The following is a 230,686-nucleotide window of genomic DNA, read 5'->3' as shown; positions in this document are numbered from 1 at the left end:
AGGCTCTGGAAGCATAAGGGCAAAGGCCGATAAAGCCTTGCATCCATACGCGCACCCGTCGTAGTGCCTTAGCGTGACACCTCATATGAAAATAATATAAAACAAAAGGCTCGCGTCGCGAGCCTTTTGTTTTCATTCAATGCATTTGTACATCCGCACACTTGCATATCAAATCATTATCCTTTCTTAGACGGATTTTTCGGAGCGCTGACTTTTGGTGCCTGTGCTTTTGGTGCAGCAGCTTTTTTAGGAGCCGGTTTTGGTTTTTCGGTAACAGCAACTTTTGCAGGGCTTGCAGCCGGTTTTTCGCCTTCTGCAGCTTCGGGGGCTGCTGTCGGTTCTTCGTTAAACAGCGGCAGTTCTTTCAAAATGTTAAACCAGTTGACGATCTTCTTCATATCCGAAGCATAAACCTTTTCCTCATCGTGGCCGGGCGCTACTTCTCTGAAAAACTTGCGCAGTGCAGTGCCATCCGCTTTAGCATCAGGTACGTTGCCAGCGGTTTTCATACGCTCTAATACCTCGGTTAATTTAATATCGTCGTCATCGCCAAAAATGGTGATCTCTTCTAAGGCGGCTAATTTCGCAGTCGACAGATTAACAACCAGTTTGGTTTTTTGCGCGTCAAGGCTCTCTAATACAAAACCTGTTTTGTTTTGCACCAACGCTTTCCATAATCCAGGTTTACCTGATACTGATACAATTGCGCTTAAGTTCATAGTGTAAATAGTGATTAGTGATCAGAGATTGGTGATTAGTTACAGTCTGATTAGCAATTACTAATTGCTCTGACCTCTAACCACTAATCTCTAAATATTATTCTTCGGTTACTTCAATTGATAAAATTTTATCGCCCTGGCGAATGTCGTCAACCACGTCAACATTTTCAACAACCTTACCAAAGCAGGTGTGATTGCGGTCAAGGTGAGCAGTGTTGGTACGGCTGTGGCATATAAAAAACTGCGAACCACCGGTGTTACGGCCGGCATGAGCCATTGATAACACACCGCGATCATGATATTGCAATTCGCCGGTTAACTCGCAATCAATGTTGTAGCCCGGGCCACCGCTGCCGGCTTTATAAGCAGTAGACGGATCTTTAGAAAACGGGCAGCCACCCTGTACCACAAAGTTCGGGATAACACGATGGAAAGTAAGCCCGTTGTAAAATCCTTCCTTTGCCAATTTTTTAAAATTGGCTACCGTATTAGGGGCATCCTGATCGTAAAATTCAACGGTCATGTCGCCTTTTTCTGTTTTTATAATCGCTTTACTCATTTCTCTGTTTTTAATGGTTGGCAAAGGTAATGTTTTTAAGGCGAAAGCTGAAAGCTAAAAGGTTAAAGGTTGGTGTGAGTGATTAGAGGTTAGTGATAGGTGGCTGGTTTTGCAGAATGAGGTGATACTGATTTGGCGCAAGCCGAAAGTTAAAGTTTTTGGTTTTATAATAATCATGATGCCAAATAACACCTTGTGCATTTATTCGTTACATTTGATATAGCAATGAAACAAGCCATAAAAACATCTTTTAGCTTTCGCCTTTTACCTTTTAGCTTTCTGCTTTTAGCTTTCTGCTTTTTCACGTTAATATCAAGAGCGGCTTCTATTTTAATGCCGATGGATGAAGCGCAGAAAAACCATTTGAAAGCCTACGGCATTGCCTTTTGGGTTTTAAAGAATGGAGATGAGGTGGACTGGTTGCTCAATTATCGTGGCGGCAGTTTCATGACGCAATACGATAAAAAGCTGGAGGACGAGTGCAAGATTCGCGGTGTAAGTTATGAGGTTGTTGCTGATGCCAAAGTGAGCGAGATTTTAGCGCAGGTAAATGATCCGTCGGTAAATATGGATTTGGTAAAATTGCAGAAAGCGCCAAAGATCGCGGTGTATTCGCCAAAAAATAAACTACCCTGGGACGACGCCGTAACGCTGGTGTTAAAGTATGCCGAGATACCTTTTGATTTAGTGTACGACGAAGAAGTGCTGCGCGGCGACCTGCCAAAATACGACTGGCTGCATATGCATCACGAAGATTTTACCGGCCAATACAGTAAGTTTTATGCAGGCTACGGGAATGCGCAATGGTATATTGACGATAAAAAAGCTCAGGAAGATATGGCCACCAGGCTCGGTTTTAAAAAGGTGTCAAAAATGAAACTGGCCGTGGCGCAGCACATCCGCGACTTTACGGCCGGCGGCGGTTTTCTGTTTGCTATGTGCTCGGGGACCGAAACATTTGACGTCGCGTTAGCAGCCTCAAATACCGATATCTGCGAAGCGATGTTTGACGGCGACGGCGCAGACCCTGCAGCCCAAAGCAAGCTTGATTTTACCCAAACCTTTGCCTTTCAGAATTTTACCCTGGATATGAACCCGTTCTCGCACAGTTTTAGTAATATTGACGTAACCAACACGCGCCTGGTTAACCGTACCGAAGACTTTTTTACGCTGTTTGATTTTTCGGCTAAATGGGACGTTGTGCCCAGCATGCTCACCCAAAATCATGACAAGGTAATTAAAGGCTTTATGGGTTTAACTACAGCCTTTAATAAAAATATTATTAAGCCAGGTGTGACCATTATGGCCGAAACTAAGACCGCTAACGAGGTGCGTTATATCCATGGTGAATACGGTAAAGGTCAATGGACATTTTATGGTGGCCATGATCCTGAAGATTACCAACATGCGGTAAGCGATCCGCCTACTGATCTGAATTTACATCCAAATTCGCCTGGTTACAGGTTAATTTTAAATAACGTGTTATTTCCGGCTGCTAAGAAGAAAAAGCAGAAAACATAATGCGACGCGAAAAAACAATGCGCGTTGCGTCATTGTTTTTCGCAACGTCATTACAAAGCAATCTCTGCGCGACAGTTACTGAGGCTAAGCGGTGTAGAGACTGCGTCGTTCTTCGCAATCACGTAGCGGTGGGTATGTAGCAACAAATATTACAAAATGAAGTGTTTAAGGTATCTTATGGCTTCTACCATGCTGCTCTGGTGCACCGGACTCAGGGCAGCATCCATATTAATACCTATGGACGACGTCCAGAAAGACCATCTTAAATCATACGGTATCGCATTTTGGGTTTTAAAGAATGACCAGGAGGTTGACTGGTTGCTCAATTACCGCGGCGGCAGTTTCCTGACAAAGTACGACAGCAAAACGGAGAACGAGTGTAAAATTCGGGGTGTAACCTATGAGGTTATTGCCGATGATAAAGTAGCGCAGATCACTGCCGAGATCAACGATCCTTCGGTTAATATGGACATTGTGAAGCTGGAAAAAGCGCCGCGCATGGCCGTATATTCGCCGAAAGAGGGCGTTAAACCACAGGACGATGCGGTTATCCTGGTGCTGAAATACGCCGAGATACCCTTTGATTTGGTGTACGATGAAGAGGTTTTGCGCGGTGACCTGAACAAATACGACTGGCTGCACCTGCACCACGAGGATTTTACCGGACAGTACAGTAAAGAGGGTAACCGGGGCCGCAACGTTGACAAGTTTTTACAGACCAAAGCTATACAAGAGGCTACGGCCAAAAAGTTTGGCTATAAAAAAGTATCCAAGATGAAACTGGCTGTGGCACAAACTATTCGCGATTTTTGTGCAAATGGCGGCTTTTTACTGGCTATGTGTTCTGGAGCTGATAGTTTTGATATAGCGCTTGCAGCTGCCAAGACTGATATTGTGGATGAGATTTACGATGGCGACCCGCCTGATCCGCAGGCGCAATCAAAACTTGATTTCACGCAAACGTTGGCCTTTCAAAATTTCACTGTAGTAACCAGTGCTTATTCGTTTGGGCGATCTGGTGGAAGGTTCAGCAATATCGACGTGAGCAATACCCGCCATGTAAACCAGGAGGACGATTTATTTACGCTGTTTGATTTCTCGGCCAAATGGGATGTGATACCCAGTATGCTTACGCAAAACCACGACAAGGTGATCAAAGGCTTCCTGGGCCTTGCAACGGCCTTTGATAAGTCAAAGGTTAAATCGACCGTAACCATTATGGGCGAAATGAAAAGTGCCAACGAGGCTCGCTACATTCATGGTGAATATGGCAAAGGACAATGGACCTTTTATGGCGGCCATGACCCGGAGAACTATCAGTACAACCCCAATGAGCCGCCAACAGATCTGAGCCTGCACCCCAATTCACCGGGGTACCGGTTGATATTGAATAATGTGCTGTTTCCGGCGGCTAAAAAGAAGAAATTGAAAACGTAAGGATAGCGCCCAGCGCTCTAAAAAGCGGGAATTACAAATATTAAATACTTCTTCATTACTCTATCTTTAAGGGCCGGGGTTTACTGGAAGAAAAACCAGCTCACCCCAAACTTCAGCGCCGCATCCTGTTGTGGGTAGCGGTTTACGGTATAATATCCTTTGCTGAACATGCCCTGGTTAGCATAATCATAAGCTACAAACAGGTTGGTTTGTTTAATAGTGCCTTTCAGGAATATTTTACCGACAGGGTATGATGAAAAAGTAACATTTGGTCCGTTATAAAACTGGCCCAGGCCTACTGCGTATGACGGCGCCAGGTAAGGCGTGTTGAAGCGTACATCAATACCGCCCGACATGTGCAGCACTTTAAACAAAAAGGCATTATAATATAGTGCGCTATAAGTATAAACCTCTGGTACCCGCAGGGTAGGCTGGTAGTCGGTTTTCTCGTAAACTACATAGTTGTCAAAATGCAGATCGTGCCAGCTCAGGTTCTTGCCCAGGCTCAATTTTAACAGGTTAATGGGATTGCCGAGTTGCGCCGGGTGAGCATCAACACCGCCGGGCTGGGCCTGGTAGTAGATGTAATCGGTAATTAAAAAGTACTCGGCCTTCAGGTCTAGCTGCAGGGCATCGTTAATATAGTTGAACGATACACTGGTTGTTTTTTGATTTGAAAACGAATTATGGAAAATGTAGTGGTTTGAAACCCAACTGGTGGCAGCCAAAGGCGGCGAGCTGTTTTGCACATAACCGTTTAAAATGATACGGCCTGCTTTCTTGCCGCCTGCCAGGTATAATTTAGCATCGTACAAAAAGTCGCCAAAATCGCGGCCGACGGCAATTTGCTGTACGTTGCCTTCCAGGTTAATACGGTCGCTAAAGCGGTAGCTCAGTTTGCCATGCAGCGTAATATCCTGAAATGATGCATCCTGCTTTTTATCCGGTTTGCGCGATTTATAGCCAAATTGGTCAACAATGGTGTCGGTTACAAACTGGGTATAGCTGTATAAGTCGTGCGTTAAGCCTACGTCGAGCTTTAGTTCATTTTTAACCGCTTGTTTTTTCTTGCCGCGCAAATAAAAGCTATAACCAAAATCATTTTGGATATGGTGTACGGTCAATGAGTCGCGCGATCGGTTTGAACTAAAGTAATAATCGGGGAACACATGGTAAGTATCCACATCATTTTGCAAAAACTCGTATTTACGCACATTATACTTAAACGTATAGCTAACCCGTTGTGTAGGCAATATATTGGCCGAGTTTTTTTGAACCGTAGTATCAATACGGCCTATGTAGTAAAACTGTTTAATGTACAAGCTGGTATTTTTCCAGTTCTCGTAAGTATTAGGCAGGCGTACCGCCTCAGTGCTTTTATCAAACGAGCCGCGCACGCTGGTAAACAATGAGTCGTTCAAAATAGACCCTGTTTCCGGTGATTTAAGGTTATTTAAAATTACGTTAGCCAACATATTATACCGCTTGTCTTTCGACTCATACCAGCTAAATAAAGCAGCATTAACGTTACTTACGTTTTGGCCAAGCACGTGGTTATTGCTATAAAAATTTCGTGAGCCTACAAAGTCAAGATTAAAGCCCATATTCCAGTTAGGCTTGATGTTTTGCGTGTGCATGGCATTAAATATCTGCTCGGCACGGCCGGCGGTAACCAGTTTAAGCAAGGTATAAGGTACACGGGCATTGTAATATTGAATATCCTCGGGGTTTAAAAAATATGGGTCGAGCGCGTGCAGTCCTACGTCAAAACCTATAGTTTTCGATGGTTCAAATAATAAGCTGCGGGTTGCCAGTCCTTCAGTACCGCCCAAACTTATTTTTGGTGAGCGCGGCTGAAATAACCGACTGTAATTCTCAAAATTGGCAAGCGTAGTATCAATCGGAAATAGTTGTGTGCTGTCCTTTAAAAAGTTTTCGTTGGTAACCTTAATAAACTTGCTGGTAAAAATAACCGAGTCGCGGGCGTTTTCCTCGCGCTTACGAATGGTATCAATCAGCTGGTCGCCGGTTAGTTGTCGGGTACGCCCTGTATCACTTCCATAACCCCGCTGGTTAGGATATCTGCCCGGATTATTGGGGTTGTATTGATTGGGGTTATTAGGGTCAACACGCAGTGGTTTTTGTGCCAAAGCCAGCTGTGCTGTCATACAGATCAGCAGTAATAGCAGGTATTTAAATTTATCAGCCATTTAAACCCGCAATCAATTCTTTAAGTATCAGGGTCAGTTTGGGTTCGGCAGCTACAGCCACGGCTATAATTTCTTCAACAGATACCGGTTTCAGGGTTTCCGGAAAACCTTCATCTGTCAATACAGAAATGGCAAATACCGGCAGGCCCATATGGTTTGCTACAATAACTTCAGGCACAGTGCTCATGCCAACGGCGTCGCCGCCAATAATACGCAGGTATTTGTATTCGGCACGAGTTTCCAGGTTTGGGCCTGAAACTGCAACGTATACACCTTTGTGGCAGGTAATGTTATTTTTTTTGGCGATGTCAAGTGCCTTATCAATGAGGGTGCGTTTATATGGCTCACTCATGTCAGGGAACCGGGGGCCTAATTCGTCGTCATTACGGCCCACCAGCGGGTTATGTGGCTGCAGGCTGATGTGATCCTCGATCACCATCAGATCACCTTTTCTGAAGTCAGGATTTAAAGCACCGCTGGCGTTCGACACAAACAGCGTTTTAATACCCAGCATTTTCATTACCCTTACCGGGAAGGTGATCTGCTGCATATTGTAGCCCTCGTAATAATGCAAACGGCCCTGCATGGCAACTACCTTAACACCGCCCAGTGTACCAAATATCAATTTACCCGAGTGGAACTCTAAAGTCGAAATCGGAAAATCAGGGATGTTGCTGTACATCAATTGCTTCTCAACTACAATGTCATTAACCAGCCCGCCAAGGCCGGTACCTAAAATAATACCCGCTTCAGGTACAAAATCGCCTATGCGATTTTTAATATATTGGGTTGTGCTTTCTATGTTTCCTGACATATTCAATTATTAGTTCATCAAACTGCCCTTGCCGGTGGTTTAAAAAGTTAACACTAATTGGTAACACCAAAACAGGCAGTTCATTAACAAGCGACGACAGCTCTTGTTCACCTAAACGCTGTGCATCTTTTTCTGTTGTAATGATCAGTCTTTTTTGTGCATTGCAGGTGGCAAAATCATCGGCAAGTTTAGTGATATTTTTTAAGCTAAAGCGATGGTGATCCGGATAATTATGCTGTATAACGTGTAAAGTGTGCTTTTTAATATAGTTAATCAGCGGATCAGGATCAGCGATGCCGGTTAACACAAAAACGGTAGTGTCCTGATCAATCACCGTATGGGCGTTATTACCCTTTAAATCTTGCAAACCCATATAATTGATCGAGCTGAAAAATACCTGCTGATAGGGTAGTGGTGCCATTTCTGCAATGATACGTTCCTGCTCATTGTCAGGCATATCGGCCGGGCATTTGCTGATAATAATCACATCCGCGCGCCAACGGCCACTGAATGGTTCGCGATAATTGCCGGCCGGCAAAACCAGGTGCGGGCTATTAAGGCTATTATAATCAAACAACAAAATGCTCAGCCCGGGCTTTACCGCGCGATGCTGGTAAGCATCGTCCAGAATAATAACATCGTGGTGGCTTTGCAGTTGTTCTATGCCGTCGACCCGCTTTTCGCAAACAGCAACACTAACGTTAGGGAACTTGTGTTTGAATTGCGCCGGTTCATCACCAATCTGGCTGGCTGTTGCGTTGCTATCTGCCATTAAATAGCCTTTGGTACTGCGCCCGTAACCCCGGCTCAGCGTAGCTACCTTATTTTCTTTTTTTAAGAGACGGATGAGATATTCGGTTAACGGGCTTTTCCCTGCACCGCCGATAGTCAGGTTGCCCACGGCGATTACCGGCATGCCAAATTTGCGGGATGTTAGCAGCCCTGCATCGTAGCACCAGTTGCGCATAACGACAATTAATCCGTACATCAGCGAAAAAGGAAACAATAGCAGGCGCAGAAATTTCATACAGGCTGTAAAGATAGGAAAAATGAAAGAACCGCAGGCTTGTACGGGACACGTCACATCTCTCTTTAAAATCGAAGCGCTTTTCCTTGTGCCCGATAAATCGATCTGAAGTCTGGCGTATGGCTTACTGTGTCTTCATTTTTTTCTCTGCCGATTTCTTGAACTCGTAATCGCCGCCGAGCAGATAACCCCATGGTTTCATACTCTCAACACGGTCAAAAATGATCTTAAATATTGCCATAACAGGGATAGAAAGAAACATGCCTGACAGCCCCCACATCAATTCGCCCACGATGATACCCAGGAAAGTTATCAGTGCGTTTAGCCGTACCTTTGAACCCACTACAGTTGGCAGTAACACGTTGGCATCAACAGCGTGTATGCCGATTACACCAACAGCCACCCATACCGCATTGCTGACAGGGCCGGTGGCGAAAGTAATTAACACACTTAAAAGTAAAGCCGTAAAAATACCCAGGTAAGGGATGATATTAAACAGGCCGACGATTATACCCAGCAACGCCGCATATTTAATGCCGATAAGCAAAAATATAGTGCAAGCCACGGTAGCTACAATAATCATTTCGAGTACAAGGCCTAATATGTATTGCCTTAAAATGCCCTGTATGTTTTCAACGATATCATATACTATCGGTTCATTATCCTTACCAAAAGCCTGTAATACAAATCTGAGAAGCAGCTTGCGGTAAAACAGAATAAAGAAGGTGAATATCATGATAAATACATAAAACAGCAGCAGCGACGACACTGCGCCAAACGTAGTAGTTACCACCTCACTACCGCGCGACAGGATCTTGTGCTCGGTGTTGTTCAGAAATATCTTTTGCTTGCTGACGTCGTAGTGAAAAGTGGTTTCCACCCAGTCGTATATGTTATTACCCGATTGTGCAATCTGCTTTTGCAGCATGGGCCAGTCGTCCATCAGTTTTGATATTTGCGAGCCGACCAGATACAACACGCCGCCGACGAAACCCACCAGTAAGATAATGGAAAGAAACGAGGATATAGTGCGCGGTACCCGTAAAATACGTTCAAAAAAACTCGAAACCGGCATTAACAAAAGGGCAAACAAAAAGCCGAACATCAGCGGGTCGAGTACATCTTTACCTGATATCACCAGGAAACCCAGTGCTATGATGCCAATCAGAACCAGTGATAATCTTTCGTAAAATGGGGCGAGTTGTTTTTTTAATGTCATGCCTTACAGATCAAATTAAACAGGTAACATGAGCGCCCGTTTTATGTTTTGAAGATAAATATAATTGGTAATATCCGACATGGTTACACAGTAGCAACTATTTTTTCGAGCAGATGCCGGATATAATAATCCATGACCCTGACCGGTTGTTTACTGAATACCTGCGTTGCCCGGTTAGCCAGTATCACATTGCATGATACCGCCTGATGACCAAGAGCTGCGGCGAGTCCATAGATACCCGAAGTTTCCATCTCCAGGTTGGTAATGCGTTGTCCGTTGAAATTGAATTGCCTCACAATGTCCATCAGCTGCGGAACAATTGTTGCAGCCCGTATTTGCCGCCCCTGGGGCGAATAAAAGCCGGGTGCGGTAACGGTAATGCCTTGCCGCTCGTCTTTGCCCAAAGCCGCTAGTAGTTGCCGCCCTGCCGACGCCACATAGGGCAGTAAAGTTGATTTTGGCAAAGCCGCATTAAAAGCACTTAGCAAACTATGCTCGTCACCGGTCAGTATTTGCTGATAATAGTGCATCAACGGATCCAAACCAATAGCTGCGGATGATAACAAGAGGCTATCTAATTCAATATCCGCCTGTACGGCGCCTGAGGTGCCAATACGGATGATATTTAAACTGCGAAGCGTACGATTAACCGTGCGTGCCGCCAAATCGATGTTCACCAAAGCGTCCAGTTCATTGAATACAATATCTATGTTATCTGTGCCGATGCCGGTCGATATTACCGTCAATCGTTTTGTGCCAATGGTGCCTGTATGGGTGATGAACTCGCGCTTACCCTTTTTTAGTTCGATGTGATCGAAATATTTGCTTACCTCGCTCACACGGTCGGGGTCGCCAACGGTTATAACGGTATCCGCCACATCGCCCGGACAAAGATTTAGATGGTAAATGCTGCCATCGGCATTTAAAATGAGGTCGGTTTCAGCTATGCGGTTCATCAGCGTAAAATTGGCAAATTTTTTGCATCACTTATTATCATTTACTAAAAACAACATCATGGCAAAGTATTCAGAAAAAGCCGGTGAAAAAGTTGAAAAAACCATGCACGAAATGCATGAGGGCAAATTAAAAAGCGGCAGCGGAAAAAAGGTAACCAGCAAAAAACAAGCAATAGCAATAGGCCTGTCAGAAGCGCGGAAGGAAGGGGCTAAGGTACCGAAGAAAAAATAACCAACCCGACCTCCGCAAAGGGGAGGGGGCGCGTTTTAAAGTATCCCCCTTTTGGGGAGATTTAGAGTGGGTGGCTAAACGCATCTATCACACCCATCAATACCACCGCTTCCTCAATTGAGCATGGGTTATCGCCATCGCCTTTGAAATAATTCACCACCTTCTCAATCATGGGCTGCTGTACGTGCTCTAACGGGGGGAATTTAACAACTTTTTCCCCGGCACGTGTCCTTACGGTAACATCATGGCCGAATACCGGGAAACTGATGCTACCCTTGCTGCCAATGATGTGGCATTGATCGGTCTTTTCATCCTCAGAAACATTAAAACTCCAGGAGCCGTTAACTACCACTTTGTTTTTGAAAATGATCTGCCCGCTCACATTATCATCGCAATCATAATAACCCGATTGGTTAAGCGCGCGGCCATTATAATAGTCAGGCTCGCCAAAAAAGTAAAGCATTAAATCAAGCTGATGTGGCGACAGGTCATGAAAGTAACCGCCCCCCGAAAGGGCTGGGTTTATACGCCAGTTATCTGCTGTTTGAGTAATGAGTTTCGGCCGCAGGCTTTGCCACATTTTAATCTGAGCTATACGTACATCGCCTATGGCCTTTGTATCCAATAACTCTTTTATATATAAAAACATCGGCTGTGCCCGGCGATAGTGTGCCACCGCGACCTTTCCTCCACTTTGCCCGGCGGCTTGGGCGATAGTGATTGCCTCCTGAGCATTGAGCGTAACCGGTTTTTCTATATATACATTTTTACCAGCCCTTAAAGCCGCCAGCGCATATTCTATATGTGACGATGGCGGGGTGGCAATGTAAATGGAATTTATCTTCGGATCGTCGATCAACAGCCTACCATCGGCATACCATTTGGGTACCTTGTGGCGACTGGCATAGTCGGCTGCCTTTTCCGCGTTACGGCGCATTACCGCCACCAGTTTACTGCCGGTAACTTTATTAAAGGCGGGTCCGCTTTTTTTTTCGGTTACGTCACCGCAACCAATAATACCCCAGGTAATTTGGCTCATATAGATATCTTCAGGTCTGGATAAAAATAGCAAATTAGCCGGTTATTTTCAGACAACTTCGGCTACCACAAAGGTACTGCCGCCTATAAACACCAGATCCTCTGGTTGCGCAACACTTTGAGCTGCTGCCAAAGCCGCTTTTACAGACGAATAAACGTTCCCTTGCAAACCAAATTCAAGGGCTTGGGCTTGTAAGGTTTCAGCTTCCAGCCCGCGCGGAATGTCGGGTTTGCAGAAGTAATAGATGGCTTCTTTCGGCAGCATCGACAACACTTTGGCACCGTCCTTATCGTTTACCATACCTATTACAAAATGCAGCTGTTTATATTTAACCTTAACAATGTTTTCCAAAACTTCCCGTATCCCGTCCGGATTATGGCCGGTATCGCAAATGGTTAGTGGAGATGTGCTCAAGGTTTCCCAACGGCCATGTAAACCGGTTAGGGTTTTAACCTGGCGCAGCGCCGTTTTGATATGGTCGTCGGTAATGATAAAACCTTGAGAGCGCAGTTGGTTCACGGTTGCTAAGACTGTTTTTATGTTTTTAAACTGGTAACTGCCTGTCAGATCCAGCTGAACGGTTAGCGCTTGATTAGAAGAGCTCAGTTCTACTTCCGTTAAATCATTGTCGGTGCCTTTAACAGTAATGCGATATAGGTCGGACGCAAAGCTGATTGGTGCGTTTTGTTCTTGTGCTTTGTGGATGAATACCTCAGCCACCTCAATTTGTCTTTCACCAATAATTACCGGGATATGTGGTTTGATAATGCCCGCTTTCTCGCCGGCTATTTGCGGTAGGGTATCACCCAGAATATTCATGTGGTCCCACCCGATATTGGTTATTACAGAAAGCAGGGGAGTAATAATATTAGTAGAGTCGAGCCGGCCACCTAAACCGGTTTCAATAACAGCAACATCCACCTGCTCTTTGGCAAAGTAATCAAATGCCAGCGCAACGGTCATCTCAAAAAATGAAGGTTGTATTTGCTCAAAATCCTGCTGATGATGAGCCACAAAATCTATTACAGTTTGCTGGCCGATCATCTGTCCGTTTATGCGAACGCGTTCCCTGAAGTCTTTTAAATGCGGTGAGGTGTATAAGCCGGTTTTATAACCGGCGGTCTGGAGTATAGCTGCCAGCATATGCGAGGTTGAACCTTTGCCATTAGTGCCGGCTATGTGTATGCTTTTAAACTTGTTCTGCGGGTTATCCAGCCGGTGGCAAAGTGCGATAGTATTGTCAAGACTAGCTTTAAACGCCGAAGCACCTACCCGGGTAAACATGGGTAGCTGCATATATAGGTAATCGATAGTTTCCTGGTAGGTCATTACAAGGCAAATTTATAACAATTGCAAAGTCCTTGCTTTATTATCGGTATAAAAAGTTGAATGTGCGGCCGTCAAATGGTATAACAATTGCATAAGGCTACGATGTATTAGCATTATTATGAAAAGAAAGGTCCTGATAGTTGAAGATGAGCCTATTATTGGCGAGATGATGAGTATTTTACTGGAAGTAGGCGGCTATAAGGTGATCAGTCTTGCAGACACTCAATCAGCCAAAAGACGTCTGCATGAGAATGAAGTTGGCCTGGTATTACTGGACCTGGCGCTTAAAGGCGAGAATGGCCAGGCCATGTGCAGCTACATAAAAAATGATGAACATTTGAAACACCTGCCGGTAATCCTGGTATCAGCTAACAGCGACCTGGAAACCATTTCTAAAAATTGCGGTGCAGATGACCATATTGCCAAACCTTTTGACCTTAATTATTTTATGGATAAGGTTAAGATGCATTGTTTGGGGTAATTTATAGTGCTAGTCAGGGGGTGTGAGTTTGAGTATCTCTCAGCCTGTTTCGAGCGCGTATTAGCTAGTGCGGACACTTAACTGGATTTAGCGTTTTAAGTTAAGAGAAATCAATTCACCTTAAACACAAACACCACTGTTCCTATCTGTGGGTCGGGTGCTGAGTCTAATGCGTTTAGTTTGGAGTTCTTAACGGCATCTTCACATTTTTGAAGCAGGCCTGAATCTGTTATAGTGGTGCCTCGACCGCCTGCGCGGGCGTAAATTACGTTGCCGTTTTTATCTACGCGGATATCTACTATTACCTTACCTGTATGGCGGCCGTTGTCGCTAATTGCCGGCCGGCTGGTAAAGCTGCGCTGCGACATCATCAAACTACCGCCATTACCCGAGCCTGTACCATTATAGTTATTAGTTAAGGTACTGCCGGTGGGTTTGCCCTGGTTGCCCGGCGTGTTCGTAGTACCATCGCCTTCACCTGTGCCGGTATTGGTTTTCCCTTTATAAAGTGCGTTCTGATTAATGGTTGGTTTAGCCGGTGCCTTAGTAGGCGTAGTAGCTACTGTATTGCTTGGCTTTTTGGTATTGGCCGCAACTTCAGGGGCATCCTCAGTGTTTTGAGTTACTACATTTTTGTCGCTGCTTTCCACCTGCTGTTTTTCCTCGGTTGGTGGGGCGGGGGTAACCTTGTCGGGTTTGCTATGGTTAGCTTTTTCTGCCATCGAGGGTTCTTCAGTGTTCATGTAATCACTGCCCATGCCCTCGTCAGTTGTGCCATAGTTTACCAATATACCGCCGGTGCCGTCCTCGGGCTTTGGCGGATTGGTGAAGACAATAAAGTAACACAAAGCCATTACAAACGCCAATATAACGCCTGTATATGCAAATGCCTTTGGGTAATTATTTTCTTCTTGTTGGTAATTCATTTCTTTCGGTTCATTGGTTCAGTGATTCATTAGTTCATTGGGCCTGTCGAGTCCAATACTAATCTTCAATAACCAATCTTTACTTCTGATCTCTAATTAACTAACCTCTAATCACTATACTCAACCCTTCGGTTCTGTAGCCAATACCAGTTTTATATTTAGTTTTTGAGCTACATCCATTACCTGCACAACGTCTTGTATAGCTACGGTTTTGTCAACATATAGCACAATGGTTAACTCGGTAGCTAACGATTTATAGCCTAATAAAGTATTGTTCAGATCGCCGACGGCAATCTCTTTTTTATCAACGTAATACTTAAGGTCTTTGGTGATGGAAACCGTAATTGTTTTTTTAGATACCGATTGCCCGCTGGATGATTTTGGCAGCATCAGCTTGATGACGTTAGGATTGGTAACCGTCGACGCTATCAGGAAAAATAAAAGCAGGAAGAACATGATATCGTTCATGGCCGAAGTGTGTACCTCGGCAGATGCTGCCCTTGTTCTCTTTCTTAAATTCATTATTTGCTTGGCTCCTCTAACAGGTCAATAAATTCAATGGCGTCGGTTTCCAGTTTCAGGATAACCTTATCAACCATCATATTTAATATGTGGTAGCATACATATGCTACGATACCCACAAACAGACCTGCTGCTGATGTTACCATTTTTACATACAAACCGCCCGAAATTACACCCATACTGATGTTGTCGGTTTTAGAGATATCATAAAAGATCTTGATAACGCCTGCAATTGTACCCAGGAAACCAAACATGGGAGCTATACCGGCCACTATACCCAGAATGCCAATGTTTTTTTCGAGTTTAGATACTTCCAGCTTGCCAATGTTCTCAATAGCGCCTTCGATATCCTTAATGGGCCGGCCAATACGCAGTAAGCCTTTTTGCAGCATACGGCCAAGCGGCGAATTGCTGTTGCGGCATAACACGATAGCCGAATCCAGATTGCCGGATAGTATGCTTCCACGCACTTGCTGCATGAGGTTATTTTCGTCTTTTGATGCTTTGCGGATGGTGAAATATCGCTCAAAAAATATTACTAAACCCAATACTGCCAAAATACCTATGGGAACCATAACCCAGCCACCTTTTATCAATAGGTCGCCGAAACGTAATTCTTGATCAGGAACGGTTGCCAACTGTTGTGCGGCGTGGTTAGCGGTATCTGCTAGTTTGCTAATGGTGTCTGTAACTGCTTGCATTAATTGTAGTTTATTTTTGTGGAATTATCTCAAATCCATAGGCGTTTCCGCCCGGGATGTGACCGGCTTCGATCTCTTTAAAGGCGAGTTCGGTAGCCTCTTGCTTAGTAGTAAAATGACCGATAGATATATGTATCAGCGAGCCCGGAGCATCAGTTACGATGCGTGGATCAAGGCCAAATTTTCTCATTCTTCTGATAGCCGCATTTGCTTCGGCAATACTGCTGGTTGTCACGGCGTAAACTTCGAACCGGCGGGTGCCTACTGCGTCGGATGGTTTGGCTATTAAACTGCTGTTGTTGCCTGCAGTTCCGGCACCTGTTGGTTTTGCTTTAGTAGTTGCCGGTTTGGTAGTAGCCGCTGCCTGCGAAACAACTGTCTCTTTCTTTTTCGTTGTATTTGGCAGCGGAACTGCAGTTGGGTTAACCGGTGTTTTAGATACAACGATTTCTTTTTTATTAACGGCTTTGCTTTGGTCCGCCGGTGTTACAGAAAGAATTTTGGACTTTGATGCAGTTCCCTGATCAACCGGTGTTTCTGAAATAACTTTTTGGTTATTGGCCGGTTGGGTAAGTGTATCCGTAGCAGCAGGGGCGGTTGTTACTGTATTGGTATCAACTTTTAATGAGTCGCTTGCCAGGGTTTCTGCAGGCTTTACAACCGGGATCAATTTTGGTTTCGCAGTTTCAACCGGTTGGGGTTGTTTCCAGAAAGTTATTTTGGCAAATGTATCAGGCTGATAACGGTATAAAGCAAATACACCTACACCAATTATGATGATACCAATCAGAACAAACAATACAACACGTAATGCGCCACTGAAAGATGAGGTAGTGTGTGCTTCTTCGGGGTCGAAAAACTCAGGAGAAATAGTACCTTGCGGCTGTGTCTCATAAGACGGTGCGTTGACCGGTTCTTGATTTAACGGTGTCGGCCGTATAAAACCATCCTGAACTTCTTCAACAGCGGCTGGTTTTGATATGCTCCTGTTAGTGAAATCAAGTTCTACTTTCGGGCGTTCCTCAACCGGCCTTGTATCATTAGCTTTGCTGATGCTTACCGGCTCAAAACCGAAAAAAATAGTGTCGTCAATGATCTTAGGTGCAGGCCTGAAGGTTAGTTGAGTCATTTCGGTATAAAACCAACCCAGATTACCAATTGCCACCTCTGTTATTAATGCCTGGTGTTTTAAGTTGGTAATATATTTTTCGGCGAAGTAACGGGCCGATGCCAGCGAAATATTTTTTTTAACAGCAATATATTCGGCCAGCGCATCGTCGTCTATTGATTGTAAATCAAATTGCGCCTGATGATAGGGCGGATAAAACTTGCGTTCATTTTCGTCGTAGTAACCACTCACACGGGCCTGAACGAAGTAACCCAAACCGGGTACACTTACTTCGCCCTGCTGCATCAGTAATTCGCCTAAATAAAAGCCTACATCCATTTCCTAAATTAACGTTAATTAGTGAACTTCAAATATAAGTCTAAAGTCGATAGTGCCAAGTTTAAAACAGCCGAAAAACTAATTTAAACTTAAAGTTTACGACTTCAGGATTTAGAAGCTGTAACTCGCGCCGCCAAATATATTAAATCCATAATCAGGATAATACAACCAGGTTTGATTTGTCGAATTTAAAATGTTATTCACTCTACCAAAAATAGATATCTGTTTTGTTACTTTATATTCAACACTTCCACTTAAGTCTACGTACTGGCTAACCTCCGCAGTTATCACCGGCGTCGGGAGCGGTAGCCCGTAAGTTGCGGTAAATGTGGCAGCATTCGGCTTGTCATAAGTAGCGCCCCTTATTAACAATGAGCCGGTTACTTTAACTTTGTCATTGATGTTTATAGTGGTACCTGCGGTTAGTTTAAATTTAGGTAAGTTCCAGGGCAGTTCTTCTGAGGCTAGTTTGTAATCTTTAAACTCAATGCGGCCGAAAAGATTTACAGCGCCCGATACTTTGTAATCCAATTCGCCATTAAAGCCATTAACTGTTGCCGTACCATTGTCATAGATCACCGCGAAACGGTTTTGACCGCCGGCAAAATAAAAGTTGCTTACAAACAACGGCATATTTTTAACCGAATTGTGATAAATATTAGCCTTAAAGCCTAAACCCGGCGCCAATGTGCCTTTTAAACCTGCGCTTAGATCAAGTTTGTCTACCGAGTTCTTGATAGTTAGATCACGTCCAAGGAACGGATTGTAATTATAAAAGTCTCTTAATGACGATTTATTTACGTCTCCCTTAGCCTCTACAAACAGGCGTACATATTTTGGGATAACCTGAAACTCTAACTTAGCAGCGGGAAAGAGTGAGAAACGTCCGGCGAAGCCAAATTCATCCACCACATTTATACCTGCATCGATCTTGTAGTTTTCGCCCTGGAATTTTATGTAAGGGTTTAACCGGACAATACTGTTGTTATAGGAGTAGAGTGAATCTTTTTGTGTACTCAGGTCAAGGGAGACGCTTAACCCGGTGTAAAACTGGTTGATGGTTTGGTTAACGAAACCCGACAGCACCAGGTTATTTTCGCGGGCTTTAAACCGATCGCCAAAAACGTAACCTTTTAATTTCAGTGCGTAGGTAAAGTCGTTCTCTACATCGCGATAATTTTTGGCAATTTCGCCTTCAGCACTTAAGGTGTTAAAATATTGATGGGCGACATCTAAATTCACCGGCGGATTATCTTTATCATAACCATAAAAATAATTGCCTTTGTTAACATAGTCTATGCGGCCAGACAAGGTGTTTGTTTCACCAATATTTTTTCCGTAAACCCCAATTTCCTCTTTATTGCTTTTTTGATTTTCGTAAGCGCTGCTGCTTTGTGCAAAGTGCCTTACGTAGCCGCCAACCTGCATTGCCATATCCTGCCCGTTACCAAAATAGCCTTCAAAGAATGTGGTTTTAAGATTACCTAACCCACCCCTTACGATATTGTTATAGGGCACGGTATCAATTACCGGTGGTATCTTCATAGCATCCAGCTGTTTGATCTCTGAGTTTTGCTCCAGGCGTTTGTCTATAGGAGTATAAACAAGCGGGGCTTTATAGGGGCTTTTATCAGTAAGGTCTGGATTACGGCGTATTTTAACCGCGTCGGCTAATAAGGGTTTATAAGCCGAAGTAATGATGATCTCTTCTGAAAGGCTACCGCCATTATTTGCATTGGCGCCATTTGCACCGCCGCCATTTTTAGCAGTATCAACTGCTGCCGATGATTTTGCCGCCTGGTCGCCCAGCGATCTGGCATCAGCTTGTTTTTTAACTGCAGGCTTTTCGGTTTTCTTGCTGGTAGTAGTTTTTGCTGAGGTAGCCTTTTTAGCTTTTGTTTTTTGCGCGTTAACCGGAACAAAGTATAATACCATGATCAAAGTAAACAGCGTGTAGGTGTATTTCGATTTCATGTGTTGTTCTGTTTATCCTTTATTAACCGGTTTGTTTTGAGTGGTGTCAGGTTGTGCATCGTTATTCTCCTGCGGCTTTTCTTTTGGAGGTGATATTTTATCAAGCGCGGCCTGTGCGGTTGGCAGGATATCGTCATCGCCTTTGTAGTTGTCCAACACAGATTGCAAAGTAGCTTTGGCCTGGAAGGTGTCTTTCAGCGCTACATAGTCATCAGCCAATAAAATAAAGGCTTTGGCTACCCAGTAATCATAATTAGGCATCTCTTTAGCCAGGTCTAAACATGTTTTTTGCGATGTTTTGTATTGGCGTTTCAGGTATTGAATATAAGCGATGTTATATTTGGCCTCGGCAGCAGCGACAGTTTTGGTATTGGCTACAGTATAATCAAACTCATTTACAGCCGCAGTGGTGTCACCTTTTTGCAGGTAAGCTAAACCTGCGTATAAACCTGTGCGATACTTATCTTCCTGCGAAGATTTTTCGTTCTGCCTGATTAGCTTAACGTAATTCAATGCGTCATCAGCAGCGTGCATTTGTGCATAGCACAGCAGCAGGTTGTTGATAGCAAATGTATAGTCGGCTTTGTACTCTGAATTAATTTCAAGCTTTTTCAGGAATACAACGGCGTCGTTATATTTCTTTTTGCCAATATACAACTTGGCCATCGCGATCAATGATTTCTCGGTCGAGCTGCTGGTCCAGTCGTTAAGGATTACGTTATAATCAACTACCGCTTCATCGTCGCGTTTCAGATTAACTAAAGCCTGCGCCCGGATAAACCTGGATTGTTTTTCATAAATAGGTTTATTGTTAAACTTGTCAAAATACGCGTTTACAGCAGACACCACACCTTGCCAGTCGCCTTTTAAATAAAGGTTATTAGCGGCTGTGTACATAATGTTTTCCTGCTCGGCAGTAGTGTAGTTGCCAATTGGCGTTGTACCTGCGTAGGCAATGAAAGTTTGCGCATCGCCTTTATCGGTATAAATCTTCTCTATCTGTTTCAAAGCTTGTTTAGCTTCGTCTGTGGACGCGTAGTCTTTGATCACTTGCTTGAACGACTCGACTGCAAGGTCATCATTACCGGCATTGTAGTCTATCAAACCAATGGTAACTAAAGCGCGCGGAATATAGCTGCTATTTGGATACTTCTGCATCATGGTTTGCAGCAAGGTTTTGGCAGTAGGCCCGTCGTTTTTAACGAAGTAAGTATAAGCTATCTCGAAATCAGCGTCATCGGCATAATCAGAGTTGGGGAAATTGGTTAGCAGGTCTTTTAGGGTAGCGATCTTGGTATCAGGCGCGCCTTGCAGACCTTGAATCATGCCACGTTGAAACAGTGCATAATCTTCGCCCTTAATGTGGTTGTCGATGATGCGATTGTAGTACTCCAACGCCTTCTCATAGCTTTTGAGCACAAAGAAGCTGTCGCCAATACGGGTTATAGCGTCATTAACGGTGTTCCGGTCCTTCTCCTCCCCGTCAATAAAACGTTGGAAATAAGTAGCTGCGGTGCGGTATTTTTCTCCGTAAAACGCAGCATAACCCAACGCATAGTTGGCGTAGTTATATAGGTTGGTTTGCTTCGCCTCGGGCAGGTCTAAAAAGTCTTGAAAGGTTTGTACCGACTCGGTGTATTTACGCACCTCATACATCGCCTCGGCCATCCAGTAAGTAGTAAGGGCCTTAATATTTGGATCAACAGGTTCTTTCAGTGAGCGTAAAAATATGCCAATTGCATTTTCAAAAGCCCGTTCGTTGTAAAATTCTAATCCACGGTAATAAGTTACTTTTTGATAGGCAATCTTGGCACTCTGAGTTTTGTTAGGGATGGGTTCCAGTATCTCTACAGCTTCTTTATAGGCGTGTGAGTTCAATAATTCTTCGCCAAGCAATACTTTCATCTCGGTGATCCGGCCTGAGCGCGGATAGTTTTTCAGGTAAGTACGTGTAGCTTCTAAAGCCTGCATGTTAAAATCCAGTTCGTAGGACAGTTTAGCGTACTGATACAAGGCGTCTTCCTGTATTTGTTTATCAAAGTTCAGCTTAGAAGCGTTTAGGAAAGCATTGCGCGCACTTTGTTTGTTATTCATCTTCAGAAAAACCTCGCCCAGGGTATAGCTGCCGCTTTGGCTGTAATTATCTTTTTGTTCGATAAGTTTTTCCAGTTCAGTAGCCGATTTAGCATAATTACCAACTTTGTAATAAGCATAGCCCATTTGGTAGCTGTCTTGTGTATTTTGGGTTCTGCCCTGGTCGCGGGCTTCGAAGCGGTCATAATACTTTACTGCGTTATCGTAATCAACCTTAGCGAAATATGAAGCGGCGATGATACGCAGCATTTCAGTTTCGTTTTGTTGTTTGGTATTGTTTACGATAGGCACAGCATAGCTTAGCACATCGTCATAACGTTTATCCAGAAAGTAAACTGCTGTGATATAATAAGGATAGCTGCTTTCGTATTTTTTTGAGTTCTTTAATTTTTCAAAGTTTACCAGCGCTACATGATAGTCTTTTTTTAAATAAGCTACATATGCAAAATAATAGATCGCGTCGTCAGTGAACTTTGAGCGGCGATCTTTAATCTCGCTAAATAATAGCTGTGCGTTGGTATAATCGCCTATTGAAAAATAGGCATAACCTTTGCGAAATTTGTACTCTGTATTTTCGCTGCCGTTTAGCTGGCCTGCAGTAATCTTATCAAACCATTGCAGAGCAGTTTTGAAATCGCCTTTTTTTGAATAGGAGCGGCCGATCTGATAAACTGCCAGTTTAGCCAGTGGGTTTTCAGGGTGCTCATGTATAAATTTCAGGAACAGGTTCTCGGCATCATCGTTTTGCAGCTCTAGTGCACATAGGGCTACATAATATTGAGCGTTCTCTTTCAATAAGGTTAACTCGCTTTCATACTGTGGCTGATTACTGGTTTTTAACCGCGAATCCATTACCAGGTGATATTGTTGCGATGCAGCCACATACATGCCTTTTTCCAACAGATCGCCGGCTGCATGATACGTGCGATACAGATGGAAGGAAGGATCTTGCTGAGCGTGTACCTTGAGCGCAAAAAATATGGAAAGGAGGACTATACGATAGCTGATTTTTATCATAGTGCGTAAAAATGGTGGCGCTAAATTAGTTAAACACAAAAAAGCAATTCACATTAGTAATTAACAAATTGTGGAAAACACTTTTCTAACGCGCTTATAAATGATGACGTATGCGTGTGGAAAATTTTTAACCTCTTGAACAGAGATTGCATGGTATTGTTTATAACTTTTGGCTTTTTTAGAAATAAAAAAGTCCGGGCCAGAGACCCAGACTTAAATGATAATTAAGCAGCTAGTTGACGCTCGACGCTGTCGAGCAGTACATTAATATCAAATGGTTTGGCAATGAAGTCATCGGGGTTGCCGTTTTTATGCAGCGTACTGCGTTGTACGGCATGGCTTGCCGATAGTAAAATAACCGGAATATCGTGTGTATCTAATTTAGCCTTAACCTTATGACAAAGCTCGCGACCATCCATATTACCTAACATAATATCCAGTAGAATCAAATCCGGGTGGCATTGCTTTATTTTGTCAAACAGGTAACGCCCATCTTCTAATGTTTCAACTTCATATCCCTTGTCTTCTAATATCAACTGCAGGATCTCTAATATATCCTTATCGTCATCAACCGCTAATATCTTTTGCATCTTTTCAAACTTAATATTCCTCTAAACAAAAATGGTATAGGAATTTTGTTAGCTATTAACAATTCCTATACCATTTATTATTTATATATTAAATATAAACAAAGTTGGCCGTTTTGCATACATAAAGTAGGCCGTTTGTGTTATAAACCGTTAAATTGTGAATGGTTTACAACACATTATTACTAATTAATAGCCAAAAGGTTTAATAGCCAAAAAGTTGTTTCAAGTCTGGTTTAATCAATTCACCATACTTCTTCAGGTCATCATCGCTTATGCGTTTATCAGACGCCACAATACAATAAGTAAACGGCTTACCTTTTAACTGTTGGTCATGAAACTGTTTTACGGTTTCAAAATTCATTTTGTCCAGGTTATTAAACGTGGTTTTACGTGCATCGTAGTTTAAGCCTAAACGTTGGGCCTCAAGGTAATTAAACAAAATACCATCCTGCGTAATACGGTCTGTTTCTATTGATTTACGCATGTTCTCTTTAGCATCTATCAGGCTTTTATCAGACTGTGGCAGGTCGGTAAGCAACTCGTTCATGCTTTTGATCGACTCATTCAGCTTGTCGGCCTGAGTACCAATGTAACCTATAAAGTAGTTTTGGTCTTCTTTTTTTGCTGGCGACACATAAAACGCGTAAGTGCTGTAAGCTAAGGCTTTTGATTCGCGGATCTGTTGAAATACTACCGTGCTCATGCCACCTCCAAAATAGTTATTAAACAAATCTACGCGCGGTGTTTGTTCCGGGCTATAGGGGCCCTCATTACGTATCCAGTAAATTTCGGCCTGCACCATGTCGTAGTTGGCAAACAGTACCCGGTTATGGTCGGCATTTTGCTTTACAAAATTTTGTTTTTCAGGATATGGTATAAACGCTGCCGGAATTTTGTGCAATTTGGTTAAATCTAAAGCTTCTTGCTGTGCAGTTTTCGGTCCGTAGTATAAAACGATATGCTTATAGCTGTTTAGCTTATGCAGGATATCAACCAGGTCTTGCGCTTTAAGGTTATCGAGCTCTTCGTCACTAAGTGTATAGTTAAACGGGTTTGACGGACCGTATTGCGCATAGCTTACAAGCGCCTGTGCCAGCGCTGTCTTATTTAGCTTGGCATTTTCGCGCGCTTTTTTCAGGCGGGCTTTTAAACCGGCAAGTGCTTGCTCGTCGGGCTGACAGTTTGCCAATAGGTCTTCATATAATTTAACAGTGGCGGCAAAGTTTTCCTGTAAGCCATTAAAGCTAACGGTGCTTATTTCAGTACCTGCTGAAATATTGAATGACGATGCCAGTTTATAAAAGGCCTTACTGAAATCTTCGGCCGATCTGGTCTTTGTGCCCAGGTATTGTATGTATTGCGCCGCAACAGGCAATAGCTTATTATTCCAGCTACCCATATCGTAGCGATAGTATAACCGGAAGATGCTATTGTCTTTGTTTTGTACAGACAATAACTCCGCATTGCCCGATTTTGCACGCTGGATATCCTTTTGATAATCAATGAATACCGGTTTCATGGCAGTTGCCGGCATTGCGTTTACTTTCTTTAAAAAATCTGACTGCGCACCTGCATTTACATCAACCGGAGTAATAGGTGGCTTTTCAACTTTGGTTATGTTTTTATCTTCGCCCTGGTGTTTGTAAACGATTACATAGTCGTTGTCATTAAGATACTTATTAGCAAAGTCAACAATTTGTGCTTTAGTTATCTTTGAAAGCTCGTTAACCGTTGCAACATCTGTACGCCAATCAACATTTGTTACAAAGTCATTCATCAGGTTGTCGGCACGGTTTACGTAGCTTTCGTCGTCTACAATCTTTTCTTTTTTGGTATTGTTGACTATAGAAGTGATCAGATCTTCAGAAAACTCACCTTTTCTCAATTTGCTGATCTCGCCCAGCATGAGGTCGCGCACTTCGTCTAATGATTGACCTTTAATAGGGGTGCCGCGCAGCAACAGCACGCTATAGTCTTTTAAAGTATAATCACCGGCACTGGCACTCAGCATCTTTTGCTTTTTTACCAGGTCAAGATCAAATAGGCCGGCTTTGCCGTTGGTCAATATCGATCCCATTAAATCCAGTAAACGCGCGTCGCGGGTTGCAGCACCGGGAAAACGGAAAGCAATGGTCAGATTTTCAGGATTGGGCCCGTACACCTCACGTTTTATTGGGCTTGTAATCGGTTTTTCAGGGTCAAAAGTATAAGGTGGGATAGGCTTTGGTTTCATGTAACTGAAGTGCGTGTCCACCTTTTTGATCATGACATCCGGATTAAAATCGCCGGATAACACTATCGCCATATTATTAGGCACGTAGTAGGTGTAGTAGTAGTTGCGTATAGCTTTTAATGACGGATTTTTAAGATGCTCGATGGTGCCTATGGTAGTTTGTTTGCCGTAGTTGTTATTTGGGAACAGGGCAGAAAACATTTGTTCGAACACCTTGCGGTTGTCATCATCTAAAGTGCGATTCTTCTCCTCATACACGGCTTCCAGTTCTGTATGGAAAATACGCAATATTGGGTTGCGGAAACGCTCGGCCTGCAGCGTTAGAAACTTATCGACAGATGAGCTTGGGATGTCTTCAGTATAGGCTGTGCGTTCGAACGAGGTGCTGGCATTACTGTTTTGGCCACCCATTGAAGCCATCATTTTATCGTACTCGTTCGCTATTGATATTTTAGCGGCCTCGCCCGATGTTTTGTCTATTTCTTTATATATTTCTTTACGTTTGGCTTCATCTTTAGTGCTGTTATATTGTTCATACAGTGCATCAATTTTATCCAGGTACGGTTTTTCTTTGGCGTAATTGGTAGTGCCAAACTTATCGGTTCCTTTAAACATCAAATGTTCCAGATAGTGCGCCAACCCGGTATGGTTGGCCGGGTCTGTATTGCTGCCGGCTTTAACTACAATGTAGCATTGTATACGCGGCTGTTTATTGGTAGGGCTTAGTATAGCGGTTAAGCCATTTTTTAATTTATAAAAGCGTGAATGGGTTGGGTCGCCGGTTACATATTTGTAAGTATAACCGCCAGAAGCAGCTTGTTTCCAGGCAATAACATTTTGTGCCCTAAGGTTTGACGTAAAGGCAGCAAACACAAAGGCAATCAGCAATAATTTTTGTTTCATGTTACTTGTTTGAACAATAAATGTATTTAAAAAAATCAACTTATAAAAAGCAGCACCGTGCAAAATATTTTTGTTTGCAGCATGCCAAACAATGCTTTTGACAGTATTATTTATGAGTTGTTACAAGCGTATATAAGCTAAAAATCAAGAAAAATAATTTCATAAATAAACCTTTGTAAAGCACACCGCTCTAAAAGGCATTATTAAACACAAAAAACATTGCTATGAAAAAATTTTTCTTTTTTGCTATATGCTTGCTCATAGCGGGCTCGGTAAGCGCACAACGACGTTATTATCACTCGCCGCGAGGTGGTGGCGTTAGAAACGATAACGGCGATTTTTATTCACCAAAGATAGGACTGGAAATTGGCGCTAACGTATCAAACCAGATCAGCTCATCTAACGACAATTATAGCACCGGTAGCCTGGGCGGTTTAAACGCCGGTTTGACATTTGATTTGCCGATCATCTACCCATTATCATTCGCGCCGGAGGTTTTGTATTCACAAAAGGGCTACGAGGCTACTACTGTCGACGGTGTTTTTACGCAGCGTACTCATTTTATTGATGTGCCCTTATTAGCAAAATTCAGAGTAGGGCCAGTATTTAATTTTTATGTTGGCCCGCAGTTGTCATACCTGTTATCAACCACCAATACTTATGATAATGGTTTCGTTGTCGATCAGGAACAGCATTATGAAAACAACAATGGCCATAAATCGTTCCTTGATGGTGTGTTAGGCGTTAGCTTTGATATCGGCCGGTCGGTAGATTTGCATGCCCGCTATACTCTTGATCTGCAAAAAACAGATTACAACGGTAATACCTATGTGCCCAACTACCGCAACCAGGTTTGGCAGTTTGGTATAGGTTTTAAATTGAATTAATAACTTAAATAACAAGCATAACAAGAAAGGCCCGATCAACTGATCGGGCCTTTCTTGTTATTTAACTTGTTATAGATTTTCTTTTTAGTTTCGGTCGCCGAAACCGTCGTTTTTATTACGGTCTTTATTATAGCTGTCATAACTGCGCTCACGGCTTTGGTAGCCGCTATTTTTGTCGCGGTTATAACCGTCGTTGCTGCTTCCGTAACCACTTGTGCCTCTTTCGCGGTTGTAACCACCACCACTATTATTGCCGCGGTAACCTCCGCCACCGCTGTTACGGTTATAGCCGCCGCCACCACCGCTGCGATAACCACCTCCGCCACCGCCAGGGCGCTCGGTTCTTTCTTTTTCTTTGGCTTGGCTTACTGCAATTTCTTTGTCAAGGATGGATTTGCCATTAAGGTTGTTAATTGCGTTTTGAGCTTCATTTTCATCGGGCATTTCAACAAAGGCATAGCACTTGCTGCGGCCGGTTTCACGATCCATAATTACGTTGGCCGAGCTCACTTCGCCATAAGGAGAAAATAATTCGGTAACGTCAGCTGACTGATACTGGTGAGGCAGCTTGGCGATAAAGATTTTCATTTTAAAAAATAAGTTAAGAGTGTGTTTAGTTTATAAAGTTAACATATGGATCGACAAAAAACACATCGAAAAGCGTCTTTTACCAACACGTATCTTAAAGCACAACAAAGCCTTACAAACATTGTTTGCATTATTAAAAACTAAACAGGGGTGTTTTAAGATATAAGGCTGTTAACCTTTTCAACAAGCTCATTAAGATCAAACGGTTTGTTGATGATTGCATCGCAACCGTAGCCATACAACTCGTCGTCGTGGTTAATGTAAGCAGAAAAGATGATGACGGGCGTATCTTTATAAATGGGGTGGCATTTTATTTGCCGGCAAAGCTCGCCGCCGTTTATACCGGCAACACGATAATCAAGAATAACCAATGCCGGCGAAAATTCTTCAAGCATAGGCATAACTTCGTCACTTTCAGACGTGCTTTTCACGTCAAACTTCTCGTAGGCGAGCGTTTCGTGAACGATTTCCAGAATATCCTGGTTATCATCTAATATCAAAATCCGTTTTGACATGATTGGTGTTAAATGCTTCGAAAAATTTTTTAAAAGTTGTAAACAAATAGATGCTTCAAAGAAACGGGAAGTAGTGAGCTGAAACCTTTTTCGAATTGTTGTAACCAAATTTACTTTAAATTTTTAATAAAAAAAGTTAATTAGCAATAAAATCATTCAGTTTATTTCACATTAATGTCAAATGTGGCTTGCCTGCGTTTAAAGGGCATTTTTATTTTAAAATGCTTCACCCAAATTAAGAATAACAGCCCGGTAATCACGGCTCTGGCCATAGTCAATACCAATATTGGTACCCGATTTTTTATTAAATTTAATACGCAGGCCCGCACCGCCGGCCGGGTTCCAGTATTTAAACCGGCGGCTATTGATCTGGCTGGCCGAGTTAACATTGGCAAAAGCAACAAAACCCAACAAGCCATTGTCAGTAATATCGCAACGGTATTCGGTTTCAAAGTAAATAAGGCTTTCGCCGCGGTAGCGGTTTTGGGCAATACCGCGGCCCGAACGCTGGTAGGGGTCCATGCCAATAGAAGGTAAGCTGAGATAAGGTGTCCCTGACGATAATGATGTCCAATAGTAACTCCAAAAGGCCAGCATATTTTTGGGGCCCGAAGACGATAGTGATAAATACTTCCTTAAATCTACATATAGCGATTGCCAGTTATCATTGCTGCCAAAAAATGACGAGCTGTACCGGTAGATAAGGTTGCCGTACCAGCCAGGCAGGGGATCAATCAGGTTATTGCGCGTATCATACAACAAATTAAGGCTTGGTCCAGATGAAAAGGAGTTTTGATGCGGATCGGTACCAAACTTGTATTTGGTAAACTCGCCAAACGTTTTGGAGGTGCCATCGTCGCTTTCAATATCCATGTAATAATCCAGGTTGTAGCCAATGCCCGCGAAAAAATAGGGGGTAATACGTTTAAGTGCACTCTGATAAAACCGCAGATAAACATAATCTACCAAAAACTTATTACCAGCCGGTTGGCCCCCACCCAGCCCCCAGGTATATTGGGGATATTTGAGCAGCCGTGTATCGCCCTGTATATTGTAGCTGTTACTATTTAGCCAGATGTTGGAGTGAATTGGCAGGCCATATCGGCCTTTTAAGTTGAAGTAAGGTGCAAAAGTGGCTGTAGAAATATAAGTATTTGATGGGTCGCCCAGGTAAAAACCGGCAGTGGTAGAGGTGATCAACATGCGGTGGTCATTGATACCTGACGCTGCTACCGGAAGTATGGAAAAGTAAATTTTCTTTTTTTCCTGCGGGGATATTTTGCGTGGCTGGATATTGACAAATGACCGTACGAGGTCAATCAAATCCTTTTTCTCCACGGTGTCAATAGGGCGATACTTTGCAGAGCTGTTATCATCTTGCGCCATCAGCAAAAAAGGCAACAAACAAAATATACCTGCAAGTAAAGTTTTTACCATGAATAAACAGACCTGGTTTTAAGGGCCTTTAATATACAAAAAAAACAAGAGCCCGCAACGGTTGTTGCAGGCTCTTTGGGTTTAATCAAGCATTTATTTAGTAGGCTTTTTATAAACATAAGCATTAGGGTAATGCCCATGTTTACGATAGTAAGCCTGGCGATATGCCGCTCTTTTCTTTTTCTCGACAGCTTTACGGTGCTCATTACCTATGATGTAACCACCACCGGCGCCAATGGCTCCGCCTATTAATGCGCCGCCAACATTATGACCGATAATACCACCAACTACTGCGCCACCCGCACCGCCTATAATAGCTCCTTTACCTTGCGAGCTGATAGGCTTATGCTCTTTAGTTTGCGCTTGCGTAAAATTGGCAGATGCTAATAAAAATGAAGTTACAATACCTGTATATATAATCAACTTTTTCATGATAAATAATATTTAGTTATCAAACACAAATCAAATAATAAGCCAAATAGTTATCAGGTAAATAACAGCCGTTTGCGGCTTAAATTTTGTATGGTTTAATAGTCATATTACCAACAGTTGCTAAAAAATTAATAAGTAAACTTCATCTTTGCCGAAAATTAAGGGCGCATACTTTATGACCAAAAAACGCTATTTCTTTACTGTGCTGATATTAGGCTCGCTTACAGCCTTAGGGCCTTTCTCTATAGATATGTATTTGCCGGGCTTTCCTGCCATCGCTAAGTCATTCCACACTACTACTGCAGAGATTTCATTATCCCTGTCAAGCTTCTTTATTGGTCTGGCTGCGGGGCAGCTATTGTATGGCCCGCTGCTGGACAGATTTGGCCGTAAGAGGCCTTTATATGTGGGTTTGGCGGTTTACCTGATCAGCTCTGCCGGTTGTTATTTTTGCAGCGATATTAATAGTTTGATTGTATTACGTTTTGCACAGGCGTTAGGGGCTTGTGCTGCCAGTGTAGCCTCAATGACCATGGTGCGTGATATCTTTCCGCTTAACCAGAATGCCAAAATATTTGCCCTGCTGATATTGATCCTGGGGGCATCGCCAATGATAGCGCCTACTCTGGGTGGTTATATCACCGAAGCCTGGGGATGGCACCTGATATTTGTAGTACTGGGTGGCATGGCTCTGGTTATTTTACTTACGGTGATCTTTCTCCTGCCTGAAAGCTATAAGCCTAACCCTGACTATTCCTTAAAACCGGCACCTATCATCAACAGCTTTTTGACGGTGATCAAAGAGCCGCAGTTTTATACTTATGCTTTTGCCGGCGCTTTCTCGTTCGCCAGCTTGTTTGTGTACGTCTCTGCTTCGCCGATTGTGTTTATGGAGGTTTTCAAGGTAAGTGCCAAAACTTACGGATGGATATTCGCGGCGCTTTCAGTAGGCTTTATTGGTGCCAGCCAGGTTAACAACCTGCTGCTTAAGAGGTATAAAAGCGAGCAGATCATCTGGGTGGCATTATCTACACAGGTTGTTGTTGCTTTGTTGTTTGTAATTGGCAGTTGGTATCACTGGTACGCGCTTGGCGGCACCATAGGTATTACCTTTATCATGCTTTGCTGTGTAGGGACAGTCAGCCCAAATGCTTCGGCGTTGTCACTGGCGCCGTTCGAGCACAATGCCGGCACTGCTTCTGCTTTACTGGGTGCCATGCAATTAGGTTTAGGTGCGCTCATGACGTTGGGCATCGGCTTGTTTAAAGGCGGTTCGGCATTACCTATGGCAGGTATTATGGAAACTACCGCGGTTATAGGTATGCTTATCCTGGCTTTTGGCAGTAAGCATATTGTGCATAAGGTTGAGGTGAGTGAGCACGCTGTTGTAGCCCATTAGGTGAGTGATCCACTTGTGAATGTATATCACTTTGGATCACCTTTTAAGTCAACTAATTGTAAAACAGATAGTTGATTATTTTAATATTGAAAAATGGATCACTTTGGATCACTTTTTATGACGTTTAAGTAAGTTTTTGGATCACTTGCATTTTTGCCCCTTCACTGGTCGAAGTGACGCTGCGCTAAACTTCATCGAATTACTAAACCTTTACAGCAATGACAAATTAACTGCTCGCTTACGTCAGCACCTCGTCAATCACCCCAAATTCCTTTGCTTCGGCTGCTATCATCCAATGATCGCGGTCGCAAACGTCATGGACACGTTGGTAATCCTGGCCACTGTGCTTGGCAATAATATCGTAAAGTTCCTTTTTTACCTTTAGCACCTGGTTAGCTGTTATCTCGATATCTGATGCCTGACCCTGCACACCGCCCAGTGGTTGGTGCAGCATTACGCGCGAGTGGGCAAGGGCGCTGCGTTTGCCTTTAGCGCCGCCGCAAAGCAATATCGCCCCAAATGAGAGGGCCATACCGGTACAAATGGTCGCCACATCCGGGCTCACCAGTTGCATAGTATCATAAATGCCAAACCCTGCATAAACCTCGCCGCCAGGCGAGTTGATATACATGTGGATGTCTTTCTTGGAGTCGGTCGACTGCAGGAAAAGCAGTTGCGCCTGTACAATGTTGGCAATGTTAGCCTCGACGGGCGCACCCATAAAAATGATGCGGTCCATCATTAACCTCGAAAATACATCCATTTGCGATACACGCATCTCGCGCTCCTCGGTAATATATGGTGTCATGGCTTGCGGAATAGCAGTGCGCTCAACCGCCGAAATATATTTGTCGACCCCGGCCGATGGGACATAGCAATGCCCCACCGCAAATTTGCGGAACTCATTTTTGTCAATCTTCATAAATTATTTGATTTATCGTTTACTAAAAAGCTGCCTTATTTTTTGGCTAAAGCTGTAATGCTCCGGCTGTGTAAACAGTTGTTGATGCACAGCCTCGATCTCGGCCTTCAACTGTTTGCGACTGTATTGTTTAATGAGGTTATATGTTTTCTGCTGCCATATCATTTTGTTAGCCAATTCACTATCCAGTATCAGTTTAGCCTCAAATAGCAAAGCCTCGCCGGGTGCGGCCGCACCCATTAGTACAGCTTCAATTTGTCGGGTTTCATTCCATGAAGTCGTCATAAGCCAATGCTTTTTCTTTAATGGTTTCTCTTACTTTTTCCAGGCATTTGTATTTCTGCACGGTAGCACTGCGCACACCCGAGTAGCCAAATTCTTCGGCTATTTCGTCCAGCGGCTGCTGGTCATAATAAAAGCGCTTTAACAGCTCCATACACTTTTGGCCAGCGGTGCTCAAAAAGCGCATTATCCGCTTGTTAGATGGGTTTTCTTCCTGCTCATCGAAAGCTATATCCATATCGGTTAACGGCAGGTTGGGGGCTGATTGACGGTATCGCTTTAACCACAAATTTTTAACAATACCCACCAGGTACGCTGTGTCATTATTTAAGGTTGATGAGTGTACAACGGTCTTCTCATAATATACCACCAGCGCATCCTGAAAAACATCTTTTGCCTCGTCAAAACTGCCACCCATGCGGCTTATGTATTTAGCCACCGCCGGGAAGGCGCTTTTATACAAAGCGATAAAAAGGTCTTGCCGCTGTGCCGATCTGTTTATGATACTGTGCATAAAAATGTTCTTTTATTACTATGTGTTAAAAAGGTCAGAAGTATCACCTGAAAAATGAAAATATTCTATTCCTTCACCGCCGTTACTTCTGATCCATCTTTACCGGCGGTTGAGAAGATGATCTGCTTGTCGCTAAAATTCTCGATGTGGAAGGGAAATTCGCGGGTTGTGCCGTCGGTTAATATTTCTTTGTAACGGATATTCAGCCCTTCGACTTTAAACGTACCATGCGATAATACTTTGCCATCCCAATTGATTAATAAACTATCCTGTTTGGTAAACTCGATATAAGGTTTCTCTGATGCCAGGGTTTCTTTACCTACGCTGTCCGGAGGGTCGGCAAGCGGGTTGCGTACACGGATGTAGTTCCATTTACCATAGAGTTTTTCGGGTGTTGCGGAGGGTTTGCAGGCAGCGAAGCATAAAGTAATTGCCAAAAGGAAAAATAGGTTTCTCATAACATAATATCCCGCTTGATTAGCAAGACGAGGGTACAGCTAATTTACAAACTTCAAGATTATTTATGGGGAAAATAGTCGATAAGGGGCAATGCTAATTCTCTTATTTGTAGTTTCGAGCACAGCGAGAAATCTATACATTGATATTCGCAATTCGCTTAGCAGTGTATAGATTTCTCGCTGTGCTCGAAATGACAGTTTTGTTTGCCAAAAATCAACGTTGTTTCTTCTGATTTTTCTGCAGTTTGTGCTCGGCATTTTTCACCTCGTCCTTTTCGCTCAGCGGGAAATCGGTTTGTATTTTTGGCGATTTGCTGTCCGGTTGTACAGACTTGGGATCGGTAGGAGTTTCTTTCGGTGTTTTCATGTTGTTGTGTTAAATGTGCGGATTAAGCTACCCGTACTTATTTAACTTTTGAAAGCCGGAAGTTGTTTGACACGATTGATGGATTGATTACTCCATTATGTTTTTAGAGAGGAAAATGAGCTGTTGCAAGCGCCCGGTGTCATGAGTAGGCTCTTGAGGCCTGCGGGCAAAGGTCATTGCTCACCCTTCAAAGAGCCTCAGGGTGTAGCCCTCCTTAGTTTATACCTCAGTTAAATTAAAAAAGGATCTACGTTTCCCGTAAGTCCTTTTTCATTTATTAATATTAGCTATGTTATTTCTTATTCGCTTTTTTAATACTGTCAGCCTTTGCTTTAGCCTGATCTTTAAAATATCCGCGCAGCAAAAAGTTATGTTGGGCAGCCTTCAGATCCTCATTTAGGGTGACAGAACCTTGCTGCAAATTATCTAACGTATTTTTTAATTTAGCCGCCGAAACGGGATCGTTCAATAGTAGCCCTAAGGTGTTATCAGTACGGTTTACTTTGTCGGATGCTGCTTTTAGATTCTGGGTAAGTATAGTAGCATTTTCGGCTGCAACTTTTAATTGATTGGTTGTGGCCTTAATGGTTGCAAAAGTTGCAGTATCAGTCAATAATTTATCGGCCAAACCGCCCTTAGTATTCATTTTATTGGTGAATCTTTCCAATTGTCCGGCTAATCTGGCTGCCGAAGCGCTGGTACGCTCAAAATTGGTCATGGCATTTCTGAATTGATTACCCACTGCGCTATCTGCCATTAAGGTGCCTACAGTACCTTTGCCTTGTAATATTTTACGGCTCAGCATTTTAAAGTCGCCGGTTATTGAGAGCAGATTTTGATTGTTTTGCTGTAATACTTTCAGCATATCGTCAGTCGATGTCATTTTTTCGGCTTGCAGTATATCACCATCCTGCACAACGGGAGCTTGGGGACTACCGCCGTCAATGACGATGATCTTGTTACCTATCAAACCATCAGAGCCGATATGCACACCTGCATTGCGGTGAACGTATTGCTGGCTGGTTTCGTCAATAGCCATGCGCACGTCAACCTGGCCGGGGCCAATGAAACGTATTTTACTGATGCTGCCCACTTTAACGCCCGAAAACCAAACGCTGTTGCCTGTTTTTAAGCCCGCCACATCATCAAATACTGCGCTGATATGTATACTTTTTGAAAAAGTTTTTGACTGGCTGCCCAAGGTAAAAACGCCCAAAATAAATACCAGTAAGCCTAATCCTAAAAATAGCCCTACTGTGATTGCGCGTTTATTTTCTGCTTTCTCCATTATAATAATATTGTGATAATCTACTTTATAAAATTGTAATCAAAGAACGGCTTTACCCGCTCGTCGTTAGTGTCAAATACCTCGTTAAATGTACCCTGACGTTGAAATTGGCCGTCTAACAGCATCGCAATCCGGTCGCCGGTTTGTTTGGCGCAGGTTAAATCATGCGTGATGATGATAGACGATGTTTTATACTTCTCCTGCACCTCGTTGATTAGTTCGTTGATCTCAATACAGGTAATAGGGTCCAGGCCAGCGGTAGGCTCATCATACAGCATGATCTCCGGGTTCAGTATCAACGTGCGGGCAATGCCAATACGTTTGCGTTGGCCTCCCGAAAGCTCTGACGGCATCTGGTTGATGGTTTGACGTAAGCTCACAGCTTCCAATACGCTGTCAACAGCCTCATCAATCTCCTTACGGCTAATACCTTTACGGTTACGCACCAGCGGAAACTCCAGGTTTTTACGTACCGTCATACTGTCGTACAAAGCACTGTTCTGAAAAGAGAACCCTATGCGGATACGCAGGTCCTGCAATTCTTTGTCTGTTATTTTGTTGATATTGCAGCCAAGCACATTCACAGAACCATGATCAGCAGTTAACAGGCCCGAGATCACTTTAATTAATACCGATTTACCGGTGCCCGAACGGCCAAGCACTACCAGATTCTCGCCCTGGTAAAGTTCAAGATCAATACCGCGTAATACATGATAGTCATCAAAAGATTTGCGCAATCCTTTGATGGTTATCACCGGGTTATTGTAATCTATAGGTGCCTTTGGCTTAATCATATATTCTTTTAGCGAAACCAGCTGGTTATCTGTACTATAACTATTTCTTCAATAAAAATTAAAAACATGGCCGTTACTACTGCGCCATTGGCTGCTTTACCAACGCCTTCGGTTCCTTTATTCGAAAAATAACCCTGGTAACTGCCCACAATGCCAATTGTAAATCCAAATACTATTGATTTAATGAGCGATGAAGTGAAGTCTGTAAAGGTAAGCGGCTCAAAAAACTGCTGAACGAAAGTGTTAAAGCTGGTACCTTCATTAAAAGCCACATTGATATATCCGCCAATCATGGCCACTAAACCCGTATATGTTGCCAGGATAGGAATGGTTAAAGTTGTGGCCAGTACACGTGTACAAACTAAGAACTTAAAAGGTTTGGTACCTGATACTTCCATAGCGTCTATCTGCTCGGTAACGCGCATAGAGCCCAATTCGGCACCTATACCTGAACCCACCTTACCCGCTGCTATCAACGCTGTTACCAGCGGGGCCAGGGCACGCATAATTGCAATTGAAACCAGCGACGGTAACCACGAGGTTGCCCCAAACTGACCCAATGAAGGGCGCGACTGCTTGGTAAAGATCAAACCTACAATGAAGCCTGTTAGGGATATCAGTGTGAAGGAGCGAACACCCACTTCATAACATTGCCTTACAATTTCTTTAAACTCAAAAGGGGGAACAAAAGCTTCCTTGAAGAATCTAATGATGAATTGATTAATCTTGTACAGGCTTATAAAAAAGGATGTTAACCAACCGCGTTTTTTGGCCTTTTTTCCAGTCTGTAGAGTTGTGCTGTTTCCGGTATCCATTAATGCGGCAAAGGTATTACTTATGGTAGATATTCCTGACTATTTTGTGCAAAAAGTTAATAACCTGCTTTGGCCAGGCTAAAAATTAATCGTTTGATTAATAAGACAAATGTACAGTAGTTATTGTTACGGCAAAGTCAAAATATATGCTTTGTTTGATTTTATGGCGATAGATACCCTCTTGTACTTCCATACATTATAGCTATAAAATCGGGATTTATTGGCCTGTTTATTGCTTTTGCAATTCTATAGAAACTAGTACCATGAGTGCATATCAACAAAAATGGGTGCAGATTTTGCAAAGTGCAGATTTGCCCGGGTGGAATATAAAAGCTGTTAACGACGGAATACATGTTGAGATGCCGCACGTTACCGATCTTAAACTAATACGGGATATTTTGCCGGAAACATTGGCCGCACTGTCCTTAGATATCGACGAGGTACCCAAATCAAGGGTGAAATTTTATTTTCATAACGGGTATGAAAACTTTGAATATGTTTTAAATCCACATGATGTGGAATTGAATGAGGAGTAAGTCTCTTCAACATCATGTCATTTCGAACGGAGTGAGAAATCTATACACACATAATTCTAAGCAGTGTATGGATCTCTCACTCCGTTCGAGATGACATTCTTAATTATAGCGATTAACAATTGCCGCCAACTTCACAACTATCGCCTTCAACTATATCCAACTTGGCAGGTTTACCGGCAGCCCACTCGCTGTAAGCTTTCTCTAATGTTTGTGTAAAGGCATCCACCGGCTGTGCGCCCGATACCGCATATTTCATATCCATTACAAAAAACGGTACACCACGTACGCCTAACTGCTGTGCCTGAGCAATGTCCTGATTTACGTTAATGGCGTATTTATTACCCTTTAGCGTATGGGCAACTTCATCCTTATCCAAACCGATTGATTCGCCCAACTCGGCTAAAGTTTCGTGGTCGGCTATATTTTTACCTTCGGTGAAATAGGCTTTGAAAAGCACCTCTTCAGCTTCGGCGCCTAAGCCGTGTTGTTTGGCCAGGTGGGCAAAGCGGTGGGCATCAAAACTATTAGCCACAATGGCTTTGTTAAAATCGTAGGTTAAGCCTGCTTCGGCAGCCATCTGGGTTACGTGATCATTTAGTTGTTTGGCGTGATCAATGGTGATACCTTTGATATCGGCCAGGTATTGGTTGATGTTAATAGTCGGGTCGGTTACCAGGTTTGGGTTTAGCTGAAAGCTTTTCCATTCAACCTCAACTTCGTCTTTGTGTTCAAAATGGTGCAGGGCCTGCTCAAACCGACGTTTGCCGATGTAGCAGAAGGGACACATTACGTCGCTCCAGATCTGTATCTTCATGTTGCAAAGTTACCATGCCGTTTTTATGGCATGGTAACCGCAAAGTAAAATAAAGGGGCTACTTGTCGGCCTCACGTTCAACCAGCTCCATACCGCATTTGGTGCATACACCAGGCTTGTCGTTACCGATATCAGGGTGCATTACGCAATAGTATTTGTATTGCCTTTTAGTGGTGTTTTGATTTTTAGCTGTGTTGCTGCAGCCGCTTAAACCTATACCTAAAAACGCTATAGCTATTAATACTGATTTCATTTGCTTACTTATTTTTAATGAAGGCAGTTAAACCTAATAAAGAGGCAACCAATACCGTTAATGCAGTTGCAGTTTCTTTCATATTAGTTTTTTGCAAATGAATAACTAATGCCCAGTGTAAATGTGCGCGGAGGGGCTGCGTTGTACGTGTCGCCGTACTGGTTGCTGGTTACTGTGCTGGCATATAATTTACCGGTTACATTCATTGCGTTGACCCAGATCCCGGCGCCTCTCCATACTCCGCCTTTTACCTCATAACCTAAGCGTACATTATAAATGTTATAACCCGGGTAAGTTTTGGTATTAGCCGGATTGGTAAAATATTGATCGATATGCTGCCATTCGCCGGCTATTCTAAAACCCGGCAGGTAGTAAGGCTTGTAGCTTAACTCAGCGTTGGCTATCCAGGCGGGAGCATTGTTCATGCGCTTGTGGTTATAATTAATGGTGTAACTGGTGTTGGTGGCATAATTGGTAGCCACTTCGCTATAGTCCACATAAGTATGTCTGGCGTTAGTGCCGCTGAATCTGAAGCTCAGATCGCTCACAGGTGCATAAGTTACCGAGTACTCAATGCCGCGATGACGGGTAGCACCTGCATTTTGGTTTTGGGTGGTATTATCGGGCAGCAACTGGTTAATGATCTCATTATGGCCCTCCAGATCATACAAGCTTACTTCGATATACATTTTCTTGTCCAATAAAGATAGCCAACCGCCCAACTCGTAATTATTAAAAGTTGCTTGTTTTAACGGCGTCAATTGGCGCGCGCTGTATAAACCACTGGTTTCGGGTGGTTGAAAGCCTACGCTGTAGTTAGCATATAAGCCTTTATTGTGGCCCAGGTTGTAAGTCAGCCCAAGTTTGGGTGCTAAAATGTTGAAATCGTTGGTTTCCTGCTGTTTGTATTTTGTCCCGGTGGTTAATGCGTTGTTGAAGTTGTAATGCACCCGGTCATAACGTAAACCGGCAACAATGCGCAGCGGGTCGATAGGGTTGACCTCATACTGCGTATAAGCCGCAGTATTAAATAGTTTAATAGTGTAGTTGTCAATATAAGTGCCTGTATTAGTGAAACCGGTATAGTAGTTATTAGCGACGTCCTTAGTGATATTCAAATATTGCGCATAATAAGAACTCGGGCTGTCATCCACATATAAACCAGCAATCAACCTTGAATGCAGGAAATCAAAATTACTGCGGTGCTGCGCCAGTAAACCAAAACTGTGAAAACGCTGATCATTCACCTGCCCGTTACTGCTGACATAATTACCTGAGTTATCCCGAACATCGGCAATATAATAGCTTGGTAACTGGGCGGTCGAATTATCGCGATAGAAAGCAGTTACAAAGGTGTTGTTCTTCTGGTTCCAGGCATGTTCCAGTTTAGCGTTGGCTCTGAAAGCCCAAACCTTACGGTAGGTAAATCGCTGGTTAGCGCCGTAGCTGCGGCTGTAAAAATGCGCGCTGTCCAGGCTGCCCGGCGTCTGGGTGTTTAGATAGTTATATGAGGCGGCAGCAGTTATTTTGGTGTGGTCATTCACCGCGTAGGCAGATTTAAAATTGACAGAATGTTTATCAAAATCAGAATAATCCTGCCAGCCGTTTTTCAGGTGCGTGGTATACCCTCCAACATATAAACCAAACTTACCCGAGGTAAACCCGGCATCGGCGTCCAGTCTGCGGTAATTGTGAGTGTCGCCTTGCAGACTGATATGGCCGGATGGGACTGCCGGTGGATTTTGTATAATAAAGTTTACCGCACCGCCAATGGCATTACTGCCGTACAGCGATGAAGCGGGCCCTTTGATCACTTCGATATCTTTTACGCCGCTTATATTGATCTCATACAGCGAATTATGATTGAAAATACCCGTAGGCCGTATAGGTAAACCATCCTCCATATATAGATACAACGCATTGTAAGTAATAGGCTGACGGATGGCCATGGTGTGTTGCTCATTTCCTAAGTCGACCATATAAACGCCTGCGGTTTTGTTTAATAGCTGGTACAGCGCGGTTGCTCTGGTGTCATTGATTTGAGCAGAGCTGATCTTGCTGATAGCGATAGGAGCGTCCTGCCGGGACTCGCCTTCACGGCTGGCGGATACAATTACGGGCTGGAGATCGACAGTTGAAGGTATTAATTCAATAACGCTGCTGGCGTTGACGGCATTCACTGTGTTTGGCATATACCCAACCATGCTAACGTGTAAATTGATTGTGCCTGAGGCAATATTGAATTGGCCTTTAGTATTAGTTTTCAGGGCAATGCCATTGTTATCGCTGATAGTGGCACCCGCCAAAGGTTCATGCGTTATAGCATCGGTAACGGTACAGGTTATGGTTTGGCCAAGTGCTGCAGTGGTAAACAGGCTTAGCAAAAAATATATAAAATATTTTTTCATATAAATAAATGGTCACGATGAACTCGTGGATAAAAAATCAGATTAAATAAAACGGAATAACAAAAACATCAACGCTATATGACGAGGCGTATGCACTACATTAATGAAATTGAAAGAAAATATTTAACCTACCTGAGGAGGGCGGAAGACTGCGCCGTTATAGCTAATGCCTTGCGGACTTTGATATGGAGTTGAAATGGTGTCCAGTAACTGGGTATGGAATATCATGTCAAGCGTAGCTAAAAAAAATACTTCCTGAAAAAGGTTTTTTTGCGATTGGTTTGTGGTGCTTTTTTCGGCGTCCTGGGCGGCTTTGACCTTTTTCATGAAGTAGCAATGCCCGTTACAGTGTAGCCAGGGCTTATCCCGATTCTCGCAAAGATTTGCGGCAATATATTTTTTGTTAAGTTCAAACCCCGCAAAAATAAAATAGCGCGACAGGTTTACCGAAACCAGTGCAAGCAATAATATTATGGCAGTTAACTTTTTAAACATGCTGCCGCAAAGGTAGGCGCAAGGAGGCAGAAATGCAAGAAACCGCTAAATCTCTACCTGGGGTAGGGGATACTTAATTGGGTTAAGGTTTCTTACGCGACTTTCAAGGCTCGCGCTACCGGGGAGGGTTGGGAGGGGTAGGCGATTATTTATCGCGTTTAAGGACTGCTTTAAACGATTTACCATCCACATAGGCAGATACTATTACCGAGTCGCCATAGTATTTACCAGTGTGATTAACCACTAATTTGCCGGCTTTAACAATAAAGGCAAACTCATTGCCCGATAAAACGCCTTCAGCAATAGGCAGATCGTTACCATCGGGCGACTGTACAGTGCCCGACAGTTTATCGCCATCGACTTTAAAATTGTAAACTAAAGACAGCTCGTCTTCGGGGGTGATTTTAACTGAGCCGGTCCATTTACCGTTCAGTCCGGCAATTGCAGCGAAGCATGCAATAAAACTACAAAATACTAACAGCGTAGTTGTTACGATTCTTGATTTCATAATCATGGGTAGTTTTATTTAAAGGTAGATTGCCCTTGTAAATAAAAAATTACCTGCCGATTAAATGAATAACAAGTTAAGTTTAAATTATCTGTTAATATTAATTTTATGTTTTATAAATGCTACTTTACTTTGCAGCCGGTACCCTGGTAAGTTTTGAGCGTAATTTGTCGCCACCCAAATTTGCTACCACAATAACTGAGTCGCCGTAGTATTTACCCGTACTTTGTACGGCGTCGCCATTAACATCAACCTTAAAAGTAAACTCCTTATCGTTGGTTATTTTGCCGTCGTAAATTTTAAGATCGTCTTGCGGGGTTTGTACGGCGCCGGTTAATTTGTCACCATCAACTTTAAAAATGTAAGTAAGGGGCACTTCGTTGCCATCGCTCATAATGACGGTGCCTTTCCATTTTCCGGTTAAATCTGTAATGGCAGCAAAGCAAGCCAGCACGGTGCTAAATAACAATGCGGCGGTCAGGATTTTTCTTTTCATGATTTAGAATTTATAATCAACTTAAAATTATGATATTCTTTTCAGTAAAAGAAAATACAGCTCTGAAAATTATACAATTACGGAACGCGGTAATAATAGATTGGCGAGAATACGCCCTCGCTTACGGTATAAAAACCTTTACCGTCGGGTGTAAAGCCAATCGCTTCGCCTTGTTTTTCCTGCTGATAATGGGGCTCGGCCGGTGTACGCTGCAAGGTTCGCCAAATGGGTTCGTTGCCTTCGCGTTTCCAGTAGTAAACCTTTTCATAGCTTTTAACGAGTACCTTTTTGCCATCTTTAGAGATATCACCAGCGGTTATCCATTTAAAAGGTTTATAACCTTTAAAGAATAACTTAGCGCGGTGGGTCATTACCAGGGTATCATTGGGTTTATAAGTCAGCGGGGCAGTATAAACGCTAACGGTATCTGACCTTTTGGAGATAATATAAAATAGTTTTTGCAGCGGGTCCACCATCAGGGTCTCGGCGTCTTTGGGGCCGTCAGGATATTTCAGATTAATTGGTGTTGCCGTTACATCTATGTTGCCGCCTTTGGTCCACGTGGCGCTTTCAGGTATACGGTATATCGTGATATATTTACGTAAGAAGTAGTTGTCACCAATATCACCCACATATACATAACTTTCCTTTTTGCCCGGGCCCGGGCCGACGGCAATGTCTTCGCAATCTATCACGTCAGCTTTGTAGTGTAGTGTTGATATCAGCTTACCATCGGGCGATATAGCGAAAAACCGACTGTTGTCACCGCTGTCATTATGTACGTAATAGACATCCTTGTTAATGGATGAAGCGGCTATGCCCGAAGTTTCGTCCATGGCCTTATCCTGCAAATTACCAGACAGCACAATTTGCCGGGCAATGTATCTGTGCCGGGCAAAAGCGCCCACAAACAAAATGAATATAGTAGGGATGAGGATATTTAATTTTTTTGCTCTGCTCATTAAGGGGCTTGAGTAATTTTTGCAAAGTTACCGAAAATAGTTTAACGGGATAATAAAGCTATTATTACCGATGTTTTAGTAAATAACAAAGGCCCCTTTGCAGGAGCCTTATTTATATTAGTTTGTTGCCATTTCGGCGTCAGGTTTTGAGACGTCGGTTAAAGCAACTTTGCCACGCTCTTTACGCAGGATACGGTTAAATAATGATATCTCTTTATCAAATAAAAAGCGGAAAAATAGCTTAGTCCATGATTTATGATAAAAAAGGGTGTCATAATATTGAGGGGCGGTCTTCCTGATCTCAGGTAATTTATTCCATGGGATAGAAGGGAAATCATGGTGCTCGTTGTGGAAACCTACATTGAAAGCAACCAGGTTTAAGCCGCCGTAATAGCTATAAGTTTCTTGTTCAACACTATGAGTTAAGTAATGCTCCTGTACCCAGCGGGCACCAAGCGGGTGCAAGCCAACTGAGAATGAGAAACTTAACAGCAGGTAAGCCAAAGCATGCCATCCCAGAAAATAATAGATAGCGGCGGTGAAAACTACCTGTACGGCAAGGTTAGCTACAATCCAGATATCAAATGTCTGGATCTCGCGCAATCTTGAAAGACGGAAGATCTGGAATAACGGGTAAAATAATAACCAAAGCGCTTTACCTAAAAATGAATTATTGATCAGTTTGGCTTCCCAGCGGTTAGGCAAGTCGGCATCTAATTCATGCACTCCCTGGAATGAGTGATGTTTGATATGATATCTCTCGAATGAAATTGAACTTGGAAAAATTTGAGGCATGTTTGCCAAAATACCTGCCCAGCGATTAGCAGCCCGACTTTTAAAAAGTAATTGATGTGCACATTCGTGAATCATTACAAACAAGGCGTGATCTGCAAATGCCCCTAGTAAATAAGCGGCGCCAAATACCAGCCACCATGATTGGTCGCGTAAAAGCCAGGCCAAAACTAATTGAAATGCAACCAGGCCAATAATTGCCCAGATGGTGTTTGGATTTTTACCGATCAGGTTCCGCAGGTTAGGGAACTGTTTTAAAATTTGTTTGGTTCGAACGCGGTGTGGTTCTGAAACCTGCGAGTAAACAAAATCTGTTTTTTTAGTCATAAATTTTATAAAACCTTTAATTTAAAATAGGTTTAGGGATTTTTATTAATAACTCAATTCCCCAATAATAATTATAAAAATTTAAATATTAGTTATAAAACGGCCTATTTCTGATTATAAACTAATTTCTGCTTCTGTAATTAAAGTGTATGTACTGGCCTTAAAGGCGTTCATTAAAGTCGTCCAAATGTTGATGTGTATTGACATCGCCGTTGCGATAGAGTATCCGCAGCATGCCTGGCAGTACAATTAATAACAAAGGCAGCGCCGCCAAAAAACCGCCGATAACCGAAATTGCTAAAGGTTGATGTAATTGTGCGCCGGCGCCAATACCCAAAGCAAGTGGCATCAAAGCTATAATTGCGCCCAGTGCTGTCATAAGTTTAGGGCGCAGGCGGGTAGAAATGGAATAAATAATTGCTTCGTCAGTTTTGCTGCCGTCCAAAACGCTTTGTTTAAACTGCAGGAAGGTAAATATAGCATTTTCGCCAATGATGCCCACAATCATGATCAAGCCCGTATAACTACCTACGTTTAAGGGCGTATTGGTAATAAACAAGGCAAGTAAACTGCCCGCAATACCCAATATGGATATCGTTAAGATCAAAACCGCTATTCTGAATTGCTTAAACAGAAATAATATCACCCCGAAAACCAACAAACAGGCGGCAACTAATATCATCAGCAATTCTTTAAATGACTGCTGCTGCTCGGCATCGGTGCCGCCATATTCTACATGGTAACCTTGCGGCAGGCTGATTTTAGCAACGGCATTTTTGATAGCTGGCATAACCGTCCCCAGGTCGCTGCCGTCCAACCGGGCACTTATTATGCCGATAGACTGTAAGTTTTCGCGATTAATTTCGGCTTCGCCGGATTTGAGTTCGACGGTGGCTAAGCGACTGATCGGGATCACATCGCCTTTTGGCAGAAAGATATTTAAATCTTTAATGCCTGATACACTAAGCGAGCGATTGTCCGGATAAACCATGCGGATAGGGGCAAGTTGTTGCTTGTCAAATAAATTACCTACCATGCTGCCCTCTAAAGCGGTTTGTGTTTGGGCTTGCAGATTGGCCGGGGTAACGTTGTATTGCGCTAATTTGTCATAGTTTGGTATAATGCTTACCGACGGACCCGCGATCACAATGCCATCAAAAACATCGGCGGTGCCTTTTACAGTGTTCAGGGCATCGGCTATTTGTTTTGACAGGCTTTGCAGTACTCGCTGATCATTGCCATACACTTTTACCTCGATTGGTTCGGCTGTAGTGGTCAGGTCACCCAGCATATCACCAATCACTTGCCCGAAGTCAATTACCAGGGCGGGCTGGGTTGATGATATCTTTTTTCGTAAATCGCTGATCACCTCATCGGTGGTTTTATCGCGGTCTTTTTTTAGTTGGATCAGATAGTCGCCGCGGTTAGGTTCGGTAATAAAGAAACCCATCTGCGTCCCCGTGCGGCGCGAGTAAGCCTGAACTTCGGGCTGTTTAATAATGATCTTTTCAACCTCGCGCAGCATACGGTCCGTCTCCCCGAGCGAAGTACCAGGGGGCGATGAATAATCCAGTACAATACTGCCCTCATCAATATCGGGCAGAAAACCGGTTTTTAAAGCACCGGGTACGATAACAATAACAGCAACGAACCCGATTACTATAGCCGCACTTAGCCATGGCCGCAAAATGAACCAGCGCACCCATAGCTGTTTGGTTACGTAATGCCCTTGCTCTTTTTTGGTTTTTGACGCATTGCTGAATTTTGGTTTGCGGGTTAGCAGCAGGTATATCACCGGCAAGCCTATCCAGGTAACAAAGAAAGAGCAAACCAGGGTAATGATCATAGTGTTAGTGAGCACCTGAAAATAAGCACCTGCTACCCCCGTCATTAACAGAAAAGGTACAAATATTACAATAGTACTAACCGACGAGCCCACCATGGCCGGGAACAAATAATTAAGCGCTTTCCGGATTAATATGCGGGTCAACTCATCCGGATGTTCCTCATGTGTTCGATGGATCTGCTCAACCACTACAATAGCATCGTCAATAATTAAACCTATGGCTGCGGCTATGGCACCCAGCGTCATGATGTTAAAGGTATAGCCTACCCAATATAACACAAGCAGTGTAAGGCCCAGTGTTATAGGGATCGTAATCAATATGGTAACGCTGGCTTTTACCGAACGCAGAAAAATCACTGCCACAATTATTGCGAGCAGCAAGCCCACCCACAAGCTATCGCTTACGCTTTTGATAGAGTCGTTTACAAAATCGGCCTGGATATAATACGGTTTGATAGTAACATCGGTTGGTAGAAGCTTTTGCAGTTCTTTTATTTTTACCGCCATAGCATCCGACAATGATACAAGATTTGCGTTGGGTTGTTTAATAACGGCTATTAGTACACCATCGTGGCCATTGGCATTGATGCGGGTATATTCAATGCCTTCATTGATCTGCACATCTGCAATATCTTTTAGTTGGATAACGCGTTTACGATCATTACTCACAATCATATTTTCCAGTTGCTGTTTGGTGTGGATGGTAGCATCTGTAACCGCCAGGTACAACATTTTATAATCGGCCAAATAGCCGCCCGATTTCACAAAATTGGTTTGCGCCATCGCATTGCTGATCACATCGGGCGTTATGCCCAGGCTGCTCATCTTTTGGCGATTTAAAACCAACCAGTACTCTTTAACCTTGCCGCCTATAACCCTGATCTCTGAAACGCCATCAACCTGCGAAAGGAAAGGTTTGACGGTGTAAGTTGCAATCTGTCGCAGCTCGATAGGCGAGCGGGTGTGGCTCTCTAAGGTGTAACCGCTCACGGGCAGGATAGAGGGGTTCATTTTCTGAACCGTAATGTTTACGTCGGCTGGCAGATCATTCTTGATCTGATCTATGGCCGATTGTATGCGTTGCTGGCTAAGGTCCATATCAGCACTCCAGCTCATAAAAGCCGATATCTCGCAGCTGCCCCGGCTGGTGGTGCTGCGTACAACTTGAAGGTCGGGTACCTGTTTAACTGCATTTTCAAGCGGTTTGGTAACCGTTACCATCATTTTGTCAACGGGCTGTAAGCCTTCGTCGGCAATGATCTTTATTTTGGGGAAGGTGATTTCCGGAAATAGCGAGGTTTGCATTTTTGTGTATGCATAAACTCCGCCCACTATAATCAGCGCCAATACCAGCGCCAGAGGCTTGCGATGAGATATAAAGAAGTTTTTAGACGCCGTCATCACTTCACTACTTTAACTTTGGCTGTATCGGCCAGGCCATAATTACCGGTGACGATAATTTGATCTGACGGCGAAAATTTGGGTGACAATATCTCAACCCGGTCCCCCGCATCTATGCCCTTGCTAACCGGCACCTTGACGGCAGTATTGCTGTTGATAAGTTTCATTACCCAAAAATCTGTTTGCGTTTCATTGGTCAATACGGCGGTTTTAGGCAGCGATTGTGTGTTTGATTTAGACGAGCGAATGATGCGCGCCTTAGCTATAAGGTTTTCAGGAATGGCACTATCAGTTTTGATCCTGATTACTACACCCTGCGTTTGTGATGCTGTATCAACCGATGGCATAAAGGCGGCGACACGGCCTGTGATTGTGCGACTATCGGGCAGGGTTAGTTCCACGAGTTGGTTGCTTTTAACAGTCGATCGCAGTTCATAAGGCAGCTGCATCACGAAAGCAAAGCTGGAACGGTCACTAATAACAGCCAGTTGTTCGCCGTCCTGCACATAATCGCCGCTTTGATGGTTTAATTGAGTCAGGTAGCCGTGTTCTGGCGCTTTAATACGGTTTATACCCGAAAATTTGAAGGTGGTATCCAATACGTTGATCGTATTGCCTATGGTTTGCGCTTCTTTTGTTTTAATGATAAACATCAGTTGCCCTTTATTTACATACTGACCGGGCTGGATATGAATATTCTGGACATAGCCGTTAGCATTGGCCTTTACAATGTTTTTTTGCTGAAAAGTTGAGGTTGCATTAAGGCTGATATAATTAACCAAAGTACTGTCATTAATCGTAGTTACGGTAACGGGTGTGATGGTCTCCACTTTAGCATCTCCCTCGTCACCTGCGTCGGTTTTACCTTTGCAGGCCAATAACGACATTAATATGCCTAGCGCTAAAAACAGCAATCTGACAGGAGCATGATTGTAAAATATCTTCATGAGTTATTTATACCAGTAGTTAAGTTGATTAATAAGTTGCAGCCCGTTAATAGTAGTTTGCGTAAATAAGTTCTTTACCGACAGATAATTGTTAATGGCCAAAATCAGGTCGGCAATTTTCAGGTCGCCGGTTTGCATCAGTTGTGTATCTACTTTAATCAGGCTTTCTATGTATTTCATCTGGTCGGATACCTGGGCCAGCAGGGCATCATTTTCGGTTAACTGCTGGTTAAGCTGCGCCAGTTGCTGACGGTATTGCTTGTCAAAAAAAGCTTTATAATTCTGTCTGGTATCTTCATCCAGGTTCAGCTTTTTGTAAGCCAGTTTACGCTGTCCGCCATCATAAATGGGGATAGAGAGCGTAAAGCCTGCACTCAGGCCGAAGTTTTTATACTCCCGACCGGTAAAGTCGGTATTAAAACCCGCATCGGCGAGGGCGTTTAATTTAGGCTTATACGTAAAATCTAACAAGCGGCGAGTGTTGATCAGCTTTAAGCTATCAATTTTGAATTGCTTAAAGTAAATGCTGTTGGCCTGATCGGCAATTATTGCTCTGCTGATACCAGGTTTATCCAATGTTACCATTGCAGTGTCAGTTACACCGGCCAGGTAATTTAACGTCGAGTAATCGTTTTTATACTGGGCGCGCGATTGCGAAAGCTGTAGTTGCGCCTGTTTCAAAGTAACTAAAAAGGTAAGGTAATCGCTTTGGCGATAGACGTTGGCCCGGGTAAGCTTTTTCAGCACTTCGTCTTCTTTTGCCAATAAAGCTACAATCTCTTTATTAAAATCGTATTGTTGTAAACTGCCATAGGCAGTGATATACTGCGCAGTGACCGACTTTTTCAGATCCTGCTCAGAAAGCTTGATGCTATTTGCTGTCGACTGTGTTGACAACGAGATGGTTTGCACTTGCTCATTGATGTTTTTACTACCGATGATGGCTTTATTTACCCCGAGCAAAGCATCTAAAGCATGCTCATTGGTAATAGCCGGAGCATAACCATATCCGTTAATAACCGGCGCGTATAACCCCGCGCTGTTTATCGCTACCTGGGGCCGGAGGCCGGCGCGTATGCGTAAACTGTCCAGCTGGCTAGAGGCAATCTGGTTATTCAGATCCTTTAGTAACGGGCTATTAGCACGGGCAATTGTAAGGTAATGATCTAATGAAAGGGTCTGTCCCAGCGCCGTGTAACCTATAAAAAATGAAAAAATAACGCCGAAAAACCTTTTCATGCTTGTTATTATTGTGTATTGCCGGCGATTACGGCTGGCATTTGTTTATCCGGCTAAAATAGCGGATAATTCTGTATTAATTTTGTGCAGCTGCAACAAGTTATACAGATTTGAACTTTATGTATAACAATTAAACCAATTAATTATGTGGTGGATATATGCTTTATTATCGGCGCTGTTTGCAGCACTTACGGCTATTTTTGCAAAAATTGGTATCAAAGGAGTGGATACCGATTTGGCTACCGCTATCCGTACGGTGGTGGTTATCATACTGGCCTGGGCCATTGTTTTTGTCAGGGGCGCTAATAGTTCCATTGGTACGCTTACCAGGCAAAATTGGACATTTCTAATTCTTTCCGGCTGTGCGACGGGGCTATCCTGGATATGCTATTTTAAGGCTTTGCAGATGGGTAAAGTGTCTCAAGTAGCGCCGGTGGATAAATTGAGCGTGGCATTGGCCATAATTTTAGCTGCCGTTTTCTTGGGTGAGTCTATATCACTTAAAACCGGCATCGCAGCTGCCCTCATCATCAGCGGTACCTTAGTGTTGATATTTTAAGACTATCCCAGATCATGCACAGCAATGCAGCCAATCATATCAATATTAAAATGAACGATGATATGTTTAAATTTGCACGCAGATGACTACCTCCCGAACGCCTCATATCCGAACGCCTGGACAACTACGTATGGCAAACGCTGTTTTCTTTTTCCTGTCGGGATTTGGTTATTCGTCCTGGGCGTCACGGATACCGGCTATTAAAATGCAACTGCATTTAAATGAGGCAGAATTAGGTGGCATTTTGTTCGCTATGCCTCTGGGTTTGTTGCTTACGCTGCCGGCAACGGGTTTATTGCTCAGCAAACACAGCAGTCGTCGCATTATGTTTTTTGGCAGCTTGTTTTTTGCGGTGATGCTGGCGTGTATAGGCTTTGCCAATAACGTTTGGCAGCTAGTTGCCGTATTATTCAGTTTCGGTGTGTCGCGCAATTTATTCAATATATCAACCAATGCGCAGGCCGTAGCGGTGCAGGCTTTGTACGATAAATCTATCATGGCTAACTTCCATGGTATTTGGAGCATGGCGGGCTTTGCGGGTGCAGCCTGTGGCTATTTTATGGTTTATTACAACATTGGCACTATGTATCATTTGCTGGGTGTGAGCCTGATACTGGTTATTTTTACGTTGCTGTTTATTAAAGGCACCATTTATGAGGCGCCCGTGCCTCAACCGCAGAAGAAACTGTTTACGCTGCCCGATAAATCGCTTATTATATTTTCGTTGATCTGCTTTGCCAGTATGGCCTGCGAGAACACGATGTACGACTGGAGCAGTATCTACTTTTATAAGGTGGTACATGTACCGCGGTCAACCGCTACCGGCGGCTTTGTGGTGTATATGATAGCGATGACGCTGGGGCGTTTTGTAGGCGATGCCGGTGTGAATAGGTTTGGTATTAAAAGTGTTTTACGAACCAGCGGTATACTTATTTTCTGCGGATTGATGACGTCCGTTTTACTACCCTATACTATGCTGGTGATGATTGGTTTTGTGCTGGTAGGCTTGGGGGTGTCGTGCATTGTGCCTATGGTGTTCCAGATGGCAGGCCGGTCGACCACCATGAGCAGCGGGACTGCACTGGCTTCGATATCGTCAATCGGTTATTTAGGCTTCCTGGTGGTGCCGCCTTTTATTGGTTTTATAGCCCAGGCGGCAGGTTTGCAGCTATCGTTTGGATTGATTGCTTTGTTAGGCGCTTTAGTAGTAGTGTTGGTTTACAACATAAGCGACGGTAACAGCTAAACTGCAAACAATACAACGTGGCAGACGTTGTTTTTTTAGCAACATCTTCGCAAATGAAAGCCGGGAAAAAGCATTATAAGTTCATCAACAGTAAAACTGGTTATGTTATTTATCACCATACGATTACTGAAACTTTGACCGAGGCCGAAGCCAAAGCTGAACTGGAAAAAATAAAAGCCGAAGTTGCCAGTAAAAACCGCTTGTTTTTAGATACTATTTACTGGGAAGAAGACAGAGAAACTGAATAATTAGCGGCTTATTAAATACACCTTCTCCAAAACGCGGTTTCTGGTGCCGGCATTAACAAACTGAGGCAGTATCCTTTCTTGCGGATAATTAACGAAGCTTTTAATGACGTGGTAGGGGATATGGTTATTGTTCAGATAATCCAGCAGGTACTGCGTTACATACATAACTGATCCGGGCTGGTTCATTTCTTTGAACCGTTCTACAGGTAAAAAATCAACCGGCCTATTGCACTCAAACTGAAAGACATTGCTTTCCATCCGTCCCGAATAAATGTGGCTGTAGTTAGCTTGATTAATATATTGCGCTGCGGGTATCTGTCCATTGTAACCCGCAATGACAGGATACAGAATTGTTGCCAGATAAAAGTTAGCAAACAGCACTGCCGCACAGTTGATAAAGAAAGCCTTGCGATGCATGTCCTTAACCTGTTTACTGATAAGCGACAACAGCAGAAAAAATAAAACACAAGCCACCGCAAAAAACAGCTGGCTGGCCGGTTTCAGGAAAAAGTTGATGACAAATACTAACAAGGTAAACAGGGTGATGTATATCCACTGGTTAATCAACCTGAACCTGTTTGCTCTAACCGATAGTTGCCGGTAACAATAGGGTGCCGTAACTATTGCAAATAACGGAAATACGGTATTGGTATAAAACGGTAACTGGAATTTTGAAAACGAGAACAGTATCAGCAACAGCAGTCCGCCACTTAAGGTATAATATTCTGGTAAGCCCGTTTTGAAGTATATTTTACGGATGGATTTGTAGATGGCATAATAAAACAACAAACACCACGGTGCAAACGCCCAAAGTAATGTATGCACGTAAAAAAAGATATCGCTGCCTTTGGTGCGGCTTATTGGCCCGTTGTTTACAAAGCGGCCAAACTGGCTATCCCACAAAAACCATTTAATGCCAGATACGCCATGCCTGCCAAATACCAGCTTTTCGGGGCGAAGATCAAACTGGACATAGAGTGCATAAAATTCAGGCAAAGTAAATATTAGTGTCAACAGACACAGCAGCAAAAACCGCCCACTGAATATACCCGCAAATCTCCTGGTAAATATTGCCTGTCCCAGCAAGCTGCCATAAATAGCCACAATCACAAATATGCCCTTGGTCATGATTGCGCAAGCTGTGAATAGTGCTGCTAACAGTAGATCTTTAAACTTAAATTGGTCTGATAAGTTACTGATGTGGTAAATCGACGCGATAACCAGGCCCATCAGGTAGGGTTCGGCGCGTACATCAGTATTCGACATGATAATGTATTGCGCGGTCATCATGATGAGTACAGCCACAGCTGCGGCTTCCCAGTCATAGTATTTCCGGGCAAACAGGTAGGTATATCGCGCAGCTAATAAAAAAAACAGTAATGCCGGCAGGCGGTAGGCCCAAACGCTGATACCAAATATTTTAAAGCTCAGCAAGATCATCCAAAATGGAAAATGGGGTTTATCCAGCCAGTCTTGTCCATAGGTAAACAGTTGCAGCACATCATGCTTATAAAGCATGTTTTTAGCTATAGATGCATATAATCCGGGGTCGTCAGTAAAGAACTTGACATTTATGCCGGCTATATTAACCGCAAATGCCAAAACAAACAGCAATAAATAAATGGGTTTGTCTTTGTTCTTCATCCTGCAAATAAAATGTAATAATAAGGGTTTTGGCTGTGATGCTAAAAAAGGGTAAAAAAAAACCCTTGCCTGTACAGGCAAGGGCCAACTCACAACAATTGTTTAACCTCGGGCTATGAATCCCTCGGCTATTCCTAACTGCAATGCGAATCAGTTGTTATAACATCCTATCGTTAACTTGGTTTGCGTATCCGGGCGAAAATTTTTCGTTTAAATTTAAGGGTTGCAGCAATCAAAAATCACCCTATCTTTACCATAAATCAATACCCAAACACATGAAAAAAGCATTTCAATTAAAGGCCATTACAGGGTTTGTAGTTGCTCTTTTAATTTCAACAGGTTCATTTGCGCAAAAAACAATACCTAGTCCGCGCGACAGCACTTCAGGCGTTGTACATGGTGCTCACATCAGCATTAACTATGGCGCACCTTCTGTACGTGGCCGTAAGATTTTCGGCGGCTTAGAGGCTTACGGCAAAATATGGAGAGCTGGTGCTAATGAAGCCACCTTCTTTACCACCGACAAAGACATTATGGTTGAAGGTAAAAAACTGCCGGCTGGCCGTTACTCATTTTTTGCTACTCCGGGCGAAAAAGAGTGGACTGTTATCTTCAACTCAGCATCGGCTCCTAATATGTGGGGTATCAACCGCCAGGGTGCTAACGACGATCCGGCTAAGGATGTATTAGTTGCTAAAGTAACTCCTAAAACTGTACCGATGACCGAGCGTTTAAAATACGTGATCACTAAAAACGGGTTCGAGCTGGTTTGGGAGACTACCTCTGTACCGGTTACTATTAAATAAGCAAAATTTTTAATAGCTTTAATAGCGATGGGTTTTAAACCCGTCGCTATTTTTTTACCCGGCTTGCCAGACCTATATTTGCACAAATGCCCAAAGGCCTCAATCAAATACAAAAACGGTTATTAACCATCGGGATACTGGCCGTAGCATTATATCTGCTCGGTATATTTGAAGATCACCCGGAGGCGGTGGAGAAATACTACTCTGAAGGACTGTATATTTTACTCTGTAAGGTATTTCATCCCCTATTTAATATTATCCCTTTTAGCCTGGGCGATGTTATTTATATCGCCGTTGTAGCTTACCTTATTTATTGTTTTGTCAGGCTGATATCGCTGGTTTTTAAAAGGCGATTTAACCAAGCCGGTAACCTGGTGCTTGGTTTGGTCATCGGCATACAAATGGGTTTGCTGATATTTTATTTGTTCTGGGGATTGAATTATTTCCGCCCGTCCATGGGCGAGCGTTTGGGTTTGCGCGACACCAGTTATACCGCGCAGCGTTTATATGATGTTACCTGCATGATCATTGATAGCGCCAACACCACCCGTGCGCGGCTTACCGCTGCCGACACCCTACAGGATAACCAAACTATTTATGAAACCGCCATTAAAGCGGTCAATAAAATGTCGGCAAAGTCGCCGGGTTTCAGGGCTTATCATCCGCATATAAAACCCTCGTTGTTAACACCGCTCATGAATTATTTGAGCACCTCAGGCTATTACAACCCTTTTACAAGCGAGGCGCAGATGAATTATCAGATGCCTTATTTTGAACGGCCCTTCGTGGCTTGCCATGAAATGTCGCATCAGATAGGATATGGGTTTGAAGATGAAGCCAGTTTTTCAGGGTTTCTGATAGGTGTTAATTCGTCCGACCGGCTTTTGCGTTATTCGGCTTATCAGGATGCACTGGATGAATGTATGCACGCCCTGCGCCGGCGCGATACGGCAATTAGCAATGAATTAAAAACACACATCTCTAAAATCGTTCGTGCCGACCTGCATGCGCAGCGCGTTTACTGGCAGCACTACCGCGGACAGATCAGCCTTATAAGTGGTATGTTTTATGACGACTACCTGAAGGCCAATAATCAGCCGCACGGCATGGATACTTATAACCAAATGGTGCTGCTGCTGATGACCTGGTATTCAAAGCACTAAAAATATTGTAGTAAAAATTATTATTTTTAAGGCGGTTATCCCTGCTTAATGTACATGAAAAAGTACCTGTTAACTGTTGCAATTTATCTATCCTGCACACATGTATTTGGTCAGAGCATAAATTTGCTCAATATTATAAACCTAACCAGCTTAAATAATGAGCAGGCCGGCAGTACTCTTACTGCAAACAAAGCCTGGGCACTGCAATATGGCGAAGGGGTGAACGGCTTTATCGTAGAGCATTATCAAACTACCGCCGCATCGCAGAAAAAGGAAACCTTAATTGTAGGGCAGGGCGTCAGGACAGCTAACGGCGGCATATTGCGCACCGTGAGTTACCTAAGCCCGAATATTCAGGATGTGATGAACCTGGTGGAGCAGGCAAAGGGCCAGGGCCTTATCCAAAACTTTCGCGGATCAGACAGAAACGGTAATATTTATATATACGAGAATATACTGTACCATATGGTAGTACGTATCAGTCACAATAATGATAAAGCTGTTATTGATATTACCCAGAAACAAATATTTGTTGAGTAAGTTTAAAAGGCGTACGAGCAGTAGTGATGAATGTGTTTTTCGAGTTGGTCCATCACTGCTTTTTTAAAGCGGCCTTTGTAGCAGACAATCTTTTTCTGAGCCGTGTAAGTAATTTCGCCTAAAATTTCGCCCTGTTTAATTACCCTGAAATTACCTTCATCGCTCGGTAAAACAGTAATGTTCTGTTCTTCATCAGCGTCGTTAACCAGCACATGGAACTGGCGTTGCGGTATAAATCTTATTTGACGTGACATGGCGCACCTCCCTGGTTTAAAAGTCCCTTACTTATTACTATTCTAGGTAGATATAAATATACAAAGCGTTTAAGAAAATAGTATAAAAATATTTTACTTTCTGCTTTATTAGTCTGCGTGCTCAAACTTAAAAAAGCAGTGTAAATTGGCCTGCTAAGTTTACGTTAACAATTACAAATATTGTGTTATAATTTGCTGTAACTGGTTAGCCTGTATCACGCCGCTTTGGCGCCATTTGGTTTGCCCCTGCTTAAATATTATCAACGTAGGCACGCCCTGTATATTGTAAGCGCTTGCTGCCGCCGGATTTTTATCTATATCGATTTTTATAACGGTAACCTTATCGCCCATGGAGCTTTTTACCTGTTGTAAAATAGGAGCCATCATTTTGCAGGGCCCACACCACTCCGCCGAAAAATCAACCAATACCGGTTTCTCCGATGCAATGATTTCCTGAAAATTTGCCATGACTTTAATGTATTTATACAATAACCATTTAAAATACAATGTGTTTTAGCAGTAGAATATGGTTACGACCTTACTGTGGTGCTTCAGTAATAAAAGTAGAATCAGAAGTGATTTTGAGCAGCGTAACTATCACTCACCATTGTTTTTGCAAAAAATGGCTTTTTGCATTTAGCGCAAAAGTATTTGCGAATAGGTAAAAAAAATAGAAAAGTCTTTAGTAACCAGCTACGGTGTAATTGGTAATGATGCGGCTGACCACATCGTGGGCAATGCTGATACTGTGATTCTGACAGTGTATTAAACTCGTTCACCGCTTTTCGATAGTTGGTTTTGGTAGTTTAAACGGCTTATTCCCGATAGGGTTTCAAAAATAAAAAAATTAATATTTGAGATAATATTTTACGTTAAAACTCTTATTTTTTCCAATAACTCATTCATTTCAAATGGCTTGGCTAAAAATTCGTCGGCCCCGGCCGCCATGGCCGACTCTTTAATATCGCGGCTCGCCGAGATCATAATGACGGGGATGTGTTTGGTAGCCTCTAACTGTTTTAATTTTTTGCAGATATCCCTTCCGTCCTCGCCCGACATCCAGATATCCAGTAATAACAAGTCCGGCAGTTCATCTTTCAGGTCAAGCACATCAGCGCCGTCAACAGTCGACGTAACCTGGTAGCCTTCAAATTCAAGCAACATTTCTATAGCATCTACAATACCTGGATCGTCATCGGCTATCATTATTTTTTTTGGGGGAGTCATTATATTTTATTACTGTTTGAAAAAAATTAAAAGTTAAATATCAAGTTGTTTGTTGAGATGGCAAAGAAAAGTAAAAATCAGATCCTTTTCCTACTACACTGTTTACCCAAATTTTGCCGCCTTCGCGCTTAATTATTTCCGATGAAATATACAATCCCAACCCTAAGCCGGGGAAGGTGTGTTGTTTACTTCCGCTTACGCGATAAAACTGTTCAAAAACTTTCTCGGTCTTATCTGGCGGTATACCGATGCCAAAATCTCTTACACAAATACTTATTTCGTCATTATCTTTTTTTGTTTGAATGATAATTTTATCAGCATGTGGTGAGTATTTAACAGCATTGGTTATCAGGTTAGTAATTACCTGGCTAATGCGATCTTTATCAGAGAATACTTTACCAGTTTTGCTAAATTCGGTCACCAATGTATGTTTTTGTGTGGTGTGTTGCAGATCGGTTACTGTTTCGGCAACGGCCTGATTAAAATCAAACCAGGTTCTATTAAATTGTATTTTACCCGAATTGATCTTGGTTACATCAAGCAAGTCGCCTATAAGGTTTGTCAGGCGATTGATCTGTGCATCCATGCGCTCAACTATCCCGGCCTTTTTGTCTTCGCGTTCTTTAACTAACATGGCACCCAATACCTGCGCGTAAGCCTTGATACTGGTAACCGGCGTTTTCAGTTCGTGGCTTGCTATCCCCAAAAAATCATCCTTTTGGCGCTGTAACTGTTTTTGCTCGTCTATGTCTGTATTAGTTCCAAACCACTTTACAATTTTACCATCGTTGTAAAACGGCAAGGCGCGGGCAAGGTGCCAGCGGTATTCACCGCTTTTGCTGCGTAACCTGAACTCAAACTGGTAAACATCGCCGGTACGCAATGAACGCAGCCAGGTATCAATACATTCCTCACGGTCGTCCGGGTGAAGATGTAATATCCATTCCGGGCCTGTAATCTTTTCGAGTCCGGTACCAAAATAGTCCAATGTACGCTGATTAACATAGTCCAGGTCGCCGTCTGTGTTTGATGTCCATAACTGAACCGGCATAAACGCGGTAACAAACTCAAACTGCTTAATTTGATCGTTTAACTCATTATTTTTCAATTTAAGCTGATGTTCAACCAGCGTTTTTTCAGTAATATCTGTACAGGCTCCAATGTAACCTGTAAATGTTCCATCAGCATCATATTGCGGATTACCGGTCGCAATGCACCAGCGTACATCGCCATTTTTGTTTAGAATTCTGAAGTTTACTTCGTAGGAACGCCTGGCTGCTGCATCAGCCAAAAACTTATCCGACGCATATTTACGGTCTTCTTCAACCAGGGCGTTAAGCCAGCCGGCACCTAAAGTGTCTTCATTGCTCATCCCTGTCCATTCTGCCCAGGTGTGGTTGGCGTACGTAACATTGCCCATATCATCAGACATCCACAAAGAAATAGGGGCAGCGGCGGTAATATTTTGAAGGAAGCGTTCGCTTTCTGTCAATGCTTGTTGGGCGGCAATTTCTTTACGCATGTCGCGGCAAACCGCCGCACGGCCTAATGATGTTCCGGTTGTCGGGTCTGTCACCGTCATGGTGGTAAAATATACCGGTATGGCCTCTCCGTTTTTAAAGTGCCGGTAGTTGAGTTCGCCCGTCCAGCGGCCCTTGGTTTCCACGGTTTTAAGCAGTTTTCCGCCTACGCGGTCCCATTCACCGGGCATCAGGAAGTCTGTGTTTTTGCTGAATATTTTTTCATTTTTGCTAAAACCAAGCATAGCGCGTCCTGCCGCATTGAGGTAGCTGATATTATTATCGGTATCCGCCAGCATAATACAATCCGAGCTGTTTTCAATAAGTAGCAATAGCTTATCTTGCTCGAGCCGGGCTTCTTTCTCAGGACGAAGGTCGCGCGCGACGGAAGCCATGGCTATGGGCTTACCTGTTGCCGGGTCCTCCACGCGGAAGGCATTTAGATAAACCGGGATGGCCTCACTGGTTTTAAAATGGCGATACAGGCGCTCACCTTGCCATTTGCCGGTTTCTAGGATAGAAGTGGTGATATCGTCTGTATTAAGTTCGTTCTCCGGGGGCATAAAGTAATCGGCGGCGGGTCTGAAAGCATCCCCATAATTATCAATGCCCAACATTTTGTAACCGGCTTTATTAAGATAAGTTACCTGTGCCGACATCGTTGTAATGCCGATGGTTTCGGCTGTATTATCTATCAGCGTAATAAGTTTTTGCTGCTCTTCGTTATCTACAACTTCGCGGGTTATGTCCTGTACGGTGCCGCCAAAAAGTATGCAGACATTATCATGGTTAAAGGAGGCATTCCCCAGGGCGCGTATCCAGCGGATGCCTTTGTTATCGCTGCCAATAGTGCGGTATTTGATATCATAAGGCCTGCGTTGCTCCGGGTTTATTGATTCTGCAACTTTGGTTCTTACCAGTTCGATATCATCAGGATGAATGTAGCTTAATAAGTCTTCAAAAGTTACGCGGTCGCCTTTTTTAAAACCAAAAAACTCCTGACAACGCTCATCCCATATCACCGTTTGATGTATAGGATCAAGGTTCCATGTACCCAGGTCGGCAGCATCCAGCGCAAACTGAGTCCGGGCTTCTGATTCGGCCAGTTTTTGACGGGTCTTCACCAATTCTGTAACCTCGGCAGCCGTGTTAAGTACCGCCCAAACGTCGCCGGTTTTATTTTTAAGTGGCTTAAACGAAAAATTGAAAAAGCGTATTTGTAGCTCGCCATCCTTTACCAGCCCCAGGCGCCCCTCTTTGGCCTCGTAGGCAACACCGGTTTCACAAACATTATTTAATATTTGATGGATGTTTTGATAACGTAGTTCAGGCAGTACGTCAAAGTATGGTTTGTTAAACACGTCATCCCCTTTGCCATAAATATCGATCATAGCCTTGTTGGCTATTTGGATAGTTAGCTCGGGGCCGACATATAAGCCAATCGCAGTGAGCGACTCTTCGATCAGCGTTTGATAAATGTTCTCATTTTGTGTTAAGAGCAAATCAGAAGGGATGTTCATCTTTTGGTAAAAGGAGCATAAATATAAAAATTAATAACCTGAAAACCGCTTTTAGTTTAGCAAAAAAGGTAGTTTAAACACCAAAGTGGTTGGACAAGTTTGGGACAGGTTTCATCTTTATTTTGATCTTATAGTTTTATGATATTTATTTAATTGATAGGTTAAGCCCTCGATAATATCTAATAAATTTGATAGGATACTTGTCTAGACAATTTTGTTTTTTTATTTGTATTTTTCAATCCGCTAACCAAATTATAACCTACCATATGTGCAATAAATTTTATCTGATTTTGCTGCTGCTTTTAGGCCCGAAGGTATGGGCGCAACAACCGGTATTTTCCGGGTCATATAAAGAGTTATTTAAAGGCCCGCCAAATTCTGAACAGCGTGATGAATGGCTGGCAAACCTTAAAACCTGGCGCGACAAACAAAAAGCGGATATGCATTATGATAATTCTTTCTATGTCAACCCATCGCTTAAATGGGTTAAGCATACTTTTATCTATGTGCAAATGATGGCGCACGACCGGTTCTTTTACGACCCGGTAACCCGCAAGTATACCGTTAACCGTTACCTGGCCGATCTAAAAAAACGTTACGGCGGCATAGACGCGGTGCTGATCTGGCCTACTTACCCCAATATTGGTATCGACAACCGCAACCAGTTTGACCTGACAGCTGATATGCCGGGCGGGCAAGCAGCGGTAAAGCAAATGATCAGGGATTTTAAAGCCAATGGTGTGCGCGTATTCTTCCCGATCATGATATGGGATCATGGTACGCGGCGTATCGGGATGAAAATGCCTGAAGCTTTGGTTAAGGAAATGAAGCAGCTGGGTGCCGACGGCATGAATGGCGATACTATGTTTGGTGTGTCTGAGGATTTTTATCAATACACCCAAAGCGAAAACTATCCGCTGGCTTTTCAGCCTGAGCAATCATTGAGAAGCCTGAAGATGCTGGAATGGAACCGCTTGAGTTGGGGTTATTTTTGGGGATATGAGCCTGCTCCCGGTGTGGACGTTTACAAATGGGTTGAGCCGCAGCACCAGGTTAACGTAACCAACCGCTGGGCAGTGGATAAGACCTTCGATTTGCAATGGGCATTCTTTAATGGTATAGGCTATAACTCGTGGGAAAACATTTGGGCTATCTGGAACCAGATACCAGACCGTTATGCAGAAGTTATTCGCCGCATAAGTGCTGTTTATCATGCTTACCCGGATAGCTGGAGCAGTAAGGATTGGGAGCCATATATCCCGGTGTTGCAGAAGAATATCTATGCTACCAAATTCCCATCGGCAGGGCGCACGATCTATAACTTTATTAACCGCGATAGTGCCGAAGTAAAAGGGGGGCAGATTAGCGTGCCTTACCATCGTGGCGATACTTACTATGACCTATGGAACGGTCATCAGCTTAAGGCTGAGATCAAGAACGGCAATGCTATTTTAAGTTTTGATATAGAAGGTTTTGGCTACGGCTCACTATTGGTAGCGCAGCGACCCTTGAAGCCTGCTGAAAATGCCTTTGTAGCTAAAATGGCTGTCATGAGCAAACATAAACTCAAAACCTATGCTGCCGACTGGAAACCTATCTCGCAGCAAATGGTTACGATAGCTAAAACCAAAGTTCCGGCTAAAGCTCCTGATGGCATGATCAACATTCCGGCAACTGATAAGTTTCAATTTGAATCGGTAGGGGTGATGATTGAGGGGAATGAATTGCCGACAGCCGTAGGCGTACAACATAGCTGGGAGTCGCATCCATCCAGATCGCAAAAGCATGAAATGAAAGTGGCTTCGTTTTACATGGACAAATACCCGGTTACCAATGAGCAGTTTAAGAAGTTTTTGGATGCCAGCAGGTACCATCCGGCAGATGATCATAACTTTTTGAAGGATTGGGTTAAGGGTAGCTATCCTGCAGGTTCAGCCAGGCTCCCGGTTACCTGGGTATCTTTGGATGATGCGCGGGCCTATGCAAAATGGGCGGGCAAACGCCTGCCGCACGAGTGGGAGTGGCAATATGCCGCACAAGGTACAGACGGCCGCAAATATCCCTGGGGAAATGAGAACATCAAAACTAACTACCCACCGGCTGATACCGCTCGCGCCATGCGTAAACCTACTGCGGTTGATGCGTACCCGGCAGGGGCAAGCCCGTTTGGAGTTATGGATATGGTGGGCAATATCTGGCAGTGGACGGACGAATATGCCGACCTGCACAGCCGTACCGCTATTGTAAAAGGCAGCAGCTATTTCCATGCGCAAACATCAGGCTGGTACTTCCCGCCGGCTTTAGAGGTTAATAAGTACGGCAAGTATTTGCTGATGGCGCCAAGCCTTGACCGGGCAGAAACTATCGGTTTCCGGTGTGTTGTAGACGCGAAGTAGATTGATAATGGGCGAGCAATTGACTGTTAATGTTTGAACCACGATAGACGTAGTGATCCACGCGCGAATGTGTATCACTTTGGATCAGTTGGATCAATTATAAATCGTAATTTATTGATCTTGAGGTTTTTAATTGAGCGGTCTTCTTAAAGTGGATCACTTTGGATCACTTTTTCTGACTTTTAAGTCATTTTTGGATCATGACCTTGAAATTTGGATGTTAGACGCTGTTCGGTTTAACAAAGAAAGGCGACCCGGATTCCGGATCGCCTTTCTTTGTTTTGTATCAACTTGGGTTATTATTGTTTAAACAATGCTGCAAATTTACTTTCGTAGTTTTTAAACTCTGTATCAAACTTTTTGTATAATGCATCCTGGTGACTGTCCTTGGTCACCTGCGACATTTCATATAACATCTGCACACCCATTTGCACATCGCGGCCGTTAAACATACCGGTGTTATCCTGCAACTGGCGGTAAGCGTAATCAAGCTGGTCGGTTATAAAATCATTAATGCTGTTTATGTATTTGTTAGCCAGGTTAATATCATTTAGTTTGTAGGCTGCCTGCGCTATATAAAATCTGCCAAAGGTTATGCGCATGTCGATATGCAGATCTGGCATTTCCTGATCGTATTTATGCAACACTTTTAACGCAAGGTCATTACGGCCCTGGTTCATCAGGCTTTGCATCAGGTCAAGGAAAGTGGTGTTCATTACGGGGTAGAACATGGTTGTCGACTCATGATCCAGATATTTAGCCGTTTTAAACTGGCCGAATTTAAACTTGTTCATGACGTTGTTGTACATGGTCATAGCGTTTACCCTTGCGTCGCCATGAACGGCGGTATCCGGTTTTAACGGCATCAGGTGATAAACAAATCCTTCTTTATACAGGTAAGGCTGCATACCTATCAGGTTTTCATTACCTACCGTAATAGCAAAGCAAATCGGCCGTTTCCAGTTGTTGTGTGCCAGGATATCTATCATGGCAAGGTTATCCTTCATCACATATTTTGAAGTGTATTTCCACTTCATGGTATCAGCTATCATAGATTGCATATCGGCGGGTACCACGTTGTTTTTAATAACGTCGTTTTTATTTATAGTGATCTTGAAGTTCTGGGTAGGCAGGTAGTTGTCTGTTTCGCCGTTTGGATAAGTTGCCTTTACGCGCGGATCATCAGATGAAATAAAGTCAAACAGATCTTTTACCTCAACATAACCCGGCAGCTTGGCATCACGGAAATACAATACGTCGCGCACGCCTTCTTTGTATTTATCATAAGGCATGGTAATAGGCAGGGCATCTGCATCATTCATTTTGCGCTGCATCTGGCGTATATACCAATCGCCCGTAAACAAGCTCAGGTTCACCAAACGCACGTCAGGGCGTATGTTTTCAACTTCCTGGTCATACCATAATGAGTAGGTATCATTATCGCCATAGGTAAACAGAATAGCGTTTTTAGGACACGATATCAGGTAGTTGTAGGCCATGTCATGTGCTACCATTTTGGTCGAGCGGTCGTGTGCTTTCCATTCTTCAGCCGCCAGTATGGTTGGTATGGTCAGTAAGCATATCAGCGTCGCTGCAATGGCCGCAGGGCGCGCCGCCAGTTTTTTTCTTAATAAGTCGGCCAAAGCAATAACGCCCAGGCCAATCCAGATGGCAAAGGCATAAAATGAACCTACGTACGAGTAGTCGCGCTCCCGCGGCTGTACCGATGGCTGGTTAACATAAATTACGATAGCCATGCCGGTAAAGAACCATAAAAGGGCAATGATCAGCGCATCGCGTTTTTTATTTTTAAAATGATACCAAAAGCCAAACAAACCGAGAATAAGCGGTAATGCGTATAATGGCGTATGGGTGCGATTTTCGGTAACTGATTTTGGCAGATGTTTGGTGCCATCTAATAAACCGGTGGTCCAGTCGCCATCTACATAGCCTTTAAAGCTACCCATTTGCTGCTGGCCATCGCCATCATTGACACGGCCCGCGAAGTTCCACATAAAGTACCTGAAGTACATCATGTAGCTTTGCCAGCTTATAAAAAACTTAACATTGTCGACAAAGTTAGGTTTCTGATCTTGCCCAATCTGCAGCCATTCGCGATAAAATTGAGGGTCCTGCCCCTCGGTGCTGTACATCCGCGGGAAAAAGGTTGTATGATCGTAAACGTAATTTTGTTTTTTGCCTGAGATCTCATATTTGGTTTCGCCTTTACGATACAGGTTTGCGCCATCAGTTTGATCAATGATCTGCGCATCAAAATAAGGGCCTGTTAGCAGTGGAGTTTCGCCATACTGAATACGGTTCAGATAGCCATTCAGCGTGAAGGCATTATCCGGGTGCGAATTGTCCAGGTTGGTATTAGCTGTAGCACGGATTGGGATATACACAAAAGAGCTGTAACCAAAATAAACAAAGGCTACACATAAAAATGCCAGATTCATTACGGGCTTGTTTCTGCGGATGCTGTAAACAATGCCGAAAACCAGTACAGCAATTAAAAGCACGAAGAAAAAGATAGACCCTGAGCCAAATCCGAAGCCTAAAGTATTTACAAAGAAAAGGTCAAAATAGGCTGACAGTTGGATAGTCCACTGCCTGATGCCGAACTGTACGAAACCCAGGATCAGGATACTTACAAAAAATGCCAGCCAGGCACTTTTAACGGTGATGTTTTTACTGCGACGGAAGTAGTAGACCAATGAAAGCGCAGGGATAGTTAATAAGTTAAGTAAATGTATACCGATGGATAAACCGATAACATAAGCTATAAAAACCAGCCATTTATCGGCACCCGGTTCGTTGGCATGAGCGTCCCACTTCAGGATAGCCCAGAACACCACAGCAGTACATAAGGCTGATAAAGCAAATACGATAGTCTCGACAGCCGAGAACCAGAAAGTATCTGTATAAGTGAAGGCCAGTGCGCCAACTAAACCGGCACCCATGATCAATATCATCCGGGTTTTATCCTGGTCTTCGTTAGCAGCGGGCATAAGTTTTCTGGCAAATGCAGTAATAGTCCAGAACAGGAACATGATAGTTGCCCCGCTGGCCAGTGCCGAACCCATATTGGTGTAAAAAGGCACTTTAGCGTTGTTACCAAATGATAACAGCGAGAAGAACTTACCCAGCATGGCAAACAAAGGGTAACCCGGCTGGTGCGAAACCTGCAAACGGAACGCACAGGAGATAAACTCGCCGCAATCCCAGAAACTCACAGAGGGCTCTAACGTTGAAATGTAGGTTGCTGATGCTATAACAAAGCAAAGCCAGCCTAACAGGTTATTGATTTTTTTGTACTGCATGGATTAAGTATAAGTATATTCAATTGGATAAATATCTGCATTTTAAGTGTTAAATATCAAAATGCCGGAGCCCCATTAACATCTTTTAACACATTTGCCGCAAAGATGATAAAATTACTTTAACAGTTATAACCCATGCAGAGCTTTGTTAAAACTTAGCAGTACCTCAAAAAAAACGGGTGCTTTTTTTTAGAAAAGCGCCCGTTTTATATATACAGCGAGTGTGCGGTATTTATATTTTTATTATACGTGTTTCTTTTTTTGAAGTTTCATCAGGACGCTGTAATAACGTTGGTAATAACTTGATGATACCGATCATGGCACCGCCGATGAGGGCCATAGCTTTAAAGCCGAAATGTATAAAAGGCTTCATTACTTCCCAGTTGTGTTTCCAGGTATCGGTGTTGCGTTGAGGGCGATTATATTTTACAGGATGGTTTACCATAGCTATGTTGTTTATTTAACATTAAGCTATAATCGGGCCAATTATTGATAATACTATGCTACTTTCTTTTTTAATGTTATAACTGTAATTTCAGGCCAGATACCCAGTCGCCCGGAAAAAGCCAGGAAGCCGAAGCCGCGGTTAACGTACAAATATCGGCCTTGTTCATGTGCAAGGCCTGCCCAGTCGAGATAGCGGTATTGCACGGGGCTCCATCTGAAACCATCAACCTCGACACCAAATTGTGCTCCATGCGTATGGCCTGATAAGGTAAGCTGAATGTTTGCCGGGTTATAGCGTACCTGCTCCTCCCAATGGGTCGGGTCGTGCGATAGCAGGATCTTAAAGGCTTTCGGGTCGACGCCTTGCAGTGCTTTATCCAGATCGCCTAACTGTATAAACCCGCGGCCCCAGTTTTGTACACCAATGAGCGTTATTTTTTGACCGTTTTTTTCAATTTCCAGGTTTTCGTCCAGCAATAACCGATAGCCCAGATCTTTATGATGCTCTTTAAGCTTGTTCAGATTGACGGCCTTTTCAGCCTCGCTGTCCCAATGAATGTAGCCGCCATAGTCATGGTTGCCTAGAATAGAGAACTGCCCGTACGGGGCTTTTAACTGGCTGAAATTAGCTATGTATGGTTCAATCTCCCAGGCCGCGTTGTTTACCAGGTCGCCTGTGAAAACAAAGAGGTCGCTCTTTTGCGCTTTAGCCAGGTCTATACCTTTCTGTACAGCATGAATGTTATCAAAGCTACCGGAGTGGATATCTGATAGCTGCGTGATAGTGAAGCCGTCGAATGCCTCAGGCAGATCATCGAAGTAAATAGTTTGTTTATGTAAGCGATAATCATACTTACCGCGAAACATCGCATAGAAAAAGCCAAAGAACGGAAAGGCCGCCAGCAAAACAGCCAGCTCGCTGATAAACTGGCGCCGGGCGGGGATATAGTTCTTGCTTATTGAATCTTTATGTTTATTGATGGCATTAATAATGCCGGCTGCGGCGCGGCCTATATCGCTCAGAAACAACACCAGCACAAATACCAGTTTGGTAATAAAAAAGGTGATGAACAGGCTCAACATCCATTCGTGAAAAGGCAACATGCCCTTAGCTGTGCTGAAGCTGCCGAAGCCTACTAAAAAAATAACGGTAACACCAACCGAAGAAATCAGAAATCCCCGGCAAACAATATTACGTGCTATAGATGATCGCCAGTTGTTAGTCAAGGTGCGCAAGCCTTTAAACACATACCAGTCGAACAGGAAACTAATTGCCGCCAGTGTCAGGAAAATTCTGAGAAAACCACCTCTATGCATGTAATTATTAGATGAAACCGCAAGTTAGGAAAAAACAGCACGCTCAATCTCCCCCGGTGGAGGAGACTTTTAGCAATATGAATTTAAAAAATATTTAAAAGCCTTCCCTACCGGGGGAGTGGTGGAGCTGGTATTAATAACGATGGTAATTATCATAGTGGTGATCATCATGGCGATCATTGTGGTGGTCACGGTCACGGCTGTGCGGATCTTGCCAGTTGGGATCGTTTCTGTGTGCTCTGCGCTGGCGGTAATCCAGCGAGCAACTCGATATAGCTACCGATGTGAATAACAACAGGGTAACTAATTTTAAAGCTTGCTTTTTCATGGTAGTAATTTTATACCGGTGATATGATATAAAGACCATGCCAATATGAAAAGGTTTAATTTCTTTTGGCTAAACGCGATATGCCGATGAGCCCGAAACCAATGATCAGGAAGGTGATGAGCAGAAGCACAAAGTTAATGCCGATTTGCGCATAAGTGAGTTTATTACCGTCGATGAAACTGTAAGGGTAGTAGCCGGTAAACGTACCGCGTGTAATGATGTATATAAAATAAATGAAAGGATAAATGAGCCACGTAAAGGCTTTGCTCCAGGGCACGTTATCTTTGGTGATGAAGACTAACCAAAATATCACAAACATGGGCGGACTGATGGAATGAAACACTTCATCACAAAATCGGAACCACCCGTGTTGGGTATGCTCTTTGCGTAATATCAGCTGGTACACTACGCAAACAATAATGATATAAAGCGATAGCCCCCCCAATACTGAAGGCTTTGAAAAGAACCTGCCCCATTTAGATGCCGGCGCCAATAATAACAGGGTCAGCGACAGCGCAATGAGCAAGTTGTTTTGTATGGTAAAAAAGCTAAGCAACTGTACAATGGCTCCGCCGAAGGTGCGGCCCTCGGCCATATATTTTATGGTGGATATATAAAACTCAATGCCCAGTGCCAGCCACACCAAAATGGCCAGCACGGCCATGTAACTACTTTTTAGCTGTTGTTTCATGTTTTTTCTTTGAACGGCGATTAGGTTTTTTATCCATGACGGTTTGGTAGCCGGTTGTAATGGCATCCTGCAGCATGTCATCGCGCATATGATCAAGCTCAAAATAAGTAAAGCCGTGATGTGATCCCCATTTGTTGGGTACGGGATAGATAACCTTCGGATCAAAGCCGCAAAAAACCGATTGATCTATTAACGTGAGCATAATGTTCATGCGCCTGTCGGTTACTGACAGTGTGGCGAAAGTACGACCGTTGGCGCGGTACGCAGGCTTGCCCACGTGGTCGTATTCCTCGACTCCGGGCAGAGACAATACAAATTGTCGCGCTTGTTCAACAGTTACCATTTGTAATTATTGTAGCTAAATTATTAAAATTATGATTAAACCGATGATGTTGGATTTTAAAAGCTATACCTTTATTTATCGTCTTGAAGGCGATATCTACCAAAATAAAAATAATGATGACCGATAATCCAACCGGAGAAGTAACACTGCAGTATACGGATAGCGGCGTAGCGCTCATTAGTTTTTTTCATCCCGCGCAAAATTCATTGCCATCGGCTTTGCTCGAAGTGCTGGCCCGCAAAATTGAGCAGGCGGGTAACAACGGGCAAACCCGTGTTATAGTCCTGAAAAGCGGTGGCGACCGTACCTTTTGCGCCGGAGCCAGTTTTGATGAGTTATTGCAGATCAAAGACAAAGAAGCCGGTGCGCGGTTTTTTTCAGGCTTTGCCAATGTTATCAACGCCATGCGTAAATCGCCCAAAATTGTGGTAGCACGTGTACAGGGCAAAAGCGTAGGCGGTGGGGTAGGCCTGGCCGCGGCCGCCGACTATTGCCTGGCCACCGAAGCCGCCGCCATTAAATTAAGCGAACTGGCTATAGGTATTGGTCCGTTTGTGATAGAGCCGGCTGTGGTGCGTAAAATTGGTTTGCCGGCTTTTTCGCAATTGACTCTTCGTGCTACTGATTTTCAACCGGCACAATGGGCTAAAGAGAAAGGCCTTTATAATGAGGTTTATGCTGATATTAATGAATTAGATGCAGCGCTCGGTGCGCTTGGCGAAAAACTGGCGTCTTATAACCCCGCCGCTTTAGCCGAACTGAAAAAGATCTTATGGGAGGGCGCAATCGACTGGGATGAATTACTTAAAAGGCGTGCTGCCGTAAGTGGTGAATTGGTGCTGTCTGATTTTACCCAACAGGCTTTACAGGATTTCCTGGATAAAAAGTAAAAAAGAAGCCCCGCAATTGCGGGGCTTCTTTTTTAGTAATGTCTTCTTACTACAACAGTTCTATGTGGCCTGTAGTAATGGCTTCTGTAATATGAACGATGGGCAACAACTACCGGGCGACGTGTTACGATTACCGGACGATGTCTTACAATTACGGTACGATGAACCGGAGGATGTACTACAACAACCCTGCGTGGTGGCGGAGGAGGGGTACCAATACGTACACCAACTCTAACTTGTGCATTTGCGGCCTGGAAAGTAAAGGCTAATAATAGTGCTGCTATTGTTAATTTTAAAGTTTTCATGATATTCTATATGAACAATTTTAATAACGTTGTTCATGTATTTAAGACGATATCCGGGCCAGCAGGTTTAATGTGTTGTAGGTTTATGTTAGTTGTTGATCTATCTTTATCGATAATAAGAAGATTTACAGGTGATTATATTTTGTAACGAATAAGTGATAAAACAAGAGGCCTGCCCGATCTTAACCGGGCAGGCCTCTTGTTTATTATTGATATAAATTTAATAGTTCATGATAGCCACTACCGGGTAATGGTCTGATGGTGCTTTGCCGTTATAAGAGTTAGTTAAAATAGCATAGCGCTTAACGTCAAACTGCTTGGTTACAAAGATGTGGTCAATGCGGCTATCGGTCTTGGTGTTCAGGTTAAAGGCGTTGAACGAGCCATTGGTAGCCAGTTTGATGGGCGCCAGGTTATAACAATCCTGCAATACACCGGTGCTTAATACTTCTTTATAGCTTTCGTTATGCTGGTCGACGTTAAAGTCGCCGGTGAAGATGGTGGCTGCGTTGGCGGCCATTTCTTTGATTTTTTTCAACACCAGGTGCGCACTTTCTTTACGTGCTACAACACCAACGTGGTCCATGTGCAGGTTAAAGAAGTAAAATTTAAAACCGGTTTTAATATCCTGAAACTGCGCCCAGGTGCAAATGCGTGGTAAAACTGCATCCCAGCCTTTGTTTGGCCTGTCGGTAATGGTTGACAACCAGAAATTGCCTTGTTTTAAAATTTTAAACCGCGTGGTTTTGTAGAAGATTGCCGAATACTCGCCTTTTGTTTTACCGTCATCGCGGCCTATACCGATATATTTATAACCCGGTAAACTGTCGACCATATTCTCGAGCATATTATGCTTGCCCTCTTGCGTTCCAAAGATATCCAGGTCATTAAACTGTACAATTTTGCAGATAACGGGGTAACGGTCGCCCCAGCCATTGCCTTTTAATGAATCTTGCTTGTTATCATTGCGCAGGTTGTAAGTGCCGATATTTAACTGATGCTGACTAAATGCCGCGGCACTCAGAAATAAGCAGGCCAGTGCAGAATAGAGAAATTTTTTCATATATTTTTAATTGGTGGGCTAATATATGAAAAACATTAACAATCGATTGTTGAAGTGAAAAGCTTAACAGCGGGTTAATGTATCTACACTACGGGAAGGTGTCACTCCCGAGGCACCCGAAGAGTGAGCGTAGGGTTCCTTTGTATTTTCGCGTCCGATTCTTACTCATACGTCTTTAAACTATTTCTCAACAACCGCATTTCTTCCTGGATATCCTCAATACGCTGCAGCAGGTGCGTAATCGCTTCAATACCGGCAACGTTGATGTCCAGATCAAGGTGCAGGCGTATCATGCGTTCCAGCTTTCGCAGTTGATTTTTGGGGATGTAAGTGGTGTTGTCTACTACTTTGATTTCAACCAGACCTGCATCATGCAGATCGGCAATAAAGGAGTGCTCCAATTGGTGGAATACACAGAAATCTTTTGTCGTAATTATATGTTTCGTACTCATAACCCAATAATTTATGCTGATGATTTAGCCAGCTCTTCAAATAATTGCTTTTGCTTATTGGTAAGGTTAGTAGGTAATTGAATGTCGTAGGTGATAAACAGATCGCCAAATTCACCTTCTTTTTTATACACCGGTAAACCCTTGCCCTTTAGTTTAACCTTAGTGCTATTCTGCGTCTCCGGTTTTACTTTGACCTTAACTTTACCCGTCAGTGTTTCGACTGTTATTTCGCCGCCAAGGATAGCTGTGTACAGATCAAGTTTGGTAGTTGCATACAAATCAGCCCCCTTACGTTTGAACCGCGGATCGTCGGCCACTAAAAATTTAATATACAGGTCGCCTCCCGGTCCGCCATTAGCGCCCTGACCGCCATGGCCGGAAATTTTTATGGTTTGTCCGTTCTCGACACCAGCCGGAATAGTTATGCGGATGTTTTTGCCGTTAACGGTGAGCGTCTGTTTATGCGTTTCAGCGGCATCTTTTAAACTCAGATGCAGCTCGGCATTGTAATCCTGTCCACGATATTTCGTCTGTCGCCGACTTCCACTGCCGCCACCGCCGCCAAACATCGACTGAAAGAAATCGGAGAAATCGTCACCGCTTCCGAAGCCTTCAAAATCAAAGGCCTGACCACCACCGCCTCCATAACTGCGTTGCTGATGGGCTTGTTGTTGCCGTGCCTGCTCATAGGCCTCGCCATGCTGCCAGTTTTCGCCGTATTGGTCGTATTTCTTGCGTTTGTCGGGGTCGCTCAAAACCTCATTAGCCTCGTTTAGCTGCTGAAATTTTTTGTGCGCCTGCTCATCGTTAGGATTCAGGTCGGGGTGATATTTGCGCGCCAGCTTACGGTAAGCAGCCTTGATATCTTTCTCGGTAGCCGTTTTGCTGACGCCTAAAACTTCGTAGTAATCAATAAATGCCATGCTAAGGTATAATCGTAAAGACGCAATACTTTTCGTCTAAAGGTTAACCATAAAATTAGCGAATTGGTTTTACAAATTGCGATCAACGATACACCCGGTTGTCATTTCGACCAACGGGAGAAATCCATACATATTCAATTAAATATGGTATAAATATTCGTGCCGGTCGGATTTGTCTTATAATCAGAGTATCCTGCCGGCCCAGCTGAAAGCTTAATACATTTTAGGTCGAAGATAAACTTCGACCAGGAAAGACTATTGATGTAAAACGTGAATATCCTTGTATGGATTTCTCGCTATCGCTCGAAATGACAATTAAGTTATAAAATTGCCTACAAAAAATCAGTGGTCCGGGTATGCCGGCGTTTAATATAATTCCTGAAATCAAGCACTATGCCTGCAAAGAAGTAAACTATCAGCGGAAAGCCAACCGATAGAAAAGAAGTATAGATAAAAAACAGTCGGAGCTTTGATGTAGAGATATTAAAGCGCTCGCCCAGGTAAGTGCAAACTCCAAAGGAATTACGTTCAAAAAAAGTGAGTATTCGCTGTAACATATCTAAATTAAACTTGCTTTAGTATTTTATTACCAACGCTGCATTGCAGGCATTTCTTATAATTGCAGTAATAATTTTTTAATTCTAACAGAGCCTGCGACTCAAATGCCGAGCCGGCTTTTACCCCTAAACTGTCAAAATCGGCGATGATATTATTTTGCTCGCCGGGCAGGCTTTCCAGTAGTTTTAGGCTTCTGTCGATATAATATTGCTGCTGATTATATTTACCGTAACTGAACAAAAATAATGATAAAGTATTTAACAACAATAAATTAGCAGACGATTGCCCGATATTTTTTGAAGCAGGTTTCGATGGCTTGTCAAACTGGTAATGATCGTCCCAATATTGGTTAACCCGGATGTCTGTGAAAAGTTTTTGCAACAGCTTAACCTCTTTAATATCGAGTATTTTGGAGAATAAATGATTTGAATTGACCACCAGCGCAGCAAACTGCGCCAGCCGCACAGTCGGAAAATTCAAAGGGCGCATTCGCATAAATTTCCAGAGGTGGTTGTCGACAGGCGTGAGGCTGAACTTCTTGCCCAAGAAATCATATTCAGTTTTTAGCTTGCGCGGATATGCGTCCTGCAAGTCATCAGTCAGAAACCCGGCCTGCCCGAATATGAGCGCCTCAATTTGTAACGCGTTATTTTTATGCTTAGCCAGTATATTTTGCGGCAGCGATTTAGCCATGAGCTCAAAGGGCAGGGCGTTGGTTTTAAAACCGAAGTTAGCCGCCAGGAACTGGTAGAAAGTTTCCTCCCAGTCTCCCCGGTTAAGTTCAAGTGCTTTAATTACTGTTTCCGACTTCTTTTCCAACCGCTCAATCAGTATCCGCGTAAACCAGGTTTTCAGCGTAAAATCATCGAGCTTGCCGATGCTGCTTTCGCAAGGAATAACCGTTTGATTGCCGTAGACCAACTTATGATAGCGGCTATATAATTCTTCAGGAATGCGACCATTTAATTCGAGTGTCGGTATCGCGTGGCCATCGGTACCGCTTACCGGCTCATCATCTCTATAAACCACATGTAAGATCACGTTGTTGTAAGCATTGTCGGCGGTGTGGTTATGCTTTTTCCAGTCGGACGATGATAAATGCAGTTCGACATTCCCGGCCCACATCGTATCACCAATTTTGATGCGGGCATTACTGAAATCAGGTCCTGAGTCGGTGTTATGTAGTCCTGCCGAATGTACCTCGATTGCATCACCAGAAGTAGTACGCAAATCGGCGCGGTCAAACAGCCTGAATTTCCAGATATAGTGCAATAGGTCTTCGGTGAAAAGCATGAACTAAGATATTTAAAAAATATCAATAATTAATCACGTCATCCAAGCAGCATCGGATGACGTGTTGCTATATAACGATTGGTATAAATTTTTATAAATTCACCTCGATAACAATTATGCAAACCATCATACCTGCCACGCCCATTAAACCTCAAACTAAGGCTGACCGTATCCGCTCCATCATCGGCGGCTCATTGGGTAATTTGGTGGAGTGGTATGACTGGTATGCGTACTCGGCCTTCGCTTTGTATTTTGCGGGAACTTTCTTTCCGGAAGGCGATCAGACCGTACAACTGCTCAATGCTACGGGTGTATTTGCGGTAGGCTTTTTAATGCGGCCGATAGGCGGGTGGGTAATGGGTACTTATGCAGATAAGCACGGCCGAAAAGCCGCACTTACTTTGTCGGTTTTGATGATGAGTATAGGCTCCTTTATCATTGCTATAATACCAGGATATAAGCAAATAGGCGTGGCGGCGCCCATCATCCTGACACTGTCCCGCATGTTGCAAGGCATAAGCGTCGGCGGCGAGTATGGTACCAGTGCCACTTATTTAAGTGAGATGGCCGGCCGTAAGCATCGCGGGTTTTATTCGAGTTTTCAATATGTAACATTGATAGCAGGGCAGCTCATTGCACTGGGTGTGTTGGTGCTGCTGCAACAAGCCTTTTTAACTAATGCACAGCTATACACCTGGGGATGGCGCATTCCGTTTGCTATTGGTGCGGTGCTGGCCATATCCGTAATGTACCTGCGTCGCAGTTTGCAGGAGTCGGTTGTGCTCACCAATCATCATCAACCCATATCCACCCGGGGGACGATAAAAGAACTCGTCAAACATCCCAAAGCAGTGCTCACCGTGGTAGGCTTAACCATAGGCGGTACCGTAGCCTTTTACACTTTTACCACCTACATGCAAAAATTTCTGGTGATCACCTCCGGTTTTAGCAAAAGCCAGGCGACACTGATATCTGCCCTGACACTGGTTTTGTTTATGTTGCTACAGCCGCTGTTTGGTATGCTGTCTGATAAGATAGGTCGTAAACCTATGCTGATGGCTTTTGGCATAGGCGGCACCCTGGCAACAGTGCCAATTTTGGCCGCCCTGGGTCAGACCAGAGATTTCTGGACAGCCTTTACACTAATTATGGCAGCCTTGATCATTACCAGCGGATACACTTCTATCAATGCCGTAGTAAAAGCAGAGCTGTTCCCGGCGCATGTGCGGGCCTTAGGCGTAGGGTTTCCTTACGGATTAGCGGTATCGATATTTGGCGGTACGGCCGAGCCATTGGCGCTGGTCTTTAAGAATGAAAATCACCAGGAATGGTTTTACTGGTATGTAACCGCATGTGTGTTTTTGTCGCTGATAGTTTATATGGCAATGAAGGATACTAAGCGGCATTCAAAGATAGAAGATGTGTAAGCCGTGTGAGATTAAAAAGGGGCTTACACTAAACTCGACACCACATTAATGCTCAAAGCCACGATAGCTGTATTAAATGCAAAGGATATTACCGCATGAATCAAAGTTAATCTGCGTATCTGTTTTGAAGAAATCTCGATATCGGACACCTGGAATGTCATGCCGATAACAAATGAGAAGTAAACAAAATCCAGGTAGTCCGGATTTTTTTCATCACCCGGAAATTCGAGGCCTTTCAGCTTTTCGTTGGGCGCATCCTTGTCGGGGCTGTAATATAAATGCGCATAACGCATAGTAAACAGCGTATGCACCAGCCACCACGACACAATTACAGACGCCATACCCAGCAGAATATGTTCGGTAATTTGAGCATCGGAACCGCCTTTGGTCGATTTTAATAAAAACAATATCGCTCCTAAACTAACAAACGATGCTATGATGACGAACAGAAATATCAACGCCCGGCTCGAGTCCTGTAATTTGGCGATCTTGCGGATCTCGCTCGGGTGGGCGTTAAAGATGATTATCCAATCCAGTATAATCATGCACAAAGCCACGGCCACCCAGGTAATAAGTATAACCATAGGCCAGCTAAGATGCGTTCGCGTTATTAAAAATGCTACGATACCAATAACCAAGGAGATGAACGCACGATAGTGGGCATCAAACTTAAAAAAAGCGCTATTGGGAAGTTTGTTTATTTCGCGGAGTATTTTTTTTGCCATAGGTGTTATCAACAATGGGCAATATACAAACTATTCCTCGTCGACAATAAAAGCCACGCGACCAACTTGGCCATCATCCAGCCGCACCTTAATACCGCGCGAGTGGTAAGCCGCGCTGGTAAGGAGGTCTTTGACAATGCCTCGGGTTAATTTACCGCTGCGCTGATCTTTTTTAAGAATGATATCGACCTCAAGGCCGGGGTATATGTCTTTTCTGTTTTGTCCGTTCATGATCAAATGCAAAATGGGGCTGACATGCTGATGCTCCCGAAGCGTGAGGGTAAAGGCCTACGCTCACCCTTCGGGAGCCGCAGGGTGACAGTCGTTATCTGACTATTTTATCTCACCAACTCGCTCACCGCCTTATCTACTACATCAAACTTAAACTGGGCAGCCACTTTATTCATCGCCTCTGCGATCTGCGCATTGCCTAAATTACCTATGCTGCCTTCATGGGTATGATTAACCGTTTTGTCAGGGTTAAACTCGCCTTTTTCAATAGCTAATCCCACTTGTTTGTAAGCATCGCGGAATGGTGTGCCATTCAGCACCTGGCGGTTAACCTCTTCAACGCTGAACAGGTAGGCATATTTAGGGTCGTTCAAAATGTTAGTATTTACACTTATGTTTTGCAACATGAAAGTGGCCATGTGCAGGCAGTCTTTAATCTCGGCAAAGGCCGGGAACAGCAGCTCTTTTAATAACTGCATTTCGCGGTGATAGCCTGACGGTAAATTAGTAGTCATCATGGCTACATCGGTCGGCAGTGCCTGTAAGCGATTACATTTACCGCGCATAATCTCCCAAACATCAGGGTTCTTTTTATGCGGCATAATGCTGCTGCCGGTGGTCAATGCATCCGGGTAGCTGACAAAAGCAAAGTTCTGGCTTAGGTAGAGTGCTTGGTCCATAGCCATTTTGCCTAATGTCGCAGCGATGGATGATAGTGCCTGCGCAAGGATACGCTCGGTTTTGCCACGCCCCATTTGTGCGTAAACCACGTTATAGTTCAGGCTTTCAAAACCCAATAGTTCAGTGGTCATAGTGCGGTTTAACGGGAACGATGATCCATATCCCGCAGCCGATCCTAAGGGGTTTTTATTGGTGATTTTATAAGCTGCTAAAAGCAGTTCAAGGTCGTCTACCAGGCTTTCGGCATAAGCACCAAACCAAAGGCCGAATGACGATGGCATAGCCACCTGCAAATGCGTATAGCCGGGCAATAAAACGTCTTTATGTTTTTCGCTGAGCGTAATTAGTTGCTTGAAAAGCGTTTGGGTTTCTTCGACAACCTGCTGCAATTCGTGCCTGAAGAATAGTTTCAGGTCTACCAGCACCTGATCATTACGCGAGCGGCCGCTATGGATCTTTTTACCGGCGTCGCCGATGCGCTGAGTAAGCAATAGTTCTACTTGCGAGTGCACGTCTTCAACACCTGCTTCAATAGTAAAATTACCTTTTTGTATATCGGCATAAATGTTTTTGAGTTCGCGCTGTACCAGGTCCAGGTCTTCGGCGCTCATTAGTCCGATGCTTTCCAGCATCCGCGTATGTGCCAGCGATCCCAACACGTCAAATGCAGCCATCTGCGCATCAAACTCGGTGTCCCTGCCAACGGTAAACCTTTCTACCAGCTCATTAACATTGGTGGTTTTTTGCCATAACTTACTCATGCTGCAAATATGCTAAATATTTTGATGACGGTAGCTTATTACTTATTGCTTGCCTAGCGGTCATTCACCGCTAAGACTTTGTTCTTTTCCTTGATGAAAAGAACCAAAAATCAAGTCATCCGGAACGCTTCTTTGCGCTCATGGGCCTTTGCCCGGCAAATCAGGTAAAACCTGGGCAGGGGCCTGTTGCCTCCGGTTGTCGCACTTGGCCAGTGCTTCAGGCAACATTCCCGACAGCCCCACTGGGGCCGACATTGTTTTACCTGCTTTCATCCGAAGCCCTCCGGCTGACGTAAATGCAATCATTATACATCTTGCTCATTTTATACATTCAAAAAAGCGGGCAAAGGCCGGCCAATCCACCGGGCCGGGAGTCTGGCCTTGCGGGCGGAAGCGATTGGATTGGCTTGATGTTTGGTTACTTTGCATCTAAGGTAAAGTAACTAGGCCTCCGCGGCCATGAGCGGTATACGAGCGATAGGTAAACCGTTAAATAGGTTTGAAGATTGCTTTGTTCGTCACAATGAGGTAGTTATTATACATAAAAAATCGTAAATCAAACCATCTGTTCCAGCATTTTCACATACAGCTCAATGCCCTCCCTGATCTCATCAACATACACAAACTCATCAGCCATGTGTGAGCGGGCGGAATCGCCGGGGCCTACTTTGATGGATTGAATATCTAATAATGATTGATCTGAGGTAGTCGGCGAGCCGTAGGTAGTTCTGCCAAGTGCTATGCCGGCCTGTACTATCGGGTGGTCGCGGTCTATAGACGACGGCTTAAGGCGGATGGAGCGCGGATTCACATCGCAGCCCACATGCTGACGGATGATCTCCAAAACTTCTTCATTACGATAAGCATCCGTTACGCGTACATCAACCACAAAATTACAACTTGCCGGAACCACATTGTGCTGCGAGCCGGCGTTGATAACGGTTACTGAAATTTTGATAGGCCCGAACACATCGCTTTCCTTCGGGAACTTAAAGGTGCGGAACCATTCGATATCCTTCATAGCTTTATAGATGGCGTTGTCGCCCTCTTCGCGGGCGGCGTGGCCTGCTTTGCCATGAGCTACACAATCCAGCACCATCAGTCCGCGCTCTGCTATGGCCAGTTGCATTTGGGTAGGCTCGCCAACTATGCCGAAACTTAGTTCGCCCAGCTCCGGTATGATCAACTCCAAACCATTGACCCCTGAGATCTCTTCCTCGGCCGTAGTGGCCAGGCAAAAGTTATATTTAAGGTCGGTACGCTCATAAAAATACAAAAACACGGCAATCAGCGACACCAGGCACCCACCTGCATCGTTACTGCCTAAACCAAATAGCTTGCCGTCTTCGGTCACGGCATCAAACGGATCGCGGCAATAACCTGAGTTAGGTTTTACAGTGTCGTGGTGCGAATTAAGCAAGATGGTAGGCTTTTTTGCATCAAAATGCTTGTTGCGGGCCCAAAGGTTATTCAGTTTGCGGTTAGGCGTAATACCATGCGTTTTCAGGAAATTTTCAATCAGGTCGGCAGTACGGTCTTCCTCTTTGCTAAAAGACGGAATGGAGATCAATTGCTGCAAAAGCTGTATAGCCTGCTGGTATAGCGTGTTAATGTCGTTCATAAAAGTGGATGAGCAAAATTACAATTTTTGTACAAGCAAATCTTAGTCTTTAGGTGGCAAAAGACATTAGGTTTATATTAAATTTCATCCCGTAACAGATAAAATACATTAAGCAAACAGATTTTTAGGCGTCTCAATAAAGTGTGGGCGGCGCAGACTTAAGCCCAACACTTCATTTAGTCGTTTTACAGTATAGTCGGCCAATACGGGCGAGTACTGCTCGTCATGCTGGTGCATAAAAAACCAGACGCTTTGCAAACCCAAGTCGCGCCATTGTTTAATGCGCTCAACCCAGGAGTCTACACGTGCATAATCGCCGGGAGTAAGGCCATTACCCACATAGCGGATAAAGGCATGAGGCGTAGGCAAGTTCATGTGCAAGCAATCCCGCCGGCCGGAAGCATCTGTAATTACAGCCCCGATATTCAAATCGCGCAGCAAATTAAAAAGAGCGACGCGTATTTCGGCATTGGCATACCATTCTTTATGGCGTACTTCTACATATACCGGTACGTCGGTTGGTAAATGCTCTAAATACGCTTTCAATTCGGGGAAACTTTTCGGTGTGAAATTATCGCTTAACTGCAAAAACAGCGGGCCCAACTTTTCGCCAAAGGCACTGATGCCTTCATAAAAAGCAGTAGTAACCTCCTCCGCATTTTTAAGGCGTTTTATATGGCTGATGCTTTGCGAAAACTTAGGGCAAAATTTAAAGTTGGGGTTGCTGCCGGCCTTTTCCTTCCATTTAGCTATGGTAGCGGGCGGATAAGTATTATAAAATGTGGCGTTAAGCTCAATACAGTCAAAATGTTTTACATATTCGTCTAGAAAGTTGGCGTCTTTAGTTTTAGGCGGATAGATCTGCCCCACCCATTCTTTACGCCCCCATTTAGCGCAACCCACGTGTACCTGCATTGGCTCACTGCTCTTTGCTGCAGCAAGTGTAGCAAAGGTAAGGGGGGAGTCGAGTGGGAGGGCGAAATCAATATTTGCTAATTCTTCAGGGCTAACTTTGCCAAATTCCATAGTGTTGTGTGTTAAATATTGACGACATTCATCGTTGTAACAAATTTAAAATAATAAACGTTGAACCCACCAGCCGCCATATATTTATATTACCAAATATTCCGGGAACTATGACAGCTTCTATCTCATGGTATTTTATGTTTTTATTGCTTTTGGCAATGCTGTTTGGAGCTTGCCATGACAGTAAAAAGACATATATGAGCGATTGCGATGCGCATATGATGTTTAAAAAGGTAAGCTACGGACATTTAATGGACAGCTTGAAATATTACGACAAAAAATATATTGAAGTGGTTGGTAAATATGAGGAGGGAAAAGAAGAGTCGGCTTTGTTTAATGACAACCTTTATATTTTAAAGCCAAATACAGCACTTTGGGTAAACTTTAGCCAGGATTGCCCTTTATACCTGTCGGGCACGCATAAGGGTTTTTTTCAGTTAGACGGCGGGGGATATGCGCATATCAAAAATAAAAAGATCCGCATTCGGGGCAGGCTTGACCTGAAAAATCGCGGTTACCAGAAACAATACAAAGGCTGTATTGATCATGTCAGCTTTATCGAACTTTAATTCAGGATATTCTGTTAAATAGAAACTTGCAAGCCGTCATAAGCTAATTTGATGCCTGGCGGAAGTTCTTGTTCAACATCGGCGTGTTTGCCTAAACGGTGGCTGATATGGGTAAAGTAGGTGGTTTCAGCACCAATATCCTGCGCAAAATCAATAGCCTCTTCCAGCGTGAAATGTGATATGTGGCTTTGCGTTTGCAAGGCGTTGATGACTAATATTTTTGTGCCTTTGATCTTTTCTTTTTCCTCCGGCGATACTGTTTTGGCATCGGTGATGTACGTGAAATCATTGATGCGGAAACCCAGCACCGGTAGTTTATAATGCAAAACTTCAATAGGGATAAAATGTATGCTGCCGATGTCGAAAGGTTCCAGACCGATAGGGTGAATATTAACCTGCGGAATACCCGGGTATTTAAACTCGGCAAATACATACGGGAACTCACGCATCAGCGCCGCTTGTACACGGGCATCGGCATAAATATTCATGGGTTCCTGCTGCTTGAAGTTGAAGGCACGGATATCGTCCATACCGGCAACATGGTCTTTATGCTCGTGCGTGTAAACCACTGCATCGAGCCGCTGTACATTGGCCCGAAGCATTTGGTACCTGAAATCGGGGCCCGAATCAATCGCGACGGTTCTATCTCCGGCTTCAATGAGTATGGAAGAACGCAGTCTGTTGTCGCGCGGATCTGAAGAAGTACATACTTCGCAGCCGCACGCAATTACAGGTACGCCCTGCGAGGTGCCGGTGCCTAAAAAAGTTACGATCACAGTTGCAGCTTGGTTTGTTTTAGTTGTTGTAAAAAGGTGATCTGTTTATCGTCAAGCAGGTTATGATCTACTTCCAACTCGCGTAACAGCTCAGCCAGCGACAGGATCTTGCTCTCCAGATTAGAAAAACGGTTCACCACGATCATCCTGCTGTTAAGCAAAAGGCATGCCCCCGTTTTGAAGTTACCCTTCTCATAACGCACCTTATAACCCGCCGATTTTAACAGCATTTCTATTTTCTCGAGCGTATGCGTTGTAAAGGTGAGCATTTTTCAAAAGTAAGGATATTGAGGGAAGGAAAAAGCCTGATTTGAAAATAGCGTAGTTGTGACGGAGTTACCTCCAGTTGGTCGTTTTAATTATGTGATTTAGCTTTGAAAATATAGCCTGCAAACCAAAAGTTCCTCTGCCTCCATAGTCAGCAATGGTTTTAAGGCTATTATCGGCAAATTTTATAGTAATGCCATAATGGTTCTGGTCAGTGTAGTGACTAGCATATTTGCCGTTTAGTTTTTTGATGTCAATGTAATTGATGAGGCCATAAATATCTTTCAGCTCATCAGTTTTTATCTTACTCCTATAAATTCCTGCATCTCCCTGAGGATTGCGGGAACGTTTTTCTTTTGTAAGGATATAACCCGCATGAGGCCGGTTCACGGTATAAGCTGCCTTTTTGTTTTTTTTAATTATTAAAACATTGTCTGGTCGACCATTTGGAGATGCCCATGACGAGCTACAGGTTATTGATTCTATAGTATAATGTGCAGGGTTTTTATTAAGCTCAACAAAACTGCCAAATTGATAAGATAGCGTATCGGTACGCGGTATACTTTGGCGAATATCATGGGTTTCTTTTAAGCCGTGAAAAACCACATAAGGTTTATTATCTATCCTGATAACATCAATGCTTTCGCCTTCGGTGCTATAGTTGATCTGTGATAGCTGGTAAGCAGTATCACTTTTAGCCATCACCACAAAATTGAAGGTTTGATAACCACCGGTTTCAGTTACTACCAGGTCAGTTTTATTGTCATTATTGAGGTCTGTCTTTAGCCAGTTTTTAACTTGCCATTTTGAGTCGACACCGCTGTAATAATAGTTAAACAGCATGGGGCTGACAAACGCTTTGACATCGGTAGCGTTAGTCAGGCTGTCTATTTTATTGGCGTAACCGCTGATAACGGCAAACAGCAGGCAAATTACAACAAACAGCTTTTTCATAGCAATACCGGTTCAGAATTGGTATACTAATTTCGCTATAAAAAACTGTCCTTCAAAAAAATAAATCGCCTATCTCAAATCAACCACCTCAACGCCCGGATGCGCTTTAGTGTCGAAAGTAAAAGTGCTGGCCGGTGCGTTGGCAATAGCAGCGAAGCTGCGCAGCGTATAGTTATAGTGGGCGCCGCTTTTGTCAAATACCAGTGCGCTATAGATCTGTTTCTTTACCTTATCAATTTGCAGCCTGATCTTGAAGAATTGGCTTTTATCGTCCTCTGGCGATAGTTCTATAACCTGGTAGGTTTTACCGCCGGATTTTTGATCGCCACTGTAATAATATTTATAACCATGCTCATAAATACTGAATATTTTGGCGGGGTTAAAGCTTTGATCGCTGTTGTCAGCCCCGGTTAATTGAACTTCTTTGTCTTTTTTCAGGTAGGTCCATTGACTTTTACCGTCGCTGATAATTTCCTGTTCAACATCGCTCTGACTGCCGGCGGTATAAACCGTAACCTTATATTTATTGGTCTTTGATTGCGTGATCAACGTACCGTAACGGGTTGCTTTCATCCCCGCGCGTGGGTTTTCTATAGTAAAGGTGAAATTGCTTTTAACAACATTGTACGAACGATATTTCTGGCTCACCTGGTTTAGTATAGTTTTGGCCGCCGCATCTTTTTGGGCAAAGGCTTGGGTAGCGGTAAGTAAGAATAGGGTATAGAATAATAGCTTTTTCATATATAGTGTCAGACTTGTTATAGTCGAAAACGTTTAGTGAGATGTTTGGTTTTCGTGTTGATGTCATTGCGAGCGTAGCGCGGCAATCGCCAACTATGCAATCCTGCGATTGCTTCGTCGTTCCTCCACGCAATGACAAGATTGATATTACCCCTTATCCAAAGTCTCCAGATATTGCATTAACGAATATTCGTCAGGATACAGCACCTCGCGGGCTTTACTGCCCTCAAACGGGCCGACAATACCTGCGGCTTCCAGTTGGTCAATAATGCGGCCTGCGCGATTATAGCCCAGTTTAAGCTTACGCTGTATCAATGAGGTCGACCCCTGCTGGTGCATCACAATCAGGCGGGCAGCCTCCTCAAACATCGGGTCGCGGTCGTTAGGGTCAAATTCTTTGGCACTGCTGCTTTCGCCTTCGCCCACATATTCGGGCAGCAGCAGGGCAGTAGGATAGCCGCGCTGATCGCCAATAAACTCTGATATCTTTTCAACTTCGGGTGTATCTACAAAGGCGCATTGCAGGCGTATCAGGTCGCTGCCGGTGCTGAACAGCATATCCCCGCGACCGATCAACTGATCTGCACCGCCGGCATCCAGAATGGTACGCGAGTCGATCTTAGATAATACTCTGAACGCCAATCGCGACGGGAAGTTAGCCTTAATGGTACCGGTTATAATATTTACCGATGGGCGCTGTGTAGCAATTACCAAATGAATACCCACCGCACGGGCCAGCTGCGCTATACGCGCTATAGGTTGCTCAACTTCTTTGCCCGCGGTCATCATCAAATCGGCAAACTCGTCTATCACCAGTACGATGAATGGTAGGTAACGGTGTTTCTCGGGGTTGCTGATCTTGCGGTTAATAAACTTGGCGTTATATTCTTTCAGGTTACGTACCTGTGCGTCTTTCAGCAAGTCATAACGCTGATCCATCTCAATACAAAGCGAGTTAAGCGTGTTCACCACCTTTTTAGTATCGGTTATGATAGCATCTTCCTCATCAGGCAATTTAGCCAGGAAGTGGCGCTCAATTTTGCGAAACAGCGTTAGCTCTACCTTTTTTGGGTCCACCAAAACAAACTTCAGCTCGGCAGGGTGCTTTTTATACAAAAGCGATACCAGGATGGCATTAATACCAACCGATTTACCCTGACCGGTAGCACCTGCAACCAGCAGGTGAGGCATCTTGGCTAAGTCGGCAATAAATACTTCGTTGGATATGGTTTTACCTAAAGCAATAGGCAGATCCATGGTTGTATTCTGGAACTTCTCTGTAGCCAGGATAGAGCGCATTGACACCATTTCGGGGTTTTGATTAGGCACCTCTATACCAATGGTACCTTTACCCGGCATAGGGGCAATAATACGGATGCCCAAAGCGGCTAAGCTCAGCGCGATGTCGTCCTCCAGGTTTTTGATCTTAGAGATACGTACACCCGGCGCCGGGATAATTTCATATAAAGTAACCGTAGGGCCAATAGTAGCCTTGATCTTATCGATCTCGATATTGTAATGGTTCAGCGTCTCGACGATCTTGTTCTTGTTGGCTTCCAGTTCTTCAGAGTTCACTGCGATCTTGCCCGTTCCATAATCTTCCAGCAAATTAAGGGTTGGGTATTTGTACGATGCCAGGTCGAGTTTATGATCATAGGTGCCAAATTGTTCAACCAGTGCCCTCGCTTTTTCGTCATCAGCTTTTTCCACGTTCAGCACGGGGCTGGGGCGCTCTGTTTCTAAAGTAAGCGGGATATCTTCTCCCAGATCCGGGTCGGCATTTTCATCATCGGGCGTTAAAACTACCGTTTCATGAAAACCAGGCTCCGGTTGTACCGCCGGTGGCAGGGGCTGATTGGTAAAGGCCTCGGGCTTAATGGCATTGCTGCCTTTTGGCCACTCAACGGGGTGCGATATTTCTTCATCAACCAGTTCAACCGGCTCATGGTTAAAAGCGTCGGCAGGTTCAAAATCAGGCGCAGACGGGGCAAATGCTTCTTTAGCTTTCCGTTTCGGCAGCTTGAAATCAATGTTATACGCAATGATCAATACGGTAAGCGCAGCAAACAGCAATAAACCGCCGGTGCCCGACTGGCCTATCTGCACGTCCAGCAAACGGTTGGTCCAGTAGCCAAAGCCGCCCTCTAAATAATGCGGTGTATCGTCAATAAAAGCATGAAAAAATCCCAGTGCCACCGATATGAATATCAACCCGAAAAATGAGTAGCCTAAAGTGCGCAAAGCCGAAAATAAACGTACTTTGAAAAGCATACGATAGCCTATCACAAAAAATACAAATACAAACAGGAATGAGGCCACCCCAAACCACTCAAAAATGAACTGGTTAGATAGCAGGGCGCCAAATTTACCCAGCCAGTTTTCAACCGGGTCAATGCCTTTTAGTTTGAGCTCGGCCTGGCTGGTAAACAGGTTGTGCCAGCCACCATTGGCTGCCGATACATAGCTTTGATCTTGTTGCCAGGTAAACAGATACGAAGTAAAGGCAATCAGGAAGAAAAGCGACATCAGCAGGAAAAACAGACCAATGATTTTGATCAAACGGCCGTCCTGCAGATCAAAGGTTGGCATGCGCTCAACTTTTGGCCTGGCACTTCTTTCTCTCGACCCTTTTTCTGATGATTGTCGAGGCAGATTTTCTTCTTTAAAACTATTTGATTTAAACTGATTTCCTTTTACCGGCATTCCTAATGTAACAGAAGTATGTGCAAATATAAAGTTAATAGATTAAACAATGAGGTGCCGAAATTTTAATTTTTTTGGTAATATTGAGCTAACATGAGTGTCGACTTACTTGAACAATATATTACCGAGGGCAACCTGCCTGTACTTAACAGCTTGCTCACGCAACAACCCGCTTTGGCCACCGCAATGACAAGCCATAATGTATCTCCGCTGATGTTATCGTGCTACTTTAAAAAGCCGGAAGTTACAGCTTTGCTGCTCAAATATGTCGAAGAGATCAGTTTATTCGAAGCAGCTGCTGCGGGCAAGTTTGATGTGGTGGCGCATCTTATTTTTAATAATCCGGATGCCATTAATTTATATGCTGATGACGGTTTTACGCCACTTGGACTGGCCTGTTATTTCGGGCAGTTGGAGGTAGCCCGTTACCTGGTATTAAAAGGAGCTGATGTTAACCAGCCTTCAAACAATGGCTTTAACGTTTTTCCGTTACACTCGGCTGCTGCAGGTAATTATACCAGCATAGCCCGCATGTTGATCGATAACGGAGCGCAGGTAAATATCAGGCAGCAAGCGGGAGTAACGCCGCTGCACTCGGCTGCACAAAACGGCAACCTGGAGCTGTTGATACTGCTGCTGGAAAATGGCGCCGACGTAAATGTGCGCATGGAGGGAGGTAAACTGCCCTCAGACATGGCCCGCGAAAAAGGTTTTGAAGAGATTGCCGAGATATTGCGGTAAAATTTAGCTAAAGCGAAACAGCCCACCAAACCCTCGCCGGTAGGAGGGGCTTCAATTATTTAAAATGTTAAACAAGTGTTCAAAGTCTCCCCTTCCGCGGGGGAGATTTAGAGGGGGCTAATGTCTCCCTACCGGGGAGAGTTTGGGGAGGCAGGGTGTTGGCGATACAAAAAAGCGACGGGACACTACCCCCGCCGCTCATTAACGAACTCATCACACATATTACACTTGCCCCACGTGACCTGGACAAGCGTATGTTTTAATTAGCTACAAATACGCTATAGCTGGGTGTAGCCAGGTTTGCAATTTTTGCGGTAGCATTGGCCAGCAACATAATATTGCGTTCGCCGTATTTGGCAACAAGGTTTTTTACATATAACCATTGTTGATATTTAATAGGGATCTTAGTCTCTTTACGCTGCGCGAAATAAGCGGGGTCTGTAGCCACCATTTCTTTTATAGCTGCATAAAACTCGGGTGCAGCGGGAGCCGGTGAACTCATGCTTGGATAAGCCTGACCCCAGGTAGCATAAAAGTCCTGAAATAGTTTTTCTTTTTCCAGGTTAGTATGAAAAATCCACGGTGTGGAGGTGTTGTAAAGGTAATCTACATAAACTCTGAAATTCTGGTACTCGGGGTTCTGTGTTAGCGCCTGCCTTATACAGTCGGTGTTAGCTTCAATTAAGGTCGCAATGGCTTGCGGTTCTTTAGTAGTCAAGATTTCGTTAATCGGGCATTGGGCTTTCGCGGGCATGCTCATACCAAAAGCTACTAAACATAACATTAGTACTCTTTTCATAATTTACCCCTCCTTTACTGATTGGTTATATAAAGCTAAATATAAATTATAACAAATTTGTTACAATTTATATAAAAATATTTTTGGTGGATGTCGAGGGAGCCGATAAGCCGTTTTTTGTGCTATGCTGGTAAGCATTTTGTAATAAAATATCTACTTTCATGCTTTGTTACTTATATGAAAAAATTTATCGTTTTCGCCTTTGCTATAATCATCATACAATCAGCGTGCGCACAATCGCCCGGCGACGCAGCCTATATCAAGGCCAATTATATAAAGCAGGAGTACCAGATACCTATGCGCGACGGTAAAAAGCTGTTCACGTCGGTTTATATTCCCAAAGATCGATCAAAAACGTATCCCGTCATGATGGATCGTACCTGCTATAGCGTGGCACCCTACGGACCTGATGCTTATAAAAGCGCTTTAGGTCCGTCGGGCCTTTTTGTGCGTGATGGTTTTATTTTTGTTTACCAGGATGTACGCGGCCGCTGGATGAGCGAAGGTATTTACGAGGAAATGACGCCCGAACTGGAAATACACAAAACCAGCAAAGATGTAGATGAAGGTACCGATACTTATGATACCATAGACTGGCTGATAAAGAACATCCCAAACAATAACGGAAAAGTAGGGGTATGGGGAATATCCTATCCCGGATTTTATACCACAACGGCCTTGCTGAGCCGCCATCCGGCTTTAGCGGCGGCATCGCCGCAGGCGCCCATTGCCGATTTATGGCGTGATGATGGCTGGCACAACGGTGCGTTTTTCCTGGTGGCTAATTTTGGCTTTTATCCTGGCTTTACCAATCGGCAGGATGGCGTGCCCACTCAGCGCAAGGCCAAACAATTTGAAGGCAAGACCGACGATGGCTACGACTTTTTTATGAAGATGGGGCCGATGAAAAATACTAACGACAAGTATTACAAAGACACCATTCGCCTGTGGAACGAAATGCTTGATCATCCGGATTATGACCGGCACTGGAAAGACCGCAATGTGCTGCTGCATCTGCATGATATTAAAACTCCGACGCTGGTTACCGGCGGCTGGTATGATGCTGAAGATCTGTATGGCGCTATCAACACGTATAAAACGCTGGTGACTAAAAATCCGCAGACGCCGGTTTATTTTGCTATGGGGCCATGGGTGCATGGTGGCTGGGCCCGCGGCGATGGTGATCATTTAGGCGATGTGGATTTTGGAGGTGCACAAGGCCCCCATTACCGCGAGGATATTGAGTTTAACTTTTTTAGTCATTACCTGAAAGGCACACCCTTAAATTTAGCCCCGGTAAATACTTTTGAGACGGGTATTAATCAATGGAGAACCTACAACACCTGGCCGCCAAAAAATACGGTCGACAAGCAATTATATTTCTTGCCGGGCGGCAAGCTGTCGTTCAATCCGCCTGCAACAAGCAAGGACAGCTATGACGAATATGTGTCTGACCCAAACAATCCGGTGCCATTCATTGCGGATCGCAGCAAAACCATGGACATGCAGCGCGAGTACATGACGGCCGATCAACGCTTTCTGGCAGGCCGTAAGGATGTGATCAGCTATCAAACCGATGTGCTGGATCAGGATGTGACGATTGCCGGCAATATCTGGGCAAACCTTAAAGTCTCAACCACCGGCACTGATGCTGATTTTGTAGTGAAAGTGCTGGATGTATATCCCGATACTGCACTGAACAATAAATTCACTGCCCCAGGGGTAAAAATGGCAGGTTATGAGCAAATGGTGCGCAGCGAGCCTATCCGCGGCAAATATCGCAACAGCTTTGAGCACCCCGAGCCTTTTGTGCCTGGTAAGGTAACGCCGGTTAACTTTGAGTTGCAGGATATTCTGCACACCTTTAAAAAAGGCCACCGCATCATGGTGCAGGTACAAAGTACCTGGTTTCCGCTCATCGACCGCAACCCCCAAACTTTTGTGAATATCATGAAAGCCAATGAAAGCGATTTCAAAAAAGCCACGCAGCGGATCTACACCTCTAAAGCGCACCCGAGCTTTTTGAAGGTTAGGGTGGTGGAATAGGAAGTATCATTTAAAAATGCGTCGTTCCTTACCGCAATGACGCTTTAAGATGTGTTGTCAATCAAACAAATCCTGACATTTTTCACAATAGTAAGAATGCCGTTTACTCTTACCCGTGTCGGCTTTGCAGAAGGGGATTAGGTTGCGGGGACAGATGTCTTTTTGATGCGCCTGCAAATGCCGGATAAGCTGGTTCACTTTGCGCCATTTCAAAAACTCCTGACTAAAGCCGATCACCTCGTCAATTAATACTTTAAGCCTATCTTCAGGTATATGGCCAATTATGCTTTCAGGATGAAGCATCGATCTGAATAGTACCTCGTTTTTGATGATATTGCCTGATCCGGCAAAGATGTTCTGATCAAGCAGCGCATCGCAGATCATGGTTTTAGGTTTGGCTTTCAGCTTCGCGACGGCTTTTTCGTTATCCCACTGGTCACTCATTATATCTGCCGACCAGTCGTATAACTCGTCCAGCGGTTGTTCAATTAATTTAACAGAGATAATGGAGAAGTTGACGTAACCCTTGCTGAATGCAAGGTGCAGTGCGGCATTTTTTTTCACCGGTTCATTAATCTTGTACGACCCGAAAAGCCCCATGTGTATCCGTACTGCAAACTTCGGGAATATAAGCAGCGTTTGCTTGCCCCAGGTTTTAACGTCTTTAAGGGTCTTACCGATCAGCAACCCGGCATTTAGGCCTTTGGCATACCCATTGGCATCGATCACCCGTTTGCCAATAAAGGGCTTCAGCTTTTCTTTAAGTATAATGATGGACGGACCCTCGGGCATCTTGATTTTATTTGGGGGATAAATGCAAAGACTGGGCCAATTGGTATTAGTTAATTATTATATTAGCGTCAGTAACTTAATGATTTAAATGAAACCTATAACTTTGATTTTGCTGCTATGCGGCATGATTTTTACAAACTCATTTGCCCAAAGCCATAGCATCACTACACTTTTTAAAAATAACGGCCGCCAGGTTTACGAGCTTGACAGCGCTGATTTTGCCCGCGTAGTTTCAGAACCCGATTCAGGCTCGAAATTGTTTAATGTAAATGAATATTATATAAACAAAACTCCCAGGTTAGTAGCCAAAAGCTGGAACCGGGACAATATGCAGTTTGAAGGCCAGGCGGTATGGTTTTATCCGAACGGTAGAAAACAGGAGCTGTGCAATTTCCATGAAGCGCGTAAAAAGGGGGATGCATATGAATATTATCCCAACGGTAAACTATATATCCACAAAAAGTATCTTTGGGACGACGAAAAAATAGCCGGCAATAATGAGCTTTTTTTAGATTATCAGGACAGCACCGGAAAAGTTTTAGCCACCAACGGCGAAGGTTATTATAAAATTTACAATAATAATTTTTCGAACGTGTTTGAAGAAGGCAAGGTTAAAAACGGCCTGCGAGACGGCGAATGGAAAGGTGATAACGGCGCTAAAGATCATCATATTACATTTACTGAAAGCTACGATAACGGAACACTAAAATCAGGTAGGGCTGTACATGTGTACGAAAACAAAACTTATGACTATACGACCCGCAGTGTAATGCCGCAGTTTTTTGGCGGATTGCCGGCTTTTGGCAATTATCTGTCCCAAAATATTCATTACCCGGGAGTGTCCAGATTCAACCACACGCAGGGCAGAGTTATTGTTACATTCGTGGTATTAGCCGATGGTTCATTAGCCGAATTCCAGGTTAAAAGCAGCCCCGATATTTTAATGTCTAAAGAAGCAGTTCGCGTATTGGCCGCATCGCCGGCCTGGGTGCCCGGTTATCAATTTGGCAAGGCTGTAAGGGTTTCTTACACCGTACCAATTAACTTTACATTGTAGTCTAATTGACTTAAACGATAACTTTTTTTAAAACGATATCCTGCTGTACACTATAAGCCAGGCATCCGGCAAAATCAGCAGCTATATCAATGGACGATAAGTAATAAACCTCATCGCCATAATGCACTTCATCGTCAGATACATCAATATCCAATAGAGGCGTATAAACTCCTGTGCCTATAGCTTTCAGTACTGCTTCCTTACGCGTCCAATATTTGAAAAATAAGGCGTCAGGGCTTTTCGCTGCGCGGATGTTTTGCTGCTCGGCAGCGGTAAAGTAGTCATCGTAATTAATGGTAACGGGTTTCATCAGCTCAACGTCCACGCCAAGCTTACCTTTTGTTGTTCCGCAGCAAATTACCCGGTTACCCGAGTGCGAGATGTTAAAGTCGAAGCCGCCCGCAAAAAATGGGCGCTGATATTGCCCATATTGCAGGTCATCCAACCTAAGGTCAAGACCAAAATGATCTATCAGTTTTAGCAACATGATATAGCCGGTTACAGATAGTTGCACGTCCAGATGCTGCCGTTTGGCCATGATCTTATTACACAGTGGTTGTGGCAGCAAATTCAGTTTATAATGCAGCTCTTCCTCCGGCCAGCGTTCAGTTATTTGAGTATGGTAGCCCGCTATCATTTGTAATATTGTTGTTTCATTAAAAAGGGACTAAACTATCCCTGCATTATTGTATCAGACTAAACCAGCAAAGCCTTTCTACAGGCTGAGTCTAAGGCTTTAATCACGTTATAAACAGTACCCCAAAAGTAACTATATATTTATATGAATTCACTGAGTATCGTACTCGGGGCCAACCGACCTGATCTTATTCGCGAAGAAACCCTGGCTACCTTGTTTTCCAAATCAACCGCCAGATATGCGGATAAAGCGGCTGTTATTTTCCACGATCAGTCGCTTACCTATGCTGAGCTCGACCATTGGAGCAATGCGGTAGCTGAATACCTGAACAAAAAAGGTATATCGCGAGGTAGCAAGGTGGGCGTTTGGTGGCAGCGCGGCTTAGAGCTGCACGTAGCTATTTTAGGCATTGTTAAAAGTGGCGCTGCTTATGTGCCGGTTGACAGGGAGATTCCAGCCGAACGTGTTGAAATTATTTTAGACGAAGTTGGTGCCGATGGTATATTTAGCCTGCAAAAATTAAACGTGTCCTGCCCGCAGCTATTGGTACCGCCAATGCCGGCGGCGGGTAAGCATGTCAAATTATCAAAAGGGCCGCTGCCTGATGATGTTGCCTATGTACTTTATACTTCGGGCAGTACCGGTAAGCCAAAGGGTATCCCCATCAGTCAGAAACAGATCTGCCACCTGGTGCGGTCAGAGCAATCGGTCTTTAATATCCGCGAAAGCGACAAAGTTTACCAGGGTTTTTCAGTGTCGTTTGATATGTGGTGCGAGGAAACCTGGATCAGTTATTTTGCCGGAGCGACCATATGGGTGTCGGACAATACCACTTCAAAAGCAATTGACGAACTAGGTGATATCATTCGCAAGGAAAATATAACGGTGCTTCACGCAGTACCAAGCTTGCTTGCCGTAATGGAAGATAGCCAAAATGCCCTTCGGCTGGTAAATGCCGGCGGCGAGGCCTGTACGCCACAAGTGCTGGCCAAATGGGCCCGCCCGGGTATTGATTTTTATAATAGTTATGGCCCAACCGAAACTACCGTCACCGCTACCATAGCCCCGCTCAATAAAGGTGATAAGATTATAATTGGCGATCCATTACCTAATTATAACCTGGCAGTGGTTGATGAAAACCTGAACCTGCTGCCCATAGGCGAGGAGGGCGAACTGATTATCACCGGCCCGGGTGTAGCATCAGGCTATGTAAAGTTGCCGCAGCTTACGGCACAAAAGTTTGTGCCTAAACCTGCCTCGCTGGATATTTTGCCCGGCGACAGGATTTACCGCACCGGCGATGCTGCTGTGATTAATGCCGATGGAACTGTGGACCTGCGCGGCCGTTTCGACGACCAGATCAAACTGCGTGGTTTCCGTATAGAGCTTGGTGAAATTGAAGTGCGTTTGAATGCTATCACGGGCGTAGCATCAGCAGTGGTGGGGGTAAAGAAAGACGGCAGCGGACAGGATCAGTTAGTAGGTTATGTAGTGATGGATGGTATTAACGACATCGAGGAAAATTTGTTCAGGCTTGAATTGGCTAAAACTTTGCCATCGTACATGGTGCCCGGCACTATCGTTAAGCTGGATGAAATGCCCCGGATGCCAAGTGGTAAGATCAATCGTAAAGCCTTGCCGGTTCCCGAAGCATTTGCCACAATAACTATTGCACAAAATACTATAGACCTGAATGCTCCGCCCTCTGAACGTATTTTGGCTGTTCTGCGCAATGTTTTCCCGAATAAGGAAATAACCGCAGGCATGGATTTTTTTGATGATCTGGGCGGCCACTCGCTGCTTGCTGCGGGGTTTGTATCCCAGCTACGCAGAGATGCCAACTTGCCTGGCGCATCGCTAAAAGACATTTATTTAAACCGCCCTTTAAGTAACCTGATTTCAGTTTGGGCGAAACAACCGGAAGTTAAAGCCAAGGCTAAAAAGGCTTACAAAAAACCACCACTTTACCGATATGTGGCATGCTGGTCGGCGCAGACTGTGGCATTGCTGTTTATTTATGGTTTGTATGCCTTCCAGATATTTATTCCATACCTGGGGTATTACTATATTGATCAGGAGACAGAAAATGTAGCCTATTCTATTATTACATCGCTGGTTTTGTTCTCATTTATTCCACCAATATTTACCCTGTTGTCTATCGGCACCAAGTGGCTGGTGATAGGCAAGATGAAAGAGGGCGATTACCCGCTTTGGGGTACTTATTATTTCAGGTGGTGGTTTGTTAAGGCCATGCAACGTTTACTGCCCGCGCAGTTTTTGAACGGCACGCCTTTATATCCTATTTATCTGCGTTGGTTGGGTATGAAGATAGCGCCCGACGCCCAGATCAGCGATTTTAGCTTTGGTGCCGAAGATTTGATCACTATTGGTGCAGATGCAAGTCTGAGCTCTCAGACTAACCTGAATAATGCCATTGTAGAAAACGGTATGTTAAAATTGCGGCGCATCCATATCGGCAATCATGCTTACATTGGCAGCAGCGCAACCATTTCGGGCGATACTGATATTCGTGCCTGGGGCGAGTTGCAAGATCTGAGCCTGCTATCCGCAGGCCAAACCATCGGAGAGGGAGAGGTATGGCAGGGCAGCCCGGCGCAATTAAAGGAGACTAAGCAAATTGCCGATTTACCGCACCCGGAACCCATATCGACATTTAAGCGCCGTAAATACAAGCTGATTTTTATTTTTTGTATGATGATCTTTCCGTTCATCATCCTGGCACCTTTACTGCCTACAATCATTACCATTAACCGCATGGACAATAATGCGCCCGATTATAATTTCAATTACATGGTACACGTGCCTGAGCTGGCTATCCTGTATATCGTGCTGTTTATGTTCGAGACGATATTGCTAACGCGATTACTGCAACGTGGTATAAAACCCGGTAAATATTCGGTTTACAGCATGTTTTATGTGCGTAAGTGGTTTTCAGATCAGCTAATGTCACTAAGCCTGATTGTAATGCACCCCATTTACGCGACGGTTTATGTGGCAGCCTATTTCAGAATGCTGGGCGCTAAAATCGGCAAGAATACAGAGATATCCACCGCCAGTAGTGTTACGCATCCGCTATTGGAAATTGGCGATGGAGCTTTTGTAGCCGATGCTGTCACTTTAGGCGAGGCTGACATTCGTGCCCAGCAACTTATCCTTAGCAAAACCACCATCGGTAATAAAAGCTTTGTAGGCAATAGCGCGTTGATACCTCAGGGCTACACGTTAAATAGCGATATGCTGATCGGCGTACTGTCAACTCCGCCGGATGACAAACAACAGGCAGAAAGTACTGCACGCGATTGGTTTGGCTCGCCGGCTATACCGTTGCCACGCAGGCAGGAGAGCACGCCCTTCGGGGATGAGCTGACTCTATACCCCAGCATCTACCGCAAGATAGCCCGGGGCACAGTAGAGTTTATTCGCATTATTTTGCCGGAGAGTGCCATTATCTGCTTTTCTATCTTTTTTATTGCTTATGCCCACGATCTGCTGGTTGACGAGCCGCTGTGGAAGATCATCGTGTTGTTTCCATTTTATTATTTATTTTTTATGGGGATACCTGCTTTTCTGGTTCCTCTGGTTTTAAAATGGGTGTTTGTGGGGCGATATAAAGCGCAACAAAAACCCATGTGGAGCTGGGCTGTATGGAAAAGCGAGGCTATTACATCAACTTACGAAGCATTGGCCATTCCGTTTCTGTTAGAGCAGTTACAGGGGACACCATGGCTTCCGTCAATATTGAGGTTGATGGGCGTAAAAATAGGTAAGCGGGTTTGGATGAATACTACCGACATTACCGAGTTTGATATGGTGACCATCCAGGATGATGCCGCCCTGAACCAGGATTGTGGTCCGCAGACGCATTTGTTTGAAGATAGGGTGATGAAGGTTGGTCCGGTTAAAATAGGCGCGCGCAGCAGCATAGGCTCAGGTACCATTATTTTGTATGACAGCGAGTTGGGCGATGATACGCGCATCGAGTCCTTGTCGCTTGTAATGAAAGGCGAGCGACTGTCGCCGGGCACAGATTGGATCGGCAGCCCGGTTAAACCTGCTTGATGTTGTAGATGTTGCAGATATGCGGATGTGCAAATGAAACTAAAAAATATGCACATCGGCATCTGCATATCTGCACATTTGCTAACTTAGCAGCAATACACGCCATCTGCCCTAAAAAATGGCGTATATCGAATGAGACTACGTTATAGCCTTTGTATTTTATCTTTACTATTGCTTGGTAAGCAGCTGTTTGCACAGCAAAACCGCGAAATTCCTATCGTCAAAATACACACCGATAGCGCTGCAAAGAAGCCCAAACAGGATACCCTGGTGCTTTCGCACAAAGGCGAACCACAAACAGACTTATATGAGGTAATAGGCCGGCTGATTGATAAAAATGCTAAGCCCGCCTACGATTCTGTAACTTCAAAACCTGTAGTATCTGTAGTGCCGGCTATTGGTTATACCCTGGTATCAAGGCTTGCTATTGTACTTTCGGGTAATGTGGCTTTTCGCACAGGTCCTGATTCGAGGGTTTCAACAGTTGTGGCCAGTACGTCCTATACGCAAAACAAACAGTTCAGCATACCGGTGCAAACCAGCATCTGGAGCAAAGACAATCATTATAATTTCCTTGGCGATTTTCGTTTTTATAAATATCCGCAGAGTACTTTCGGGTTAGGCAGCAGTTCAAAAATGGCAAACGAAGACCCTATGGACTATAAGTTTTTGCGCCTGTATGAAACAGCCTATCGCAGATTGAGCGGTAACTTTTATGCGGGCATAGGTTACATGTTTGACAGGCATTACAATATCACTGACAAGGGCAATTTAAACGGTACAATATCCGATTATTTGCTGTACGGCAAAGCGTCGCGGTCGGTAGCATCAGGTTTTACGGTGAGCACTTTGTACGATTCGCGGGATAATGGCCTCAATGCCTCAAGTGGCGCCTTTGTCTCTTTACAATATCGCGATGCAGCAAAACGACTGGGCAGTTCTACCAGGTGGCAATCGCTGATGATTGACGCCCGGAAATATTTTAAATTGCCGGCTAATTCAGAGAACGTCCTGGCATTATGGAATTTTGATTGGGTAATATTAAATGGTTCGCCCGGCTATCTTGATTTACCCAGCATTTCGTGGGATTCGAACTCGGCTACGGGCAGGGGGTATATCCAGGGGCGTTTCCGTGGTGCACAAATGTTTTACGGCGAGGCCGAATATCGCTTCAGGATAACCGGCAACGGCTTGATAGGCGGCGTATTGTTTGTTAATGCCGAAACCTTCTCGGCAGCCCAGGGCACCCGGTTGCAGGCCATACAGCCCGGCTTTGGTCCGGGGCTGCGTATAAAGATCAATAAAGTATCAAAAACCAATATTTCATTAGATTACGGCTTTGGTACGCAGGGTTCGCGGGGATTGTTTATTGATGTAGGCGAAGCATTTTAATAGATGATGCAACATGTATATACATTAATCATTATATTAGCTAAGCCAATTACTTAAAATGCGCGTTCATTTTTTCACAAGGATCAACTCTGTTTATCGCGCTGTTTTTAGAAGCTACAGCACGCTGCAAAATCTAAAAACAGTTAAGATCATCAGTCTGATTTATTTCCTGTTAAATATTTCTTTGCGACTCATTGTAACTGCTTATGATGTACCTACACAAAGTATTAAACATTATGACGAGTTTAACAATGCTAATATCTTTTCATCTATAGTAACCCCTGTATTTTGCATATTAAGCATAGTATTGATAACGCAATGTGAACGCGGCAAACCAAAACTGCTGCTAAGCCAATTGCTTGTGCTCCTTTTCGGGCTGTTTATTATCTTTTCTGGTATGCGGGCCACCTTTTTTGCTATGCATAATCCCCGCAATACGATGTTGATGTATCTTGTAGGTATTGTGGTAGCCGGCGTGTTTTTTACGTTTGAGTTTTTTGAAACCATAATACTTGTGGCGGCTGCCGGTGTGTGTTTTTACTACATGCTGCCTTATTATCAGGAGGGTACCAGCGAGATCATTATGAATAATCTGGCGTCAGTGGTGATACTTACCGTGTTTTATTGCATATCAAGATTTTCGTTTTCATACCGTGCAGACAACTATCTGAAACTAAAAGCCATCGAAGAAAAGAACGTTGAGATAGAAACAGCGAGCCGGCTTAAAAATGAAATATTAGGCATAGTAGCGCACGATCTGCGTAATCCGCTTACTGCTATACGCGTGTTGGCCAGCATTATGGAGGACGACCGCACGATAAATGAGGATAACCAGGAAAATGTGCAAATGATCAAAATGTCTTGCGACAAGGCTACTTCTATCATCAACGACCTTATTGAAACGGCACACAACGACAAAGACAATGTATTTGATATTGAAGAGGTTGAACTTAACCAGTACCTGCTGAAAATTGTAGACGAGTGGGCCAAAAATAAAACCGGTCATACTAATATCCTTTATTATGGTACTAACAAACCCATCTATACCCATATCAATGCCGAGAAGATGGAGCGCGTTATGGATAACCTGATCAGTAATGCGGTTAAATTCTCAGGCGACAGCGATCATGTTGAGGTAAGGTTGCGGGTAGACGATGCCGGGCAGATATTTATTGATATCAAGGATTTTGGTATGGGTATTCCGGATAGTTTGCTGCCTTATATATTTGACCGTTTCTCGAGAGCCAGCCGCAGAGGCTTGCGTGGTGAAGAATCTGTAGGACTTGGCCTGAGTATTGTTAAGCAGATAGTAGAGAAACATGGTGGCAGTATTGAAGTGGTGAGTACAGAAAAGAAGGGAACTACTTTTACCATCCATATGACGGCTGTACGCCATAACAGTACAGAAACAAAATCATAATATGGCTACCGAGATTTTGACATTAGACGATATCAAATTGCTGGTAAACACCTTTTACGAACGCGTACGCGATAATGAACTGCTGGCACCCATATTCAATGAGCGGATAAAGGATCAGTGGCCGCACCATTTGGAAAAGATGTACCGCTTTTGGCAAACCGTTTTATTGGAAGAGCATACTTATTTGGGAAGTCCGTTCCCGCCGCATGCAAAGCTGCCTGTAGGGCATGAGCATTTTGCCACGTGGCTCAGTCTGTTTAATCAAACGGTAGATGAACTGTTTACCGGCCTTAAAGCCGAAGAAGCGAAATGGCGCGCCGGTAAAATGGCCGAAATGTTTGAAGCCAAGATAAACCACGTTCGTAATAATCCGTTTAATATTTTATAGGCGATGGAAGATACCTGCCAACATATCCGCGAAATAACAGAACTTAAACAGGCTGGGGCTTACGTTTGCGAAGAATGTGTTAAAGCTGGAGGTAGCTGGGTGCACTTACGCACCTGCCAAACCTGTGGTATTACCCTGTGCTGCGATAGCTCGCCGCAGAAACATATGACCAAACATTTTCATGCCACAGGACACCCTGTCATCATATCTGCCGAACCGGGCGAGCAATGGTTTTGGTGCTTTAAGGACGAAGTTTTTGCGGGATATTAAGAATCCGGTTTAAAATGCCCCCTTCAACAAACCACCCTCAGCACGTACCGTTGCGCCATTAGTAGCTGCAGCCAATGGGCTTGACAAATAGGTAACCGTATTAGCAACCTCATCCGTAGTCAGAAAACGCTGGATAATAGATGTCGGCCGCATGGTTTTAAAAAAATCGGCCTCGATCTGTTCAATGGTTTTATGCTGATCTCTTGCCAGGTTCTCAATGAAACCACCCACACCCTCAGACAAGGTAGGCCCCGGCAGCACCGAGTTTACGGTAACATTGGTTCCTTTGGTTAACTCGGCTAAACCCCGTGCTATGGCTATCTGTGCGGTTTTGGTCATGCCATAATGGATCATTTCCTCGGGGATCTGCACCGCAGATTCGCTTGAAATAAAGATGATACGGCCCCAATTCTTCTTCAACATTTTATCGAAATAAACTCTTGATAATCTGATACCGCTCAATACATTGATCTCATAAAACCTCAGCCAATCCTCATCGCTTATGTCGGCAAATGCTTTAGGCTCAAATATGGCTACGTTATTGATCAAAATGTCAACCTCGGGTAGTTGCGCAATTAAGTTAGCTACTTGCTCTTTGTCGCTAAAGTCGGCAATGAAGCCTTTTACTTCCTGGTTACCTGTTGCTTCAATGATGCTTTTAACCGCACCATCAACACGTTGCTGTGTGCGTCCGTTTACAATAACTTTAGCGCCCTCATTGGCCAGTTGTTTAGCTATGGCGTAGCCAATGCCCGCGGTTGAGCCGGTAATCAGTGCCAGTTTATCTTTTAGTTGTAGGTCCATAGGTAATTATTGTTCGTCCTGAGGGAAATCTGCGCCAACGGTTGTTTCTTCCCAGGCGTCAAAATCTTTTTTCAATACTTCCAGCTTGTTGCGTGCGCCTTTTAACGCAGCTACGCCTAATAATAAATGCAATGGCGGATTTTCAGCCTCAACCGCCTTAACAATAGCTTTGGCTGCCCGAACCGGATCGCCGGGTTGTTTGCCTGAATAGCCGCGAATAGCTTGCTTGTTAGCCTCGGCGGTTTCTTTATAATCAGCTATGCTGACATTACTGTTATTAGCTGAACGGCCTGCCCAGTCGGTACGGAAGCCGCTTGGATTGACGACAGTAACCTTGATGCCCAGCGGAGCGGTTTCTTTAGCTAGTGCCTCAGAATAGCCGTCGACGGCAAACTTGGTAGCATTATAAAAGCCAACGCCGGGAAAGCCTACCAAACCACCAATGGAAGCTATATTGATAACGTGTCCGCTGCGTTTAGCACGCATTAGCGGCAACACCTCGTTAGTTACATGAGCCAGGCCCCAGAAATTGATCTCGAACATGCGGCGCACTTCATGTTCTTCGCTCTCTTCAATGGCGCCAAAATAGCCGATGCCGGCATTATTTACCAGCACATCTATCTGCCCAAATTTTTCATTAACTTGCTTTACTGCCGATTGTATCTGTGCCTGATCTGTTACATCCAGTTTGACAGCAATGGCGGTATCCGGATATTCTGCTATGATGTCTTTAACATCATCAACATTGCGCGAAGCTACGCCGGCACGGTAGCCTGCCTGCAGTACTTCTTTAGCCAGTTCGCGACCGAAGCCGGTTGAACAACCTGTTATTAACCAAACTTTACTCATGAGTTATCAAAGGATTTAATGTTAATCAAAGTAACATCATAGGCCAGAATTGTTTGTCATGCTTGTGTTTTTAAATCTTCAACATAAATAAAAAGGGCGTGCACCTAACCGGCGCCCACCCTTATTTGAAATTATTAACTATTAAGACTTATTCGCCGGGAGCATTATCTGGTGTCCCCATTACTTTATAAGCGGTTTTGCCGTCAGAGTCTTGAATTTTTTGATAGTAAAAATCATCAGGGGATACATAGTAAACTTGCCCGGCTATTTTTATTTTACGGCTGTCAGATGGCAAACTATAAAATATGTCGCCAATCTCGGGCATTGCTACAGCAGACTGACCGCCTGCGGGAGGGGCAACCTGGCCGCCACCGTCTGAATAGCCCTGGTCATCCGGAGCATAACTACCCTGATCTGGCGAGCCTGTTTCCAGTTGGCCATCTTTACCTGCAACCTGATAAACTACAGTACCATCATCTTTGGTAACTGGCGTATAATAAACACCATTGGCTTCATAATATTGCTGGCCATTGATCACGATAGATTGCGCATTACCCGGCAAGCTGTTAACCGCCGCGCCGATAGGAGGCTCAACTACAGTGTACTGCCCGTTATCGTATTGATAGAAGTAACCACTGCTATAGTAAAACTGTAAATCATTCCACCAAAATGGATAATAACCATAAGGCAATACACCAAGGCTAAAACCTAATCGGGGATAGTACAGGCGGCCATAAAAGCCGCGGTTGTAGTAATAACCGTAATGAGATGCCCAGGGGCTGTAACGGTAGGCGTAAGAACGACCATAAGAGCGGCCATAACCACCCGGATAATAACGTCCGCCACGGTAATAACCGCCACGTATTGAACCGTAACCACCACGATAAGTTGAGCCTACACCACCCCTTCTGAAAGTTGGACTGGTTACTCTGGCATGTTCACTACCACGATACCCCGGGCTGCTGAAAGCATTGGTTCTTGGAGATGAAAAACTATTAGTTCTTGGTGAGCTGAAACTATTATTGCTTCTCGGAGAAGAGAAAGTGCCTTGAGGACGACTAAAACCACTCCGCGGAGAAGAGAAACTGCCAGACGAACGGCCGCCCGAAAAGCCACCGCCGCCGCGCGAAAAGCCACCGCCACTGCTATGTGAACCGCCACCACCACCATGAAATCCACCTCCGTCACCAGCGTGACCGCCCCCGCGTTGTGCGTCAGCAGGGATGGCTAAAAACAAGCATAGCAATCCGCTTAAGCCTGTTAATGTTAAATATTTCGATATCCTTTTCATAATTTGTTTATCCAGCTTACTGTCGCTGTCATTCATATAGACTAAAAAAATGCCACAGGTTTAACCCGGCTAAAATATATATTCAAAAAGCAGTCCAACTTTACCATTGGTTGACAATAAAGTGGTGAGTAGTAAATGGTGGAGAATGAGTAGAGACCCAATACATCGCCTCTCCATACGCAACAAATTGGGTTTCATTTAATATCGCTATCGAAAATTTGCAGCTTCGGATAGCAATGCAATCCATTCCACTCTCACCTTCCCGCTCACCGTTCCCACTCACCTGAAAAATCGTACATTGCTCATCAAACTTATCATCAATGAAAATGCTCTTTACTTTTCTAACTTTATTCCTTTTTCACGCTGGTATTTGTAAGTCGCCGAATGTTGACGTAATCGGTCTTAAATGCGAATATCTATCAAACCCAACTGCCGTTGAAAGCCAGCATCCGGCGTTAAGCTGGCAATTGGCGTCTGCTAACCACGGTAAAGGCCAAAGTGCATATCACCTAATAGTAGCCAGCAGCACCGCCTTGTTAGCGCAAAATAAAGGCGACTACTGGGACAGTAAGATCGTTCATTCATCTAATTCTACGCAGATCATTTATCAGGGGAAACCCCTGACATCTCGGAAAAAGCTGTACTGGAAAGTGATGGTTTGGGACGAAAAGAATCAGCCTTCAAACTGGAGCAGTAGCGCCCTGTGGTCGATGGGGTTATTACAAGCGTCAGACTGGAAGGCGGGATGGATAGGCTCCCTGGCCGATCCTTATCCAGACTCGGCGGTAACTTATCCGGCGCCATTTTTTCGTAAAAATTTTGCCATCAAAAAAAAGTTAAAGCGCGCTACAGTTTATGTATGCGGCTTAGGTTTTTATGAACTATCTATAAACGGCAAAAAAATTGGCGACCAGGTATTGGCGCCTGCAGTCACTAATTATGACAGGCGTCCGCTTAAAAAATTGCTTTACCCTTATGACGATCAATCTACGCAAAGGGTACTGTATAATACTTTCGATGTCACGGGCAATATACTCCAAAAACAGAACGCCATCGGCATATTGTTGGGTAATGGCTGGTATAATCAACGTGACAGAACCGTCGAAGGCACTATGTGGTATGATGTACCCAAGTTGATCTTCCAGTTAGAACTGCAATATGCGGACGGAACAACCGAAATGATCTGTTCGGATAAATCATGGAAAACAACTACCGGGCCTTTGCTTAAAGACGGTATTTTTACCGGAGAGAAATACGATGCCCGGTTGGAATTAGGCGACTGGAACAAGCCCGGTTACCATGATAGTCAATGGAAACCTGCAATCATGATGAAACCGCCTGCCGGTGCCTTGCACCCGCAACTGGCGCCATTTGATAAAGTTGTGCGTAGCCTGAAACCTGCTTTTGACGGCAAACTGAATGATTCTGTATACGTGTATCATTTGGATGAAACCGTTGCCGGTTGGGCTGCTATTAAAGTTAATGGTGCAGGGGGCAGTAGGGTTAAGATCAGGTATATAAGCGAAGAAGGAGAGGATTACGGGCAACAAGATAGCTATGTTTTAAAAGGTGGCCCTACAGAAACATGGGAACCCCGGTTTACCTGGCATGCTTTTCGCAAAATAGAGGTTACGTCTGGCCAGGTGCCATTCGATGCCGAAAGTATCACAATAAAAGATGTGCATACAAATGTACAACCCAACGGAAGTTTTGAATGCTCAAACCCCTTGTTTAATAAAATATATGCAGCCTATTTAAAGACGCAAAAAGCTAATCTGCATGGCAGCCTGAGCAGCGACTGCCCGCACCGCGAGAGGCTGGGTTATACCGGCGACGGCCAGGTGGCTATGGAGAGCGCTGTGCTGACATTCAACATGCCGCAATTTTATCGCAAATGGTTTAATGATATGGACGATGCCCGTAATAAAAAGACGGGTTTTGTTACCCATACGGCGCCATTTGGCGGCGGTGGGGGCGGGCCGGCCTGGGGATCGGCTTATGTGATCATGCCCTGGTTATACTTTAATTACTATGGCGATACTCAGTTGCTCAAACAACATTATGATGGCATGAAACAGTGGGTAGAGTATCTGCAAACCCGCACCGACGAAAACGGTTTAATAAGCCACGAAGAGCCTAAAGGATGGTGCCTGGGCGACTGGTGTACGCCTGACAGGATACAATTGCCCGAGCCGTTGGTAAATACGGCTTATTTTTATCATGTGGCTGATTTAATGAGCAAGGTAGCACAGGTGTTGGGTAAGCCCGAAGACGTGGCAAAATTTGAAACCATTGCGCAGCAAATCAAAACTAATTTTAATAAAGCCTGGTACAATCCCTCAACCCAAACCTATTGGCAGGGCAGGCAGGGCGCTGATGTTTTGACATTAGCTTTTGGTTTGGTACCGAAGGAAAATTATGACGCTGTTTTTAATTCTTTGCTTAATCATCTGCAAAAACTCAATTATCATTTTGATACCGGGATATTGGGTACGCCGCTGCTGCTAAAAGTGCTTTCTGAAAATAACCGCGACGATATTGCCTATAAGCTCATGGATCAAAAAACTGCGCCCGGATTTGGATACCTGTTGAATGATAAAAACAGCACGTTGTGGGAGTCGTGGAATGGAAGCGGTTCGCATACCCACCCCATGTTTGGAAGCGTGGTAGAATGGTTTTATTCGGCTATAGGCGGTATTAAACCTGACGAATCGCATCCCGGTTTGCAACATTTCATCATTGCGCCCAAACCTGAAGGCGGGTTAACGTACTGCAAATCGGCTTATAATAGCTTATACGGTCAAATACGCTCGGAGTGGAAAAAGAATAAAAACGGCAATCTGGAGGTGCTGATCGAAATTCCGGCAAATGCTACGGCAACCTTCGTTTTGCCCGATCATAAAACCAAACTCGCCGATGTTTCCGGCAAAAGCGTCCTCACAAAAAAATGGAATGATAAGTATGCCGTGGAACTTGGATCAGGAGTATATAGGTTTGAAATGTGAGGGGTAGGGCGAAATTTGTAATGGTAAAATTATATAAGGATTTAATTATATTTGATTAAACCCCTGCATCATGATCAAGACCCTCTTCACCTTTTTATTGAGCGCAATATTTATTGGCGCTCATGCGCAGGATGCCACCAAAGCTAATCAAGGCTATGATGCCGCCCTGGCCAAAAAACTGGGTGCCGACGAATACGGCATGCACAAATATATTATGGCTTTTTTAAAAACCGGCCCGGTCAACATAACAGACAACGCGCAACTGGCATTTATACAAAAAGGTCACCTGAAAAACATTATGAGGTTGGCTGACGAAGGTAAACTGGTAGTTGCCGGGCCATTTATGGACGACCAGCCGATAGAAGGTATCTTTATTTTCAACGTGGCTACCATTGAAGAAGCCAGGGCACTGACCGAAACCGACCCGGCCATAAAAGCCGGCGTGCTGGCTATGGAACTACGTCCGTTTTATTGCTCGGCTGCATTACAGGAAGTTGCGGGTATTCATAAAAAGATCGCTAAGAAAAGCCCGGCAGAATAGGTAGTTGGTAGTAGATGGCCCATATCTATAATCCTATTTTGCCTGAAGTTCATACAAGCGGAGGACTGAAAATAAATTAGCGATGAAATTAAAAATAATTAAAACATCTCTTGCCCAGGTTCAGCCGTTTCGCGATCTGTTTCTGGCTGAAAGCCGTTTTCAGTTTGTGTATAATAAATGCCATGGTGCCGGTTGGGCAGACACGTATCTTTTTACTATTGACGAAACGCCAATTGGTTATGGTTCGGTTTGGGGTAAAAATAACCGTGCAGACAGGGATGCAATCTTTGAATATTATCTCTTAAAGCCGTTCCGGAAATTTACTGATAAGGTATTTCCTGAATTTCAGCAGGTTTCGGGAGCTCCGTTTATTGAATGTCAAAGCAATGATACACAGCTTGCCGGTATCTTGTTTGAATATACCAAGAACATTTATGCCGAAGCAATTTTGTTTGAAGCGGATTTTGAAACTAATTTTGAAATTCAAGGTACAATATTCAGAAGAGATGAATCAAAAGAAGGCGAAGACCGATATGTTATTGAGCATAACGGTGAAGTTGTTGCCGATGGTGGTTATGTGTGGAACTACAATTTTCCGTACATAGATATGTATTATGAAGTAAAGGAAAATAAAAGGCAACAAGGCTTTGGCAGCCTCATTACCCAGGAACTGAAAAAGGAAGCTTACCGCCTAAACCGTGTTCCGGCCGCACGATGCAATATTAACAACAAAGCTTCGAAGGCTACCTTATTAAAAGCCGGTATGCGGATATGCGGTCATATATTGATTGGCGAATTTAAATAGCGATAGCGTTTGTAAACTACAGCATAAAGCTAATTCCGGGGTTGCGAACGCCAGTCGCGTGTACTTTATCGCTGGCCATTGTTGGCGTTGCTACCACAGGTGTCAGAAGATGCACATTGAACCATGATCAATTTAGAAGTAGTGGATTATTACCGGCGCTTTTGGTGCTTGAAAGCCGATGGGGAAATCATTGTTACGCATTCCAGCTTGCTTCAGCCTGTGATTTGTGATAGTAAACCTGCGATGCTCAAAATTGCCTGCGCAACAGAGGAACAACGTGGTAACCGGTTGATGGCCTTTTGGCGGGGTCATGGCGCAGCACCTGTTTTACGCAGCCACGATAATGCAATCGTCATGGAAAGGGCGCTGTCCGAGCCTTCGCTCATTAAAATGTCCCAAACCGGGCAGGATGAGAAAGCTACAACGATTCTTTGCCAGGCGATTAACAATCTTCATAACTTCCCGAAAGTAATTTCTTTTGACGCGGTGCCCCTGCAAGTTTGGTTCAGGCAGCTCGCCGTTGCCGCTTCACTGGCGGGTGGCACTTTTCAGGCTTGTTATGCCATCAGCCAACAACTTTTGGATGAAACTGGCGGGCAAACTTTGCTGCATGGTGATATCCATCACGGAAATGTCTTGTATTTCGATAACCATGGGTGGTTAGCTATCGATCCAAAAGGCTTAATTGGTGACCGTTATTTTGAGTATGCTAACCTGTTTTACAATCCATGGGATATTTTGATTGAGCAAGAAAGATTTGAGCGCCGCCTGGAAACGGTATGTGCAGTAACAGGGCTTCAGCGTGGCAAGCTCCTGCGGTGGATTGCGGCATGGGGCGGCCTTTCAGCCGCCTGGGCACTTCAGGACAATATCTCTGCAGATCGTACGCTGGCAATAGCGGCAATGGCAATACAACGCTGCTAACTGGTATCTAAAAAAAGGTGTTTCACTTAGGGTGTTACTGACAAAATCTGCAGCCTCTCAAAATGGCTTACGGGTTAATTAATAAAGGCATCAATTTTGCACCATGATACACTATGGGAACAGTTAAACTAAATAACGGAGTGGAAATGCCGATCCTTGGGTTCGGTGTTTTCCAGGTGACAGACCTGGCCGAATGTGAAAGAAGCGTTATTGATGCTATTGAAACAGGCTACCGGCTTATCGACACGGCAGAATCGTATATGAATGAAGAAGCTGTGGGCCGGGCTATCAAAGCCAGCGGCGTTGCAAGGGAAGAATTATTCATCACTACCAAATTATTTATTAAATCCAATGGCTATGACGAGGCTAAAAGGGCATTTGAAAAATCATTAAAAAAACTGCAATTGGATTATCTGGATTTATATCTTATCCATCAACCCTATGGAGATGTGTACGGCGAATGGCGTGCTTTGGAAGAACTATATAAAGAGGGCAAGATAAGAGCTATTGGTGTCAGCAACTTTTATCCTGACAGGCTTATGGATCTTATTATTCATAATGAAATTGTTCCGGCTGTTAACCAGGTTGAAACTCATCCCTTCCATCAGCAACATGAGGCGCATCAATTCATGACCGAGAACAATGTTCAGATTGAATCATGGGGACCTTTTGCCGAAGGAAAGAACAATATCTTTCATAATGAACTGTTAAAATCTATCGGTGAAAAATATAACAAATCAATTGCCCAGGTCATTCTTCGCTGGCTTACACAAAGAAACATAGTAGCAATTCCAAAATCGGTCCGCAAGGAAAGAATGGCAGAGAACCTTAATAGTCTCGATTTTCAATTGACTGCTCAAGAAATGGAAATAATAAAAACGCTGGACAGCAATACCAGGGCCTTCTTTGATCATCGCGACCCCAAAATGGTAAAATGGCTTGGTGAGCGAAAACTGAATAATTGATAATAAGGTGTTCCATCTTATTTGGTCAAAAAGTCAAAAAAAACATAAATTGCTGTAATACAAATGGTTATTTAGGTTGCAATCTTTTTACTGTTCCAAAGTGTTTCACTCTGTTTTGTTAAATTACTCATTTTTAGTAGTTTATAACAAAATAGTGTTTCAGGTGTTTCACTTTTTAAGTGGAACACTTTCACAATAAAAAAGCCTTCGGTTAAGTCCCAAAGGCTTTCTCAAAAGTGCTCCCGACGAGATTCGAACTCATATCGATGGTACCGGAAACCATAATTCTATCCATTGAACTACGGGAGCAGTATTGTGTCGGCAAATATATAAAATTGCTTTGACCACAGCGGTTAATTGCCTGTTAAATGTAAACATCTGTCAAACAACTTATCGTCATACAGGTTTTTAGTACTTTTGCCGCCATATTCAAAATAGTTTAAAATGTTTTGGCAGGCTGATCGTCTGCCATTTGTATAATGAGAAAAAGAGTTCTGTACATATTGATACTTTGGCTGTTTGCCGATGTTTATTTCTTTACAGCAGTCAGCACGCTGACCGCTAATCCCGCCTGGCATTGGGCCTATTGGTTGGTTGATATATTGATAGTGGCCGGCGTTGTCTTTACCATATTTGGCCGTAAAAGAGGCGCGGCTCCAAGGGCTATGTCCTGGGTGATGGCACTGATGCTGTTATCGGCTGTACCTAAGATATTGGGTACGCCTGTTTTGTTGATTGAGGATGTGGTCCGTGCCTTCAGCGGTTTTCCGCCGCGCAGCATTTGGGTGAGCGAGCTGGCTTTAATAGTGGCGGTTATCCCGTTCTTAGGATTGTTATTCGGATTAACCCGTGGGCGACACCACTATACCGTACACAGGCATACGCTGTATTTCCCCGACTTGCCTGAGGCATTTGATGGCTTTACGCTGACCCAACTTTCAGACATTCACGCTGGTAGTTTTACAAGCGAGAAGGGCGTTAACAAAGGTATCGATCTGGTAAATGCCCAGCACAGCGATGTTATCCTGTTCACCGGCGACCTGGTTAATAACAAAGCGTCAGAAATGCATCCATGGATTTCTGCCTTCTCGCGTTTACAGGCTCGGCTGGGCAAGTATTCGGTACTGGGTAACCATGACTATGGCGACTATACCCAATGGGATAACAAAGCTCTGAAAGCCGCCAACCTCATTAGCCTTAAAAATGTACATAAGCAGATTGGTTTCCGTTTATTACTGGACGAAGCAGTGACTATCACTAAAGAGGGGCAGACTATCACTCTTATCGGTGTAGAGAATTGGGGCAAAGGTGGTTTTCACAAATATGGCGACCTGGAAAAGGCCGCAGCCAATGTCCCTGACGACCAGTTTAAAATCCTCATGTCGCACGACCCATCGCACTGGGAAGCCAAGACGCTGAACCACTTAAAACATATCCATCTGACGTTGTCCGGGCACACTCACGGTGCACAGTTCGGCATTGAACTCTTTGGCTTTAAATGGAGCCCTATAAAATACGTTTACAAGCAATGGGCAGGCTTGTATAAGCAAAAAGACAGATACCTCTATGTTAACCGAGGTTTCGGTTTCCTGGGCCTGAAAGGCAGGGTAGGCATATGGCCGGAGATTACGGTGCTGACGCTTCGCAAGAGCCAGGAACCAAGAAATAAGAGCTAATACTAAGTACAGGTTTAAACTAATCGGGTTTAAACAACAAGAGCCAGGAACCAAGATAGTTTTATTATCTGGGCTCCTGGCTCTTGATTCTTTGATCTAAAGCGTAGCAACCTACACGTTAAACCTGAAATGCATAATATCCCCATCTTCCACCACATAACTCTTACCTTCGACACCTAATTTGCCGGCTTCCTTAATGGCGGCTTCAGAGCCGTTGTATTTTACAAAATCATCATACTTAATAACCTCGGCGCGGATAAATCCTTTCTCAAAATCGGTGTGGATAACGCCCGCTGCCTGCGGTGCGGTAAAGCCCTGGGTTATAGTCCATGCACGAACTTCCTGTACACCGGCTGTAAAGTAAGTAGCCAGGTTAAGCAGCTTGTAGGCGGCTTTGATCAGCTTGTTAACGCCCGACTCTGTCAGTCCCATATCGTTCAAAAACATTTCGCGTTCCTCGAACGATTCCAGTTCGGCAATCTCCGCTTCAATTTGTGCCGATATGACCAGCACACCGGCGTTCTCACCCTTTACCGCTTCTTTTACCTTTTCAACATAAGCGTTCCCGGTATTTACTGAACCTTCGTCTACATTACAAACATAAAGCACCGGTTTGGCAGTAAGCAGGAAAAGGTCGGCTATATATTCCTGGTCTTCTTCGGCAATAGGGGCGGTGCGGGCAGATTTACCCGTTAGCAAATGCTCTTTAACCACCGTCAATACTTCGAAAGTTTTCTTAGCTTCTTTGTCGCCGCCGGTTTTGGCCATTTTTTCAACCTTCTGTATCTTTTTGTCGATACTTTCCAGGTCTTTCAGTTGCAGCTCGGTATCGATAATCTCTTTATCGCGCAGCGGATCGACGCTGCCGTCAACGTGAATAACATTGTCATTGTCAAAACACCGTAAAACGTGCAAAATGGCATTAGTAGCGCGTATATTCCCCAAAAACTGGTTACCCAAACCTTCGCCTTTGCTGGCACCTTTTACCAGGCCGGCAATATCAACAATTTCAATAGTATTAGGCACGATGGATTTCGGATTAACAATCTCTACCAGTTTGGTTAGCCGCTCGTCTGGTACGGTTATTACACCTACATTTGGCTCAATAGTGCAAAACGGAAAGTTAGCCGCCTGCGCCTTAGCGTTTGATAAGCAATTAAAAAGAGTTGATTTCCCGACATTAGGCAAACCTACTATACCACATTGTAAAGCCATATAAGCCCCCTCTAAGTTTCCCCCAACCGGGCGAGACTTAATTATTTTATTTTAAAGTGAAACTAATAAACATTATTAAAGCCCTCCGTACCGGCGAGGGTTGGGAGGGCTGCAAAGATAACAGAAAATACTGCCTTATAATTTGAAAAAATAAACGACTTTTGCAGCAAGAAAACAGAGACGGTAAACCCATGTAAAAACATACGCCTATGATGGAAGAAATGGTTGAACAAATTGAGTTGTTGCTGGAGCAAAATAACGAGCAACAACTTGGCGAATACCTAAACAACCTTAATATATCAGACGTTGAAGAACTGATAGATGAACTTCCGCAATATGGCCCCCGTTTTATAGAGACGTTGTCGCTTAACCGCGCGGTAAATGTGTTCAGGATCCTTGATTTTCCTACCCAGGAGCGCATCATCAAAAAACTTTCAGGGAAAAAGACGGTCGAAATTATAACTGAGCTGCCACCCGATGACCGTACTGCGTTTTTTGGCGAGCTGCATGGCGATGCGGTAAAAGCGCTCATTGTTCACCTGTCGCCGGCCGACCGTAAAGAAGCTTTGTCCTTGTTGGGTTATGAGGAAGACAGCGTTGGCCGTTTGATGACGCCCGATTATATCGCTGTCAAAAAAAGCTGGGATGTTAACCGGGTATTGGCACATATTCGGCAATATGGCAAGAACTCGGAGACCATTGATGTTATTTATGTTTTAGGCGACAGAGGGGTTTTGTTGGATGATATCCGTATTCGTGAGATTTTATTGGTTGACCCTGATACCAAGATCAGTCAGTTAATGGATGGCAGGCTGATATCTCTGAAAGCTACCGACCCGCAAGAGGAAGCTATTAATATATTCAGGATGAATAACCGTACGGCGCTGCCGGTCACTGATGACCAGAATGTGCTTTTAGGCATTGTTACGGTAGACGACATTCTTTGGATAGCTAATGAAGAGTATACTGAGGACATTCAGAAAATTGGCGGTACTGAAGCTTTGGACGAGCCGTATCTGGATATCAACCTGTTTACTTTAGTTAAAAAGCGTGTGGGCTGGCTTATTGTGCTGTTTTTAGGCGAGATGTTGACCGCAACCGCAATGGGTTATTTCCAGGTCGAAATTGAAAAGGCCGTGGTACTGGCCTTGTTTATTCCACTCATTATATCCAGTGGAGGTAACAGCGGGTCGCAAGCTTCGACTTTAATTATACAGGCCATGGCCCTTGGCGAAATCACTGTGGCCGACTGGTGGCGGGTTATGCGCCGCGAAATCATATCTGGATTGATGCTGGGCGTTGCCCTGGGTACTATAGGCTTTTTACGGATAGCGCTATGGAGCGAGTTTAGCAATATTTATGGTCCGCATTGGTTGTTAGTAGCATTTACAGTCGGCGTATCGTTGGTTGGGGTAGTGCTATGGGGATCATTAGCCGGGTCAATGCTTCCATTATTATTAAAGAGGCTGGGTGCCGACCCGGCAACCTCGTCTGCACCATTTGTTGCTACCCTGGTTGATGTTACCGGTCTGATCATTTATTTCAGCATCGCAGTAATTATTATGAGCAATCTTTTGGTTAAATAAATTATTGTTTAGATTTAAGGAACTAAATCAATTATCTAGAACTTAAATCTTAAACAATGGAAGAGACTTTTACCAACCAACCAAACACTCCTGCACAACCGCAGGGAATCGTTTTATTACAGGATGCACAATCATACCTGGTTATTGCCGGCAAATGGGCCAGGTTTTTGGGCATACTCGGCTTTATTGGTACCGGGCTTGTAGTTTTATGTGCTTTATTTATTGGCACAATCATGTCAGCTTTAACAGGCTTCTCACCGGCCGGCAGGATGGCCATGGCTCCTGGAGGATTTCTGACATTCTTTTATATTCTGATAGCCATATTTTATTTTTTCGTGTCGCTTTACACTTATCAGTTTGGTGCCAGGGTGAGGGAAGGTGTTGCTTTTGGCAGCTCTGCCGTAGTTACTGACGGTTTAAATAAGCTGAAATCGGTTTTTAAGCTTGTTGGCATCGCCACCATCGTCATTATGATCCTATATGTATTCATTCTTATCGGTGTCATCATTTTCACATCGCACATGTCACATATGGCCACAGGCTATTAATATTAAAACAATTGAAGCAAAAAAAGCCCTGCCGGGTAGGCGGGGCTTTGCTTTAGGTTTATAATAAAGGTTTAATTGGTGCTTATTATAAATTCTCGAAAGAGAAATCATCATCGGCAGTAGCTCTGGCAGTTTCGGGCGAATCACTGTACTCATAACGTTTTTCAACAACTTCCTGATGCTCTTTGATGTAGTCGATAGTTCCGTTCAGGCCTTCGATAAATTTTTCAAAATCTTCTTTGTACAAAAATATTTTGTGTTTGATAAAAACGCCGTCCTCTAATCTTTTCTTGCTTTCAGTAATAGTTACATAATAGTCGTTTGACCGTGTAGCTTTTACATCAAAAAAATAAGTCCTTTTTCCCGCTCTGACTTTCTTTGAAAAAACCTCTTCGCGCTCTCTGTTGTCAAAATCTCCCATGCTTAGTATTGTTGTAGTTTAGTTTTGTTAGGCATAAATATAAATAATTTTTTAAACCACAAGTATTAAAACAAATATTATTAGCTTTTTTTATTGAATTAAGTATAAAGTGTTAATATTTTTTAGTTGCCCGATAATTCTTCTTCTTCAAGTAATTGTTTTTCATACAGTTCAAAATATGTTCCCTGTTGTTGCATGAGTTGTTGATGATTGCCTTGCTCAATAATTTCGCCGTTATCCAGTACCAAAATTTTATCGGCGTTTTTTATGGTTGATATACGGTGAGCGATAATGATATTTGTTTTCCCCTGCATGATACGTCCCAGATTATGCAATATCTCTTCCTCAGTGCGTGTATCAACAGCCGACAGGCAGTCGTCAAAAATCAATATCTGCGGATGTTTAACTATGGCCCGCGCAATAGATACACGCTGCTTTTGTCCGCCGGATAAGGTGATACCGCGTTCGCCAATCAACGTTTCAAAGCCTTTTTCCAACTCGATGATATTGCTATATACAGCCGCATCTCTGGCGGCCTGTTCAACCTTTGGCATATCCAGCGCATCAGCACTGAAAGCTATGTTATTGGCAATTGTGTCTGAGAACAAGAAAACCTCTTGCGGCACAAAACCAATTTGTGAGCGATAGCTTTCCAGGTTAAGCCGTTTTATCGGCTGCTGGTCTATCAATATCTCGCCGCCGGTGGTATCATACATCCGCAGTAATAAATTAGCTATGGTTGACTTACCCGAGCCGGTACGGCCAATAATAGCTACCATCTCGCCCGGGTTAGCCGTAAAGGTCACATTTTTTAAAGCCTGAATGCCGGTATCCGGGTAAACAAAAGACACATTATTAAATTCAATTAACCCATTGATGGTACGGGCAGGTACGTCTGGCGAAACGATATCGGGCTTTTCATGCAGAAACTCATTGATACGTTTTTGCGAAGCGGCCGCGCGTTGTATCAATGAAGTAACCCAACCCAAAGCCATAACCGGGAAAGTAAGCTGGTTTAAATAAACCAAAAACTCGGCAATGTTACCGGGCGTAATATTTCCCTTCATTACCTCAACGCCGCCAATATAAATGGTGATCACATTACTAAATCCTACCAAAAACAGCATCAACGGGTAGAAGGCAGCCTGCACCTTAACCAGCGCCATGGAATGGGTTTTGTAATCATCGCTTTCGATGGCAAATTTCTCACGTACATGGTTTTCGCGCACGTACGATTTCATAATGCGGATGCCCGAAAAATTCTCCTGTACAAAACTCGAAAGGGCAGACAGGCGCTCCTGTATCTTTTCGCTCCGAAAATTGATAACATTGTTGACGTAATAAATAATTACCGCCAGTATGGGCATGGGCAATACTGAAAATATAGCCAGCCTTACATTAACGGTAAGCATGGCGTAAATCACCAGTATAAATAGCACCACGGTATTGATGGTATACATAATACCCGGACCTAAGTACATGCGTACACGGCTTACATCCTCAGTAACACGGTTCATTAAATCGCCGGTGTTGTGGCGCCGGTAAAAGGCCAGCGACAGGTCTTGATAGTGGTTGTAGATCTCGTTCTTTAAATCGTACTCAATATGCCGCGACATCAGGATAATAGTTTGCCGCATAAAAAATAAAAACAAACCCCTGATAAGTGATAGCACTAATACGACAATACCAAACAGCAATAAACTTGCACCAAAGATATCATACACCATACTCTGCCGGCTAAATCCCGCGAAAAGGTGGTAAACGCCAATGTTCTCCGTTACCAGGTCTAACGCTACTCGGATAACCTGGGCGGGCAGCACACTGAAGATGTTAGATATGATAACAAACAGCACCCCGGGTAACAGCCGCCAGCGGTATTTAACAAAAAACTTATTTAGATAAGCAAGATCTTTCATGAATAAAACCCGTTGCGCGAACGCCCGGTAAGCAAAAATACTTTTTTTGATTTACAGGTCATGATGAATATAAAAAATATGACCATTTAAATCGCTAATGGCAAATTGCTTCATATTCCAGGGTTTGTTTTCAATGTCGTCGATTATTTGTGCGCCCCTGCCCTTAAATTCGGCGTAGCTTAGGTCGATATCGTCGGCAAACATCCAATGTATATTTGGGATGATGGGTTCATCTGCACGGGCAAAGAAAATACTTATTCCTTCTCGCGCTACTGCCCCGATAGACCTATCGGGGTAAATCCACGAAATATCGAAACCTAAAACGTCTTTATAATATAGTTGAGCCATTTCCACGTCTGCCACAGGCAATTGTGGTACAGGTTGTGCTAATTTTGTCTTTTTCATAGTCTTGAAATAAAGCAGGAGGTTAATCATTAACGTTTTAGACTGAAAAACGCGAGGTCTTCGTCACCTCGACGTAAATTACCGTCGCGTACAAGTCCTGCCTTTGCCAAAACCCGTTGCGAGGCATGGTTTTCAAAAGTAGTAACTGCTACGATTTCTGAAACTTTAGTATCACTGAATCCACGTTCAATTATTGCGACTGCCATTTCGGTACCGAAACCCTGGCCCCAATATCTTTGCTCCATGCTGTAGCCAAGTTCCATTATGTCCTGCTTTTCATTAAATGGCCGCAGCAGGCAGCTGCCAATGAAGTCGCCGGTACCGGCATCAAACATACCCCATATGCCGCGGGTCTTGGTGTCATTATATTGGTTTCGGGCGATATTAAATATCGTAGTACGTTCGTCACGTGTACGTTTCGGGATATGAAGTGTTACCCTTTCGTCTTTGAAATGATTGAGATACACGTCCAATTCGTCAGGCTGGAATTCGCGGATGATCATCCGCGGGGTTTGGGTGATGATGCTCATAATTCAAAACTAAGTAAATATCGAATAATCATTCTGAATATTGAAGTTATTGTTCATCGTTATTGGCATCCAAAATTCTATATTCGATATTTTCGTGCCCGCCCTTTGTTGCATAAAAAAAATAGCTACTTTTGTTTCGCCTTTATATACATAATGCCAGTCGCAAACTCCACCGATTCTATATTTACTCAGCTTGCAGATTGCGGGCATAAAAAAGTTGTTTACTGTAGCGATCCTGATACAGGATTAAAAGCTATTATAGCCATTCATAATACCGTATTAGGCCCGGCACTGGGTGGGGTACGTATGTGGACTTATAAAACTGAAGGGGAAGCTTTGGCCGATGTATTGCGCTTATCAAGAAGCATGACCTACAAAGCCGCTATATCGGGCCTTAATCTGGGCGGCGGCAGCGCGGTGATTATCGGCGACTCGCGCAAAGAAAAGACCGAGGCGCTGATGCGCAAATTTGGTCGTTTTGTAAAAAATCTGAATGGCGAGTTTATTGCCGGCGAGGACGTAGGCACAAATCCCCGCGATATGGAACATATCCGCATGGAAACCGCGCATGTGGCCGGTTTGCCCGAGACCATCGGCGGCAGCGGCGATCCCGCACCTATTGCAGCAATGGGCGTCTTTATGGGTATTAAAGCGTCGGTAAAAGAAGTTTTTGGTACAGATAGCCTGACAGGCAAGCGCGTTATTGTACAAGGCATAGGTCATGTTGGTGAGCATCTTGTAAAGCTGCTGCGCGATGAAAACGTTAAAGTTTACGTAAGTGACATTAACGAGGACCGTACCCGTCAGGTATCAAAAAAATATGGTGCCGAGGCAGTGGCTAATCACAGTATTTTTGATATCGATGCGGATATTTATTCGCCTTGCGCTTTAGGCGGAACTATTAATACTCAAACCATTAATAAACTAAAGTGCGGTATTATTGCCGGGTCAGCTAACAACCAGTTAGAGGATGAAGACATGCACGGACAATTATTACTTGATAAAGGTATTATATTTGCCCCCGATTACGTTATCAACGCCGGAGGAGTGATTAATTGTTATTCTGAGTTAATGGGCTTTGCTAAAAAACGGTCATTGCAGTTAACCGAAAATATTTATGAGGCAACACGCAACGTTTTAAAGCTTTCAAAAGCCGAAAACATTTCCACCATTGTTGCGGCAAACAAAATTGTTGAGAAACGTATTACCGACATTAACAAAGTAAAATCCGGCTATTAAAAAAATAAATAAAAATAAACATCAACCACACAGGATTTAAAAGTCCTAAATCGTTCTTACAACATGTTAAACAGAAGGCACCTACGGGTAAAAGTACTACAATCATTATACGCATACCACCAAACACATGCGTCTAATATCAAGCAACAGGAAAAAAACTTACTGCAAAGCATAGATGAGGTATACGAAATGTATATCTGGATGCTATCGCTGATATCTGAAGTTGTTGCTTATGCCGAAATTGACGCTACTGAGCGCGCACATAAACATTTACCAACAAAAGAGGATCTGAACGCAAATCAGAAAATATTAACCAACCGGTTTACGCTTTCTTTAAGCCAAAATAAAGAGTTTTTAGCCGGTGTGAAAAAATATAAAATAGAATGGTCGTTTGAGCCCGAGCTGGTTAAAACATTATTTACCGTTCTGAAAAGCTCGCCGGAGTATACTGAGTATCTTGAAAAAACCGGCGATACCATTCAAACTGATAAAGATATTATCAAATTCATCTTTAAAAAGGTGATCCTTAAATCAACCCTGGCCGACCAGGTGTTTGAAGAAAAATTTATATTCTGGTCGGTAGATAAAGATGTATTGCAAGCGCTAATAGCTAAAACGTTCAAGAACTTTCAGTTTGATGAGTCGGAAAAAAATAAACTGGCCGAGGTAACCGGAAATTGGGAGGAAGACAGAGAATTTATAATCAAGTTGCTCGAAACTTCTATCCGTTACGATAAAGACTACCAGCAGCTCATTACCGCAAAAACCCAGAACTGGGAGCCTGAGCGTATCGCCATGATGGATACTTTGCTTATGAAGATGGCCATTGCCGAGTTTATCAATTTTAACTCGATACCGGTGAAGGTTACTATTAATGAGTACCTGGAAATATCCAAAGAGTATAGCACACCAAAAAGTAATTCGTTTATAAACGGTATATTGGACAAAATTTTATTTGAGCTTAAAGCCGAAAAGAAAATTAACAAAGTAGGCAGAGGATTAATAGAATAATACCACAACATATGAAAAAACTGCTTTTAGCAACATTAATGGCAGGCACCTTAATGGCCTGCAATCAGAAAAAGAAAGCCGATATTAATTACACCACTGATGGTTCAGACATTAAATATGAATCGCCTACTTATGATTTTGGTAAGATAAAGCAGGGCGAATCCGTTAGTCATAGCTTTAAATTTACTAATACGGGTAAATCGCCTTTAATTATTGTATCGGCGGTGGCTTCGTGTGGTTGTACTACACCCAACTGGCCAAAAAGCCCGGTTATGCCAGGCGATACCGGTTCTATTTCTGTTACTTTTAACAGCGTGGGTAAATCTGGTTTACAGGATAAATTGATTACAGTTACCGCCAACTCACAGCCTGCACAAAGTATTGTGCATTTACTTGGCGAAGTACTTACACCTAATAAATAAAAAATGACAGCAACTATTTTAGCACAAGCCGCAGGCGGTTTTGATCCGAGGCAATTAATCGTTTTTGGATTAATCATCGTGGTGTTTTATTTCTTCATGATCCGTCCGCAGGTAAAAAAACAAAAAGACCAAAAGGCCTTTGCCAGCAACCTGAAAAAAGGGGATAAAGTAATAACCACTTCAGGTATGCACGGTAAGGTTTTAGAAGTGGCAGATACCACTATTTTGATTGAGACAGAAGGTGGCCACAAGGTTCGTTTCAATAAAAACGCGATCTCGTTAGAGGACACGAAAGCGATAAACGCGCCTGTTTCATCTAAGTAATATAAGATACTTTTAAGCAAAGGCGAAAGGTAAGAGGTAAGGTTTTATGCCCATGCCTTTTGCCTTTCGCCTTTTAGCTTTTACCTTTACGACAAATGGCAATATTAAAGTTATCGGCAGCAGAACGCAGGCGCATATCGGCATTTATAACATGCCTGGTGCTGGCTTTGGCTGCCTGGATAATTACTATATTGTCAAATACATACAATTACAACGTAAAAGAGATCATCACCTTTAAAAATGCACCGCTGAGACGGGCATTTCACTCGTTGCAGTCTGACACCGTTAATGTTACCGTAAAAGGCACCGGCTGGCAAATGTTATTTTCAAAAATGAAGGAGGCAAACCGCAGTCTCCGGGTTGACCTTGGTGCGCTGGATAATCAGGATTTTGTGATTTTAAGCAGACAGCTATATGCCATCAATGCCGAAAAGGTTATTAGCAACCAGATTATAGCAATAAATCCGGACACCCTGTATTTTGACTTTACTAATCGTAGTGTTAAGCGCGTGCCTGTACAATTGGTTAAGTCTATCAAATACATGCAGCAATTTGCACAGTCTGCAAACGCTGTCATTAAGCCGGCTTACGTTACCATCAGCGGGCCCAGTAACCTGATCGATAAGATCAATGTTTGGCGTACGGATTCTTTGGTGCTTAAAAATATTAATGAGAAAGTTACCGTTCAGCTTAATCTGCAAGCGCCGCCCGAGGGTAATATCAGTATATACCCAAAAACGGTACAAGTAACCATACCTGTTGATGAGTTTACCGAAAAAACACTTGAGCTACCGGTTAAGCTGGTAGGCAATGTTGAATATTTTAATGTGAAACTGTTTCCGCAAAAAGTAAAAGTTACCTTTACAACCTCATTAAATAGCTATGAGGATATTAATGAAGAGTTATTTGAGATGCAGGCTGATCTGAATTTATGGCGTAATTATGGCTTCAATATGCTGCCCGTAAGGGTGATACGCATGCCTGCTTTCTGTAAGCTGGTAAGCGTTGAGCCGGGAAATATTGATTTTATAGTTAAAAAGTAATGCTTAAAATAGGTATAACCGGTAACATAGGTAGTGGCAAAACTACAGTAAGCAAGCTGTTTGAAGTTTTGGGCATCCCCGTTTTTTATGCCGATACCGCTGCTAAAAACATGATGACCGGCGACCCGCAGTTGGTTGCTGATATCAGGAACGCTTTTGGAGACGCCGCATATTTTACAGATGGCGTCCTTAACCGTAAATACTTGGCCAATATTGTTTTTAATGACGATGCACAGCTGGCTAAGCTAAACGCGTTGACGCATCCTGCCGTTTTTCGCGCTTTTGACATCTGGGTTGCAGGTATTAAAGAAGCTCCTTATGTAATTAAAGAAGCCGCTTTGTTATTTGAAAGTGCATCCTATAAAATGTGCGATTATTCGCTGCTGGTTACAGCACCATTGAAGCTGCGTATAGAACGGGTAACACGGCGGGACGATATAAGCCCTGCCCAGGTTGAAGCACGCGAAGCCAAGCAGCTTACTCAAGAAAAAAAACGCGAACTGGCCGATTATATCATCGAAAACGACGAAACACAATTGCTTATACCGCAGGTTTTAAAGCTGCATGAAACATTTTTACAATTAGCAACACCTTAAATCCCCCGGCATATTATTTCAAGCGATAGCGAGGAATCTTATACAATTGGTCGCATGTATAAATTTATTCCGTTGGTCGATGACAAAGCTCTTTATAATGAACATTCTCGACGATTTCATCACCATAGCCTCTAACGGCATTTATTGTAAATACGGGGATTTTTATCTTGATCCGCAGCAGCCGGTAAACAACGCAGTCATATCACATGCTCATGCCGACCATGCGGTAAGCGGTAATAAAGAGGTTTATTGTACACAGCCGACTAAAGAGTTCATGTACCTGCGTTACCATCGCTCGGCTGCGCACGCTTTTAATATCATTGCTTATCATCAGCCATTTAATATTAAGGGTGTGACGCTGACCTTCATTCCCGCCGGCCATATGCTGGGTTCGGCTATGATATTGATGGAGTATGATGGAGCAAAATACCTGTATACGGGCGACTATAAAATTCAGCCCGATGCCACCTGCGAACCTATCGAGTGGGTAAAGGCTGATGTGCTGATCACTGAAAGTACTTTTGCTGATCCCGGCGTCATTCACCCAGACGCGGTTTCTGAAATAAAGAAGCTGAATGATATTAAAAGTAATATCCTTTTAGGAGCCTACGGAATGGGCAAGAGCCAACGGCTTATTCAATTGATAAACGAGCACGCTCCGCAAAAAAAAGTGTTAGTACATCATAAAATTATGCCTATAAATCAGATCTATGAACGACTGGGTTTTAAACTTGGCAACTATCAGCTTTATGGTCGTAAATTGATGAAAGAGCAAAATGGATTTGTTTATCTGGTGCCGCCGTTTACTTTTAACAGCTATATAAAAGCAGTAGGCGTTAAGCGACTGTTTGCGTCGGGATGGAATAGCTTGCAGGTTAACCAGCAGGACACGCTGTTTATATCGGACCATGTAGACTGGAACGACATTTTGAGTGCTGTAGAAAAGGTCAGTCCCAAACAAATTTGGACCTTACATGGCAACGGTAAATACCTGAAAGAACACTTTGGCTGCAATATTGTAGTTAAAATACTGAATTAGGAGAAGGTGAAAGAGGGAGAGGACTATTATATCAATGAAAACGGCCTTTGGGTTTTAACCGAAGCCTATCATTTAAAACGGGGCTTTTGTTGTGAGAGCGGCTGCAAGCATTGCCCCTGGAAATATGGTAAAAATCAGGACGATGCTAATTCAGAGAAAAATTAGGATATTTGTACCTGAAATAATTTGTTTATGCGGATAGACGATGAAATACACTCGAAGTTTGAAGATAACTATCAAAAGGCGGTTATTAATATCTCGTATACCGAAGGTTGGTTAAGAAATACCTTTAACTGTCATTTCGAGCGTCATAACCTAACGCAGCAACAATTTAATATTCTGCGCATCTTACGCGGTCAATACCCTAAACCGGCCACTGTTAACCTGCTGAAAGAGCGCATGATTGACAAGATGAGTGATGCCTCGCGGATTGTAGACCGACTCGTGCAAAAGGAGATGATAACCCGTTGCACCAATAACAAAGACCGCCGCGCCGTGGATATCCGCATCAGCGAAAAGGGGCTTGAGGTGCTTGAGACCATGGACAAGGAATTCAAAACCAAAGACTTTGTCAAAAATAATCTCACAGCCGAAGAGGCCGGTTTATTGAGCGATTTACTGGATAAGCTAAGGGGATAGGTTATCTATTTTCTGTTGAATAATATGTCTATCTGCCATCGATCTGGCAAGTGATAAGGCTCGCCTAAAATTCAGCATAGCCTGTGCGTCATCAGTTCCGGTATACAAGTATCCTAATAAAGTGAAATAAAACTGATTGTCAGTAAGGTCCAACTTATTAACCTCGGCTATTGCCGCCCTATTCCCGGCAACTTTAGACAAAACATAAACCCGGTTTAAAGCTACTATAGGCGAGCAGACTATTTGGAGCAATTGATCATACAGGCCTAACACTACTTGCCATTTCTCGGGCGTATCCAATTTTTGCGTTCGCCAATAAGCAATAGTGGCTTCTAAATGATAGCGTGACAGTTGATGGCCTCTGGCTGAGCAGTTTAGGAAATAAGCACCTTTACTGATCAGATCAGTATCCCAAAGCGACGTATCCTGATCATCGTATAAAATTAATTCGCCGTTTTTACTGATCCGCGCTTCAAATCGCGAAGCGTGAAAACACATGAGCGATAGTAAGGCCCGCACCTCAGGCTTGTCGGTTTGGGTGTTTTCAACCAGCATAGTACACAGTCTTATAGCCTCCAGGCACAGATCTTTGCGTAACGTGGTGTCGCTGCTCAATGAATAGTAGCCTTCGTTAAAAAGCAGATAAATAGTAGTTAGTACCTGCTCAAGACGATGGTCTATCTCCTTTTCAGCAGGCATTTCTATTTTGATCCTATCTTTACGGAGCTTTTCCTTAGCACGATACAAACGTTTATTGATGGTCTCTTTGTTAGTTAGGAAAGCATCAGCTATTTCATCAATGCCAAATCCGCACAGGATACGCAGAGCCAGGCTTACCTGCGCTTCTGCCGAGATAGCCGGATGGCAAATGGCAAACATCATCTGCAACTGGCTGTCATTGATATTTTGAGGGGACAGGTCGGGCTCGTAAGCGTAAAGTGTTGCCGCTGTTTCCCGGATTTCCGGGGCGATCTTGTTGTCAAACAGTTTACCGCGCTGCAATTGATTTTTAGCTTTGTTTTTGGCAACGCTATACAGCCACGCCGTAGGGTTGGGCGGCAGGCCACTAATAGCCCAGTTTTGAGCCGCTATCAGAAATGTTTCGCTGGCTACATCTTCGGCAAGTTCAATTTGGTCAAACCCAAAATAGCGACAGAGCACCGAAATTAGCTTCCGGTACTCTGTTCTGAATAAATGTGGAATAATTTGTTGATGCTCCATAAAGCACTGTCGCAAATTGCCGGATTTATTAATGCACCCCGTCGCCTTTGGCTAATAAACGCACCTCCACCGTATTGCCATCGCCACCTAAAATGGGGCTTCCCTTTGCAAATTCGGCGGCCTCATCGATAGAGTCGGCTTTGACAATTACGTAGCCACCCAACGTTTCTTTAATCTCTCCAAACGGGCCGTTGGTCACGACACCACCGTGATGAACTACTTTTGCATTATCAAACACCAAACCGTCGCCCTTGCCGTCGTATTTGCCTTTATCGGCAATGCTGTTCAGCCAATCCATTGTTGCCTGCATCCATTTTTGCATTTGTTCTGGCGATGCGATCTTGCTGCCGTCCTGATGTCTGAAAATTAACATGTACTCTTTCATTGTCTGATCTTTTAAAAGTTATAGGATAATTTCAATTATGTCTATATAACAAACACGATTTAAGATATAGGACATCATCGCCAAAAAAATCAGGTAAATTTAATTGCCACGAAACGCCGGATTGATCATTTTTTGCATGTGGTTAATCTTTTATTCTGATCATACAAAGCATTTCATTTTGAGTGATGTATTCCTCTACGCAATAACCTTCGGGATCAATATCTGGTTGGGCAATTAGCGTGTCAAACGTTTTTTGTATGGAAGGAATATCCTTCATATAGTCATGAATGGTAATAGCATGATAGTCGCCTTTTTTCAGAATAAGAGTTGGAAGACCTAATTTCTCTGCCTCACCTCTTTCCAGTTCTTCGGCCGCAGCTTTGTATTGAATCTCCCCATTCTCCAGTCGCGATATACCGAAATATCTCCTGTTGGCCGAATAGGTAAATAACGCATGCAGTTTTTGATGAGCTGCCAATACACCGTTGGGGAATGAGCTCGCTGCGATGTACATTACTGTAATGTCTTGATCAAATTTGATATTTTCCATAATTTAAATTTAATGGTAATCAAATTTAGGCGGCATACTTTACATTTAAAGGGTGAGCTAAGGACAATTTAGGGTGCCTATCGGGACAAATTAAAGCTGCCCGGTAAACCAGCGGTAAAATACTTCGAAGTCAATGCGCCATTGTTTCTCGTTAGCTTTGCCGCCTTTTACTACCATAGGTGCAGGTATGTTTTTGGAGCCGATTCTTTTTTGTAGCAGTAAAGTGCGCATCCGGTTTGCATACTCAGCTTCATTATTCTCGGCATCACCATAGGCGAAAAAGAATCTCGACTTTGAGTTGATGCCTTGTCGGGCTACATCATCATAAACCATGGGGGCATACCAAAAAGCAGGTGAGAATATCCCGGCAACCCCAAATATATCACTATACTTAGCCGCAATGTACATACTGATCAATCCGCCCATTGAGCTACCGACAATAGCCGTATGCTTAGCATCTTTTAGCGTGCGGAAGGTGGTGTCGATATAGGTCTTTACATCTTTGGCTACATAGGCAGCGTAAATAGCAGCATCACTGGTACCAATGTAGGGATTATACTCCTGCATGCGCACCGAATTAATGCCCGATTGGATGGCCACGATGATGCACTGTTTATTGGGCGGCATCATATTTACCAGTGAATCGGCATATAGACTTTCGTTATTGTAGGCACCTTCAATAAAAGTGGTCTGCCCGTCCTGTACATAAATAACCGGGAACTTTTTACGCGTATTCCAATAACTTGGCGGGAAATAAATGTGGAGCGTGCGCTGGCGTTTTAAACGTTTGATCTCCAGTTTGACAATATCATATCTCGGTGTATCGACAGCAGCGGCATACAAATGATCTGCCAGCGACATCACCAAAATCAATATGCCCAATAACCTATATTTCATGTCTGAAGTTGGGGTTTATTTTCCAGAATGCCCAGCCCAATAACAGGCCCGTTAAGGTGCCATAAATCGCTCCGCAGGTAATATCAATAGGGTAGTGCACACCTACATATACTTGCGCAATGCTAATGGCTGCTGCCCATAATAACCCGACAGCTAAAATCCATTTATATCGACGGTAAAATACCATACTCAGGAAAACCGCGACGGCAAAATGATCGCTGGCATGGGTAGAGGGGAAGCTATAGCCCGTACCGCAAGGCACGCGACTGACAATTGTGGCCGTCATTGCCGGATCATTACATGGCCGCACCCGTTTATAAGTTGATTTGATGACGGTTGCGCTGCCAAAATCGGCCACACCAAAGGTCAATGCCAAAAACACGATAATAATAGCGCCGCTTTTTTTATAGCGGCAAAGGCAAAAAACAAAAATAAAAATATACAGCGGTATCCACACCAGCCGGTTACGCAAAACCGGCATCAGCACATCAAAAAAAGCATTGCCCAGGTCATGGTTGATGAAATGAAATAGGTGCCTGTCCAGTTGCAGCAAGTAATCGGGCATGGGTGTTTGTGTTGAAGGTGGTAAAGATAGGAACAATCAGGGAAGATTTAATAAACCATTGCTACACATGCTCGAGTGTATAGAACGCATCGTGCCCGCTCATGGCTGTGGGAAGGCCTGGTACTTTTTCCTTTAGATGAAAAATACCAAATACAAGCGTAGCAGTCTCATTCACACCAAACAACAACAATTCTTCTAAGCCAAATCGTCTTTTAGTTAACATAACGGATAAAGTACGACTTAGGCTGACAAAGCAATGGAGTTTACTGATTAAGCATTACCTATTACATCTCTGTGTAAGTGTAACTATAATTAGTATTTAAATAAGACGCTGTATCATTTGTCTTAGCAGCGCTGTTAGGATAACCATCGCTATCGTAGTTGTACTTGATCGTAGTTATTCCCGGGCCGGTACGGGCTCCGGTATACTGTACTATGTTATTGGGCGAAAAGCGATCATTAAAATCGGCTAAAATGAAAGCAAATTTAGGAGCGGCAGCAGTAAACATATTTGGTTTGTTATCATAACTATAGGTAGTCGTATCACCGCTATCGAACTTAATTGCAGTAATGTTGTTGTTGCCGTCGTAAGTATATAAAGCTAAGTGGCCGTCATAATGTATCTCTGATACTTTATCGCCAGAGTACACAAAAGTGTAAGTTGCAGTGGTTCTGGTACTTCCGGTACTTGGGCTTGAGTAGCTTGTCACGTTACAGGTTGTAACTTTCCCATCCTGGTACTGAAACTCCAAGGTGCGAGAGGTACCCGCAGAAAAGCTTTCGTTAATTATTTTGACGCCTTCGGTTGTATAAGTATAAGTATCGGTAACGGCCGAGCTACTTATCGCAGCTAATCTATGCTGAATATCATAAGTATATTTAGTGATGGTAGTGGTCGATCCGTTTACAGCAATGATTTGCGTTAAATATTTCTTTTTAGAGGTGGTTTGTCCGCCGTCTTTTGTTGAGTCGCTTTTTTTACAAGAGCTTAATAACGCAAAAAAGAGCGCTACAAGCATTAAATGATTTTTTGTCTTCATAATCTTATTGCATTGATGTCTATCGATTTATAATTAATATGTGAATATTCAATATACCAATTATGTATTTTTTAATTTAAAAAATATAAGATCAAATCTTTTTTCAGTAATCTTTTTGGCATTATCCGAAGGTTTGCCGGACAATTGGTTAGCCAGGACAAAATAGTTTTTATATTTCCCGATAATAGGTGCGTATGGGTTAATATCGTCTATGTTATTTTTAAATCTTGAAAACTGTAAAACTTTTTTATTCTTTTTTGAATAAAATACGTTTCTGGGACTGGTTTTAGAGTGGAAATTAAATTTAAAACTTACCCAATTATCATTAATAAATAATGAACTATTGTTGTATGGCACGTCCGAGTGATTCATTGTTCTATAAAAAGCATAGATATCACCTGTAGGATCTTTAACCTTGATCTCGGTAGGCAACTTGTTTATATCCGGATAATCGAGCTTATATTCAGGTCTGGTATCTTTTGTGCTTAAATTATATATTTTATCACCTAACATGGGAATATAATATATGGAATCTTTATAAACATCAAACGGGTGTGGAAGCAAAATGTTCTGATACTTCATGTACCGGATTACAGATAATTCTTGGACATCATAATTAATAAGTTGTCCCTGTTTATAATAAACTCCTACATCCCTTCTATCCGCATTACCACTTAGTAGTTTATTTACATACCTGTCTTTAGATTTAACAAATTGAAAACCCAATGCCTTTCTATCTGCAAAACTCAGGGTGTCGTATACTTTCCCGTCCGGTTTAAACCTAAAGACGGCGTTAGCTGTTCTGTCTAATATTTCGATTAATTTTTCATTATCATCATAAAATACGTCGGTAACATTTTTAAATATAATCTTATTTAAGGCATTAGTTTGTTTTGAAGGATGTATGGTATTTAGCAATAGTCCTTTTTGATTAAAAAGATAAACAATACCCTTCATGCGATCAGCTATAATAATCCGGTTGTCGTCAAAGAAAAAATTTACTAATGGACTTAAATCAAATCCTCTACCGCCATGTAGCGACACAGTATACATAGTATCAGTGATCTTTTTAATATCTACTGCGGACGTATCCGTTAAATCAATCTTTATTTTTTTCGAGTCGGTTGTTGTTGTTTCCTTTTGGGCCGAATTACAGGCCATTAGGGACAAGAAAAAAAGAATAACAATGATAGGTTTCATGTGATAAATTTTAGAATTAATTCGCCATCAGAAATGACGGCGAATTAATTGGTGTATTAAAGAGGGTAGGTTGGATAATTTGGTGCTGTTATCTCATAACCATTATAGTTGAAATAGGGATCAGCTATGCCTGTTCCGCACATCGTTCCGCTTTCGTTTGGTACAAAATAATAAAAGCCATTCTCATAACCATACGTGCTACTATATTCAGTACTCTCTACCCAGGTCCACGTGCCGGGAAACATATCTCGTTGACCCTCGTTGCCACAATAAATCGTGGTAGTATGGTAAATTGTGTCTGTATATGTCCATTCTGCTTTTGCTGCACTTGGGTTGTTTTTAACATTGTAAAAAGCAGCATATTCAATATTACACACCAATACTACTACTGCTGTAATAATACCGGCTATTTTGATGTATTTGTTCATAATTTTGATTTTAATGTTTATATTTTGATTTCGTTTAAAGTTCTGTTTTCAAAATCTGGTTCAACCCCCTTAGGGGGGTTACCAGTGCTGTAATTTAAATTTAACCCACCCCTCGGGTTGGGTACACAGACTTATAATGATGTTGGTTTGTGTCATGATTTGGTTTACTTGGGTTGTTTTGAAATAGCCTCAAAAATTTCTTTTTTTAATGATTTGTTATCATGCCATACTTTGGCACGCTGGTTGGTATAAATGCCTAAATAAGCGATATAAATAGTGAGTAGCAGGATGCTGATTTGTTTATATTTTACCAATCGGGTTGCTTTGTTGAAAAGATAGGCTATAAAAAAGAATACACCTATAGAGGCAATATAAGCATACCGGTCTGCGACGATAGTGAACCTGGAAAGAGGAATAATGTGAAGGACAAGTATTAAGTGCAGAATAAAAATAGCAACGCAAATAATACCCAAGGTCTTCTCAAAAAATCGCGAAGCGTGATAAACATGATTAATAATACCGGAGGGTACATCCAAAATCTCCAGGGCACCGGTTGTCCCACCTTATTAGGGAAAAGGTACATGAAATTCAATTTAATGGGTATTAGACATTTAACAAGATATTCTGTCAATGCATAGCTTCCAAAAATTATGTTTTGGTAAAAGGGATATTGATTGTTCTGGGTTAGTAGGCCCGTACCCCAATTTTTTTGGGATAATAACGTAACATAACAGAATATCAGTGATAAAAAAACAAAAGGGATTTTTTCCAGCCATATTTTGGGTTGCTTGATATTCCTCTTTAATACATAATCTATTAACAGCAAGCACGCCGGCAAGGTAACTGCTTGCTCTTTACTTCCAAACGATAATATGAACAAAACAAAAATCAGAACCAGGTATCTTATTTGCTTTGTTTTTAAATAAAAAAAATAGCTGTTGAGGGCCAACAGATAGAAAAAAGCATAAAGCAAAATTTTGGATGCCGCCATCCAGGCTACGGCCTCAACCAAAAATGGATGTATTGCCATGATGAAAGCCGTGCAAAATGAAATTGTCAGTACAGATCTGTCGTCAAACTCACCGCTTGCGGTTAGTAGATTCCTTATAAAGAAATAGGTTAGAAATACATTGAACATATGTAATATCACACTGTAAGTATGAAACCAGACAGGGTTGTAAGTTGAACCGGCTGCGGCATAAATTAAAGTGAATGTTAATTGATTGATTGGTGAGTATTGTCCGTGAAAAAACTGCGTGAAGATCTCGTAGAGATTGGTAGGCGTGAGGCCGTTTTCGGTGTAGAAATTAAAGATAACCCACTGATCGTCCCAATGCATTTGGAACTGGTTCGAAAACACGCTTTTATATACTAAAAGTATCGAGATAGTTAGAGCCGGGATTATAAAAAAGGTTTTATTCTGATAAAAAATGCGCAATCCTTCAAATTTTCCCTTAGACTGAACAAATGATTGGTCTGTAATATTCATAACGGAATAGGTGTTTTACACAAAAGCGTAGGGGCGCTGTCGCGTTTGGTTAAAACAAGGTATAAACAATGAAGCGGCAGTAATTTGCTGCTGACAACATTTAGCAGAGGTGGTTTTGTAGTGGCATCGCTACGTTAGCTCAGGCGGCTTGGAGACTTCTTGTGTTCCGGGAATCAGAACGCGTGTTGTGTTAACTAATAAGCAAGCGAACAATTGATTAAATTCAGGTTTCATCTGTAAGATTATAAGAATAAAGCATTTAGGTTTGTTAACCTAAGTTACACTTTTTCTTTTTAAATAATCAATAGATATTATAAAATAAATTTCTTGGTTGGCAGGCGAGGTTTAATAGAATTTGGCCAGCGGCCATTCGTTAACTAAGTACCGACAAAACATCGACTAACTTATTGCCTGCATTTTTTGATAGGCGCTCAGAATAGCCCTTTTTTCTCCTTTAAAAAGTTAAAAGCGATTTCCCGGACGAAAACAGGTAAAGCAATCAATGCAGCGATTTTACGCTATATTCGCAATACGCCTCTGCGGAAGGCGTAAACTAGAGCCTCAATTTTCAAAATGACTTTAATTTCATCAATCCTCGCATAATATCTTTAATTTCGCGACACATTAACTATTATAACGTTTTGACTTTAATAAAATCAATTTCGGGTATACGCGGTACCATTGGCGGTGCCGCAGGCGATGGTTTAACACCATTGGATATTGTAAAATTTACATCGGCTTACGGCGCCTGGGCAGTTAAGAAAACCGGTCTTAAAAAGATAGTTGTTGGCCGTGATGCGCGTATTTCGGGCAGTATGGTTAATAATTTGGTGCTTGGTACACTACAGGGTTTAGGTATTGATGTTGTTGATATCGGCCTGTCCACCACACCCACAGTTGAGATAGCCGTCCCACTTGAAAAAGCGGCAGGTGGCATCATTTTGACCGCCAGTCACAACCCCAAACAATGGAATGCACTTAAACTATTAAATGCCGATGGCGAGTTCATTAGCGATGGCGACGGCAAAGAGGTGTTAGAAATTGCCGAAAACAGCAATTTTACTTATGCCGATGTTAATGCATTAGGTAAAGTAACTATTGATAACAGCTATCCGCAAAAACATATAGACCAGATACTGGCGCTGCCGTTAGTTGATGTCGATGCTATAGCGAAAGCGGATTTTAAGGTGGTCATTGACTGCGTAAACTCAACCGGCGGTATTTTTGTACCCGCATTGCTGGAAGCATTGGGCGTTAAAACCGTATATAAGCTATTCTGTGAGCCCGATGGCGAATTCCCGCATAACCCGGAGCCGTTGCCTGAGAACCTGGCGGCGTTGTCGAAAGAGGTGCTTAACAAAGATGCCGACCTGGGTATAGCTGTCGATCCGGATGTGGACCGCCTGTGTTTTGTTTGTGAAGATGGCAATATGTTCGGCGAAGAATACACACTGGTTGCCGTTGCTGATTATATCCTGAAAAATAAAAACGGCAATACGGTATCAAATTTATCATCAACCCGTGCCCTGCGTGACGTTACCGAGCAAGCCGGCGGCGAATATCATGCGGCTGCAGTAGGCGAGGTGAACGTGGTAAACAAGATGAAAGAAGTTAATGCCGTAATTGGCGGCGAAGGTAATGGCGGAGTGATCTACCCCGAGCTGCATTATGGCCGTGACGCACTGGCCGGCATTGCTTTGTTTCTGACTCATCTGGCTAAATATGGCAAGCCGATATCGCATTTGCGTGGCTCTTATCCAAATTATTTCATTTCAAAAAATAAGATCACACTTACGCCCGAGATGGACATTGATGCGCTATTGCTTAAAGTAGAAGCTAAATACCAGGATCAGCCGCATTCAACTATCGACGGACTGAAAATAGAGTTTGACAAACAATGGGTACACCTGCGCCGTTCAAACACAGAACCGATCATCCGTATATATTCTGAAGGCGATTCTGAGACAGTAGCGAATAATCTGGCTAATAAGATTATTGCGGATATAAAGGAAATATTGAAACTGAATTAATTACTGAGTTATTATTAATGAATTATTGATTTGTTTTTTTAATTAGGCCGATAGTCCAATAACAGAAAATTAACTGATTCACGTTATTGAATTAATGAGTTATAAAATCAATAATTCATTAATTCATTAACTCAATAACAACCCGATGCGTGTTTACCTGGACAACGCTGCAACCACGCCGATGGACGCAGAAGTGATGAAAGTTATGTGTAATGTAATGGAGAACCATTTTGGTAATCCGTCGTCTATACACGCTCATGGGCGGGAGGCAAGAGCTTTGATTGAAAAATCGCGAAAGATTATAGCCAGTCTGCTGCACACCTCACCGGCCGAGATATTTTTTACCAGCAGCGGCACTGAGGCTGATAATATGGCTATCCGTTGCGGAATGGTCGACAATAATATTACCCATGCTATTACCACGCGTTTAGAGCACCATGCAGTTATCCATACTTTTGAGGCGATGGAAAAGGCCGGTACCGTTAAGGTAAGTTACCTGGATGTTGATGATAAAGGGAATATTGATTTTGATCAGCTTGAGAATATTCTGCAAAATAATGAGCGCAGTTTTGTATCACTAATGCATGCCAATAATGAGATTGGTATCCTGACAGACATTGTCCGTGTAGGAGACCTTTGCGAGCAGTATAACGCCGTATTTCATTGCGACACGGTTCAGACTATGGGGCATTATCCGCATGATCTCAGTAAGCTTAAAATGCATTTTCTTACTTGTGCGGCACATAAGTTCCATGGACCTAAAGGTGTAGGCTTTCTGTATATCAACCATAAAATAAAAATTAAGCCTTTGATATATGGCGGCGCTCAGGAACGTAACATGCGCGGAGGTACTGAGAATTTGTATGGTATTGCAGGATTAGCTAAAGCTATAGAAATGGCTTATGCCGATATGGAACAACATCATGTTTACATACAAGGCTTGAAATCATACATGATCGGTCAATTGCAGGCTAATATTCCGGGTGTTTTATTTAATGGCGAGATCGATCAAGATAAAAGTTTGTATACCGTACTAAACGTTTCGTTCCCGGAAACAGACATCGCCGATATGCTGCTGTTTAACCTGGACATCGCTGGTATTTCAGCATCAGGGGGTAGTGCTTGTAGCTCGGGTACCGACATTGGCTCGCATGTATTAACCGCTATTGGCGCCAGCAGTACACGTCCTTCGGTACGTTTCTCATTTTCTAAGTATAATACTAAGGAGGAGATCGACTTTGTGGTCGGTAAACTGAAAGAGTTATTTACGGTTAAAGCTTAACACCCCTCGCAAACCCTCTATAAAAGAGAGCGCTATAGTAAGCATTTCAATATTTTTTCGCGATCAATCAAAGTCTCCCCCCGGTAGAGAGTTAGAGGATAGGTTTTGGCACGATTTTCGGTGCTGTATAGGTGTATCTAAATGAACAAACCTATGAAATTCGAGGAAAAAAAATCAGCAAACGATAGCGAGCATCGTAATACGCATGAAGCCGAGGCCGAAGGTAGCGGCGCTGCTATAAAAAGCGAGCAAGAGCAAAATACTAACGATTCTTCGTTTAGCGAGAATGTTGATGTAACGCCGCCAAATCATAAAGACTTTCCGGTGGCTGGCCCCGGTAAAGCCGACTTTGAGAGTCGCCCGCAAGGCCGCCGTACTGCGCGCATGGTAGGCCATGAGCCCGGTACCGAAGGTATATAAACCAAGGCTTATTCAGCCTTTTAAACAATAAAGCGATGAAAACTGACAATCAAAACAGGGGTAACAATCAATCCCGAAACACTGGCAAACAGCAACAAACTAATCAGCCAAAACAACATACAAACATAGAGACCGAGAAAAAAGGTACCTATATAAAAGACATGCCGCCAATTGACGGCGCCAGACCAGGAGTAATATAAATACTCATTGTCATCCTGAGCATAGCAAACTACGTGCAGAATGACAAGTAATAGCAATAAAAAAAGGGATGAACAAACGTTCATCCCTTTTTTTATTTGCTGATACCCAGCTCAATTCTTCATCATTTTAAGGAAAGCGGCCAGTTCGGCTTTCATCTCCCGGCGATCGATGATAAAGTCAAGGAAACCATGTTCCTTCACAAATTCGGCAGTCTGGAAACCTTTAGGTAAGTCTTTTTTAATGGTCTCTTTAATAACCCGCGGACCGGCAAAGCCAATTAACGCGCCCGGCTCGGCAATATTGATGTCGCCCAGCATAGCGTACGATGCGGTTACACCGCCTGTGGTAGGGTCGGTCAATAAAGAAATATAAGGCACTTTAGCCTGAGACAGCAATGCCAGCTTAGCCGATGTCTTAGCCATTTGCATTAACGAAAACGCAGCTTCCATCATCCGCGCGCCGCCTGATTTTGAGATCATCAGGAACGGAACTTTATGCGCTATAGCATAGTCAATTGAACGTGCTATTTTTTCGCCTACCACTGATCCCATCGAACCGCCTATGAAATTAAAATCCATACAGGCAATTACAATATCCTGGCCGTCAATTTTACCAACCGCAGCACGAATGGCGTCTTTTAAGCCGGTTTTAAACTGAGTTTCAGTTAGTCGGTCGGTATATTTTTTTGTATCGGTAAAGTTCAGCGGGTCGCCCGAAACCATGTCAGGGTTCAACTCTGTAAACTCGTTATTATCAAATAAAACGGAGAAATATTCTTTGGAGCCTATGCGCAAATGGAAACCGCAGTAATGGCAAACATATTGATTTTCAACCTGCTCTGAGTAGTGTAAAGGTTTTTTACATTGAGGGCATTTGTTCCAGATCCCGTCTGGCGCTTCTTTCTTCTCCTCAGTGGTCGTAATTATCCCCTTAATTTCGCGTTTAAACCAAGCCATATCTATGTCTAACTCTTTCAATGTACCTGCAAAGAAACGAAATATTTTGTTAGATGTTTGCTTTAAATGCAGAAACCAAAATCTGATGCGATGAGAATTAATACAAGCGGCGATTGCTGTAGTATGTTTTTTTGAAAAGCGGGTGAGGGATTGTACGAAATTTAAGTTACCGCTGGCCGGTGCAGGTAGCGCACCTGGCGAAGGGCGGTGCAGTTATGATATCGGATGGTAGTTTAATTGGTGATGCTAAATAACCCATGGCGTTCCCTGCGGGCCGCGCTATCCGCTCATACTGCGCAGGCCTTAGCCACGGGCCTGCACTAAGGCTCCGTGGCCGGTATCCGCTACTATCGCTAACGCGCTCCCCGCACTGATCCACGCGCGAATGTGTATCAATTTGGATCAATTGGATCACTTGTTAATCGTAAACATTTGATTTGTAGTGATATATAAAATAGAAGTTGCTTTTCTGGATCACTTTGGATCACTTTTTCTGACTTATAAGTCACTTTTGGATCACGCTCTCAGTTTGATTCGTCATGAAAAAGTTTATACTGTGGGTTATTAATACGGGCATAGCTTATACTTTATCAATCGCTAACGCAGCAAGGGCCGTGGATTCACCCGATCCGAAACTCCGGCATTCGCTTGTCGACCCTCTTTTCGGCCGCGGCCGAAAGGGGGTTGAGGTAATTTACTTAACCCGCCATGTCATTGCTTCGTTCCTCGCAATGAACACGCTGGTGAAATGTAGCAGTAAACCCAACCTTTTTCCCGCTTGCGGAAGAGAGGCGGTTCAGCGAAGCGATGACAGGATGAGCCGCCCGCGTTAGCGATTGAAGCGGATACCGGCTACGTGGATAAGGCCTGCGCAGTATGAGCGGATAGCGCGGCCCGTAGGGAACGCCCTAAATAATATCGAACAATGAATACTGAATGATGAAGTACTTCGATATTCGACATTCGAAATTCATTGTTTGATATTAACACACGGAACCCAAGCGCACAACCCAATCTTCACATCTAACCGTCATCTACGCATAACAATCAAACTCATCTGCACATTTGCACACGCTGCACATCCAAACCACCCTTGCCGGGAATAGTTGCAATAAGTGTACTTGTTACAATAAGTAACTGCGTTCTCCGTTACATTTATAGAGTTTTTTTGCGTAAAAAGGGATATTTTTTTTACCTTCGGCTCCCACAAAGTAAAACCAAATGGATTTAAAAAGTTATAAAGGAGTTTTGCACGGCGATCAGGTGCAGGCACTATTTGAGGCAGCTAAAAAGCATCAGTTTGCTTTGCCTGCAGTAAATGTTATAGGCACCAATTCAGTTAATGCTGTAATGGAAACTGCTAAGGCGGTTAATTCGCCGGTAATTATTCAATTATCGCATGGCGGTGCGCAGTTTTATGCCGGCAAATCGTTAGATAACTCAAAATTGCAAGCTTGCATTTTAGGTGCGGTATCTGCGGCCAGACACGTGCATTTAATGGCCGAGCATTACGGTGTAGCGGTGATATTACACACTGACCACGCTGCAAAAAAATTATTACCATGGATTGACGGCTTGTTAGATGCCGGTGAGAAATTCTTTGCCGAAACCGGTAAACCGTTATTCTCATCGCATATGCTCGACCTGTCTGAAGAGCCAATCGAAGAAAATATCGAAATATCTGCTCAATACCTGGCCCGTATGGCTAAATTAGGTATGACCCTGGAGATTGAGTTGGGTGTAACCGGCGGCGAAGAAGATGGCGTTGATAACAGCGACGTTGACAGCTCACGTTTATATACGCAGCCAGAAGAGGTTTCTTATTCGTACGAGCATTTGTTAAAGGTTAGTCCGCGCTTTACTGTGGCAGCCGCTTTTGGTAACGTGCATGGCGTTTACAAACCGGGTAACGTTAAATTACAGCCGGTTATTCTGCATAACTCGCAGGAGTATGTTAAGCAGAAATTTAACCTGACAGAAGAAAAACCGATCAACTTTGTGTTCCACGGTGGTTCTGGTTCAAGCCAGGAAGAAATTCGCGAAGCTATTAGCTATGGTGCTATCAAAATGAACATCGATACCGATATGCAATGGGCTTTCTGGGAAGGTATTAAAGATTACTACCAGGCTAAAGAAGCGTATTTACAAGACCAGATTGGTAACCCTGAAGGTGCAGATTCGCCAAACAAAAAATATTATGACCCGCGTGTATGGTTACGTAAAGGCGAAGAGAACTTTGTTACGCGTTTAACCACAGCATTCGAGGATTTGAACTGTATAAATGCAACAGACAAATTATAATACGAACTATTAGCTAATAATAGGATTAAGCGCCGGTGTGAAAACATTGGCGCTTTTTTTTAGTTATCTTGGATGTTGTCACGCTTAACTTGTTTCGGCATCCCATCGTAAAGGTGAACGGCTTTTGCTTAGCGTGTGGGATGCCGAAATAATTCGGCATGGCGGCCTTATTATCTTATTTATCTTGACAAATTACTATGGCTAAAAAGAAAAATTTTTTTGAACGGTTTTCAAACCAGGCTACCGCTGCTACCGGCAGTTCGGCAGCTTTTTTTACCGCTATAACCGTAATTGTTGTTTGGGGTATTACCGGGCCAATATTTAAATATTCAGATACCTGGCAGCTTATTATCAACACCGGCACAACTATAGTTACTTTTCTGATGGTTTTTTTGATTCAGAAATCGCAGAATAAAGATTCAAAAGCTATTCATTTAAAGTTGAATGAATTATTAGCATCGCACCAGGGCGCCAGTAACCGTATGGTTGATATTGAGGATATTACCGAAGAAGAGCTGGATCAGCTGCATAAGTTTTACGTTGCGCTGGCCAAATTTGCCGAAAAAGAGGATGATCTTACCTGCACCCATTCCATTGATGCAGCCGAAGAAAATCATAATTTTAAGCTCTCAAATTACCGCACAAAAAAACATTACAATGATGCCCGAACCAAAAAAGATAGTAGTAAACAAAGTGAACGACCAGCCTGATCTTGATAAGGTTTTTGCTATACGCCGCGAGGTTTTTGTAGGCGAACAAAACTGCCCTCCCGAACTGGAGTGGGAGCATGAGGATGAATCGACACACTTTTTAGCTACTGTTGACGGTGAACCCGCCGGAGCATCGCGCTGGCGCAAAACTGAAAATGGCTATAAGCTTGAACGTTTTGCCGTACTCCAACAGTTTAGGGGACAGGGCGTAGCGCAAGAACTGGTGCGCGCCGTACTGGCCGATCTGCCTGCCGACGCTGACTACATTTACCTGAATGCCCAGATACAAGCCGTGGGGCTATATGAAAAGTTTGGTTTTATAGCTGAAGGCCCGCAGTTTGAAGAAGCGGGGATCCAGCATTTTAAAATGGTAAAGAGGCAATAATAAAGGCGTCATTCCTAGCAATGGCGTGATGGTAGGTTATTTGATTATTGAAACACCCTTACCGAATAATCCAAAGCATCCTGTAATTTATCATAATTAAGCCTTGGGAGCGCGTTTTGCTGAGCGAGATAGCTAATCAGGTTTTCTGTAGCGATATTGCCCGTAAGCTCGTCTTTGGCCATAGGGCAACCACCATAGCCTTTCAATGCGCCGTCGAAACGTTTGCAGCCGCTTTGGTAGGCAGCTTCTACTTTTTCCCGCCAGGTGGTTGGGATACTGTGCAGGTGCACGCCGAATTCAGTATCTGGGAAATCGCGGTTAAGCTGCGTATAAACAAATTTGATCTGTTCCGGCGTCGCGATACCTATGGTGTCAGACAAGGCAATGATACCGATACCTTCGTTTACCAATTGTTCTGTCCGGTGTGAAACAATGTCGGTGTTCCATTCATCCCCGTAGGGATTACCAAAACCCATAGACAGATACACGAGTAGTTCTTTTTCTTTTGCAGCACATAATTCGCGAATGCTTTTAACAGTATCGAACGCATTGGCTACCGACGTGTTGGTATTACGCACCTGGAAGGTCTCTGAGACAGAGAAAGGATAACCAAGATAACTTATCTCCTGGTGAGCGCAAGCCTCCTCAGCGCCTCTGTAATTAGCTATAATAGCTAATAATTTTGAGCCTGTGTGGTTAAGGTTGAGTTTGCTTAATACTTCGCGGGTATCCCGCATCTGTGGTATGGCCCTGGGCGATACAAAGCTACCGAAGTCGATGGTGTCAAAACCAACCTGCAACAGCAGGTTGATATACGCTGCTTTTATATCGGTTGGCACAAAATCAGTCAAGCCCTGCATGGCGTCGCGGGGGCATTCGGTCAATTTAATGGGTGTGCCGTCCATTTATTAGCAAGTTAATCAACTTTGGCGGTTTGCAGATCTTTTTTTGGTAGTTCTTCGCGCTTAAACCTGCGAATGATCAGCCTGCTGCCGCCATTATTGGCAATGTAGTTGCTAATCCAATTTACAAATACTACCACTTTGTTTCTGAAACCCAGTAATGATATCAGGTGCACAAACATCCATATCAGCCATGCGAAAAATCCCTGAAATTTGATCTTGCCCAGATCGGCAATGGCTTTATTTCGGCCTATAGTGGCTAACGACCCTTTGTCGTTGTATTTAAAAGGCTCGGTTGGCTCGCCTTTAACCAAATGCGCAATATTCTTACCCGCCAATTTACCTTGTTGTATAGCTACCTGTGCCACGCCAGGGTGGCCTTTAGGCGTCTCGTCGGTGATCATAGCTGCCACGTCGCCTATGGCGAATATATTTTCTAAACCTTTGACCCGGTTAATTGTATCAACACTTATACGGTTGCCGCGCTCTATTTTATCTTTATCAATGCCTGCAGGTACAACACCTTGTACGCCCGCGCTCCATATCACGTTTTTGGTTTTGATGGTTTTGCCGCCTTCAAACTTTATTTCTTCGCCGTCATAACTTTCAACTTTTACGCCCAGCATTACCTCAACGCCCATTTCTGTCAGGAAGTGTCTGGCAGCTTCAGAACCTTCGTCAGAGAAAGGCCCCAACACCTTAGGTAAAAAATCTACCAGGTAAACTTTCATGTGCTCTTTTTCCAATTCGGGGTAATCGCGGTCAAGGATATGATTACGCAACTCGGCCAGGGCACCCGCAAGTTCTACACCGGTAGGGCCGGCGCCAACCAGCACAAAGGTCAGGAAAGGTTCGCGTTCTTCTTTCGTGGCTTTTAATGAAGCCTCTTCAAGGTTTTGTAAAACCAAATACCTTAAATTCAGGGCTTCAGGAATAGATTTCATCGGCATAGCAAAACGCTCAATGTCTTTATTGCCAAAGAAATTAGTGGTCGATCCGGTGGCAATCACCAGGTAATCGTAAGAAACATCGCCTACATTGGTGATTACCTTATTGTTTGCCGTGTCAATTGTCAATACTTCGGCGATGCGAAATCGGAAATTCTTTTGCCCGGCAAAATTCTTTCGTAATGAAAAGGCAATCGATTCGGCCTCTAAACTACCTGTAGCTACCTGGTACAGCAACGGCTGGAAGGTATGATAATTGTGCTTATCAAGCATTAATATATCTACCGGTTCATCTGCCAGTTGTTTGGCTACCTCAAGGCCGCCAAAGCCGCCACCGATAATAACTACCTTAGGGAATTTTGAGTTTTCTGATGTGTTCATGTTACACGTTTGCTATCCGGATAGTAGTTAAACAAAAAAGGCTCCAAATGTTCTTCGGAGCCTTAATATTTGTTAGATTATTGTCTATCTAAGATCATTTTTACCAAAATCGACAATAACCGGGGTAGCCACACATATTGAAGAATAGGTACCGAAACATACACCGATTAACAGAGAGAATGAGAAGCCGCGAAGTACGTCGCCGCCGAAAATGAACAGGATGATCAACACAAACAACACCGTTAAAGCTGTAATAATAGTACGGCTTAAAGTACTGTTAATTGCGTTGTTAATAACCTCTTTCGGATCATCGTTTTTAGCATGATGTAATCTCAAGAATTCACGGATACGGTCAAAAACTACCACGGTGTCATTAATTGAGTAACCAATTACCGTCAAAATGGCAGCTACGAAAGCCTGATCAATATCAAGGAACGGAAGTACGTTTTTAAATAATGAGTAGAACGATAACACCATTAAAGCATCATGCGCGGTAGCGATCATCGCGGCCAGGCTATACTGCCATCTGCGGAAGCGTAACAGGATGTAAGCCGAAATAATGATGATAGCAAATATTACTGTCCAGATAGCTGATTTTTTCAAACCGTCGGCAATAGTAGCCTGTACTTTTTGTTGAGCAAGGATATCTTTTTTGCTGATGTGGGTAACAGGCTTTTTGTTCAACGCATCAATCAAAGTGTTTTCAACTTTCGCATCGGCAGTGGTCGAGTTATCTTCGATGAGGTAATTGGTAGTAATATTGATTTTACGTGTACCTAAAGTTTTTACTGCAGTACCGTGGCCCAAAACGCCTTCAACTGCGCTGCGCACCTCTTCGACAGTGGCACTTTTATCGGGGAAAGCAATGGTATAAGTACGGCCGCCCTGAAAGTCGACACCATAGTTAAAGTTTTGTGTAAACATTGAAACAATACCTGCAGCGATAAATGTACCCGAGAAGATATAGAATCTTGCACGTTTTTTAACGAAGGCAAAGTTTGCGTTTTTGAAGGTATGTGAGCTCCATGGGTTTGAGAATTTGATATCCCAGCCTTTTTCAATCATCCATTCAAATATCAATCTTGAAATTAACAGTGAACAGAATAATGAAGTTATAATACCGATCATCAGGGTAGTTGCAAAACCCTGGATAGGGCCGCTACCAAATACAAACAAGATAACACCTGTAAGGAACGTTGAAATGTTTGAGTCTAAGATTGATGACAAAGCATGTTTGAAACCATCGTTAATAGCAATGCGGATTGATTTGCCCAATGCCAGCTCTTCGCGAACGCGCTCATAGATCAACACGTTGGCGTCAACCGACATACCAAATAACAGCACGATACCGGCAACACCAGGTAAGGTCAATACGGCACGCAAGCTGGTTAATACCCCCATCAGGAAGAATACGTTGATGATTACCGCAACAACCGCTACTGTACCTGCACGGTTATAATAAGCAATCATGAACACCAATACCACCAGTAAGCCCATTAAACACGACAGCAAACCGGCGTTGATAGATTCGGCACCTAATGACGGACCTACTACGTCTTCGCCAACAATGTGGGCAGGAACAAGTAAACGACCGGCTTTTAAAACGTTGGCTAAGTCTTTAGTGTCTTCAACTTTAAAATTACCTGAGATTGATGATACACCACCAGAGATCTCATTTTGTACGCTTGGTGCAGAATAGACGTTGTCGTCCAGCACAATAGCGATAGCTTTTTTACCTTGAGAAGCTTCGGCAGTAACTGCGCGCCATTTTTCGGCACCTTGCGAGTTCATTACCATGCGTACTTCAGGGCTGCCTTTTTGATCGACGTCGTTTTGAGCGTCGTTAATTACGTCGCCACTCAATACCGGGCCGTTATCTGCACCTGATAATTTAAGTGCATATAACTCAAAAATTTTGGTTTTTTCCATTGGTTTAACACCCCAGGCAAATTTGATATTACGCGGCAATGATGCTTTTACATCTTTGCTGTTTAAATAAGCGTTTACTTTGGCGGTGTCTTTTTGCATGGTCCAGCCTACCACCGGTCCCGGGCGCAATTGCTGCTGGCCGGTTTGGTCCTGGTAAGTTGGCATTTGCAATACTGCAAATAATGGATGAGAAGCTGTTAGTTTTGATTTGGCTGATAAAGAGGTGTCCTTGGCAGCATTGTTTTGTACTTTGTTTAATAAGGCTAAAGCACCTTTTTTAGCAGTAGTATCTTTTTTAACGTCAGTAGCAGCAACTGTATTTTTGGTTGAATCTTTTGCGGCAACCTTGCTTTTGGCAGACAGCATGTTGTCGACGTTAGCTAACATCGGATAAACATCCTGTATCTCGTAAGTTTGGTAAAACTCCAATTTAGCAGAACCTGATAATAGTTTGCGCACACGCTCCGGCTCTTTTACACCAGGTAGTTCGATCAGGATACGGTTGGTGTTAGCTTCTAACGAAATGTTAGGCTGGGTAACGCCAAACTGGTCTATCCGGGTGCTTAATACAGTGTATGATTGCTTAATCGCTGCATCGGCCTCATCTTTCAGATATTTTTCAACCTGGCTGTTTGTTGCATTGAACTTTAAATGCTCTGCGTTGTCTTTGGTAGCGAAGATAGCAGCCAATTTACCGTTAGGCGCCAGTTTCTCATATTCATTAACAAATAACGTAATGTAGTCAGACTGGCTGGTTTTTGTATCATTGGTTGCATTTGCCAGCGCTTGATTAAAAGCCGGATCCGGATTATTGTTTGATAAGGTCTTTACCAGCTCGGCCAGAGATAGTTGCATGGTAACGTTCATACCACCTTTAAGGTCAAGACCCAACGCAAGCTCTCTGTCTAAACAATATTGATAAGTATGGCCCAGAACTGGATAAGCCGGCAATTCAGCGACAGAATCCAGATAAGCTTTAACTTTAGCAGTATCGCCTTTTGCGTATGCTACCGCATCTCTCTCAACTTTGTGTGCTACCCACGTAAACGATAACTGGTACAAACACACAATCGTTAGCACTACGGCGAAAAATTTAATAACCCCTTTACCTTGCATTGTAAATTATAATATGTAATTAATTAGTTTATAAGCATTTTAAACAAGACGGCAAATCTAACAAAATTTTGCAACCATGGAATTTTAAATTAAAACAAAATTTAACAGTCTGTTGTTAAGCGCGTTCAAGCGTGATAAATGAGAATGGAAACAGGTTTCTCTCATCCGGCTCATGATCGGCTCTTCCAGTTTCTTTCCACATATCCGACTTAATTTCAGGGAAATAGGTATCGCCCTCAAAGTTTTCATGAACAATGGTCAGATAAATTCTATCGGTAAGCGGCATGGCCTGTTTATAAATTTCTGCCCCACCGACGATAAAGACCTCATCCTGGCTGCGGCAAAGATCCAGCGCAGCCTGTAAAGAATTTACCACTTCGCAACCTGCAATTTCAATTTGCTGCCTGGTTATCACAATGTTGCGGCGGTTTGGCAAGGGTTTGCCAACCGAATCATACGTCTTGCGGCCCATGATTACCGTGCCGCCGGAGGTTGTTTCTTTGAAGTGGTTTAAATCTTTGGGCAAGTGCCAAAGCAATTTATTGTCTTTGCCGATTGCATGATTTTCAGCTATCGCGACTACGATTGATACGGTCATGGATTAGTTAAGTTTTATATAATGTCATAGCGAGCGTAGTGTGGCAATAGCAGGGAGGCAAAGTTCGCGATTGCTTCGTCGTTTCCTCCCTAGCAATGACAAGCGTAGTATTACACTGCTACTTCTCCCTTAATGTGCGGCCACGGATCATAATTCTCCAAAGTGAAATCCTCAAATTTAAAATCGAAGATATTTTTCACTTCGGGATTTAGTTTCATGGTTGGCAGCGGGCGCGGGTCGCGACTGAGTTGCAGTTTTACCTGGTCAAAGTGATTGTTGTAAATATGAGCGTCGCCAAAAGTATGAATAAAGTCGCCCAACTCCAGATCGCACACCTGTGCTACCATCATGGTGAGCAGGGCATAGGATGCGATGTTGAAAGGCACACCCAAGAAAATGTCGGCGCTGCGCTGATATAATTGGCAGGACAATTTACCATCGGCCACATAAAACTGAAACAGGCTATGGCATGGCGGCAAGGCCATCTGGTTAACGTCAGCGACGTTCCAGGCCGACACGATGATGCGTCGCGAGTCGGGGTTGTTTTTGATCTGATCAATGATCTGACTGATCTGGTCTATGTGGCCGCCGCCGGGCGTTGGCCATGAGCGCCACTGGTATCCATAAACCGGCCCCAGGTTGCCATCCGCATCAGCCCACTCATCCCAGATACGCACACCATTTTCTTTCAGATAACGAATGTTGGTATCGCCTTGTAAAAACCAGATCAACTCATGGATGATTGATTTGAGGTGAAGTTTTTTCGTGGTCACCAGCGGGAAGCCCTCGGCCAGGTTAAAACGCATCTGGTACCCAAATACGCTGATTGTTCCGGTGCCGGTACGGTCATGCTTCTGGGTGCCGGTTTCCATTACGTGGCGCATTAGGTCGAGATACTGTTTCATTTTTTAATGAGTGAATAAGTGAATGCCGGGATGAGTGAATGTTATTCCGGCACTACAAATAAAAAAAATCTATTTTTGGCTTCCTACGGATGTTTATAAAAACAGCCGTTGTTAATCATTTCTGCATGATCACTTTTCCAAACGCAAAGATAAACATCGGCCTCAATATTACCGAGCGCAGGCCGGATGGTTATCATAATCTCGAAACCATTTTTTATCCCATTCAAATTAAGGACGCCCTTGAAGTGATCGAAGCCGGCGAGTTGAGCTTTGAGTCGTCAGGTCTGGAGATACCGGGAAGGATGGAGGACAACCTTTGCATTAAGGGTTATCATATGCTCAAAAAAGATTTTGATTTGCCGCCGGTGAAGATCCATTTGCACAAACATATCCCGATAGGTGCGGGGCTGGGCGGGGGATCGGCCGACGCTGCTTTTTTTATCCGGCTGATGAATGACAAATTTAGTCTTGGCCTTACCATCGATGAGCAGCAAACTTACGCCCGCCGTCTTGGTGCCGATTGCGCCTTCTTCATCGAAAACCGGCCGGTGTTTGCTTTCGAAAAAGGAGACGAGTTTGAAATAATAAAATTAGACCTCTCAGGCTACGCAATTGTTTTGGTAATGCCAGACATTCATATCTCAACGTCCGAGGCTTACAGCGGAGTAAAACCCACTCCTGGGAGGCACTCTTTGTATGACCTGATATACGAGCCGATTGAGAGCTGGAAAAAGTTTATCAAAAATGATTTTGAGGAAAACATCTTTCGCAACCACTCGGCTATAAGAGGGGTTAAGGCTGCCCTTTATGAGGCCGGAGCCATCTTTGCCAGCATGAGCGGCAGCGGTGCGTCGGTGTTCGGTATTTTCCACCAGACGCCGGATCTGTCTTTGCTTGAAGGCGACAACCAAATTTTCTACAACGTTTAGTCTGCGGCTATTTTTATGGGTGACTGATGTACTCCCGGTCTTCGTCACTTAGTGTATCAGAGTCGTCATCGTCGTCTTTATCCTGCGGATAACTGCCGGCTATGCTGCGTGCCTTTTTTGGGCGACCCACCAGTACGCCTAAAATAAATGCAACCACTCCGAAGGTGAGCAGGGCTGCAAGTTTTGAAACATAGAAGGTGCCGAACAAAATGGTGAATCTTACCGGCTCGGTATTTTGCATCAGTACCACCGTTAATAAAACGGTGATGATGATTATTAGCATGGTTGTTATCCGCATAACTTTTTAGGTTGGTTTGACTTTGTACCAATATCTGATTTTTATAGCGGTAATAAAAATCCATTTGAAAATTGAAAGCATCCCGGGAGTGGCTTTAAAATAAAGTCGAAATTAAAAGTAAAAAAACACAGGGCCCGGCCAGTTTTTTAAATAGCGGAAATCGCCAATTTTTTTTTGACTTTTTCTGACAGGTTCCTGATAGCCGCGGGCAGTGGTTCCGGCTCAAATTGCCTTCCCGAGGTTTGCCATTTTCAGACGAGTTTTCATCTTTTATTGATCTCCGTCAATATCCCCCGATTTTTCCTGATTTTTAAAAATGACCATTTCAGTACACTAAGCGTACTGGTTTTTGTTCGATTTAGCGCTGATGAATTTATTGTTTAGGTAATATTCATAATCATGTTGATTATTAATTGTTTATCTATAAAAATTATAGGTGTAATTGATAGTTGCTAATTTGTTTAGTATTTTGAATTTACTTATAAGTAGTTTTATATAAATTTTTACTTTAGATAGATATTTTAATAGTTTGATTTTCAGATATATAATTTATAAAATATATTTTATAAATTACTTTTTTAACCGACATTTAAGCCGATTTATATCATAATCCAGCGGTATTTTTGGGTAGTTATTTTTAAGTGATTTCAATACACAAATCGCGTTCGGAAATTTGCTCTGAAATCGCTCTAAATTTTTTAAATGTATACCGAGGTGCTTTCGGTGCTGCGTGCCTTAGAGCGGCTTAAAATGCGTCTATAGCATTTGATGTTTATCCCCCACTGGCAGGTATGGCATAAGAATAATGAGAAACGGACGATAGAAATTAACTGATTTTGGAGCGCGGTGTTAAGCGGTTTTACGCTTTTGCACTTGCTTTTTTGCCACGGGAAAAAGGAAGATCGTAGACAAAATTATTACCGCACCGATCCAGAATCCGCCCGTCATTTTGTTGATGTCGCCAAAGAAAACAAACGACATCAGGATACCATATACCGGCTCAAGGTTGGTGATCAGTGCTACGCGGAATGCAGAAAGTTCGCGCATGACAGACACCCCGGCTACGTAGGCCAGCGATGTGCAGATGGTACCCAAAAGCAAAAGGTAGCCAATATCCGAGGGTTTTAAAATCATGCTTTTGTTAAATCCGCCGGTAAAAAAAAGATATAAACTGGTCCAGAAAAAGGCCCCCATTAACTCGAAAAATGAGATGACTGCCGGCTCGATTTGCTTTACCTGTTTGGAATTAATGATAGAAAAAGTAGAAGAAAGCAAGGCGCTCAATAGGCCTGCTATAATGCCCTTAGTGTATTGAGTCTCGAATTTAAAGATCAGATATATCCCCAAAATGATCAATAGTCCGGCGATAATTTCGAGTTTTGAAATGCGGGTTTTGTTAAAAACAGGCTCCAAAATTGCCGTAAAAAGCGTCATAGACGATAAGCAAACCAGTGCTACGGGTACCGTCGAAAGCTTGATAGAAGCGAAAAAAAGTATCCAGTGCCCACCCACCAATGCCCCGGTAAAGAACAATTTCCAGAAGTTTTTTGAGCCGATTTTGAAGCCTGTTTTATTAAATTTAAAGTATAAAAAGAGCGACAGAAGCGCAATAAGTACCCGAAACCACACTAATTGTACCGCAGAAATGCTTATCAGGGCGCCTAAAATGCTTGTAAAACCCCATATAAATACCGTGAAATGGAGTATCAATAAGTTTTTATTGATCTGTGCGATTCTCGTTGGGTTATGGCTAGCCATTACTTAGGCGCTTTATACAATAAATATGCGCCAAATACGCCGAATAATACGTTTGGCAAACCCGCCGCTACAAAGGAATTTAATCCGCTTTTGATAGCAAAAACCAGGGCAAATTTATCTACAACGATATAAGCAAAGCACAGAAAAAGGCCTATACCCAAAGGTAGCCCGATACCCCCACGTACCTTTCTGGACGATATAGAAACACCGATTAAGGTAAGCACAAAGGCTGCAAATGGATATAGGAAACGGCGCCATTTTTCGTACTCCATGTCTTTTAAATTACCGGCCCCACGTATCTTTTCCTTAACGATATTTTTGTTTAATTCGCGCAGGGACATGGCCGAATATATGTTATCATAGGCTTCAAAATCGGCGGGATAAAGCTCAAGCGTTGTGTCTTTTTGGGGAATATGTTCTAATAATTTTTCGCGGAAACCGTTTATATAACGTACCGAATAATCATGCAGGGTCCACTTTCTTTTTAATGAATCGTAAGTGATAGTATTGGCTATTGTACGTTCACGCAGTTCATCGCCGTCAAACTTTTCGAGTACAAATTGATAACCGACATGTGAGCTGTTATCATAAGAATCCACATATACGTACGTGCGCTTATCCAACTTTAAATGTACCTGGCTTTTCTGTTCGTTGCCATTAAATTCGTTGGCATTTTCAAAGGTTACCTTTAGGTGATTGGTATACGGAATCAGGAACAAATATGCCAATAACCAGACCACAAATATCAAAGTAGCCGACACAAAATAAGGCCGTAAAAATCTGTTGAAGCTGGCTTTTCCGCTCAATATCGGGATGATCTCAGTTTGGTTGGCCATCTTTGCTGTAAAGAAGATTACAGCCAGAAACACAATTAGCGGCGACAGCAGATTGATGTAAAAAGGTATGAAGCCCGCGTAATATTTAAACACAATATCATACAGCGTATCATGGTGTGTGAGGAAGTTATCCAGGTGTTCTGACACGTCAAAAACAACCGATATACCTATTACTATCCCCAGGGTAAATACAAAAGTGCCCAGGAATTTCTTGATAATATACCAGTCTATTATGGTTATGTAGCGGTCTAAAAATTGCTTCATTATAGTCTTTGTGCCAAGCGGTCAACCATTGTTTTTTTCCAGTTGTAAAACTCTCCGCTGATGATTTTTTCGCGGGCAGTTTTAACCAGCCATAAGTAAAAATGCAGGTTGTGCAGGGTGGCAATTTGTGCGCCCAGCATTTCGCCGCTATGTATTAAATGCCTTAAATAGGCCTTGGTGTAAAACTTATCCGAGGCCAGGTCGCTATCTGCTTCAATAGCCGAAAAATCGTTTTTCCACTTCTCGTTTTTGATATTGATGATGCCGTTTTTGGTAAATAACATACCGTTGCGGGCATTGCGGGTTGGCATTACACAATCAAACATATCTACTCCTAAAGCTATATTTTCCAATATATTAACCGGTGTGCCTACACCCATTAAATAACGTGGTTTTTGCGCTGGTAATATATCGCAGACTAATTCGGTCATCGCATACATTTCTTCAGCCGGTTCACCTACTGAAAGACCACCTATGGCATTGCCCTCGCGCTCGAACGATGCGATAACTTCGGCCGATTTTACGCGCAGATCTTTATAAACCGACCCCTGTACAATAGGAAAAAGTGTTTGACTATAGCCGTATTTTGGTTCGGTGCTGTCAAAACGTTCGCAGCAGCGTTTTAACCAGCGATGCGTCATTTCTATCGACTTTTTAGCATAAATATAGTCGCAGGGATAAGGCGTACATTCGTCAAAAGCCATAATAATATCGGCGCCGATAGTGCGCTGGATATCCATCACATTCTCGGGTGTAAACAGGTGTTTTGACCCGTCAATATGCGAGCGAAAGGTTACGCCCTCTTCCTTAATCTTGCGTACTTCGCTTAAACTATATACCTGGTAGCCGCCGCTATCGGTTAAGATCGGGCCATCCCAGCCATTAAATTTATGCAGCCCGCCGGCGCTTTCCAATACGTCGAGGCCGGGGCGCAAGTATAAATGATAGGTATTTCCGAGGATGATCTGCGCCTGGATATCGTTTTTTAATTCGTGCTGATGAACCGCTTTTACCGTGCCGGCTGTGCCTACGGGCATAAAAATAGGGGTTTGTATGGAACCGTGATCAGTGGTGATCTCGCCGGCACGTGCTTTAGATAGCGGATCTTGTGCTTGTAACTTAAATTTCATTCGTGCACCAAAAATAGTCATTTTTGGCGGTTCATTGGTTCACTGGTTCATTAGTTCATTGGGCCTGGCTTGGGGGTATTATATAAGGTATGGTTTGAACGATTAAAAATGAGGTGTCACCCCGAGGCACTCGAAGGGCGAGCGCTGGCTTTTGCCCTGATGCTTCGAGCGCCTCAGCATGATGCTCGGCACGCGTTCCTTAAAAAGATACCACCCGTTAACTAAATGAACTAATGAACCGTGAACCAATAAACTAATTGCCAATCACCGTTTTCAGCCTTTGTCTGAAAACGCTATCTTAGCGGGATATTTAACAAGTATTGGAAACATATATTCGGCTTACATTATTCGTTGTTTTTCTGCTGGTATTTATAGTCCAGCTTTATTATCTCATTAGTAACTATAAATCGCTTTCGGCCTATAAGGTTACAAATGAGCTGCCCGAGGTTACAATACCTATATCGGTGGTTATTAGCGCCCGTAATGAGTCGAAAAACCTTGCCGAAAATCTGCCTTATATTTTACAGCAAGACTATCCCGATTTTGAGGTGGTAGTGGTTAATGATTGCTCGTATGACGACTCGGAAGACGTGCTTAAGGCTTTGAAAATTCAATATCCGCAGCTAAAAATAGTAACTATAACCGAGCACGACCGCTTTAAAACCGGTAAGAAATTCGCGCTGACACTGGGGATAAAGGCTGCTAAAAACGAGCATTTGCTGTTTACCGATGCCGATTGTAAACCGGCTTCTCAGCACTGGGTTGCCCGTATGGCGGCCCGCTTTACAGGCGATACGCAGATAGTTTTAGGTTATTCGCCCTACTATAAAACCGGCGGTTTTTTAAATGCTATTATTCGTTTTGAAACACTGAAAACTGCCATTAATTACCTGTCTGCAGCTTTGAACGGCGGCGCTTACATGGGTATTGGCCGTAACCTGGCTTATACTAAAACCTTATTTTTTGCTAATAAAGGTTTTGCAGCGCATATGCATGTACTATCGGGCGATGATGACTTGTTTGTGAATCAAAATGCTACATCTACCAATACAACTATAGAGATACATCCTGATACTTTTATGTATACCGATGCCAAATCAAGTTTTGGTTCGCTATTCAGACAGAAAAAAAGGCACATGGGGGTAGGTAAACTATACAAAGCCGGTCACCGCCGTATGCTGAGTCTGGATGCTTTAAGCGGACTTTTATTTTATGCGTTGTTTATTTGTTGCTTAGTATATTACTTTGAGCCAATACTGGCATTGGGTTTGTTTGTGTTTAGGTGGATAATACAAATACTGATTTACCGCAAGACGTTTAAAAAGTTAAATGCCATGTCGCAGATCTGGTATCTGCCAATTCTTGATTTTGTTTATTACATTTATATCAGTTTCTTTGGGCTGGTGGGCACCTTTGTAAAAACTACTCAATGGAAATAAATTCCAATTTTACCGAGAACGCGAAGAACGATTTTCACCTGGTGGTAAAGGCCCGGGAGGGAAGTCAGAAGGCATATGCCGACCTAATGCAGCGTTATAAAGACTCTATTTATTTCATGGTTTTGAAAATGGTGAACAACAAAGAGGACGCTATGGACCTTACCGTTGAAACCTTTGCCAAGGCCTTTGAAAAACTTGATAAATACCAGCCTGAGTTTGCTTTCAGCACCTGGCTGTTTAGGGTGGCAACCAATAACTGTATCGATTTTATCCGCAAAAAAAAGCTGCACACCACCTCAATACACGGCATGACCGACGAAGATGGCGAGGAAATACCATTACAGATAAAAGCCGACACGCTGAACCCAGAAGAGTCATCCATCAAAAAACAGCAAACAGAGGAGTTAAAGCTGCTGATACAAAGTTTACCGCCACGTTACCGCAAGCTGATCACGCTGCGTTATTTTGATGAGTTATCATACGAAGAAATAGCCCAGCAACTTGACCTGCCTTTGGGTACCGTTAAGGCGCAATTATTCAGAGCCAGATACCTGCTTGGCAATATCATAAACCGTTTAGACAGGGATGACATCTGAGCAGCTTTTTACTTATTTCCCCAATCTTAGCGAAAAGCAGAAACAGCAGTTTGAACAATTGCCCGCCCTGTATGAGTTTTGGAACAACCAGATCAATGTAATATCCCGCAAGGATATTGACCAATTGTTTGAGCGGCATGTGCTGCACTCGTTAGGGATTGCCAAAGTAATGCCTTTTTTGCCAGGCGAGAGTGTGCTTGATGTGGGCACGGGGGGCGGTTTTCCAGGCATCCCGCTGGCTATATTATTTCCGGAAACTAAATTTTACCTGGTAGATTCTATTGGTAAAAAGATAAAAGTAGTGCAGGAAGTGGCTAAAGCTTTGGGCCTTCAAAATGTTCGTGCCGCACACTCGCGCGCCGAGCAGGTCAATGAAAAGTTTGATTTCATTGTATCGCGCGCGGTAACCCGTCTGGGCGAATTTTATCCCTGGATTAGCGGAAAATTTAGTAAACATTCAAAAAATAAGCTACCTAACGGCATACTTTACCTGAAAGGCGGCGACCTCACCGATGAGATCAGGGAATCAGGTCTGGAGGTGGCCCAATATTATCTGAAGGATTATTACAGCGAAGAATTTTTCGATACTAAACAGGTTATTTACGTAAAGGGATAGCAGAGATGCAATGCATCGCCTCTCTACGGGGCAAAAGCGTAATTTGCTTCTTTAATAATTATAATTCTTTAGTACTTCCTACAGGTGGCGGCGGAGGCGGCATTTTCTTTTTCTTGATCAGGTCAATAGGGTTTGGTGGTGGCGGTGGTGTCTGTGGGTTATCAGTCGATATTATCCCCTCGTCTTTTTTATCCTTTCTACCTTTCCTATGGGTTGTTATTGATTTCTTTTTAAATGGATTCAGCTTCTGCAGCAACTCGCCGGGTGGGGGCGGAGCCTGAGGCGGCGGAGGCGCCTGCGCAAGTGCTGCGCTGCCAAAGCCCACAACGCCAAAACTTAATGCGCCGGCCAGCAATACTTTTGCTGCAGACTTTTTTATTGATCTTTTTTTGTCGGTCTGCATGGTAATTGGTTTATATTGATCACTTAAAAATAACACCACAAGGCCGACTTTAGTTTGAAAAAAATGCCGGAGGTTTGCCCGGCATTAATAATTGTGATGAGCGGTAGGTATTTAGTTCTTCTTTAGTTTTACGTAGCCACGGATAACAACTTCGTTTAATATTTTCAAACCATTTGGTGAGGGTATATTGTTTGGATTATATTCGAATGTCTTTGGCTCAGTTTCACTTGCAGGCAGCGAAATTGAAATAGCTGATAAGCTGCCATCTTCGTAGCCAAGTGTGAAAAATACCGGAACTACCCAGTTCCCGGGCATTTTCTTAATAACGGCGCTCTGTTTTATTACGCTGAATACTTCTTCGCTTAGGCTATTAGAAATACTTCTGACAATTTTCAGATATTGAAGATTTCCATTATCATCAACTGAAAAAATAGCAATTACCCTCCCGGTGATGTTCCTTTCGCGAGTTATAGCGGGATACTTAATATGGTCTCCCAAATCTTTACCAAATTGTTCATATAACTGCAGGTTTGTAGAATCTGGTTGTGCAATGGTGTTTTGAACCAGTTTTTTGGTGACTATACTATGGCCGCTGAAAATTTTCACACCATTTTTAGCTTTATTACCCCATTTTTTGATGGCCCAGTCGGTATTGGCGGGGACATCAAGCCTGGAATCAGCTGCAAACTATTTTTATAGTTTTTTTTTGAAAGTGCTTGGTTTGAGGATAAAAAGGGGAGATTATTCTATAAATGGTATGTTGCCCGCTTAGCGATAATAGCGGATACCGGGTAATGTGGCTAGGCCTGTGAGTATGAGCGTATAGCGCGGGCAAAGGGAACGCCCTCATAGTGTATAACGTCACCCTTAACGATATGTAGATCACGACTAATCAATCAATAGCTAACACAACATCTGTTTCCACAATTATTTGCACATCCCTCCATCTTCTCTTATTTTGCACCTTTACACTAATACCATGTCACAACTACACCAGGTCGCAATAACTTTTCTGAAAAACATCGGCGCTACATTGGGCAAGGTGATGGTAAGCCATCTGGGGAGCGCCGAAGCTGTATTCAACGCATCGGCCAATAAACTGTTAACCGTTCCTGGCGTCGGCGAGAAGACCGTACGTGAACTGAACTTTGACGAAGCTCTGAAAAAAGCCGCGACCGAGTTGGAATTTGTTAAGAAGAACGACATCGACGTTTTATTTTATACAGACCCGCGTTATCCAAAGAGACTAAAGAATTGTTTCGACGCGCCCATCTTATTATATAGTAAGGGAAACGCCGATTTAAATACACGAAAAATTGTAAGCATAGTTGGCACCCGCAACGCTACAGATTACGGCAGAGAGCTTTGCCAGGAACTGGTAGCTGAGTTGCAGCAATATGATATATTAATAGTAAGTGGACTTGCGCATGGCATCGATGTCATCGCCCATAAAGAGTGCCTGAAACATAACATGAGCACGATAGGCGTTTTAGGACATGGTTTAGACAAGATGTACCCGGCGGCCAATAAACATACGGCCGACAAAATGCTGGAAAAAGGCGGCTTGTTAACCGAGTATCCATCGGGCGTGCCCGCCGGCCCGGCAAACTTCCCGGCGCGCAACCGCATCGTGGCCGGTATGGCCGATGCTACCGTTGTTGTGGAGGCGAGTATTAAAGGCGGCGCACTGATCACGGCCGAAATTGCCAATTCTTATAACCGCGATGTGTTTGCTTTTCCGGGCAGATTAAATGATACCTATTCAGAAGGCTGCAACTTTTTGATCCGGAATAATAAGGCCAGTTTACTCACTTGCGTGGCCGACCTGGCTTACAGCATGGGTTGGGAGAGAGCTGAAGATGCGAAACCTGTAGAACAATTTCTGCTTCCATTAGATCTGTCGGACGATGAACGGAATATCTTTTACATCCTGCAACAAAACAACGCCCCAATGGCAATAGATGACCTTACCATCAAAACCAATATGCCCATGAGCCAATTGGCGATGAATTTATTGAATATGGAAATGCAGGGATTTATCAAGTCATTGCCGGGGAAGATGTATAAATGCTAAAGATCTTCTCCAAACCCTCTCCGGGAGGGGGGCTTCGAATATGGCTTTATAAAATTAGAGATCGTCCTGAAGAAAGATCTTTCAAAAATATCATTCCTAATCCTCCCCCGGGGAGGATTAGGAGCAGTGTCAGGCTCTTCTGATAATACCTAAAAGTAAAGCTATAACAGCTATCACCAGTAATACGTGGATAATGCCGCCGGCGGAATAGTAAAAGAATCCTAATGCCCATCCTATAATCAGGATCACTGCGATAATGTATAATAAGCCTCTCATTTTATTATGTTTTTATTGTGAGTAATTAAGTAATTAGAGGGCTTATATCTAAAACTATTCCAAAACTAAAAACCCCGTGCCAATTATGTTAGGCGCGGGGTTTTTATATAGTTTTATAGACGATTAATATTCGTCTTCGTTAAAAAAGAAGTCATCCTTTGTAGGGTAATCAGGCCATATTTCTTCAATATTCTCATAAGGCTCACCATCGTCTTCTAATGCTTGCAAGTTTTCAATTACTTCAACAGGGGCGCCAGAGCGTATAGCATAATCAATTAATTCGTCTTTTGTGGCAGGCCAGGGTGCATCCTCCAGGTGAGATGCTAATTCAAGTGTCCAGTACATATTCTTATTCGATGATTTAGTTAATTTTTAAAAACTGTCAATTTTGGCAAAAGTATAATATTTTTAGTTTGATTATCAATATATTTTTTTAATTTTTTTTAATACGTGGTATCCATTGGTTCTCAGGTATTTTGTTGTCATTTGACAGTTTACGGGCCAACGTAAACAAGTAATCACTCAGCCGGTTTAGATAAATGATCACCTTGGCTTCAACTTCACTTTCTTCGGCCAGGTGCACCGCCAACCGCTCGGCGCGGCGGCATACGCAGCGGCCTATGTGGCAATAAGATATGGCAGTGCTTCCGCCCGGTAAAATAAAATGTTTAAGTTCGGGCAGCAGGGTGTTGATCTGGTCGATCTCATTTTCCAGTGCCTCAATATCTGCAATATACAGGTCGGGTATTGTCATTTTAGACTTTTCAGGATCAGAGGCCAGCAACGCCCCTATGGTAAACAGTCTGTCTTGTATCTCCTTCAGGAAATCTTTGTCGTGAGCAGCAATATCCTGGTCGCATAGCAAACCAATATAGCTGTTCAATTCATCAATGGTGCCATAACTTTCAATGCGCAAGTGATGCTTAGGCACTCGTGTACCGCCTATTAATGATGTAAAACCTTTGTCGCCTGTTTTGGTATATATCTTCATGAGGTGTTCAGGCAATTTATAAATATTGATTTAAACATGCTAATAAATACGTATTAAATTATGCTTGCTTTAAACTTGCCTTTATATTTACAATAATTAATCAATACCAAATCTTTACGCTGTGAAACATATCATCCTGTCATCTAAATTCATATTGCTAGCGGCTTTTGCCGTGGTATTGTTCAGTGTAAGTTGCGGTAATACAACAGCACCCGTAACCAATGCTTCGTCTGCATTTAACTTAGTTACAGAAAAGCAGTTCAATGAGTTGTTTCCGCAGCGCGATAAATTTTATAGCTACGCCGCTTTTGTCAAAGCTATTGACGAATTGGGTAGGATAAAAATGAAGATTACCCGCAGGGCAGTTTCGGTGTATCAGTTTATCCGAACCGATAAATCAACCGGTACAACTACCAGGATACGCCGGGATGTTGACTGGAACGAAGCCTGGGCCAAATCAAAGCCGGATAGTACCTATATCATAGACTATGGCAATTTCTGCACCGAACGCGATCTGCTTACCAACAAAAAAGAGCTTGCAGCTTTTTTTGCTAACGTTGCACACGAAACCCGTCATGGCATGAATGGCAGCTACACCGACGGATTAATGCTTACCCACGAAGCCGACACCACCCTGAATTATTTTGGTGAAAGCGATGAATATCCGCCCGCAAAGGGTAAGAAATATTACGGCCGCGGACCGATGCAATTAAGCTATAACGGCAATTACGGTTATGCGTCCGATTGTATTTTTGGCGATCATAAAATATTACTGAATAATCCAGATCTGATTACGCAAGACCCGGTTGTGGCGTTTAAAGTCGCTATCTATTTCTGGATGACACCGCAAACACGTAAGCCATCGGCACATGACGTAATGATAGGCAAGTGGCAGCCCAATGCTGCCGACAAAGCTGCAGGCCGCGCTCCGGGTTTTGGAATGGTAATTAATATTATTAATGGCGCTTTAGAATGTGGGTTAGGCGAGAATAATCCCGGTATGACCGACCGTATTGGTTTTTACCAGCATTTTTTAACCAAGCTTGGTATTAGCGATCCTAATTGCGTTTGCTCTTGTGCGAAAATGCAGCATTATTAATAAATTTTTTATTGCGAGCATAGCGTGGCAATCGCGGTGAAAGTGTCCGAAGCTATTCGCGATGGCTTTGTCACTCCTCCTTGCAATGACAATTGGATATAGAAAAGATTTTCTACATTAGCACAAACACCAGCCAATTCTATGGAAAACTACGCTTTTGAAACCGAAGGGCTTAGCCAGGACGATATCAACCGCTTTAATGAAACCTACCAAAAACTTCGCGAGGAATTTAACATCCTGCCTACCGGGCACATTGATTTTGATTTGCCTCAATTTAAGGCTTTCAGAAACTGCTCGGACGTTAATCTGCGCGGCTCTTACGTCATCAAGCGCGATTGCGGCGACTCTTACATTCTGTTTGTTCAGGTACAATATAAGTTAAGTGATAAACAGGTAGCGCAGCACCAGGAAGCACAGGTTTGGGGTTTGACTTATTTAAAGCATAATTTTGGCGGGGTGGTTATCCGCCGTGAGACATTGACTGATAAAATATTAGAGCTTATACATCCTCATGAACTCGATTTTGACGAGGATAAACCGTTCAGCAATACGTTTTATGTGGTGGTTAACGATTATTTAAAGGCCACAGCAGGCATGACCCGCGATTTCCGCAACGCAGTAATGGACATCCGCGATAACGATTTCCTAATCGAAATTGTCGACCATACGCTGCTTATCGGTAACTACGATCCCATTATTCCCGAAAAGTCATTACATATTGCCGAGTTCGTCGAGCGTATGGCTGAGGCTTGCTGGGGTGGGATGGAGTAACCAATTTTTGTCATCGAAGGATCTGCGCGCTATGCTGGCAAAGCGATTATACAGATCGGCGGATGCTTCGTGCTTTAGCACTACAACTTTCATAAATTGGTGGTTGTAAACCCCTGATCATGAAAAGGATGTCATTCATATTGCTCATCGCCTTTCAATCGGCATTGCGCAGAAAGATTACTACACAATCCCGCTTCTATCAACTATCTGCACGTTGGTATTGATATAATCGCGCTCAATCAATCCGTCGCGCATGCGCACTATGCGGTGGGCATGCATAGCAATATCTTCTTCGTGTGTCACCAGAATAATAGTGTTGCCTTTGGCATGAATGTCTTCCATCAGGCTCATGATCTCGATAGATGTTTTGGTATCCAGGTTACCCGTAGGCTCATCAGCCAGGATAATGGATGGGTTATTAATTAGCGCACGGGCCACGGCGACACGCTGTCGCTGTCCGCCCGACAGCTCATTAGGGCGGTGGTCGGTACGATTGCCAAGGCCAACGTTTTCCAAGGCCTTTTTTGCTCGCGCCTTTCGGTCATCTTTATTGATACCGGCATAAATAAGCGGCAGTGCTACATTATCTAAAGCGGTGTTTCGGGGTAGGAGGTTAAATGTCTGGAAAACAAAGCCAATCTCAGAGTTGCGCACTTCGGCCAACTCGTTGTCGGTCATGTGGCTGACGTTGATGCCATTCAGGATGTACTCTCCCTTGCTTGGAGTATCCAGGCAGCCCAGTATATTCATCAGGGTTGACTTGCCTGATCCTGAGGGGCCCATCAATGCTACAAATTCGCCCTTATTTATAGTAAGCGATACCGACTTAAGTGCGTGAATTACTTCGGCACCTATTACATATTTGCGTCCGATATCTTTAAGGGTTATTAGTGGCTCCATGCGTTTTTGTTCTTTGACAATTACAGGGGGATATTGTTACAGTATTAGTCAGGAAGTTGGTTAGTCAGAAAGTCCGAAAGTCTGTAGTGAGTAAGGCGAAGCTGCAAATTATCTTTTCGGACATTCCGACTAACCTACCCAATCACTTTTGCTACCAAAAAGTATTTGTCGTCATGCTTTGGTGCGTTTTTAAGGCCTTCTTCAACGGTAATCTCTTGTTTAACTACATCGTCGCGAAAAACATTGACCTCGTCTGAAAGGTATACCAGCGGCTCAACGCCGGCGGTATCTATTTCGTTAAGCTTCGCCATAAAATCAAGGATCTTGTTCATATCGCCAATCATTTCCTGTTTTTCGGTTGCCGAAAGTTCAAGGCGGGCAAGGTGAGCTATCTTATCTACGGTTTCGCTGTCAATATTCATGTTATACTAATTTATTTTGGATGATGGCGTGCACGCGGTCGCGTAGCTCATCGGCATCATCATCAGTTAAACCGGCTGTCTCTACCGGCTTATGGACAAATATATGGCAAATTCCCGGTTTACTGCCATACTTAAGACCGGTATCCCATAAAACTTGCCAGGTATCGGGCGACGACACCGGGATGATCGGTATTTTTAGTTCAATTGCCATACGAAATGGTCCGTTTTTAAACTCATGCAGTTGGGGTGGGTATTGATGAGGGATACGCCCCTCGGGAAATATAATTACCGAAGTACCTTCGGCCAATGCTTCCGATGCTTTTTTAAAGGCGCGGTATGATGACATCTTACTTTTGCGATTCACCGGTATGTCTACCGTCTTGAAGAACAGGCGGGTAATAAAGTTATTCAGCAGTTCTTCCTTGCCCATAAAGCTATGTTGATTGTTACGAACCAAAATAGTCATAGCCGTAATATCCAGGTTTGAGGTATGGTTTGGGCAGATGATGTAAGTCCGGTTCCAGTCGATAGGCGCTTCATATTCAAAACTGTAAAAAACACCCACCAGTAGTGAGCTTACCAAACCCCATGTACGACGTATGGCGTTCATGTGTTTGTAATTACGCTTGTTACGCGACAAAAGGTATAAAAACGGAAAAGCCACTGCATAGGTTAAAGCTACTGATGTTATGTACAAATAGCAGTGTACTTTTCTCAATATTATTTTCATCGCCCTCAAAAATATAAAAAATACTTACTTTCGCCGCTATGGAAACTGTTGTCAGCGGAATAAGATCAACCGGAAATTTACACTTGGGTAATTACTATGGTGCCATACAGAATTTTGTGAAAATGCAGCATGAATATAATTGCTACTTTTTCATTGCCGATCTGCATTCGCTTACTACACACCCGACGCCCGATAACCTGCACAGTAACGTAAAAAGCGTATTGATAGAGTATCTGGCTGCGGGTATCGACCCGGATAAAGCTACAATTTATGTACAGTCGGACGTGCCTGAAGTTGCCGAGTTATATCTTTATTTAAACATGAACGCCTACCTGGGCGAGTTGGAGCGCAGTACCTCATTTAAAGATAAAGTACGCGCGCATCCTGATAATGTAAATGCCGGCTTGTTAACTTACCCGGTGTTAATGGCAGCTGATATCTTGATCCATCGCGCTACTAAAGTGCCTGTAGGTAAAGACCAGGAGCAACATTTGGAAATGGCTCGTACGTTTGGTAACCGCTTTAATCGTTTGTATAAGCACGAATACTTTCCCGAACCATATGCCTTTAACTTTAGCAATAATCTGGTGAAGATTCCGGGGCTTGACGGTAAGGGTAAAATGGGAAAATCGGAAGGTGAGGGCAATGCTATATTTTTAAGTGATACACCTGAGGCTATCCGCAAAAAAGTGATGCGTGCTGTTACTGATAGCGGCCCGACAGTTGAGAATCAACAAAAGCCCGAAGAGATACAAAACCTTTTTGACCTGATGAAAGTGGTTTCAACGCCGGACACTATAGCGCACTTTGATAATCTGTATAACACTATGCAGATACGCTACGGCGACCTAAAAAAACAACTTGCCGAGGATATGGTCAATGCTACAGCGCCAATTCGCGAACGTATCAATGACATAGCTGCTAATGCAGACTACTTACGCAAGGTGGCCAGCCAGGGTGCCGAAAAAGCCCGCGAAAGCGCCTCAAAAACTATCAAAGAGGTGAGGGAAATCATTGGGTTCAGGGATTTTTGAGGAGCCCTCCTGAATCCTCCTCCGGGAGAGGGCTTAACTGGCGCAGCTTACAAATCAACACTTCTTAAAAACCCTTCTTTTGGGGAGATTTAGAGGGGTGTTTGAATTTTAACATTCAAATTATATCTTTAGCCAATATGCATATAGCAATTGTTGGAAATATCGGGGCCGGTAAAACTACGCTTACAGAGTTGCTGGCCAAAAATTATGGCTGGGAGCCGTTATATGAAGCTGTAGATAATAATCCGTACCTGGAAGATTTTTACAGCGACATGAAACGCTGGAGCTTTAACCTGCAGATCTATTTTCTGAATAGCCGTTACCGCCAGATCATTGAGATACAGAAGAGCGGCAGGAATATCTTACAGGATCGTACTATTTATGAAGACGCGTACATATTTGCAGAAAACCTGCACGATATGGGCCTCATGACTACCCGCGATTACGAAAACTATGAGTCCATTTTTAATAACATTACCGAATACATCAAACCGCCCGATCTGCTGGTTTACCTAAAAGCGTCAGTGCCTACGCTGGTAAATAATATCCAGCGCCGCGGCCGTGAGTATGAGATAGGTATCCGCATAGATTATCTTTCAAAACTGAACGAGAAATACGACAAGTGGATCAATAACTATAAATTGGGTAAACTATTGGTATTAGATAAGGATAACCTTGACTTTGCCAATAATCCGGAGGACCTGGGTACTATTATCCAGATGGTTGAACGGGAGATAAACGGGTTGTTTTAATTCCTTATTTGTCATTGCCGCGCTACGCTCGCAATGACAATATTTTTATAATATGAACATTCTCGGTATCATTCCAGCGCGTTACGCATCATCACGTTTTCCCGGTAAACCTTTGGTTGATATTGGGGGCAAAACCATGATACAGCGGGTTTACGAGCAGGCTAAGAAATGCGATCATTTAACAGAAGTTATCGTAGCTACAGATGATGACCGGATATATAAGCATGTAACTGATTTTGGCGGCGTAGCTGTAATGACCAGATCTGACCACCAAAGCGGTACCGACCGTTGCGCCGAGGTTGCCGCTGCGCATCCGCAACATCATGTGGTGATCAATATTCAGGGGGATGAACCTTATATCGACCCGGAGCAGATCGCTAAGCTGGCTACCTGTTTTAACTCGCCAGATGTACAGATAGCCACGCTGGTAAAACGCATAAAAGACGAGCAGGAATTGCATAACCCCAACACACCGAAAGTAATTGTCACCAAACAGAGCGAGGCGGCTTATTTCTCGCGGTCGGCCATACCGCATATCCGCAACGAGGAGCCGCAGAACTGGCTGGAGTTTTACCCTTACTTTAAACATATTGGTATCTATGGCTACCGGGCCGATGTCTTGCAGGAGATCACCCGATTGCCGATTTCTGGCCTGGAGAAAGCCGAAGCTTTAGAGCAATTGCGTTGGATTGAAAATGGCTATCGCATAAAAGTGGCCGAGACCGAGCTGGAAACTTATGCGGTAGATACGCCGGAGGATTTATTGAATCTGAAATTCTGATAAAAGAGAATCAACCCAAACCGACCGTAAAACTGATACCTCATAACAGCAGATGATCCATTTTGCGAGTGTGTATCAATTTGGATCATTTGGATCACTCTTGCTTTTCAAACTATTGATAATGAATAAATTGTATTTTTAATCCTGAATTGGTGGATCACTTTGGATCACTAAAAATGACTTATAAGTCTGATTTGGATCACGGCGCGCAGTCGTCATTATTTTATCTTACTATACAAAGCCGCCACCTTACTGCGACACTCATTAAGTAAAATAACGCCTTGCGTCAGGTTATCAATTACCTTATGCCTAAAAGCTTTATGTCGTATGTTTTGTGCTGCCTGGCGCAATAGTTCATCATTTTCATAGATCCTGAAATCGAGTACATTATAAATTTCGGCGCTGTTAAAATCGGGCAACCTGAGGTTGTCTATCTGCGGACGATTATTTAGCAGTATATTTTTCATATCCACCAGGTTTTGCTGCATGATGCGGTAGGTGTTAGGGAAGTGATGGTCTTTAAACCCACCGTGGTTTATCAGGTTGATCAGGTTGTTTTGGTTGATGATAAGCACGCCCACCTTTTTGTTAAAATTAACTGCAAATGTTTTCATGCCGATACGATCGGGCCGGCGGGCAATTATATCGGCATTGTCATAAAGTTTTGAAAATAGTTTTGACATCATATTGAGCGAGTACAGGTATCGTGCATAAGCGTCGCGATTGGACACGCGGGCAAAATTTGTTTGGGCTATTAACAAAAAAGTAAGCAGTAGCAGTGTTTTTTTCATGCAGGTTCATTTCTTATTAGTTATGTAAAAAGCAATAATTTCTCGTTTTGTTTAAATAAAATATTGTTACTGGTTATTACTCAAGGCCTTTTCAATAATTATAATTTCATCCGTCAAACCCCAAAAAAGTTCTTACTTTTGTATCCCGTACACAAACAAATGGTGCAGGCCTAAAACCGGCGCCAAAATCAAAATTCAGATGACTAAATACATATTTGTTACGGGCGGTGTTACCTCTTCGTTAGGAAAAGGCATTATCTCAGCTTCACTGGCAAAACTTTTACAGGCGCGCGGCTACAGCGTAACCATTCAAAAGTTCGACCCTTATATCAATATCGATCCGGGAACATTAAACCCCTACGAGCATGGCGAGTGCTATGTTACCGAGGACGGCGCCGAAACCGACCTTGATTTAGGCCACTACGAGCGCTTTTTAAATACGCCGACATCGCAGGCAAATAACATCACTACCGGTCGTATTTATCAAAATGTCATCAATAAAGAGCGTGAGGGGGCTTTCCTGGGGAAAACCGTACAGGTAGTTCCGCATATTACCGACGAGATCAAGCGCAATATCCGCATACTGGGCGAGGACGGCAAGTACGACATCGTGATCACCGAATTAGGTGGCACCGTGGGCGATATCGAGTCGCTGCCTTATATCGAGGCGGTGCGCCAGTTCAGATGGGAGATAGGCTCAGGTAACTCGCTGGTTATCCACTTAACACTGATACCTTTCCTGGCTGCGGCGGGCGAGCTGAAAACCAAACCTACCCAGCACTCGGTTAAAATGTTGCTGGAGTATGGTATACAGCCTGATATCCTGGTTTGCCGTACAGAGCATCACCTCAATATGGATATCCGTAAAAAGATAGCCTTGTTTTGTAACGTAAACATTAACGCGGTTATTGAATCGGTTGATGCTTCGACCATTTACGATGTACCGTTGCTGATGTTGAAAGAGCAACTGGATAAAACGGTATTGACCAAGTTAAAGCTTGCGCATAAAGTAGAGCCTGATCTGGAAAACTGGAAAGATTTCCTGGGGCGCTTAAAAAACCCGACATCCGAAGTTAAAATAGGCCTGGTGGGTAAATATGTTGAATTGCCTGATGCCTATAAATCAATCATTGAATCGTTTATACACGCCGGCGCTAAAAACGAGTGCAAGGTGCGTGTAACATATATCCCGTCAGAGACTCTAACTCCAGATAATGCGATCGATAAATTGCAGGGCTTACACGGTGTACTGGTAGCACCGGGTTTTGGCGAGCGGGGTTTTGAAGGTAAGATAGAGGCTATCCGTTATGTGCGTGAGAACAATATCCCGTTTTTTGGTATCTGTTTAGGTATGCAATGTGCGGTAGTTGAGTTTGGCCGCAACGTGTTGGGATTAAAAGACGCCAGCAGTACGGAGATGAATCCGGACACATCAAATCCGGTGATTGCCATGATGGAGGAACAGAAAAAAGTGATAAATAAAGGTGGTACCATGCGTTTGGGCTCATATCCCTGCGATTTAAAGAAAGGGACCAAGGCATTTGCCATTTACGGTCATCAGCATATTACAGAGCGTCACCGTCATCGCTATGAGTTTAATAATGAATACCTTAAGAAATATGAAGCTGCCGGCATGATTCCGTCGGGTATTAACCCCGAGAGTAATCTGGTTGAGATCGTCGAACTTAAAAATCACCCGTTTTTTGTGGGTGCACAGTTTCATCCCGAATTAAAATCAACAGTTGCTAATCCGCACCCACTTTTTATTAACTTTGTCGCCGCTTCAATGGCCTATGCGCGTAAGAAGTAAGTAATTGAGTACGAAACGATAGAAATGGATAGAAATACATTTACAGGATTATTCCTGATCATGATTATTATTTTCGGATCATTCTGGTTATTCAAACCGTCTGATGCGCAATTAAAAAAAGAGGCCGAATTACAGGCGCAGCTAAAACAAGGTAAAAAACAAGGCAGCAATAAAATAGTTAAACTTGATACCGCAAAGCTGGCTCCAAAGACGGTTGATTCGGCTGCTTTAAAGGCACCTTTTGGGTCTACACTTGAGGGTATCGAAAAGCTGGTTACTGTTGAAAATAAAGACCTGCGTATAAAGCTAAGTACCCGCGGTGGCCGCATTTATTCAGTTGAGTTAAAGCAGTTTAAAACTGCCGACAACAAACCACTGATTCTATTTGATGGCGACGCCAATAAATTTGGTTTTAACTTTGCAGCCGGTGTTGCCAATGTAAATACTAACGACCATTATTTTACACCAAGCGCTGAAGGTTTACAAGTTGCCGGGCAGGATTCGTCGTCCATCACTATGCGTTTAAGCTACAGCCCCACACAGTATATCGACTATATATACAGCCTGAAGGGCGAAGGTTATAAAGTAGGCTTTGTGATTAAAGCTACCGGCCTGGATAACGTCATTGCCAACACAAGCAGCCTTACCCTGAACTGGGAAAGCAGTTTGCACAGACTGGAAAAGAGTATGCAACTTGACCGTCAGTATTCAATGATCCAGTATTATGATACTAATAATGATTTTGATTATTTCGGCGATACTAAGGACGATATAAAAGATATTGCTGATAAAAAACTGCAATGGGTATCGTTTAAGCAGCACTTCTTCTCGAGCGTGTTGTTAAGCAAAGATGGTTTTAGCAAATCAAGCCTGTCTGTAGCTACAGATACCAGCAACCATGCCGATATTAAACAATTAAAAGCAAACTTAACGGTAGCCCGTAACAGCAATGGTACTTATCCGTTTGAGTTTTATTTTAGCCCTAACCGCTACTCGCTGTTAGCAAGCGAAGGCCATGGTTTTGAAAAACAAATTAACCTGGGTTGGGGGCCGCTTAAATATATTAACCGCGTTGCGGTTATTCCGGTATTTAACGTGCTAACCAAATTTAACTGGAATTATGGTCTGATTATTCTGGCACTAACTATCATTTTGAAATTGGTTTTATCTCCTCTTACTTATAAGTCATACCTTTCAATGGCCAAAATGAGGGTTTTAAAACCGGAAATGGATGAGATCAAGGCCAAAGTAGGGGATGATAACCCGACGCTATTACAACAAGAGTATCTCAAGCTATATAAGAAAGCCGGAGTAAACCCGCTGGGCGGATGTTTGCCGTTGGTGCTGCAAATGCCGATAGTTATTGCATTCTTCCGTTTCTTTCCGGGATTGTTTGAACTTCGGGGGCAAAGCTTCTTGTGGATGCATGACCTTTCAACTTACGACTCATTCATCACTTTTGGTTTCAATATCCCATTCCTGGGTGACCACCTGAGTTTGATGTGCGTGCTGATGACAATATCCACACTGATTTATACCTATTTCAATAACCAGATATCGGGTGTAAGCGGGCAGATGAAATATATTGGTTATATCACTCCAATTATCTTTTTGGGGGCGCTGAACGGGTATCCGGCAGGTTTGAACTATTACTACTTCCTGGCTAACATGTTTACCTTCTTACAACAATATATTATTCGTTTAATGGTTGACGACAAGAAAATCCACAGCCAGATCCAGGAAAACAAAAAGAAGCCTGAAGACAAAAAGAAAAAATCTGGCTTCGCCACTCGTATGGAAGAAATGATGCGCCAGCAACAACAGGCCCAGACGGGAGCGAAGAAAGGAAAATAGCGATTGGAGATTTAAAAATCTGGAGACGGCTTGCGATTTTCGCGGGCCGTTTTTGCTTTATTGCACACCCGGGGCTGAAGATCTGGGTTTATAGGGGCTGTTTCAAAACGCACAGCCACGGTACTATACACATGCCACCACATACCCAGTTTCGTTGCCATAGGGGCCACGTCTCTACGGTGATAAAAATTATTTAATTCAACTAAAAAAATTAGTAAAATCTGCTACATTTGAAAGGTGTACGCCATAGTAGATATAGAGACCACAGGAGGGCATGCCAGTGCTAACGGTATTACCGAGATCGCTATTTGCCTGCACGACGGTAAAAAGATCACCAGGCGTTTCAATACACTGGTAAATCCCCGCAGGGAAATACCTATTTACATTAGGGCATTAACCGGCATTACCAATGAAATGGTTGCCGAAGCACCGCCTTTTGAAGATGTAGCTGCCGATATTTATCACTTATTGCATGGCAAGATATTCATAGCGCATAACGTAAATTTCGACTATTCTTTTGTGCGATATCACTTGTCACAAGCCGGGTATGAACTGCAATGCAATAAGCTGTGTACGGTAAGATTAGGCCGAAAGATACTACCGGGGTTGCCCTCATACAGCCTGGGCAAGCTTTGCCGGCATCTGGGTATTGATAATGAAAGCCGCCACCGCGCAATGGGCGACTGCGAAGCGACAGCCGAACTGTTTAGCCTGCTGATGCGCAATGACCGGGCCGATCATATTAAACAAGCGCTGAAGCAAAACTCGAAAGAGCAGGTATTGCCGCCGCATTTACCAAAAAAAGTTGTTCAGGAACTGCCTGATGCGCCGGGCGTATATTATTTCCATGATCAAAAGGGTAAGGTAATTTATGTAGGAAAAGCCAAAAATATCAGGAAACGGGTAAACAGCCACTTTACGGGCAATAACCCCGGCCAGCAGCGGCAGGAGTTTTTAAAAAATATCCATCAGATAACCCACCAGGTTTGCGGTACTGAGCTGATTGCTTTTGTGCTGGAGGCCGTAGAAATTAAACGCCTGTGGCCGAAATATAACCGCTCATTAAAGCGTTTTGAACACGCGTATGGACTTTACATGTTTGAGGATCAGCGTGGATATATCCGTCTGGCTGTAGATAAATACCGTAAATACACCGGCGCATTATATACCTGCAATACTATGGTAGAGGGCAGGGCAATACTGAATCAGCTAATTGAAATTTTTGATCTGTGTCCCAAACTTTGTTTTATACAAAACAATACCGAAACCTGTATGGGCATTGCCAGAGACCAATGCGCCTGCACCGGCGTTGAACCTGCCGAAATCTATAATATGAAAGTAAACCTGGCTATTGCCGAGCTCAATAAAGCACTGCCAACCTTTGCTATCCGCGATGAGGGCAGGACGGATGACGAGCATAGTTGCATCCTTGTAGAAAAGGGAAAGTTTTATGGTATCGGCTACATCTCACATTATTTCCAGGTTGAAAATTTGCAGCAACTTAAGGATTACATTACCCCGTATCCCGGCAATGATTATATTAAGAATCTGGTAGCTAATTATGCTGAGAAATTCCCGCACCGAAAAGTGGTGTTTGGGTAATAACATACAAAACTTCGTAAGTATAAATGCGGCACCATAATTGGTAGACTTTAATACATCAAACTATTAAAAACTCGATTATGAACAGCATTAATCAAAATCAACCAGAGGATAATTTCAAAGACCTGAGTGGTCAGGAAGCTATAGCTAAACTAAAACAATTGGCCGAAGGTGCCGCCACCTGTTTCTTTGTAAGCAACATTAAAACCGGTTTGCCGGTATCGGCGCGACCTATGACGGTACAGGATGTTGACGACGAAGGGAACCTGTGGTTTTTAATGGCTAACGATAGTAACACTTATCATGAACTGGAAGCTGAGCCATTGGCACAATTATTTTTTCAGGGCTCAAAATATTCAGATTATCTGAATGTATACGGGCTCGTTGAGCTAAGCCGTGACAAAGAGAAGATTAAACAGTTCTGGAAAGCGACGCTCAATACGTGGTTCACTGAAGGCGAAAATGATCCGCGCATTGCTGTAGTAAAAGTTGAGCCAACTGAGGCGCACTATTGGGATAATAAAAACGGCAATGCTGTTGCCTTTATAAAACAATTGGCTGGTGCAGCTATTGGTAAAACGTTAGATGATTCAGTAGAAGGGAAACTGGATATTCTTTAATAAGAAACACGGGTTAAGAGCCCGGAATCAAGGCGGTACTTTTCACCATCTTTCATTTCGAGAGATAACGGGAAATCTTATATGCTTACTTATCGCGCGTATAAGATTCTCCTCGGTTCTCATGGAATGACAAATCGGTTTAAATGATTTGTGCTTTCTCCAGTTCTTCAGCCATTTGCTGTTGCAATTTCTTAGCTTCTTCGCGTGCAGCATCTGCAAAGTCATCATCGCTACCAGCATAAATGATAGATCGGGATGCGTTAACCAGCAGGCCGCAGTCTTTGGTCATTCCATATTGGCAAAAGTCTTGCAGGCTACCACCCTGGGCGCCAACACCCGGTACCAGCAAAAAGTTATCAGGCGCGTATTTACGTATATTGGTAAATTCGGTACTTTTGGTAGCCCCAACTACATACATAATGCGGTCGGCACCGGCCCAGGTATTTGCTTTTTTAATTACGGCCTCATATAAATAGTCGTCGCCGGTATTCAGGTATTGAAAATCTTTACTGCCTACAGACGAAGTAAGGGCCAGGATAATTACCCACCTGCCCTCATACTTTAAGTATGGCGTTACGCTGTCATTACCCATATAGGGTGTTACCGTTATAGCGTCAAAGCTCATTCCAGAGGTTGCCTCGTCAAAAAAGGCACGGGCATATTTGTCTGAAGTGTTGCCGATGTCGCCACGTTTGGCATCAATAATATTTAAGGTATCCTGAGGCAGATATTTGCTGGTAGCTACAAGGCTTTGCAAACCCTTCACGCCATAGCTTTCATAAAAAGCAGAGTTAGGTTTATAAGCAACGCAAAGATCTTTAGTGGCATCTATAATACGTTTATTAAACTCAAAAACAGGGTCGGGGTATTGTTTTAAAAACTCAGGTATCTTATCGATATCAGTATCCAATCCAACGCATAGAAATGATTTCTTCTGTTTAATCTGGTCTATCAGTTGCCGGCGTGTAATCATGCGAAATTTTTTCGAAATTTTTCTTTGCCAAAAAAACTAAAAATTAGCTGAAGTGTTGAGTAAGAAAAGATATTTTTTTAAAAAGTTTGTTTTGTTAATTTTAATGATTAGAATTGCACTGTTTTCCTTTGAGTTTTTCTTGCACTAAAGAATAATTTACATTCCCGCGTTATTTATCTTGGTATTCCTGGTTTTAACGGTGCAAAAACAAGCTGCAAAATTTCTTTTTCAAAATAACTATCTGAGCATAAACTGTAAGCCTCAAGCATAACTATTACAATAAAACCCCTTTTTGAACCCATAATTCATATCATGTCTGATACTACCGAATTGAACGACAAGCTCGTTTCTGAGTTGCGCGAAATTGCCAAAAGTTTAGGTGTTGCTGATGCTGACTCATTGCGCAAGCCCGACCTTATATCCAATATAGTACAAATGCAACAGCTTATTGAAGCTGCCAGAACTCAACAACAAGTTGTTGAAGATAACTATACACCTGCCGGAGCCAAAAAAGAAGAAGCCGGAGAGAAAAAAGTACGTAACAGGATACGTACCAGCACCAAACTAACCAAGCCTCGTGTCGAGGTTCCGTTGGATGATACCAATTTGTTTGATGTACCTGATGATGAGCCTCAGGCTGACGATACCGTGGTTAACGAAGATAGCTTACCAGCTACCGATGACGAAGGCCAATCACCACAACAGGAGGGCGAAATTGCCGCTACATCATCAGCCGATCCTGGTGTTGAGCGCCCGCAAAAATTTGAGCGTCGCGTACAGCAGCAAAAAGCTGCTGAACCGGCTATTAACCTGGATTTTGACAATGTTATTGTTAATGAAGGTGTATTGGAGATTATGCCCGACGGTTACGGTTTCCTGCGTTCATCTGATTATAACTACCTGACTTCGCCTGATGATATTTACGTATCGCAGTCGCAAATAAAATTGTTCGGCCTTAAAACCGGTGATACCGTTCGCGGTAGCATCCGCCCACCAAAAGAGGGCGAGAAATACTTTCCGCTGGTACGCGTCGAGGCTATCAACGGCCGTATACCAGCCGAGGTTCGTGACCGCGTACCGTTTGATCACCTTACACCGCTTTTCCCCTCAGAAAAGTTGCATCTGTTTACTGATCCGGGGAACTATTCAACCCGTATCATGGACCTTTTTGCACCAATTGGTAAGGGTCAGCGCGGCTTAATTGTAGCCCAGCCAAAAACAGGTAAAACCATGTTATTGAAAGATGTAGCTAACGCTATTGCTAAAAATCACCCGGAAGTATACCTGATCATCCTGCTAATTGATGAACGCCCCGAAGAGGTTACTGATATGGCCCGCAGCGTACGTGCCGAAGTTGTTTCATCGACCTTTGATGAACCGGCCGACCGTCACGTAAAAATTGCCAATATTGTTTTAGAAAAAGCTAAGCGTATGGTTGAATGCGGTCATGACGTAGTCATCCTGCTTGACTCAATTACACGCCTGGCCCGCGCTTATAATACCGTGGCCCCGGCATCTGGTAAAATATTATCTGGTGGTGTTGATGCTAATGCACTGCACAAACCAAAACGTTTCTTTGGTGCAGCACGTAACATTGAGGATGGAGGTTCACTGACCATCATCGCGACAGCGCTGACAGAAACCGGTTCTAAGATGGACGAGGTTATCTTTGAAGAATTTAAGGGTACCGGTAACATGGAGTTGCAATTGGATAGGAAATTATCAAACAAACGCGTGTTCCCCGCTATCGATATTACAGCATCCAGCACACGTAGAGACGACCTGTTGTTAGACCGGGATACCCTGCAACGTATCTGGATATTACGTAATCACCTGGCCGATATGAACTCGATAGAGGCTATGGAGTTCTTGCAGAGCCAGGTTAGAGGTACAAAAACTAACGAGGAGTTTCTGATCTCGATGAATTCGTAGTTTGGTGAGTAATTTGATTAGGTTGATTTGGTGGATGGTTGAAATTTTAAAGTAAACTGCTCACTTAATCAACCCAATCAAATCATTAACTTAATCAATTGTTATTGATTTATTGAGTTAATACTGATACCTTCATCCCTTGAAATGAAGAAGAGGGTAAAAAAGCATGTGCCTAATGCCATAACCTGTTGCAACCTGTTTAGCGGTTGTGTAGGTATTGTATTTGCCGTACAAGGCGATTTAATCACTGCGGCTTATGCCGTTTTCCTGGCAGCTATATTTGACTTTTTTGATGGATTTGCCGCCCGTGTGCTTCAATCATTCTCGGGTATTGGTAAAGATCTGGACTCATTAGCCGATGTGGTGAGTTTTGGCGTTTTACCCTCGGCAATATTATACCAATTGTTTTTGCAGGCTCCGCAAATACATGGTGTTAGTCCGTTTTTAAATTTCAGCGCATTCCTGGTAGCCGTATTTTCAATGCTCAGACTGGCTAAGTTTAATACTGATACACGCCAGGCAGAAATATTTATCGGGCTGCCCACGCCGGCAAATTCTATCTTGATAGCCTCATTTCCACTGATTATTGAGCAGCATGGCAATCTTGCAAAGTATATACTTAATCCTTACGGCTTAACGGCTTTTGTAATAGTAATGTGCGCACTGCTTGTGGCCGAATTACCACTCATGTCGCTCAAATTCAAGAACAAAGATTTTAATAAAAATATTTATCGCTATTTGCTGATGTTGTTTTCGGCAATATTGATACTATTTTTTAAATTTGTGGCTGTTCCGGTGGTTATATTTATCTATATCACCTTATCAATTGTTCAATTTAAAATAGCTAATGACAATATTGCTGGCACTCAAAAAAAGAATACTTAGCCTACAGTAGCGTCCACAAAAAATAACCCACTTCATGAAAACGTTTCAAGCTGAAATTGATGTAATGCCCAAAAAAGAAATACTTGACCCGCAGGGAAAAGCGGTAACAGGCAGTATGAAAAACCTGGGCCTTGCCGAAATTCAAAATATCCGTATTGGCAAGCACATCTCTTTACAAATTGAAGCTGATAGTGAAGAAATAGCTCGCGAAAAAGTTGAATTGGCCTGCAAAAGCTTGTTAGCTAATTTAATTATGGAAAGCTATACCTTTAAATTAGAGCAGGTTTAAGACTTAGCTTCAGCCTCTGCTTTTATTTGTTCCAGGGCTTTGGTGTTAACGGCAATCAAGGTTTGAACCTGGTCTAAATTAGCAATCAAATCCATTACATCCGGCGAACCTGATTTGCAGGCTAATTCAATATGTTGAATTAATGCCTGGCTGTTCAACATGCCAAAAAAGCCCAGCGTAGCTTTCATTTTATGTGCTGCTGCTGCAGCAGCGGGCCAGTCCAGATTTTCAAAAGCATCACTCACGTCCTTAAGCGATACCGGAGTTTGCTGTAAAAACATATCGATTGACTCAATAATAAACTCGTCACTACCATCGGCAATTTCTTGCAGTAGCGAAAGGTCAAGGTCGAAGTTTGTTAAGTCAACTGGCATATTTACAGGTTGTATCTTCAAATTTATAATTTTTTTACAATTAAGCCATCTGTCAGTTCTTTTTTAAGTTGCAGATTGGTTTTCTTTAAAACAGGGTGTACAAATTGAGGCGCCAGCTCAACCAGGGGTGCTAAGGTAAAACCTCTGTTTTGCAGGTGAGGATGCGGTACATGCAGCCCCGGTATATCAATAATATCAGCGTTGAAATATAAAATATCAATATCAATAGTCCGCGATCCCCATTTCTCTTCACGTTTCCGCCCCATTACCTGCTCAATAGACAATATTTTATCCAATACAGTTTGAGCAGGCAAATCTGTTTTTACCTCAACAACCATATTCAAATAATCGGGCTCGTCGGTTTTGCCCCACGATTGGGTTTCGTAAACAGATGATACTCTGATATCTGGCGATATATCGTACGAGATATGCATGATAGCCTGCTGCAGAGATTCTTTCCTGTCGCCCAGGTTACTGCCCAAAAGCAAAAAAACGTTATTCATTGTTGTAACAAATATTATAGACGGTGCTCTTAATATTATACCGTAGGGTTTTATTAAGTTTGCATAGATATAAATATTTATAATAGTAAATGAAGCAATTTTTCAAATTTGTGCTGGCTACAATCGTCGGCATAATTTTATCTACCATAATTATCATACTTGTTATTGTGGGACTGATAGCAGGGGCAAGCAGCGATAAAAGCGTACAGGTTGACGCAAACTCTATATTACATATTGATATAAAATATCCAATTGCCGAGCGTACCCGCAATAATCCGCTGGCTAGTCTCAACTTTTTAGGCTTGGATGGCGATAAATCAATCGGACTAAAAGACATTCTGGCCAACATTAGAAAAGCTAAAACCGATAACAACATCAAAGGAATTTTGCTGGATGAAAGCTATATGTTATCCGGCCAGGCAACAACGGAGGAGATCCGCAATGCACTTATCGACTTTAAAAAGTCGGGTAAGTTTATTATTGCTTATGCCGAGGTTTATACCAAGGGATTTTATTACCTGGCATCTGTGGCCGATAAGATTTACATCAACCCCAAAGGGATTTTTGAGTTTGATGGCTTCAGTTCGCAAATGATGTTTTTTAAGGGTGCGCTGGATAAACTGGGCATTGAAGCACAGGTAATTAGAGTAGGGACGTATAAAAGTGCAGTAGAGCCGATGATCCTGACCAAAATGAGCGATGCTAACCGTCAGCAGGTTACTTCATATGTTAATTCATTGTATAATCATTACCTGGCAGGCATCAGCAAAGCGCGTGGCGTTAATCAAGACTCATTGTTTAATTATGCCAACCAGGCGCGTATTCAGCAACCGGAAGACGCTTTGAAACTAAAGTTGGTAGACGGACTGAAATACCGTGACGAATTATTGGCCGAATTAAAAGGTAAATTAGGGGTTAAACAGAAAGATGATATTAATAGCATCGAGATCAGCGAGTATACCAAAGCCGGTAATGACGATGATACTAAAGAGGTTTCGACCAACCGCATAGCAGTAGTTTATGCGTCGGGCGACATAGCAAGTGGTGAGGGAGATGACAATAGCATAGGCTCTGAAACAACGTCTAAAGCTCTCAGAAAGGTAAGGCTCGATAATAAGGTTAAAGCCGTAGTACTTCGGGTAAACTCGCCGGGAGGCAGCTCGTTAGCCAGCGATGTGATCTGGCGCGAAGTAATGCTGATCAAAAAAGTTAAACCTATCATTGTTTCAATGGGCGACGTAGCAGCATCCGGTGGATATTATATTTCGTGTGCTGCCGATTCAATCTTTGCACAGCCAAATACCATTACCGGTTCAATAGGCATATTTGCCATCTTGCCGAACATGCAAAAACTGTTTAATGACAAATTGGGTGTTACTTTTGACGGTGTTAAAACCGGCCAGTATGCTGATCTGGGAAATACCAGCCGCCCCTTAACTGCGGCCGAGCGTCAGATTCTGCAAAATCAGATCAACCATGGCTATGATGATTTTACCAAAGCTGTGGCGGTTGGCCGCCATAAAACGCAAGCTTATATTAACAGCGTTGGCCAGGGCCGCGTTTGGACGGGCGAGCAAGCACTTAAATTAGGTTTGGTTGACCGTTTGGGTAACATTAGCGACGCTGTAAAATCTGCCGCCAGGATGGCTAAGTTGAAAAACTATAGGTTGGTAGCTTACCCTGAGCAAAAAAGTGTATTAAACAAGCTTGGCGAGAGCTTTAGCATACAAATGAAAACCCGCATGCTCAAATCAGAACTCGGCGAAAATTATCCAGTTTACGAGCAAATAAAAAATCTGACTTCGACAATGCGTACTCCGCTTGCACGTATGGAGTATGATGTGGTGGTGAAATAAGCCGATAGTCCATAGTTGATAGCTCATAGTCGGTCGTTCACGGTTTTTATGGTGTTATACAAATCATTGTTCATGTTTACAGTGATAGGTACTAATGACTATTGACCATGAACGCCATCAACGATAGCCCTAAAGCTATGAACTAAGGTAAACCTTTCGTACTTTTATCACTTAATCAACTCATGGAAAACAAAGCCATAGCCCGGAAACTTCGTTTGCTGTCGCAACTCATGGAATTACATGAGGTAAACCCTTTTAAAATAAAATCTATAGCCAACGCGGCCTTTAATGTCGATAAATTTAACGGGAAGATAGCCAGCAAAACCTTTGAGGAACTGGAGAAAATACAGGGCATTGGTAAAAGTGTTGCTACTAAAGTAATTGAGCTGGTACAAACCGGCACTATGTTGGAACTGGACGAGCTGATAGCCGGCACGCCGCCCGGTGTATTAGAAATGATGAGTATAAAAGGCATCGGCGCGAAAAAGGTGGCTGTGATATGGCGCGAGATGAATATCGAAACCGTTGGTGAATTGTTTTATGCCTGCAACGAAAACCGCCTGATAGAAGCTAAAGGTTTTGGTTTAAAGACTCAGGAGGACATTGGTAAGGCTATAGAATTCAAGATGGCCAGTACAGGCAAGTTCTTGTATGCGCAGGTTGAGCCTGAGGCAGACAGGATCATGGACAAGTTGAAATTTACTTTTACCAATCTTTTGATCGATTTTGCCGGCGAATATCGGAGACTGTGCGAGGTAGTTAATGAACTGGTAGTGATAGTAGGCGGACGCGATTGCGAAATTGTTTACCAAACCATCTTACATTCTGACCTGGCAATTGGCATGAAACCAGAGGGCGACCATATAGTTGGCCTCACTGAAAACGGTTTGCGCGTGGTGTTTTGTGTAGTTGAGAAACGTTTGTTCTTTAGAACGTTATTTATTAAAACCGGCAACGACGAACATGTGAAAACGGTGCTAAACCGCGGTGGCGATGATGCTGACCAACCAGAGAACGAAGAGTTGATCTACAAAAAAGCAGGATTGGGATTTATTAAACCTGAACTGCGCGAAGGGAATACTTTTATTGAAAAAGCGGCTGCTAACCAGCTGCCGCAATTAATATCATACAATGACTTGCGCGGAACGTTGCACAACCACAGCACCTGGAGCGACGGCGTAAATACTGTCGAGGAAATGGCGGTGTACTGTCGCGATCAGTTAAACCTGCAATACCTGGGGTTGAGCGACCATAGTAAGAGTGCTTTTTACGCTAAAGGCCTGAGCATTGAGCGCGTATTACAACAGCAGGAAGAGATTGATCATCTCAACAAAAAGTTAGACGGGTTCCATGTATTTAAAGGCATAGAGTCTGATATTTTAAATGATGGCTCGCTGGACTATCCGGACGAAATACTAAAGAAGTTTGATTTTGTGGTGGCATCCGTCCACAGTAACTTAAAGATGAGCGAGGAAAAGGCGACAGAGCGCCTGATTAAAGCCATTGAAAATCCATACACCACCATATTAGGCCATCCTACGGGTAGATTATTATTAAGTCGGAATGGTTATACTTTTGATTATAAAAAAGTGATAGACGCCTGTGCTGCTAATAACGTAGTGATTGAGATTAATTCAAATCCTTTACGCCTGGATCTGGACTGGCGCTGGCACCAGTATGCATTAGATAAAGGCGTATGGTTGAGCATCAATCCGGATGCGCATCGTAATGAGGGTTTTTTGGATATGCACTACGGTGTTATAATAGGAAGAAAAGGCGGTTTATATAAAGAAAGATGCCTGAACGCATTATCCTTACCAGAAATAACCCAATTTTTTAAAGACAAAAAGAAATAAGCCAGTGGTCATACAGCAACTTAAAGATCATCAGGAAACCATACAAAAGGTTATTGATAGCCTGGTGCCACATATTGAGCACGCCTGCGGGGTAATGACTTCAACCTTGCAGAACGGCAAGAAAGTTTTAATTGCCGGAAACGGTGGCAGTGCGGCCGACGCTCAACACATTGCTGCTGAGCTAAGCGGTCGTTTTGTTAAAAATCGTAAAGCTTTGCCTGGTATTGCACTAACTACCGATACCTCTGCCCTTACAGCAATAGCCAATGACTATGGCTATGATTATGTTTTTGCGCGACAGGTAGAGGCATTGGCGCAGCCCGGCGATTTATTTATCGGTATATCAACCAGTGGTAACAGTGAAGTTGTTTTACGGGCATTTACAACCGCTAAAGAGATGGGCTGCCAAACTTTAGGTCTTTCTGGCCGGGATGGAGGCAAGATGAATGGTTTGTGCGATCTGAATATCGTGGTTCCGTCTGATCTGACCGCGCGTATACAGGAAATGCATATCCTGATAGGCCATATACTTTGCCAGGCGGTTGATGATCTGTATTAAACCCCAAAAATCATGAGAGTAGATTTAGAACGCGCACTTTTAGAAAAACTGGGAGATCTGTCAACCATTAAAAGCAAAGTTGACTTTTGGAGAAGCGAAGGTGATAAGGTAGTGTTTACCAATGGAGTTTTTGATTTGTTACATATCGGGCATATAACCTATATGGCAAAGGCTGCTAACCTGGGCGACAGGCTGGTGGTGGGTTTAAATGCTGATAGCTCTGTAAAACGTATTAAAGGTGAGAGCCGCCCGATAAACGATCAGGCTAATCGCTCGGCTTTATTAGCCGCGTTATTTTTTGTGGATGCCGTTGTAATATTTGAAGAAGATACGCCCGCAAATTTGATCGGTACTTTGCTGCCGGATATTTTGGTAAAAGGTGCCGATTATACTATAGATAACATAGTTGGCGCCAAAGAGGTGCTGGATAATGGGGGCGAGGTTAAGACTATTGATCTGGTTGAAGGTTACTCGTCGACATCTATTATTCAACGTATTCAAAGTCAAGGTAGCTAAGGCAAATGAAGATATTGGTGATCCGTTTCAGTTCGATGGGCGATATTATTTATACAACGCCTGTTGTGCGTTGCCTGAAAAAACAGCTGCCCGATGCCGAAGTGCACTTCATCACCAAACCTGCTTTTAAATATATCTACGAGAACAACCCTTATGTCGATAAGCTGCTGTTGCTTAAACCAACGCTGTCAGAGACCATTAGAGATATCAAAGCCGAGGGTTATGATCATATTGTCGACTTGCATAATAACCTGCGTACGGCTCTTATTAAGCTGCGTACGGGCGTCCCTTCGTCAACTTACAAAAAGCAAACTATACGCAAGTGGCTAAGCCTGAAATTTAATTTAAAGCTCGTACCACCAGTACACCTGGTAGACCGTTATATGAAAGCTGCAGCAGCGCTGGGTGTTGTGAACGATAATGAACCGATAGATTATTATATCAAGGCCGCGCACCAGGTTGAGAAACTCTTGCCAGCGTCGCATCAAAATGATTTTGTGGCATTTGTTATAGGCGCTACTCATTTTACCAAACGTATGCCTAATAACAAGATTATCAGCGTTTGCAAAGAAATTAATATGCCGATAGTTTTACTGGGCGGTAATGACGTTAAAGTTAATGGCGATGAAATAGCCGCTGCTTTGGGCGAAAAAGTTTACAATGCCTGTGGTATAAGCTCGCTTGATGAATCGGTTTTCCTGGTGTCAAAAGCAAAAAAAATTATTGGTTTTGATACCGGGCTTACACACATTGCGGAAGCTTTTGAACGGCCTATTGTATCTGTGTGGGGCGGTACTGTACCCGAATTGCTGGGCGTACAGCCTTACAAAGTAAAAGAGGTGCTGGTTGCAGGCGTAGAGTTGGAGTGCCGGCCGTGTTCGAAATTTGGCTTACCTGCCTGCCCCCTGGGACATTTTAAATGCATGCGTGACATTGACGAAGGCCTGATAACGAAATTCATAAACAGTTAGCTTATATGAAAAAAGCTGTTTTGCTAACCCTGCTTATTGGAATAGTTAGTGTAAGTGCCCAGGCGCAAAAGCTTACCTATGGGGCAAAAGTTTCGGGTGGTATCGCTTATCAGCAAATTAAAAATACAGAAATACGTTCAACTGGTAGTATCAAAACCTTTAACATCAAAGGTGTAGTACAAATGCCCGTAAAAAATAATTTTTGGTTAGAAGGCGCTTTAGGCATAGTAGGCAAAGGCGGTGTGTTTTATCAGGATGCGTTAACTACAACCGTACATTTAACCTACCTGGAATTGCCGGCTGAAATAATGCGCAAATTTACCTTTACCAACCTGGGGATATTTTATTTGGGTGCAGGCGGCTATATATCGGGCGGCATTGGCGGCAAATTAGATTATGAAACACCGGGCACCAAATCGACAGATAAGCTGAAGTTTGGCGAAGATCTTGATGCCCGCAGATATGATACAGGGCTGGATTTTTCAACAGGCTTTGAGTTTCGCAATCATGTTACTTTTAACATGGGTTATAAATTGGGCCTGAATAATATTGCATCGGTACCACAACAAGATACAGGTACAAGTGTTGTACGAAACAGGGAGTTTACTATCGGATTAGGGTATCTCTTAAAATAATACTTGTTAATATGAAAAAGCTTCTTTTAATACGCCACGCTAAAGCTACTCATGAGGGCGGGTATGTTGATTTTGAACGTCCATTAAAGCCGTCGGGTTTGCGGGATGCGGCGATTATGGCAGGCAGGCTAAAAGAGCATAATATCATTCCCCAAATATTAGTTTCAAGCCCCGCACTGCGAACATTGGCTACCGCAAATGTAATTTCTGAGCATATGGGGCTGGCTAAAGCCGAAGAGATAGCAGGTATTTATGACGCCGCAGGCGACGATTTGTTGGACGTTATTACCCAACTGGATGATGGTTGTGATTTTGTAGGATTGGTAGGGCATAATCCCGCAATAGCGCAGGTGTTCTATAATTTATCGGGCCAACCGCAGGATATTTCGCCCGGTGCTGTAGGCTTAATTGAGTTCGATATTAATACCTGGGCAGACGTACGCAGTAACCGTGGCAAGTTAGTTTATTATGATTCGCCTAAAGACGAGGCCTGATTCATTAATAATTCTACCACTGCAATGTCTTCGGGAAATGTGATCTTGATGTTTTTATAGCTTCCATTTACCAGGTAGATCCTGGTGCCGGTAGCCTCAACTACGCTGGCGTCGTCAGTAAAAGTGCTGCTATATTCCTGTGTATAAGCTTTTTTTAACTGTGCAGACTGGAAGGTTTGCGGTGTTTGCACTAAATAAATCTCGTCTCGCGTAAGTGCAACAGATACATCATTTTTTAATTGACGGATAGAATCCCGGCTTTTTACAGCCGCTACACCATTGCCGTGCTCGGCGGCACTCTCATAAGCTTTATCAATGGTCTCGGGGCTTGTCATGGGCCTTACGGCATCCTGTACCGCTATAAGGCTTGGCTCGTCCGCAGAAATTAAATCCAAACCATTTTTTACCGAATGAAAACGTGTTTCGCCGCCACTTACCACCCGGTGCGGCAGACTAAAATTGTGCATTTCGCAAAGTTTTGCCCAGTAATCATGATAGGTTGATGGTAAAACCAGTATCAACTCGGGTTTCGATTGGCTGTTTTGAAAAGCAAGTAAGGTATGAATCAAAACCGGTAATCCGTTTAACAATAGAAACTGTTTAGGCATGCCTGACCCCATCCGGCTGCCTGACCCTCCCGCAACTATAATGGCGTATCGTTTTGAAATAGGAGATGTGAGATGTGAGATGTGAGACATTGTTGGATAGAGATGTATTTGAAGCGTGAGATTCTGTGTAAATATCTGATAATGCTAATAAATAAAAAACATGAATCTCATATCCAAGATAAAAAAAATGTGAGACCATTTCTGATCTCACATCTTTATCTCCCATCTCATCCCGATAGCTATCGGGAATAAAATCAGATGATCAGCATGGCATCGCCATAGCTGTAGAAACGGTATTTCTCTTTAACTGCCACTTCATAAGCGTTCATGATGTTTTCATAACCGCCAAACGCCGAAACCATCATTAATAGGGTAGACTCGGGAGTATGGAAGTTGGTGATCATTGAGTTAGCAATGCTGAATTCGTAAGGAGGGAAGATAAACTTGCTCGTCCAGTCGTTAATTGGTTTCAAGCTTTTGTTTGCAGATACTGCTGATTCGATAGCACGCATACTGGTAGTGCCTACCGCACAAACACGGCGCTTGTTTTCTATAGCTCTATTTACAACATCAGCTTGCTTTTGTTCAATAATGATCTGCTCTGAATCCATTTTGTGTTTGGTCAGATCCTCAACCTCAACCTGGCGGAATGTGCCCAAACCAACGTGTAAGGTAACTTCAGCAAATTCAACACCTTTAAGTTCCAGGCGTTTCATTAACTCGCGGCTAAAGTGCAGCCCGGCCGTAGGCGCGGCAACAGCACCTTCGTGTTTAGCAAAGATGGTTTGGTAGCGCTCTTTATCCTCGGCAGTTGCTTTACGTTTAATGTATTTTGGCAGCGGTGTCTCGCCTAAAATTTCTACGTTTCGACGAAATTCTTCGTCAGTACCATCAAACAAAAAGCGTATAGTGCGGCCACGTGACGTAGTATTGTCAACAACCTCGGCAATTAAAAGATCGTCATCGCCGAAATATAATTTATTCCCTACGCGGATTTTACGCGCCGGGTCAACCAATACGTCCCATAAACGAAGCTCTTTGTTTAGCTCGCGCAGCAAAAATACTTCAATGGTAGCGCCGGTTTTTTCTTTATTACCATACATGCGTGCCGGAAATACTTTGGTATTGTTAAGGATCATGACATCCTTGTCGTCAAAATAGTCCAGAACGTCTTTAAAAACTTTATGCTCAATTTTTCCTGAGTCCTTGTGTAAAACCATTAAGCGCGATTCGTCGCGAACGTCAGATGGGTTGTGTGCAATTAATGACTCGGGTAGATTGAATTTAAATTGAGATAATTTCATGCTTGTATTTATGAATTTTCAGGGCGCAAATGTACTAATATATTTGGTGATTACACGGATTTATTGTATAGATTACACCGATATGTTATTTGGTTACATCAACTTATGTAAAGTGTATTTTAGGTTATTAATTTATTGCTGTAACTTAACCGCAATATAAACATCTAACGTTATATAACACCAAATTTTTAAATGAGTTTACAATTGCTGTAAATCAGCCCAAAAAACTGGTGTGATCTATTATGATATTTTTAAAACTTTTTAGAGAAAGCTTTTTGTTCGCCCTTGATGCACTGCGTCAAAACAGGTTACGTACGCTATTGTCATTACTGGGCGTAACTATAGGCATTTTTACAATTATAGCGGTGTTTTCGGCTGTAGATACCCTGCGCGATAATTTGCAAAAGAGCGTTGATAAGCTAGGCAACAACAGCGTTTACGTCGAAAAGTGGCCCTGGACATCAGACGGCGAATATCCGTGGTGGAAATTTATGCAGCGGCCCGTACCCAGATTGCGTGATTTTTACGAACTGCAGCGTCGCAGCCAGACAGCCGCTGCGATTTCGTACGAAGTTAATATTGACAACCGAACCATAAAATACGGCAGTAACACTGTTGACGGCGCACAGATTGATGCCTGTACCCAGGATCATGATAAAACCTGGACGGTAGATTTTCAGGATGGCCGCTATTTTACTGAAATGGAATCGCAAACCGGAGCGGCTGTGACAATCGTTGGCAATGATATCGCCGAAAATCTGTTCCCGGCTGGTAATGCGGTCGGCAAAAAGATAAAAGTAATGGGGCGGTACGTAACTATTATTGGTGTATTTGCCAAAGAGGGTAAGGACATGCTAGGCATTTCGGCAGATAAGGAGGTGCTATTGCCGCTAAACTTTGCACGTAACTTAATCGATATACAGAACGAAAGGTATCGTCCCTCAGTTATCGTACGCGGTAAAGCAGGTATCCCAATGGCAGATGTAAAAGGCGAGCTGAAAGGCTTGATGCGCTCCATACGCAGCTTAAGCCCTAACGAAGATGATAACTTTGCACTTAATGAAAGTACGATGCTTTCTGATCAGTTGGATATTGTGTTCAAGATTATCAATGTCGCCGGTTTGATTATAGGCTTGTTCTCTATTTTGGTGGGTGGATTTGGCATTGCCAATATTATGTTCGTGTCGGTAAAAGAGCGTACTAATATTATCGGCATACAGAAATCACTTGGCGCCAAAAATTATTTTATCCTGCTGCAATTTCTCATTGAATCCATAATACTTTGCCTGATGGGGGGAATAATAGGCTTGCTGATGGTTTATCTGGGCACTTTTGTGGTTAAATGGATGTCGGGGGTAGCTATTGTGCTTTATCTTAAGAACGTAATTATTGGCATAGGTACTTCGGTAGGTATCGGTATCATTTCGGGAATCATTCCGGCTTGGTTTGCTTCCAAATTAGATCCGGTTGAGGCGATACGATCGAATTAGCGCCCTCTCTTAATCTCCCCTGTTAGGGGAGACTTTAAATTTTATTATTTTTTTATCGCTTTGTTGCCTTACAAGGAAGGTTGCAGAGGGGCTATTGTTTATAATACCTCGAGACTTTATCAAATAAAATGCCGGGGACGAAAGGCTTGCTCAGGTAATCGCTCATACCGGCGGCGAGGGCCTTGTCGTAAGTCTCGGGCATCGCGTCTGCTGTCAGCGCTATGATAGGGATAGCCGGTAATTGCTTTTTTATATTTCGGGTTGCTTCAAAGCCGTCCATAACAGGCATTTGCAGGTCCATGATAATAAGGTCGTAAGTTTTACTATTAACCATGTCTATGGCTATCTTGCCATTAAGCGCCTCATCAACTTCGGCCTTCCATTTTTTCAGGAAACGCGAGGCAATAAGCAGGTTCATCTTATTATCATCAACAATAAGTATGTTCATGCCTTCAAGGTTGGGCTTGGCATTTATAAAAGTAGGGGTAGTCTGTTTATTTTGCTCGTTATAAGGTAAGTTAAATGTAATAGCAAATGCAAAGGTAGTGCCCCAGCCCAGGCTGCTATTGACAATGATATCGCTGTTATGCAGATTAATTAGCCGTTTCGTAATAGCCAGGCCTAAACCGGTGCCTCCATGGTCGGTATTATTAAGTATAACAGGCTCTTGTGTAAACGGATCAAATATCATAGTCAGATTTTCGGGAGAGATACCTACGCCTGTATCGGAAACCGTAAATTGTATGGTTGCTTGTTTATCATTAATCTGCGTTGTTTTAAGGTTGATATCAATACGGCCTTGCAGGGTAAACTTAACGGCATTGCTAATCAGGTTATTTAATATCTGACTCAGTCGCATCTGGTCGCCAACTAAAAATTCGGGTATAGTGTCATCGATGGTAAGATCGAGCGTCAGTTTCTTCTCCGCCGCCTTTGCCGAAAAGCTTTGCCTGATCTTTTGTGCCAGCATATGTATGTTAAACTTTAGTTCGTTTAACTCCAGTTTGCCGGCTTCTATTTTATTATAGTCCAGTATGTCATTGATAATGGCCAGCAGGTTTTCGCCCGAAAATTTCAGAATGTTAAGATATTCCATTTGTTCGGGGCGGGGCGAATCAACTAAAAGCAAATTGGTAGTGCCAATAACGGCGTTCATAGGCGTACGAATTTCATGGCTCATGATTGACAGGAAATCCGACTTGAACTTTGAGGATTTTTCGGCCAGCTCTTTAGCCGAAATTAGTTCCATGGTAGCTTTTTGCTGATCAGTGATATCCTCGCCGATACTTGTTGTCTCTTTAAGCATACCATTCTCATCATAAGTCATGGTGTTTTGCCAGCTGATAATACGTTGCTCGCCATTGCGGCAAACAATAGGATTGGTATATTGTGTTGGCACGGCATTTTGGGTGAGCATATTGCCAATAACGGCCTTTAACTCGTCCGGAATAAAATTATCAAACCAGTGCATGCCGATCACATCTTTTTGGTTATAGCCCAACATGTTGGCCAGGTGCTGGTTGCAAAAAGTCACGTAGCCTTTATTGTCTAATGAGACAGCTGCCATTTTAATGGTCTCAAGTACCAGCTTGTACTTGTTTTCGCTGCGTTTGTAGTCAATTTCAACCAGTTTGTGGGCAGTAACGTCTTGTAAGGTTCCGATGATTTTGCGGGCGCTACCATCTTCGTTACGTATTACCTTGCCAATAATAACACTCAGATACTTAATGTTATTGTCGGGTGTATTAATGCGGAAGACACAGGTATAATTTGGTATACTGGCAGCGCTTTTATACAGATGCTGTAAAATGAATTTGTCGTTTCTGTGAACGTGTTTGAGTAGAAAACGTTTAATGCCCATGAACTGCAACAGGGCAGGATCAACCTCAAAAATGTGGATGACTTCGTCAGAATAGCTGAAGGTTTTATTAGGAATATGCCAATTCCAGTTACCTATCTTGGCGATAGTCTGCGCTTCAATCAATTCAGTACGGCCCTTGCGGATAGCTTTTTCTGATAATTTAATATCGGTAATATCTTGTATAACACCCGCTATCCTTTTTATGATGCCATCATCATTTAACACTTTATTGCCGATGATTATGCGTATATATTTCAGGCTACCCGCGGGGGTAATGAGCTTATGATCATATTCTTTCCTTCCTGATGTGGCAATGGTTTTTAAAAAAACGGTGCATTCCTCACGGTCATCAGGGTGTACCAGGCTGATATAATAATCAAACGGCTCAATATCTTTCGGAAACCCATTTGCTTCCAATATTGAAAGCATATTATCAGATAAATAAGTATCTCTTGTAGCAGCCTCATATAACCAGTTGCCTATTTTGGCAATAGATTGAGCTTCAAGCAATAATAGTTCTTTTTCTTTCAGCGCTTCCGAAGCGTGGCGTTGCTCGGTAATATCTTCCAGTGAAGCCGATATGCGGTGTGTATAATTACCTTCGCGGTCGAAAACGGGTGTTATCCTGGCATTTAACCAACGCCCGGTGCCAAAATCAGACAAGTACTGTAATGATGTCGGTTTGCGGTTGGCAATAACATAGTCAAGCGCTTTATTAAATTTTTCGGTTTTTTCCGGCGTTAATATATCTCCTACCTTTTTGCCTATCAGTGATTTTGGATCAACAACACGTTCCTGAAATTCATTGAACCAGGCGTTAAGACAAACTTTGTCTTCATTAAATTCAAAGATGATATCGTCAAGCGAATTAATAAGCGAGTTAAGCTGTTGTGAGTTGGGTTGTTGTGATCGGTCGGGAAGGCCTGTGATGTATTGTTTAACTGCGTTCCTGATATGCCGTTTATAGGTGGCTGTCATCCAGATAGCCATAACCAGTAAAACTACCAGGGGCATGCCTATACTATAATAAAACGATATTAGTAACATAGGTCCGCAGGTAATTGCCATTAAAAAGATAATTTACAAAATGATTACGACTACGAATATACCTAAATGCTAAGTTTTGACGAAATAGTTTAATAAGACAACTTTTTTACAATTTCACAACCGCAGGTACGGCTGAATTATACGCAGATTGTATATATTTGTTGCACATACTAACAATCTTTCTATGTCTGCATCAGCACAACTAAAAATAGGCGATAAAACATACGATCTTCCGATAATTGAAGGGACAGAAGGCGAAAAAGCTATTGATATTTCAAAATTAAGGGATCAAAGTGGTTTAGTAACGCTTGATATTGGGTATAAAAATACAGGCGCCACCCAAAGTTCAATTACTTTTTTGGACGGCGAACAGGGTATTTTGAAATATCGCGGTTATCCTATTGAGGAGCTTGCCGAAAAATCGACTTTTATTGAGGTTGCTTATTTGCTGATCTACGGCGAACTGCCTACGGCACAACAACTGAATGATTTTGAATACGAGATAAGTCGCCACACGCTGGTGCACGAGGATATGAAGAAGTTTTTCGACGGCTTCCCATCTCATTCACACCCTATGGGCCAGTTGTCATCACTGGTTTGCTCGCTCTCTGCTTTTTATCCGGAATCATTAAAGCCAAACCAAACTAAGGAAGAGCTTAATCAGAGCATTATCAAAATGCTGAGTAAAATGGCTACCATAGTTTCCTGGATTTATAAAAAGTCATTAGGTCATCCGGTGATGTATCCGCTTAATAAGTACGATTACGTAACCAATTTCCTGAACATGACCTTTGGCCAGCTGACCGAAGATGTACAGATAGACCCGGTTGTAGTTAGTGCTATGAATACCTTATTGATATTGCACGCAGACCATGAGCAAAATTGTTCTACATCTACTGTACGTATTGTGGGGTCGTCCGAGTCGAACATTTACGCTTCTGTATCTGCCGGTATTTCTGCGCTTTGGGGGCCGCTGCACGGTGGTGCTAACCAGGCGGTTATTGAGATGCTGGAGAAGATCAAAGCAGACGGCGGCGATACAGACAAATGGATTGCAAAAGCAAAAGATAAAAACGATCCTTTCCGTTTGATGGGCTTTGGCCACCGGGTTTATAAGAACTTTGATCCACGCGCCAGGATCATTAAGAAAGCTTGTGATGATATCCTCGAAAAACTGGGTGTCAATGATGAAGTGTTGGAGATAGCCAAACGCCTGGAAGAGGTGGCGCTGAAAGACCCGTACTTTGTTGAACGTAAACTGTACCCTAACGTCGACTTTTACTCGGGTATAATTTACCGTGCTCTTGGTTTCCCTACCGATATGTTTACTGTGCTGTTTGCACTAGGCCGTTTGCCGGGATGGATTGCGCAGTGGAAAGAAATGAAAGAGAATAGAGAACCAATCGGCCGGCCGCGTCAAATATATATTGGCGCCGTTACCAGGGATTATGTTCCGATTGAGAAACGATAAGCTGAATTTAACGTTCTAAGCCTCCGAATATCGGGGGCTTTTTTGTTGTTTGATACCGCAAAGTGTTTCACAAAAAAGTGAAACACTTTGAAACAGTTGAAACACTTTTCGTGTTAACTAATTGACAATAAGCTATTTGTAAAAAACGAGTGAAACACTTTGAAACAGTACAAATACTTTAGGCAAATACCATTAAGTGTCTGAAAATAAATAGCTTATGGTTATTTTTGACTTTTTGACCAAATGAAGTGAAACATCTAAAATGAAACACCTCAAATTAATAACCCGGCCTAAAAAAATTACTGTTTTTTAAAACATAAAAAATGGCCGGAATTTCTTCCGGCCATTCGTGCCATTTAGCGGCCCTTTATATATCAAAGATTAATCTTCGCCATCCTGGGTGCCATACAGGTAAGTCTCGGTATTGCTTACTGGCAGCGTAACGCTGTCGCCGCGGCTTATTTGCCACCAGAAACGCTGACGTAGCTTTTCATGGTTGCCAATCTCGTTCATGCTGTCAGAGTCATACAATCGGCCGTTGATCATCACATACTTGATGTTATTGCTGTTGCGGATATCATCCAGCGGATTTTGATTCATCACAATGAGGTCGGCAAGTTTGCCTCTTTCCAGCGATCCTATCTCTTTCTCCATGCCTAAATAAGCCGCACCGTTAATAGTTGCGCAGCGGATCACCTGTAACGGTGTCATGCCGCCCTGTGCCAGCATCCACATTTCCCAATGGGCACCTAAACCTTGCAGCTGTCCATGCGAGCCGAGGTTCACTTTGGTGCCGCCATCGGCAATTTGTTTTACGTATTTTGATACTTCGATATGGCCATATTCGCCATACTCAGAAGTGGTGCGGCGGCGCGAGCGTGCATCAACAATTGATCTTGGTGTGAAGTTAAGTAAATGCGCATCTTTCCAAACTTCGGTACGGTCATACCAATAGTTTTCGCCGAATTGCGTACCATAACTTACAATAAGCGTAGGGGTATAGCCGGTTTTGCTATCGTTCCATAGTGTTTTAACATCCTTATAAACCGGCCATACGGGGATGTTGTGCTCAATGCCGGTGTGTCCGTCCAGGATCATGTTCATGTTGGTAAAGAACGTTGAACCACCCTCAGGCACCACCTGCATCTGCAATTGGCGTGCAGCCTCTATGATCTCCTGGCGCTGCTCGCGGCGTGGTTGGTTGTAGCTCTTTACCGAGAATGCGCCCACATCCTTTAAGCGGCGCAGGGCAGCAAGCGCATCATCCAGGCTATTGATCACCACCTTGAAATCGCCATCGGCACCATAAAGCACTGAGCCGGTCGAGTAGACGCGGGGGCCTACCATGCGCCCGGCCTTCAGCATTTCAGACTGGCTAAACACCATCTCGGTATTACTTGACGGATCATGCGCTGTAGTTACGCCATAAGACAGGTTGGCAAAATAGTTCCAGTCCTGTTGCGGCGAAATACCGTCCGGGCTTGGGTGCAGGTGTGCGTGTACATCAACAATACCCGGCATAATGGTTTTACCCGGGATATCATAAACTTTAGCATCCTCTGGTACCTGTACATCGTCACTTTTGCCTATGGCCAGTATTTTGTTATGATCTATAACGATGGTGCCTTTCTCAATCACCTGGTCATCTTTCATGGTTATGATGCGGGCATTGGTAAAGGCAATCTTACCGTCAGGTACATCTGTTTTTAATTTCAGGTTGATGTCAATTCCGGCCGTATCCAGCGGCGGCGGAGTGCCGTCGACAAACGGAAATGCGTTGTGAATGTCGCGGGTGTAATATTTGGGGCCAAGTACCCATATTAGTTTCTGGCTGTCTTTACTCCAATGTAATGAGGTGCCGGCATCTTTAGTCAGCTTGTTAAGCGGTAAGGCTTTATTACTAGCCGATAGGTCTTGCGGGTTGCCTGAACTTACCATTGGTGTTACGTAGCAATTAAACAGCTCTGTAAACGCCACCCATTTACCATCAGGGCTCGGGGTAAATTGCGTAGCATAAGTTGATGTATAAAGTGTACGCTGGTTGCCGCCATTGGCATCCATCACCTTAAAAGCTTTTTTACCGCCCTCGCGGCTTTGATAATAGATCTTACTGTCATCTGCCGAGAAAGTAGGGTTGAGGCCATTGTCAATAATAAGGGTCGGTTGACCGCCACCGGCCGGGATGGTATAAATGCCAGGGTTAACACCAAACGCAAAGCCTAACACCTCATTACCTTCGCCCCGGCGATAAATAATTTTATCGCCGCGATTTGAGAATTTCGGTGTATAATAGTACCCCTTGTCCGCAGTAATGCGGGTTACTACATGAGTAGTAAGATCGACTGTATTGATCGAGGCTTTCAGCGCATCATTCCACGACACGTAAACCAATTGCTTGCCATCCGGACTGAAAGATGGATCATATTCAAAGTCAGTTAACGTATCAATACGGGTAGGCACGCCCGACGGCAGGTCTTTAGTATAAACATAACCCGCTGCATTGAAAGCTATTTTTTTGCCATCAGGCGATGTAGTTACCTGGCGGATCATCCGGGCGGTAAACTCTTCCTGGAAAACGCGTTGCGGAAAATGCAGCGCATCGGTAATAGTTTGTTGCGAGGAAACTTCAAACGGAATTTGTACAGCCTGTAACGAGGTTATATCCAGGTTCCAGATCTTTCCTTTGGCATAAAAAACAATGTTCCTGCCGTCAGGCGTCCAGGAAAAGTTTGGATATACACCAAAAATAGCCCAGGTTTCCTGCTGGTCGTGCGACAGATCATCATAAATTGGCCACTCTTCGCCGGTGTCCAGGTTGTGCAGATACAGCACAGATTTTAAACGCACGCGTTTAACAAAAGCTAATAATTTGCCATCGGGAGATATCTGCGGACGGCAGGCGCCGCCTGCATCGCCGGTCACAGTTTCAATTTTGCCGGTTTCGCGGTTTAACCTTCTGATGGCATATATACCCGCGTTAGGGTCTTTGCTGTATTCAAAGCTGGGGCCGGGTGTCATGTCCTCGCTCCAATAAATATATTTATTGTCAGGCGATACGATAGGTTCGCCGGCATCCTGCTGGTCGTTTTTGCGTTTGGTAAGTTGTATACCATCACCGCCATTTTTGTTGTAAAGCCACATTTCGCCCGCACCTAAAGAGCGGGTACCTGTATAATGTTTGCGTGCAACCAGGTATTGGCCGTCGGGTGTCCAGCTGGCATTGTTGAGCAGTCTGAAAGATTCCTTAGTGATTGAATGTTTGTTGCTGCCGTCGGCATTCATTACCCAGATATTGTCACCACCTTCTTTATCGCTGGTGTATGATATCAATTTACCATCGGGGCTGTAACGGGGCTGTACCTCGTACGATTTACCGCCTGCCAGTAAAACAGCTTTACCGCCGGTGATAGGCACATTATAAATATCGCCCAACAAATCAAAAACAACGGTTTTGCCGTCAGGGCTAACATCAAGGTTCATCCAGGTACCTTCGTCAGTCTTAATAGTAACCTTCTTTTGGTCTCCCGGCGGGGCCTCAACATTCCACTTTGGAGCCTGCGCCTGTACGGCACCGGCCACCACTAAAAGTATAGAAGTTAGTTTAAATAGCTTCATTAGTTTGTGTGTTTACAACCGCTAAGTTAAAACTATTAGCGCATTTTAGGTTATTCCTGCTTAAAACCCATTATAATTTTAATAGTTTTGACATTGTCAGGATTAAAATGACTATACAAGAAATACTCAAAACGTACTGGAACCACGACGCCTTCCGGCCCATGCAGGAGGATATCATTCAATCTGTATTGTTAGGGTATGATACGCTGGCGTTATTGCCAACCGGCGGAGGTAAATCGGTTTGTTTCCAGGTGCCGGCCATGGCCAGGGAGGGGATATGTATCGTGGTGTCGCCGCTGATAGCGCTGATGAAAGACCAGGTAGAAAACCTGAAACAAAAGGAAATTGAAGCTGTGGCTATAACAGCAGGTATGAGCAAGCGCGAAATTGATACAGCGTTGGATGCCTGTATATATAATAACGTAAAGTTTCTCTATCTGTCTCCTGAGCGGTTGCTGTCTGAATTGGTGCGTGAGCGTATTAAATATATGCGGGTTAATCTGTTCGCGGTTGATGAAGCGCACTGTATTTCGCAATGGGGATATGATTTCAGACTTGCCTACCTGCATATTGCCGATCTGCGCGAAATACATCCGGATGTGCCTGTATTGGCATTAACGGCTACGGCTACAGCCCAGGTTAGGCAGGATATTCAGGATAAGCTGCTGTTTAAAGTTAGCCAGGTTTTTCAAAAAAGCTTTGAACGTAAAAACCTGAGCTACGTGGTGCAGAATGAGGAGAATAAATTCAGAAAGCTGCTGGATGTTCCCAAAGGGGTTAAGGGCAGCGGTATTGTTTATGTTCGCAGCCGACGCGAGTGTGCCGAGATAGCTAAATTTTATAATGATAACGGTATTGGTGCCGATTTTTATCATGCGGGGCTGACGCCCGACGAACGCTCGAAAAAACAGGAAAGCTGGAAACAAAACGCTACCCGTATTATGGTAGCCACTAATGCTTTTGGTATGGGGATTGATAAACCCGACGTGCGGTTTGTAATTCATAAAGACCCGCCCGAAAGCCTCGAAGCTTATTACCAGGAAGCCGGCCGCGGCGGTCGTGATGAGAAAAAGGCTTACATTGTATTATTATATAACAATGCCGACCATGCGCGGCAGGAGAAAATATTTGAATTAAGCTTTCCTTCAGTAGATGAGATTAAGCGGGTTTATCACCAGTTGTCCAGTCACTATTCGATAGCCTACGGAGCAGGCGAGGGGCTGAGCTTTGATCTGGACTTAGGGGCGTTTTGCAATAAATATCAGCTGGATGTGATCAAAACGCTTAATGCCTTGAAATTTTTAGAGCAAAGCGAATACCTGTCATTCAGCGAGAGCGTGTTTTTGCCATCGAGATTCAGATTTGACGTGCCGCACGAGCAGCTCTATAACTTCCAGATACAAAATGCCGGTTGGGACGCCTTTATAAAAACGTTGCTTCGATCGTACGGAGGGGCGTTTGAGAGCTATGTGCGTTTGAAGGAGTTTGATGTGGCCCGCCGTGCCAACCTTAGTGTGCAGCAGGTTATTGAAGGATTAAAGCAACTGCAGGACTTTAATGTGCTTACCTATCTGCCGCAGAATGATCAGCCGCAGGTTACTTATTTAAGGCCGCGCCAGCAAAGCAAAGAAGTTTACATCGACAAAAAATATATAGCGCAGCGCAAAGCCACTTATCTTAAAAAAATGGAAGCTGTGTTTGCCTACTGCACCCGTAAGCAATGCCGCAGCCAACAGTTGTTGGCCTATTTTGATGAGCCGGATGCCGAAAAATGTGGCGTGTGTGATGTTTGCCTTGAAAAAAAGCGCCGACAAAGCGTCACGGATGTAGTAGAAGACATTACCAATGAAGTGGCGCAACTGCTAACCGCCGATGCGCTGAATATCAGCACCCTTATATCATCTATAAAAACGGGCGGCGAAAAAGAGCGCCTGGATACTATCCGTTTGTTGCTGGACGCCGGTAAAATCAAGTTCAACGGCGAGTTTTATTATCTTTAAAGAATCACTTAGACTTATAATATTGCTGAAAGTCAGCACTTAATTGTCATCCCTCAATAATTTTCTTTCCGTTTTCACCGACACATAATGGGCGTTCACCGGGTAAAAAGGGCATTGTGTCGTTTTTACACTATCTGGCCGTAACCTTTTGGGTTTGGTATAGTCTTATGGATGTATCTAAAATATTAAAAAAGAAAATTCACAACAAAAAAATAAGATCATGAAAACCAGAATAGTAACTCTTATCACACTGTTAACCGTAGTATTAGGAATATCAGTAAGCAGCGCAGCAACCATAAATAATAATATTACAGAAACCCCGGTACTGGTTGCAACCAACAATATTAATAAAATCGAAGCTTCAGGAAACGTTGAAGTTTATATAACCAATGGCGACAACGACCAGGTAAAAGTTTATGATAAATATTACGCAAAAAACGCACTGGTACAAGACAAAGACGGTGTGTTGCGCATAGCATCATACAGCGGCGACAAACTGGTAGTTTTAGTAACTGTAAGCAATTTACAAGCAATTACAGCTTATGACAATGCAACTATAAAATCATACGGTAAACTGTCTTTAATTGATTTAACGCTGGTGTTAAATAATCAGGCATCGGCTCAATTAAACTTTGATGCCCTTAATGCCAACATAACTTTAAATAACCGCGCAAAAGCGCAACTTTCAGGCAGCGTAGTTGATTATAACTTAGCTTATAGCCCGTCGTCTACTTTAAACAAAACAGATCTTACGGTAATTAATGTAGGCGGCAAACGTACAGCCGCACCTCAGGCCGAAGAAAAAATAGCAAGTTTATAAAACATCCGCACACTTTTGCAAAAGTTCTATATATATTTTAATAAAAACAGGAGCTAACAACTCCTGTTTTTATTTGTAACTTCATTTATAACTATTGTAAACCATTTATAAATACCATGAAAAAAGCTTTTCAAACTGCAGTGGTCCTGTTTGGCGGGATATTTTTAATGACATCATCCTGCAAAACCGAGTGTTTAAGAGGATCTGGCCATGTGGTTACAGAAAAGCGCAAGGTTGCTGATTTTACTAAGCTCGAGATATCAGGCGCATACGATATAACCCTGGTGCAAGATAGCACGTTGGCTGTCTCGGTAGCCGCAGACGACAATTTACTCAAAGAAATAAGTACCGATATAAGCGGTGGCGAATTAAAAATTAAAACCGGTAAAAATATTTGCCCGAGTAGCGGGATTGCGGTGACCATTGGCGTACATGATTTGCAGGAGATAGAAGCATCGGGCGCAGTGAACCTTAACACCCGGGGTAAATTGGTAACTAAGAATCTGGCGCTGAAACTATCGGGTGCTAACAAGCTCAGCCTGGAACTTGACGCAGCTAATGTAACTACCACTGCCAGCGGCGTTTCTGAGCTTAACCTAAAAGGCCAGGCCAGCTCGCATGTTGTTAACCTGGATGGCGGCGGTAAAGTACACGCTTTTGATTTTATAGTGGGTAATTATGACCTGCAAACATCAGGTGCGAGCGAGTTTGAGATCAACGTTTTGCATGAACTTACAGTGAACAGCAGCGGCGCATCGTCTGTTAAATACAAAGGCAATCCGGCAGCTATAAATAGCAAGAAATCAGGTGTTTCTACAATTACAAAAGTTGATTAACTTTATACTGTAAACCGGCAGTAATTTCTCTTAAGGCTTTGCTGCAAAATTATTTATCACAATTTCATGAAAAAAGTAACAAAGATTATTGCCTACGTGGTAATATTTGCAGTAGTGCTGGTTATTGCCGGCGCTTCTTACGTAACCCTTGCGCTGCCGAATGTCGGCGAACCCGAAAACATTAAAGTTGATATCACTCCGCAGCGCGTAGCTCACGGCAAATACCTGGCCACCAGCGTGCTGTTGTGTGTTGATTGCCACTCGCGGCGTAATGCGACACTATTTGCCGGCCCTATAGATACCAATAAGCTGGGCATCGGCGGCGACAAGTTTACAGCTAATGAGGGTTTCCCTGGCAATGTTACTGTGCCAAACATTACTCCTTACAATTTAAAAGACTGGACAGATGGCGAGTTGTTCAGAGCCATAACCACCGGTCAGCGTAAAAATGGTTCAGCTATTTTTCCGCTGATGCCCTGGCCATACTACTCAAAATTGGACAGAGAGGACATTTATGACGTGATAGCGTATATCCGTACATTAAAGCCTATAAAAGCTGATTATCCGAAATCTACTTTAGATTTCCCGCTGAATATCCTGGTGCATACCATGCCGCAGAAGGCCACACTGGGTAAACGCCCCGACCCGAGAGATACCGTACGCTATGGCGGGTACCTGGTACAATCGGCTGCCTGCCAGGAGTGCCACTCGCAGGATAATAAAGGCGAACTTATTGCCGGGTTGCAGTTTGGCGGTGGTAAAGAGTTTGTGGCTAACGGGCATAAGATACATTCAGCTAATATTAGTCCGGATATGACTACAGGTATTGGCAGCTGGAGCAAACAAGCATTCATTACCCGTTTTAAAACATTTAGAGACCCGGGTAAAGCGCGGCCTGTTGGCAAAAATGAATTTCAGACCATTATGCCATGGTATAATTATGCCAGAATGAGCGAAGGCGATCTGGCATCTATTTATGCTTATTTAAGAACTGTGAAGCCGGTTAAAAACAGTGTGGCAAAATTTGTGGCCGATTAAATCTATTCACAGATTGAAAAACAAAAAGCCCGTGTCAATTGACACGGGCTTTTTGTTTTATCAATGTTTTATTATTTGTATAGTCTCAATTCCTCTATTTGCATAGCATTACCAAATGTGCTTATAATTCTCCATTGGTACATAGAATATGGTTTCGGATTAGCGATCGGATAGTAAAAGAACCGTTTGTATCTTGTTGCAGACTGTCCAATTGATTTTAGATAATCAGCAAAGCCTATAGTAAGGGTTTGATGATCAACTATATCCCAGGTATTGCCGTCGTTTGATGCTTCAAGTACCCATTCCTTAGGGTCGCGTGTGCTCTCTGAGTCGTTACCGTTTTCAATGGCGTATAACTTAACGGTAATAGGATACGCAAACTGCAACTGAAATATCTGAGGTACCGGAAATGCGGCGTAAAAACCAAATTTAGTATCCGGGTTACCATCAATCAATTTACTTGCGTTTTCGTTGGCGTTGCCTGTGTTATCGTTAGTAGATGACCAATTTATGCGCGATTGAGTAATGTCGGTAACTATACCCTCAGTAGTAACGTTTCTGCTAATAGTTACCACGCTTCCTTTGTCGGTAGTAGCAGTTACTGAAAAACTATTAAAGCTGCCAAAAGCAAATGAAACTACCGGATTAAGATCACTGCTGGTAGTTTTAGTCACAACACTGGTAGAGGGGTCAACAGCGTTAAAAGTCCATGCTATAGACTGAATGTTGCCTTTTACATTCGCGTTGAATTTAAGTTGTCCGTCTACACCGGTCTTAGCTGTGCTTATTTGCATTACGCTGTCTGGCGCAATATTAATCACAACTTGTTTATGAGAGGTCTGCCCGGTTTTTGAATAAGTTTCCAGATCTACTACATATTGACCTGTCGCCAAATAAGTATGCGATGGGTTGGTATCAGTTTTTAGGGTGTCATCACCAAATCGCCACTCTAACTTACTGAAGTTTTCTGCAAGACTGTTAAATTTAAAAGTGAAGCCATCGTTAGCATCAGGAGTTACGGAGAAATCAGAAATCGGGTTTTTAATTTCCGGATCGCTTGGTACCGTAACGGCCGTGTTTTTCGCGCACGATGCAATAAAGCCCGCGCAAAACAGTACGGCCAGTGGTTTTAAGAACTTTTTCATAGGTGTTAGTTTTTTAATGTACATAGTAAAAGCATTTATTAATATTTGTTAAGTTGGTTTCAAAATGATATACTACCGTTAAATCCTTGTTAAAAAAGAAAAATAAGGGCAATAGCCAGACGTAAATTCTGCTTTAAGAATAGATCAAATTAGGAGAGGGGGCGATATGCTTTGTGATCTACCGGTTAGGCAAATGTTAAGAATAACACGCCAATATTAACGACATGTTTTGGTATAATGTATATAATTTTTATTTATAACAAGATAATTACACAAGCATTAGAATGAGATTAGGCTATGAAATTTGATAAGGTTTAACATTACGTTTTGATTTTCTTATAGTTACATCTGACGTCTGCTTAATTAAAAATAATTAGTACCTTTGCACCTCTAAATTTATGGCCCGGTTTTGACGGGCTATAACGCAGGTACTTGAAAATTAAATTATCCACTAAACATGAATATTACACAGGAAAAGATCGATAACCTGAATGCGGTGCTGAAAGTAAACATTGAACCCGCTGATTATGAGGCACGTGTTGAAAAGGCGATTAAAGATCACGCTAAAAAAGCAAAGATGCCAGGTTTTCGCCCGGGGATGGTTCCACCGTCGCACATTAAAAAAATGTATGGCAAAAGTATTTTGGTTGATGAGGTGAACACCTTATTGTCAGATACATTAAACAACTATATTTCTGAGCAAAAGCTTGAAGTATTGGGCCAGCCATTGCCAAAGCTGGACGATAAACAGGAATACAACTGGGACTTTGCCGACAATTTTGAATTTAATTATGAAATTGGTTTGGCGCCCGAATTTAATATCGATTTTTCATCAAAGGATAAACTGACGCAATACATCATTAAAATTGATGACGAAACCCTTGCCGAGCGTGTTAAAAATATCCGCAGAAGCTATGGCAAAATGACAAACCCTGACGTATCGGCAGAGGATGATGTGTTATATGTGCAATTAACACAGCTTTCGCCTGATGGTTCTGTTTTTGATGGAGGCATAAGCAATACAACATCAGTAAGATTAGAGCAGATCAAAGACGAGAAAATTAAAAAGTCATTGACCGGTGTAAAAAAAAACGATGAAATAACACTGGATATCCAGAAAGCCTACGGTAACGATGCCCCTAAAGTTGCTGCCATTTTAGGTATCGACGAAAGCGAAGCGGCTGATTTAAAATCGAACTTTAAACTAACCGTTAAAAACGTAAACCGTTTAGAAGAAAGCGATCTGAACCAGGAGTTCTTTGATAAATTATTTGGTGCAGGAGTGGTTACAGACGAAGCCGGTTTTACAGCTAAAATAACCGAAGAGCTGGAAATGATGATGAACCAGGATGCAGAACGTAGATTGCAGAACGATATCTATACTTATAGCATAGACAAAGTTCAGTTTGAATTACCTGATGATTTCCTGAAACGTTGGTTAAAAGCTACCAATGAGAAACTGACCGACGAGGAGTTGGAAGGTGGTTACAAAGACTTTGCTCAAAACCTGAAATGGACTTTAATTGAGAACAAGATCATTAAAGATAACGGTATCGAAATTAAGTATGAGGAAGTTTTTGCAGCCGCAAAACAGAGCCTTGACGCACAGTTTAGAATGTATAGCCCATCGCCGTTAACAGAGGAGCAATTAGGCCAGTACACCGTACAATACCTGCAAAACAAAGAGAATGCTAATAAAGTATTTGACGAAGTAAAAGCCCTTAAAACAATTGATCATATTAAGAGCGTAGTTACTTTGGATAAAAAGGAAATACCTTACAACGAGTTTAAAGAATTGAAGTAAGATATACTCGTTACTTGATAAGAAAAAGCATCCTCGAACAGGGGATGCTTTTTTTTTATAAAAAATCAGCAGATATTTCGAGCGAAGCGAGGAATCCATCCAAACCTTAGGGTGCGCGTGTATAGATTTCTCCCGCTGGTCGAAATGCTAAGTGTGAAAGGAGTGCTGGCATTAGTATTTTTACTTTTTCCAAACTTTATAATTTAAAATATATTCAACTAAAAACTATATTTATCGCGGGCAAGCCCGCATCACAACAAAAAGCAAATACATATACACATGAACAGTAACCCAGATAAAAACGAATTCAGAAAATATGCTGTTAAACATCATCGTATCAGCAGTACTTACGTTGATAAATTTATCGGCGGTGTAAATAGAAGCAATCTGCCAACAGGCATTGCTTCGGGCGTCACCGGCATGACACCATACATCATCGAAGAACGCCCAATGAACATAGCCCAGATGGATGTGTTCTCGCGTTTGATGATGGACCGTATCATTTTCCTCGGCGACGCCATCTATGATCAAAATGCTAATATTGTACAGGCGCAGCTCTTGTTCTTACAATCGGCTGATGCTAAACGCGACATTCAAATTTATATCAACTCGCCGGGCGGCTCCGTGTATGCCGGCTTAGGTATTTATGATACCATGCAGTTTGTATCAAACGACGTTGCCACCATTTGCACCGGTATGGCTGCATCAATGGGCGCCGTATTATTATGCGCAGGTACTGAAGGTAAGAGAGCGGCGTTGCCACACTCAAGGGTGATGATTCACCAGCCGTCGGGCGGTGCGCAAGGCCAGCAATCTGATATCGAGATCACTTACCAGGAGATCACTAAATTGAAAAAAGAATTATACCAGATCATTGCCGACCATAGCGGCGCACCGTTCCAGAAGGTGTGGGATGCGTCAGACCGCGACCATTGGATGATTGCTGAAGAAGCAAAAGAATTTGGTATGGTAGATGAAATTTTAAAAGGCAGTAAAACAAAATCAAAATAATTTGATTAGGTTAATTAGTGGTTGATTAAGTTGATTAAGATAATGGGGTAAAATTACTCACTATCTTAGTTAACTTAATCAACCATTCACCAATTGCTTTATATAAAGCAATTGCTTAATTTTGCTATTAACAAGATATCACAATGAATAAAAACAGTAAAGAGATAAGGTGTTCATTTTGCGGCGCTGGTAAGCAGGATTCACTGATGCTTATAGCGGGGTTGGATGCACATATTTGTGATAAATGTGTTAATCAGGCTAATGAGATATTAGCCGAGGAACTGAAAGTGCGCAAGGTGAAAGCCTCGCCAACATCACCGGCAATATTAAAACCCGCCGAAATAAAATCACACCTGGATCAATATGTAATTGGCCAGGACGATGCTAAAAAGATTTTAGCCGTTGCTACTTATAACCACTACAAACGCTTAAACCAGCGTATTGACAAAGATGAGGTTGAGATTGAAAAATCAAACATCATTATGGTGGGCGAAACCGGTACCGGTAAAACCTTGCTGGCTAAAACGCTTGCGAAAATATTGAACGTTCCGTTTTGTATATGCGATGCCACCGTATTAACTGAGGCTGGTTATGTAGGCGAGGACGTCGAAAGTATATTAACCCGTTTATTGCAATCGGCCGATTACGATGTAGCCACCGCCGAGAAAGGTATTGTATACATTGACGAAGTTGACAAAATTGCCCGTAAAAGCGACAATGCCTCTATAACCCGCGACGTGAGCGGCGAGGGCGTACAGCAAGCCTTATTAAAAATATTGGAGGGTACTATGGTTAACGTACCACCACAAGGTGGCCGTAAACATCCCGACCAAAAAATGATAACCGTTAATACCAGCAACATCCTGTTTATCTGCGGTGGTGCGTTTGATGGTATTGAACGAAAAATAGCTAACCGTTTGCGTACACAAACTGTTGGTTACAAATTAAAAGGTAATGACGGAGAGGTAGACCTTAAAAACCTTTATAAATATATTACACCGCAGGACTTAAAATCATTTGGTTTGATACCCGAGCTAATTGGCCGTCTACCTGTGCTGACGTATCTGAACCCGCTGGACCGGGAAGCGCTGCATAATATCCTGACCGAACCAAAAAACTCGTTGTTAAAACAATACAAAAAGTTGTTTGAGTATGAAGGTGTTAAATTAGAGTTTGATGACGAGGTGCTTGACTTTATTGTAGATAAAGCAATGGAGTTTAAGTTAGGTGCTCGTGGTTTACGCTCAATTTGCGAAGCGATTATGATTGATGCCATGTTTGAGTTCCCATCAAAAAAAGATGCCAAGAAATTAAACGTTACGCTTGATTACGCCCACGAGAAATTTGAAAAATCAGACCTTAAAAAGTTAAAAGTGGCTTAACAAAAATTACATGGCCTCAGGCTGTTTTTGTTTACGATAACTTGCAACCCTGGCTTATGCCGGGGTTTGCTGTAAAAGCCCCACCAACCCTCCCGGTAGGGAGGGCTTATATAATTAAAATTAAAAAATCAAAAATCTCCCTTGGGGGGAAGATTTAGAGAGGGCTTATGAACGAAGAACTCAATATAAAAAAGGAAGGGGACAACCTTCCGAAAGTCAAAGAGGTTAGCAGCCCGGTAAAAAAGGGCTTAAAAACTAAGGACGCTATTGTTGTAAACTGGTTGCCGCGTTATACCGGCAGGCCGTTAGAGGAGTTTGGCGAGTACATTATCCTGACCAACTTTTCAAAATATATACAGCTATTTTCAGAGTGGCATAACAATGCGCCGATTATGGGCCTGGATAAGCCTATGCAAAGCGTAACGGCCAAAGGTATTACCATTATTAACTTTGGCATGGGTAGCCCCCTGGCGGCGACAGTAATGGATCTGCTGACAGCTATTCATCCAAAAGCAGTAGTATTTTTAGGAAAATGCGGCGGCCTGAAACGTAAAAATAACGTGGGCGACCTGATATTGCCCATCGCGGCCATCAGGGGCGAGGGTACCTCGAATGACTACCTGCCGCCCGAAGTTCCGGCGCTGCCATCGTTTGCTTTGCAGAAAGCTATATCAACTACCATACGCGACTTTTCATTGGACTATTGGACCGGAACCTGTTACACTACCAACCGTCGTGTTTGGGAACACGATAAAAAGTTTAAGGGCTATTTGAAAGACTTACGGGCCATGGCCGTAGATATGGAAACTGCTACTATTTTTACCTGCGGATTTGCCAACAAAATACCTACCGGCGCGTTACTTCTGGTGTCAGATCAGCCAATGATTCCGGAAGGTGTTAAAACCACCGAGAGCGATTCGAAAGTTACCGGGCAATATGTGGAGACACACTTAAAGATCGGTATCGAATCGCTGAAACAACTTATCAATGGTGGTTTAACAGTGAAACATTTACGTTTTTAATGAGTAGTTAATTGAGTTGATTGGGTTAAGTGGTTGTTTTTATAATTACCCACACAATCATTCACTTAGTCAACCTCAAAACACAATCAACCGAACAATGTGGTACAATAATATACTCGAAACCATAGGCCATACGCCACTGGTTAAATTAAATAAGATAGTTAAAGATATACCCGCGACGGTATTGGCCAAGATAGAAACCACTAACCCCGGCAACTCTATTAAAGACCGCATGGCCTTAAAAATGATAGAGGATGCTGAGCGTAGTGGTAAACTAAAGCCCGGCGGCACGATCATCGAAGGCACATCTGGTAATACCGGTATGGGCTTGGCTATTGCGGCGGTAATAAAAGGCTATAAATGTATTTTTACCAGCACCGATAAACAGTCGAAAGAAAAATTTGATGCACTGCGTGCCTTTGGTGCAGAGGTTATTGTTTGCCCTACTAATGTCGATCCTGAGGATCCGCGGTCGTACTATTCAGTTTCTTCGCGCCTGGAGCGTGAAGTACCTAACTCGTGGAAACCTGATCAGTACGACAACCTGTCAAACACAGAAGCACATTATGAATCTACCGGCCCGGAGATATGGGAGCAGACCGAAGGTAAGATTACGCACCTGATAGCAGGGGTAGGCACAGGCGGCACCATTTCAGGCATCGCCAAATATTTGAAAGAAAAGAACCCGGCTATACAGATCTTGGGTATAGATACCTATGGTTCGGTCTTTAAAAAATATAAAGAAACAGGTGAGTTTGATAAAAACGAGGTTTACCCGTATATCACGGAAGGTATAGGCGAGGATTTCTTGCCTGCCAACGTAAACTTTGACCTGATTGACTACTTTGAAAAAGTAAGCGACAAAGACGCAGCTTTAATGACGCGCGAGATAGCCCGTAAAGAAGGCATCTTTGCCGGCAACTCCACCGGTTCGGCTATTGCAGGTTTATTGCAGATGAAAGAAAGGTTTAAGAAAGGCGACGTTGTGGTGGTCATATTTCCCGATCATGGAACCCGCTACCTGGGTAAAATGTACAATGACGACTGGTTGCGTGACCGCGGTTTCCTGAAAGAAGAAAAACTAACGGCCAGAGATATCATTCGCAAAAAAGAAAGCCGGGAGATTGTGACCATCGATATAGAGAAAACCGTATTGGAGGCTATTAACACTATCAAGTTGCTCAATATATCACAAATACCGGTTACGCAGGCCGGTATGGTGATAGGTAAAATAACCGAGAGTGATATACTGAATGCGCTGTTGGAAAATCCGTCGCTAAAATCGCATCCGGTAAAAGATATCACAACAGCGTCATTCCCGTTTGTGGATGCCAATGCGTCGATAGACAAAATATCAGCAATGATCAATAATGATAATATTGCTGTATTGGTTGAGCACGACGGCGAGATTGCTATCATAACGCAGTATGATATTATTAATGCGATATCTGCATAGCAAAGTGCTTTTTACCAACTTGTCATTTCGACCAACGGGAGAAATCTATACACATGCTAAGCAACATTAATGCGTGTGTATAGATTTCTCGCTACTCTCGAAATGACAGTGGTAATTAACATTCGTACTTGTTCAAACATTCCCCACTTACATCCCCAAAAACAGAAATATATTTATAATCTTTGTGCAGAGCGCGGCCCGATAAAACCGTGACTGTAAACTATTAAATATCAGACATCACCGATGGTAAACGCATTTGAAATACAGGGTGGCAAGCCGTTAAGAGGCGAAATTACACCGCAAGGTGCCAAGAACGAGGCATTACAGATCCTTTCGGCTGTATTGCTTACAGAAGAGAAAATAACCATCAGCAATATCCCTGATATTAAAGATGTAAATAAGCTTATTGAACTTTTGGGCGATATGGGTGTAATTGTTAACCGTCTTAATGAGGACACTTATACCTTCGAAGCCAAAGATATAGATCAGGATTTCTTCCTGTCAGAAGCCTTTAAATCAAAAGGCGGCGGTTTGCGCGGTTCTATTATGATCGTTGGCCCGCTGCTGGCGCGTTTTGGCAAAGCATCTATCCCGAAGCCGGGGGGGGATAAAATAGGCCGCCGCAGACTGGATACCCACTTTCTGGGTTTTGAAAAGCTGGGCGCACAATTTAACTATAATCAGGCAGACGGCTTTTATAATGTCGATGCGTCAGACCTTAAGGGCACCTATATTTTATTAGACGAAGCATCTGTAACCGGAACAGCTAACATTGTGATGGCGGCCGTACTGGCCAAAGGTATTACCACCATTTACAACGCAGCCTGTGAGCCATACCTGCAGCAGCTATGTAAAATGCTCAACCGCATGGGGGCAAAGATCAGCGGTATCGGTTCAAACTTGCTGACTATTGAAGGTGTAGCGCGCCTCGGCGGAACAGAGCACCGTATGTTGCCTGATATGATTGAGATTGGTTCGTTCATCGGCTTAGCGGCTATGACCGGCTCTGAGATCACTATTAAAAACGTTCAATATAAAGAGCTGGGTATGATCCCGGATGTGTTCAGGCGCCTGGGTATTAAATTAGAGCTTAGAGGCGACGATATTTATATCCCCGCACAAGAACACTATGAAATTGAGACTTTCATTGACGGCTCTATAATGACTATAGCCGATGCACCATGGCCGGGCTTTACACCCGACTTGCTGAGCATCGTCCTGGTAGTAGCCATACAGGCCAAAGGTTCGGTATTGATTCACCAAAAGATGTTTGAGAGTCGCTTATTCTTCGTAGATAAGCTGCTTGATATGGGCGCCCAGATCATCCTGTGCGATCCGCACCGTGCCACAGTTATAGGCCTGGATAAACAGGTGCAGCTACGCGGTATTTCTATGACCTCGCCTGATATACGTGCGGGCGTTTCCTTGTTAATAGCAGCCTTATCGGCGCAGGGTAAGTCAACTATCTATAATATCGAACAAATCGAGCGCGGGTACCAGCATATCGACAAGCGTTTACAGGCTCTGGGTGCGGATATTAAACGCATTTGATTCTGAAATATAACTGAAATATAAAAGGTAAAAGGTACTGCATAAAGCATGCCTTTTACCTTTTTTGTTATATGAGTATGAGGATAGTTGTGACGCTCATAGCTATCATCAAACCATCTTCAATGATAGTCACGGTACTCATAGGTAAATTAAATACGGCGCCTAAACAGGCACACTGTATGGCGCGTTTGTTGAGCACGCTTTGCAGTACACCAATTATGCTGATGGTCATTACTATCAAAGTGATACTATTGGTTAATAACGGATATATATTTAATGTAAATGCCAGGCCAAGCAATAGCTCTATAAAAGCATAAATATAACCCCATGCCTTTATTTTCCTGGCGATAACATCATACATAGCATAACTATCAGCAAATGCCCCCAGGTCAAGCATTTTAAAAAATGAAAAGACCAAAAAGAAACCGGCCATAAACACGCGCATTGCCAGCATTGCATGAAAGCCACCGGCGTAATAACCGGCAATGACCGATACGGCCAGCATATAACTAAATATCAATAGTATGGGTTTGTACGTCTGCAGCCAGGGTTTGTGGATGGTGTCATTCTGTAACTCCAGGGGATATTCGTAGTGCTTTTCAGTGAGCTGATATTTGGGATAATGCAGCAACGCATCTTGTAAGGTAGCAGTGCTTATGTGTTTATCCATTGTTATAGCGGCCTCTCCTTTTTGCAGATTGATGTCCACATGTATTACATCAGGCACAGCTGAAAGTAGTTGCTGCACTTTTGCCTGGCAGCCGGTACAGGTCATTCCGGTTACTTGATAAGTATGTTTCATAAATTTTATTATTTACATACAAATGTAGCCCGGCGATGGTGCCTGTATTTTACACTATTTAGTGCATTAGTTATAACATTTACAGGTCTTCAATACGGTTGCGTTTATTAGCCTTAATTGCCTTGAAATAACTGGGTGTTAGGCCGGTAGCTTTTTTAAATTGGGTTGACAGATACGCTACGCTGCTGTAGCCCAGCTTAAATGCTATCTGACTAAGCGTCAGTTCATCATAAGTTAACAGCTCCTTTATTTTTTCTATTTTTTGGCTGATAAAGAATTTCTCTATCGTGTTGCCCTCCACTTCCGAAAATAAATTACTCAGGTAATTGTATTCGTAGTTCATCTCGGCAGACAAATAATCAGATATATTAATATTAAGGGGGCCATCGCTATGGTGTACCAAGGTGATAATCAGGTTTTTTATCCGCTCAATTATCCGGCTTTTTCTGTCGTCAATAATTTCAAAACCAAGCTTTTTTAACGATATATCCAGCTTTTCTATAGCACTTACCGGTAGTTCACTGTTTAACTGTACTTCGCCCAGCGTGATATCTGTGGGAGTAATGCCTTCATGAAAAAACACTTTTTGCACAGCCATGATACAACGCCTGCAAACCATATTTTTAATATAGAGTTTCATAACAGATAAATTTAGGCTTTTAAGTAAAACGGCGAAAGGTGCTTGCATATACTTTAACCTTTTTACATTGAGACGAAACAAACCTTTTACCGCCACCTTTCACCTTTCACCTCAAAAAAAACTATCTTTATGTGCTAACCAGTTATTAACTTACATGTCCTACCAAAACCGGAAATCAAGTTATACCAACTTTATATTGATTTTTGTATTGATTAAGATAGGCTTGAATTTGCTGGCCATATCTAATTTCGGGTTTCATCGTGATGAGCTTTTGCACCTGGCCCTGGGTGATCATCTGGATTGGGGTTATAAAGAAGTGCCGCCCTTTATCGCCATTCTGGCTAAGCTGACTACCACGCTATTCGGCGATTCGGTTTTTGCGACACGCATATTTACCACTATATGCAGCGGATTGATCATCTGGCTCACCGGAAAAATCACTGTCGAGTTAGGAGGGAGGAAATTTGCCATTGCCTTGGCTTGTTTGGCTATCATTTTTTCGCCGGCATTTACCGCCAGCGGATATCTTTTTCAGCCCGTGGTATTTGACCAGATGTGGTGGGTATTAACTGTTTGGTTGTTACTAAGGCATATCAATACCCATGCAATAAAATATCTCTATTTTATTGGCGTAGTGGTCGGTTTAGGCATGCTCACCAAATATACGATGCTGTTTTTTGCTGTTGCATTGATATTAGCTTTGATCGTCAGCAAACAGCGCCGCCTTTTGTGGAACAAACATGTTTTGGGTGCAACAGGTATAGCAGTAGTGATTATTCTACCTAATCTGGTTTGGCAAATTGCCCACCATTGGCCGGTATTTACGCACATGGACACCCTGCAAAAAGAACAGCTTAACTATGTTAGCTTCTCAGACTTTATCATGCAGGAGCTAATGGTTAATGGCGTCGCCGTGTTTGTTTGGGTAACCGGCTTTTTCTTTTTGATATTTTCTTTTAAGCTGCGTAAGTATCAATCGCTTGCTTTTGCGTTTGTTCTGATATTTTTGTTTTTGCTGGATATGAATGGCAAGAACTATTACCTGTTTGGTGCATTCCCTATGTTGTTTGCCGCCGGCGGCTATGGTTTTGAGCGCTGGATAAAGACGAACACTACTTTGCGTTCAGCGGTTATCATGTTATTCACTTTACCAAACTTGCTGATATTTCCCACAGTATTGCCGGTATTGCCTTTAAAACCCACGCTATCTTTCTTTGATTTCATTAACAACCATACGCGTTTTATTAATTTTATAACTGTTTGGGGAAGGGATCATCAGCACCATGCTACCAGCCAGGACTATGCTGATATGTTTGGCTGGGAAGAGCTAACACAAAAAGTTGCCAAAGCCTATCACGACTTAACGCCCGAACAACGTAAAATAACACAAATTTATGTCGACAATTATGGCGAGGCGGGTGCATTACACCACTTTGCCGCCAGGTATAATTTACCTGAGGTAGTATCGTTAAGCAGTAGCTTTGCCTTATGGGCACCAGATAATTTGGATGGTAAATACATTATCTATGTCGACGATGAAAACGGCGATAAGATAAAGCGATTTGCTCCTATTACAGACAGCTGCACTAAACTTGACGAGGTTATGGACACCTTGGCTGTCGAAAGGCGGTCGGCAATATTGCTGCTTGTTAAACCCAAGCCGGCGCTGAATGATATTTATAAAAAAGAGCTGGCAAAAAAGCGCGGCCAATAATTGATATTGCTATTTTAGCGTTATGCGCGGACTTAAGACCATCATCTTCCTCCTTATATCAAACACGTTCATGACCTTTGCCTGGTATGGGCACCTTAAATTTAAAGAGTACGACTGGGGCAAGAACCTGGGCCTCATTTCAGTGATCCTTATTAGCTGGGGGCTGGCATTTTTTGAGTATATGTTCCAGGTGCCGGCCAATCGTACCGGTTTTAAAGGCGATGGTGGCCCGTTTACTTTAGTACAGTTAAAAACTATTCAGGAAGCTATCACACTGACGGTGTTTATGATTTTTTCCATCATCTTCTTCAAAACTGAGCGCTTCGGTTGGAATCACTTTGTAGGTTTTGGATTAATCGTGCTGGCTGTGTTTGTGATATTTAAAAAGTGGTAAGGCACCACAAAAAGGGTGTCATGCTTAGGTTCTCGAAGCTTGGGCGGCTTTATGCTCACCCTGTTCGAGTGCCTCAGGATGACACCCTGTTCGAGTGCCTCAGGATGACACCCTGTCAGACTTTATTGCGAAGCACTAAAACTTCTTACCACCGCCGTTATTACGGTTACGCTGATTGTTATTATTATTACGCTGATTATTATTGTTGTTTCGGCCACCGCTGCCACCGCCGCCGCGGTTTTGATTGTTGTTATTTTTTCCGCGATTATTGTTATTAGCCTGAGCCTGTGGGCGATATTCAACTTTATTCAGGTTAATTGTATCGTCAACCTTCAGTTCGCCTTTTGATAGCGCCACCAGATCGGCCAGGATGGTCTCGTCGGATACAGAATCCTTGTTCCATTGTACATAAGCCATTTTCATGAAATTGGCTATGGCCTGCACCATGTGTTTACGGCGCTCGGGTTCCTCAATGCTTTTAGCCTTTTCAATCATCAGCTCAATGGTTTTACCATAGTGTTTGTAGCGGATGCGCTGATTAGGATAGCGTAACGGTTCTGGTTTAAAGTGGATAGCGTCCTCGCTTGGTTTGGGGTAAGGTGAGTCCACATCAATCTGGAAATCTGAAATAATATGCAGGTGGTCCCAAAGTTTATGTTTAAAATCAGCTACGTCGCGAAGGTGAGGGTTCAGAAAGCCCATCAGGTCAATTACCACCTGTGCATAGCGGTTGCGTTCTTCTTTAGTCGGCAGGTTTACAATGTACTTTACCATGTTTTGTACATTCCGGCCGTATTCAGACAGGATCAGCTTGTTCCTGGTTGAATTATAATCAAAATTCTTAGGCGAGTTATCTAATGCCATGTAATTAGTAGTTTTAAGAAAGTTTTAAATTAGCCAGGCGACTTTTCCCTGATTAGTAGGGTACAGGCGGCTAAAATTGAAAATTTGTAGAGACGCAATAGTCTGCATCTTTGTAGTACAGCAAATATAATGCTATATTTTAAAGATACAAGATTTTTTTAACCCGTAGAGACACAATATTTTGCGTCTCAAATATTATCCCAAACATATACAGGGGCGCAATATTTGGGGTCTCTACATGGTGTTTTTTCTTTATTTTCGTTTATGCCCCATCAACTCATTATCACTCATATAGACGTTTATCGTTTCAGTATCGCCATGGAGCCTTTTACCATTGCTACCGGTACAATGAGCTATGCGCAGAATGTATTTATTAGGGTACATACCGATGGCGGATTCTACGGGGTAGGCGAATGCTCGGCTTTCCCGATGATTGTTGGCGAAACTCAGGACACGTGCCTGGCTGTCGCCCATGATTTTGCGAAACTATGGAAAGGCAAAGACGCATTGGATATTCCGGCCCGCTTACAGGAGATGCAGGATGCTATTGCGGGTAATGGCACTATCAAAAGCGCTTTTGATATGGCTTTGTATGATATCGCTGCAAAAAGTAGTAATCAGCCGCTTTATCAATTTTTAGGCGGTGCGCGCCGAGTAGTTGAAAGCGATATTACCATCGGCATTAATACACCTGAAGCGATGGCCCAAAAAGCTATCGATTTTAAAAAATCGGGCGCCAATATTTTAAAGGTAAAATTAGGTAAAAAAGCTGTGGACGATGTAGAGCGCATTAAACAGATACGCGAAGCTGTGGGCGCCGATATGAAGATAAGGGTTGATGCAAACCAGGGCTGGAGTTTTGACGACGCGGTGTTTGCATTGCAAGCTCTGGGTAAATACGACCTTGAATTTTGCGAGCAGCCTATGCGTACCTGGTACGATGATAAATTGAATGAACTCATGAAATTATCACCGGTAAAAATCATGGCGGATGAAAGTGTGTATAACCACCACGATGCCCGCAAGCAGATTGAAAGCGGATCATGCCATTACATCAATATTAAAATGGCTAAGTCGGGCGGAATATTCGAGGCAAAACAGATCCATGACCTCGCCGCGCAACATAACATTGCATGTATGATGGGCGGTATGCTGGAAAGCCGCATTGCCCTGAGCGCCAAACTTCATTTTGCTTACAGTAGCCCCAATATCAAGTTTTACGATATGGACACCTGCATGCTGGGCCACCTGGTTGATCCATGCGTTGGTGGGGTAATTTATGATGGTTATAAGCTCCATATCAATGATGCTCCAGGCATCGGGGCCGACGCTGATGAAGGATTTTTAGAAGGGTGCGAGCGGTTTATTATTTAAAGATTGAAGATTAGTTGTCTGAACGCACCAATCTCCAATCTTTGATAACTAATGTTATTTTTCGCTCAACTCCGCAAAGTACTTATGAAATAACGGGATAGTTTCGATCCCTTTGTAATAATTATAAATATCATACTTTTCATTCGGCGAATGCAATGCATCACTGTCTAAGCCAAAACCCATTAATACAGTTTTGATACCTAGTTCAGCCTCGAATAAGGCTACAATAGGTATGCTGCCCCCGCCTCTTGTTGGAATAGGTGCTTTGCCGAATGATTCAGTTATAGCTTTTTGTGCTGCTCGATAAGCTACGCTATCAGTAGGTGTTACTACCGGTTCGCCGCCATGATGTGGGGTAACAGTTACTTTAACCGACGGTGGAGCTATCTTAACAAAATGATCTGTAAATAATTGAGTGATCTTTTCTGAACTTTGATTAGGCACTAAACGCATTGATATCTTGGCATTGGCTTTTGAAGGCAGTACAGTTTTGGCGCCTTCGCCAATATAGCCACCCCAGATACCATTTACCTCTAAGGTAGGGCGGGTACCGGTTCGTTCAAAGGTTGTATATCCTTTTTCGCCCCATAGCTCGGCAACGTCCAGATCTTTTTTGTACTCAGTTTCATTGTATGGAGCTGCGTTTAGTTCCTGGCGCTGTTGATTGCTTAGTTCAATCACGTCATCATAAAAACCGGGAATGGTAATATGGTTATTTTCATCATGCAAACTGGCTATCATCTTAGCTAAAATGGTAGCGGGGTTAGCTACAGCGCCCCCATATACACCTGAGTGAAGATCGCGGTTAGGGCCTACGACTTCAACTTCAAGATACGATAAGCCACGCAAGCCTGTCTCCAGCGATGGATTTTCCATGCTGATCATTGAAGTATCAGAGATCAGCACAACATCGGCCTTTAATCTTTCTTTATTTGCTTTAACAAACAGGCCCAGGTTGTTCGAGCCTACTTCTTCCTCACCCTCAATCATGATTTTGATGTTGCAGGGGAGAGTGTTGGTTTGCATCATCAGCTCAAAAGCCTTTATGTGCATATAAAACTGCCCCTTATCGTCGCAGGCGCCGCGGGCATAAATCTTACCGTCGCGAACGGTGGGTTCAAAAGGTGGTGTTTTCCAAAGTTCCAGCGGATCAGGCGGCTGCACGTCGTAATGGCCATAAACTAAAACGGTTGGCTTATCTGTGTCAATGATCTTTTCGGCAAACACAATAGGGTAGCCCGCAGTGGGGCATACCTCAACATTGTCGGCACCGGCGTCGCGCAACTTTTGAGCAACATAATCGGCGGTTTTTAAGACATCTGGTTTATATTTAGGGTCGGCACTTACTGAGGGGAAACGGAGCAATTCAAAAAGCTCGTCAAGCAATCGCTGTTTATGCTGCTCTATATATTGTTTTATCTCTTGCATAATGGTTCTGTTTTGAGCAAATATAGCGGGTATTTAACAATAAAATTGTCGCTGTTTATATTTAGATATTTAACGCACAGTTAACGCAGTGGCGTTGTTATTGATTGGGCGCTTTTACTATATTTGTTTATTAAATGTTGATACCAAAACTTACTAAATGGGTTATCGTAAGATAATTTTTTTACCTCTTTTTTTTTCCTTTTTGTTTTCGATAGGGAGAGCCCAGACACCCGTCTGCGGCGTTTCATCAAAATTTTACGGTAAAGATAGTATCAACGTTACCACCTTTGGCGCCAGTACTGTGGCAGGGGTGAAGGGCCTGTCTTTTCAACCCGATCTGAAAAAAAATCTTGAAAGCTGTTATACCGGAGTTGCTGTAACGGTTACTAAAAACGGCATCGCCGGCGAAACCACCAGCCAGGGATTGGCGCGTTTCCCTGCAGCTATTGCGCGCCGTACCGGTTTTGTGGTGATATTGATCGGAGCCAATGATGCTATTGAGTTAGCAGATAAAAAAGGCAGGATCAGCGATACTGAAAATAATATGCGGTATTATATTGAGACGTCGCTAAAAAATAAGCTGATACCTATTATAGGCACCATTCAGTTTTTTAATGACCAGGGCGATCAACGCCTTAAGACGGCTAATTTATATGTGAGCCGGATCAACAGCCTATATCGCCGTTTGGTGAAGGAATATCATGTTTACCTGGCAGACGTGAACCGCGCCATTGGCCGCGATTATAAGCTCTATCAGGATTATGTTCACCCTAATGCCATGGGTTATAAATTGATGAGTTATGTTTGGTTTGATGCTATTAACCGTGTTATTGAAGACAGATTGTTAATAGTAGGTCTTAATCAAAATTATCCTAATCCGTCTATTGATCATACCAGCATAGGTTTCAGTTTGTCGCAGGCGGGGCACGTAGTAATTAGCCTGTATAGCATTTATGGCAAATTTATTAAGACCATATATGATTCATACCAGAATGCGGGATACCGGGTAATCAGCGTGCCGTTGGTTAATCTTAATCCTGGAATTTATATTTATAGTATGCAGGTAGGGGGCCAAATCCTTAGTAAGGAAATGATCGTCACTAAATAAGTTGGCAAGTATCTATAAAAAATAACTTTAATATCTTATCACTGTCAGGCTTCTGAAAATGCTATGCCTGTTTGTTGGATAAGATTTGTATTGATAAATATAGATATGTTGTAAATTGTTGAGCGCAGGCAGAAGTTTGTAAGCATAATTAGCAACGATCCGCCGTCTGTGGTATATTTTTCCCGGCCGTCCATTGAGTGGTATCCAAAGTGCTTTTCTCGCCGGTTCTATCGGCAGTACCCAAAGTGTTTTTCTCCTTAATGGCTGCAGCAAATGAAGTATTAGCAATACCAGTTGAGAAAACGATAGCTGAGGCGACGATTAACTTTTTCATACAGTTATAAAGGTTACGAAACTTATTTGGATAAGGTTGGTTCGGTTTTGTTTTTTTAATTAGAAACGATCGGCAGTACCCAAGGTATTTTTCTCGCCGGTACGATCGGCAGTACCTAATGTATTTTTCTCACCGGTTCTGTCAGCAGTGCCCAACGTGTTTTTCTCTTTTACAGTAGTGGCAGCAAATGAAGTAGCTGACATGGCAGTTGATAAGATGATAGCTGAGGCGACAATGAATTTTTTCATGACTTTATTTGGATGTATAGTGTGGCTATCTGATTAGGTGTTTATTAGAATCTGTCGGCAGTACCTAGTGTGTTTTTCTCGCCAGTGCGATCGGCGGTACCCAATGTATTTTTCTCGCCGTTGCGGTCAGCAGTCCCTAAAGTATTTTTCTCGCTGGCTCTGTCAGCAGTACCTAAAGTGTTTTTCTCACTATTGCGGTCGGCAGTACCTAAAGTGTTTTTCTCACCGGTTCTGTCAGCAGTACCTAGCGTGTTTTTTTCTTTAACAGTAGTAGCGGCGAATGAAGTAGTTGATAAGGCAGTTGAGAAGATAATAGCTGAAGCAATAATTAATTTTTTCATGACTTTATGGGATATATAGGGTGGTTATCTGTTATGTGTGTTATTAGAATCTGTCGGCAGTACCTAAAGTATTTTTCTCGCCGTTGCGGTCAGCAGTACCTAAAGTGTTTTTCTCACCAGTTCTGTCAGCAGTACCTAGCGTGTTTTTTTCGCCGGTTCTGTCGGCAGTACCTAAAGTATTTTTCTCGCCAGTTCTGTCAGCAGTACCTAAAGTGTTTTTCTCACCGGTTCTGTCAGCAGTACCTAGCGTGTTTTTTTCTTTAATAGTAGTAGCGGCAAATGCAGAGGTTGATACGGCAGTTGATAAAATGATGGCTGAAGCGATAATGAATTTTTTCATGATTTTACAGAGTGTATAATGCGTTATAGTTTGTTAGCTGTTATGTGTGTTTTTGTTAGAATCTGTCGGCGGTACCTAAAGTGTTTTTCTCGCCATTACGATCGGCAGTTCCCAGCGTGTTTTTCTCGCCATTACGATCAGCGGTGCCAAGGGTGTTCTTTTCCCCATTGCGGTCGGCAGTCCCAAGTGTGTTTTTTTCGCCATTGCGGTCGGCGGTGCCTAAAGTGTTCTTTTCACCGTTTCTGTCGGCAGTACCTAAAGTGTTTTTCTCGCCGCCTTTAACGGTTGCAAATGAAGTAGTTGATACTACAGTTGACAGCATGATAGCTGACGCTATAATGATTTTTTTCATAATCGTAATTTTATAAAAGAGGTTAGGTGTACTTATTAATGTAATACTTACTTGTTTTTACCTGTTATTGGGGGGGGCCTTAGTCGGCAGTTGCCAACAAGTTTGCTTTGCTGTTAACCATCGCTTTAGCTAATGATTGAGTAGCTGATTTTTCTACAGTTGGGGTTGAGGTTTTAAGGAACGATAATACGCCTACTGATAAAACGATTGCTGCGGTGAAGATTACTTTTAACATGGCTTTTAATTTTTTGAACTGGGTTATGGTTAATGTAATAGGGCTAAGTTTTAACTAATCGGCTGTCGCCAAAAAAATGTTGTTTTTGATATATGGATTAAGAGAAAATATCGAAAATTTTTCTTTTGTTCTTTCTGTTTTTGTGCAGGAAGTTAAAATTCCGAGCGACAATGAGACAAGGAGAATAAAGTCTAAATTTTTCATAATTATTAATTTGTTTGTTAAATAAAATATTAAATACATTTAAAAGAATTCGTATTAACTATTGGTTAATAAATATATCAAGCTTATGGAATTTGCCTGGGCAATTACCGCGTTTTTATCCGACGCTCATCTGGTGCTTTTCCTTACTTCTCCCTTTTGTTTTTTCCTATATTTAAATTATTTAACGTTTAACTATTTTTTGATTTGTCGTTTATATATTTTTGATATTCAAATACTTAACATAACAAAGATATATATGTTTTGGTAATTACAAAGCAAACATTTAAAAACTTTTCGACAGCTAAAAAACACTTTTTTTATGGAATAAGAAATATGTAATGTATTATTTATAACTTTCACCATAATTAGACGTAAAAGTGATTTAATGAAGAAAGCCTGCGCAATATTACTTTTTATTTTACTTACTTATAACACTTACGCAGCTGATAATCAAGATGTTATATCAAAAGACACCACAGAGGTTAATACACTAAATAAAAATGGTTATGATAACCGTTTAACAAATCCTAAAGAAACGGTTGAAGACGCAGAACGGGCATTGTCACTTGCCAATAAGCTTGATTATAAACGGGGTATGGCCGAGGCTTACCGCATCAAAGGTATAGGCGAATATTATCTGAATCGACCTGATAGCGCACTAAAACTTTATTTTGATGCGCTAAACCAATTTGATAAAATAAATGACGAGCGCGGCCGTGCCAAAGTATACAATAACATAGGCAACCTGTATCAAATGGTCGATTATGAAAAAGCACTCGGCTACTTCAATCGCTCGTTAACCATTGCTAAAAAACATAACGATACCTCGTTGATAGCTTCGCTTTACCTGAATATGGGTAACATATACAATCGAAAAAATATGTATGTAGCGGCGCTTAATTATTATAATAAAAGCTATGAGCTGTTTACCAAGCTTAAAAACACCACTATCTTAGTTCAATGCCTGGAAGATTTGGGGGTTATTTATTATAACCAGCGCGATTTTGTCAAAGCAAAAAAATACCTGATAGACGCGCATGATAAGGCCAAAGCTATGGACATGAACTCATCGGTAGCGGCCATAAATCTTACGCTTACAGACTTATATGTGTCTGAAGGTAACTATGCAGAAGCCGAAAAGTATCTGGAAGAGGGGCGTAATTACTCCATGCTGATTCATAACGAAAAGGATATTTACGATTATAAGCATACTGCTTATGAAATGGAGTTAAAGCGAAAAAACTATAAATCGGCATTAGAGAACCTGATCAATATTTATAAAGAAGATAGTGCAAGCTATCGCTCCAATGCATCGATCAGATTTAACTTTTTGCTTCAGGAGCAGAAGCGTTTGCTTAATGCCGTCTCGCAGCAAAAGAAGGAGGAATTATCAAGAGTCATATTTTGGTCGATAACCATTACAGCCGGATTGCTTGTAGTGGTTATTGTGTTATTAGTGGCTAACGTAAAACGTAAGGCAATTACCAATTCGCAATTAAAGGCACTGAATAGCGAGATATCGCGACAGAAAGACAACCTCGACCGGATCAATCATCACCTCGAAGAGATTATAGATGAGCGGACCAAAGATCTGCAGGTTAAAAACAAAAAACTATCCGAGTATTCATCATACCTGTCACACCAGATACGCGGGCCTATCGCCACGCTTAAGGGCTTAATGAACCTGGAAAAAGAAGGGTTGGTAGATCAGTTGGAATGTATCCATATGATGGATAAATGTGTGTCAGAAATTGACGAGAAGATTATCGAAATGAGCGATATGCTGCACGATCCGGGCCGTACCGGTTTATAATTAACATGGCAGTGTGGCGTGTATCTGCGCCTCAACCCAACCCATATATATACAATACCATGAAATCATTTGCAGGATGAGCAGCTGGCGATGTTTCTTATAACCGCTGGTTTCAAAAGCCAGTATTTTTTTACCTATGGTAACATAAAAGCTTATCTCGCCCTTGGTGGTCTTATAGGTCGCCTTAACCAATTCAACAGCCTTTACCTTCAGTTTGCTTTTAAGGTCATAGATAGTGGCCGAGACTTTACTTTGGTTTCCGGGGATAGATATCAGGTAGTTAGACATTGCTGATGCTTTATTCAGCATTCATATAACAAACCCTGAACCAAACGTTGGTTAAAAAGTTATAAAGGGAGGGAATTATTAGTTTTGCTATGTTTGTTAATCGAAGGCTAAATAATTTAACTATTATAAAAATATTTAGACCCCGATTCTTTCAAACAATATACAGTAATGTCGTTTATATCAAACGGTTGGCCTAAACATGGACCGCCATTTTTGAGCTGCGCAGTTCTTCATAAAGTAAAATTACCTTACGTTGCAGATTGGCAATCTCCAATTCGCGATCTGCTAATTTTTTCTGTACAATACTAAGGTTTGACGGTGTTGGTTCAACCTCTTCGGTGTCAAGATCTAATATTTGCACCACATCAATTTCATAAATATCAGCAATCTGTTCAAGCCTCGACAGATTAATGTCAGTAACGCCGGTTTCAATTTTGGAAAAAGCCGGTATCGAAATGCCCAATCGGGTAGCCACATCCTCCTGGCTCCAGCCACGCTGATGACGCAAGGTGCGAATGTTTTGACCGATTGACTTATTTGTTTTCTTTTTTTGATTGTCGCTCATTTCAGTAATAGTTAATTGTACGGTTAGGGCCGCAATCATCTATCCAAAAGATATGCCATTCGAAAAATAGATTGCTTGTTAAGCTGATAAGTATTTAAATACTATTAATTGTGGATTTAAATGGGGAATTTCTTCCCCGAAAAGTGGGTAATTTTTTAATTATTAATTTATAATACTCAGCTTCGCGAATTTTAAAAGCAGCTGTTTCTGGCCAATTTCTTTGAAGAAAATGGTAGCTTTAATATCGGGCTTGTTACCTTCCAAACTAATTACCTTACCAAATCCAAAACGCTCGTGCTCCACTTCCATACCCACCTGCAGGTTTGAAGTGTCTGACGGCTTAAAATTAGCCGACGGAACATGTGCTTTAGCCAGGATAGATGTTGTTTTAACAGGAGTTGAAACAGCTTTGGGCTTAGGTTTCGAAAACTTATCGTCATTGCGGCTCCAGGCTGAGCGCTCATCATCATAGTTCAGGCTTCCTGCACCGGGCGCCGGGCGGGCAGTGAAATCAAGTTCCAGGTATTGCGCGTCAATTTCGTCCAGGAAGCGGCTTGGCTCGCAGCTGATAAGTGTTCCGAATTTGAAGCGGGAAGTGGCATAACTTATGGTTAGCTTTTGCTCGGCGCGGGTAACGGCTACGTAAAACAGCCGGCGCTCTTCTTCCAGGTCCGACCGTGAGTTTAATGACATTTGCGAAGGGAAAAGGTTTTCCTCTAACCCAACCACATAAACCTGTGGAAATTCCAAACCTTTTGACGAATGGATAGTCATCAGCGATATCGTATCGGCATCTTTATTCTTGTCATTATCATCATTGGTAAGTAAGGCTACATCCTGCATAAATACATCCAGGCCTTTTTCCTCAATGTCTTCGCGTTCGCTAAATTCCTTGATACCGTTCAACAACTCCTGAATGTTCTCATAGCGGTTTAAACCCTCTACAGATTTGTCTTCATAAAGGTCCTTTAAAAGCCCTGAGTGCTGCGCAATATATAAAGCAGCCTCATAGGCGCTCTGCCCTTTTGCAAGCACCTGGAAGCTCTGTATCATTACAGCAAATGCAGTTACTGAGCCGGATACGCGTCCTTCCAGATATTTTTCCGGCGCTATAATAACCTCCCATGGGGTAATACCATGCTGGTCGGCAGCTACAATGATCTTATCAATCGTAGTATCCCCAATACCACGGCGAGGGTAATTGATCACACGTTTCAGTGCTTCCTCATCGTTCGGGTTAAACGTCAGCCTGAAATAAGCAATAAGGTCCTTGATCTCCTTGCGTTGATAGAACGATAGGCCGCCATAAATTTTATAAGGCATGCCCAGCTTGCGCAAAGCCTCCTCCATTGAGCGCGACTGCGCGTTTGTACGGTACAGAATAGCAAAATCATTCCAGCGCATGCCTTTCAAGCTGCGCTGCTGCATGATCTCCTCGGCCACCAGCTTGCCTTCTTCGTTATCGCTAAAGGCGCGCATTACCTTTATCTTGTCGCCATGATCTTTTTCAGAAAATACATTCTTTTTAAGCTGCTCCTTGTTGTTGGCGATGATGCTGTTGGCAACGTTTACTATATTTTGGGTTGAGCGATAGTTTTGCTCCAGCTTGAAAATTTTCAGATCGGGATAATCCTTCTCAAAGTTCAGGATGTTCTGAATGTTCGCTCCGCGGAAAGCATAGATACTCTGCGCATCGTCGCCCACTACACAGATATTTTCATTTACAGCCGCCAGTTTTTTGACAATAAGATATTGCGAAAAGTTGGTATCCTGATATTCGTCCACCATCAAATACTTAAACTTATGCTGATATTTATTCAGTACGTCAGGATATTGCTTAAGCAACTCATTGGTCTTAAACAGCAGGTCATCAAAATCCATAGCTCCGGCGCGGAAACAGCGCTGCACATAGGTTTGATAAATAGTGCCCATCAAAGGGCGGTTTGACGAAATATCGTCGGCCTGTATCTGGTCGTTTTTCTGATATTCCATCCACGACACCAAATTGTTTTTTGCTGCCGATATACGGTTAAGCACAAAGTTTACACTGTACAGCTTGTCATCCAGGCTCATCTCTTTCAAAATGGCGCGGATAACGCTTTTGCTGTCGTCGGTATCGTAAATGGTAAAGTTGCTTGGGTAGCCAATTTTGTCGGCCTCTACACGTAAAATTTTGGCGAACACAGAGTGAAAGGTACCCATCCAGATATTTTTAGCCTCAGGGCCCACCAGGTGGTTTATCCGTTCGCGCATTTCGCGTGCGGCCTTGTTGGTAAATGTAAGCACCAGGATGTTAAATGAATCAACTCCACTGCGTATCAGATGAGCCACCCGGTAAGTAATAACCCGGGTTTTGCCCGAACCCGCACCGGCAATGATCATTACCGGGCCATTAATTTGTTGTACTGCTGCTTTTTGTTCGGGGTTTAATCCTGCTAAATAATCCAATGCTTTTCCCTCTTTTCTGTGTCCTGCGAAATTAAGGTTTTGTGGTGAAAGGCGAAAGGTTTTGCTAGTGTTTTTAGCGTACCATTTCTCCCAATTCTGTCAGTTCGAACGGAGTGAGAAATCTATACACACGCTTATGAACGGATGTATAGATTTCTCCCGATGGTCGAAATGACAATGCTATTTATTAATAACATACAGATTAATTACATTTACGTCAGCTTTAAACCAATAAGCCTATGCATCTCTTTACTATTAAACGATCAGTACTGATCTTGTCGTCTGTATTTTTTATGGCGATGACTGAAAAATCATCAGCACAAACCACTTATGAATTAAACTCTGGCTGGAAATGTAAAGCTGCTACCAGCGTTGCTGACGCCGGTGATATGATTTCAGTTCCCGGTTACGGATTAAGTGGCTGGCAACCGGCAACCGTGCCCGGCACGGTATTAACCACGCAGCTCAATAACAAGCAAATCCCTGATCCTTTTTACGGGATGAATAACAAGCTGATCCCTGATATTTACAATACCGGTCGCGATTATTACACCTATTGGTTCATCAAAGATTTTAAAGAAGCCAGACCTACAGGCGATGGGCAGGTTTATCTGAACATGCGCGGCGTAAACTACAGCTATAATATTTTTCTCAATGGCCATCAGTTGAATGATAAGGCACTACAGGGCATGTTTCTGCGTCGCAGCTTTAACATCACCAAATGGCTCGCAAAAAACGGTAATAACCGGTTGGCGGTCATCGTATTCCCGCCCGACCCGGTAGGCAACCCCAACGGTGGCCAGGGTGGCGACGGTACTATTGCCCGCAATGTGAGTATACAATATACGCCGGGTTGGGACTGGATACAACCCATCCATGATCGTAATACCGGGATATGGGATAAAGTGACTATTGAGAAAACCGCCGGCGTACGTATTATCGACCCACATGTGGTAACGCTGGTGCCTGGTGTAAGGCAAAGCGGCGGTGCGCAAAAGCCTGCTATCATACAGGTATCGGCACAATTACAAAACGCAACTGCTAAAACTGTAAGCGGCTATTTAAAATATAACCTGGACGGTAAACCGGTAAGCAAAAAAGTAACCCTACAACCGGGTGTAACTACCGAAATGCAATTACAGGACTACACGCTGCAAAACCCAAAACTATGGTGGCCAAACGGCTATGGCCCGCAGAATTTGTATCATTTAAACCTGCAGTTTGTTACGACAGCTAATGTAGTGTCTGATCAGAAAAATATTGAGGTAGGGGTGCGCCAGCTTACCAGCGAATGGAATGATCACACCCAAAGCCGCCAGATCAATGTTAACGGGCAAAAGATATTTATCAAAGGCGGTAACTGGATCGTGTCCGACGAAATGCTGCGCTTCTCAAAGGTGCGTTATGATGCCGAGGTACGTTTTCACCGGGATATGAACCTGAACCTGATACGTGTTTGGGGTGGTGCGTTGATTGAGCGCCCTGAGTTTTATGAGGCCTGCGACAAATATGGCATCCTGGTGTTTCAGGATATGTGGGGATCGGGCGATTGCAATGGCCGCTGGCAGGACCCAAAGAAACTTGATGACCAGGCCACCCGTCGCAAATATCCTGACGATCATGCATTGTATATCCGCTCGATAGAAGACCAGGTAAAAATGGTGCGTAACTATGCTTCGCTGGCTATATGGTGTGGCGGTAACGAGATTACCCAGCCTGATGATATCCTGAAAGCTGTACGCGATACCATTATGCCCGCACTTGATAATACCCGCTGGTTTGTAGATTTCTCAAACTCGCTCGATATGTCGAAAACCGAAAAAGGCACTAATGGCGACGGGCCTTATAACATACAGCCGCTATCGGTGTTCTGGGCCAAACGTACGTATCCATTCAACTCAGAAATCGGATCGGTAGGTATTGGTGATTATGAATCGCTAAAACGTATCATTCCTGAAGCTAATATGGTAGTGCCTGAATACGCAAACCATCGCGAACGCATTGACTCAGTTTGGCGTTATCATACCTATATCGGTTACGAAAACTATATCGATAAATATGGCAAAGCCAAAGATGTACGCGACTTCGCTGAGAAAGCTCAACTGGTAAATTACGACCAATACCGAGGCCTGATGGAGGGTTTTAGCTCGCATATGTGGGACTGGTACACCGGCACCATTATCTGGAAAACGCAAAACCCGTGGAGTGCCATGCGGGGGCAGATGTATGATTACTATCTTGACCCCAACGCCTGCCTGTATGGCCTGCACAACGGCAGCGCGCCAGTACATATTATGTTTAACCCGACGGACAGTACTGTAAAGGTAGTAAACAATACGTTTACCAACCTAAAACACCTAACCGCAACCGTAAAACTTTACCAGATCAGCGGTGAAGAAAAGTCGATAACCACGCTGTTCCAGGATATTGATGCCAGCAGTGTTGCCGACGTGATCAATATCCGCAAGGAACTTAAAAAAATAGCGGCAGATCACGGTGCGTTTCTCGATCTACGCCTTACTGATGGCAAAAAAAACATCGTCAGCGACAATATCTATTGGCTGGCCGACAAGTACGGCCAGTATTCAGGTTTAAATGAACTGTCGCCGTCAAAAGTAACCGTAGCCGCTAAACAGATTGCCAAAGGCAAAATAGCGGTAACGTTAAGTAACCCAAAGGCTGCGCCGGTTGCTTTCTTTAACCGTGTTTCATTGATCGATCCGGCGACTAAACAAAGGGTGATGCCGGTGTTTTATTCGGATAACTATGTGTCTGTACTGCCAGGCGAACAAAAGACAGTTGTATTGGATTATAACCTCAACATCGCGAAGCCCCAGGTAGCAGTGCGAGGCTGGAATTTGGTAGAGGAGTTGGTAGATGTGAAATAGCCTTTTTGTCATCCTGAGCATAGCGAAGGATCTGCAAATTATGCTATGCCGCCCGGCGGATGCTTATGACAAAATAAAACAAACAAAAAGCCCCGGCTTTACAGAACCGGGGCTTTGATAGCAAAGTTTTCAGCTCAAAAGCTTACTCTGCTTTATAAACATTATTCTTCAAATCAACATCCGGTAGTTTATGATCCGGATCGACAACGATTGATTTGATAGCCGAGGTTGACGGGTATTTAAATTTCCATACCCCGTTACGTTGGAAAACGTTAACCGGCAAGGTTAATACTTCTACGGTGCCGTTAGCCTGAGTAATCTTCAACTCAATCGGCATAGCCATTTTTCCTTTATTTTCAATAGTGATAATAGCGCCGTTTTCCGGTCCGCCGGTATAGCTTACACCCTCGATGGCCTGATCCAGTTTCCAGGTAGTGAAGAACCAGGGCTTGAAGAACCAGTTCAGGTCTTCGCCGGCTGCGTCATTCATCGCGCGGAAAAAGTCATATGGCAGCGGGTGTTTCATCGCCCAGTTTTTGATGTACTCGTGGAAGGCATAATCAAAACGGTCAGGACCTAATACAACATCGCGCAGCATATCTAAACCTAAAGCGGTTTTGTTATAGTACTGGCCATAATCGCTCAAGCCGATAGCTTCTGATGGTGTCATCAGCGGGTCTTTGCTTCTGCTATAGCTTCTCAACACTTGTTGTGCATTGGTTTGCGCATACATCTGCGGTTTGCCGTCGGTGCCTTTTGGTGCGTACTCGCCATTGTTGAACATCATGGTTGAGTATTGGTTGATAAAGGTATTAAAACCTTCGTCCTGCCACATGTATTTGCGCTCATTGCTGCCAACGATCATCGGGAACCAATTGTGGCCGATCTCGTGGGTAACGTCGCCCCAAAGGCCGCCGTCTTTCAGTCCGCTTAGGCAAAAAATGATACCCGGATACTCCATACCCAAAGCTACACCCGATACGTTAACCGCCGAGTTCCAGGGGTATTCGATATAGGCTTTTGAGTAGATCTCGATACTGTTTTTCAAATATTCGGTAGAGCGGCCCCAAGCGTGAACGCCGGCGCTCTCAACAGGGTAAACCGATTGCGAAATACATTTACGGCCCGAAGGCAGGTTAACTTTCGCGGCATCCCAGATAAATGCTGTAGACGCAGCCCATGACACGTCGCGGGTGTTTTCCATTTTAAAGTGCCAGGTAAGCCTGCCTTTAAACGGACGTGTTTCCGGCCGGCCAACTTCACTGTCAGAAATGATAGTGACCGTTTTGTTGCTGTTACGCGCTTCAGCCAGGCGTTTTTGCTGAGTTTGGGTAAGCACCTCTTTTTCGTTCTGCAAATCGCCCGAACCAACTACTACCATATTGGCAGGAGCAGTGATGTAGTAATCATAATCGCCGTAATCACAGTAAAACTCGCCTAAGCCCATATAAGGCAGGGTGTTCCAGCCTTCTGCATCGTCATAAACGCACATGCGGGGGTACCATTGGGCAATCTCATATACCATACCCTGTTTAAATTGCTTGCGGCCCATGCGGTCGGCACCGTAGAAAGGTATCGAGAAGCTATAGTTTACTTTTACCTGGATTTTGTCGCCATGATTACCCAGTGGGGTTTTTAAACGCACCTGCATGCGGGCGTCGGTAATAACCGGGGTAACAGTATAGGTCTGGCCTTTATAACTAACGGTTACTGATTCAACCTTAACACCGCCCCGGCTAAAGCCTTTTACGTCGAAACGGTCGCCGGTATAAGGTGTTACCGCCGCACCGCGTGAGTCGGGGCGAAACAGGTTTTGATCCAGCATCAGCCACAAGTAATCCATATTGTCGGGGCTGTTGTTGGTGTACGTGATGGTGACGTCGCCGGTGATGGTGGTATCCTGACCGGCCTCATTTAAGGTAGCGTGCATCAGGTAGTCGGCACGGTTTTGCCAGTAATTGGGGCCTGGTTTACCAGCGGCCGAACGGGTGCCGTTGCTGGTAGTTGGCCAGGTAATAGGACCGAATAGGTCCGAGTGGTTGTATTTGGCAGTATCGCCGGTTGTTTGTGCCGATGTTGTTAGGGCAGCAGCAAACAAGCCACATGCTAAAAGCAAGTAATTTTTAAAGTAATGCATTGATCAGTTAATTAATTGAAGAACAAATAAAGTAAAATAATCGCTTATTGCCTAATGCCGAAAAAATGAATAGGGTGATCCACGCGAGTGTGTATCAATTTGGATCAGTTGGATCACTTTATTTTTGTAACTAATTAATAATCAGTTTTTTGAAATTTTTAGTTCAGTTTGGTGGATCACTTTGGATCACTTTTTATGACTTATAAGTCATTTTTTGAACAGGTAATTTTTTTGGGATTTATGCCTTACAATTCTTCACACTCGCGCCTCGCGATGATGTATCCGGGAGGATTGTGCGGTTGTTGTATCTAATAACAGATAGCACTCAATCCCACATTTGTAAAAACTTTCCAACCGGCAAACTATTTATTTTATAAGTATTTTAATAATCGCAACTTTACTCCATGAATCGTCTCGCCAATTCAACATCGCCATATTTACTGCAGCATGCCAATAACCCGGTAGACTGGCACCCCTGGGGGCCGGAGGCTTTGCAGAAGGCCAGGGACGAGAACAAGCTGATCATTGTAAGTATTGGCTACTCGGCCTGCCACTGGTGCCATGTGATGGAACATGAAAGCTTTGAAGATGAACAGGTAGCGGCGGTAATGAATGAGTATTTTGT

Annotated in this window: 221 protein-coding genes and 1 tRNA gene (1 of these 222 only partly in view); 93 read left to right on the top strand and 129 right to left on the bottom strand. The window is 43.2% G+C overall.

Going from position 1 to position 230,686, the window contains the following annotated elements; all coding sequences use genetic code 11:
• Positions 1-176 precede the first annotated feature (176 nt).
• Together ABD772_RS04150 and ABD772_RS04145 are read right to left on the bottom strand one after the other, a co-directional pair.
• Positions 177-719: a DUF5606 family protein gene (locus ABD772_RS04150; protein WP_345101177.1), complete on the bottom strand. Its 543-nt coding sequence runs from the start codon at positions 717-719 to the stop codon at positions 177-179.
• A gap of 97 nt (positions 720-816) precedes the next feature.
• The gene (locus tag ABD772_RS04145; RefSeq protein ID WP_345101176.1) at positions 817-1,278 is read right to left on the bottom strand and encodes a peptidylprolyl isomerase; all 462 of its coding nucleotides are present in this window, start codon (positions 1,276-1,278) and stop codon (positions 817-819) included.
• 225 nt (positions 1,279-1,503) lie between these two features.
• On the opposite strand from ABD772_RS04145, the gene ABD772_RS04140 reads away from it, so the two are divergent.
• Entirely contained in the window at positions 1,504-2,799 is a 1,296-nt protein-coding gene (locus tag ABD772_RS04140; RefSeq protein ID WP_425562813.1) for an asparagine synthetase B, read from the top strand.
• A 156-nt stretch (positions 2,800-2,955) separates the two neighbouring features.
• Entirely contained in the window at positions 2,956-4,236 is a 1,281-nt protein-coding gene (locus ABD772_RS04135) for an asparagine synthetase B (protein WP_345101175.1), read from the top strand.
• An 80-nt stretch (positions 4,237-4,316) separates the two neighbouring features.
• Here the strand turns inward: ABD772_RS04135 and ABD772_RS04130 are convergent, their stop codons facing one another.
• From ABD772_RS04130 to ABD772_RS04110, 5 genes are all read right to left on the bottom strand, one after another.
• Complete coding sequence (locus tag ABD772_RS04130; RefSeq protein WP_345101174.1) at positions 4,317-6,446, bottom strand: putative porin; 2,130 nt, start codon at positions 6,444-6,446, stop codon at positions 4,317-4,319.
• A complete protein-coding gene (locus tag ABD772_RS04125) occupies positions 6,439-7,260 on the bottom strand; it encodes a purine-nucleoside phosphorylase (RefSeq protein WP_345101173.1) in 822 nt (273 codons plus the stop codon). The genes ABD772_RS04130 and ABD772_RS04125 overlap by 8 nt, the downstream gene beginning before the upstream one ends.
• Positions 7,223-8,287 carry a tetraacyldisaccharide 4'-kinase gene (gene lpxK, locus ABD772_RS04120; protein ID WP_345101172.1) on the bottom strand — a complete coding sequence of 355 codons (1,065 nt, stop codon included), beginning with the start codon at positions 8,285-8,287 and terminating at the stop codon, positions 7,223-7,225. Before lpxK ends, ABD772_RS04125 begins: the two co-directional genes overlap by 38 nt.
• Before the next feature lie 124 nt (positions 8,288-8,411).
• The gene (locus ABD772_RS04115; protein ID WP_345101171.1) at positions 8,412-9,506 is read right to left on the bottom strand and encodes an AI-2E family transporter; all 1,095 of its coding nucleotides are present in this window, start codon (positions 9,504-9,506) and stop codon (positions 8,412-8,414) included.
• A gap of 83 nt (positions 9,507-9,589) precedes the next feature.
• Positions 9,590-10,462, bottom strand: coding sequence for a nucleoside phosphorylase (locus ABD772_RS04110; protein WP_345101170.1), 873 nt, complete (start codon positions 10,460-10,462; stop codon positions 9,590-9,592).
• Between the two features lie 58 nt (positions 10,463-10,520).
• Here ABD772_RS04110 and ABD772_RS04105 point away from each other — a divergent pair, with 58 nt between their 5' ends.
• A complete protein-coding gene (locus ABD772_RS04105) occupies positions 10,521-10,694 on the top strand; it encodes a DUF6496 domain-containing protein (protein WP_345101169.1) in 174 nt (57 codons plus the stop codon).
• 61 nt (positions 10,695-10,755) lie between these two features.
• On the opposite strand, the gene ABD772_RS04100 is transcribed toward ABD772_RS04105, so the two are convergent.
• The gene (locus tag ABD772_RS04100; protein ID WP_345101168.1) at positions 10,756-11,733 is read right to left on the bottom strand and encodes a Gfo/Idh/MocA family protein; all 978 of its coding nucleotides are present in this window, start codon (positions 11,731-11,733) and stop codon (positions 10,756-10,758) included.
• A gap of 48 nt (positions 11,734-11,781) precedes the next feature.
• The gene (locus tag ABD772_RS04095; RefSeq protein WP_345101167.1) at positions 11,782-13,062 is read right to left on the bottom strand and encodes a bifunctional folylpolyglutamate synthase/dihydrofolate synthase; all 1,281 of its coding nucleotides are present in this window, start codon (positions 13,060-13,062) and stop codon (positions 11,782-11,784) included.
• 118 nt (positions 13,063-13,180) lie between these two features.
• Between ABD772_RS04095 and ABD772_RS04090 the strand changes: the two genes are divergently transcribed.
• Positions 13,181-13,543 carry a response regulator gene (locus ABD772_RS04090; protein ID WP_345101166.1) on the top strand — a complete coding sequence of 121 codons (363 nt, stop codon included), beginning with the start codon at positions 13,181-13,183 and terminating at the stop codon, positions 13,541-13,543.
• Between the two features lie 110 nt (positions 13,544-13,653).
• On the opposite strand, the gene ABD772_RS04085 is transcribed toward ABD772_RS04090, so the two are convergent.
• The 8 genes from ABD772_RS04085 to ABD772_RS04050 form a co-directional block, all read right to left on the bottom strand.
• Positions 13,654-14,469, bottom strand: a complete 816-nt coding sequence (locus ABD772_RS04085; protein ID WP_345101165.1) for an energy transducer TonB — start codon at positions 14,467-14,469, stop codon at positions 13,654-13,656.
• Between the two features lie 120 nt (positions 14,470-14,589).
• Positions 14,590-14,991, bottom strand: a complete 402-nt coding sequence (locus tag ABD772_RS04080; protein ID WP_345101164.1) for an ExbD/TolR family protein — start codon at positions 14,989-14,991, stop codon at positions 14,590-14,592.
• A complete protein-coding gene (locus ABD772_RS04075) occupies positions 14,991-15,692 on the bottom strand; it encodes a MotA/TolQ/ExbB proton channel family protein (RefSeq protein ID WP_345101163.1) in 702 nt (233 codons plus the stop codon). The genes ABD772_RS04080 and ABD772_RS04075 overlap by 1 nt, the downstream gene beginning before the upstream one ends.
• Positions 15,693-15,702: 10 nt before the next feature.
• Entirely contained in the window at positions 15,703-17,139 is a 1,437-nt protein-coding gene (locus ABD772_RS04070) for an HU domain-containing protein (RefSeq protein ID WP_345101162.1), read from the bottom strand.
• Between the two features lie 111 nt (positions 17,140-17,250).
• Positions 17,251-19,113, bottom strand: a complete 1,863-nt coding sequence (locus tag ABD772_RS04065) for a porin family protein (protein WP_345101161.1) — start codon at positions 19,111-19,113, stop codon at positions 17,251-17,253.
• Positions 19,114-19,125: 12 nt separating this feature from the next.
• A complete protein-coding gene (locus ABD772_RS04060; RefSeq protein ID WP_345101160.1) occupies positions 19,126-22,224 on the bottom strand; it encodes a tetratricopeptide repeat protein in 3,099 nt (1,032 codons plus the stop codon).
• Between the two features lie 224 nt (positions 22,225-22,448).
• Complete coding sequence (locus ABD772_RS04055) at positions 22,449-22,814, bottom strand: response regulator transcription factor (protein ID WP_345101159.1); 366 nt, start codon at positions 22,812-22,814, stop codon at positions 22,449-22,451.
• A 202-nt stretch (positions 22,815-23,016) separates the two neighbouring features.
• Entirely contained in the window at positions 23,017-25,950 is a 2,934-nt protein-coding gene (locus ABD772_RS04050; protein WP_345101158.1) for a M16 family metallopeptidase, read from the bottom strand.
• A 224-nt stretch (positions 25,951-26,174) separates the two neighbouring features.
• Here ABD772_RS04050 and ABD772_RS04045 point away from each other — a divergent pair, with 224 nt between their 5' ends.
• Positions 26,175-26,837 carry a porin family protein gene (locus ABD772_RS04045; RefSeq protein WP_345101157.1) on the top strand — a complete coding sequence of 221 codons (663 nt, stop codon included), beginning with the start codon at positions 26,175-26,177 and terminating at the stop codon, positions 26,835-26,837.
• 84 nt (positions 26,838-26,921) lie between these two features.
• On the opposite strand, the gene ABD772_RS04040 is transcribed toward ABD772_RS04045, so the two are convergent.
• From ABD772_RS04040 to ABD772_RS04025, 4 genes are all read right to left on the bottom strand, one after another.
• Positions 26,922-27,425, bottom strand: coding sequence for an RNA recognition motif domain-containing protein (locus ABD772_RS04040; RefSeq protein ID WP_345101156.1), 504 nt, complete (start codon positions 27,423-27,425; stop codon positions 26,922-26,924).
• A 155-nt stretch (positions 27,426-27,580) separates the two neighbouring features.
• On the bottom strand, positions 27,581-27,940 hold the full coding sequence (locus tag ABD772_RS04035) for a response regulator (RefSeq protein ID WP_345101155.1): 360 nt from the start codon (positions 27,938-27,940) through the stop codon (positions 27,581-27,583).
• Positions 27,941-28,156: 216 nt separating this feature from the next.
• Positions 28,157-29,377: a BamA/TamA family outer membrane protein gene (locus ABD772_RS04030; protein ID WP_345101154.1), complete on the bottom strand. Its 1,221-nt coding sequence runs from the start codon at positions 29,375-29,377 to the stop codon at positions 28,157-28,159.
• 93 nt (positions 29,378-29,470) lie between these two features.
• On the bottom strand, positions 29,471-29,809 hold the full coding sequence (locus ABD772_RS04025) for a YMGG-like glycine zipper-containing protein (RefSeq protein ID WP_345101153.1): 339 nt from the start codon (positions 29,807-29,809) through the stop codon (positions 29,471-29,473).
• 175 nt (positions 29,810-29,984) lie between these two features.
• On the opposite strand from ABD772_RS04025, the gene ABD772_RS04020 reads away from it, so the two are divergent.
• Positions 29,985-31,208: a multidrug effflux MFS transporter gene (locus tag ABD772_RS04020; RefSeq protein ID WP_345101152.1), complete on the top strand. Its 1,224-nt coding sequence runs from the start codon at positions 29,985-29,987 to the stop codon at positions 31,206-31,208.
• 238 nt (positions 31,209-31,446) lie between these two features.
• Here ABD772_RS04020 and ABD772_RS04015 read toward each other — a convergent pair whose 3' ends face one another.
• From ABD772_RS04015 to ABD772_RS03980, 8 genes are all read right to left on the bottom strand, one after another.
• Positions 31,447-32,130, bottom strand: a complete 684-nt coding sequence (locus tag ABD772_RS04015) for a ClpP family protease (RefSeq protein WP_345101151.1) — start codon at positions 32,128-32,130, stop codon at positions 31,447-31,449.
• Between the two features lie 12 nt (positions 32,131-32,142).
• Entirely contained in the window at positions 32,143-32,415 is a 273-nt protein-coding gene (locus ABD772_RS04010) for a hypothetical protein (RefSeq protein WP_345101150.1), read from the bottom strand.
• Positions 32,396-32,926 (bottom strand): RNA polymerase sigma factor, encoded by a 531-nt coding sequence (locus tag ABD772_RS04005; RefSeq protein WP_345101149.1) that lies wholly within the window; start codon positions 32,924-32,926, stop codon positions 32,396-32,398. Before ABD772_RS04005 ends, ABD772_RS04010 begins: the two co-directional genes overlap by 20 nt.
• Before the next feature lie 65 nt (positions 32,927-32,991).
• Positions 32,992-33,384, bottom strand: a complete 393-nt coding sequence (locus ABD772_RS04000; RefSeq protein ID WP_345101148.1) for a hypothetical protein — start codon at positions 33,382-33,384, stop codon at positions 32,992-32,994.
• 214 nt (positions 33,385-33,598) lie between these two features.
• Positions 33,599-33,751, bottom strand: coding sequence for a hypothetical protein (locus tag ABD772_RS03995; RefSeq protein WP_345101147.1), 153 nt, complete (start codon positions 33,749-33,751; stop codon positions 33,599-33,601).
• A 292-nt stretch (positions 33,752-34,043) separates the two neighbouring features.
• Positions 34,044-35,039 (bottom strand): MlaD family protein, encoded by a 996-nt coding sequence (locus tag ABD772_RS03990; protein ID WP_345101146.1) that lies wholly within the window; start codon positions 35,037-35,039, stop codon positions 34,044-34,046.
• A 20-nt stretch (positions 35,040-35,059) separates the two neighbouring features.
• Positions 35,060-35,833: an ABC transporter ATP-binding protein gene (locus ABD772_RS03985; protein WP_345101145.1), complete on the bottom strand. Its 774-nt coding sequence runs from the start codon at positions 35,831-35,833 to the stop codon at positions 35,060-35,062.
• 8 nt (positions 35,834-35,841) lie between these two features.
• Entirely contained in the window at positions 35,842-36,648 is an 807-nt protein-coding gene (locus ABD772_RS03980; RefSeq protein ID WP_345101144.1) for an MlaE family ABC transporter permease, read from the bottom strand.
• 263 nt (positions 36,649-36,911) lie between these two features.
• On the opposite strand from ABD772_RS03980, the gene ABD772_RS03975 reads away from it, so the two are divergent.
• On the top strand, positions 36,912-37,184 hold the full coding sequence (locus tag ABD772_RS03975) for a hypothetical protein (RefSeq protein WP_345101143.1): 273 nt from the start codon (positions 36,912-36,914) through the stop codon (positions 37,182-37,184).
• A 112-nt stretch (positions 37,185-37,296) separates the two neighbouring features.
• On the opposite strand, the gene ABD772_RS03970 is transcribed toward ABD772_RS03975, so the two are convergent.
• The 11 genes from ABD772_RS03970 to ABD772_RS03920 form a co-directional block, all read right to left on the bottom strand.
• The gene (locus ABD772_RS03970) at positions 37,297-37,998 is read right to left on the bottom strand and encodes a DsbA family oxidoreductase (RefSeq protein ID WP_345101142.1); all 702 of its coding nucleotides are present in this window, start codon (positions 37,996-37,998) and stop codon (positions 37,297-37,299) included.
• Positions 37,999-38,056: 58 nt separating this feature from the next.
• Positions 38,057-38,251 (bottom strand): heavy metal-binding domain-containing protein, encoded by a 195-nt coding sequence (locus tag ABD772_RS03965; protein ID WP_345101141.1) that lies wholly within the window; start codon positions 38,249-38,251, stop codon positions 38,057-38,059.
• Between the two features lie 83 nt (positions 38,252-38,334).
• Positions 38,335-40,659, bottom strand: a complete 2,325-nt coding sequence (locus ABD772_RS03960) for a TonB-dependent receptor domain-containing protein (protein WP_345101140.1) — start codon at positions 40,657-40,659, stop codon at positions 38,335-38,337.
• 123 nt (positions 40,660-40,782) lie between these two features.
• On the bottom strand, positions 40,783-41,154 hold the full coding sequence (locus ABD772_RS03955) for a hypothetical protein (protein WP_345101139.1): 372 nt from the start codon (positions 41,152-41,154) through the stop codon (positions 40,783-40,785).
• 145 nt (positions 41,155-41,299) lie between these two features.
• Positions 41,300-41,662 carry a hypothetical protein gene (locus ABD772_RS03950; protein WP_345101138.1) on the bottom strand — a complete coding sequence of 121 codons (363 nt, stop codon included), beginning with the start codon at positions 41,660-41,662 and terminating at the stop codon, positions 41,300-41,302.
• 127 nt (positions 41,663-41,789) lie between these two features.
• On the bottom strand, positions 41,790-42,158 hold the full coding sequence (locus tag ABD772_RS03945) for a hypothetical protein (protein WP_345101137.1): 369 nt from the start codon (positions 42,156-42,158) through the stop codon (positions 41,790-41,792).
• A gap of 77 nt (positions 42,159-42,235) precedes the next feature.
• Entirely contained in the window at positions 42,236-43,120 is an 885-nt protein-coding gene (locus tag ABD772_RS03940) for a hypothetical protein (protein ID WP_345101136.1), read from the bottom strand.
• 117 nt (positions 43,121-43,237) lie between these two features.
• Positions 43,238-44,239: a fatty acid desaturase gene (locus ABD772_RS03935; RefSeq protein ID WP_345101135.1), complete on the bottom strand. Its 1,002-nt coding sequence runs from the start codon at positions 44,237-44,239 to the stop codon at positions 43,238-43,240.
• Positions 44,240-44,399: 160 nt separating this feature from the next.
• Positions 44,400-47,486, bottom strand: coding sequence for an efflux RND transporter permease subunit (locus ABD772_RS03930; protein ID WP_345101134.1), 3,087 nt, complete (start codon positions 47,484-47,486; stop codon positions 44,400-44,402).
• Entirely contained in the window at positions 47,486-48,433 is a 948-nt protein-coding gene (locus ABD772_RS03925) for an efflux RND transporter periplasmic adaptor subunit (RefSeq protein ID WP_345101133.1), read from the bottom strand. The genes ABD772_RS03930 and ABD772_RS03925 overlap by 1 nt, the downstream gene beginning before the upstream one ends.
• 3 nt (positions 48,434-48,436) lie before the next feature.
• The gene (locus tag ABD772_RS03920; protein ID WP_345101132.1) at positions 48,437-49,672 is read right to left on the bottom strand and encodes a TolC family protein; all 1,236 of its coding nucleotides are present in this window, start codon (positions 49,670-49,672) and stop codon (positions 48,437-48,439) included.
• A gap of 145 nt (positions 49,673-49,817) precedes the next feature.
• On the opposite strand from ABD772_RS03920, the gene ABD772_RS03915 reads away from it, so the two are divergent.
• From ABD772_RS03915 to ABD772_RS03905, 3 genes are all read left to right on the top strand, one after another.
• Positions 49,818-50,231, top strand: a complete 414-nt coding sequence (locus ABD772_RS03915; protein WP_345101131.1) for an EamA family transporter — start codon at positions 49,818-49,820, stop codon at positions 50,229-50,231.
• Positions 50,232-50,313: 82 nt separating this feature from the next.
• Complete coding sequence (locus tag ABD772_RS03910) at positions 50,314-51,477, top strand: MFS transporter (protein WP_345101130.1); 1,164 nt, start codon at positions 50,314-50,316, stop codon at positions 51,475-51,477.
• A gap of 17 nt (positions 51,478-51,494) precedes the next feature.
• Positions 51,495-51,725 carry a hypothetical protein gene (locus ABD772_RS03905; RefSeq protein ID WP_345101129.1) on the top strand — a complete coding sequence of 77 codons (231 nt, stop codon included), beginning with the start codon at positions 51,495-51,497 and terminating at the stop codon, positions 51,723-51,725.
• Here the strand turns inward: ABD772_RS03905 and ABD772_RS03900 are convergent, their stop codons facing one another.
• Positions 51,726-53,369, bottom strand: coding sequence for an ArnT family glycosyltransferase (locus ABD772_RS03900; RefSeq protein WP_345101128.1), 1,644 nt, complete (start codon positions 53,367-53,369; stop codon positions 51,726-51,728). It abuts the gene before it with no gap.
• A gap of 275 nt (positions 53,370-53,644) precedes the next feature.
• Between ABD772_RS03900 and ABD772_RS03895 the strand changes: the two genes are divergently transcribed.
• The 3 genes from ABD772_RS03895 to ABD772_RS03885 all read left to right on the top strand — a co-directional run bounded on the left by ABD772_RS03895 (position 53,645) and on the right by ABD772_RS03885 (position 55,878).
• A complete protein-coding gene (locus ABD772_RS03895; protein ID WP_345101127.1) occupies positions 53,645-54,175 on the top strand; it encodes a DUF2911 domain-containing protein in 531 nt (176 codons plus the stop codon).
• An 86-nt stretch (positions 54,176-54,261) separates the two neighbouring features.
• Entirely contained in the window at positions 54,262-55,338 is a 1,077-nt protein-coding gene (locus ABD772_RS03890; protein WP_345101126.1) for a DUF3810 domain-containing protein, read from the top strand.
• A 54-nt stretch (positions 55,339-55,392) separates the two neighbouring features.
• Positions 55,393-55,878: a hypothetical protein gene (locus ABD772_RS03885; protein WP_345101125.1), complete on the top strand. Its 486-nt coding sequence runs from the start codon at positions 55,393-55,395 to the stop codon at positions 55,876-55,878.
• 2 nt (positions 55,879-55,880) lie between these two features.
• Here ABD772_RS03885 and ABD772_RS03880 read toward each other — a convergent pair whose 3' ends face one another.
• From ABD772_RS03880 to ABD772_RS03865, 4 genes are all read right to left on the bottom strand, one after another.
• The gene (locus tag ABD772_RS03880; RefSeq protein ID WP_345101124.1) at positions 55,881-56,132 is read right to left on the bottom strand and encodes a hypothetical protein; all 252 of its coding nucleotides are present in this window, start codon (positions 56,130-56,132) and stop codon (positions 55,881-55,883) included.
• 171 nt (positions 56,133-56,303) lie between these two features.
• Positions 56,304-56,600, bottom strand: a complete 297-nt coding sequence (trxA, locus tag ABD772_RS03875; protein ID WP_345101123.1) for a thioredoxin — start codon at positions 56,598-56,600, stop codon at positions 56,304-56,306.
• A gap of 399 nt (positions 56,601-56,999) precedes the next feature.
• A complete protein-coding gene (locus ABD772_RS03870) occupies positions 57,000-57,359 on the bottom strand; it encodes a response regulator transcription factor (protein ID WP_345101122.1) in 360 nt (119 codons plus the stop codon).
• A 40-nt stretch (positions 57,360-57,399) separates the two neighbouring features.
• Complete coding sequence (locus ABD772_RS03865; RefSeq protein WP_345101121.1) at positions 57,400-60,399, bottom strand: PAS domain S-box protein; 3,000 nt, start codon at positions 60,397-60,399, stop codon at positions 57,400-57,402.
• 266 nt (positions 60,400-60,665) lie between these two features.
• Between ABD772_RS03865 and ABD772_RS03860 the strand changes: the two genes are divergently transcribed.
• Positions 60,666-62,795: a formylglycine-generating enzyme family protein gene (locus ABD772_RS03860; protein ID WP_345101120.1), complete on the top strand. Its 2,130-nt coding sequence runs from the start codon at positions 60,666-60,668 to the stop codon at positions 62,793-62,795.
• Positions 62,796-63,094: 299 nt separating this feature from the next.
• On the opposite strand, the gene ABD772_RS03855 is transcribed toward ABD772_RS03860, so the two are convergent.
• The 6 genes from ABD772_RS03855 to ABD772_RS03830 form a co-directional block, all read right to left on the bottom strand.
• On the bottom strand, positions 63,095-66,118 hold the full coding sequence (locus tag ABD772_RS03855) for a glycosyltransferase family 117 protein (protein WP_345101119.1): 3,024 nt from the start codon (positions 66,116-66,118) through the stop codon (positions 63,095-63,097).
• Positions 66,119-66,350: 232 nt separating this feature from the next.
• Positions 66,351-66,563 (bottom strand): hypothetical protein, encoded by a 213-nt coding sequence (locus tag ABD772_RS03850; protein WP_345101118.1) that lies wholly within the window; start codon positions 66,561-66,563, stop codon positions 66,351-66,353.
• 53 nt (positions 66,564-66,616) lie between these two features.
• On the bottom strand, positions 66,617-67,882 hold the full coding sequence (locus ABD772_RS03845) for a metallophosphoesterase (RefSeq protein WP_345101117.1): 1,266 nt from the start codon (positions 67,880-67,882) through the stop codon (positions 66,617-66,619).
• A gap of 133 nt (positions 67,883-68,015) precedes the next feature.
• Entirely contained in the window at positions 68,016-68,210 is a 195-nt protein-coding gene (locus tag ABD772_RS03840; protein WP_345101116.1) for a hypothetical protein, read from the bottom strand.
• Positions 68,211-68,265: 55 nt separating this feature from the next.
• Positions 68,266-68,901, bottom strand: coding sequence for a Pr6Pr family membrane protein (locus ABD772_RS03835; RefSeq protein ID WP_345101115.1), 636 nt, complete (start codon positions 68,899-68,901; stop codon positions 68,266-68,268).
• Complete coding sequence (locus tag ABD772_RS03830; protein WP_345101114.1) at positions 68,879-69,244, bottom strand: MmcQ/YjbR family DNA-binding protein; 366 nt, start codon at positions 69,242-69,244, stop codon at positions 68,879-68,881. Before ABD772_RS03830 ends, ABD772_RS03835 begins: the two co-directional genes overlap by 23 nt.
• A gap of 113 nt (positions 69,245-69,357) precedes the next feature.
• Between ABD772_RS03830 and ABD772_RS03825 the strand changes: the two genes are divergently transcribed.
• The gene (locus ABD772_RS03825) at positions 69,358-70,134 is read left to right on the top strand and encodes an enoyl-CoA hydratase/isomerase family protein (protein ID WP_345101113.1); all 777 of its coding nucleotides are present in this window, start codon (positions 69,358-69,360) and stop codon (positions 70,132-70,134) included.
• 32 nt (positions 70,135-70,166) lie between these two features.
• On the opposite strand, the gene ABD772_RS03820 is transcribed toward ABD772_RS03825, so the two are convergent.
• The 6 genes from ABD772_RS03820 to ABD772_RS03795 form a co-directional block, all read right to left on the bottom strand.
• A complete protein-coding gene (locus tag ABD772_RS03820; protein ID WP_345101112.1) occupies positions 70,167-70,439 on the bottom strand; it encodes a hypothetical protein in 273 nt (90 codons plus the stop codon).
• 220 nt (positions 70,440-70,659) lie between these two features.
• Positions 70,660-71,502, bottom strand: a complete 843-nt coding sequence (locus tag ABD772_RS03815; RefSeq protein ID WP_345101111.1) for an endonuclease/exonuclease/phosphatase family protein — start codon at positions 71,500-71,502, stop codon at positions 70,660-70,662.
• Positions 71,503-71,663: 161 nt separating this feature from the next.
• Entirely contained in the window at positions 71,664-71,954 is a 291-nt protein-coding gene (locus tag ABD772_RS03810) for a chaperone modulator CbpM (protein WP_345101110.1), read from the bottom strand.
• An 11-nt stretch (positions 71,955-71,965) separates the two neighbouring features.
• Positions 71,966-72,877, bottom strand: a complete 912-nt coding sequence (locus tag ABD772_RS03805) for a DnaJ C-terminal domain-containing protein (protein WP_345101109.1) — start codon at positions 72,875-72,877, stop codon at positions 71,966-71,968.
• 332 nt (positions 72,878-73,209) lie between these two features.
• Positions 73,210-73,434: a PspC domain-containing protein gene (locus ABD772_RS03800; protein WP_345101108.1), complete on the bottom strand. Its 225-nt coding sequence runs from the start codon at positions 73,432-73,434 to the stop codon at positions 73,210-73,212.
• 7 nt (positions 73,435-73,441) lie between these two features.
• Positions 73,442-74,728 (bottom strand): DUF2851 family protein, encoded by a 1,287-nt coding sequence (locus ABD772_RS03795; RefSeq protein ID WP_345101107.1) that lies wholly within the window; start codon positions 74,726-74,728, stop codon positions 73,442-73,444.
• A 116-nt stretch (positions 74,729-74,844) separates the two neighbouring features.
• Between ABD772_RS03795 and ABD772_RS03790 the strand changes: the two genes are divergently transcribed.
• Entirely contained in the window at positions 74,845-76,155 is a 1,311-nt protein-coding gene (locus ABD772_RS03790; RefSeq protein ID WP_345101106.1) for an MFS transporter, read from the top strand.
• A 23-nt stretch (positions 76,156-76,178) separates the two neighbouring features.
• Here ABD772_RS03790 and ABD772_RS03785 read toward each other — a convergent pair whose 3' ends face one another.
• The 5 genes from ABD772_RS03785 to ABD772_RS03765 all read right to left on the bottom strand — a co-directional run bounded on the left by ABD772_RS03785 (position 76,179) and on the right by ABD772_RS03765 (position 81,200).
• A complete protein-coding gene (locus tag ABD772_RS03785; RefSeq protein ID WP_345101105.1) occupies positions 76,179-76,880 on the bottom strand; it encodes a DUF1345 domain-containing protein in 702 nt (233 codons plus the stop codon).
• 30 nt (positions 76,881-76,910) lie between these two features.
• The gene (locus ABD772_RS03780) at positions 76,911-77,111 is read right to left on the bottom strand and encodes a YwbE family protein (RefSeq protein ID WP_345101104.1); all 201 of its coding nucleotides are present in this window, start codon (positions 77,109-77,111) and stop codon (positions 76,911-76,913) included.
• Positions 77,112-77,218: 107 nt separating this feature from the next.
• Positions 77,219-78,553 carry an argininosuccinate lyase gene (gene argH, locus ABD772_RS03775; protein ID WP_345101103.1) on the bottom strand — a complete coding sequence of 445 codons (1,335 nt, stop codon included), beginning with the start codon at positions 78,551-78,553 and terminating at the stop codon, positions 77,219-77,221.
• Between the two features lie 556 nt (positions 78,554-79,109).
• A complete protein-coding gene (locus tag ABD772_RS03770) occupies positions 79,110-80,174 on the bottom strand; it encodes a M20 family metallo-hydrolase (protein ID WP_345101102.1) in 1,065 nt (354 codons plus the stop codon).
• A gap of 108 nt (positions 80,175-80,282) precedes the next feature.
• The gene (locus ABD772_RS03765; protein ID WP_345101101.1) at positions 80,283-81,200 is read right to left on the bottom strand and encodes a DUF72 domain-containing protein; all 918 of its coding nucleotides are present in this window, start codon (positions 81,198-81,200) and stop codon (positions 80,283-80,285) included.
• A gap of 110 nt (positions 81,201-81,310) precedes the next feature.
• Between ABD772_RS03765 and ABD772_RS03760 the strand changes: the two genes are divergently transcribed.
• Positions 81,311-81,769, top strand: a complete 459-nt coding sequence (locus ABD772_RS03760) for a hypothetical protein (RefSeq protein ID WP_345101100.1) — start codon at positions 81,311-81,313, stop codon at positions 81,767-81,769.
• A gap of 14 nt (positions 81,770-81,783) precedes the next feature.
• On the opposite strand, the gene ABD772_RS03755 is transcribed toward ABD772_RS03760, so the two are convergent.
• The 5 genes from ABD772_RS03755 to ABD772_RS03735 all read right to left on the bottom strand — a co-directional run bounded on the left by ABD772_RS03755 (position 81,784) and on the right by ABD772_RS03735 (position 87,210).
• Positions 81,784-82,545: an MBL fold metallo-hydrolase gene (locus ABD772_RS03755; protein WP_345101099.1), complete on the bottom strand. Its 762-nt coding sequence runs from the start codon at positions 82,543-82,545 to the stop codon at positions 81,784-81,786.
• Positions 82,542-82,814: a hypothetical protein gene (locus tag ABD772_RS03750; RefSeq protein ID WP_345101098.1), complete on the bottom strand. Its 273-nt coding sequence runs from the start codon at positions 82,812-82,814 to the stop codon at positions 82,542-82,544. The genes ABD772_RS03755 and ABD772_RS03750 overlap by 4 nt, the downstream gene beginning before the upstream one ends.
• 67 nt (positions 82,815-82,881) lie before the next feature.
• A complete protein-coding gene (locus ABD772_RS03745; protein ID WP_345101097.1) occupies positions 82,882-83,766 on the bottom strand; it encodes a DUF6438 domain-containing protein in 885 nt (294 codons plus the stop codon).
• Positions 83,767-83,835: 69 nt separating this feature from the next.
• Positions 83,836-84,507, bottom strand: a complete 672-nt coding sequence (lolA1, locus tag ABD772_RS03740; RefSeq protein ID WP_345101096.1) for an outer membrane lipoprotein periplasmic chaperone LolA1 — start codon at positions 84,505-84,507, stop codon at positions 83,836-83,838.
• A gap of 147 nt (positions 84,508-84,654) precedes the next feature.
• On the bottom strand, positions 84,655-87,210 hold the full coding sequence (locus ABD772_RS03735; RefSeq protein WP_345101095.1) for an FtsK/SpoIIIE family DNA translocase: 2,556 nt from the start codon (positions 87,208-87,210) through the stop codon (positions 84,655-84,657).
• A 93-nt stretch (positions 87,211-87,303) separates the two neighbouring features.
• Between ABD772_RS03735 and ABD772_RS03730 the strand changes: the two genes are divergently transcribed.
• Positions 87,304-87,951 (top strand): ankyrin repeat domain-containing protein, encoded by a 648-nt coding sequence (locus ABD772_RS03730; protein ID WP_345101094.1) that lies wholly within the window; start codon positions 87,304-87,306, stop codon positions 87,949-87,951.
• Positions 87,952-88,210: 259 nt separating this feature from the next.
• Here the strand turns inward: ABD772_RS03730 and ABD772_RS03725 are convergent, their stop codons facing one another.
• Positions 88,211-88,750 (bottom strand): hypothetical protein, encoded by a 540-nt coding sequence (locus tag ABD772_RS03725; RefSeq protein WP_345101093.1) that lies wholly within the window; start codon positions 88,748-88,750, stop codon positions 88,211-88,213.
• 177 nt (positions 88,751-88,927) lie between these two features.
• On the opposite strand from ABD772_RS03725, the gene ABD772_RS03720 reads away from it, so the two are divergent.
• On the top strand, positions 88,928-90,796 hold the full coding sequence (locus tag ABD772_RS03720) for a CocE/NonD family hydrolase (RefSeq protein WP_345101092.1): 1,869 nt from the start codon (positions 88,928-88,930) through the stop codon (positions 90,794-90,796).
• Positions 90,797-90,853: 57 nt separating this feature from the next.
• Here ABD772_RS03720 and ABD772_RS03715 read toward each other — a convergent pair whose 3' ends face one another.
• A complete protein-coding gene (locus ABD772_RS03715; protein WP_345101091.1) occupies positions 90,854-91,588 on the bottom strand; it encodes an endonuclease in 735 nt (244 codons plus the stop codon).
• Positions 91,589-91,676: 88 nt separating this feature from the next.
• Here ABD772_RS03715 and ABD772_RS03710 point away from each other — a divergent pair, with 88 nt between their 5' ends.
• Complete coding sequence (locus tag ABD772_RS03710) at positions 91,677-92,645, top strand: energy transducer TonB (RefSeq protein ID WP_345101090.1); 969 nt, start codon at positions 91,677-91,679, stop codon at positions 92,643-92,645.
• Positions 92,646-92,655: 10 nt separating this feature from the next.
• On the opposite strand, the gene ABD772_RS03705 is transcribed toward ABD772_RS03710, so the two are convergent.
• The gene (locus ABD772_RS03705; RefSeq protein ID WP_345101089.1) at positions 92,656-93,282 is read right to left on the bottom strand and encodes a 4'-phosphopantetheinyl transferase family protein; all 627 of its coding nucleotides are present in this window, start codon (positions 93,280-93,282) and stop codon (positions 92,656-92,658) included.
• 144 nt (positions 93,283-93,426) lie between these two features.
• Between ABD772_RS03705 and ABD772_RS03700 the strand changes: the two genes are divergently transcribed.
• The 5 genes from ABD772_RS03700 (at position 93,427) to ABD772_RS03680 (ending at position 100,832) form a co-directional block, all read left to right on the top strand.
• Positions 93,427-97,362: a Pls/PosA family non-ribosomal peptide synthetase gene (locus tag ABD772_RS03700; RefSeq protein WP_345101088.1), complete on the top strand. Its 3,936-nt coding sequence runs from the start codon at positions 93,427-93,429 to the stop codon at positions 97,360-97,362.
• 132 nt (positions 97,363-97,494) lie between these two features.
• A complete protein-coding gene (locus tag ABD772_RS03695) occupies positions 97,495-98,754 on the top strand; it encodes a BamA/TamA family outer membrane protein (protein WP_345101087.1) in 1,260 nt (419 codons plus the stop codon).
• A 58-nt stretch (positions 98,755-98,812) separates the two neighbouring features.
• Positions 98,813-100,174 carry a sensor histidine kinase gene (locus tag ABD772_RS03690; protein ID WP_345101086.1) on the top strand — a complete coding sequence of 454 codons (1,362 nt, stop codon included), beginning with the start codon at positions 98,813-98,815 and terminating at the stop codon, positions 100,172-100,174.
• 1 nt (position 100,175) lies between these two features.
• Entirely contained in the window at positions 100,176-100,562 is a 387-nt protein-coding gene (locus ABD772_RS03685; RefSeq protein WP_345101085.1) for a group III truncated hemoglobin, read from the top strand.
• A 3-nt stretch (positions 100,563-100,565) separates the two neighbouring features.
• A complete protein-coding gene (locus tag ABD772_RS03680) occupies positions 100,566-100,832 on the top strand; it encodes a UBP-type zinc finger domain-containing protein (protein ID WP_345101084.1) in 267 nt (88 codons plus the stop codon).
• A 9-nt stretch (positions 100,833-100,841) separates the two neighbouring features.
• Here the strand turns inward: ABD772_RS03680 and ABD772_RS03675 are convergent, their stop codons facing one another.
• The 3 genes from ABD772_RS03675 to ABD772_RS03665 all read right to left on the bottom strand — a co-directional run bounded on the left by ABD772_RS03675 (position 100,842) and on the right by ABD772_RS03665 (position 103,776).
• Positions 100,842-101,636, bottom strand: a complete 795-nt coding sequence (locus ABD772_RS03675; RefSeq protein ID WP_345101083.1) for an SDR family NAD(P)-dependent oxidoreductase — start codon at positions 101,634-101,636, stop codon at positions 100,842-100,844.
• 6 nt (positions 101,637-101,642) lie between these two features.
• Complete coding sequence (locus ABD772_RS03670; protein ID WP_345101082.1) at positions 101,643-102,485, bottom strand: oxidoreductase; 843 nt, start codon at positions 102,483-102,485, stop codon at positions 101,643-101,645.
• Between the two features lie 148 nt (positions 102,486-102,633).
• Positions 102,634-103,776 carry a DUF6515 family protein gene (locus ABD772_RS03665; protein ID WP_345101081.1) on the bottom strand — a complete coding sequence of 381 codons (1,143 nt, stop codon included), beginning with the start codon at positions 103,774-103,776 and terminating at the stop codon, positions 102,634-102,636.
• 320 nt (positions 103,777-104,096) lie between these two features.
• On the opposite strand from ABD772_RS03665, the gene ABD772_RS03660 reads away from it, so the two are divergent.
• From ABD772_RS03660 to ABD772_RS03640, 5 genes are all read left to right on the top strand, one after another.
• On the top strand, positions 104,097-106,781 hold the full coding sequence (locus ABD772_RS03660; RefSeq protein WP_345101080.1) for a family 78 glycoside hydrolase catalytic domain: 2,685 nt from the start codon (positions 104,097-104,099) through the stop codon (positions 106,779-106,781).
• 70 nt (positions 106,782-106,851) lie between these two features.
• Complete coding sequence (locus tag ABD772_RS03655; RefSeq protein WP_345101079.1) at positions 106,852-107,322, top strand: YciI family protein; 471 nt, start codon at positions 106,852-106,854, stop codon at positions 107,320-107,322.
• An 82-nt stretch (positions 107,323-107,404) separates the two neighbouring features.
• Complete coding sequence (locus ABD772_RS03650) at positions 107,405-108,127, top strand: GNAT family N-acetyltransferase (protein ID WP_345101078.1); 723 nt, start codon at positions 107,405-107,407, stop codon at positions 108,125-108,127.
• 123 nt (positions 108,128-108,250) lie between these two features.
• Complete coding sequence (locus ABD772_RS03645) at positions 108,251-109,051, top strand: aminoglycoside phosphotransferase family protein (protein WP_345101077.1); 801 nt, start codon at positions 108,251-108,253, stop codon at positions 109,049-109,051.
• Between the two features lie 113 nt (positions 109,052-109,164).
• Entirely contained in the window at positions 109,165-110,016 is an 852-nt protein-coding gene (locus ABD772_RS03640; protein WP_345101076.1) for an aldo/keto reductase, read from the top strand.
• Between the two features lie 237 nt (positions 110,017-110,253).
• Here the strand turns inward: ABD772_RS03640 and ABD772_RS03635 are convergent.
• A tRNA-Arg gene (locus ABD772_RS03635) sits at positions 110,254-110,325 on the bottom strand.
• 170 nt (positions 110,326-110,495) lie between these two features.
• Between ABD772_RS03635 and ABD772_RS03630 the strand changes: the two genes are divergently transcribed.
• Entirely contained in the window at positions 110,496-111,692 is a 1,197-nt protein-coding gene (locus ABD772_RS03630) for a metallophosphoesterase (protein WP_345101075.1), read from the top strand.
• Positions 111,693-111,803: 111 nt separating this feature from the next.
• On the opposite strand, the gene ychF is transcribed toward ABD772_RS03630, so the two are convergent.
• Positions 111,804-112,907 (bottom strand): redox-regulated ATPase YchF, encoded by a 1,104-nt coding sequence (gene ychF / locus ABD772_RS03625; RefSeq protein ID WP_345101074.1) that lies wholly within the window; start codon positions 112,905-112,907, stop codon positions 111,804-111,806.
• 209 nt (positions 112,908-113,116) lie between these two features.
• On the opposite strand from ychF, the gene mgtE reads away from it, so the two are divergent.
• Positions 113,117-114,493 carry a magnesium transporter gene (mgtE, locus tag ABD772_RS03620; protein ID WP_345101073.1) on the top strand — a complete coding sequence of 459 codons (1,377 nt, stop codon included), beginning with the start codon at positions 113,117-113,119 and terminating at the stop codon, positions 114,491-114,493.
• A 56-nt stretch (positions 114,494-114,549) separates the two neighbouring features.
• Positions 114,550-115,041 carry a DUF5362 family protein gene (locus ABD772_RS03615; protein WP_345101072.1) on the top strand — a complete coding sequence of 164 codons (492 nt, stop codon included), beginning with the start codon at positions 114,550-114,552 and terminating at the stop codon, positions 115,039-115,041.
• Between the two features lie 85 nt (positions 115,042-115,126).
• Here ABD772_RS03615 and ABD772_RS03610 read toward each other — a convergent pair whose 3' ends face one another.
• The 4 genes from ABD772_RS03610 to ABD772_RS03595 form a co-directional block, all read right to left on the bottom strand.
• On the bottom strand, positions 115,127-115,462 hold the full coding sequence (locus ABD772_RS03610; protein WP_345101071.1) for a DUF3276 family protein: 336 nt from the start codon (positions 115,460-115,462) through the stop codon (positions 115,127-115,129).
• A gap of 122 nt (positions 115,463-115,584) precedes the next feature.
• Positions 115,585-117,378, bottom strand: a complete 1,794-nt coding sequence (locus ABD772_RS03605; RefSeq protein ID WP_345101070.1) for an ABC transporter ATP-binding protein — start codon at positions 117,376-117,378, stop codon at positions 115,585-115,587.
• A 51-nt stretch (positions 117,379-117,429) separates the two neighbouring features.
• Entirely contained in the window at positions 117,430-117,783 is a 354-nt protein-coding gene (locus tag ABD772_RS03600; RefSeq protein ID WP_345101069.1) for a VOC family protein, read from the bottom strand.
• A gap of 29 nt (positions 117,784-117,812) precedes the next feature.
• Positions 117,813-118,313, bottom strand: coding sequence for a GNAT family N-acetyltransferase (locus tag ABD772_RS03595; RefSeq protein WP_345101068.1), 501 nt, complete (start codon positions 118,311-118,313; stop codon positions 117,813-117,815).
• A 153-nt stretch (positions 118,314-118,466) separates the two neighbouring features.
• Between ABD772_RS03595 and ABD772_RS03590 the strand changes: the two genes are divergently transcribed.
• From ABD772_RS03590 to ABD772_RS03550, 9 genes are all read left to right on the top strand, one after another.
• Complete coding sequence (locus ABD772_RS03590; RefSeq protein WP_345101067.1) at positions 118,467-119,552, top strand: Glu/Leu/Phe/Val family dehydrogenase; 1,086 nt, start codon at positions 118,467-118,469, stop codon at positions 119,550-119,552.
• Positions 119,553-119,615: 63 nt separating this feature from the next.
• Positions 119,616-120,563 (top strand): transcription antitermination factor NusB, encoded by a 948-nt coding sequence (nusB, locus tag ABD772_RS03585; protein ID WP_345101066.1) that lies wholly within the window; start codon positions 119,616-119,618, stop codon positions 120,561-120,563.
• Positions 120,564-120,574: 11 nt separating this feature from the next.
• A complete protein-coding gene (locus ABD772_RS03580) occupies positions 120,575-120,985 on the top strand; it encodes a DUF1573 domain-containing protein (RefSeq protein ID WP_345101065.1) in 411 nt (136 codons plus the stop codon).
• Between the two features lie 3 nt (positions 120,986-120,988).
• Entirely contained in the window at positions 120,989-121,309 is a 321-nt protein-coding gene (yajC, locus tag ABD772_RS03575) for a preprotein translocase subunit YajC (RefSeq protein WP_345101064.1), read from the top strand.
• Positions 121,310-121,404: 95 nt separating this feature from the next.
• Positions 121,405-122,352 (top strand): CdaR family protein, encoded by a 948-nt coding sequence (locus tag ABD772_RS03570; protein WP_345101063.1) that lies wholly within the window; start codon positions 121,405-121,407, stop codon positions 122,350-122,352.
• Complete coding sequence (gene coaE / locus ABD772_RS03565) at positions 122,352-122,948, top strand: dephospho-CoA kinase (RefSeq protein WP_345101062.1); 597 nt, start codon at positions 122,352-122,354, stop codon at positions 122,946-122,948. Before ABD772_RS03570 ends, coaE begins: the two co-directional genes overlap by 1 nt.
• Positions 122,949-123,045: 97 nt before the next feature.
• Positions 123,046-123,987: an MBL fold metallo-hydrolase gene (locus ABD772_RS03560; protein ID WP_345101061.1), complete on the top strand. Its 942-nt coding sequence runs from the start codon at positions 123,046-123,048 to the stop codon at positions 123,985-123,987.
• Between the two features lie 6 nt (positions 123,988-123,993).
• The gene (locus tag ABD772_RS03555; protein ID WP_345101060.1) at positions 123,994-124,152 is read left to right on the top strand and encodes a C1orf53 family protein; all 159 of its coding nucleotides are present in this window, start codon (positions 123,994-123,996) and stop codon (positions 124,150-124,152) included.
• A gap of 27 nt (positions 124,153-124,179) precedes the next feature.
• Complete coding sequence (locus ABD772_RS03550; RefSeq protein WP_345101059.1) at positions 124,180-124,626, top strand: MarR family winged helix-turn-helix transcriptional regulator; 447 nt, start codon at positions 124,180-124,182, stop codon at positions 124,624-124,626.
• Here the strand turns inward: ABD772_RS03550 and ABD772_RS03545 are convergent.
• The 9 genes from ABD772_RS03545 to ABD772_RS03505 all read right to left on the bottom strand — a co-directional run bounded on the left by ABD772_RS03545 (position 124,615) and on the right by ABD772_RS03505 (position 131,448).
• On the bottom strand, positions 124,615-125,847 hold the full coding sequence (locus tag ABD772_RS03545) for an RNA polymerase sigma factor (protein ID WP_345101058.1): 1,233 nt from the start codon (positions 125,845-125,847) through the stop codon (positions 124,615-124,617). The two genes, ABD772_RS03550 and ABD772_RS03545, sit on opposite strands and share 12 nt — an antisense overlap.
• Before the next feature lie 28 nt (positions 125,848-125,875).
• Positions 125,876-126,232 (bottom strand): YciI family protein, encoded by a 357-nt coding sequence (locus ABD772_RS03540; RefSeq protein WP_345101057.1) that lies wholly within the window; start codon positions 126,230-126,232, stop codon positions 125,876-125,878.
• Between the two features lie 142 nt (positions 126,233-126,374).
• Complete coding sequence (locus tag ABD772_RS03535) at positions 126,375-126,782, bottom strand: transcriptional regulator (RefSeq protein WP_345101056.1); 408 nt, start codon at positions 126,780-126,782, stop codon at positions 126,375-126,377.
• 90 nt (positions 126,783-126,872) lie between these two features.
• Positions 126,873-127,679, bottom strand: a complete 807-nt coding sequence (locus ABD772_RS03530) for an alpha/beta hydrolase (RefSeq protein ID WP_345101055.1) — start codon at positions 127,677-127,679, stop codon at positions 126,873-126,875.
• Positions 127,669-128,244 carry a phosphatase PAP2 family protein gene (locus ABD772_RS03525; RefSeq protein WP_345101054.1) on the bottom strand — a complete coding sequence of 192 codons (576 nt, stop codon included), beginning with the start codon at positions 128,242-128,244 and terminating at the stop codon, positions 127,669-127,671. Before ABD772_RS03525 ends, ABD772_RS03530 begins: the two co-directional genes overlap by 11 nt.
• A 284-nt stretch (positions 128,245-128,528) precedes the next feature.
• The gene (locus ABD772_RS03520; protein ID WP_345101053.1) at positions 128,529-129,284 is read right to left on the bottom strand and encodes a hypothetical protein; all 756 of its coding nucleotides are present in this window, start codon (positions 129,282-129,284) and stop codon (positions 128,529-128,531) included.
• 60 nt (positions 129,285-129,344) lie between these two features.
• Positions 129,345-130,484 carry a 6-bladed beta-propeller gene (locus tag ABD772_RS03515; protein WP_345101052.1) on the bottom strand — a complete coding sequence of 380 codons (1,140 nt, stop codon included), beginning with the start codon at positions 130,482-130,484 and terminating at the stop codon, positions 129,345-129,347.
• 56 nt (positions 130,485-130,540) lie between these two features.
• Positions 130,541-130,912, bottom strand: a complete 372-nt coding sequence (locus ABD772_RS03510) for a hypothetical protein (RefSeq protein ID WP_345101051.1) — start codon at positions 130,910-130,912, stop codon at positions 130,541-130,543.
• A gap of 164 nt (positions 130,913-131,076) precedes the next feature.
• Entirely contained in the window at positions 131,077-131,448 is a 372-nt protein-coding gene (locus ABD772_RS03505; RefSeq protein WP_345101050.1) for a hypothetical protein, read from the bottom strand.
• Positions 131,449-133,042: 1,594 nt separating this feature from the next.
• Here ABD772_RS03505 and glmM point away from each other — a divergent pair.
• From glmM to ABD772_RS03485, 4 genes are all read left to right on the top strand, one after another.
• Positions 133,043-134,431 carry a phosphoglucosamine mutase gene (gene glmM, locus ABD772_RS03500; protein WP_345101049.1) on the top strand — a complete coding sequence of 463 codons (1,389 nt, stop codon included), beginning with the start codon at positions 133,043-133,045 and terminating at the stop codon, positions 134,429-134,431.
• A gap of 145 nt (positions 134,432-134,576) precedes the next feature.
• Positions 134,577-135,713 (top strand): cysteine desulfurase family protein, encoded by a 1,137-nt coding sequence (locus tag ABD772_RS03495; protein WP_345101047.1) that lies wholly within the window; start codon positions 134,577-134,579, stop codon positions 135,711-135,713.
• A gap of 153 nt (positions 135,714-135,866) precedes the next feature.
• Complete coding sequence (locus ABD772_RS03490) at positions 135,867-136,133, top strand: hypothetical protein (protein ID WP_345101046.1); 267 nt, start codon at positions 135,867-135,869, stop codon at positions 136,131-136,133.
• Between the two features lie 35 nt (positions 136,134-136,168).
• On the top strand, positions 136,169-136,333 hold the full coding sequence (locus tag ABD772_RS03485) for a hypothetical protein (protein ID WP_345101045.1): 165 nt from the start codon (positions 136,169-136,171) through the stop codon (positions 136,331-136,333).
• A gap of 111 nt (positions 136,334-136,444) precedes the next feature.
• Here ABD772_RS03485 and accD read toward each other — a convergent pair whose 3' ends face one another.
• A complete protein-coding gene (gene accD, locus ABD772_RS03480) occupies positions 136,445-137,290 on the bottom strand; it encodes an acetyl-CoA carboxylase, carboxyltransferase subunit beta (RefSeq protein WP_345101044.1) in 846 nt (281 codons plus the stop codon).
• 539 nt (positions 137,291-137,829) lie between these two features.
• Here accD and ABD772_RS03475 point away from each other — a divergent pair.
• From ABD772_RS03475 to ABD772_RS03460, 4 genes are all read left to right on the top strand, one after another.
• Entirely contained in the window at positions 137,830-138,123 is a 294-nt protein-coding gene (locus ABD772_RS03475; protein WP_345101043.1) for a hypothetical protein, read from the top strand.
• A 388-nt stretch (positions 138,124-138,511) separates the two neighbouring features.
• Positions 138,512-139,591 (top strand): class II fructose-bisphosphate aldolase, encoded by a 1,080-nt coding sequence (fbaA, locus tag ABD772_RS03470; protein ID WP_345101042.1) that lies wholly within the window; start codon positions 138,512-138,514, stop codon positions 139,589-139,591.
• Between the two features lie 197 nt (positions 139,592-139,788).
• Positions 139,789-140,301 (top strand): low affinity iron permease family protein, encoded by a 513-nt coding sequence (locus ABD772_RS03465; protein WP_345101041.1) that lies wholly within the window; start codon positions 139,789-139,791, stop codon positions 140,299-140,301.
• Positions 140,249-140,686 (top strand): GNAT family N-acetyltransferase, encoded by a 438-nt coding sequence (locus tag ABD772_RS03460; RefSeq protein ID WP_345101040.1) that lies wholly within the window; start codon positions 140,249-140,251, stop codon positions 140,684-140,686. Before ABD772_RS03465 ends, ABD772_RS03460 begins: the two co-directional genes overlap by 53 nt.
• Before the next feature lie 44 nt (positions 140,687-140,730).
• Here ABD772_RS03460 and ABD772_RS03455 read toward each other — a convergent pair whose 3' ends face one another.
• The 5 genes from ABD772_RS03455 to ABD772_RS03435 form a co-directional block, all read right to left on the bottom strand.
• Positions 140,731-141,591, bottom strand: a complete 861-nt coding sequence (locus ABD772_RS03455) for a hydroxymethylglutaryl-CoA lyase (RefSeq protein ID WP_345101039.1) — start codon at positions 141,589-141,591, stop codon at positions 140,731-140,733.
• Between the two features lie 11 nt (positions 141,592-141,602).
• Entirely contained in the window at positions 141,603-142,916 is a 1,314-nt protein-coding gene (locus ABD772_RS03450; RefSeq protein WP_345101038.1) for an NAD(P)/FAD-dependent oxidoreductase, read from the bottom strand.
• 84 nt (positions 142,917-143,000) lie between these two features.
• Positions 143,001-145,961: a protein translocase subunit SecDF gene (gene secDF, locus ABD772_RS03445; RefSeq protein ID WP_345101037.1), complete on the bottom strand. Its 2,961-nt coding sequence runs from the start codon at positions 145,959-145,961 to the stop codon at positions 143,001-143,003.
• A 115-nt stretch (positions 145,962-146,076) separates the two neighbouring features.
• Positions 146,077-146,559, bottom strand: a complete 483-nt coding sequence (locus ABD772_RS03440) for a dihydrofolate reductase (protein WP_345101036.1) — start codon at positions 146,557-146,559, stop codon at positions 146,077-146,079.
• A gap of 110 nt (positions 146,560-146,669) precedes the next feature.
• On the bottom strand, positions 146,670-147,464 hold the full coding sequence (locus ABD772_RS03435; protein ID WP_345101035.1) for a thymidylate synthase: 795 nt from the start codon (positions 147,462-147,464) through the stop codon (positions 146,670-146,672).
• A gap of 125 nt (positions 147,465-147,589) precedes the next feature.
• Here ABD772_RS03435 and ispE point away from each other — a divergent pair, with 125 nt between their 5' ends.
• On the top strand, positions 147,590-148,393 hold the full coding sequence (ispE, locus tag ABD772_RS03430) for a 4-(cytidine 5'-diphospho)-2-C-methyl-D-erythritol kinase (protein ID WP_345101034.1): 804 nt from the start codon (positions 147,590-147,592) through the stop codon (positions 148,391-148,393).
• Positions 148,394-148,406: 13 nt separating this feature from the next.
• On the opposite strand, the gene ABD772_RS03425 is transcribed toward ispE, so the two are convergent.
• The 4 genes from ABD772_RS03425 to tgt form a co-directional block, all read right to left on the bottom strand.
• On the bottom strand, positions 148,407-148,676 hold the full coding sequence (locus tag ABD772_RS03425) for a LapA family protein (protein WP_345101033.1): 270 nt from the start codon (positions 148,674-148,676) through the stop codon (positions 148,407-148,409).
• Positions 148,677-149,540: 864 nt separating this feature from the next.
• Complete coding sequence (locus tag ABD772_RS03420) at positions 149,541-150,449, bottom strand: DMT family transporter (RefSeq protein WP_345101032.1); 909 nt, start codon at positions 150,447-150,449, stop codon at positions 149,541-149,543.
• On the bottom strand, positions 150,449-151,549 hold the full coding sequence (locus ABD772_RS03415; RefSeq protein WP_345101031.1) for an LptF/LptG family permease: 1,101 nt from the start codon (positions 151,547-151,549) through the stop codon (positions 150,449-150,451). Before ABD772_RS03415 ends, ABD772_RS03420 begins: the two co-directional genes overlap by 1 nt.
• Entirely contained in the window at positions 151,549-152,679 is a 1,131-nt protein-coding gene (gene tgt / locus ABD772_RS03410; protein ID WP_345101030.1) for a tRNA guanosine(34) transglycosylase Tgt, read from the bottom strand. The genes ABD772_RS03415 and tgt overlap by 1 nt, the downstream gene beginning before the upstream one ends.
• Positions 152,680-152,999: 320 nt before the next feature.
• On the opposite strand from tgt, the gene ABD772_RS03405 reads away from it, so the two are divergent.
• From ABD772_RS03405 to rsmG, 3 genes are read left to right on the top strand one after another with little or no spacing between them, the layout of a single operon-like run.
• Positions 153,000-154,118: a glycosyltransferase gene (locus ABD772_RS03405; RefSeq protein ID WP_345101029.1), complete on the top strand. Its 1,119-nt coding sequence runs from the start codon at positions 153,000-153,002 to the stop codon at positions 154,116-154,118.
• Positions 154,109-154,714 (top strand): RNA polymerase sigma factor, encoded by a 606-nt coding sequence (locus ABD772_RS03400; protein ID WP_345101028.1) that lies wholly within the window; start codon positions 154,109-154,111, stop codon positions 154,712-154,714. The genes ABD772_RS03405 and ABD772_RS03400 overlap by 10 nt, the downstream gene beginning before the upstream one ends.
• On the top strand, positions 154,704-155,330 hold the full coding sequence (gene rsmG / locus ABD772_RS03395) for a 16S rRNA (guanine(527)-N(7))-methyltransferase RsmG (protein WP_345101027.1): 627 nt from the start codon (positions 154,704-154,706) through the stop codon (positions 155,328-155,330). Before ABD772_RS03400 ends, rsmG begins: the two co-directional genes overlap by 11 nt.
• 58 nt (positions 155,331-155,388) lie before the next feature.
• On the opposite strand, the gene ABD772_RS03390 is transcribed toward rsmG, so the two are convergent.
• Together ABD772_RS03390 and ABD772_RS03385 are read right to left on the bottom strand one after the other, a co-directional pair.
• A complete protein-coding gene (locus tag ABD772_RS03390; RefSeq protein ID WP_345101026.1) occupies positions 155,389-155,733 on the bottom strand; it encodes a hypothetical protein in 345 nt (114 codons plus the stop codon).
• Positions 155,734-155,844: 111 nt separating this feature from the next.
• Positions 155,845-156,339, bottom strand: a complete 495-nt coding sequence (locus tag ABD772_RS03385; RefSeq protein ID WP_345101025.1) for an energy transducer TonB — start codon at positions 156,337-156,339, stop codon at positions 155,845-155,847.
• A gap of 373 nt (positions 156,340-156,712) precedes the next feature.
• On the opposite strand from ABD772_RS03385, the gene dprA reads away from it, so the two are divergent.
• On the top strand, positions 156,713-157,807 hold the full coding sequence (gene dprA / locus ABD772_RS03380; protein WP_345101024.1) for a DNA-processing protein DprA: 1,095 nt from the start codon (positions 156,713-156,715) through the stop codon (positions 157,805-157,807).
• 129 nt (positions 157,808-157,936) lie between these two features.
• Here the strand turns inward: dprA and ABD772_RS03375 are convergent, their stop codons facing one another.
• The 3 genes from ABD772_RS03375 to ABD772_RS03365 form a co-directional block, all read right to left on the bottom strand.
• The gene (locus tag ABD772_RS03375; RefSeq protein ID WP_345101023.1) at positions 157,937-158,083 is read right to left on the bottom strand and encodes a lmo0937 family membrane protein; all 147 of its coding nucleotides are present in this window, start codon (positions 158,081-158,083) and stop codon (positions 157,937-157,939) included.
• Between the two features lie 123 nt (positions 158,084-158,206).
• The gene (locus ABD772_RS03370) at positions 158,207-158,428 is read right to left on the bottom strand and encodes a DUF2795 domain-containing protein (RefSeq protein ID WP_002996718.1); all 222 of its coding nucleotides are present in this window, start codon (positions 158,426-158,428) and stop codon (positions 158,207-158,209) included.
• A gap of 88 nt (positions 158,429-158,516) precedes the next feature.
• A complete protein-coding gene (locus ABD772_RS03365; protein ID WP_345101022.1) occupies positions 158,517-159,074 on the bottom strand; it encodes a cob(I)yrinic acid a,c-diamide adenosyltransferase in 558 nt (185 codons plus the stop codon).
• Positions 159,075-159,195: 121 nt separating this feature from the next.
• On the opposite strand from ABD772_RS03365, the gene ABD772_RS03360 reads away from it, so the two are divergent.
• Positions 159,196-160,173, top strand: a complete 978-nt coding sequence (locus ABD772_RS03360) for a chitinase (RefSeq protein ID WP_345101021.1) — start codon at positions 159,196-159,198, stop codon at positions 160,171-160,173.
• Between the two features lie 141 nt (positions 160,174-160,314).
• Positions 160,315-160,944: a hypothetical protein gene (locus ABD772_RS03355; protein ID WP_345101020.1), complete on the top strand. Its 630-nt coding sequence runs from the start codon at positions 160,315-160,317 to the stop codon at positions 160,942-160,944.
• A gap of 180 nt (positions 160,945-161,124) precedes the next feature.
• Here ABD772_RS03355 and ABD772_RS03350 read toward each other — a convergent pair whose 3' ends face one another.
• The 3 genes from ABD772_RS03350 to ABD772_RS03340 form a co-directional block, all read right to left on the bottom strand.
• Complete coding sequence (locus ABD772_RS03350) at positions 161,125-161,844, bottom strand: ABC transporter ATP-binding protein (protein WP_345101019.1); 720 nt, start codon at positions 161,842-161,844, stop codon at positions 161,125-161,127.
• 134 nt (positions 161,845-161,978) lie between these two features.
• A complete protein-coding gene (gatC, locus tag ABD772_RS03345; RefSeq protein WP_345101018.1) occupies positions 161,979-162,266 on the bottom strand; it encodes an Asp-tRNA(Asn)/Glu-tRNA(Gln) amidotransferase subunit GatC in 288 nt (95 codons plus the stop codon).
• 1 nt (position 162,267) lies between these two features.
• The gene (locus ABD772_RS03340; RefSeq protein ID WP_345101017.1) at positions 162,268-162,984 is read right to left on the bottom strand and encodes a lysophospholipid acyltransferase family protein; all 717 of its coding nucleotides are present in this window, start codon (positions 162,982-162,984) and stop codon (positions 162,268-162,270) included.
• A 50-nt stretch (positions 162,985-163,034) separates the two neighbouring features.
• Here ABD772_RS03340 and trpS point away from each other — a divergent pair, with 50 nt between their 5' ends.
• The 3 genes from trpS to kdsB all read left to right on the top strand — a co-directional run bounded on the left by trpS (position 163,035) and on the right by kdsB (position 165,563).
• Positions 163,035-164,030, top strand: a complete 996-nt coding sequence (gene trpS / locus ABD772_RS03335) for a tryptophan--tRNA ligase (RefSeq protein ID WP_345101016.1) — start codon at positions 163,035-163,037, stop codon at positions 164,028-164,030.
• 137 nt (positions 164,031-164,167) lie between these two features.
• Positions 164,168-164,782, top strand: coding sequence for a deoxynucleoside kinase (locus ABD772_RS03330; RefSeq protein ID WP_345101015.1), 615 nt, complete (start codon positions 164,168-164,170; stop codon positions 164,780-164,782).
• A gap of 52 nt (positions 164,783-164,834) precedes the next feature.
• Positions 164,835-165,563, top strand: coding sequence for a 3-deoxy-manno-octulosonate cytidylyltransferase (gene kdsB / locus ABD772_RS03325; protein WP_345101014.1), 729 nt, complete (start codon positions 164,835-164,837; stop codon positions 165,561-165,563).
• Positions 165,564-165,781: 218 nt separating this feature from the next.
• On the opposite strand, the gene ABD772_RS03320 is transcribed toward kdsB, so the two are convergent.
• Complete coding sequence (locus ABD772_RS03320) at positions 165,782-166,354, bottom strand: hypothetical protein (RefSeq protein WP_345101013.1); 573 nt, start codon at positions 166,352-166,354, stop codon at positions 165,782-165,784.
• A gap of 199 nt (positions 166,355-166,553) precedes the next feature.
• Between ABD772_RS03320 and pyrG the strand changes: the two genes are divergently transcribed.
• From pyrG to ABD772_RS03300, 4 genes are all read left to right on the top strand, one after another.
• On the top strand, positions 166,554-168,164 hold the full coding sequence (pyrG, locus tag ABD772_RS03315; RefSeq protein ID WP_345101012.1) for a CTP synthase: 1,611 nt from the start codon (positions 166,554-166,556) through the stop codon (positions 168,162-168,164).
• A 24-nt stretch (positions 168,165-168,188) separates the two neighbouring features.
• Positions 168,189-170,018 (top strand): membrane protein insertase YidC, encoded by a 1,830-nt coding sequence (gene yidC, locus ABD772_RS03310; RefSeq protein WP_345101011.1) that lies wholly within the window; start codon positions 168,189-168,191, stop codon positions 170,016-170,018.
• Positions 170,019-170,255: 237 nt separating this feature from the next.
• Complete coding sequence (locus tag ABD772_RS03305; protein ID WP_345101010.1) at positions 170,256-171,620, top strand: exonuclease domain-containing protein; 1,365 nt, start codon at positions 170,256-170,258, stop codon at positions 171,618-171,620.
• 80 nt (positions 171,621-171,700) lie between these two features.
• Positions 171,701-172,240 carry a pyridoxamine 5'-phosphate oxidase family protein gene (locus ABD772_RS03300; protein WP_345101009.1) on the top strand — a complete coding sequence of 180 codons (540 nt, stop codon included), beginning with the start codon at positions 171,701-171,703 and terminating at the stop codon, positions 172,238-172,240.
• A gap of 139 nt (positions 172,241-172,379) precedes the next feature.
• Here the strand turns inward: ABD772_RS03300 and pyrF are convergent, their stop codons facing one another.
• Positions 172,380-173,210 (bottom strand): orotidine-5'-phosphate decarboxylase, encoded by an 831-nt coding sequence (gene pyrF / locus ABD772_RS03295; protein ID WP_345101197.1) that lies wholly within the window; start codon positions 173,208-173,210, stop codon positions 172,380-172,382.
• A 315-nt stretch (positions 173,211-173,525) separates the two neighbouring features.
• On the opposite strand from pyrF, the gene rho reads away from it, so the two are divergent.
• The 3 genes from rho (at position 173,526) to purS (ending at position 176,319) form a co-directional block, all read left to right on the top strand.
• Positions 173,526-175,145 carry a transcription termination factor Rho gene (gene rho / locus ABD772_RS03290; RefSeq protein WP_345101008.1) on the top strand — a complete coding sequence of 540 codons (1,620 nt, stop codon included), beginning with the start codon at positions 173,526-173,528 and terminating at the stop codon, positions 175,143-175,145.
• Positions 175,146-175,289: 144 nt separating this feature from the next.
• Positions 175,290-176,030: a CDP-diacylglycerol--serine O-phosphatidyltransferase gene (pssA, locus tag ABD772_RS03285; RefSeq protein WP_345101007.1), complete on the top strand. Its 741-nt coding sequence runs from the start codon at positions 175,290-175,292 to the stop codon at positions 176,028-176,030.
• Between the two features lie 34 nt (positions 176,031-176,064).
• Positions 176,065-176,319, top strand: coding sequence for a phosphoribosylformylglycinamidine synthase subunit PurS (purS, locus tag ABD772_RS03280; protein WP_345101006.1), 255 nt, complete (start codon positions 176,065-176,067; stop codon positions 176,317-176,319).
• Here purS and ABD772_RS03275 read toward each other — a convergent pair.
• Together ABD772_RS03275 and folK are read right to left on the bottom strand one after the other, a co-directional pair.
• The gene (locus ABD772_RS03275) at positions 176,316-176,693 is read right to left on the bottom strand and encodes an Hpt domain-containing protein (protein ID WP_345101005.1); all 378 of its coding nucleotides are present in this window, start codon (positions 176,691-176,693) and stop codon (positions 176,316-176,318) included. The two genes, purS and ABD772_RS03275, sit on opposite strands and share 4 nt — an antisense overlap.
• A 23-nt stretch (positions 176,694-176,716) precedes the next feature.
• The gene (gene folK / locus ABD772_RS03270) at positions 176,717-177,196 is read right to left on the bottom strand and encodes a 2-amino-4-hydroxy-6-hydroxymethyldihydropteridine diphosphokinase (RefSeq protein WP_345101004.1); all 480 of its coding nucleotides are present in this window, start codon (positions 177,194-177,196) and stop codon (positions 176,717-176,719) included.
• A gap of 89 nt (positions 177,197-177,285) precedes the next feature.
• Here folK and sppA point away from each other — a divergent pair, with 89 nt between their 5' ends.
• The 7 genes from sppA to ABD772_RS03235 all read left to right on the top strand — a co-directional run bounded on the left by sppA (position 177,286) and on the right by ABD772_RS03235 (position 184,083).
• Complete coding sequence (gene sppA / locus ABD772_RS03265; RefSeq protein WP_345101003.1) at positions 177,286-179,052, top strand: signal peptide peptidase SppA; 1,767 nt, start codon at positions 177,286-177,288, stop codon at positions 179,050-179,052.
• A gap of 182 nt (positions 179,053-179,234) precedes the next feature.
• The gene (locus ABD772_RS03260; protein WP_345101002.1) at positions 179,235-180,908 is read left to right on the top strand and encodes a helix-hairpin-helix domain-containing protein; all 1,674 of its coding nucleotides are present in this window, start codon (positions 179,235-179,237) and stop codon (positions 180,906-180,908) included.
• 4 nt (positions 180,909-180,912) lie between these two features.
• On the top strand, positions 180,913-181,467 hold the full coding sequence (gene gmhA / locus ABD772_RS03255) for a D-sedoheptulose 7-phosphate isomerase (RefSeq protein WP_345101001.1): 555 nt from the start codon (positions 180,913-180,915) through the stop codon (positions 181,465-181,467).
• Positions 181,468-181,479: 12 nt separating this feature from the next.
• Positions 181,480-181,983, top strand: a complete 504-nt coding sequence (rfaE2, locus tag ABD772_RS03250; protein WP_345101000.1) for a D-glycero-beta-D-manno-heptose 1-phosphate adenylyltransferase — start codon at positions 181,480-181,482, stop codon at positions 181,981-181,983.
• Between the two features lie 5 nt (positions 181,984-181,988).
• Positions 181,989-182,954 carry a glycosyltransferase family 9 protein gene (locus tag ABD772_RS03245; RefSeq protein WP_345100999.1) on the top strand — a complete coding sequence of 322 codons (966 nt, stop codon included), beginning with the start codon at positions 181,989-181,991 and terminating at the stop codon, positions 182,952-182,954.
• A gap of 5 nt (positions 182,955-182,959) precedes the next feature.
• Positions 182,960-183,589 carry an outer membrane beta-barrel protein gene (locus ABD772_RS03240; protein ID WP_345100998.1) on the top strand — a complete coding sequence of 210 codons (630 nt, stop codon included), beginning with the start codon at positions 182,960-182,962 and terminating at the stop codon, positions 183,587-183,589.
• A gap of 11 nt (positions 183,590-183,600) precedes the next feature.
• Entirely contained in the window at positions 183,601-184,083 is a 483-nt protein-coding gene (locus ABD772_RS03235; protein ID WP_345100997.1) for a SixA phosphatase family protein, read from the top strand.
• Here the strand turns inward: ABD772_RS03235 and ABD772_RS03230 are convergent.
• On the bottom strand, positions 184,056-184,781 hold the full coding sequence (locus tag ABD772_RS03230; protein WP_345100996.1) for a 2-C-methyl-D-erythritol 4-phosphate cytidylyltransferase: 726 nt from the start codon (positions 184,779-184,781) through the stop codon (positions 184,056-184,058). The two genes, ABD772_RS03235 and ABD772_RS03230, sit on opposite strands and share 28 nt — an antisense overlap.
• A gap of 164 nt (positions 184,782-184,945) precedes the next feature.
• Positions 184,946-185,995, bottom strand: a complete 1,050-nt coding sequence (queA, locus tag ABD772_RS03225) for a tRNA preQ1(34) S-adenosylmethionine ribosyltransferase-isomerase QueA (protein WP_345100995.1) — start codon at positions 185,993-185,995, stop codon at positions 184,946-184,948.
• A gap of 242 nt (positions 185,996-186,237) precedes the next feature.
• On the opposite strand from queA, the gene ABD772_RS03220 reads away from it, so the two are divergent.
• Positions 186,238-187,485, top strand: a complete 1,248-nt coding sequence (locus tag ABD772_RS03220) for an ABC transporter permease (RefSeq protein ID WP_345100994.1) — start codon at positions 186,238-186,240, stop codon at positions 187,483-187,485.
• A gap of 91 nt (positions 187,486-187,576) precedes the next feature.
• Here ABD772_RS03220 and ABD772_RS03215 read toward each other — a convergent pair whose 3' ends face one another.
• Entirely contained in the window at positions 187,577-190,393 is a 2,817-nt protein-coding gene (locus tag ABD772_RS03215) for a PAS domain-containing hybrid sensor histidine kinase/response regulator (protein WP_345100993.1), read from the bottom strand.
• Between the two features lie 184 nt (positions 190,394-190,577).
• Between ABD772_RS03215 and ABD772_RS03210 the strand changes: the two genes are divergently transcribed.
• On the top strand, positions 190,578-191,864 hold the full coding sequence (locus tag ABD772_RS03210) for a citrate synthase (RefSeq protein WP_345100992.1): 1,287 nt from the start codon (positions 190,578-190,580) through the stop codon (positions 191,862-191,864).
• A 381-nt stretch (positions 191,865-192,245) separates the two neighbouring features.
• On the opposite strand, the gene ABD772_RS03205 is transcribed toward ABD772_RS03210, so the two are convergent.
• Positions 192,246-195,479 (bottom strand): amidohydrolase family protein, encoded by a 3,234-nt coding sequence (locus tag ABD772_RS03205; protein WP_345100991.1) that lies wholly within the window; start codon positions 195,477-195,479, stop codon positions 192,246-192,248.
• A gap of 107 nt (positions 195,480-195,586) precedes the next feature.
• Here ABD772_RS03205 and ABD772_RS03200 point away from each other — a divergent pair, with 107 nt between their 5' ends.
• From ABD772_RS03200 to ABD772_RS03185, 4 genes are all read left to right on the top strand, one after another.
• Positions 195,587-197,479 carry a RecQ family ATP-dependent DNA helicase gene (locus ABD772_RS03200; RefSeq protein WP_345100990.1) on the top strand — a complete coding sequence of 631 codons (1,893 nt, stop codon included), beginning with the start codon at positions 195,587-195,589 and terminating at the stop codon, positions 197,477-197,479.
• Between the two features lie 220 nt (positions 197,480-197,699).
• Positions 197,700-198,299 carry a GIN domain-containing protein gene (locus tag ABD772_RS03195; RefSeq protein WP_345100989.1) on the top strand — a complete coding sequence of 200 codons (600 nt, stop codon included), beginning with the start codon at positions 197,700-197,702 and terminating at the stop codon, positions 198,297-198,299.
• Between the two features lie 116 nt (positions 198,300-198,415).
• A complete protein-coding gene (locus tag ABD772_RS03190; protein WP_345100988.1) occupies positions 198,416-199,135 on the top strand; it encodes a head GIN domain-containing protein in 720 nt (239 codons plus the stop codon).
• Between the two features lie 66 nt (positions 199,136-199,201).
• Positions 199,202-200,173: a c-type cytochrome gene (locus tag ABD772_RS03185; RefSeq protein WP_345100987.1), complete on the top strand. Its 972-nt coding sequence runs from the start codon at positions 199,202-199,204 to the stop codon at positions 200,171-200,173.
• 71 nt (positions 200,174-200,244) lie between these two features.
• Here the strand turns inward: ABD772_RS03185 and ABD772_RS03180 are convergent, their stop codons facing one another.
• Positions 200,245-201,318: a PKD domain-containing protein gene (locus tag ABD772_RS03180; RefSeq protein ID WP_345100986.1), complete on the bottom strand. Its 1,074-nt coding sequence runs from the start codon at positions 201,316-201,318 to the stop codon at positions 200,245-200,247.
• A 457-nt stretch (positions 201,319-201,775) separates the two neighbouring features.
• On the opposite strand from ABD772_RS03180, the gene tig reads away from it, so the two are divergent.
• The 6 genes from tig to murA all read left to right on the top strand — a co-directional run bounded on the left by tig (position 201,776) and on the right by murA (position 209,544).
• Entirely contained in the window at positions 201,776-203,122 is a 1,347-nt protein-coding gene (gene tig, locus ABD772_RS03175; RefSeq protein WP_345100985.1) for a trigger factor, read from the top strand.
• Between the two features lie 279 nt (positions 203,123-203,401).
• Positions 203,402-204,133, top strand: coding sequence for an ATP-dependent Clp protease proteolytic subunit (locus ABD772_RS03170; protein ID WP_345100984.1), 732 nt, complete (start codon positions 203,402-203,404; stop codon positions 204,131-204,133).
• A gap of 143 nt (positions 204,134-204,276) precedes the next feature.
• Positions 204,277-205,515 (top strand): ATP-dependent Clp protease ATP-binding subunit ClpX, encoded by a 1,239-nt coding sequence (gene clpX / locus ABD772_RS03165; RefSeq protein WP_345100983.1) that lies wholly within the window; start codon positions 204,277-204,279, stop codon positions 205,513-205,515.
• A 167-nt stretch (positions 205,516-205,682) separates the two neighbouring features.
• A complete protein-coding gene (locus ABD772_RS03160; RefSeq protein ID WP_345100982.1) occupies positions 205,683-206,537 on the top strand; it encodes an AMP nucleosidase in 855 nt (284 codons plus the stop codon).
• Between the two features lie 97 nt (positions 206,538-206,634).
• Positions 206,635-207,993, top strand: coding sequence for a pyridoxal-phosphate dependent enzyme (locus ABD772_RS03155; protein ID WP_345100981.1), 1,359 nt, complete (start codon positions 206,635-206,637; stop codon positions 207,991-207,993).
• Between the two features lie 243 nt (positions 207,994-208,236).
• Positions 208,237-209,544: a UDP-N-acetylglucosamine 1-carboxyvinyltransferase gene (murA, locus tag ABD772_RS03150; protein ID WP_345100980.1), complete on the top strand. Its 1,308-nt coding sequence runs from the start codon at positions 208,237-208,239 to the stop codon at positions 209,542-209,544.
• Positions 209,545-209,611: 67 nt separating this feature from the next.
• Here the strand turns inward: murA and ABD772_RS03145 are convergent, their stop codons facing one another.
• Together ABD772_RS03145 and ABD772_RS03140 are read right to left on the bottom strand one after the other, a co-directional pair.
• Complete coding sequence (locus ABD772_RS03145; protein ID WP_345100979.1) at positions 209,612-210,346, bottom strand: heavy-metal-associated domain-containing protein; 735 nt, start codon at positions 210,344-210,346, stop codon at positions 209,612-209,614.
• A 79-nt stretch (positions 210,347-210,425) separates the two neighbouring features.
• Positions 210,426-210,986, bottom strand: coding sequence for a helix-turn-helix domain-containing protein (locus ABD772_RS03140; protein ID WP_345100978.1), 561 nt, complete (start codon positions 210,984-210,986; stop codon positions 210,426-210,428).
• A 154-nt stretch (positions 210,987-211,140) separates the two neighbouring features.
• Here ABD772_RS03140 and ABD772_RS03135 point away from each other — a divergent pair, with 154 nt between their 5' ends.
• Both ABD772_RS03135 and ABD772_RS03130 read left to right on the top strand, forming a co-directional pair.
• Positions 211,141-212,700, top strand: a complete 1,560-nt coding sequence (locus ABD772_RS03135) for an ArnT family glycosyltransferase (protein WP_345100977.1) — start codon at positions 211,141-211,143, stop codon at positions 212,698-212,700.
• A gap of 22 nt (positions 212,701-212,722) precedes the next feature.
• Positions 212,723-213,094, top strand: coding sequence for a DMT family protein (locus ABD772_RS03130; protein ID WP_345100976.1), 372 nt, complete (start codon positions 212,723-212,725; stop codon positions 213,092-213,094).
• A 135-nt stretch (positions 213,095-213,229) separates the two neighbouring features.
• Here the strand turns inward: ABD772_RS03130 and ABD772_RS03125 are convergent, their stop codons facing one another.
• Positions 213,230-213,958, bottom strand: coding sequence for a DUF4290 domain-containing protein (locus ABD772_RS03125; RefSeq protein ID WP_345100975.1), 729 nt, complete (start codon positions 213,956-213,958; stop codon positions 213,230-213,232).
• 264 nt (positions 213,959-214,222) lie between these two features.
• Here ABD772_RS03125 and ABD772_RS03120 point away from each other — a divergent pair, with 264 nt between their 5' ends.
• The gene (locus ABD772_RS03120) at positions 214,223-215,332 is read left to right on the top strand and encodes a mandelate racemase/muconate lactonizing enzyme family protein (RefSeq protein WP_345100974.1); all 1,110 of its coding nucleotides are present in this window, start codon (positions 214,223-214,225) and stop codon (positions 215,330-215,332) included.
• A 54-nt stretch (positions 215,333-215,386) separates the two neighbouring features.
• Here the strand turns inward: ABD772_RS03120 and ABD772_RS03115 are convergent, their stop codons facing one another.
• On the bottom strand, positions 215,387-216,760 hold the full coding sequence (locus ABD772_RS03115) for a dipeptidase (protein ID WP_345100973.1): 1,374 nt from the start codon (positions 216,758-216,760) through the stop codon (positions 215,387-215,389).
• A gap of 202 nt (positions 216,761-216,962) precedes the next feature.
• Here ABD772_RS03115 and ABD772_RS03110 point away from each other — a divergent pair, with 202 nt between their 5' ends.
• The gene (locus tag ABD772_RS03110; protein WP_345100972.1) at positions 216,963-217,868 is read left to right on the top strand and encodes an SGNH/GDSL hydrolase family protein; all 906 of its coding nucleotides are present in this window, start codon (positions 216,963-216,965) and stop codon (positions 217,866-217,868) included.
• 148 nt (positions 217,869-218,016) lie between these two features.
• On the opposite strand, the gene ABD772_RS03105 is transcribed toward ABD772_RS03110, so the two are convergent.
• From ABD772_RS03105 to ABD772_RS03080, 6 genes are all read right to left on the bottom strand, one after another.
• On the bottom strand, positions 218,017-218,202 hold the full coding sequence (locus ABD772_RS03105) for a hypothetical protein (RefSeq protein WP_345100971.1): 186 nt from the start codon (positions 218,200-218,202) through the stop codon (positions 218,017-218,019).
• Positions 218,203-218,261: 59 nt separating this feature from the next.
• The gene (locus ABD772_RS03100; protein ID WP_345100970.1) at positions 218,262-218,450 is read right to left on the bottom strand and encodes a hypothetical protein; all 189 of its coding nucleotides are present in this window, start codon (positions 218,448-218,450) and stop codon (positions 218,262-218,264) included.
• A 44-nt stretch (positions 218,451-218,494) separates the two neighbouring features.
• Entirely contained in the window at positions 218,495-218,791 is a 297-nt protein-coding gene (locus ABD772_RS03095) for a hypothetical protein (protein WP_345100969.1), read from the bottom strand.
• 43 nt (positions 218,792-218,834) lie between these two features.
• Positions 218,835-219,131 carry a hypothetical protein gene (locus tag ABD772_RS03090; RefSeq protein WP_345100968.1) on the bottom strand — a complete coding sequence of 99 codons (297 nt, stop codon included), beginning with the start codon at positions 219,129-219,131 and terminating at the stop codon, positions 218,835-218,837.
• A gap of 55 nt (positions 219,132-219,186) precedes the next feature.
• Positions 219,187-219,483: a hypothetical protein gene (locus ABD772_RS03085; RefSeq protein WP_345100967.1), complete on the bottom strand. Its 297-nt coding sequence runs from the start codon at positions 219,481-219,483 to the stop codon at positions 219,187-219,189.
• A 79-nt stretch (positions 219,484-219,562) separates the two neighbouring features.
• Positions 219,563-219,718, bottom strand: coding sequence for a hypothetical protein (locus ABD772_RS03080; protein ID WP_345100966.1), 156 nt, complete (start codon positions 219,716-219,718; stop codon positions 219,563-219,565).
• Positions 219,719-220,307: 589 nt separating this feature from the next.
• Between ABD772_RS03080 and ABD772_RS03075 the strand changes: the two genes are divergently transcribed.
• The gene (locus ABD772_RS03075; RefSeq protein ID WP_345100965.1) at positions 220,308-221,735 is read left to right on the top strand and encodes a tetratricopeptide repeat protein; all 1,428 of its coding nucleotides are present in this window, start codon (positions 220,308-220,310) and stop codon (positions 221,733-221,735) included.
• Here the strand turns inward: ABD772_RS03075 and ABD772_RS03070 are convergent, their stop codons facing one another.
• The 3 genes from ABD772_RS03070 to ABD772_RS03060 all read right to left on the bottom strand — a co-directional run bounded on the left by ABD772_RS03070 (position 221,736) and on the right by ABD772_RS03060 (position 225,036).
• On the bottom strand, positions 221,736-222,023 hold the full coding sequence (locus ABD772_RS03070) for a hypothetical protein (RefSeq protein ID WP_345100964.1): 288 nt from the start codon (positions 222,021-222,023) through the stop codon (positions 221,736-221,738). It abuts the gene before it with no gap.
• A gap of 193 nt (positions 222,024-222,216) precedes the next feature.
• A complete protein-coding gene (locus ABD772_RS03065; RefSeq protein WP_345100963.1) occupies positions 222,217-222,588 on the bottom strand; it encodes a helix-turn-helix domain-containing protein in 372 nt (123 codons plus the stop codon).
• A 162-nt stretch (positions 222,589-222,750) separates the two neighbouring features.
• Positions 222,751-225,036 (bottom strand): ATP-dependent helicase, encoded by a 2,286-nt coding sequence (locus ABD772_RS03060; RefSeq protein ID WP_345100962.1) that lies wholly within the window; start codon positions 225,034-225,036, stop codon positions 222,751-222,753.
• 239 nt (positions 225,037-225,275) lie between these two features.
• Here ABD772_RS03060 and ABD772_RS03055 point away from each other — a divergent pair, with 239 nt between their 5' ends.
• Positions 225,276-227,924, top strand: a complete 2,649-nt coding sequence (locus tag ABD772_RS03055; RefSeq protein ID WP_345100961.1) for a glycoside hydrolase family 2 protein — start codon at positions 225,276-225,278, stop codon at positions 227,922-227,924.
• Between the two features lie 142 nt (positions 227,925-228,066).
• Here the strand turns inward: ABD772_RS03055 and ABD772_RS03050 are convergent, their stop codons facing one another.
• Positions 228,067-230,061: a M1 family metallopeptidase gene (locus ABD772_RS03050; RefSeq protein ID WP_345100960.1), complete on the bottom strand. Its 1,995-nt coding sequence runs from the start codon at positions 230,059-230,061 to the stop codon at positions 228,067-228,069.
• Positions 230,062-230,465: 404 nt separating this feature from the next.
• On the opposite strand from ABD772_RS03050, the gene ABD772_RS03045 reads away from it, so the two are divergent.
• On the top strand, positions 230,466-230,686 hold the beginning of the coding sequence (locus tag ABD772_RS03045; protein ID WP_345100959.1) for a thioredoxin domain-containing protein. 1,792 nt of this gene lie beyond the right edge of the window; 221 of the gene's 2,013 nt are visible here — the first part of the coding sequence; its start codon is at positions 230,466-230,468; its stop codon lies beyond the right edge, outside the window.

It is taken from the genome of Mucilaginibacter panaciglaebae (assembly GCF_039539265.1).
Taxonomy (GTDB): Bacteria; Bacteroidota; Bacteroidia; order Sphingobacteriales; family Sphingobacteriaceae; genus Mucilaginibacter; species Mucilaginibacter panaciglaebae.
This window is presented reverse-complemented; position numbering and strand designations above follow the sequence as displayed.

Coding starts and splice junctions, on each gene's coding strand:
- ABD772_RS03105 (WP_345100971.1), bottom strand. CDS start 218,202: ATGAAAAAGTTAATCGTCGCCTCAGCTATCGTTTTCTCAACTGGTATT.
- ABD772_RS03115 (WP_345100973.1), bottom strand. CDS start 216,760: ATGCAAGAGATAAAACAATATATAGAGCAGCATAAACAGCGATTGCTT.
- tgt (WP_345101030.1), bottom strand. CDS start 152,679: ATGAAATTTAAGTTACAAGCACAAGATCCGCTATCTAAAGCACGTGCC.
- ABD772_RS03570 (WP_345101063.1), top strand. CDS start 121,405: ATGGCAATATTAAAGTTATCGGCAGCAGAACGCAGGCGCATATCGGCA.
- ABD772_RS04145 (WP_345101176.1), bottom strand. CDS start 1,278: ATGAGTAAAGCGATTATAAAAACAGAAAAAGGCGACATGACCGTTGAA.
- ABD772_RS03475 (WP_345101043.1), top strand. CDS start 137,830: ATGAAAAAGTTTATACTGTGGGTTATTAATACGGGCATAGCTTATACT.
- ABD772_RS03780 (WP_345101104.1), bottom strand. CDS start 77,111: ATGAACGGACAAAACAGAAAAGACATATACCCCGGCCTTGAGGTCGAT.
- ABD772_RS03450 (WP_345101038.1), bottom strand. CDS start 142,916: ATGAACACATCAGAAAACTCAAAATTCCCTAAGGTAGTTATTATCGGT.
- ABD772_RS03460 (WP_345101040.1), top strand. CDS start 140,249: ATGATGCCCGAACCAAAAAAGATAGTAGTAAACAAAGTGAACGACCAG.
- ABD772_RS03605 (WP_345101070.1), bottom strand. CDS start 117,378: ATGAAAGATCTTGCTTATCTAAATAAGTTTTTTGTTAAATACCGCTGG.
- yajC (WP_345101064.1), top strand. CDS start 120,989: ATGACAGCAACTATTTTAGCACAAGCCGCAGGCGGTTTTGATCCGAGG.
- ABD772_RS04005 (WP_345101149.1), bottom strand. CDS start 32,926: ATGCACAGTATCATAAACAGATCGGCACAGCGGCAAGACCTTTTTATC.
- ABD772_RS03835 (WP_345101115.1), bottom strand. CDS start 68,901: ATGAAACAACAGCTAAAAAGTAGTTACATGGCCGTGCTGGCCATTTTG.
- ABD772_RS04060 (WP_345101160.1), bottom strand. CDS start 22,224: ATGATAAAAATCAGCTATCGTATAGTCCTCCTTTCCATATTTTTTGCG.
- ABD772_RS03140 (WP_345100978.1), bottom strand. CDS start 210,986: ATGAAACTCTATATTAAAAATATGGTTTGCAGGCGTTGTATCATGGCT.
- ABD772_RS03560 (WP_345101061.1), top strand. CDS start 123,046: ATGAACATTCTCGACGATTTCATCACCATAGCCTCTAACGGCATTTAT.
- ABD772_RS03055 (WP_345100961.1), top strand. CDS start 225,276: ATGCATCTCTTTACTATTAAACGATCAGTACTGATCTTGTCGTCTGTA.
- nusB (WP_345101066.1), top strand. CDS start 119,616: ATGTTAAACAGAAGGCACCTACGGGTAAAAGTACTACAATCATTATAC.
- ABD772_RS03690 (WP_345101086.1), top strand. CDS start 98,813: ATGCGCGTTCATTTTTTCACAAGGATCAACTCTGTTTATCGCGCTGTT.
- ABD772_RS03190 (WP_345100988.1), top strand. CDS start 198,416: ATGAAAAAAGCTTTTCAAACTGCAGTGGTCCTGTTTGGCGGGATATTT.
- ispE (WP_345101034.1), top strand. CDS start 147,590: ATGATCACTTTTCCAAACGCAAAGATAAACATCGGCCTCAATATTACC.
- ABD772_RS03390 (WP_345101026.1), bottom strand. CDS start 155,733: ATGCAGACCGACAAAAAAAGATCAATAAAAAAGTCTGCAGCAAAAGTA.
- ABD772_RS03885 (WP_345101125.1), top strand. CDS start 55,393: ATGAAAAAGTACCTGTTAACTGTTGCAATTTATCTATCCTGCACACAT.
- ABD772_RS03510 (WP_345101051.1), bottom strand. CDS start 130,912: ATGAACAAATACATCAAAATAGCCGGTATTATTACAGCAGTAGTAGTA.
- ABD772_RS03750 (WP_345101098.1), bottom strand. CDS start 82,814: ATGCTCACCTTTACAACGCATACGCTCGAGAAAATAGAAATGCTGTTA.
- ABD772_RS03730 (WP_345101094.1), top strand. CDS start 87,304: ATGAGTGTCGACTTACTTGAACAATATATTACCGAGGGCAACCTGCCT.
- ABD772_RS03665 (WP_345101081.1), bottom strand. CDS start 103,776: ATGAAAAGGATATCGAAATATTTAACATTAACAGGCTTAAGCGGATTG.
- ABD772_RS04050 (WP_345101158.1), bottom strand. CDS start 25,950: ATGAAACAAAAATTATTGCTGATTGCCTTTGTGTTTGCTGCCTTTACG.
- ABD772_RS03630 (WP_345101075.1), top strand. CDS start 110,496: ATGAGAAAAAGAGTTCTGTACATATTGATACTTTGGCTGTTTGCCGAT.
- ABD772_RS03790 (WP_345101106.1), top strand. CDS start 74,845: ATGCAAACCATCATACCTGCCACGCCCATTAAACCTCAAACTAAGGCT.
- ABD772_RS03825 (WP_345101113.1), top strand. CDS start 69,358: ATGATGACCGATAATCCAACCGGAGAAGTAACACTGCAGTATACGGAT.
- ABD772_RS03735 (WP_345101095.1), bottom strand. CDS start 87,210: ATGCCGGTAAAAGGAAATCAGTTTAAATCAAATAGTTTTAAAGAAGAA.
- lpxK (WP_345101172.1), bottom strand. CDS start 8,287: ATGAAATTTCTGCGCCTGCTATTGTTTCCTTTTTCGCTGATGTACGGA.
- ABD772_RS03420 (WP_345101032.1), bottom strand. CDS start 150,449: ATGGCTAGCCATAACCCAACGAGAATCGCACAGATCAATAAAAACTTA.
- coaE (WP_345101062.1), top strand. CDS start 122,352: ATGCTTAAAATAGGTATAACCGGTAACATAGGTAGTGGCAAAACTACA.
- ABD772_RS03320 (WP_345101013.1), bottom strand. CDS start 166,354: ATGAAAAAAACACTGCTACTGCTTACTTTTTTGTTAATAGCCCAAACA.
- ABD772_RS03170 (WP_345100984.1), top strand. CDS start 203,402: ATGAACAGTAACCCAGATAAAAACGAATTCAGAAAATATGCTGTTAAA.
- ABD772_RS03085 (WP_345100967.1), bottom strand. CDS start 219,483: ATGAAAAAAATCATTATAGCGTCAGCTATCATGCTGTCAACTGTAGTA.
- ABD772_RS04065 (WP_345101161.1), bottom strand. CDS start 19,113: ATGAAATCGAAATACACCTACACGCTGTTTACTTTGATCATGGTATTA.
- ABD772_RS03660 (WP_345101080.1), top strand. CDS start 104,097: ATGAAAATGCTCTTTACTTTTCTAACTTTATTCCTTTTTCACGCTGGT.
- ABD772_RS04070 (WP_345101162.1), bottom strand. CDS start 17,139: ATGGATGTAGGCTTTTATTTAGGCGAATTACTGATGCAGCAGGGCGAA.
- ABD772_RS03895 (WP_345101127.1), top strand. CDS start 53,645: ATGAAAAAAGCATTTCAATTAAAGGCCATTACAGGGTTTGTAGTTGCT.
- ABD772_RS03355 (WP_345101020.1), top strand. CDS start 160,315: ATGGAAAACTACGCTTTTGAAACCGAAGGGCTTAGCCAGGACGATATC.
- ABD772_RS03960 (WP_345101140.1), bottom strand. CDS start 40,659: ATGAAAAAATATTTTATATATTTTTTGCTAAGCCTGTTTACCACTGCA.
- ABD772_RS03645 (WP_345101077.1), top strand. CDS start 108,251: ATGATCAATTTAGAAGTAGTGGATTATTACCGGCGCTTTTGGTGCTTG.
- mgtE (WP_345101073.1), top strand. CDS start 113,117: ATGATGGAAGAAATGGTTGAACAAATTGAGTTGTTGCTGGAGCAAAAT.
- ABD772_RS03795 (WP_345101107.1), bottom strand. CDS start 74,728: ATGCTTTTCACCGAAGACCTATTGCACTATATCTGGAAATTCAGGCTG.
- ABD772_RS03865 (WP_345101121.1), bottom strand. CDS start 60,399: ATGAACATCCCTTCTGATTTGCTCTTAACACAAAATGAGAACATTTAT.
- ABD772_RS03435 (WP_345101035.1), bottom strand. CDS start 147,464: ATGAAACAGTATCTCGACCTAATGCGCCACGTAATGGAAACCGGCACC.
- ABD772_RS03245 (WP_345100999.1), top strand. CDS start 181,989: ATGAAGATATTGGTGATCCGTTTCAGTTCGATGGGCGATATTATTTAT.
- ABD772_RS03300 (WP_345101009.1), top strand. CDS start 171,701: ATGAACAGCATTAATCAAAATCAACCAGAGGATAATTTCAAAGACCTG.
- sppA (WP_345101003.1), top strand. CDS start 177,286: ATGAAGCAATTTTTCAAATTTGTGCTGGCTACAATCGTCGGCATAATT.
- ABD772_RS03440 (WP_345101036.1), bottom strand. CDS start 146,559: ATGACCGTATCAATCGTAGTCGCGATAGCTGAAAATCATGCAATCGGC.
- ABD772_RS04010 (WP_345101150.1), bottom strand. CDS start 32,415: ATGACGACTTCATGGAATGAAACCCGACAAATTGAAGCTGTACTAATG.
- ABD772_RS03685 (WP_345101085.1), top strand. CDS start 100,176: ATGGCTACCGAGATTTTGACATTAGACGATATCAAATTGCTGGTAAAC.
- ABD772_RS03415 (WP_345101031.1), bottom strand. CDS start 151,549: ATGAAGCAATTTTTAGACCGCTACATAACCATAATAGACTGGTATATT.
- ABD772_RS03700 (WP_345101088.1), top strand. CDS start 93,427: ATGAATTCACTGAGTATCGTACTCGGGGCCAACCGACCTGATCTTATT.
- rfaE2 (WP_345101000.1), top strand. CDS start 181,480: ATGAGAGTAGATTTAGAACGCGCACTTTTAGAAAAACTGGGAGATCTG.
- ABD772_RS04130 (WP_345101174.1), bottom strand. CDS start 6,446: ATGGCTGATAAATTTAAATACCTGCTATTACTGCTGATCTGTATGACA.
- ABD772_RS03860 (WP_345101120.1), top strand. CDS start 60,666: ATGTGCAATAAATTTTATCTGATTTTGCTGCTGCTTTTAGGCCCGAAG.
- secDF (WP_345101037.1), bottom strand. CDS start 145,961: ATGCAAGGTAAAGGGGTTATTAAATTTTTCGCCGTAGTGCTAACGATT.
- ABD772_RS03940 (WP_345101136.1), bottom strand. CDS start 43,120: ATGAGCAGAGCAAAAAAATTAAATATCCTCATCCCTACTATATTCATT.
- ABD772_RS03230 (WP_345100996.1), bottom strand. CDS start 184,781: ATGTCTCACATCTCACATCTCACATCTCCTATTTCAAAACGATACGCC.
- ABD772_RS03670 (WP_345101082.1), bottom strand. CDS start 102,485: ATGAGTAAAGTTTGGTTAATAACAGGTTGTTCAACCGGCTTCGGTCGC.
- ABD772_RS03540 (WP_345101057.1), bottom strand. CDS start 126,232: ATGAAAGAGTACATGTTAATTTTCAGACATCAGGACGGCAGCAAGATC.
- ABD772_RS03595 (WP_345101068.1), bottom strand. CDS start 118,313: ATGAGCATCATCACCCAAACCCCGCGGATGATCATCCGCGAATTCCAG.
- ABD772_RS03715 (WP_345101091.1), bottom strand. CDS start 91,588: ATGCCCGAGGGTCCGTCCATCATTATACTTAAAGAAAAGCTGAAGCCC.
- ABD772_RS03800 (WP_345101108.1), bottom strand. CDS start 73,434: ATGTTACAGCGAATACTCACTTTTTTTGAACGTAATTCCTTTGGAGTT.
- ABD772_RS03930 (WP_345101134.1), bottom strand. CDS start 47,486: ATGACGGCGTCTAAAAACTTCTTTATATCTCATCGCAAGCCTCTGGCG.
- ABD772_RS03200 (WP_345100990.1), top strand. CDS start 195,587: ATGACTATACAAGAAATACTCAAAACGTACTGGAACCACGACGCCTTC.
- ABD772_RS03900 (WP_345101128.1), bottom strand. CDS start 53,369: ATGAAGAACAAAGACAAACCCATTTATTTATTGCTGTTTGTTTTGGCA.
- ABD772_RS03495 (WP_345101047.1), top strand. CDS start 134,577: ATGCGTGTTTACCTGGACAACGCTGCAACCACGCCGATGGACGCAGAA.
- ABD772_RS03455 (WP_345101039.1), bottom strand. CDS start 141,591: ATGGACGGCACACCCATTAAATTGACCGAATGCCCCCGCGACGCCATG.
- ABD772_RS03970 (WP_345101142.1), bottom strand. CDS start 37,998: ATGAAGATACAGATCTGGAGCGACGTAATGTGTCCCTTCTGCTACATC.
- gatC (WP_345101018.1), bottom strand. CDS start 162,266: ATGAATATTGACAGCGAAACCGTAGATAAGATAGCTCACCTTGCCCGC.
- ABD772_RS04075 (WP_345101163.1), bottom strand. CDS start 15,692: ATGCAAGCAGTTACAGACACCATTAGCAAACTAGCAGATACCGCTAAC.
- ABD772_RS04115 (WP_345101171.1), bottom strand. CDS start 9,506: ATGACATTAAAAAAACAACTCGCCCCATTTTACGAAAGATTATCACTG.
- ABD772_RS03275 (WP_345101005.1), bottom strand. CDS start 176,693: ATGCCAGTTGACTTAACAAACTTCGACCTTGACCTTTCGCTACTGCAA.
- ABD772_RS03490 (WP_345101046.1), top strand. CDS start 135,867: ATGAAATTCGAGGAAAAAAAATCAGCAAACGATAGCGAGCATCGTAAT.
- accD (WP_345101044.1), bottom strand. CDS start 137,290: ATGGCTTGGTTTAAACGCGAAATTAAGGGGATAATTACGACCACTGAG.
- ABD772_RS03765 (WP_345101101.1), bottom strand. CDS start 81,200: ATGGAATTTGGCAAAGTTAGCCCTGAAGAATTAGCAAATATTGATTTC.
- ABD772_RS03965 (WP_345101141.1), bottom strand. CDS start 38,251: ATGAAATCAGTATTAATAGCTATAGCGTTTTTAGGTATAGGTTTAAGC.
- ABD772_RS03205 (WP_345100991.1), bottom strand. CDS start 195,479: ATGAAGCTATTTAAACTAACTTCTATACTTTTAGTGGTGGCCGGTGCC.
- ABD772_RS03545 (WP_345101058.1), bottom strand. CDS start 125,847: ATGGAGCATCAACAAATTATTCCACATTTATTCAGAACAGAGTACCGG.
- ABD772_RS03710 (WP_345101090.1), top strand. CDS start 91,677: ATGAAACCTATAACTTTGATTTTGCTGCTATGCGGCATGATTTTTACA.
- ABD772_RS04000 (WP_345101148.1), bottom strand. CDS start 33,384: ATGAGAAACCTATTTTTCCTTTTGGCAATTACTTTATGCTTCGCTGCC.
- ABD772_RS03515 (WP_345101052.1), bottom strand. CDS start 130,484: ATGAAACCTATCATTGTTATTCTTTTTTTCTTGTCCCTAATGGCCTGT.
- ABD772_RS03485 (WP_345101045.1), top strand. CDS start 136,169: ATGAAAACTGACAATCAAAACAGGGGTAACAATCAATCCCGAAACACT.
- ABD772_RS03535 (WP_345101056.1), bottom strand. CDS start 126,782: ATGGAAAATATCAAATTTGATCAAGACATTACAGTAATGTACATCGCA.
- ABD772_RS03400 (WP_345101028.1), top strand. CDS start 154,109: ATGGAAATAAATTCCAATTTTACCGAGAACGCGAAGAACGATTTTCAC.
- ABD772_RS03720 (WP_345101092.1), top strand. CDS start 88,928: ATGAAAAAATTTATCGTTTTCGCCTTTGCTATAATCATCATACAATCA.
- ABD772_RS04150 (WP_345101177.1), bottom strand. CDS start 719: ATGAACTTAAGCGCAATTGTATCAGTATCAGGTAAACCTGGATTATGG.
- ABD772_RS03375 (WP_345101023.1), bottom strand. CDS start 158,083: ATGAGAGGCTTATTATACATTATCGCAGTGATCCTGATTATAGGATGG.
- ABD772_RS03945 (WP_345101137.1), bottom strand. CDS start 42,158: ATGAAAAGAAAAATCCTGACCGCCGCATTGTTATTTAGCACCGTGCTG.
- ABD772_RS03870 (WP_345101122.1), bottom strand. CDS start 57,359: ATGACTCCCCCAAAAAAAATAATGATAGCCGATGACGATCCAGGTATT.
- ABD772_RS03990 (WP_345101146.1), bottom strand. CDS start 35,039: ATGGAGAAAGCAGAAAATAAACGCGCAATCACAGTAGGGCTATTTTTA.
- ABD772_RS03890 (WP_345101126.1), top strand. CDS start 54,262: ATGCCCAAAGGCCTCAATCAAATACAAAAACGGTTATTAACCATCGGG.
- ABD772_RS03195 (WP_345100989.1), top strand. CDS start 197,700: ATGAAAACCAGAATAGTAACTCTTATCACACTGTTAACCGTAGTATTA.
- trpS (WP_345101016.1), top strand. CDS start 163,035: ATGGAAACTGTTGTCAGCGGAATAAGATCAACCGGAAATTTACACTTG.
- ABD772_RS03240 (WP_345100998.1), top strand. CDS start 182,960: ATGAAAAAAGCTGTTTTGCTAACCCTGCTTATTGGAATAGTTAGTGTA.
- ABD772_RS03920 (WP_345101132.1), bottom strand. CDS start 49,672: ATGAAAAGGTTTTTCGGCGTTATTTTTTCATTTTTTATAGGTTACACG.
- ABD772_RS04055 (WP_345101159.1), bottom strand. CDS start 22,814: ATGCAAAAGATATTAGCGGTTGATGACGATAAGGATATATTAGAGATC.
- ABD772_RS03130 (WP_345100976.1), top strand. CDS start 212,723: ATGCGCGGACTTAAGACCATCATCTTCCTCCTTATATCAAACACGTTC.
- ABD772_RS04090 (WP_345101166.1), top strand. CDS start 13,181: ATGAAAAGAAAGGTCCTGATAGTTGAAGATGAGCCTATTATTGGCGAG.
- ABD772_RS04110 (WP_345101170.1), bottom strand. CDS start 10,462: ATGAACCGCATAGCTGAAACCGACCTCATTTTAAATGCCGATGGCAGC.
- ABD772_RS03260 (WP_345101002.1), top strand. CDS start 179,235: ATGGAAAACAAAGCCATAGCCCGGAAACTTCGTTTGCTGTCGCAACTC.
- ABD772_RS04140 (WP_425562813.1), top strand. CDS start 1,504: ATGAAACAAGCCATAAAAACATCTTTTAGCTTTCGCCTTTTACCTTTT.
- ABD772_RS03805 (WP_345101109.1), bottom strand. CDS start 72,877: ATGGCATTTATTGATTACTACGAAGTTTTAGGCGTCAGCAAAACGGCT.
- ABD772_RS03840 (WP_345101116.1), bottom strand. CDS start 68,210: ATGAAAAAGCAAGCTTTAAAATTAGTTACCCTGTTGTTATTCACATCG.
- ABD772_RS03425 (WP_345101033.1), bottom strand. CDS start 148,676: ATGCTAATAATCATCATCACCGTTTTATTAACGGTGGTACTGATGCAA.
- ABD772_RS03935 (WP_345101135.1), bottom strand. CDS start 44,239: ATGACTAAAAAAACAGATTTTGTTTACTCGCAGGTTTCAGAACCACAC.
- lolA1 (WP_345101096.1), bottom strand. CDS start 84,507: ATGAAAAAGCTATTATTCTATACCCTATTCTTACTTACCGCTACCCAA.
- ABD772_RS03820 (WP_345101112.1), bottom strand. CDS start 70,439: ATGAAAACTTTAAAATTAACAATAGCAGCACTATTATTAGCCTTTACT.
- ABD772_RS03050 (WP_345100960.1), bottom strand. CDS start 230,061: ATGCATTACTTTAAAAATTACTTGCTTTTAGCATGTGGCTTGTTTGCT.
- ABD772_RS03880 (WP_345101124.1), bottom strand. CDS start 56,132: ATGTCACGTCAAATAAGATTTATACCGCAACGCCAGTTCCATGTGCTG.
- ABD772_RS03580 (WP_345101065.1), top strand. CDS start 120,575: ATGAAAAAACTGCTTTTAGCAACATTAATGGCAGGCACCTTAATGGCC.
- ABD772_RS04020 (WP_345101152.1), top strand. CDS start 29,985: ATGACCAAAAAACGCTATTTCTTTACTGTGCTGATATTAGGCTCGCTT.
- ABD772_RS03590 (WP_345101067.1), top strand. CDS start 118,467: ATGCCAGTCGCAAACTCCACCGATTCTATATTTACTCAGCTTGCAGAT.
- ABD772_RS03640 (WP_345101076.1), top strand. CDS start 109,165: ATGGGAACAGTTAAACTAAATAACGGAGTGGAAATGCCGATCCTTGGG.
- ABD772_RS03680 (WP_345101084.1), top strand. CDS start 100,566: ATGGAAGATACCTGCCAACATATCCGCGAAATAACAGAACTTAAACAG.
- rho (WP_345101008.1), top strand. CDS start 173,526: ATGTCTGATACTACCGAATTGAACGACAAGCTCGTTTCTGAGTTGCGC.
- ABD772_RS03995 (WP_345101147.1), bottom strand. CDS start 33,751: ATGAAAACACCGAAAGAAACTCCTACCGATCCCAAGTCTGTACAACCG.
- ABD772_RS03915 (WP_345101131.1), top strand. CDS start 49,818: ATGTGGTGGATATATGCTTTATTATCGGCGCTGTTTGCAGCACTTACG.
- ABD772_RS03760 (WP_345101100.1), top strand. CDS start 81,311: ATGACAGCTTCTATCTCATGGTATTTTATGTTTTTATTGCTTTTGGCA.
- ABD772_RS03370 (WP_002996718.1), bottom strand. CDS start 158,428: ATGTACTGGACACTTGAATTAGCATCTCACCTGGAGGATGCACCCTGG.
- ABD772_RS03185 (WP_345100987.1), top strand. CDS start 199,202: ATGAAAAAAGTAACAAAGATTATTGCCTACGTGGTAATATTTGCAGTA.
- ABD772_RS04135 (WP_345101175.1), top strand. CDS start 2,956: ATGAAGTGTTTAAGGTATCTTATGGCTTCTACCATGCTGCTCTGGTGC.
- ABD772_RS04105 (WP_345101169.1), top strand. CDS start 10,521: ATGGCAAAGTATTCAGAAAAAGCCGGTGAAAAAGTTGAAAAAACCATG.
- ychF (WP_345101074.1), bottom strand. CDS start 112,907: ATGGCTTTACAATGTGGTATAGTAGGTTTGCCTAATGTCGGGAAATCA.
- ABD772_RS03125 (WP_345100975.1), bottom strand. CDS start 213,958: ATGGCATTAGATAACTCGCCTAAGAATTTTGATTATAATTCAACCAGG.
- ABD772_RS03675 (WP_345101083.1), bottom strand. CDS start 101,636: ATGGACCTACAACTAAAAGATAAACTGGCACTGATTACCGGCTCAACC.
- ABD772_RS03925 (WP_345101133.1), bottom strand. CDS start 48,433: ATGAAGATATTTTACAATCATGCTCCTGTCAGATTGCTGTTTTTAGCG.
- dprA (WP_345101024.1), top strand. CDS start 156,713: ATGTCACAACTACACCAGGTCGCAATAACTTTTCTGAAAAACATCGGC.
- ABD772_RS03145 (WP_345100979.1), bottom strand. CDS start 210,346: ATGAAACATACTTATCAAGTAACCGGAATGACCTGTACCGGCTGCCAG.
- ABD772_RS03090 (WP_345100968.1), bottom strand. CDS start 219,131: ATGAAAAAATTCATTATCGCTTCAGCCATCATTTTATCAACTGCCGTA.
- murA (WP_345100980.1), top strand. CDS start 208,237: ATGGTAAACGCATTTGAAATACAGGGTGGCAAGCCGTTAAGAGGCGAA.
- ABD772_RS04125 (WP_345101173.1), bottom strand. CDS start 7,260: ATGTCAGGAAACATAGAAAGCACAACCCAATATATTAAAAATCGCATA.
- ABD772_RS03120 (WP_345100974.1), top strand. CDS start 214,223: ATGCCCCATCAACTCATTATCACTCATATAGACGTTTATCGTTTCAGT.
- ABD772_RS03330 (WP_345101015.1), top strand. CDS start 164,168: ATGCATATAGCAATTGTTGGAAATATCGGGGCCGGTAAAACTACGCTT.
- ABD772_RS03830 (WP_345101114.1), bottom strand. CDS start 69,244: ATGGTAACTGTTGAACAAGCGCGACAATTTGTATTGTCTCTGCCCGGA.
- ABD772_RS03135 (WP_345100977.1), top strand. CDS start 211,141: ATGTCCTACCAAAACCGGAAATCAAGTTATACCAACTTTATATTGATT.
- ABD772_RS03985 (WP_345101145.1), bottom strand. CDS start 35,833: ATGATTAAGCCAAAGGCACCTATAGATTACAATAACCCGGTGATAACC.
- ABD772_RS03725 (WP_345101093.1), bottom strand. CDS start 88,750: ATGAAAAGAGTACTAATGTTATGTTTAGTAGCTTTTGGTATGAGCATG.
- ABD772_RS03180 (WP_345100986.1), bottom strand. CDS start 201,318: ATGAAAAAGTTCTTAAAACCACTGGCCGTACTGTTTTGCGCGGGCTTT.
- ABD772_RS03695 (WP_345101087.1), top strand. CDS start 97,495: ATGAGACTACGTTATAGCCTTTGTATTTTATCTTTACTATTGCTTGGT.
- ABD772_RS03100 (WP_345100970.1), bottom strand. CDS start 218,450: ATGAAAAAATTCATTGTCGCCTCAGCTATCATCTTATCAACTGCCATG.
- ABD772_RS04035 (WP_345101155.1), bottom strand. CDS start 27,940: ATGTCAAAACGGATTTTGATATTAGATGATAACCAGGATATTCTGGAA.
- ABD772_RS03770 (WP_345101102.1), bottom strand. CDS start 80,174: ATGAACGACATTAACACGCTATACCAGCAGGCTATACAGCTTTTGCAG.
- ABD772_RS03600 (WP_345101069.1), bottom strand. CDS start 117,783: ATGAAAAAGACAAAATTAGCACAACCTGTACCACAATTGCCTGTGGCA.
- ABD772_RS03815 (WP_345101111.1), bottom strand. CDS start 71,502: ATGAAAAAATTTCTCTATTCTGCACTGGCCTGCTTATTTCTGAGTGCC.
- argH (WP_345101103.1), bottom strand. CDS start 78,553: ATGAGTAAGTTATGGCAAAAAACCACCAATGTTAATGAGCTGGTAGAA.
- ABD772_RS03365 (WP_345101022.1), bottom strand. CDS start 159,074: ATGAAGATATATACCAAAACAGGCGACAAAGGTTTTACATCATTAATA.
- ABD772_RS04015 (WP_345101151.1), bottom strand. CDS start 32,130: ATGAAGATTGACAAAAATGAGTTCCGCAAATTTGCGGTGGGGCATTGC.
- ABD772_RS03530 (WP_345101055.1), bottom strand. CDS start 127,679: ATGAAATATAGGTTATTGGGCATATTGATTTTGGTGATGTCGCTGGCA.
- ABD772_RS04025 (WP_345101153.1), bottom strand. CDS start 29,809: ATGAAAAAGTTGATTATATATACAGGTATTGTAACTTCATTTTTATTA.
- ABD772_RS03745 (WP_345101097.1), bottom strand. CDS start 83,766: ATGAAAAAGCTGTTTGTTGTAATTTGCCTGCTGTTTGCCGTTATCAGC.
- ABD772_RS03065 (WP_345100963.1), bottom strand. CDS start 222,588: ATGAGCGACAATCAAAAAAAGAAAACAAATAAGTCAATCGGTCAAAAC.
- ABD772_RS03615 (WP_345101072.1), top strand. CDS start 114,550: ATGGAAGAGACTTTTACCAACCAACCAAACACTCCTGCACAACCGCAG.
- ABD772_RS04100 (WP_345101168.1), bottom strand. CDS start 11,733: ATGAGCCAAATTACCTGGGGTATTATTGGTTGCGGTGACGTAACCGAA.
- ABD772_RS03215 (WP_345100993.1), bottom strand. CDS start 190,393: ATGTTACTAATATCGTTTTATTATAGTATAGGCATGCCCCTGGTAGTT.
- ABD772_RS03785 (WP_345101105.1), bottom strand. CDS start 76,880: ATGGCAAAAAAAATACTCCGCGAAATAAACAAACTTCCCAATAGCGCT.
- ABD772_RS03980 (WP_345101144.1), bottom strand. CDS start 36,648: ATGGATACCGGAAACAGCACAACTCTACAGACTGGAAAAAAGGCCAAA.
- kdsB (WP_345101014.1), top strand. CDS start 164,835: ATGAACATTCTCGGTATCATTCCAGCGCGTTACGCATCATCACGTTTT.
- ABD772_RS03845 (WP_345101117.1), bottom strand. CDS start 67,882: ATGCATAGAGGTGGTTTTCTCAGAATTTTCCTGACACTGGCGGCAATT.
- ABD772_RS03080 (WP_345100966.1), bottom strand. CDS start 219,718: ATGTTAAAAGTAATCTTCACCGCAGCAATCGTTTTATCAGTAGGCGTA.
- ABD772_RS03095 (WP_345100969.1), bottom strand. CDS start 218,791: ATGAAAAAATTAATTATTGCTTCAGCTATTATCTTCTCAACTGCCTTA.
- ABD772_RS03220 (WP_345100994.1), top strand. CDS start 186,238: ATGATATTTTTAAAACTTTTTAGAGAAAGCTTTTTGTTCGCCCTTGAT.
- pyrG (WP_345101012.1), top strand. CDS start 166,554: ATGACTAAATACATATTTGTTACGGGCGGTGTTACCTCTTCGTTAGGA.
- ABD772_RS03655 (WP_345101079.1), top strand. CDS start 106,852: ATGATCAAGACCCTCTTCACCTTTTTATTGAGCGCAATATTTATTGGC.
- tig (WP_345100985.1), top strand. CDS start 201,776: ATGAATATTACACAGGAAAAGATCGATAACCTGAATGCGGTGCTGAAA.
- ABD772_RS03235 (WP_345100997.1), top strand. CDS start 183,601: ATGAAAAAGCTTCTTTTAATACGCCACGCTAAAGCTACTCATGAGGGC.
- ABD772_RS03855 (WP_345101119.1), bottom strand. CDS start 66,118: ATGCAGTACAAAAAAATCAATAACCTGTTAGGCTGGCTTTGCTTTGTT.
- ABD772_RS03520 (WP_345101053.1), bottom strand. CDS start 129,284: ATGAAGACAAAAAATCATTTAATGCTTGTAGCGCTCTTTTTTGCGTTA.
- ABD772_RS03525 (WP_345101054.1), bottom strand. CDS start 128,244: ATGCCCGATTACTTGCTGCAACTGGACAGGCACCTATTTCATTTCATC.
- fbaA (WP_345101042.1), top strand. CDS start 138,512: ATGGATTTAAAAAGTTATAAAGGAGTTTTGCACGGCGATCAGGTGCAG.
- ABD772_RS04085 (WP_345101165.1), bottom strand. CDS start 14,469: ATGAATTACCAACAAGAAGAAAATAATTACCCAAAGGCATTTGCATAT.
- ABD772_RS03155 (WP_345100981.1), top strand. CDS start 206,635: ATGTGGTACAATAATATACTCGAAACCATAGGCCATACGCCACTGGTT.
- ABD772_RS03550 (WP_345101059.1), top strand. CDS start 124,180: ATGCGGATAGACGATGAAATACACTCGAAGTTTGAAGATAACTATCAA.
- ABD772_RS03910 (WP_345101130.1), top strand. CDS start 50,314: ATGACTACCTCCCGAACGCCTCATATCCGAACGCCTGGACAACTACGT.
- ABD772_RS03160 (WP_345100982.1), top strand. CDS start 205,683: ATGAACGAAGAACTCAATATAAAAAAGGAAGGGGACAACCTTCCGAAA.
- ABD772_RS03955 (WP_345101139.1), bottom strand. CDS start 41,154: ATGTTTAAAAAGTTAACTGCCATAATATTATTGCTTGCACTGGTTTCG.
- ABD772_RS03950 (WP_345101138.1), bottom strand. CDS start 41,662: ATGAAATCAAGAATCGTAACAACTACGCTGTTAGTATTTTGTAGTTTT.
- ABD772_RS03075 (WP_345100965.1), top strand. CDS start 220,308: ATGAAGAAAGCCTGCGCAATATTACTTTTTATTTTACTTACTTATAAC.
- queA (WP_345100995.1), bottom strand. CDS start 185,995: ATGAAATTATCTCAATTTAAATTCAATCTACCCGAGTCATTAATTGCA.
- ABD772_RS03350 (WP_345101019.1), bottom strand. CDS start 161,844: ATGGAGCCACTAATAACCCTTAAAGATATCGGACGCAAATATGTAATA.
- ABD772_RS04095 (WP_345101167.1), bottom strand. CDS start 13,062: ATGACCTACCAGGAAACTATCGATTACCTATATATGCAGCTACCCATG.
- ABD772_RS03705 (WP_345101089.1), bottom strand. CDS start 93,282: ATGATAGCGGGCTACCATACTCAAATAACTGAACGCTGGCCGGAGGAA.
- pssA (WP_345101007.1), top strand. CDS start 175,290: ATGAAGAAGAGGGTAAAAAAGCATGTGCCTAATGCCATAACCTGTTGC.
- yidC (WP_345101011.1), top strand. CDS start 168,189: ATGGATAGAAATACATTTACAGGATTATTCCTGATCATGATTATTATT.
- folK (WP_345101004.1), bottom strand. CDS start 177,196: ATGAATAACGTTTTTTTGCTTTTGGGCAGTAACCTGGGCGACAGGAAA.
- ABD772_RS04080 (WP_345101164.1), bottom strand. CDS start 14,991: ATGAATTTAAGAAAGAGAACAAGGGCAGCATCTGCCGAGGTACACACT.
- ABD772_RS04030 (WP_345101154.1), bottom strand. CDS start 29,377: ATGGTAAAAACTTTACTTGCAGGTATATTTTGTTTGTTGCCTTTTTTG.
- ABD772_RS03975 (WP_345101143.1), top strand. CDS start 36,912: ATGAGTGCATATCAACAAAAATGGGTGCAGATTTTGCAAAGTGCAGAT.
- rsmG (WP_345101027.1), top strand. CDS start 154,704: ATGACATCTGAGCAGCTTTTTACTTATTTCCCCAATCTTAGCGAAAAG.
- ABD772_RS04045 (WP_345101157.1), top strand. CDS start 26,175: ATGAAAAAATTTTTCTTTTTTGCTATATGCTTGCTCATAGCGGGCTCG.
- ABD772_RS04040 (WP_345101156.1), bottom strand. CDS start 27,425: ATGAAAATCTTTATCGCCAAGCTGCCTCACCAGTATCAGTCAGCTGAC.
- ABD772_RS03850 (WP_345101118.1), bottom strand. CDS start 66,563: ATGGTAAACCATCCTGTAAAATATAATCGCCCTCAACGCAACACCGAT.
- purS (WP_345101006.1), top strand. CDS start 176,065: ATGAAAACGTTTCAAGCTGAAATTGATGTAATGCCCAAAAAAGAAATA.
- ABD772_RS03810 (WP_345101110.1), bottom strand. CDS start 71,954: ATGAGTACGAAACATATAATTACGACAAAAGATTTCTGTGTATTCCAC.
- ABD772_RS03210 (WP_345100992.1), top strand. CDS start 190,578: ATGTCTGCATCAGCACAACTAAAAATAGGCGATAAAACATACGATCTT.
- ABD772_RS03070 (WP_345100964.1), bottom strand. CDS start 222,023: ATGTCTAACTACCTGATATCTATCCCCGGAAACCAAAGTAAAGTCTCG.
- ABD772_RS03650 (WP_345101078.1), top strand. CDS start 107,405: ATGAAATTAAAAATAATTAAAACATCTCTTGCCCAGGTTCAGCCGTTT.
- trxA (WP_345101123.1), bottom strand. CDS start 56,600: ATGGCAAATTTTCAGGAAATCATTGCATCGGAGAAACCGGTATTGGTT.
- clpX (WP_345100983.1), top strand. CDS start 204,277: ATGAATAAAAACAGTAAAGAGATAAGGTGTTCATTTTGCGGCGCTGGT.
- ABD772_RS03610 (WP_345101071.1), bottom strand. CDS start 115,462: ATGGGAGATTTTGACAACAGAGAGCGCGAAGAGGTTTTTTCAAAGAAA.
- ABD772_RS03465 (WP_345101041.1), top strand. CDS start 139,789: ATGGCTAAAAAGAAAAATTTTTTTGAACGGTTTTCAAACCAGGCTACC.